Annotated in this window: 200 protein-coding genes, 9 pseudogenes and 5 riboswitches (2 of these 214 cut by a window edge); of the genes and pseudogenes, 137 read left to right on the top strand and 72 right to left on the bottom strand. The window is 47.7% G+C overall.

Translation table 11 applies throughout. The annotated features are described in order from the left end of the window. Together rpoE and AC0VYQ_RS13865 are read left to right on the top strand one after the other, a co-directional pair. On the top strand, positions 1 to 127 hold the final stretch of the coding sequence (gene rpoE, locus AC0VYQ_RS13870) for a DNA-directed RNA polymerase subunit delta (RefSeq protein WP_029331815.1). 398 nt of this gene lie to the left of the window's left edge; only the last 127 of its 525 coding nucleotides appear in the window; its start codon lies beyond the left edge, outside the window; its stop codon occupies positions 125 to 127. A 253-nt stretch (positions 128 to 380) separates the two neighbouring features. Beyond that, positions 381 to 1,976 (top strand): CTP synthase, encoded by a 1,596-nt coding sequence (locus tag AC0VYQ_RS13865; protein WP_029331814.1) that lies wholly within the window; start codon positions 381 to 383, stop codon positions 1,974 to 1,976. Between the two features lie 149 nt (positions 1,977 to 2,125). Here the strand turns inward: AC0VYQ_RS13865 and AC0VYQ_RS13860 are convergent, their stop codons facing one another. Then, positions 2,126 to 2,635: a DUF2529 family protein gene (locus AC0VYQ_RS13860; protein WP_214893423.1), complete on the bottom strand. Its 510-nt coding sequence runs from the start codon at positions 2,633 to 2,635 to the stop codon at positions 2,126 to 2,128. 91 nt (positions 2,636 to 2,726) lie between these two features. Between AC0VYQ_RS13860 and AC0VYQ_RS13855 the strand changes: the two genes are divergently transcribed. The 5 genes from AC0VYQ_RS13855 to glpX all read left to right on the top strand — a co-directional run bounded on the left by AC0VYQ_RS13855 (position 2,727) and on the right by glpX (position 7,181). Then, positions 2,727 to 3,104, top strand: coding sequence for a response regulator (locus AC0VYQ_RS13855; RefSeq protein WP_475403823.1), 378 nt, complete (start codon positions 2,727 to 2,729; stop codon positions 3,102 to 3,104). Positions 3,105 to 3,236: 132 nt separating this feature from the next. Then, positions 3,237 to 4,091 (top strand): class II fructose-1,6-bisphosphate aldolase, encoded by an 855-nt coding sequence (gene fba, locus AC0VYQ_RS13850; RefSeq protein ID WP_088837999.1) that lies wholly within the window; start codon positions 3,237 to 3,239, stop codon positions 4,089 to 4,091. A 166-nt stretch (positions 4,092 to 4,257) separates the two neighbouring features. Further along, positions 4,258 to 4,905: a fructose-6-phosphate aldolase gene (gene fsa, locus AC0VYQ_RS13845; protein ID WP_029331801.1), complete on the top strand. Its 648-nt coding sequence runs from the start codon at positions 4,258 to 4,260 to the stop codon at positions 4,903 to 4,905. 27 nt (positions 4,906 to 4,932) lie between these two features. Then, positions 4,933 to 6,183, top strand: coding sequence for a UDP-N-acetylglucosamine 1-carboxyvinyltransferase (murA, locus tag AC0VYQ_RS13840; RefSeq protein ID WP_214893420.1), 1,251 nt, complete (start codon positions 4,933 to 4,935; stop codon positions 6,181 to 6,183). A 32-nt stretch (positions 6,184 to 6,215) separates the two neighbouring features. After that, positions 6,216 to 7,181 (top strand): class II fructose-bisphosphatase, encoded by a 966-nt coding sequence (gene glpX, locus AC0VYQ_RS13835; RefSeq protein ID WP_029331797.1) that lies wholly within the window; start codon positions 6,216 to 6,218, stop codon positions 7,179 to 7,181. 249 nt (positions 7,182 to 7,430) lie between these two features. Here the strand turns inward: glpX and AC0VYQ_RS13830 are convergent, their stop codons facing one another. From AC0VYQ_RS13830 to AC0VYQ_RS13820, 3 genes are all read right to left on the bottom strand, one after another. Continuing rightward, complete coding sequence (locus AC0VYQ_RS13830) at positions 7,431 to 7,595, bottom strand: hypothetical protein (protein ID WP_475403822.1); 165 nt, start codon at positions 7,593 to 7,595, stop codon at positions 7,431 to 7,433. 112 nt (positions 7,596 to 7,707) lie between these two features. After that, positions 7,708 to 8,478 carry an SDR family NAD(P)-dependent oxidoreductase gene (locus AC0VYQ_RS13825; RefSeq protein WP_475403821.1) on the bottom strand — a complete coding sequence of 257 codons (771 nt, stop codon included), beginning with the start codon at positions 8,476 to 8,478 and terminating at the stop codon, positions 7,708 to 7,710. Between the two features lie 122 nt (positions 8,479 to 8,600). After that, positions 8,601 to 9,287, bottom strand: coding sequence for a C40 family peptidase (locus AC0VYQ_RS13820; RefSeq protein WP_475403820.1), 687 nt, complete (start codon positions 9,285 to 9,287; stop codon positions 8,601 to 8,603). 351 nt (positions 9,288 to 9,638) lie between these two features. Here AC0VYQ_RS13820 and rho point away from each other — a divergent pair, with 351 nt between their 5' ends. Together rho and AC0VYQ_RS13810 are read left to right on the top strand one after the other, a co-directional pair. Continuing rightward, complete coding sequence (rho, locus tag AC0VYQ_RS13815; RefSeq protein WP_029331794.1) at positions 9,639 to 11,003, top strand: transcription termination factor Rho; 1,365 nt, start codon at positions 9,639 to 9,641, stop codon at positions 11,001 to 11,003. A 97-nt stretch (positions 11,004 to 11,100) separates the two neighbouring features. Beyond that, positions 11,101 to 11,346, top strand: a complete 246-nt coding sequence (locus tag AC0VYQ_RS13810; RefSeq protein WP_012371588.1) for a type B 50S ribosomal protein L31 — start codon at positions 11,101 to 11,103, stop codon at positions 11,344 to 11,346. A gap of 35 nt (positions 11,347 to 11,381) precedes the next feature. Here the strand turns inward: AC0VYQ_RS13810 and AC0VYQ_RS13805 are convergent, their stop codons facing one another. Next, positions 11,382 to 12,032 (bottom strand): DedA family protein, encoded by a 651-nt coding sequence (locus AC0VYQ_RS13805; RefSeq protein ID WP_029331792.1) that lies wholly within the window; start codon positions 12,030 to 12,032, stop codon positions 11,382 to 11,384. 184 nt (positions 12,033 to 12,216) lie between these two features. On the opposite strand from AC0VYQ_RS13805, the gene AC0VYQ_RS13800 reads away from it, so the two are divergent. Beyond that, positions 12,217 to 12,834, top strand: a complete 618-nt coding sequence (locus tag AC0VYQ_RS13800) for a thymidine kinase (protein ID WP_034801409.1) — start codon at positions 12,217 to 12,219, stop codon at positions 12,832 to 12,834. Between the two features lie 171 nt (positions 12,835 to 13,005). Here the strand turns inward: AC0VYQ_RS13800 and AC0VYQ_RS13795 are convergent, their stop codons facing one another. Further along, entirely contained in the window at positions 13,006 to 13,764 is a 759-nt protein-coding gene (locus AC0VYQ_RS13795; protein ID WP_475403819.1) for an alpha/beta hydrolase, read from the bottom strand. 60 nt (positions 13,765 to 13,824) lie between these two features. Further along, positions 13,825 to 13,927: riboswitch (SAM riboswitch) on the bottom strand. A 215-nt stretch (positions 13,928 to 14,142) separates the two neighbouring features. After that, positions 14,143 to 14,247: riboswitch (SAM riboswitch) on the top strand. Between the two features lie 150 nt (positions 14,248 to 14,397). After that, positions 14,398 to 14,542, top strand: a riboswitch (FMN riboswitch). Positions 14,543 to 14,701: 159 nt separating this feature from the next. Between AC0VYQ_RS13795 and ribD the strand changes: the two genes are divergently transcribed. From ribD to AC0VYQ_RS13760, 7 genes are all read left to right on the top strand, one after another. After that, positions 14,702 to 15,748 carry a bifunctional diaminohydroxyphosphoribosylaminopyrimidine deaminase/5-amino-6-(5-phosphoribosylamino)uracil reductase RibD gene (ribD, locus tag AC0VYQ_RS13790; RefSeq protein ID WP_475403818.1) on the top strand — a complete coding sequence of 349 codons (1,047 nt, stop codon included), beginning with the start codon at positions 14,702 to 14,704 and terminating at the stop codon, positions 15,746 to 15,748. Further along, positions 15,733 to 16,359 carry a riboflavin synthase gene (gene ribE / locus AC0VYQ_RS13785; protein WP_088837992.1) on the top strand — a complete coding sequence of 209 codons (627 nt, stop codon included), beginning with the start codon at positions 15,733 to 15,735 and terminating at the stop codon, positions 16,357 to 16,359. The genes ribD and ribE overlap by 16 nt, the downstream gene beginning before the upstream one ends. Then, entirely contained in the window at positions 16,359 to 17,543 is a 1,185-nt protein-coding gene (gene ribB, locus AC0VYQ_RS13780; RefSeq protein ID WP_475404761.1) for a 3,4-dihydroxy-2-butanone-4-phosphate synthase, read from the top strand. Before ribE ends, ribB begins: the two co-directional genes overlap by 1 nt. Before the next feature lies 1 nt (position 17,544). Next, positions 17,545 to 18,006, top strand: coding sequence for a 6,7-dimethyl-8-ribityllumazine synthase (ribH, locus tag AC0VYQ_RS13775; RefSeq protein WP_214808901.1), 462 nt, complete (start codon positions 17,545 to 17,547; stop codon positions 18,004 to 18,006). Positions 18,007 to 18,285: 279 nt separating this feature from the next. After that, a complete protein-coding gene (locus AC0VYQ_RS13770; RefSeq protein ID WP_475403817.1) occupies positions 18,286 to 20,937 on the top strand; it encodes a putative bifunctional diguanylate cyclase/phosphodiesterase in 2,652 nt (883 codons plus the stop codon). A gap of 72 nt (positions 20,938 to 21,009) precedes the next feature. After that, a complete protein-coding gene (locus AC0VYQ_RS13765) occupies positions 21,010 to 21,774 on the top strand; it encodes a DUF6612 family protein (RefSeq protein ID WP_475403816.1) in 765 nt (254 codons plus the stop codon). A 163-nt stretch (positions 21,775 to 21,937) separates the two neighbouring features. Beyond that, the gene (locus tag AC0VYQ_RS13760) at positions 21,938 to 23,299 is read left to right on the top strand and encodes an alanine/glycine:cation symporter family protein (RefSeq protein ID WP_088837987.1); all 1,362 of its coding nucleotides are present in this window, start codon (positions 21,938 to 21,940) and stop codon (positions 23,297 to 23,299) included. A 197-nt stretch (positions 23,300 to 23,496) separates the two neighbouring features. Here AC0VYQ_RS13760 and treC read toward each other — a convergent pair whose 3' ends face one another. From treC to AC0VYQ_RS13730, 6 genes are all read right to left on the bottom strand, one after another. Next, entirely contained in the window at positions 23,497 to 25,140 is a 1,644-nt protein-coding gene (gene treC / locus AC0VYQ_RS13755) for an alpha,alpha-phosphotrehalase (RefSeq protein WP_475403815.1), read from the bottom strand. A 25-nt stretch (positions 25,141 to 25,165) separates the two neighbouring features. Beyond that, positions 25,166 to 26,605, bottom strand: coding sequence for a PTS system trehalose-specific EIIBC component (gene treP / locus AC0VYQ_RS13750; protein ID WP_475403814.1), 1,440 nt, complete (start codon positions 26,603 to 26,605; stop codon positions 25,166 to 25,168). Between the two features lie 457 nt (positions 26,606 to 27,062). Further along, entirely contained in the window at positions 27,063 to 27,770 is a 708-nt protein-coding gene (gene treR, locus AC0VYQ_RS13745; protein ID WP_475403813.1) for a trehalose operon repressor, read from the bottom strand. Positions 27,771 to 27,820: 50 nt separating this feature from the next. Beyond that, positions 27,821 to 28,786 (bottom strand): ABC transporter permease subunit, encoded by a 966-nt coding sequence (locus tag AC0VYQ_RS13740; RefSeq protein ID WP_475403812.1) that lies wholly within the window; start codon positions 28,784 to 28,786, stop codon positions 27,821 to 27,823. Then, positions 28,779 to 29,645 carry an ATP-binding cassette domain-containing protein gene (locus AC0VYQ_RS13735; RefSeq protein ID WP_214767772.1) on the bottom strand — a complete coding sequence of 289 codons (867 nt, stop codon included), beginning with the start codon at positions 29,643 to 29,645 and terminating at the stop codon, positions 28,779 to 28,781. The genes AC0VYQ_RS13740 and AC0VYQ_RS13735 overlap by 8 nt, the downstream gene beginning before the upstream one ends. Further along, a complete protein-coding gene (locus AC0VYQ_RS13730) occupies positions 29,639 to 30,007 on the bottom strand; it encodes a GntR family transcriptional regulator (protein WP_088837981.1) in 369 nt (122 codons plus the stop codon). The genes AC0VYQ_RS13735 and AC0VYQ_RS13730 overlap by 7 nt, the downstream gene beginning before the upstream one ends. A 177-nt stretch (positions 30,008 to 30,184) precedes the next feature. Here AC0VYQ_RS13730 and prfA point away from each other — a divergent pair, with 177 nt between their 5' ends. The 31 genes from prfA to AC0VYQ_RS13575 all read left to right on the top strand — a co-directional run bounded on the left by prfA (position 30,185) and on the right by AC0VYQ_RS13575 (position 58,805). After that, complete coding sequence (gene prfA, locus AC0VYQ_RS13725; protein WP_029331769.1) at positions 30,185 to 31,243, top strand: peptide chain release factor 1; 1,059 nt, start codon at positions 30,185 to 30,187, stop codon at positions 31,241 to 31,243. Beyond that, positions 31,243 to 32,091, top strand: a complete 849-nt coding sequence (gene prmC / locus AC0VYQ_RS13720) for a peptide chain release factor N(5)-glutamine methyltransferase (RefSeq protein ID WP_088837980.1) — start codon at positions 31,243 to 31,245, stop codon at positions 32,089 to 32,091. The genes prfA and prmC overlap by 1 nt, the downstream gene beginning before the upstream one ends. Beyond that, a complete protein-coding gene (locus AC0VYQ_RS13715; protein WP_475403811.1) occupies positions 32,088 to 33,086 on the top strand; it encodes an L-threonylcarbamoyladenylate synthase in 999 nt (332 codons plus the stop codon). The genes prmC and AC0VYQ_RS13715 overlap by 4 nt, the downstream gene beginning before the upstream one ends. Before the next feature lie 17 nt (positions 33,087 to 33,103). Further along, positions 33,104 to 33,619 (top strand): low molecular weight protein arginine phosphatase, encoded by a 516-nt coding sequence (locus AC0VYQ_RS13710; protein WP_475403810.1) that lies wholly within the window; start codon positions 33,104 to 33,106, stop codon positions 33,617 to 33,619. A gap of 5 nt (positions 33,620 to 33,624) precedes the next feature. Next, on the top strand, positions 33,625 to 34,065 hold the full coding sequence (gene rpiB, locus AC0VYQ_RS13705; protein WP_029331763.1) for a ribose 5-phosphate isomerase B: 441 nt from the start codon (positions 33,625 to 33,627) through the stop codon (positions 34,063 to 34,065). Then, positions 34,066 to 34,605, top strand: coding sequence for a TIGR01440 family protein (locus AC0VYQ_RS13700; protein ID WP_214767769.1), 540 nt, complete (start codon positions 34,066 to 34,068; stop codon positions 34,603 to 34,605). It begins immediately after the preceding gene. A 111-nt stretch (positions 34,606 to 34,716) separates the two neighbouring features. Continuing rightward, positions 34,717 to 35,976: a serine hydroxymethyltransferase gene (gene glyA, locus AC0VYQ_RS13695; RefSeq protein ID WP_088837978.1), complete on the top strand. Its 1,260-nt coding sequence runs from the start codon at positions 34,717 to 34,719 to the stop codon at positions 35,974 to 35,976. A 112-nt stretch (positions 35,977 to 36,088) separates the two neighbouring features. Beyond that, entirely contained in the window at positions 36,089 to 36,757 is a 669-nt protein-coding gene (locus tag AC0VYQ_RS13690) for a response regulator transcription factor (RefSeq protein ID WP_214802886.1), read from the top strand. After that, positions 36,754 to 38,124 (top strand): sensor histidine kinase, encoded by a 1,371-nt coding sequence (locus AC0VYQ_RS13685; RefSeq protein ID WP_475403809.1) that lies wholly within the window; start codon positions 36,754 to 36,756, stop codon positions 38,122 to 38,124. Before AC0VYQ_RS13690 ends, AC0VYQ_RS13685 begins: the two co-directional genes overlap by 4 nt. Before the next feature lie 70 nt (positions 38,125 to 38,194). Beyond that, complete coding sequence (locus AC0VYQ_RS13680) at positions 38,195 to 39,226, top strand: ABC transporter permease (protein WP_475403808.1); 1,032 nt, start codon at positions 38,195 to 38,197, stop codon at positions 39,224 to 39,226. Next, complete coding sequence (locus tag AC0VYQ_RS13675) at positions 39,223 to 39,867, top strand: ABC transporter ATP-binding protein (RefSeq protein WP_475403807.1); 645 nt, start codon at positions 39,223 to 39,225, stop codon at positions 39,865 to 39,867. The genes AC0VYQ_RS13680 and AC0VYQ_RS13675 overlap by 4 nt, the downstream gene beginning before the upstream one ends. A 132-nt stretch (positions 39,868 to 39,999) precedes the next feature. Beyond that, the gene (locus tag AC0VYQ_RS13670) at positions 40,000 to 40,977 is read left to right on the top strand and encodes a hypothetical protein (protein WP_475403806.1); all 978 of its coding nucleotides are present in this window, start codon (positions 40,000 to 40,002) and stop codon (positions 40,975 to 40,977) included. A gap of 75 nt (positions 40,978 to 41,052) precedes the next feature. Beyond that, on the top strand, positions 41,053 to 41,682 hold the full coding sequence (gene upp, locus AC0VYQ_RS13665; RefSeq protein WP_029331752.1) for a uracil phosphoribosyltransferase: 630 nt from the start codon (positions 41,053 to 41,055) through the stop codon (positions 41,680 to 41,682). A gap of 104 nt (positions 41,683 to 41,786) precedes the next feature. Then, entirely contained in the window at positions 41,787 to 42,926 is a 1,140-nt protein-coding gene (gene wecB / locus AC0VYQ_RS13660) for a non-hydrolyzing UDP-N-acetylglucosamine 2-epimerase (protein ID WP_475403805.1), read from the top strand. Positions 42,927 to 44,055: 1,129 nt separating this feature from the next. Next, positions 44,056 to 44,274 carry an AtpZ/AtpI family protein gene (locus tag AC0VYQ_RS13655; RefSeq protein WP_014971404.1) on the top strand — a complete coding sequence of 73 codons (219 nt, stop codon included), beginning with the start codon at positions 44,056 to 44,058 and terminating at the stop codon, positions 44,272 to 44,274. Beyond that, on the top strand, positions 44,271 to 44,657 hold the full coding sequence (locus AC0VYQ_RS13650; RefSeq protein WP_088837971.1) for an ATP synthase subunit I: 387 nt from the start codon (positions 44,271 to 44,273) through the stop codon (positions 44,655 to 44,657). The genes AC0VYQ_RS13655 and AC0VYQ_RS13650 overlap by 4 nt, the downstream gene beginning before the upstream one ends. Positions 44,658 to 44,665: 8 nt before the next feature. Further along, positions 44,666 to 45,409, top strand: coding sequence for a F0F1 ATP synthase subunit A (atpB, locus tag AC0VYQ_RS13645; RefSeq protein WP_088837970.1), 744 nt, complete (start codon positions 44,666 to 44,668; stop codon positions 45,407 to 45,409). 75 nt (positions 45,410 to 45,484) lie between these two features. Continuing rightward, positions 45,485 to 45,697 carry a F0F1 ATP synthase subunit C gene (gene atpE / locus AC0VYQ_RS13640; RefSeq protein WP_012371545.1) on the top strand — a complete coding sequence of 71 codons (213 nt, stop codon included), beginning with the start codon at positions 45,485 to 45,487 and terminating at the stop codon, positions 45,695 to 45,697. Between the two features lie 125 nt (positions 45,698 to 45,822). Continuing rightward, a complete protein-coding gene (gene atpF, locus AC0VYQ_RS13635; RefSeq protein ID WP_088837969.1) occupies positions 45,823 to 46,356 on the top strand; it encodes a F0F1 ATP synthase subunit B in 534 nt (177 codons plus the stop codon). After that, on the top strand, positions 46,356 to 46,889 hold the full coding sequence (locus AC0VYQ_RS13630) for a F0F1 ATP synthase subunit delta (protein WP_475403804.1): 534 nt from the start codon (positions 46,356 to 46,358) through the stop codon (positions 46,887 to 46,889). The genes atpF and AC0VYQ_RS13630 overlap by 1 nt, the downstream gene beginning before the upstream one ends. Before the next feature lie 19 nt (positions 46,890 to 46,908). Next, positions 46,909 to 48,417, top strand: coding sequence for a F0F1 ATP synthase subunit alpha (gene atpA / locus AC0VYQ_RS13625; protein WP_029331744.1), 1,509 nt, complete (start codon positions 46,909 to 46,911; stop codon positions 48,415 to 48,417). 58 nt (positions 48,418 to 48,475) lie between these two features. Next, the gene (gene atpG, locus AC0VYQ_RS13620; protein WP_088837967.1) at positions 48,476 to 49,327 is read left to right on the top strand and encodes an ATP synthase F1 subunit gamma; all 852 of its coding nucleotides are present in this window, start codon (positions 48,476 to 48,478) and stop codon (positions 49,325 to 49,327) included. A gap of 36 nt (positions 49,328 to 49,363) precedes the next feature. After that, positions 49,364 to 50,785 carry a F0F1 ATP synthase subunit beta gene (atpD, locus tag AC0VYQ_RS13615; RefSeq protein ID WP_029331742.1) on the top strand — a complete coding sequence of 474 codons (1,422 nt, stop codon included), beginning with the start codon at positions 49,364 to 49,366 and terminating at the stop codon, positions 50,783 to 50,785. A gap of 26 nt (positions 50,786 to 50,811) precedes the next feature. Next, positions 50,812 to 51,225: a F0F1 ATP synthase subunit epsilon gene (locus AC0VYQ_RS13610; protein ID WP_088837965.1), complete on the top strand. Its 414-nt coding sequence runs from the start codon at positions 50,812 to 50,814 to the stop codon at positions 51,223 to 51,225. 309 nt (positions 51,226 to 51,534) lie between these two features. Then, complete coding sequence (locus AC0VYQ_RS13605) at positions 51,535 to 51,768, top strand: DUF1146 domain-containing protein (protein ID WP_029331740.1); 234 nt, start codon at positions 51,535 to 51,537, stop codon at positions 51,766 to 51,768. A 233-nt stretch (positions 51,769 to 52,001) separates the two neighbouring features. Next, a complete protein-coding gene (gene murA, locus AC0VYQ_RS13600; protein WP_029331739.1) occupies positions 52,002 to 53,306 on the top strand; it encodes a UDP-N-acetylglucosamine 1-carboxyvinyltransferase in 1,305 nt (434 codons plus the stop codon). A 174-nt stretch (positions 53,307 to 53,480) separates the two neighbouring features. Next, complete coding sequence (gene mreB / locus AC0VYQ_RS13595; protein ID WP_475403803.1) at positions 53,481 to 54,461, top strand: rod shape-determining protein MreB; 981 nt, start codon at positions 53,481 to 53,483, stop codon at positions 54,459 to 54,461. A gap of 754 nt (positions 54,462 to 55,215) precedes the next feature. Further along, positions 55,216 to 56,172 carry an ABC transporter permease gene (locus AC0VYQ_RS13590; RefSeq protein WP_475403802.1) on the top strand — a complete coding sequence of 319 codons (957 nt, stop codon included), beginning with the start codon at positions 55,216 to 55,218 and terminating at the stop codon, positions 56,170 to 56,172. Beyond that, the gene (locus AC0VYQ_RS13585) at positions 56,159 to 57,106 is read left to right on the top strand and encodes an iron chelate uptake ABC transporter family permease subunit (RefSeq protein WP_475403801.1); all 948 of its coding nucleotides are present in this window, start codon (positions 56,159 to 56,161) and stop codon (positions 57,104 to 57,106) included. The genes AC0VYQ_RS13590 and AC0VYQ_RS13585 overlap by 14 nt, the downstream gene beginning before the upstream one ends. After that, positions 57,103 to 57,861, top strand: a complete 759-nt coding sequence (locus AC0VYQ_RS13580) for an iron ABC transporter ATP-binding protein (RefSeq protein ID WP_475403800.1) — start codon at positions 57,103 to 57,105, stop codon at positions 57,859 to 57,861. The genes AC0VYQ_RS13585 and AC0VYQ_RS13580 overlap by 4 nt, the downstream gene beginning before the upstream one ends. Positions 57,862 to 57,881: 20 nt before the next feature. Further along, entirely contained in the window at positions 57,882 to 58,805 is a 924-nt protein-coding gene (locus AC0VYQ_RS13575; RefSeq protein WP_215115830.1) for a siderophore ABC transporter substrate-binding protein, read from the top strand. Between the two features lie 70 nt (positions 58,806 to 58,875). Here the strand turns inward: AC0VYQ_RS13575 and AC0VYQ_RS13570 are convergent, their stop codons facing one another. Then, positions 58,876 to 59,745 (bottom strand): hypothetical protein, encoded by an 870-nt coding sequence (locus AC0VYQ_RS13570; RefSeq protein WP_475403799.1) that lies wholly within the window; start codon positions 59,743 to 59,745, stop codon positions 58,876 to 58,878. 183 nt (positions 59,746 to 59,928) lie between these two features. Here AC0VYQ_RS13570 and AC0VYQ_RS13565 point away from each other — a divergent pair, with 183 nt between their 5' ends. Then, a complete protein-coding gene (locus AC0VYQ_RS13565) occupies positions 59,929 to 61,125 on the top strand; it encodes a multidrug efflux MFS transporter (RefSeq protein ID WP_475403798.1) in 1,197 nt (398 codons plus the stop codon). A 42-nt stretch (positions 61,126 to 61,167) separates the two neighbouring features. On the opposite strand, the gene AC0VYQ_RS13560 is transcribed toward AC0VYQ_RS13565, so the two are convergent. Continuing rightward, positions 61,168 to 64,005 carry a sensor domain-containing protein gene (locus AC0VYQ_RS13560; RefSeq protein ID WP_475403797.1) on the bottom strand — a complete coding sequence of 946 codons (2,838 nt, stop codon included), beginning with the start codon at positions 64,003 to 64,005 and terminating at the stop codon, positions 61,168 to 61,170. Positions 64,006 to 64,213: 208 nt separating this feature from the next. Between AC0VYQ_RS13560 and AC0VYQ_RS13555 the strand changes: the two genes are divergently transcribed. Together AC0VYQ_RS13555 and AC0VYQ_RS13550 are read left to right on the top strand one after the other, a co-directional pair. Continuing rightward, the gene (locus tag AC0VYQ_RS13555) at positions 64,214 to 65,002 is read left to right on the top strand and encodes a flagellar hook-basal body protein (RefSeq protein WP_029331728.1); all 789 of its coding nucleotides are present in this window, start codon (positions 64,214 to 64,216) and stop codon (positions 65,000 to 65,002) included. Between the two features lie 15 nt (positions 65,003 to 65,017). Further along, positions 65,018 to 65,800, top strand: coding sequence for a flagellar hook-basal body protein (locus AC0VYQ_RS13550; protein WP_159173323.1), 783 nt, complete (start codon positions 65,018 to 65,020; stop codon positions 65,798 to 65,800). A 57-nt stretch (positions 65,801 to 65,857) separates the two neighbouring features. Here AC0VYQ_RS13550 and AC0VYQ_RS13545 read toward each other — a convergent pair whose 3' ends face one another. Beyond that, positions 65,858 to 66,718: an NAD(P)-dependent oxidoreductase gene (locus AC0VYQ_RS13545; RefSeq protein WP_475403796.1), complete on the bottom strand. Its 861-nt coding sequence runs from the start codon at positions 66,716 to 66,718 to the stop codon at positions 65,858 to 65,860. 183 nt (positions 66,719 to 66,901) lie between these two features. Beyond that, on the bottom strand, positions 66,902 to 69,448 hold the full coding sequence (locus tag AC0VYQ_RS13540; RefSeq protein WP_475403795.1) for an ATP-binding protein: 2,547 nt from the start codon (positions 69,446 to 69,448) through the stop codon (positions 66,902 to 66,904). A 229-nt stretch (positions 69,449 to 69,677) separates the two neighbouring features. On the opposite strand from AC0VYQ_RS13540, the gene AC0VYQ_RS13535 reads away from it, so the two are divergent. Together AC0VYQ_RS13535 and AC0VYQ_RS13530 are read left to right on the top strand one after the other, a co-directional pair. Continuing rightward, positions 69,678 to 70,835: an AI-2E family transporter gene (locus AC0VYQ_RS13535; protein WP_475403794.1), complete on the top strand. Its 1,158-nt coding sequence runs from the start codon at positions 69,678 to 69,680 to the stop codon at positions 70,833 to 70,835. A 73-nt stretch (positions 70,836 to 70,908) separates the two neighbouring features. Then, positions 70,909 to 71,232 carry a winged helix-turn-helix transcriptional regulator gene (locus AC0VYQ_RS13530; RefSeq protein WP_475403793.1) on the top strand — a complete coding sequence of 108 codons (324 nt, stop codon included), beginning with the start codon at positions 70,909 to 70,911 and terminating at the stop codon, positions 71,230 to 71,232. 208 nt (positions 71,233 to 71,440) lie between these two features. Here the strand turns inward: AC0VYQ_RS13530 and AC0VYQ_RS13525 are convergent. The 3 genes and pseudogenes from AC0VYQ_RS13525 to AC0VYQ_RS13515 form a co-directional block, all read right to left on the bottom strand. Continuing rightward, positions 71,441 to 71,761 (bottom strand): annotated as a pseudogene (locus tag AC0VYQ_RS13525) (helix-turn-helix domain-containing protein); the annotation flags it as partial. 128 nt (positions 71,762 to 71,889) lie between these two features. After that, positions 71,890 to 72,822, bottom strand: coding sequence for a class F sortase (locus AC0VYQ_RS13520; protein WP_475403792.1), 933 nt, complete (start codon positions 72,820 to 72,822; stop codon positions 71,890 to 71,892). Positions 72,823 to 72,912: 90 nt separating this feature from the next. Further along, positions 72,913 to 74,283, bottom strand: coding sequence for a copper amine oxidase (locus AC0VYQ_RS13515; RefSeq protein ID WP_475403791.1), 1,371 nt, complete (start codon positions 74,281 to 74,283; stop codon positions 72,913 to 72,915). A gap of 395 nt (positions 74,284 to 74,678) precedes the next feature. On the opposite strand from AC0VYQ_RS13515, the gene AC0VYQ_RS13510 reads away from it, so the two are divergent. From AC0VYQ_RS13510 to AC0VYQ_RS13500, 3 genes are read left to right on the top strand one after another with little or no spacing between them, the layout of a single operon-like run. Continuing rightward, positions 74,679 to 74,978: a DNA-directed RNA polymerase subunit beta gene (locus tag AC0VYQ_RS13510; protein ID WP_214766939.1), complete on the top strand. Its 300-nt coding sequence runs from the start codon at positions 74,679 to 74,681 to the stop codon at positions 74,976 to 74,978. A gap of 26 nt (positions 74,979 to 75,004) precedes the next feature. After that, a complete protein-coding gene (gene fabZ, locus AC0VYQ_RS13505) occupies positions 75,005 to 75,427 on the top strand; it encodes a 3-hydroxyacyl-ACP dehydratase FabZ (protein ID WP_012371522.1) in 423 nt (140 codons plus the stop codon). Positions 75,428 to 75,434: 7 nt separating this feature from the next. Then, entirely contained in the window at positions 75,435 to 75,857 is a 423-nt protein-coding gene (locus AC0VYQ_RS13500; RefSeq protein ID WP_088837943.1) for a hypothetical protein, read from the top strand. Between the two features lie 337 nt (positions 75,858 to 76,194). Here the strand turns inward: AC0VYQ_RS13500 and AC0VYQ_RS13495 are convergent, their stop codons facing one another. Continuing rightward, complete coding sequence (locus AC0VYQ_RS13495) at positions 76,195 to 77,757, bottom strand: S8 family peptidase (protein ID WP_475403790.1); 1,563 nt, start codon at positions 77,755 to 77,757, stop codon at positions 76,195 to 76,197. A gap of 150 nt (positions 77,758 to 77,907) precedes the next feature. On the opposite strand from AC0VYQ_RS13495, the gene AC0VYQ_RS13490 reads away from it, so the two are divergent. Both AC0VYQ_RS13490 and AC0VYQ_RS13485 read left to right on the top strand, forming a co-directional pair. Further along, complete coding sequence (locus tag AC0VYQ_RS13490; RefSeq protein ID WP_475403789.1) at positions 77,908 to 79,242, top strand: SdrD B-like domain-containing protein; 1,335 nt, start codon at positions 77,908 to 77,910, stop codon at positions 79,240 to 79,242. Positions 79,243 to 79,359: 117 nt separating this feature from the next. Beyond that, positions 79,360 to 79,803, top strand: a complete 444-nt coding sequence (locus AC0VYQ_RS13485) for a helix-turn-helix domain-containing protein (protein WP_029331705.1) — start codon at positions 79,360 to 79,362, stop codon at positions 79,801 to 79,803. 96 nt (positions 79,804 to 79,899) lie between these two features. On the opposite strand, the gene AC0VYQ_RS13480 is transcribed toward AC0VYQ_RS13485, so the two are convergent. After that, positions 79,900 to 80,151 (bottom strand): hypothetical protein, encoded by a 252-nt coding sequence (locus tag AC0VYQ_RS13480; RefSeq protein ID WP_251132663.1) that lies wholly within the window; start codon positions 80,149 to 80,151, stop codon positions 79,900 to 79,902. Positions 80,152 to 80,261: 110 nt separating this feature from the next. Between AC0VYQ_RS13480 and AC0VYQ_RS13475 the strand changes: the two genes are divergently transcribed. From AC0VYQ_RS13475 to AC0VYQ_RS13465, 3 genes are all read left to right on the top strand, one after another. Next, positions 80,262 to 81,506 (top strand): UDP-glucose dehydrogenase family protein, encoded by a 1,245-nt coding sequence (locus AC0VYQ_RS13475; protein WP_475403788.1) that lies wholly within the window; start codon positions 80,262 to 80,264, stop codon positions 81,504 to 81,506. A 59-nt stretch (positions 81,507 to 81,565) separates the two neighbouring features. Continuing rightward, complete coding sequence (locus tag AC0VYQ_RS13470) at positions 81,566 to 81,970, top strand: hypothetical protein (RefSeq protein ID WP_475403787.1); 405 nt, start codon at positions 81,566 to 81,568, stop codon at positions 81,968 to 81,970. 872 nt (positions 81,971 to 82,842) lie between these two features. Continuing rightward, positions 82,843 to 85,770 carry an Ig-like domain-containing domain gene (locus AC0VYQ_RS13465; protein WP_475403786.1) on the top strand — a complete coding sequence of 976 codons (2,928 nt, stop codon included), beginning with the start codon at positions 82,843 to 82,845 and terminating at the stop codon, positions 85,768 to 85,770. Between the two features lie 487 nt (positions 85,771 to 86,257). Here the strand turns inward: AC0VYQ_RS13465 and AC0VYQ_RS13460 are convergent, their stop codons facing one another. The 5 genes and pseudogenes from AC0VYQ_RS13460 to AC0VYQ_RS13440 all read right to left on the bottom strand — a co-directional run bounded on the left by AC0VYQ_RS13460 (position 86,258) and on the right by AC0VYQ_RS13440 (position 91,106). Further along, positions 86,258 to 87,334: a YheC/YheD family protein gene (locus AC0VYQ_RS13460; protein WP_475403785.1), complete on the bottom strand. Its 1,077-nt coding sequence runs from the start codon at positions 87,332 to 87,334 to the stop codon at positions 86,258 to 86,260. Between the two features lie 367 nt (positions 87,335 to 87,701). Beyond that, positions 87,702 to 88,175 (bottom strand): annotated as a pseudogene (locus AC0VYQ_RS13455) (IS3 family transposase). Positions 88,176 to 88,186: 11 nt separating this feature from the next. Further along, positions 88,187 to 88,390: pseudogene (locus AC0VYQ_RS13450) on the bottom strand (IS3 family transposase); the annotation flags it as partial. A gap of 150 nt (positions 88,391 to 88,540) precedes the next feature. Next, positions 88,541 to 89,047: a helix-turn-helix domain-containing protein gene (locus AC0VYQ_RS13445; protein ID WP_475403784.1), complete on the bottom strand. Its 507-nt coding sequence runs from the start codon at positions 89,045 to 89,047 to the stop codon at positions 88,541 to 88,543. Positions 89,048 to 89,159: 112 nt separating this feature from the next. Next, a complete protein-coding gene (locus tag AC0VYQ_RS13440; protein ID WP_475403783.1) occupies positions 89,160 to 91,106 on the bottom strand; it encodes a CDP-glycerol glycerophosphotransferase family protein in 1,947 nt (648 codons plus the stop codon). 1,272 nt (positions 91,107 to 92,378) lie between these two features. Between AC0VYQ_RS13440 and AC0VYQ_RS13435 the strand changes: the two genes are divergently transcribed. Both AC0VYQ_RS13435 and AC0VYQ_RS13430 read left to right on the top strand, forming a co-directional pair. After that, positions 92,379 to 92,678, top strand: coding sequence for a glycosyltransferase (locus AC0VYQ_RS13435; protein WP_475403782.1), 300 nt, complete (start codon positions 92,379 to 92,381; stop codon positions 92,676 to 92,678). Further along, the gene (locus AC0VYQ_RS13430) at positions 92,672 to 92,809 is read left to right on the top strand and encodes a glycosyltransferase (RefSeq protein ID WP_475403781.1); all 138 of its coding nucleotides are present in this window, start codon (positions 92,672 to 92,674) and stop codon (positions 92,807 to 92,809) included. Before AC0VYQ_RS13435 ends, AC0VYQ_RS13430 begins: the two co-directional genes overlap by 7 nt. 163 nt (positions 92,810 to 92,972) lie before the next feature. On the opposite strand, the pseudogene tnpB (AC0VYQ_RS13425) reads toward AC0VYQ_RS13430, so the two are convergent. Further along, a pseudogene (tnpB, locus tag AC0VYQ_RS13425) lies at positions 92,973 to 94,145 on the bottom strand (IS200/IS605 family element RNA-guided endonuclease TnpB). A gap of 188 nt (positions 94,146 to 94,333) precedes the next feature. Between tnpB (AC0VYQ_RS13425) and galU (AC0VYQ_RS13420) the strand changes: the two are divergent. Beyond that, on the top strand, positions 94,334 to 95,200 hold the full coding sequence (gene galU, locus AC0VYQ_RS13420) for a UTP--glucose-1-phosphate uridylyltransferase GalU (RefSeq protein WP_475403780.1): 867 nt from the start codon (positions 94,334 to 94,336) through the stop codon (positions 95,198 to 95,200). Between the two features lie 116 nt (positions 95,201 to 95,316). On the opposite strand, the pseudogene AC0VYQ_RS13415 reads toward galU (AC0VYQ_RS13420), so the two are convergent. The 3 genes and pseudogenes from AC0VYQ_RS13415 to AC0VYQ_RS13405 all read right to left on the bottom strand — a co-directional run. Next, positions 95,317 to 95,473 (bottom strand): annotated as a pseudogene (locus tag AC0VYQ_RS13415) (helix-turn-helix domain-containing protein); the annotation flags it as partial. A gap of 112 nt (positions 95,474 to 95,585) precedes the next feature. Beyond that, a pseudogene (locus AC0VYQ_RS13410) lies at positions 95,586 to 95,756 on the bottom strand (helix-turn-helix domain-containing protein); the annotation flags it as partial. Between the two features lie 234 nt (positions 95,757 to 95,990). Beyond that, on the bottom strand, positions 95,991 to 97,118 hold the full coding sequence (locus AC0VYQ_RS13405) for a hypothetical protein (RefSeq protein ID WP_475403779.1): 1,128 nt from the start codon (positions 97,116 to 97,118) through the stop codon (positions 95,991 to 95,993). Between the two features lie 109 nt (positions 97,119 to 97,227). Between AC0VYQ_RS13405 and AC0VYQ_RS13400 the strand changes: the two genes are divergently transcribed. Beyond that, positions 97,228 to 97,989 carry a tyrosine-protein phosphatase gene (locus AC0VYQ_RS13400; RefSeq protein ID WP_475403778.1) on the top strand — a complete coding sequence of 254 codons (762 nt, stop codon included), beginning with the start codon at positions 97,228 to 97,230 and terminating at the stop codon, positions 97,987 to 97,989. Between the two features lie 1,876 nt (positions 97,990 to 99,865). Here the strand turns inward: AC0VYQ_RS13400 and AC0VYQ_RS13395 are convergent. Both AC0VYQ_RS13395 and AC0VYQ_RS13390 read right to left on the bottom strand, forming a co-directional pair. Continuing rightward, on the bottom strand, positions 99,866 to 100,915 hold the full coding sequence (locus tag AC0VYQ_RS13395) for a GGDEF domain-containing protein (RefSeq protein ID WP_475403777.1): 1,050 nt from the start codon (positions 100,913 to 100,915) through the stop codon (positions 99,866 to 99,868). A 229-nt stretch (positions 100,916 to 101,144) separates the two neighbouring features. Then, entirely contained in the window at positions 101,145 to 101,936 is a 792-nt protein-coding gene (locus AC0VYQ_RS13390) for a glycoside hydrolase family 191 protein (RefSeq protein WP_475403776.1), read from the bottom strand. Between the two features lie 107 nt (positions 101,937 to 102,043). Further along, positions 102,044 to 102,128: riboswitch (cyclic di-GMP riboswitch) on the bottom strand. A 79-nt stretch (positions 102,129 to 102,207) separates the two neighbouring features. On the opposite strand from AC0VYQ_RS13390, the gene AC0VYQ_RS13385 reads away from it, so the two are divergent. The 5 genes from AC0VYQ_RS13385 to pelG are packed head-to-tail and all read left to right on the top strand — an operon-like array spanning position 102,208 to position 109,033. Beyond that, complete coding sequence (locus tag AC0VYQ_RS13385) at positions 102,208 to 103,434, top strand: hypothetical protein (RefSeq protein WP_475403775.1); 1,227 nt, start codon at positions 102,208 to 102,210, stop codon at positions 103,432 to 103,434. Further along, a complete protein-coding gene (locus tag AC0VYQ_RS13380) occupies positions 103,431 to 104,342 on the top strand; it encodes a hypothetical protein (RefSeq protein WP_475403774.1) in 912 nt (303 codons plus the stop codon). The genes AC0VYQ_RS13385 and AC0VYQ_RS13380 overlap by 4 nt, the downstream gene beginning before the upstream one ends. Continuing rightward, positions 104,339 to 106,177 carry a DUF2194 domain-containing protein gene (locus AC0VYQ_RS13375; RefSeq protein ID WP_475403773.1) on the top strand — a complete coding sequence of 613 codons (1,839 nt, stop codon included), beginning with the start codon at positions 104,339 to 104,341 and terminating at the stop codon, positions 106,175 to 106,177. Before AC0VYQ_RS13380 ends, AC0VYQ_RS13375 begins: the two co-directional genes overlap by 4 nt. Next, positions 106,174 to 107,592 carry a GT4 family glycosyltransferase PelF gene (pelF, locus tag AC0VYQ_RS13370; protein WP_475403772.1) on the top strand — a complete coding sequence of 473 codons (1,419 nt, stop codon included), beginning with the start codon at positions 106,174 to 106,176 and terminating at the stop codon, positions 107,590 to 107,592. The genes AC0VYQ_RS13375 and pelF overlap by 4 nt, the downstream gene beginning before the upstream one ends. Beyond that, the gene (gene pelG / locus AC0VYQ_RS13365) at positions 107,573 to 109,033 is read left to right on the top strand and encodes an exopolysaccharide Pel transporter PelG (protein ID WP_475403771.1); all 1,461 of its coding nucleotides are present in this window, start codon (positions 107,573 to 107,575) and stop codon (positions 109,031 to 109,033) included. The genes pelF and pelG overlap by 20 nt, the downstream gene beginning before the upstream one ends. 64 nt (positions 109,034 to 109,097) lie before the next feature. Here pelG and galE read toward each other — a convergent pair whose 3' ends face one another. Beyond that, positions 109,098 to 110,120: a UDP-glucose 4-epimerase GalE gene (gene galE, locus AC0VYQ_RS13360; protein ID WP_475403770.1), complete on the bottom strand. Its 1,023-nt coding sequence runs from the start codon at positions 110,118 to 110,120 to the stop codon at positions 109,098 to 109,100. Positions 110,121 to 110,242: 122 nt separating this feature from the next. Between galE and AC0VYQ_RS13355 the strand changes: the two genes are divergently transcribed. Next, entirely contained in the window at positions 110,243 to 111,061 is an 819-nt protein-coding gene (locus AC0VYQ_RS13355; RefSeq protein ID WP_475403769.1) for a tyrosine-type recombinase/integrase, read from the top strand. Here AC0VYQ_RS13355 and AC0VYQ_RS13350 read toward each other — a convergent pair. Both AC0VYQ_RS13350 and AC0VYQ_RS13345 read right to left on the bottom strand, forming a co-directional pair. Beyond that, a complete protein-coding gene (locus AC0VYQ_RS13350; protein WP_475403768.1) occupies positions 111,030 to 111,881 on the bottom strand; it encodes a tyrosine-type recombinase/integrase in 852 nt (283 codons plus the stop codon). The genes AC0VYQ_RS13355 and AC0VYQ_RS13350 overlap by 32 nt on opposite strands. Beyond that, positions 111,878 to 112,312: a sigma factor gene (locus AC0VYQ_RS13345; RefSeq protein WP_029331656.1), complete on the bottom strand. Its 435-nt coding sequence runs from the start codon at positions 112,310 to 112,312 to the stop codon at positions 111,878 to 111,880. The genes AC0VYQ_RS13350 and AC0VYQ_RS13345 overlap by 4 nt, the downstream gene beginning before the upstream one ends. 1,349 nt (positions 112,313 to 113,661) lie before the next feature. On the opposite strand from AC0VYQ_RS13345, the gene AC0VYQ_RS13340 reads away from it, so the two are divergent. The 3 genes from AC0VYQ_RS13340 to AC0VYQ_RS13330 are packed head-to-tail and all read left to right on the top strand — an operon-like array spanning position 113,662 to position 117,216. Next, positions 113,662 to 115,047 carry a TcaA 3rd/4th domain-containing protein gene (locus AC0VYQ_RS13340; RefSeq protein ID WP_475403767.1) on the top strand — a complete coding sequence of 462 codons (1,386 nt, stop codon included), beginning with the start codon at positions 113,662 to 113,664 and terminating at the stop codon, positions 115,045 to 115,047. A 19-nt stretch (positions 115,048 to 115,066) separates the two neighbouring features. Beyond that, complete coding sequence (locus AC0VYQ_RS13335) at positions 115,067 to 115,489, top strand: zinc ribbon domain-containing protein (protein WP_214767008.1); 423 nt, start codon at positions 115,067 to 115,069, stop codon at positions 115,487 to 115,489. Then, positions 115,486 to 117,216 (top strand): zinc ribbon domain-containing protein, encoded by a 1,731-nt coding sequence (locus AC0VYQ_RS13330; RefSeq protein ID WP_475403766.1) that lies wholly within the window; start codon positions 115,486 to 115,488, stop codon positions 117,214 to 117,216. Before AC0VYQ_RS13335 ends, AC0VYQ_RS13330 begins: the two co-directional genes overlap by 4 nt. A gap of 46 nt (positions 117,217 to 117,262) precedes the next feature. Here the strand turns inward: AC0VYQ_RS13330 and AC0VYQ_RS13325 are convergent, their stop codons facing one another. Next, positions 117,263 to 117,946, bottom strand: coding sequence for a hypothetical protein (locus AC0VYQ_RS13325; protein ID WP_475403765.1), 684 nt, complete (start codon positions 117,944 to 117,946; stop codon positions 117,263 to 117,265). Next, positions 117,943 to 118,698 carry a hypothetical protein gene (locus AC0VYQ_RS13320; protein WP_475403764.1) on the bottom strand — a complete coding sequence of 252 codons (756 nt, stop codon included), beginning with the start codon at positions 118,696 to 118,698 and terminating at the stop codon, positions 117,943 to 117,945. The genes AC0VYQ_RS13325 and AC0VYQ_RS13320 overlap by 4 nt, the downstream gene beginning before the upstream one ends. 87 nt (positions 118,699 to 118,785) lie before the next feature. On the opposite strand from AC0VYQ_RS13320, the gene AC0VYQ_RS13315 reads away from it, so the two are divergent. The 9 genes from AC0VYQ_RS13315 to desA all read left to right on the top strand — a co-directional run bounded on the left by AC0VYQ_RS13315 (position 118,786) and on the right by desA (position 129,775). Continuing rightward, positions 118,786 to 120,009, top strand: coding sequence for a hypothetical protein (locus AC0VYQ_RS13315; RefSeq protein ID WP_475403763.1), 1,224 nt, complete (start codon positions 118,786 to 118,788; stop codon positions 120,007 to 120,009). A 19-nt stretch (positions 120,010 to 120,028) separates the two neighbouring features. Further along, positions 120,029 to 120,934 carry a hypothetical protein gene (locus AC0VYQ_RS13310; protein WP_214767018.1) on the top strand — a complete coding sequence of 302 codons (906 nt, stop codon included), beginning with the start codon at positions 120,029 to 120,031 and terminating at the stop codon, positions 120,932 to 120,934. Between the two features lie 123 nt (positions 120,935 to 121,057). Then, a complete protein-coding gene (locus AC0VYQ_RS13305; protein ID WP_475403762.1) occupies positions 121,058 to 121,729 on the top strand; it encodes a response regulator transcription factor in 672 nt (223 codons plus the stop codon). Beyond that, positions 121,726 to 123,111 carry a sensor histidine kinase gene (locus AC0VYQ_RS13300; protein WP_475403761.1) on the top strand — a complete coding sequence of 462 codons (1,386 nt, stop codon included), beginning with the start codon at positions 121,726 to 121,728 and terminating at the stop codon, positions 123,109 to 123,111. The genes AC0VYQ_RS13305 and AC0VYQ_RS13300 overlap by 4 nt, the downstream gene beginning before the upstream one ends. 95 nt (positions 123,112 to 123,206) lie before the next feature. Next, complete coding sequence (locus AC0VYQ_RS13295) at positions 123,207 to 123,983, top strand: DUF3919 family protein (RefSeq protein WP_475403760.1); 777 nt, start codon at positions 123,207 to 123,209, stop codon at positions 123,981 to 123,983. Further along, positions 123,980 to 124,969, top strand: a complete 990-nt coding sequence (locus AC0VYQ_RS13290; protein WP_214767026.1) for an ABC transporter substrate-binding protein — start codon at positions 123,980 to 123,982, stop codon at positions 124,967 to 124,969. Before AC0VYQ_RS13295 ends, AC0VYQ_RS13290 begins: the two co-directional genes overlap by 4 nt. A 36-nt stretch (positions 124,970 to 125,005) precedes the next feature. Beyond that, positions 125,006 to 126,418 carry a hexose-6-phosphate:phosphate antiporter gene (gene uhpT / locus AC0VYQ_RS13285; RefSeq protein WP_475403759.1) on the top strand — a complete coding sequence of 471 codons (1,413 nt, stop codon included), beginning with the start codon at positions 125,006 to 125,008 and terminating at the stop codon, positions 126,416 to 126,418. A gap of 545 nt (positions 126,419 to 126,963) precedes the next feature. Then, positions 126,964 to 128,493, top strand: a complete 1,530-nt coding sequence (locus tag AC0VYQ_RS13280; protein WP_475403758.1) for an FAD-dependent oxidoreductase — start codon at positions 126,964 to 126,966, stop codon at positions 128,491 to 128,493. A 262-nt stretch (positions 128,494 to 128,755) separates the two neighbouring features. After that, positions 128,756 to 129,775: a Delta(5) desaturase DesA gene (gene desA / locus AC0VYQ_RS13275; protein WP_475403757.1), complete on the top strand. Its 1,020-nt coding sequence runs from the start codon at positions 128,756 to 128,758 to the stop codon at positions 129,773 to 129,775. Between the two features lie 139 nt (positions 129,776 to 129,914). Here the strand turns inward: desA and AC0VYQ_RS13270 are convergent. Next, positions 129,915 to 131,249, bottom strand: a pseudogene (locus AC0VYQ_RS13270) (IS1182 family transposase). 362 nt (positions 131,250 to 131,611) lie between these two features. Here AC0VYQ_RS13270 and AC0VYQ_RS13265 point away from each other — a divergent pair. Next, positions 131,612 to 133,036, top strand: a complete 1,425-nt coding sequence (locus AC0VYQ_RS13265) for an ankyrin repeat domain-containing protein (RefSeq protein ID WP_475403756.1) — start codon at positions 131,612 to 131,614, stop codon at positions 133,034 to 133,036. A 46-nt stretch (positions 133,037 to 133,082) separates the two neighbouring features. Here the strand turns inward: AC0VYQ_RS13265 and AC0VYQ_RS13260 are convergent, their stop codons facing one another. Next, complete coding sequence (locus AC0VYQ_RS13260) at positions 133,083 to 135,206, bottom strand: 5'-nucleotidase C-terminal domain-containing protein (RefSeq protein WP_475403755.1); 2,124 nt, start codon at positions 135,204 to 135,206, stop codon at positions 133,083 to 133,085. A gap of 368 nt (positions 135,207 to 135,574) precedes the next feature. Between AC0VYQ_RS13260 and AC0VYQ_RS13255 the strand changes: the two genes are divergently transcribed. From AC0VYQ_RS13255 to galU (AC0VYQ_RS13240), 4 genes are all read left to right on the top strand, one after another. Next, positions 135,575 to 135,730 carry a hypothetical protein gene (locus AC0VYQ_RS13255; RefSeq protein WP_475403754.1) on the top strand — a complete coding sequence of 52 codons (156 nt, stop codon included), beginning with the start codon at positions 135,575 to 135,577 and terminating at the stop codon, positions 135,728 to 135,730. 290 nt (positions 135,731 to 136,020) lie between these two features. Then, positions 136,021 to 136,830, top strand: coding sequence for an ABC transporter permease (locus tag AC0VYQ_RS13250; RefSeq protein ID WP_088837901.1), 810 nt, complete (start codon positions 136,021 to 136,023; stop codon positions 136,828 to 136,830). Between the two features lie 15 nt (positions 136,831 to 136,845). Next, positions 136,846 to 137,799: an ABC transporter ATP-binding protein gene (locus AC0VYQ_RS13245; RefSeq protein ID WP_475403753.1), complete on the top strand. Its 954-nt coding sequence runs from the start codon at positions 136,846 to 136,848 to the stop codon at positions 137,797 to 137,799. A 134-nt stretch (positions 137,800 to 137,933) separates the two neighbouring features. Beyond that, a complete protein-coding gene (galU, locus tag AC0VYQ_RS13240; protein ID WP_475403752.1) occupies positions 137,934 to 138,812 on the top strand; it encodes a UTP--glucose-1-phosphate uridylyltransferase GalU in 879 nt (292 codons plus the stop codon). A 44-nt stretch (positions 138,813 to 138,856) separates the two neighbouring features. On the opposite strand, the gene AC0VYQ_RS13235 is transcribed toward galU (AC0VYQ_RS13240), so the two are convergent. Next, on the bottom strand, positions 138,857 to 139,438 hold the full coding sequence (locus AC0VYQ_RS13235; RefSeq protein ID WP_159172350.1) for an LOG family protein: 582 nt from the start codon (positions 139,436 to 139,438) through the stop codon (positions 138,857 to 138,859). A 129-nt stretch (positions 139,439 to 139,567) separates the two neighbouring features. Between AC0VYQ_RS13235 and AC0VYQ_RS13230 the strand changes: the two genes are divergently transcribed. Then, positions 139,568 to 139,741 (top strand): hypothetical protein, encoded by a 174-nt coding sequence (locus AC0VYQ_RS13230; protein WP_475403751.1) that lies wholly within the window; start codon positions 139,568 to 139,570, stop codon positions 139,739 to 139,741. Between the two features lie 301 nt (positions 139,742 to 140,042). After that, a complete protein-coding gene (locus tag AC0VYQ_RS13225) occupies positions 140,043 to 140,357 on the top strand; it encodes a hypothetical protein (RefSeq protein ID WP_475403750.1) in 315 nt (104 codons plus the stop codon). A gap of 3 nt (positions 140,358 to 140,360) precedes the next feature. Here AC0VYQ_RS13225 and AC0VYQ_RS13220 read toward each other — a convergent pair whose 3' ends face one another. Next, positions 140,361 to 141,230 carry a helix-turn-helix domain-containing protein gene (locus tag AC0VYQ_RS13220; protein ID WP_159174124.1) on the bottom strand — a complete coding sequence of 290 codons (870 nt, stop codon included), beginning with the start codon at positions 141,228 to 141,230 and terminating at the stop codon, positions 140,361 to 140,363. A gap of 147 nt (positions 141,231 to 141,377) precedes the next feature. On the opposite strand from AC0VYQ_RS13220, the gene AC0VYQ_RS13215 reads away from it, so the two are divergent. The 4 genes from AC0VYQ_RS13215 to AC0VYQ_RS13200 all read left to right on the top strand — a co-directional run bounded on the left by AC0VYQ_RS13215 (position 141,378) and on the right by AC0VYQ_RS13200 (position 144,072). Further along, positions 141,378 to 141,524: a hypothetical protein gene (locus AC0VYQ_RS13215; protein ID WP_157898498.1), complete on the top strand. Its 147-nt coding sequence runs from the start codon at positions 141,378 to 141,380 to the stop codon at positions 141,522 to 141,524. An 87-nt stretch (positions 141,525 to 141,611) separates the two neighbouring features. Then, positions 141,612 to 142,823 (top strand): hypothetical protein, encoded by a 1,212-nt coding sequence (locus tag AC0VYQ_RS13210; protein ID WP_475403749.1) that lies wholly within the window; start codon positions 141,612 to 141,614, stop codon positions 142,821 to 142,823. Beyond that, entirely contained in the window at positions 142,816 to 143,559 is a 744-nt protein-coding gene (locus AC0VYQ_RS13205; RefSeq protein WP_214892744.1) for a hypothetical protein, read from the top strand. The genes AC0VYQ_RS13210 and AC0VYQ_RS13205 overlap by 8 nt, the downstream gene beginning before the upstream one ends. Positions 143,560 to 143,754: 195 nt before the next feature. Beyond that, on the top strand, positions 143,755 to 144,072 hold the full coding sequence (locus tag AC0VYQ_RS13200; RefSeq protein ID WP_475403748.1) for a hypothetical protein: 318 nt from the start codon (positions 143,755 to 143,757) through the stop codon (positions 144,070 to 144,072). 61 nt (positions 144,073 to 144,133) lie between these two features. On the opposite strand, the gene AC0VYQ_RS13195 is transcribed toward AC0VYQ_RS13200, so the two are convergent. Continuing rightward, the gene (locus AC0VYQ_RS13195; RefSeq protein WP_475403747.1) at positions 144,134 to 144,553 is read right to left on the bottom strand and encodes a helix-turn-helix domain-containing protein; all 420 of its coding nucleotides are present in this window, start codon (positions 144,551 to 144,553) and stop codon (positions 144,134 to 144,136) included. Between the two features lie 350 nt (positions 144,554 to 144,903). On the opposite strand from AC0VYQ_RS13195, the gene AC0VYQ_RS13190 reads away from it, so the two are divergent. After that, positions 144,904 to 145,401 carry a VanZ family protein gene (locus AC0VYQ_RS13190; protein ID WP_475403746.1) on the top strand — a complete coding sequence of 166 codons (498 nt, stop codon included), beginning with the start codon at positions 144,904 to 144,906 and terminating at the stop codon, positions 145,399 to 145,401. A 93-nt stretch (positions 145,402 to 145,494) separates the two neighbouring features. After that, entirely contained in the window at positions 145,495 to 146,487 is a 993-nt protein-coding gene (locus AC0VYQ_RS13185) for an ATP-grasp domain-containing protein (RefSeq protein ID WP_475403745.1), read from the top strand. 286 nt (positions 146,488 to 146,773) lie between these two features. Here the strand turns inward: AC0VYQ_RS13185 and AC0VYQ_RS13180 are convergent, their stop codons facing one another. Both AC0VYQ_RS13180 and AC0VYQ_RS13175 read right to left on the bottom strand, forming a co-directional pair. Next, entirely contained in the window at positions 146,774 to 147,532 is a 759-nt protein-coding gene (locus tag AC0VYQ_RS13180) for a homing endonuclease associated repeat-containing protein (RefSeq protein ID WP_029331624.1), read from the bottom strand. Positions 147,533 to 147,563: 31 nt separating this feature from the next. Beyond that, positions 147,564 to 148,853: an O-antigen ligase family protein gene (locus AC0VYQ_RS13175; protein WP_475403744.1), complete on the bottom strand. Its 1,290-nt coding sequence runs from the start codon at positions 148,851 to 148,853 to the stop codon at positions 147,564 to 147,566. A 334-nt stretch (positions 148,854 to 149,187) separates the two neighbouring features. Here AC0VYQ_RS13175 and AC0VYQ_RS13170 point away from each other — a divergent pair, with 334 nt between their 5' ends. Genes AC0VYQ_RS13170 through AC0VYQ_RS13110 form a run of 13 tightly spaced genes read left to right on the top strand, consistent with a single transcriptional unit; the run spans position 149,188 to position 163,634 of the window. Further along, on the top strand, positions 149,188 to 149,829 hold the full coding sequence (locus tag AC0VYQ_RS13170; RefSeq protein WP_235195247.1) for a YveK family protein: 642 nt from the start codon (positions 149,188 to 149,190) through the stop codon (positions 149,827 to 149,829). A 21-nt stretch (positions 149,830 to 149,850) separates the two neighbouring features. Continuing rightward, on the top strand, positions 149,851 to 151,713 hold the full coding sequence (locus AC0VYQ_RS13165) for a polysaccharide biosynthesis protein (RefSeq protein WP_214804265.1): 1,863 nt from the start codon (positions 149,851 to 149,853) through the stop codon (positions 151,711 to 151,713). Between the two features lie 12 nt (positions 151,714 to 151,725). Further along, entirely contained in the window at positions 151,726 to 152,988 is a 1,263-nt protein-coding gene (locus AC0VYQ_RS13160; RefSeq protein ID WP_088837886.1) for an oligosaccharide flippase family protein, read from the top strand. A gap of 13 nt (positions 152,989 to 153,001) precedes the next feature. Beyond that, positions 153,002 to 154,294 (top strand): hypothetical protein, encoded by a 1,293-nt coding sequence (locus tag AC0VYQ_RS13155; protein WP_475403743.1) that lies wholly within the window; start codon positions 153,002 to 153,004, stop codon positions 154,292 to 154,294. Next, entirely contained in the window at positions 154,284 to 155,321 is a 1,038-nt protein-coding gene (locus tag AC0VYQ_RS13150) for an NAD-dependent epimerase (RefSeq protein ID WP_475403742.1), read from the top strand. The genes AC0VYQ_RS13155 and AC0VYQ_RS13150 overlap by 11 nt, the downstream gene beginning before the upstream one ends. Beyond that, positions 155,311 to 156,660 (top strand): phenylacetate--CoA ligase family protein, encoded by a 1,350-nt coding sequence (locus AC0VYQ_RS13145; RefSeq protein ID WP_214892728.1) that lies wholly within the window; start codon positions 155,311 to 155,313, stop codon positions 156,658 to 156,660. The genes AC0VYQ_RS13150 and AC0VYQ_RS13145 overlap by 11 nt, the downstream gene beginning before the upstream one ends. A gap of 12 nt (positions 156,661 to 156,672) precedes the next feature. Beyond that, a complete protein-coding gene (locus tag AC0VYQ_RS13140; protein WP_251137133.1) occupies positions 156,673 to 158,016 on the top strand; it encodes a nucleotide sugar dehydrogenase in 1,344 nt (447 codons plus the stop codon). Further along, positions 158,004 to 159,113, top strand: coding sequence for a glycosyltransferase family 4 protein (locus AC0VYQ_RS13135; protein WP_475403741.1), 1,110 nt, complete (start codon positions 158,004 to 158,006; stop codon positions 159,111 to 159,113). The genes AC0VYQ_RS13140 and AC0VYQ_RS13135 overlap by 13 nt, the downstream gene beginning before the upstream one ends. 15 nt (positions 159,114 to 159,128) lie before the next feature. Further along, positions 159,129 to 159,749, top strand: coding sequence for a sugar transferase (locus AC0VYQ_RS13130; RefSeq protein ID WP_214892723.1), 621 nt, complete (start codon positions 159,129 to 159,131; stop codon positions 159,747 to 159,749). Then, entirely contained in the window at positions 159,730 to 160,797 is a 1,068-nt protein-coding gene (locus AC0VYQ_RS13125; protein ID WP_475403740.1) for a lipid II:glycine glycyltransferase FemX, read from the top strand. The genes AC0VYQ_RS13130 and AC0VYQ_RS13125 overlap by 20 nt, the downstream gene beginning before the upstream one ends. Beyond that, a complete protein-coding gene (locus AC0VYQ_RS13120; RefSeq protein ID WP_159173133.1) occupies positions 160,794 to 161,948 on the top strand; it encodes an aminotransferase class I/II-fold pyridoxal phosphate-dependent enzyme in 1,155 nt (384 codons plus the stop codon). The genes AC0VYQ_RS13125 and AC0VYQ_RS13120 overlap by 4 nt, the downstream gene beginning before the upstream one ends. A gap of 23 nt (positions 161,949 to 161,971) precedes the next feature. Beyond that, positions 161,972 to 162,715, top strand: coding sequence for a hypothetical protein (locus AC0VYQ_RS13115; RefSeq protein ID WP_475404760.1), 744 nt, complete (start codon positions 161,972 to 161,974; stop codon positions 162,713 to 162,715). A 28-nt stretch (positions 162,716 to 162,743) separates the two neighbouring features. After that, entirely contained in the window at positions 162,744 to 163,634 is an 891-nt protein-coding gene (locus AC0VYQ_RS13110; protein ID WP_214892719.1) for an LCP family glycopolymer transferase, read from the top strand. Positions 163,635 to 164,613: 979 nt separating this feature from the next. On the opposite strand, the gene AC0VYQ_RS13105 is transcribed toward AC0VYQ_RS13110, so the two are convergent. Together AC0VYQ_RS13105 and AC0VYQ_RS13100 are read right to left on the bottom strand one after the other, a co-directional pair. After that, a complete protein-coding gene (locus tag AC0VYQ_RS13105) occupies positions 164,614 to 165,225 on the bottom strand; it encodes an AmiS/UreI family transporter (protein ID WP_475403739.1) in 612 nt (203 codons plus the stop codon). 143 nt (positions 165,226 to 165,368) lie between these two features. Beyond that, positions 165,369 to 166,619, bottom strand: a complete 1,251-nt coding sequence (locus AC0VYQ_RS13100) for an SH3 domain-containing protein (RefSeq protein WP_475403738.1) — start codon at positions 166,617 to 166,619, stop codon at positions 165,369 to 165,371. A gap of 159 nt (positions 166,620 to 166,778) precedes the next feature. Here AC0VYQ_RS13100 and AC0VYQ_RS13095 point away from each other — a divergent pair, with 159 nt between their 5' ends. After that, positions 166,779 to 167,678, top strand: coding sequence for a Gfo/Idh/MocA family protein (locus AC0VYQ_RS13095; RefSeq protein ID WP_215115763.1), 900 nt, complete (start codon positions 166,779 to 166,781; stop codon positions 167,676 to 167,678). A gap of 92 nt (positions 167,679 to 167,770) precedes the next feature. Here AC0VYQ_RS13095 and AC0VYQ_RS13090 read toward each other — a convergent pair whose 3' ends face one another. Together AC0VYQ_RS13090 and AC0VYQ_RS13085 are read right to left on the bottom strand one after the other, a co-directional pair. After that, positions 167,771 to 168,406 carry a hypothetical protein gene (locus tag AC0VYQ_RS13090; RefSeq protein WP_475403737.1) on the bottom strand — a complete coding sequence of 212 codons (636 nt, stop codon included), beginning with the start codon at positions 168,404 to 168,406 and terminating at the stop codon, positions 167,771 to 167,773. Beyond that, positions 168,403 to 169,104, bottom strand: a complete 702-nt coding sequence (locus AC0VYQ_RS13085; RefSeq protein ID WP_475403736.1) for a zinc ribbon domain-containing protein — start codon at positions 169,102 to 169,104, stop codon at positions 168,403 to 168,405. The genes AC0VYQ_RS13090 and AC0VYQ_RS13085 overlap by 4 nt, the downstream gene beginning before the upstream one ends. Before the next feature lie 268 nt (positions 169,105 to 169,372). Between AC0VYQ_RS13085 and tnpB (AC0VYQ_RS13080) the strand changes: the two genes are divergently transcribed. The 3 genes from tnpB (AC0VYQ_RS13080) (at position 169,373) to AC0VYQ_RS13070 (ending at position 172,343) form a co-directional block, all read left to right on the top strand. Further along, positions 169,373 to 170,545 carry an IS200/IS605 family element RNA-guided endonuclease TnpB gene (tnpB, locus tag AC0VYQ_RS13080; protein WP_475403735.1) on the top strand — a complete coding sequence of 391 codons (1,173 nt, stop codon included), beginning with the start codon at positions 169,373 to 169,375 and terminating at the stop codon, positions 170,543 to 170,545. Between the two features lie 76 nt (positions 170,546 to 170,621). Next, on the top strand, positions 170,622 to 171,671 hold the full coding sequence (locus AC0VYQ_RS13075) for a glycerate kinase (protein ID WP_475404759.1): 1,050 nt from the start codon (positions 170,622 to 170,624) through the stop codon (positions 171,669 to 171,671). 102 nt (positions 171,672 to 171,773) lie between these two features. Then, positions 171,774 to 172,343: a hypothetical protein gene (locus AC0VYQ_RS13070; protein ID WP_088837869.1), complete on the top strand. Its 570-nt coding sequence runs from the start codon at positions 171,774 to 171,776 to the stop codon at positions 172,341 to 172,343. Positions 172,344 to 172,400: 57 nt separating this feature from the next. Here the strand turns inward: AC0VYQ_RS13070 and AC0VYQ_RS13065 are convergent, their stop codons facing one another. Further along, complete coding sequence (locus AC0VYQ_RS13065) at positions 172,401 to 172,880, bottom strand: glutathione peroxidase (RefSeq protein ID WP_215115758.1); 480 nt, start codon at positions 172,878 to 172,880, stop codon at positions 172,401 to 172,403. A gap of 184 nt (positions 172,881 to 173,064) precedes the next feature. On the opposite strand from AC0VYQ_RS13065, the gene AC0VYQ_RS13060 reads away from it, so the two are divergent. Next, on the top strand, positions 173,065 to 173,259 hold the full coding sequence (locus tag AC0VYQ_RS13060) for a hypothetical protein (RefSeq protein ID WP_088837867.1): 195 nt from the start codon (positions 173,065 to 173,067) through the stop codon (positions 173,257 to 173,259). A 74-nt stretch (positions 173,260 to 173,333) separates the two neighbouring features. Here AC0VYQ_RS13060 and AC0VYQ_RS13055 read toward each other — a convergent pair whose 3' ends face one another. Continuing rightward, a complete protein-coding gene (locus AC0VYQ_RS13055; RefSeq protein WP_475403734.1) occupies positions 173,334 to 176,915 on the bottom strand; it encodes an SH3 domain-containing protein in 3,582 nt (1,193 codons plus the stop codon). Positions 176,916 to 177,115: 200 nt separating this feature from the next. Then, on the bottom strand, positions 177,116 to 179,149 hold the full coding sequence (locus AC0VYQ_RS13050) for a thioredoxin domain-containing protein (RefSeq protein WP_475403733.1): 2,034 nt from the start codon (positions 179,147 to 179,149) through the stop codon (positions 177,116 to 177,118). Positions 179,150 to 179,914: 765 nt separating this feature from the next. Here AC0VYQ_RS13050 and AC0VYQ_RS13045 point away from each other — a divergent pair. Further along, positions 179,915 to 182,662: a chitobiase/beta-hexosaminidase C-terminal domain-containing protein gene (locus AC0VYQ_RS13045; protein ID WP_475403732.1), complete on the top strand. Its 2,748-nt coding sequence runs from the start codon at positions 179,915 to 179,917 to the stop codon at positions 182,660 to 182,662. Between the two features lie 22 nt (positions 182,663 to 182,684). Here the strand turns inward: AC0VYQ_RS13045 and AC0VYQ_RS13040 are convergent, their stop codons facing one another. Continuing rightward, complete coding sequence (locus tag AC0VYQ_RS13040; RefSeq protein ID WP_475403731.1) at positions 182,685 to 183,041, bottom strand: hypothetical protein; 357 nt, start codon at positions 183,039 to 183,041, stop codon at positions 182,685 to 182,687. 358 nt (positions 183,042 to 183,399) lie between these two features. Between AC0VYQ_RS13040 and AC0VYQ_RS13035 the strand changes: the two genes are divergently transcribed. Beyond that, positions 183,400 to 184,278 carry a CAP domain-containing protein gene (locus AC0VYQ_RS13035; protein ID WP_214892703.1) on the top strand — a complete coding sequence of 293 codons (879 nt, stop codon included), beginning with the start codon at positions 183,400 to 183,402 and terminating at the stop codon, positions 184,276 to 184,278. 486 nt (positions 184,279 to 184,764) lie between these two features. On the opposite strand, the gene AC0VYQ_RS13030 is transcribed toward AC0VYQ_RS13035, so the two are convergent. The 4 genes from AC0VYQ_RS13030 to AC0VYQ_RS13015 form a co-directional block, all read right to left on the bottom strand. Next, the gene (locus AC0VYQ_RS13030) at positions 184,765 to 185,580 is read right to left on the bottom strand and encodes a MetQ/NlpA family ABC transporter substrate-binding protein (RefSeq protein WP_475403730.1); all 816 of its coding nucleotides are present in this window, start codon (positions 185,578 to 185,580) and stop codon (positions 184,765 to 184,767) included. A gap of 33 nt (positions 185,581 to 185,613) precedes the next feature. Beyond that, positions 185,614 to 186,279: a methionine ABC transporter permease gene (locus AC0VYQ_RS13025; RefSeq protein WP_029331564.1), complete on the bottom strand. Its 666-nt coding sequence runs from the start codon at positions 186,277 to 186,279 to the stop codon at positions 185,614 to 185,616. Further along, complete coding sequence (locus AC0VYQ_RS13020) at positions 186,269 to 187,282, bottom strand: methionine ABC transporter ATP-binding protein (RefSeq protein WP_475403729.1); 1,014 nt, start codon at positions 187,280 to 187,282, stop codon at positions 186,269 to 186,271. Before AC0VYQ_RS13020 ends, AC0VYQ_RS13025 begins: the two co-directional genes overlap by 11 nt. A gap of 83 nt (positions 187,283 to 187,365) precedes the next feature. Continuing rightward, a riboswitch (SAM riboswitch) is annotated at positions 187,366 to 187,472 on the bottom strand. Between the two features lie 62 nt (positions 187,473 to 187,534). After that, entirely contained in the window at positions 187,535 to 188,722 is a 1,188-nt protein-coding gene (locus AC0VYQ_RS13015) for an aminotransferase class I/II-fold pyridoxal phosphate-dependent enzyme (RefSeq protein ID WP_214807151.1), read from the bottom strand. A gap of 166 nt (positions 188,723 to 188,888) precedes the next feature. Between AC0VYQ_RS13015 and AC0VYQ_RS13010 the strand changes: the two genes are divergently transcribed. After that, the gene (locus AC0VYQ_RS13010) at positions 188,889 to 190,496 is read left to right on the top strand and encodes a glycoside hydrolase family 13 protein (protein WP_475403728.1); all 1,608 of its coding nucleotides are present in this window, start codon (positions 188,889 to 188,891) and stop codon (positions 190,494 to 190,496) included. 751 nt (positions 190,497 to 191,247) lie between these two features. On the opposite strand, the gene AC0VYQ_RS13005 is transcribed toward AC0VYQ_RS13010, so the two are convergent. Both AC0VYQ_RS13005 and AC0VYQ_RS13000 read right to left on the bottom strand, forming a co-directional pair. Then, positions 191,248 to 191,955, bottom strand: coding sequence for an MBL fold metallo-hydrolase (locus AC0VYQ_RS13005; RefSeq protein WP_214892689.1), 708 nt, complete (start codon positions 191,953 to 191,955; stop codon positions 191,248 to 191,250). 107 nt (positions 191,956 to 192,062) lie between these two features. Beyond that, positions 192,063 to 192,866, bottom strand: a complete 804-nt coding sequence (locus AC0VYQ_RS13000) for an SMP-30/gluconolactonase/LRE family protein (RefSeq protein WP_214767090.1) — start codon at positions 192,864 to 192,866, stop codon at positions 192,063 to 192,065. Between the two features lie 204 nt (positions 192,867 to 193,070). Between AC0VYQ_RS13000 and AC0VYQ_RS12995 the strand changes: the two genes are divergently transcribed. Further along, positions 193,071 to 195,260 (top strand): phosphodiester glycosidase family protein, encoded by a 2,190-nt coding sequence (locus AC0VYQ_RS12995; RefSeq protein WP_475403727.1) that lies wholly within the window; start codon positions 193,071 to 193,073, stop codon positions 195,258 to 195,260. A gap of 74 nt (positions 195,261 to 195,334) precedes the next feature. Here the strand turns inward: AC0VYQ_RS12995 and AC0VYQ_RS12990 are convergent, their stop codons facing one another. Beyond that, positions 195,335 to 195,598, bottom strand: a complete 264-nt coding sequence (locus tag AC0VYQ_RS12990; RefSeq protein ID WP_088837854.1) for a metal-sensitive transcriptional regulator — start codon at positions 195,596 to 195,598, stop codon at positions 195,335 to 195,337. 229 nt (positions 195,599 to 195,827) lie between these two features. On the opposite strand from AC0VYQ_RS12990, the gene AC0VYQ_RS12985 reads away from it, so the two are divergent. Both AC0VYQ_RS12985 and AC0VYQ_RS12980 read left to right on the top strand, forming a co-directional pair. Then, entirely contained in the window at positions 195,828 to 196,373 is a 546-nt protein-coding gene (locus tag AC0VYQ_RS12985; RefSeq protein WP_088837853.1) for an RNA polymerase sigma factor, read from the top strand. Next, complete coding sequence (locus AC0VYQ_RS12980) at positions 196,373 to 197,131, top strand: anti-sigma factor (RefSeq protein WP_214767092.1); 759 nt, start codon at positions 196,373 to 196,375, stop codon at positions 197,129 to 197,131. The genes AC0VYQ_RS12985 and AC0VYQ_RS12980 overlap by 1 nt, the downstream gene beginning before the upstream one ends. A 159-nt stretch (positions 197,132 to 197,290) precedes the next feature. Here the strand turns inward: AC0VYQ_RS12980 and AC0VYQ_RS12975 are convergent. Together AC0VYQ_RS12975 and AC0VYQ_RS12970 are read right to left on the bottom strand one after the other, a co-directional pair. Further along, positions 197,291 to 197,503: pseudogene (locus tag AC0VYQ_RS12975) on the bottom strand (zinc ribbon domain-containing protein); the annotation flags it as partial. A 2-nt stretch (positions 197,504 to 197,505) separates the two neighbouring features. Continuing rightward, positions 197,506 to 197,682, bottom strand: a pseudogene (locus tag AC0VYQ_RS12970) (helix-turn-helix domain-containing protein); the annotation flags it as partial. A gap of 201 nt (positions 197,683 to 197,883) precedes the next feature. Between AC0VYQ_RS12970 and AC0VYQ_RS12965 the strand changes: the two are divergent. Further along, entirely contained in the window at positions 197,884 to 199,926 is a 2,043-nt protein-coding gene (locus tag AC0VYQ_RS12965; protein ID WP_159173100.1) for a putative bifunctional diguanylate cyclase/phosphodiesterase, read from the top strand. Between the two features lie 263 nt (positions 199,927 to 200,189). Here AC0VYQ_RS12965 and AC0VYQ_RS12960 read toward each other — a convergent pair whose 3' ends face one another. From AC0VYQ_RS12960 to AC0VYQ_RS12950, 3 genes are read right to left on the bottom strand one after another with little or no spacing between them, the layout of a single operon-like run. Continuing rightward, a complete protein-coding gene (locus tag AC0VYQ_RS12960) occupies positions 200,190 to 200,537 on the bottom strand; it encodes an iron-sulfur cluster biosynthesis family protein (protein WP_214892680.1) in 348 nt (115 codons plus the stop codon). A gap of 51 nt (positions 200,538 to 200,588) precedes the next feature. Continuing rightward, complete coding sequence (locus AC0VYQ_RS12955) at positions 200,589 to 201,317, bottom strand: tryptophan-rich sensory protein (protein WP_214767096.1); 729 nt, start codon at positions 201,315 to 201,317, stop codon at positions 200,589 to 200,591. Between the two features lie 59 nt (positions 201,318 to 201,376). After that, positions 201,377 to 202,222, bottom strand: coding sequence for a DegV family protein (locus tag AC0VYQ_RS12950; RefSeq protein WP_475403726.1), 846 nt, complete (start codon positions 202,220 to 202,222; stop codon positions 201,377 to 201,379). 192 nt (positions 202,223 to 202,414) lie between these two features. Here AC0VYQ_RS12950 and AC0VYQ_RS12945 point away from each other — a divergent pair, with 192 nt between their 5' ends. The 6 genes from AC0VYQ_RS12945 (at position 202,415) to AC0VYQ_RS12920 (ending at position 207,389) form a co-directional block, all read left to right on the top strand. Then, positions 202,415 to 202,960, top strand: a complete 546-nt coding sequence (locus AC0VYQ_RS12945; protein ID WP_214892678.1) for a helix-turn-helix domain-containing protein — start codon at positions 202,415 to 202,417, stop codon at positions 202,958 to 202,960. Positions 202,961 to 202,972: 12 nt separating this feature from the next. Then, complete coding sequence (locus AC0VYQ_RS12940) at positions 202,973 to 204,067, top strand: ABC transporter ATP-binding protein (protein WP_475403725.1); 1,095 nt, start codon at positions 202,973 to 202,975, stop codon at positions 204,065 to 204,067. Beyond that, the gene (locus AC0VYQ_RS12935) at positions 204,064 to 204,873 is read left to right on the top strand and encodes an ABC transporter permease (RefSeq protein WP_214892674.1); all 810 of its coding nucleotides are present in this window, start codon (positions 204,064 to 204,066) and stop codon (positions 204,871 to 204,873) included. The genes AC0VYQ_RS12940 and AC0VYQ_RS12935 overlap by 4 nt, the downstream gene beginning before the upstream one ends. Next, positions 204,870 to 205,673, top strand: a complete 804-nt coding sequence (locus tag AC0VYQ_RS12930) for an ABC transporter permease (protein ID WP_088837844.1) — start codon at positions 204,870 to 204,872, stop codon at positions 205,671 to 205,673. Before AC0VYQ_RS12935 ends, AC0VYQ_RS12930 begins: the two co-directional genes overlap by 4 nt. 15 nt (positions 205,674 to 205,688) lie before the next feature. Then, positions 205,689 to 206,750: an ABC transporter substrate-binding protein gene (locus tag AC0VYQ_RS12925; protein ID WP_371816049.1), complete on the top strand. Its 1,062-nt coding sequence runs from the start codon at positions 205,689 to 205,691 to the stop codon at positions 206,748 to 206,750. A gap of 129 nt (positions 206,751 to 206,879) precedes the next feature. Then, positions 206,880 to 207,389, top strand: coding sequence for a hypothetical protein (locus AC0VYQ_RS12920; protein ID WP_029331533.1), 510 nt, complete (start codon positions 206,880 to 206,882; stop codon positions 207,387 to 207,389). Positions 207,390 to 207,422: 33 nt separating this feature from the next. Here AC0VYQ_RS12920 and AC0VYQ_RS12915 read toward each other — a convergent pair whose 3' ends face one another. Beyond that, positions 207,423 to 208,031: a YktB family protein gene (locus tag AC0VYQ_RS12915; RefSeq protein WP_029331532.1), complete on the bottom strand. Its 609-nt coding sequence runs from the start codon at positions 208,029 to 208,031 to the stop codon at positions 207,423 to 207,425. A 122-nt stretch (positions 208,032 to 208,153) separates the two neighbouring features. Between AC0VYQ_RS12915 and AC0VYQ_RS12910 the strand changes: the two genes are divergently transcribed. Continuing rightward, positions 208,154 to 209,848, top strand: coding sequence for a GGDEF domain-containing protein (locus AC0VYQ_RS12910; protein WP_475403724.1), 1,695 nt, complete (start codon positions 208,154 to 208,156; stop codon positions 209,846 to 209,848). Between the two features lie 207 nt (positions 209,849 to 210,055). Here the strand turns inward: AC0VYQ_RS12910 and AC0VYQ_RS12905 are convergent, their stop codons facing one another. The 4 genes from AC0VYQ_RS12905 to AC0VYQ_RS12890 form a co-directional block, all read right to left on the bottom strand. Continuing rightward, a complete protein-coding gene (locus AC0VYQ_RS12905) occupies positions 210,056 to 210,706 on the bottom strand; it encodes a homing endonuclease associated repeat-containing protein (protein WP_475403723.1) in 651 nt (216 codons plus the stop codon). A 278-nt stretch (positions 210,707 to 210,984) separates the two neighbouring features. After that, complete coding sequence (locus AC0VYQ_RS12900; RefSeq protein ID WP_214892668.1) at positions 210,985 to 212,634, bottom strand: peptide ABC transporter substrate-binding protein; 1,650 nt, start codon at positions 212,632 to 212,634, stop codon at positions 210,985 to 210,987. Between the two features lie 663 nt (positions 212,635 to 213,297). After that, positions 213,298 to 213,747, bottom strand: a complete 450-nt coding sequence (bcp, locus tag AC0VYQ_RS12895) for a thioredoxin-dependent thiol peroxidase (protein WP_088837838.1) — start codon at positions 213,745 to 213,747, stop codon at positions 213,298 to 213,300. Positions 213,748 to 213,761: 14 nt separating this feature from the next. Next, a complete protein-coding gene (locus AC0VYQ_RS12890; protein WP_475403722.1) occupies positions 213,762 to 214,604 on the bottom strand; it encodes a hypothetical protein in 843 nt (280 codons plus the stop codon). Between the two features lie 126 nt (positions 214,605 to 214,730). Between AC0VYQ_RS12890 and AC0VYQ_RS12885 the strand changes: the two genes are divergently transcribed. The 9 genes from AC0VYQ_RS12885 (at position 214,731) to rlmD (ending at position 225,862) form a co-directional block, all read left to right on the top strand. Continuing rightward, positions 214,731 to 215,018 (top strand): HesB/YadR/YfhF family protein, encoded by a 288-nt coding sequence (locus AC0VYQ_RS12885; RefSeq protein ID WP_088837836.1) that lies wholly within the window; start codon positions 214,731 to 214,733, stop codon positions 215,016 to 215,018. Between the two features lie 130 nt (positions 215,019 to 215,148). Next, positions 215,149 to 216,693 (top strand): L-glutamate gamma-semialdehyde dehydrogenase, encoded by a 1,545-nt coding sequence (gene pruA, locus AC0VYQ_RS12880; protein WP_029331525.1) that lies wholly within the window; start codon positions 215,149 to 215,151, stop codon positions 216,691 to 216,693. Positions 216,694 to 216,772: 79 nt separating this feature from the next. Continuing rightward, positions 216,773 to 218,284: a sodium/proline symporter PutP gene (gene putP / locus AC0VYQ_RS12875; RefSeq protein ID WP_475403721.1), complete on the top strand. Its 1,512-nt coding sequence runs from the start codon at positions 216,773 to 216,775 to the stop codon at positions 218,282 to 218,284. Positions 218,285 to 218,730: 446 nt separating this feature from the next. Further along, on the top strand, positions 218,731 to 219,951 hold the full coding sequence (locus tag AC0VYQ_RS12870) for an Nramp family divalent metal transporter (protein WP_475403720.1): 1,221 nt from the start codon (positions 218,731 to 218,733) through the stop codon (positions 219,949 to 219,951). A 201-nt stretch (positions 219,952 to 220,152) separates the two neighbouring features. Further along, on the top strand, positions 220,153 to 220,443 hold the full coding sequence (gatC, locus tag AC0VYQ_RS12865; RefSeq protein WP_088837833.1) for an Asp-tRNA(Asn)/Glu-tRNA(Gln) amidotransferase subunit GatC: 291 nt from the start codon (positions 220,153 to 220,155) through the stop codon (positions 220,441 to 220,443). Positions 220,444 to 220,459: 16 nt separating this feature from the next. Continuing rightward, positions 220,460 to 221,902, top strand: coding sequence for an Asp-tRNA(Asn)/Glu-tRNA(Gln) amidotransferase subunit GatA (gene gatA / locus AC0VYQ_RS12860; RefSeq protein ID WP_475403719.1), 1,443 nt, complete (start codon positions 220,460 to 220,462; stop codon positions 221,900 to 221,902). Positions 221,903 to 221,914: 12 nt separating this feature from the next. Then, entirely contained in the window at positions 221,915 to 223,348 is a 1,434-nt protein-coding gene (gatB, locus tag AC0VYQ_RS12855; RefSeq protein ID WP_088837831.1) for an Asp-tRNA(Asn)/Glu-tRNA(Gln) amidotransferase subunit GatB, read from the top strand. A 156-nt stretch (positions 223,349 to 223,504) separates the two neighbouring features. Continuing rightward, complete coding sequence (locus AC0VYQ_RS12850) at positions 223,505 to 224,467, top strand: diacylglycerol kinase (protein WP_029331519.1); 963 nt, start codon at positions 223,505 to 223,507, stop codon at positions 224,465 to 224,467. Positions 224,468 to 224,497: 30 nt separating this feature from the next. Continuing rightward, positions 224,498 to 225,862 (top strand): 23S rRNA (uracil(1939)-C(5))-methyltransferase RlmD, encoded by a 1,365-nt coding sequence (gene rlmD, locus AC0VYQ_RS12845; RefSeq protein WP_475403718.1) that lies wholly within the window; start codon positions 224,498 to 224,500, stop codon positions 225,860 to 225,862. 554 nt (positions 225,863 to 226,416) lie between these two features. On the opposite strand, the gene AC0VYQ_RS12840 is transcribed toward rlmD, so the two are convergent. The 3 genes from AC0VYQ_RS12840 to AC0VYQ_RS12830 all read right to left on the bottom strand — a co-directional run. Further along, positions 226,417 to 228,546, bottom strand: coding sequence for a CDP-glycerol glycerophosphotransferase family protein (locus AC0VYQ_RS12840; RefSeq protein WP_475403717.1), 2,130 nt, complete (start codon positions 228,544 to 228,546; stop codon positions 226,417 to 226,419). A 98-nt stretch (positions 228,547 to 228,644) separates the two neighbouring features. Then, positions 228,645 to 229,802, bottom strand: coding sequence for a helix-turn-helix domain-containing protein (locus tag AC0VYQ_RS12835; protein WP_475403716.1), 1,158 nt, complete (start codon positions 229,800 to 229,802; stop codon positions 228,645 to 228,647). 121 nt (positions 229,803 to 229,923) lie between these two features. Continuing rightward, positions 229,924 to 230,686, bottom strand: the 3' portion of a protein-coding gene (locus AC0VYQ_RS12830; RefSeq protein ID WP_475403715.1) for a methyl-accepting chemotaxis protein. Its footprint extends 1,487 nt past the window's final position; 763 of the gene's 2,250 nt are visible here — the last part of the coding sequence; the start codon falls outside the window, past its right edge; the stop codon is at positions 229,924 to 229,926.

Genomic DNA, 230,686 nt, shown 5'->3' with positions numbered 1-230,686 from the left:
GGACTATGATTCAGCTGACGACACGGAAGACGATTCTTTCAAGAAAGTTGCAGCAATCGACGATCTTGAAGATGATTTAGAAGAAGACGATCTCGAAGACTTCGAGGACGACGAAGAAGAAGTATAAACAACCGTACAGCTGCGATTTCGAGTAAGAAATCGTAGTTTTTTCATTGACGGCTGACTAAGGACGAAAGATTTTTATTTGTTAAAAATCTGCTTGACGAAGTTTTCGGAATGACGTAAGTTAGTCATGGGCTTCTTTAAGCAACGTGCTTAATTTCAGCAAAAGTGTCTCCTGCAAATGGGGGCACTTTTGCTTTTTTTATTTTATTAGACCTCTGCTAGATTTTTGGACTTGAGAAGGGAGCATTTTATTCATGACAAAGTATATTTTCGTAACCGGTGGGGTAGTATCTTCGCTTGGAAAAGGAATCACGGCTGCTTCACTCGCACGGTTGCTCAAAAACCGTGGTCTGAACGTCACGATTCAAAAATTTGACCCATACATCAACATCGATCCAGGTACGATGAGCCCATATCAACACGGTGAAGTATTCGTAACGGATGATGGCGCTGAGACCGATCTTGATTTAGGTCACTACGAGCGTTTCATCGACATCAACTTGAGCCAAAACGCAAACGTGACATCCGGTCGCATCTATTCGACAGTTCTCAAAAAAGAGCGTCGCGGTGATTACAACGGTGGAACGGTTCAGGTCATTCCGCACATCACGAATGAAATCAAGGATCGTGTCTTCCGTGCCGGTAAAGAGACAGGCGCAGATGTCGTCATCACGGAGATTGGTGGAACAGTAGGGGATATCGAGTCGCTTCCGTTCATCGAAGCCATTCGCCAAGTCAAGAACGATATCGGAAAAGAAAACGTCATGTATGTTCACTGTACGCTCGTCCCGTATCTTGCAGCAGCAGGTGAATTGAAAACGAAACCGACACAACACAGTGTCAAAGAACTCCGCAGCTACGGAATTCAGCCGGATATCATCGTGCTTCGTTCAGAGCATGCGGTCCCGCAAGAAATGAAAGATAAAATCGCACTCTTCTGTGATACACGTCCGGAAGCCGTCATCGAAGCACAAGATGCATCGACATTATACGAAGTACCGCTCAACTTGCAACGTCAAGGCATGGATCAACTCGTTTGCGATTACTTCAAGTTCGATACACCGTCAGCTGACATGACAGCGTGGAAGCAACTCGTCCATACGGTGACGCATCTTGAGAAGAAAACGAAGATTGCACTTGTCGGAAAATACGTTGAGCTCCGTGACGCGTATATTTCAGTTGCGGAATCGCTCAAACACGCCGGTTTCGCCTTCAATAGTGACATCGACATCGACTGGATCAATGCAGAAGACGTGACGCGTGAAAACGTCGCCGAATTACTTGGTTCAGCAGATGGGATTCTCGTTCCAGGCGGATTCGGAGAACGCGGCATCGAAGGTAAAATCGAAGCGACGCGTTTCGCGCGTGAAAACAACGTTCCGTTCTTCGGTATTTGCCTCGGCATGCAGCTTGCAACAGTCGAATTCGCACGTAACGTCTTGAACCTCGAAGGCGCACACTCGGCTGAAATCGACCCGTCGACACCATATCCGATCATCGACTTGCTCCCTGAACAAAAGGACATCGAAGATCTCGGTGGAACGCTGCGTCTCGGTCTTTACCCGTGTAAGCTTGAAGAAGGTTCAAAAGCACGTGCGGCGTATTCGAGCGAGCTTGTCTACGAACGTCACCGTCACCGTTATGAGTTCGGGAACGAGTTCCGTGAGCAGTTCGAAGCGAACGGCATGATTTTCTCGGGTACGAGTCCGGACGGCCGTCTCGTTGAAATCATCGAGATTCCAGAACACAAATGGTTCGTCGCGTGTCAGTTCCACCCAGAATTGATTTCACGTCCAGAACGTCCGCAAGCACTCTTCCATGACTTCATCCGAGCGTCACTTGGAGAATAAGAAGTAGGACAAGCAAATCAACCCCCTGTCTCCAAGCGGAAACAGGGGGTTTTGGCGTGTAGAGATTATTTTGGATGGTATAAGATGTACCCTTTGAATCTTAACAATCACCTATCAAATCCAATTCATATTACTATAGAAGAAAAGCGTCAATCCCACTCTTCCGTCATCTCTTGCAGTTGCGTCAAGATGTGTGTCAGCAAGAAAGCTCCGAGGGCAAGACTTGGCAACCCGTGACGCGAGCCGTCTTCAGCCGGGAGTAACCCTTTATTGAATTTTAAGGCGAGTGGTGCGATGGAGCGCTCGAGCGTCTCCGTTACATCTCCAAGCGTGACAATCGCATATGGTGTATGCCATGAGTCATAGCGGGCGAGTGATGCTTGGAAGTCGGGGCGTTCCGTATCCGGTGTAAATATGAGAATCCGGTCGACGGCATGGAGTGTTTTATGATTTTTAATCTTTGAGACACGTTTCATTTGGTCCGGACCTTCGGACAACATCGGATAAAGGCCTTCGAATTCGCCGTAAGCATCAACATAAACGGTACCCTCTCCGACGAGCGCTTGAGCCAGCAAACGGACGACATCGAACAATTCATCCTCTTGTTTGACGAGACTTTGCAGTTTTCCATTGAATTGAGTCGCTAAAATTTTCATCATGGGTGAACATCCTCTCTAAATTTCTATCACAGACAGTATATAGCAAGTTTTACTTTAATGTAGAATGGAAATAACTAGAGGGGGAGTGTGAATGATGAAAGGGAGACTACTCATCGCAGAAGATGAGCCGGGCATTCGGAATTTATTGGCACAGTTATTCAAGGCGCAAGGGTACATCACGGATTTAGCGGTCGATGGAATCGAGACGATCGAACGATTACGCGAAGCGGATTACGATCTGCTGTTGATGGACGTCAACATGCCTGGCAAAACGGGAATTGAAGTGTTGCGTCATCAAGACCAAATCGGACGTCCGGTCCGGACGATTTTAATGACGGCGCTCAGTGAAAAAGAAGCGATGGAAGAAGCGAAAAGACTCGGCGTCGTCGCCTTCTTCGGAAAGCCGTTTGATATCTTTGAACTGAAAAAAGAAGTGACTGTGCAGATTTCGAGCGATGTAAGCGGTTAATCCTTCACGTCGTCGTCACAAACCTAAAAACAGAGCGAAATGCTGTACGTTCAAGCGAATCAGTATGTTATAATCAGTCTGAAATTACACGATTCCGTGTAAGCAGCGATCAAAACAGAGGAGGATGTCATTATGCCATTAGTATCTATGACAGACATGTTAAACAAAGCTCTCGAAGGTAAGTATGCAGTAGGTCAATTCAACATCAACAACCTCGAGTGGACACAAGCGATTCTCGGTGCGGCTCAAGAAGAGCAGTCACCAGTTATCCTTGGTGTATCTGAAGGTGCAGCACGTCACATGGGCGGATTCTACACGGTTGTTAAAATGGTAGAAGGTCTCGTTCACGACATGAAAGTAACAGTTCCTGTTGCGATTCACCTCGACCACGGTTCAAGCATTGAAAAATGTAAAGAAGCGATCGACGCTGGATTTACATCTGTAATGATCGATGATTCACACAGCCCAATCGACACAAACATCGAAACAACTAAAGCAGTTGTTGAGTATGCACACGCTAAAGGTGTTTCTGTTGAAGCAGAAGTTGGAACTGTCGGTGGACAAGAAGACGACGTCATCGGTGACGTTATGTACGCGAAACTCGACGAGTGCGTTCGCATCGTTAAAGAAACAGGCATCGACACGCTCGCTCCAGCACTCGGTTCTGTACACGGTCCTTACAAAGGTGAACCAAACCTCGGTTTCGCTGAAATGGAAGAAATCCGTAACGCGACAGACCTTCCACTTGTTCTTCACGGTGGTACTGGAATCCCGACGCACGATATCGAAAAAGCGATTTCGCTCGGTACTTCTAAAATCAACGTCAACACAGAGAACCAAATCTCATTCGCGAAAGTCGTTCGTGAAGTATTGGCTGAGAAACCAGAAGCATATGACCCACGCGTATTCATCGCACCAGGTCGCGAAGCAATCAAACAAACAGTCATCGGTAAGATGCGTGAGTTTGGTTCAAGCAACAAAGCATAATTTTTATCCTTCTAAAATGCGGTAGACTCCGGTCTATCGCATTTTTTTTCATCTAGAAAGCAAACTGTTTTTGGAAAACGTTAGGACTTCGGGCGAAAAAAATTTATAATGGAACAGTAAGCGATTTCAAGGGAATACTTTAAGGGATGAAAGGGGAAAGATTAAAATGAGATTTTTTATCGACACAGCGAACGTAGAGGATATTAAAAAAGCACATAAAATGGGGATTTTAGATGGGGTTACGACAAATCCATCACTCGTCGCGAAAGAAGGCGTCGACTTCCATACACGTCTCCGTGAGATTTGTGAAATCGTCGGGGATGTATCCGTCAGTGCGGAAGTCATCGCACTCGATGCAGAAGGAATGATTCGTGAAGGGAAGGAACTCGCACAAATCGCACCGAACATTACGGTAAAGGTTCCGATGACACCTGCTGGTCTTGAAGCAGTTGCAGCATTGTCAAAAGAAAAAATTACGACGAACGTGACATTGATTTTCAATCCGAACCAGGCACTTCTCGCAGCACGTGCTGGAGCGACATACGTTTCGCCGTTCCTCGGACGTCTCGATGACATCGGGCAAGATGGAATGGGACTCGTCGAAACGATTGCACAAATCTTCGTTGTCCATGATATTCCGACACAAATCATTGCAGCATCGATTCGTAATCCGATTCATGTCACGAATGCAGCACTTGCAGGTGCAGATATCGCGACGATTCCGTTCAACGTCATTGAGTCGTTGACACACCACCCATTGACGACTCAAGGAATCGAGAAGTTTCTCGCGGACTGGGAAAAAGCCCAGCAATAATAGATGGTGAAGAAAGGTTGATGGATAGTGGACATTTTGCATATCGTAGGGCAACAACGCCTTGAAGGAACGGTCTTGATCAGCGGTTCGAAACAAAGTGCGATTCCATGCCTCGCGGCCGCACTCTTGACGGATCAGCAAGTCGTACTTGAGGGTGTGCCGGACATTGGCGACGTTACGACGATGATCCAAATCATGGAGACGCTTGGAGCCGTCGTGACACGTCAAGGCGATATGGTGACGATTGACCCGAGTCAAGTCGAACCAATGCCTTTGACGGGAGCGGAGACACGGAAATTACGTGGATCAATCTACCTCATGAGCATTCTTGCAGCGCGATTTAAACAGGGGGTCGTCGGTCTACCCGGTGGCTATGCCATCGGTCCTCGACCGATTGATTTGCATATTAAAGCACTCGAGCGTCTCGGTGTTTCGATGCGGAACGAACAAGGTGTTTACTACATGCGTGTCGAAGAGTTAAAGGGTAACCGCATCTATCTTGATTTACCTTCCTTCGGTGCGACAATCAGTGCGTTACTCGTCGCCGTCATGGCTGAAGGAACGACAGTGATTGAAAATGCCGCCTGTGATCCGGAAGTGATCGATGTCAGTACGATGCTTACGAACATGGGAGCGAGTGTCAAAGGTGCAGGGACCGATGAAATTCGCATCAAAGGGATTAAATCGCTTCAAGGCTGTCGTCATACACTGATTCCTGACCGGATGGAGGCGGGAACGTTTCTGACGATGGGCGCCGTCCTTGGACGCGTCACGGTCGACAACGTCATTCCGTTACATCTGGAAAGCATCATTCAAAAGCTCGAACGGTTCGGTGCGAAGGTTGAAGTCGCAGACGATGCAGTAACGGCTTCAATCGGGGAAATGAAACCGGTCGATATCAGGGTTTTCCATTACGGTGGGTTTCCGAGTGACATGCAACCAATCATCTCAGCGGCGCTTCTGCAAGCGAAGGGTGCGAGCATCGTCGTTGATAAGCTGTACCCTCAACGTTTCCGTCACGTCCAAGAAATGCGTCGCCTGAGTGCACGGATTACGCATGAGGATGCTGCTTCCATCATCATCCGCGGTGGTGAAACGTTGTTTGGGACAGAACTCGAGGCGAAAGATCCGCGTGGCGCGGCAGCACTCGTTCTAAGTGGAATGCTCGCTTCAGGCGAAACGTTGTTGCATCATGCTGAACTCATCGATCAAAGTTATGAACGGTTCGATGAAAAGTTAAAAGGGCTCGGGGCCCTCGTATGGCGAGAAACGGTCTGACCGATTTTTAGCAAAAGAGAGGGGACATACACATGGAAAGAAGTCTATCAATGGAACTTGTACGCGTAACGGAGGCAGCGGCACTCGCCTCTGCCCGCTGGATGGGGAAAGGTTTGAAGAATGAGGCAGATGACGCGGCGACGAGCGCAATGCGTGATGTCTTCGATACGATCCCGATGAAGGGAACGGTCGTCATTGGCGAAGGTGAGATGGATGAAGCACCGATGCTCTACATTGGAGAAAAGCTTGGAAATGGATATGGCCCACGACTCGATGTTGCCGTCGACCCGCTTGAAGGAACGAACATCGTCGCAAAAGGAACATGGGGTGCGCTTGCCGTACTTGCTGTTGCAGATGCCGGCGATTTGCTCCATGCACCGGACATGTATATGGATAAAATTGCTGTCGGTCCGGAAGCAGCAGGTCACGTCAGCTTAGATGCGACGATTGAAGAAAACATCGCCGCTGTCGCGAAAGCTAAAAATAAAGACATCGAAGACGTCGTCGTCTCGATTCTTGATCGTGAACGTCATGAAGAAGTCATTCAACGGATTCGGGCAACGGGAGCACGGATTCGCTTGATTGGTGACGGGGATGTCGCAGCGGCAATCAATACCGCATTCCCGCATACAGGGATTGATTTACTGCTCGGTTCAGGTGGGGCACCGGAAGGCGTACTCGCAGCCGTTGCACTCAAGTGTCTCGGCGGTGAACTCCAAGGCCGTCTGCTTCCGGCAGACGAGGCGGAAGTCGCACGCTGTAAAAAGATGGGGATTGAAGATCCGTCAAAAATTCTCATGATGGACGATCTTGTTTCAGGAGATGACTGTATCTTTGCTGCAACGGGCGTAACGGACAGTGAGCTGATGAAAGGTGTTCAGTTCTCCGGACAAGGTGGACAAACGCACTCTGTCGTCATGCGCGCAAAATCAGGAACCGTTCGTTTCGTCGAAGGACATCACTCGTTCAAAAAGAAACCGAAGCTCGTTATCAAGTAATACAAGGCACAGGACAAAAAAAGCGACCTTTCCGATTCGTTTCGGGAAGGTCGCTTTTTGGCGTGTAGACAACGTGATATCGGGAGATAAGAGCGTCTTTCTTTGCTTTTCTCGGTGGAGGCGCAAGCTTGATCCTAACAGATAACGAGCAGGGTCTTGCCTGACTCTGGCAAGTCGCATTAAAAACGCACTTTTTCCCGCAGGAGTCAACGAAACGTGACAGGGAAGCACGAACTGATACTTTAAGACTTATTTTTTAGCAGCGGACAACACGCCATCCGCAGTAAATTTTACCAATGCACCTACGCAAATAGCAAGCATTACTGCGCCTACTTTTGTCTCGTATGCACTCGAAAATAATAATACAGCCGATAAGACGATAGCTACGATGGCAGCCATATAGTATTTATTCAAAACCATTCTCTCCCTTCAATGTACCTTCGCTAAATTTTGATTCTTGGTTTCATAAACATCGTCACTTAGTTGCAATCGAAATTCCTCGATATGCATTACCAATATTATACTATTATTTCAACGGGGCTTGGACAGAAGCGCTCATCTTCGTGAGTGTTTGACGTGGTAAGAGCCGCGTCAGGAAAACATAGAAGGCATTGCTTGCACCAGGAATCACGAGCGTCTTGCCTTGCATGTATCCATCGAAGGATAGCTTGGCGACGGTTGGCGCATCCATGATGCCGGGGCGTTTAAACAAACGGGAAGCAGACAGGCCGGCCGTCGCTTCGAAATCGGTATGGGTCGCACCGGGACAAACCGCCGTCACTTGAATGCCGTAAGGCGCGAGTTCTTCCGTCAAAGCTTCTGAAAAACTTAAGACGTAGGCTTTTGTTGCATAATAGACGGCTAAGAAAGGACCGGCCTGAAACGCTGCCGTCGAAGCGACTTGTACAATCCGACCTTGTATACCTTGGTCCCGCATACGCTGTGCATAAGTTTTCGTCAGATGAGTCAGGGTCCGGATGTTGACATCAATCATGTTGAGTTCGCGGTCGAGATCGGTCTCGAGAAACTCGCCGAACAATCCGAATCCCGCATTATTGATTAGGATATCGACCGACTGGTGTTGTGTCGCCCGAAGTAAGGCTTCGATGTGGACGGGCTGTCCGATGTCGTATGGAAAGACATCAGCCGTTCCTCCTTCTTGTTCGACGAGATATTTCGTCTCGAACAGTTTTGTGGCATTGCGTCCAACGAGCAACAGATGGTCTCCTTGCATGCCATGTAACCGGGCGAGCTCGCGACCGATGCCTGCCGAGGCTCCTGTAATCAATACGTTCATAGGATCACGCTCCTGTTTTGTGGATTGAATTGATTAAAAAAGGGTATTAACTAGACGATAGCGTAGAACAAACAAAAAAGCGATTGAGCCGATGCTCAACCGCTTGGTCAATCGTGTTTGGATTAAAGGTAAGAACCGGCTCCGACGAGACGTGAACCCCAGTATCCTGATTTGAAGCTAGAGTATTTAACGCCGCCTGTTTCCGAGTTGACCATGCTTGTCTTACTTGTCGCGATACCGACGTGTTGGATGCCGCTACCGTGTGAGAAGAAGACGAGATCTCCCGGTTGAACGCTTGAGACGCTGACTTTCTTAGATGAAGAGTATTGTGAAGAAGACGAGCGTGGAAGTGTTTTTCCAGCTGCTTTCTTATAAACGTAGCTTGTGAAACCAGAGCAATCAAAACCGCGTGTTGTTGTACCGCCCCAGACGTAAGGCGTACCTTTATGTTTTGCTGCTTCGCTTAAGATCTTTGTACGCTTTGAAGAAGAAGTCGTTGTTTTCTTAGCTGTTGAAGTTGATGTTTTTTTCTTGTATGTTTTTGTATACTTCGTGTACACATAACGTGTTTTTCCACCGTAAGAAATTTTAGTCCAGCTACCTGATTTTCCTTTATAAAGGAATGTTTGACCTGCGTTAACTTTACCGACGATTGAAGATTTTGTAGAGGCACCTGAGCGAACGCGTAATCCGTTATCTGTGATTTTGACTTTAGTGACCGTAGCTGCTTCAACTTTACCTGTTCCCACTGACGCAAAACCTGAAACCACTAATGCTGCTGTCGCGACCGATGCTAGAAAACGTTTCATATGTGAATTCCTCCATTTTAATTAAAATTTATGTGACCGAGTTATATAATGAAATCATTAAGTGTTTGTTTAGGCAGTCATCCTTACGACTTTGTAAGTTTTTCTCTGCAGGAATATCTTAGCATGCGGTCGTGTGAAAACGTTTTTTCAGTTCCGCTACAAAATACCGCTTTTTTGTAATATAACTGCAATAATATCGTGGAATATTACAAAGAAGAAATTTCCATTCGCTAAATCACGACGAAAGTGGTAGATATGTGATACCTTTAATTCACAAAAGATTTTTTTGCTTTATCATTAAATACGTTACAGAACTTTGCTGTTGAATTTATAAAGAATAGGTGAATGCATATGCCAACTGAAAAAACCGATAAACCAGAACGTTCCTATACACTTGCCCAACTCGGTAACCTGACATTGAAGGATCTATATGAAATTGCGAAAGCAAAAAATGTTCCGCAATACCGGGAAGCGCGGAAGCGTGAGTTAATGTTCAAGATTTTAAAAGCACAAGCAGAATCAACCGGTCTCTACTTCCTCGAAGGGGTGCTTGAAGTCATCCCCGGCAATCCACAGATGCAAAACGATGGTGGTTTCGGCTTCCTTCGTCCCATCAACTACTCACAATCCTCTGAAGATATCTACATCGCCGCTTCACAAATTCGTCGTTTTAATCTTCGTAATGGAGATGTCGTCACGGGAAAAGTCCGGCCACCGAAGGAAAATGAACGTTTCCAAGGTTTATTGAGCGTTGAAGCAGTGAATGGGGAAGCACCGGACACGGCACGAAACCGTTTATTCTTCCCTGCACTGACACCGATCTATCCCGATCGTTTAATGCGTCTTGAAACAGAACCGCGTCATCTGTCGGTTCGTGTCATGGACATGATTGCGCCAGTCGGATTTGGTCAACGCGGATTGATTGTCGCACCACCGAAGGCAGGGAAGACGTCCTTGTTAAAAGAGATTGCGAATTCGATTCAAGTCAACCATCCGGATGTTGAGCTAATCATTCTTTTGATTGATGAACGACCGGAGGAAGTGACGGACATCGAACGTTCCGTACCGGGAGCAGACGTCGTCAGTTCGACGTTTGATGAGACACCGGATAATCACGTCCGGATTTCAGAACTCGTCCTCGAGCGGGCGATGCGTCTCGTCGAGCATAAAAAAGATGTCGTCATCTTGATGGACTCGATCACACGTCTGACACGGGCTTATAACCTGACCGTTCCGCAGAGTGGGCGGACGCTATCGGGTGGGATTGACCCGGCTGCCTTCCATAAACCGAAACGTTTCTTCGGAGCAGCGCGGAACATCGAGCATGGCGGCAGTTTGACGATTCTCGCGACAGCACTCGTCGAGACCGGTTCGCGGATGGATGATGTCATCTATGAAGAATTTAAAGGGACCGGCAACATGGAGCTTCATCTTGACCGGAAACTATCAGAGCGTCGCATCTTCCCGGCGATCGATATCCGGAAATCCGGCACACGGAAAGAAGAGTTGCTCCTACCGAAAGATCAACTCGATGCGTTGTGGACGATTCGTCGGACGATGAATGAATCAAACGAGTTCGTCGACAGTTTCTTGCGCAAGATTAAGGATACGAAAAATAATGAAGAATTCTTCGTTGAACTGTTGAAGGAAAAGAAGAAGCCGATTCGCCGGGCAGCAGCTAAACCACGGACGATCAAAACAGATACACCGACTTGAAAATAGGTATTGCGAGACGATGAAAAATCGTTTAGTATAGGAAGGTAACTTACTCTGGCTCAGCAAATGAACCAGGGCGGAAGGAGAGAAATCAACCATGAAACAAGGAATTCACCCAAACTACAACAAAGTTGTATTTATGGATTCAACTACTGAGTACAAATTCTTAACTGGTTCTACTCGTTCTTCGAACGAAACAATCACTTGGGAAGATGGAAACGAGTACCCACTCATCCGCGTGGATGTGTCTTCGGACTCGCACCCATTCTACACTGGTCGTCAAAAGTTCAACGCTGCAGACGGTCGTGTCGATCGCTTCAACAAAAAATACGGCCGCAAGTAATTGCGACCTATCCATTAAAAAACAGCCTGTCTCCATCACTGGAGCAGGCTGTTTTTGTATAGACTGAACTGGGCGCGATACGAAAGATAGGTTTTTAAGATAAAAGATGAGCCGATGGCGCCGGCAATGCCGATGACATAGGGCAGTAAATCGGGATTTTTAGCGAACTGCTCAAAGACACGACTGAATGAGAAGTGGCGACCGAGGAAATAACCAGCCCCGAGAAAAACACTAATCCAAATCAGTGCGCCGGTATACGCGTAGGATGCAAAGATCCGGAAAGGCATTTTCGAGACGCCTGCGAAAAAAGCAGACAGCTGCCGAAGACCAGGTATGTAGTATCCGATAATCAGGACCGATTTGCCATAACGAAGAAAGCCGGCTTCTGCCGTTAGGATATGTTTTTCTGAAATGCGCATCTTCGGACCAATCCGGTGGAGCAGCGGCATTCCGAGTTTGAGACCAAGGAGATAACTGATCGTCATCCCGATACAGCTGCCGGCATAAGCGGCGATAATCGTTCCGATTAAGGGTAAATTGCCTTGATGCATCCAAAAACCGGACATGACAAGTAACGTTTCATCGGGAACGGGAAGCCCGACGATTCCACCTGCGAGTAAAAGCGCAAGTCCAAATGAACCATATTGGTGAAGTACTTCATGTAATATGTGATGGATCGGGGACACCTTCCTTCATAAATTCTTCTTCTATAGTGTACAGGAAATGAGGACTAGTTAAAACGACAAGGTGGGGAATCATGGGAATGAACGGATGGATTTTTGATTTCGAGAAGTCAACTCTTTTTCTCATTATCGATTCGGGCTATACTCGTTAAAGTGACTAATTTTAGAGGACGGTGTTTTTGCAATGATGCATGTAATAAATCAGTACGGATGGATTGAAGTGATTTGCGGAAGTATGTTCTCTGGTAAGTCGGAAGAATTGATTCGACGTGTTCGACGGGCACAGTACGGGAAGTTGCCGGTCCAAGTGTTTAAACCGGCGATCGACGACCGTTACCATGAAGAACATGTCGTCTCTCACGTCGGCAACTCTGTCATCGCGGTACCGATGGCGACGAGCCGTGACGTGTACGCGGCAGTCGCACAAGAGACACAAGTGGTCGCGATTGACGAAGTGCAGTTCTTTGATGATGAAATCGTCGATGTCATCGAGGCCCTCGCGCAAGACGGAAAACGTGTCATCTGTGCCGGACTCGATCAAGACTTCCGGGCGGAACCATTCGGTAAGATGCCAGAACTTCTCGCACGGGCAGAGTTCGTCACGAAACTGCAGGCGATCTGCCTGTCGTGCGGTGACCCTGCATCACGGACGCAACGTTTAATCGACGGTCGACCTGCCAACTACAATGATCCAATCATTTTAGTCGGTGCGTCAGAGTCGTATGAGCCGCGTTGCCGCCACTGCCATGAAGTGCCGGGGAAATCGCAAGCCCTGCAACAATGGAAGAAACAGCAACAGAACTGATGAAGCAAACGAAGGACTGACTCATCAGTCAGGACTACATCAATCAAATGGCCGATACGCCCATCATTTCGAGGGGAGTATCGGCCATTTTTGTGCGCATTCATATTGTTTTGGACGGTTTAGACACGTATCGAAACAGTCTTCATCCCTTGCTTTTGCGTAGGGAAGACATCAACCGGTGTGGCTCAAACGACTATATTGGTGCACAAAGCGTGTTGCCTCGTGGACAATCGTTTCTTGATCATGATCGAGGGTCGCGACATGATAGGAGTCAAGCAGGCAATAGCTCCGTTTGTCCGTCGCACCGATGACTTGATAAAGGTAATCCGAGCTTTCAGGCGGGACGACATGGTCTTCGGCAGAATATAAAATAAGCGTTGGAATCTCGATGGTTGGTAAGAGCGGACGTGTCTCGTCAATCAAGGTTAAAAGTTCCGATGCGCAGACGACAGGGACATGGTCATAGATGATTTCAAACGCTTCACGTTTAATGTCTGGGGTACTTTCTTTTAAGTAGCGTGGACAGTCTTCGAAAGATAATGATTCATAGGCAGGAATCGATAACGCTGCATTGATCGTAATCAATCCGTCAGCAGGTAATCCTTCCGCGACGAGGGCGAGGGCAAGTGTCGCACCCATCGATTGTCCGGCGATGAAGATGGACGAACAATGATTGGTTAAGACGTCGAACCCTTGGCGGAGGCTTTGTTTCCAATCTTCGGCAGTCGACGCTTCGAAATCCTGGATACTCGTCCCGTGCCCGTCGAGGCGCGGAGCATACACAGTGAACCCTTGGGCGGCAAAATATTCTCCGACAGTGCGGACGCTTTGAGGGGTGGCGTTAAAACCGTGAGACAGTAAAATACCGATTGGACCTCGTTCAATCAAAAAATCTTCTGCGCCACACAGAACAGGTGATGATGAATTCATAAAGGGTTCCTCCTTCTATTAAAAAACTCGTAGTGCTTTAGGCGCACTACGAGATTATCGTAAGTATCATCCAAAGCATCGGCTTTGCTGGTCGGAGCACCTTGCATGTTGCAGGTTGCCGTGGGTTCGTAGAGCCAGATCTCTCGCCCACTCTTGATATATCGTATAGGAATTGTCGGAATAATCATTGTGAAGAGAATATCATTGATTGAAATACGTTGTCAAGACGTTAAAAAGAAGTCAAAATTGATAAACTGGGTAATTTGGTTTAATTTTGAAAATATGGTTGACTTGAGAAGGGAATCCCCGTAGTGTAAGCAGTAGATTCACGACATAAGAACGACTTGAAACATCACACATATGAACTTCATACCGCAGCACTTATCGAGAGAGGTGGAGGGACTGGCCCTACGAAACCTCGGCGACAGACTTCTTACGTCGTACTGTGCCAATTCCATCAGACGTTTGTCTGAAAGATGAGCTGAGCGGATTCTGCCTTAGTGCAGATGAGAGGACCCTTTTCTTTTAAGAGAAGGGTCCTTTTTTGATGTTTTTCTAAAAAAGAGAATGAAATACAATTCATTTTGTATTTTAGAATGACCTATGCTAATCTTGAGCTGTATAACTCAATAACCAGTTCTTCGGGGTAGGGTGAAAATCCCAACCGGCGGTGATGCGATCAATGGATCGACGAGCCCGCGACCTGCAGTGTACGCACTGTGGCTGACTTGGTGAGACTCCAAGGCCGACGGTAAAGTCCGGATGGGAGAAGGACGAAACAATGCGCTTGCTGCCATTTTCTGGAAAAATGTTTTCAGGGAAAGGTCTGTTTCTGTATGTGTAAAAACAGAAACGCGAGACGCTTATTTCGTCAATCCTTCAATCACGACGCCCCCTTTTACAGGAGGCGTCTTTTTTATTGAAAGGAGCGGAAAAAATGGAAACATTCATGAGTTATGCGATGCAACTAGCACACATGTTAAACGGTCAAACGAGCCCGAATCCGAGTGTCGGCTGCGTCATCGTCAAACAGGGGCGGATTGTTGGTTTTGGGGCCCACCGTTATGCGGGAGGACCCCATGCCGAAGTCGAAGCGCTCCTCATGGCAGGTGAAGCGGCACGCGGAGCCGATCTCTACGTGACGCTCGAACCGTGCAATCATCACGGCAAAACACCGCCGTGTACGGAAGCGATTCTAAAAGCCGGCATTGCGCGCGTCTTTATCGCGACAGAGGACCGCCACGCGCTCGTCGCAGGAAGCGGTATCACACGTCTCCGTCAGGCGGGGATTGAGGTTGAAGTCGGGTTGCTAAAAGATAAGGCGGAGGCATTATACGAACCGTTTTGGAAGGCAATCGAACGAAAACGTCCGCATGTCACAGTGAAAGTCGCCCAAACGATGAACGGGACGGTCGCGACGGGTGAACAACGCTTTATCACTTCAGAAGCGGCACGTGCTGACGGACGGCAGTTACGCGGGACACACGACGCGATTCTCGTCGGAAGCGACACGGTGATCATCGATGACCCGGCATTGACGTTGCGCAGTTCGACCGGCATCGAACCGGTCCGCGTCATCGTCGATCGGCGGGGGCGCCTGACGGATGAGTTTCAAGTCATGAATGACGGATTGAATCCGACGTATTGGTTGACGGAACAGCCACGAACAAGCGAACGGGCGAACGTGACGGTTTTCGTCGGGACGTATGCGACACCGGACCAAATCCTCGAACTTTTATATGAACAAGGCATCCGGCGTGTATTGATTGAAGGCGGTCCCACGATTCAATCCGCATTTTTAGAAGCGGATCTCGTGGATATGATCGAACTCTATCAGGCACCGTCCCTCTTCAGTGGGACAAAGTCTTTGACGACGGAACAGGACATCGAAGACCGTTTTGATTTAGTGAAAATGAACCAAATCGGACCGGACGTCCATCTCCAGTATGTACGAAAGGAGAGGATGACATGTTTACCGGATTGATTGAAGAACTCGGCACAATAAAACGGAAAGTCCCTCGACCGAACGGGTTGGCGCTCGAAATCGAAGCGACAGCAGTGCTTGACGGAACAAAGATTGGCGACAGCATTGCCGTTGATGGCATTTGTTTGACGGTGACGGCGATGACGAAGAGCGGATTCACGGCCGATGCGGTCCATGAGACGATCCGAGCGACGTCGCTGCAGACGTTACGGGTCGGAGCAGCCGTTCAACTCGAACGCGCGATGCCGGCGAATGGACGGTTCGGTGGTCACTTCGTCAGCGGGCATATCGACGGAACGGCTCGTTTTCTCAGCCGGCGACCGGACGGTGAAGCGATGGAATACCGTTTTGAGGCAGGCGATTGGAGCAAGTACTGTATTCCGAAAGGATCGATTGCAATCAATGGTACGAGCCTGACACTGCAACATGTCGGAAACGACGCGGTGACGATTTCATTGATTCCCCATTCACGCCAAGTCACGACGTTCGATCGCTTGCAGACGGGTGCCCTCGTCAATATCGAATGTGACTTGATGGCGAAACATCTCTATCACTTTACGCAGAAGGATGCGAAGACGGACTGGTCGGCATTTTTAGGAGGCGAAGCATGATGAACGGATTTGATTCGATTGAAGAAGCAGTGGATGACTTAAAACGCGGACGACCGATTATCGTCTGTGACGATGAAAACCGTGAGAACGAAGGGGATCTCGTGTTACTTGCGGAACACGCGACACCCGAGATGATTAACTTCATGATCACTTACGGCAAAGGACTCGTCTGTGTCCCGGTCAGTCCGGATATCGCAACACGACTCGAACTCCGACCGATGACAGATGTCAACACGGATCCGCACGGAACGGCTTTTACGATCAGCATTGATCATGAAGATGCGAAAACCGGCATCAGTGCAGCGGAACGGGCAATGACGATTCAGCGGATGTTGACGGATGGTCCAAAGCAGTTCAAGCGTCCCGGACATATCTTCCCGTTGATTGCAAACGAAGGCGGCGTCCGCGTCCGGCGTGGTCATACGGAAGCAGGGATCGATTTGGCACGGCTCGCGGGAAGCGCAGAAGCGGCCGTCATCTGTGAAATCATTTTAGACGACGGGACGATGGCACGGGTTGATGATTTAGTGACGTATAAAGCAGAACATGATTTAAAAATGATTACGATCGATGCTCTCGTCCGCTATCTCGAGCGCCCTGTCCGCCGTGAAGCGGAAGTCTTGTTACCGACGACGCACGGGGCGTTTCGGATGCTTGGTTATACGACACCTGACGCCAAGGAACATGTCACGGTGCTATCAGGTCAAGCAGAAGACGGGATGCTCGTCCGGGTTCATTCCGAATGTCTGACGGGTGACGTCTTCGGATCAAAACGGTGTGACTGCGGTCCGCAACTCGACGCGGCGCTCGACCGGATTGAACAAGAAGGTGGTGCTGTCCTCTACTTGCGTCAAGAAGGGCGGGGGATTGGTCTGATGGCGAAGCTGAAAGCTTATGAGCTCCAAGAACAAGGACTCGATACGGTCGAGGCGAACCATGCGCTCGGATTTGCAGCCGACTTACGCGACTACGCCGTCGCAGCAGCGATGCTTCAGGATCTCGGTGTCACGAAAATCCGTTTGATGACGAATAACCCGGATAAACAGCAAGCGCTCGAAACGTACGGCATCACCGTGCTGGAGCGGGTTCCGCATGAAGTACCGGCAAGTTTAGAAAACCACCAGTATCTCAAAACCAAACAGACGAAGCTCGGGCATCTGCTCGATCTCGAAGGAGGAAATTAAGATGGTATACGAAGGATTTTTAACGGGCGAAGGACTCCGGGTTGCGATCGTCGCAGCACGATTCAATGAATTGATCACCTCTAAATTAGTCGGAGGAGCAAACGATGCCTTCCGTCGTCACGGTGTCGCAGCGGATAACGTCGATACGGCGTGGGTGCCGGGCGCATTCGAGATTCCGCTCGTCGCGGAAAAACTGGCGAAAAGCGGTAAGTATGATGCCGTCATCACACTTGGTGCCGTCATCCGCGGTGCGACGTCGCATTACGACTATGTCTGCAATGAAGTCGCGAAAGGTGTCGCCGGTGCGTCGCGTGAGACGGGTGTTCCGATCATCTTTGGTGTATTGACGACGGACTCGATTGAACAAGCGGTCGAACGGGCCGGCACGAAAGCAGGGAACAAAGGATATGAGTCGGCGGTCTCTGCCATCGAGATGGCGAACTTGTTACGCAGTTTTCAGTAATGTTTCTCTATCGGATGTAAAACGGGGACGGACGTAAAAGTCAATCCGCCACCTGTTAGATCGTTCAAAAGGAATCACTCGTTTCACGCGACTCCTGCAGGAAAGCGCGTGGAAAATGAGCGATTCCTTTTTGAGGTCGCGCCCCTCTTACATGCGATAGAAAGTTTTCTGTTTTTTGTCAATAATTCATGGTCACGCATACACGGGATGGTATAACCACCGTATAATAATAAAAGTACGGAAAACTTAGAGGTTTGGAAGAAAGGGGGGCGAATGAACATGAAGCGGATTCATTACGTGTACGGCGTTCTTTTATTTAGTTTGAGCTATTATAGTTGGATCTGGTTTTATGCCGATCGACCGGAACTGGCATCGTGGGGGAATAACATTTTTTCTATCATAGGCTGTATAGCTGCAACATTATTCTTACTGCACACATATCGAACGAATGGCCGGGACCAAGGTCGGTTTTTTCTCTATCTTGCTTTCGGAACAGGAAGTTATCTGATTGCGGAACTGATTTGGATGTCTTATGAAAATATCCAACAGGTTGCCGTTCCTTTTCCCGGTCTGCCGGACCCTTTTTATATGTTGCAATCGTTCTTTTTCTTTATGGCATTTCTTCATTTGATTCGAAAATACGTGACGAAACATCAATTGATTCGATTCGTGTTTGATATTTTAATCGTCATGACTGTCGCTGTGACATACAGCTGGTTTTTCTTGGTTCGTCCTTCTTTAGCGGATGGGCAAGCGTCGACAGCGGAAAACTTCGTCGCGTTCGCGTATCCGATGAATGATGTCGTGTTGCTGTTTTGTGTCATCAGCATCTACTTCTTAATCGAAAAACGACAAACTGTCACACGACCGACCTGTTTTTCCTTTTTATTAATCGGAATATTAATTCAGATTATCGCCGATACCATTTTTTTATATATGACGACCATCCATGGGTATGAGAATACCGCAGCGATTGATCCGTTATTCATTTTAAGTTTATTGTTAGTCGCGATTTCCGGTCACGCGGGAGAAGTGACGATGGAGCATATCCGAGTCGAGCAGGAAGAAAGGCAATCCTTGCATCTCGGGCGGTTATTTTTACCGTATTTCCTCGTACTTCTATTGTTTTCAACAATGCTGTTTTATGCGCAACGGGGAGATGCCTTAAATGGATTGATGATTGGTTGCGGGGTGACGATTCTCTTAATTTTAGTCCGGCAAATTTTAATGATTTTAAGTAACCATCAATTGATTCAAGAAATCCACCATAAGGCGGACGAGTTGGAAGAGAGTAAGGAACGTTATGAATCACTCTTTACGTATCATCCGGATGCCGTTTATTCTCTTGATTTGAAAGGACAAATCGAAAGTGCGAACCCATCATTCGAAAAACTGACGGAACATTGTGAGAGCGAGTTGATTGGTCGGTCGTACGATCAATTGCTTGGACAAGGGACTTCTGCCATGGCGGATCAAGATAAGATGAGCGCTGAACAATTCGAGACGGTGTTTCGAAAGGAAGGTGGCAACAATGTCCTGCTCAGCGTGACGACAATTCCGATTCGTGTCCGAAAACGACTTGTTGGTTTGTTCGGCATCGGTCGTGACATCACAGACATGCGGAAAAATGAATTGAAAATCCATCAGCTTGCGTACTATGACCACTTGACGAAAGCGGTCAATCGAAAGTATTTCGAAGAGATGTTACACCATTTAGTCGAGCAAGAACAAAGTCAAGAAACGATCATTCTCTGCTTCATCGACTTAAACGATTTTAAACTCGTGAATGACTCGTTTGGACATCACATCGGCGATCAATTGCTGATTCAAGTCGCAGAACGCTTACGCCGCGCGACAGAAATCGAAGACGTCGTCGCCCGACAAGGAGGCGATGAATTCACGGTCATTCTCCGTCATATCGTGTCGGAAGAAGGGGCGAGAACCCGGACTGAGCGCCTTCTTAACCAGTTGAGCATCCCGTACAATATTGAAGGACTTGAAGTCGTCTCGAGCCCGAGCATCGGAGTAGTTCGCCATCAAAGAACGGAACCGAAACATGTCGTGACGTTATTAAAACAAGCGGATTTAGCGATGTATCAGGCAAAGGCAAAAGGCGGAAAAACGGTCGTCTTCTTTGATGATATTGCGGAAGCGGCGTCATACCGGCTACGACTTGAGTCGGAGCTCCCCCATGCGATTGAGACGAATCAACTCGTCTTGTATTATCAACCTCAAGTCGACACGATCACGTATCAGATGGTCGGTGTCGAGGGGTTGGTCCGCTGGAATCATCCGGAGCTCGGAATGATTTCACCGAACGATTTCATTCCCCTCGCGGAAGAAGCGGGGATGATCATTCGTCTTGGCGAATGGGTTTTACGTGAAGGCTTTTTGCAGGCGAAGCGCTGGGAACAGGCAGACATCGCCTTGAAGGTAGGCTTGAATGTATCGATGCAACAGTTCCATCACCCAACGTTCGTCCTGACGTTGATGCAACTTTTAGCAGAAACAGACGTCGACCCGAGGCGAATCGATTTAGAAATCACGGAGGTATCGGCAGTCGAAGACATCGAGGTTACGGTCAAGACGATGCATCGTTTGAAAGAGCTGGGGTTCACGATTTCGATTGATGATTTCGGGACAGGCTATTCCTCATTATCCCGTCTCGTCGATTTCCCGATTGATACGTTAAAGATTCCGCGTGAATTCGTTGAAAAAATCAATATCGAGACGAGTGGATATGCGATGATTTCCTCCATCATTCATTTAGCAAAATCGCTGGATGTAGCAGTCATCGCGGAAGGGGTCGAGACGCTCGAACAAGTCAACGTCTTGAATCGCTTGAAGTGTACACGGATGCAAGGTTATTATTTCGGTCGTCCGATGCGGCCTGAAGCCATTGAGCCGTTGCTCTATCCGGATCAGCGCTAAGCGTAACCGAATCAGTTTGAAACTTTTTCCAAAATCGACTCGTAGACACAGGTAAACGAGGAGGGAACGCACATGAAGAAGGGAAGATGGTTTTTTTCGCTGGCAATGGTTTCTTCGGTCGGTCTTGCCGGATGCAGTCAAGACGACCTGTCGAATAGTGAACTGTTAAAAAAGGCGACGGCAGCACAGGAGGATATTCAGTCGTTTCATATGGAGAGCGACATCTTTTCAGAAGTCGGCGGTCTGCCTGTCAGTCAGCAAGTCGCAGCAGATGTCATTCAAAAACCCTATACGATGCATCAAACGATTAAGATGAAGAATGTCGAGGATGGCTCGGATGTACAAATGGAGAGCTATATGCTCGACGACAAGATGTATATCGCACAGGACGGGCAATGGTTTGTCCAAGACATCTCGGAGATGAATGACATCATGGAATCATCCGTCTCGACCGATCAAAACCTGAAACTGTTGAAGAAGTATAAAGACAATTGGACAGCCGAAAGAAAAGATGAACTCTATCAAATTGATGTGGACTTGACGGGGGACGACTTGAAAAACTTCATGAAAGACGCGCTCGAACAATCGGGACAGATGGCGCAGATGAAAGAGATAATGGATCAAGTGGATTATAAAAAGATGGAATATACGATGACATATGACGCAAAGACGTATTATCCGAAGTCGCTCGATATGACGATGGAGTTTGAAATCACAGAAGGCACGACCTTTAAGATGACGAATGAATCCACGTTTTCGAAATTCAATGCCATCGAGTCGATTGAGCTGCCGGAAGAGGCAAAAGAGGCCCAATCGATTACTGATATGAACCAATGACGAACAGCCGATTTTCCCCGACGTGACACGCCGGAGGAGGTCGGCGTTTTTTTTATGTGTGGAACATCTCTGAAAGGGGAACTTAGGAAATAGGGTTGACAGTATTCTGTCAATTCTGAAAAAATGGGAAAGTCTACATACGAATTGCAGAGGGGGGAAAAGCATGGGAACGTCATTCACTGAGTGGGTAAGTTCGGTGTCGAATTTAGTTTGGGGAGCACCGTTACTGATCCTATTAGTCGGAACAGGCATTTACTTAACGATTCGTTTAGGATTCATTCAAATTACAAAACTTCCTTATGCGTTAAAGCTCGCGTTTACGAAACAAGAGGACTCGAAACAATCGGAAGGGGACATCAGTCATTTTCAGGCATTAATGACCGCACTGGCAGCAACGGTCGGTACGGGGAATATCGTCGGTGTCGCAACAGCCGTCGTCCTTGGGGGACCAGGTGCGATCGTCTGGATGTGGTTATCCGGATTATTCGGCATGGCGACCAAATATGCGGAGGCGATTCTCGCCGTCAAATACCGTGTCGTCGATGAAAAGGGGCAGATGGCCGGAGGGCCGATGTACTATCTTGAACGGGGGCTCAAGCAAAAGTGGCTCGGGATTTTATTTGCCGCTTTCGCTTCGATTGCTGCTTTCGGGATTGGTAACGGGGTTCAAACGAACTCGGTCGCGCTCGCGATGAAGTCAACGTTCGATGTACCGCTCTACGTGACCGGAATCGTCTTAATGGTCGCAACAGGTGGCGTCATTTTGGGTGGTGTCAAATCGATTGGGAAAGTCGTCAGCTTTTTCGTGCCATTCATGATTTTCTTTTATGTCGGAAGTGGTTTATTGATCCTGATCATGAACTACGACTTGATTCCAGCGGCATTTTCAACAATTTTCAGCAGCACGTTCTCGAATGAAGCGATTACGGGTGGTGCAATCGGGGCGGCGATTCGTTACGGTGTCGCCCGAGGCGTCTTCTCGAATGAGGCGGGTCTCGGTTCAGCGCCAATCGCGGCTGCGGCTGCGAAAACCGATTTCCCGGGACGACAAGCACTCGTCTCGATGACACAAGTCTTCCTTGATACGATTCTCGTCTGTTCGATGACAGGATTGACGCTCGTCATGGGTGGAAAAATCGGGACCGGATTAGAAGGAGTCGAATTGACGACTGCAAGTTTTGAAGTGTTCCTCGGTCCGACCGGAAAGTATATCGTCACGATTGGACTTGTCTTGTTTGCCTTTTCAACAGTCCTCGGCTGGTCGTATTATGGTGAAAAATCGATTTATTATCTCTTTGGTCAAAAATCAATTGTGCCGTACCGCGTCGTATTTGTTCTCGTCGCCGGACTGGGCGCGATGACGACGAACTTGAACATGGTTTGGGCCATCTCGGACGTCTTCAACGGTTTGATGGCAATACCGAACTTGATTGGTCTGCTTGGTCTGTCCGGCGTCGTCATTGCCGAGACGAGGTTGTTCCGCGAACAGCTGAAAAAAGAACAGGCAAATCGAAACGCCTCCTGAATCCAAAAGCGATCATTTCTTTTGGAGGTGAATCCGACGCAGGAGTCAGATCACAATCCATCAAACGGCCGACGCTTCCGACTTTTTACGGAAGCATCGGCCTTTTCTATGCAAATTCTTATCGTTCACAAGAGAAAGGGAGGTGGATTTCCGGATCATACACTGGAAATCCACCTCCCTCTATTCATTTCAAATCGTTAAGTGGTCCGGTAGAACATGACCGACTCATATGGACGTAATGTGACGTTGCGCCCGTCTTGTGCGACATCAGGATAGTTCTGAATCAAGACGTCGGCGTCCGACATCGTCTCTGGTAACGTGAACGTCGTTTCTGAACTGTAGAAGTTCGAGAGGACGAGCAGCTGTTCGTCCTCTGTCGTTCGTTCGTACGCCCAAATCGACAAGTCGTCCGGTGTGAGAAGACGATACATTCCGTTCGTCAACACGTCATATTGTTTTCGTAATTGAATCAACTTTTTATAGTGGTGGAACACCGAATCAGGATTAGCGACGGCAGCTTTGACATTGATGTCAGTATAGTTCGGAGCGACGTCGATCCACGGCGTTGCTTCTGAAAAACCGGCGTGAAGCGTCGTGTCCCATTGCATCGGTGTTCGGGCATTGTCGCGTGATTTTTGGCGGATTGCCGCAAGAATCTGTTCAGGTGCTTCGCCCTGAGCAATTTTTTCTTCATAGAGATTCAATGTTTCGACGTCACGATAATCTGTAAGATCCGTGAAATCCGGATTCGTCATCCCGATTTCTTCACCTTGATAAATATACGGTGTGCCTTGAAGTCCATGTAACGTCGTCGCAAGCATCTTCGCGCTTTCGACGCGGTAGACGGTATCGTCACCGAACCGGCTGACGACACGGGGCTGGTCGTGGTTGCACCAAAAGATGGCATTCCACGCTTTTCCCTGCATTCCGACTTGCCAGTCCGACAGGATCCGTTTTAACTCAAGAAAATCGAATGGCGCGGCTGTCCATTTTTGACCGTCCGGATAGTCGACTTTTAAATGGTGGAAGTTAAAGGTCATCTTCAACTCTTCCTCGCTGACATTTGAATACTGCCGGCAATGATTGAGTGTCGTCGAGGACATCTCACCGACCGTCATCAAGTCATAACCGTCAAACACACGTTGATTCATTTCCTGGAGGTACTCATGGACACGAGGTCCATCCGTATAAAACGTTCTGCCGTCTCCAGTCGGATCATTGGGGAACGATTGATCCTTCGAGATGAGATTGATGACATCCAGGCGGAATCCACGGACCCCTTTGTCGCGCCAAAACTGCATCATCTGATAGATGTCTTCGCGAAGACGCGGGTTTTCCCAGTTGAGATCGGCTTGGGTTTGATCGAACAAATGAAGATAATATTTGCCGGCGACTTCATCAAACGACCAGGCCGGACCACCGAACTTCGACTGCCAGTTGGTCGGTTCATCCCGCCAAATGAAATAATCATGATACGGACTGTCGGGATTCCGTCCTTGCTGGAACCAGTCGTGCTCCGTTGAACAGTGATTGACGACGATATCCATCATCACCGCTAAATCACGTTTCGTTGCTTCCGCAAGCAGGTCATCGAAGTCTTGCATCGTCCCGTAAGAAGGGTCAATCGCATAATAGTCGCTGACATCATACCCATTGTCATTTTGTGGTGAGGCATAGACAGGCGTCAGCCATAAATAATCGATGCCGAGTGACGCGAGATAGTCGAGTTTTTCCGTGACGCCACGGAGGGTGCCCGTCGCTTTTCCTTCCGGGCTATAAAAACTTTTCGGATAGATTTGATAAACAGCGGATTTCCGCCAGTCGGTCGTTGTGAGCGTCATACAAGTCACACCTTTCTAAAAACAGTTACGCAGCATCTTTGAGTGCCGCTTTTCGTGCGCGTTTCGTTGAGACGTAATGGAACAGGAACGTACAGACAACCGGGATAACAATCGCAATCACCATACCGATGATGAACGACAAAATCGATCCGGGAACGATTGAGATGAAGGCAGGCAAACCACCGACACCGATTGCAGGAGCTAAGACACCGCTGACGGCGATGAAAGAAGAAGCGATGGCTGATCCAACGAGTGCTGCATAAAATGGATATTTAAAGCGTAAATTGACACCGAACATCGCCGGTTCCGTAATTCCGAAGTAGGCAGAAATCGCGGACGTCGACGCCATGTTTTTATCATTCGCGTTTTTCGCGAGGAAGAGCATGGCGAGCGTCGCTGATCCTTGAGCGATATTCGAGATGGCGATCATCGGCCAGATGAAGGTTGAGCCACTTTGTCCAATCAGTTGAAGGTCGACGGCGATGAACATATGGTGCATCCCCGTGATGACGAGTGGCGCATAGAGGGCACCGAACAACAAGGCACCAAGCAGCGGGACGGCTTCGAACGTATTGACGACACCAATCGTGATCCAGTCGCCGAGCTGACGCGTGACGGGACCGATGACAGCAAGGGCAAGGAAACCAGTTAAAGTAATCGTCGTAATCGGTACGACGAGGAGCTGGATTGCATTCGGAACACGTTCCTTGAGCCATTTTTCAATCGTACTTAAGACATAGGCTGCTGCGAGTACAGGCAGGATTTGACCTTGGTAACCGACCTTTTCGATTTCGAAGAGACCGAGTATGTTGAATGTCGGAATCTCGCCTTTTAACGCACTTTGTCCATAGTTCCAGGCATTCAGGAGGTCCGGGTGGACAAGCATCAGTCCCATGACGATCCCAAGGATTTCACTCCCGCCAAACCGTTTCGTTGCCGACCAGCCGACCAGTGCCGGTAAGAAGACGAAGGCGGTGTTCGCCATCATATTGATTAAATCCCATAACCCCTGGAGGTTCGGGTAGCGGTCAATCATCGTTTTTCCGCCGAACTCGATGCCGAAGAGATTGTTGATCCCCATCAAGAGACCAGCGACGATGATGGCAGGAATGATTGGCATGAAGACGTCGGAGAAGACTTTAATCAGTTTCTGGAACGGATTCATCTTGGAAGCACCGGACGATTTGACGTCGGCGATGGTCGTTGCTTTTAATCCGGTCAATTGAATGAATTCGGCATAGACGCGGTCGACATCCCCCGCACCGATGACGATTTGATAGACGCCGGCATTCAAGAATGCCCCTTTGACGAGCGGGACTTCGAGTAAGGCATCTTGTTCGACGAGGTTTTGATCTTTCAGTGTCAGGCGGAGCCGCGTCACACAATGGGCGGCTTGCTCAATATTATCTTTCCCACCGATTCGCTCGATGAGTTGTTCAGCAATTTGACGGTAATTAGGTTTCATCTCTCATTCTCCTTTTGGATTGAACTGAAGACATCACTTGAAATGAAAACGTTTTCTTATCTGCGCAAATTCATCTTAACTTATCTATATAAGTTAAGTCAACAACTTATATAGATAAGTTTAAAAGGGTTAAAGAAGAGGAGACTTCAATCCTTTCTGAATCAAGATAAAAACCGCCTCTCCGACAAAATCGGGAGGCGGTTTAAGACTGTAGACAACGTGCTATGGGGAGATCAAGCGTCTGTTTTCGTTGCGTTCCTCGGGCGAGGCGCAAGCTGTTGCACGGACAACGAGCAGGGTCTTGCCTGCCTCTGAACGTGCGTTAAAAACGCACTTTTCCCGTAGGAGTCAACGAAACGTAACGCTTTTCAGGTCATACCATGAGGAAAATCCAGGCATGCAAACGGGTTAGAGCGCATTCTGTCTCGAATCGTCTTTTGAGCGGCCATCTTGCGGTCTATCGACGCGCGATATCCGTAAATTGAAATTTGTCGAGGCGGTGACGGGATTCTGTATGCTCGAAGTGTTGTCCTTCGTAATAATAGGTGTCATTCGTGATGACGATGACATGCGTCGTCCCTTCTAAGTCGAGTTGTTCCCGATCTTCAGCTGTCGCAGGTTGCGCTTCGATTTTTCGTTTCGCATAGCTGATTTGCCGGTTCAACGTTTGTTCGATATACGTATAAATCGAGCCGGAAGCGACCGCTGAAGTGAGTCCTGGGACGAGTTCTGTCACGAAGTGGTTGATATCAAAAATGACGCGTTCACCGTCGATGATTCGAATCCGTTTGATTCGTGTGATCGATGTTCCTTTTTTTACACTGAATAACTGAGCGAGCTCATCCGTCGCATCGATGACGTCGCAAGACAAAACGTCCGTTTCAACTTCGTGTTGCCCCATTTTTTGATGGGCTTCCGAGAAGCTGACGATGCCATTGAACTGAAACTCGATCGCATCTTGACTCAAGACGAAGACGCCTTTGCCTTGTTGTTTACGAACAAAGCCTTTTTCGAGCAACGCATCGATTGCCTTACGGACTGTCCCGCGACTCGAAGAGAATTCTGCCATCAATTCCGTTTCTGACGGTAATTTCGTTTCAGCAGGTAATGACCCATCCTGAATCCGGGCGGCGAGTTGTTGGGAAATTTGAAGATATTTTGGCATGGGTGTAGACCGTCCTTATTTAAAAGATTTGAAACAAGTGTAGCACGGATTCAGCGACTCCACCCAATCATCCGGCGGTAGGAACTGAAGGCAGGCCAGGCGAGAATCAAGACGGCGAGCCAATACAGGATTTGATTCTCGGACGAAATGACGCCGATGACGGCAGCGAGTATGAACGTCGTATAGACCGTAAAGAGAACGATGAAAAACGGATGCGACTTCGGGAAGACGGTAAAGCGACCGAGTCGCTCGTTTTCGCTACGCACATAAAGCTGACGGCTGATGACGAGAAGCAGGATCGTCAAAGCAGCGCTGTAAATCGCAGGACCGGTTAAGTCATTCGATTGGAACAACAACGGGAACGGGGTTGTGACCGTCATCAAAAAATCCAGTGACGATGTGAAATCATCCTTAAGTCCGAAACCGAGTGTCGTGACAGCAGCGATGGCAAAAAACGTGAAGTAATTCAAAAAGAACAGGAACATCCCGATTAAGAGCTGACCGATGATATCACCCGCAATCGTTCCTGCGAACAAGAAAATGGCGAAGACAGTCATATCGAAGATGAAGAATTTAAAAAAGTCATATGTGAGATCACTCAAAGTGACGTAATCAAAAGGATGGATGCCACCGATGCCTTGTAAGATGAACCAGCTCGAGAAAAAGCCGAGGATTGGAATGATGATCAATACGGCGGCCCCGATACTCAACTTAATGAAGAATAGATGTTTTTTATGAATCGGTAAGGCATGGAGGATTAAACTGCGTCCGCTGCCCCGTTCTTGACCAACCATCAAAATGGCGAAGACGGCAATCAAAAGCGCTCCGAAACCGGCGAAAATCGGGCTGACGAGTACGGTTTGCAAGAGATTTGGTTTTGCATCAAGACGATACGTATCGAAATTCTCGATGGCGGAGAAACTGCTGAAGCCGTAGCTGAAGATTGCGAGTAAAAAGAACGTCGCGAGCGGCCAAATGCCTTGTTTGATATGGTAACGAATCAATTGTTTAATCATGACGATTTCCTCCGAACGTTCCTAAAAAATAGTCTTCCATCTGGACCGGTAAGGCGTCCTTTAATAAGGGATTCGTCTTCTCTAAGTAAAGCTTTCCTGCGTCCGATAAGACGAGCAAGGTGACGACGCGTCCAGTTTGTGTCAGCACATGAATGTCATGGTGCTTCAGCTCGGGGACGATCTCGTAGACGACTTGCCATTTTTGCATGCTCGCTTTTGCATCGTCGAGCGTCTTTGGTTCCTTGACGAGGTGCTGTTCGATCGTCATCACGCGGTCCGCGAGCGTATCGAGTTCCTCGAGTTGGTGTGAGGCAATCAAGACGGCTGTCTGACGCTCCGTCAGTAAAGAGACCAGTTGCTGTAAATAGTTGCGCTTATTAATCCGGTCGAGTCCGTCTGTCGGTTCGTCGAGTAACAAAACAGGGGCGTTCGTCGCAAACGCGAGTTGCAGCAAGAACAGTTGCGCCTGTCCTTTCGAGAGCGACGTCACTTTCCGACCACGATCGAGGTTCGACGAGCGGCAGTAGTTTTCGATATAGGTCCGTTCGAAGTTCGGATAAAAAGCCTGATAAAACTCAATCAGTGATCCGAGTGTCATCTGACGGTAGACGCCGATGGAATCGGGGACGAGAAATAGATGCTTCCGTGCTGCCGGGACGTCGTGGATTGACTGGTTGTTCCATTCGACTTTCCCGCGCGAGGGTTCGAGTGCCCCGACAAGTGTTTTCAGTAACGTCGTTTTTCCGGCGCCGTTTCGTCCAATCAATGCTGTGATCGTACCAGCAGGCAATGTGAACGAGGCGTTTTCATAAATCATCGTCGAATCGATTTGTTTTGTTAAGTGTGACACGGTCAACATGATGAATCCTCCCTGTGTTGTATGAGTAACTGATAAAGTTCTTCGTTCGAAATCGATAGTTCATTCGCGACAAGGCAAAGTGTCGTGATGTGCTCTTGAATGGCAGCTTGTTTGACTTGGTCAAGCGGCAAATCCGAGACGAAGGAGCCTTTTCCTCGCATCGTAACGATAAAGTCTCGGCTTTCGAGTTCCTGATAAGCACGGGAGACAGTGTTTGGATTGACGAGTAACGTGCTCGCAAGATCGCGGACCGACGGCATCTGTTCGCCCGACCGTAGGATTCCCCGCGCAATCGCGCGGATGATTTGCGTGACCAGTTGCTCGTAAATCGGGAGCGGACTTTTCGGATCAACGGTAAACATCCTTCCACCTCCTTAAGTGTATTAATTCAATTAGTACACTAATTATAGGAAAATGACCGTCTGACGTCAACTACCGGTCTGACGACGGAAGTGACGGTCGCGAGGAGGTCTTGCTACTGACGTTCTAAATATTTGCTATACTGACGATAGAAGAACCGTCAGGAAGGATGACCGATTATGTTGGATCGATTAAGTGCGTTAGAGGACCGTTATGAAAAATTAAATGATCAGTTGGCTGACCCGGCGATCATTAATGATACGAATCAATTACGAGAGGTCTCAAAGGAGCAATCCCAGCTCGCGCCGACCGTCGAAACGTATCGCGTTTACCGCGATAAGATGGAAGCCTATCAAGAAGCACGTCAAATGTTGACGGATCCCGAGATGCGGGACCTCGCGAAAGAAGAAGTGGCAATCCTGGAGCCGGAAATCAAGGAACTCGAAACGAAATTAAAAGCGTTACTCTTACCGAAAGATCCGAACGACGACAAAAACGTCATCGTCGAGATTCGGGGTGCGGCAGGAGGCGACGAGGCAGCCTTATTTGCGTCTGATCTTTTCAAAATGTATTCGAAGTTTGCTGAGAAACAAGCCTGGAAAATCGAAATCATCGATGCGAGCTACACGGAACTCGGCGGCTATAAAGAAATCATCTTCATCGTCAAAGGGACAGGTGCGTACTCGAAACTGAAATATGAGAACGGCGCCCATCGCGTCCAACGTGTGCCTTCGACAGAGTCAGGCGGACGGATTCATACATCAACAGCGACCGTCGCCGTCTTGCCGGAAGCAGAAGATGTCGAAGTTGAAATTCACGATAAAGATGTCCGCGTCGATACGTTTACATCGAGCGGTCCCGGCGGTCAGTCCGTCAATACGACACAATCCGCTGTCCGCGTGACACACGTGCCGACAGGAATCGTCGCCAGCTGTCAGGATGAGAAATCGCAAATTAAAAATAAAGAAAAAGCAATGAAAGTGTTACGAGCACGCGTCTATGATAAAATTCAACGCGAACAGCAGGCCGAGTACGATGAAAAACGCAAATCAGCTGTCGGGACGGGCGACCGTTCCGAGCGGATCCGGACGTATAACTTCGCTCAAAACCGGGTGACGGATCACCGAATCGGCTTGACGATTCAAAAGCTCGACCGGATTCTCCAAGGCGAGATGGATGAAGTCATCGACACGCTCGTGATGGAGTACCAGGCACGGGCATCGGAGGCGGCGAACTGATGCGGATTGCGAAACGATTGAATCAAGCACAAACGATGTTAGTCGCGGCAGGACGCGAGGCGTCGAGTGCCGAATGGTTACTTATGCATGTGTTACAAGTCGACCGGACGGGATTGCTCGTGCGACTTTCGGACGAATTATCGCCGGACGATGACCTGTTATTCAGCGAATACTTACTGGCACACGTCAATGGTGTTCCCGTCCAACATTTGATCGGGTACCAACCCTTTTATGGACGCGATTTTCAGGTTACGCCAGCTGTCCTGATTCCCCGTCCGGAAACGGAAGAATTGATTGAGTTCGTCGTCCGTCGTTTAGGCGGGGAGACGTTCCACCCGGGTGAAATCGTCGATATCGGAACGGGAAGCGGAGCGATCGGGGTCACACTCGCGCTCGAGCTCAGACAGCCGGTCACGACGGTCGATATTTCAGAAGACGCACTTGCGGTCGCGAAAAAAAATCAAGCGGCACTTGGCGGCGACGTAACTTTTTTACAAGGGGATCTGCTTGAGCCGCTCGCCGATCAATCGGTCCGTGTCCTCGTCTCGAACCCGCCTTATATTGAAGAAGATGAGTTGCTCAGTGACGTCGTATTTGACCATGAGCCTCACCTCGCGCTGTTCGGCGGAAAAGACGGTCTCGTTTTTTATCGTCGCTTGATTGACGGCAGCACACGTATTTTAAAGGACGATTTTCGCTTGATTGTGTTTGAAATCGGACACAATCAAGGAAGTGAAGTGCAAATGATGTTAAAAGAGCGTTATCCTACTGCGGAAACGGGTATTTTAAAAGATATAAACGGTAAAGACCGTATCGTGTATGCGGAACGAAAGGATTGTACAGAGTGAAGACGGAAATGATCGATCAACAGACACTGGATGTAGCAGTAAACTTATTAAAAGCAGGGGAAGTCGTCGCGATGCCGACAGAGACCGTTTATGGTCTTGCGGGGGATGCGACGAGCGAGACGGCCGTTCGGCGAATCTTCGCCGCGAAGGGCCGACCGTCCGACAACCCATTGATTGTCCATGTCGCGTCAATCGAACAGGCAGAGCAGTTCGTCACTCATATTCCGGCTGTCGCGAAACGTTTGATGGATACGTTTTGGCCAGGTGCCTTGACGATCATTCTAGAATCGAACGGAACCGCTTCAAGCCTCGTCACCGCAGGACTTGATACGATCGGATTACGGATGCCGGACCATCCTCTTGCACTTCAATTGATTGAAGCGACAGGACTAGGGTTAGCGGCACCGAGTGCCAACCGTTCCGGAAAACCTTCTCCGACGTCATCGGCACATGTCGCCTATGACCTCTCGGGACGAATCGCAGCAATCGTCGATGGGGGAGAAACCGGTATCGGTGTTGAATCGACCGTCATCGACTGTACGATGACACCTCCGGTCATTTTACGACCGGGCGGCGTCACACGTGAGCAGCTGGAAGGCGAGATCGGCACCGTGGCACTCGATCCTGCTTTATCGATGAAAGATAAAACACCGAAGGCACCGGGAATGAAGTACACGCACTACGCACCGGAAGCAACATTGTCCGTCGTGGCGGGCGACCTCTCTTTCCTGCAGCAGCTCATCGATGAAGCACGCCAAACCGGACAAAAGACCGGCGTCATTCTCTTTGACGGAGAAGACGTCGAAGCAGATGTCCGCTGTTTCCTCGGCACGACCACAGAAACAGCGGCACAGCGTCTTTACGATTGTTTACGGCGATTTGATCAGACGACGGTGGATCAGATTTTTGTACGGGACCTATCAGAAGAAGGGGTTGGGCTAGCAGTCCGAAATCGGCTCCATAAGGCAGCAGGTGGTCGGATCATTCGCCCGTAAAGAAGGAGGATACTGAGATGAGCACACGTCGCGTATTGTTTATCTGTACTGGAAATACATGCCGGAGCCCGATGGCGATGGCATTACTACGCTCAAAAATCGCAGATCAAGAGTTTGATGTCCGGTCTGCGGGACTTCGTTCGATGCAAGGCTTCGATGCGTCAGAGAACGCACTCCAAGTATTGCGGGAACGGGGAATTGAACTCGAGCATTATACGCAAGTTTTCGATGATGTTCTCGGACGCTGGTCTGACATCATCTTGACGATGACGCGGAGTCATAAACAAGAAGTCGGGGAACGTTACCCGGAACTGAAGGACCGGACGTTCACCCTCTATGAATATGTGACAGGGCTTGAGCGGGACATCAACGATCCGTACGGTGGATCGATGAACGTCTATCGCCAAGTTCGAAATGAACTCGAACCCCTCGTCAACCGTCTTGTGTTAAAATTAACGCAGAACGGAAATGGAAGAAAAGCGCCGGACAACCGGAAACTTCCGAAAAAACAACCTAGACAAACGGGGGAATAGTTCAGATGAAAGTAGCAATCGGTGCAGATCATGGTGGCTTTAAACTCAAAGCAGAAATCAACGGTTTATTAAAGGAACTCGGGATCGACTATACGGACTTCGGTACGTATTCGTCTGACTCGATTGATTACCCGGACGTCGCGATTCCCGTCGCGGAGGCCGTCGCGAACGGTGAATTTGATCGTGGAATCCTGATTTGCGGAACAGGAATCGGAATCGGAATCGCAGCGAATAAAGTCAAAGGGATTCGTGCGGCACTCGTCCATGATACGTTCAGTGCAAAAGCGACACGTCAGCATAACAACTCGAACATCCTGACGATGGGCGAACGTGTCATCGGACCGGGTCTTGCGCTTGATATCGCAAAGATTTGGTTAGAGACGGAGTTCGAAGGTGGACGTCACGAAAACCGTGTCTGCAAAATCTCGGATTATGAGGTGAAGTAAATGGATCTCGAACAGATTAAACAGGATCTTGAAGCCTCGTTGACCGATTTGAATGAGCGCTTCCCCCTCAAAGGGAAGCTGCTCGTCATCGGTTGTTCGACGAGTGAAGTCATCGGTAAACAAATCGGAAAAGCGGGTTCGCCGGAAGTCGCCGAAGCATTGTTTGAGGTGTTCGATACATTTCGTCGTTCGCATCAAATCGATCTTGCGTTCCAAGGTTGTGAACACATCAACCGCGCCTTGACGCTCGAACGCCAAACGGTTGAACGACTCGGACTGGAACCGGTCACGGTCGTCCCGGTACCGGAAGCAGGTGGTTCGATGGCGAGTATCGCCTACGAACGTTTTTCTGCCCCGGTCGTCGTCGAATCGATTCAAGCAGATGCTGGAATCGACATCGGAGACACGTTCATCGGCATGCACTTGAAGCCGGTCGCCATCCCGGTTCGCCTTCCGCACCGGGAAATCGGTGAGGCACATGTTACGGCAGCAACGACGCGTCCGAAGTTAATTGGTGGAATGCGTGCTAAATACGAATGATTCGTGCAAGGGGTTGCATACCTCTTGCTATTTTTCTGCACTTTTTGTGGGTGCCGCGGACTGATTATTCGTGTTAAGATAGGCGTATCGAAAATGAATGGGGGAATTCAGATGGAACAAACACCGCTTACGTATCTGAAACAGCAAGATGAGGAACTCTTTTCGGCAATGCGCAAGGAACTAGGACGTCAACGCGATAATATCGAGTTGATTGCGTCAGAAAACTTCGTCTCGCAAGCTGTCATGGAAGCACAAGGTAGCGTGCTGACGAACAAGTATGCAGAAGGTTACCCGGGACGCCGTTATTACGGTGGATGCGAATTCGTTGATCTCGCAGAAGACTTGGCACGCGATCGTGCGAAAGCAATCTTCGGTGCGGAACATGCAAACGTTCAACCGCACTCGGGCGCACAAGCGAACATGGCCGTCTACTTTACGATTCTTGACCAGGGCGATACGGTCCTCGGGATGAACCTCTCACACGGTGGCCACTTAACGCATGGTAGTCCTGTGAATTTCTCCGGTGTTCAATACAACTTCGTCGAATACGGTGTCGATCAAGAGACAGAGATGATTGATTACGATGTCGTCGCGAAGCTTGCAGAAGAACACAAACCAAAATTGATCGTTGCGGGAGCATCGGCTTATCCGCGCGTCATCGACTTCAAACGTTTCCGTGAAATCGCAGACAGCGTCGGCGCATACTTGATGGTCGATATGGCGCACATTGCAGGACTCGTTGCAGCGGGTCTGCACCCGAACCCTGTCGAGCACGCACACTTCGTCACGACGACGACGCACAAGACGCTCCGTGGCCCACGTGGTGGGATGATTCTCTGTAAAGAAGAACATGCGAAAGCAATTGATAAATCGATCTTCCCTGGTATTCAAGGCGGTCCCCTCATGCACGTCATCGCAGCAAAAGCGGTCGCGTTCGGTGAGGCACTTGCTCCTGAATTCAAAGACTACATTGGTCAAGTCGTCACGAATGCAAAAGTACTCGGTGAAGAATTGACGGCACGTGGTCTGCGAATCGTTTCAGGCGGTACGGACAACCACTTGTTGCTCGTCGACCTGCAGCCGCTCGGCATCACAGGTAAGCTCGCTGAGCATGCCCTTGATGAAGCGGGTATCACGGTCAACAAAAACACGATTCCATTCGACCCGGCCAGCCCATTCGTCACGAGCGGGATTCGAATCGGGACGGCAGCAATGACGTCACGTGGTTTTAAAGAAGAAGAAATGAAACAAATTGCGGCATTGATTGAACTCGTCCTCAAAAACCCGGAAGACGACGACACATTAAAAAATGCACACGAGCAAGTCCTTGCATTGACAGGTCGCTTCCCGCTTTACCCGGAACGCGGGTAATCGGAACGCATGCCGACCCGTCTGTTGAACCACCTCTTTCTTTTCGATCGCTGAGAAGTCAGAGGTGGTTTTTTTGATTGACGAGTAAACGATAGGATAGGAGGAACGAAAGATGGAGATTTTAGTCGTAGAAGACGACCAAAACATCCAACGTCTGATTGTCGAGACGCTCGAAGCAGACGGGCATCGCGTCCGGGCGACGGCAGACGGACAAGAAGCGGCGTGCTGGATCGACGAGCTGACGTTCGAGGCGGCGATCCTCGACGTAATGATCCCCGGGCGGAGTGGACTTGAATTATGTGAACAGCTCCGGCAACGAGATGAACTGCCGATTTTGCTGTTGACGGCGCTCGGGGAACTGACAGATAAACGCGCCGGATTTACGGCGGGTGCCGACGATTACATCACGAAACCGTTTGACCCGGAAGAATTATTATTTCGCTTGCACGCCGTCGCCCGGCGTTATCAAAAGGCGGCGCTGCCGATTCTCCGGTTTGGTGACGTAACGATTGATAAACGCAGTCAACACGTGATGCTTGGTGAAACGGAATTGACGTTGCCTAGGCGTGAGTTCGACTTGTTACATCAGCTTGCGAGTTTTCCGGGACGTGTCTTCAGTCGGGAGGAATTGATTGAACGGGTCTGGGGACTCGACTTCATGGGTGATGACCGGACGATTGACGTCCATATCAAACGCTTACGCAGTCGCTTGCGCCAAACGGACGCGATTCACATCAGTACCGTCCGCGGTCTCGGTTATCGACTGGAGGCGAAGGGATGAAGTCACTTTATACGAAAATCGTCGGACTCGTCTGTCTTGTCCTGCTCGTGTCGGCCTTGATTTCCTTACTGATCAGCAACTTGTTTTACTACAATGTCTTGCAGTCTTCCTATAGTCAAAAGGTCGAAGAGGCGGTCGATCAATCGTTTGCCTACTATGAACGGCATGGCGACGGACAGACCGGTTCCTTTTACGACATGTTGAGCGCGACGGGTTTTCAGCTCTATGTCGTCCCGGAGACAGGCCCCGTCATTCGCCACGGCAATGCATTCCGCGACGAAACACTGGCACCGGCGATCATCGAACGTGTCCGCGCCGGGGAAGTCTATCACGGCATGCGGGACTATCCGTTTCATCTCTTTTTGCTCGGTCTGTTTGACAACGAAGTCGTCAATACAGTCGGTGCGTCGCTCAAAACACCAAACGGGACAGACGCCGTCTTCATCCGGCCGGATTTGAGCCGACAAATCCGCGAACTCCATTTGTTCGTCGGAGCCTTCCTCGGCTTACTCGTCGTCATCAGTTTTCTGTTGCTTGCCTTCTCAATCCGCTATCTCGTTCGTCCGATTAAACGCTTGACGGATGCGACAAAACAAGTCGCGTCCGGTGACTATGCCGTTCATGTGGCGACGACCTCGCGAGATGAGATTGGAGAGTTGTCACGGCGGTTCGGTGAGATGGCGGAAGCAGTCGCGAAGTCGGATGCTGAGCGCAAAACGTTCGTCGCCAACGTCTCGCACGAGTTTCAGTCGCCACTGACGACGATTAAAGGGTACGCCGGTCAACTGCAACCGCATGTCGCACCTGCCGGACAGGATAAACTGGCGACGATTGCGCGTGAAGCAGACCGGATGGCAGAGATGACCCGGCAACTGCTGGTCCTCGCCCGGCTCGATGAAGGAAGTCGGATGCGACTGGAGTCAATCCATCTTGGACAAGCGATTCGGACGACGCTCGCGACACTCGCCTACCAAATCGATGAACGTGGTGTCGCTGTCGCTGTTGATGTCGCGAGTGACATGACGATCGAGGCGGATGCCGCCGCACTCGAACATGTTTTTCAAAATGTCATCCGGAACGCCCTCCATGTTTCAAACGACGGGGACATGATTACGATTGAAGCCGAACAGACCGCGGAGCGCGTCACTGTCCGTATCACGGATGAAGGTCCCGGTATGTCGGACGACATGATTGCCCATGCCTTTGACCGCTTTTATCAAGCCGACACGGCACGCGGTTCGCGCGGGACGGGGCTTGGACTCGCCATCGTCGCCGAGACCGTCAAGCAGTTGCACGGGACGGTCGGGATTGATTCGGAAATCGGTAGCGGAACGACGTTCATCCTGACGTTTTTACGGGCGACGTGAGTTGTTCATGCTCCGTTCATATAGCATCCGTAAGATAAGACCTGTAACGCACATACAGGAGGGATATTAGATGAAGATGGGTTGGCGTGAACTAATCCGGATGAAAAAACGCTTCGGTCTGATGGGGCTCGTGACGACATTAATCATCGTCTTGATTTTAATGATCACCGGGCTCGCAGACGGACTGGCATACGATAATGGAGCCGTCATCCGGAATTTACCGGTTGAGCAGGTGGCACTCAGTCAAGAGGCGGAAGGGCAACTGACGCGGTCGTTTTTAGAGGAACAGGAGCAACCAAAAGGGACGGAAGCACTCGGCGTCCAAAACATGGTCCTCGAGAAACAGGACGGGACGAAGGACGATGTGACGGTGTTTGCGTTACCTGCTGACACGGCGTACGGTCCAAAGCAACTGGAAGCGTTGAAACGAGGCGAGGTTCTCGTCGATACCGCTTATGCGAAACAGACCGGGACCGAAGTCGGCGACAAAGTAACCGACTTTCGGACGAAGATGACCTTTACGATCGTCGGTACCGTCACGGATGGACGCTACAGCCATGCGCCTGTGTTATGGACGACGCTTGCGTCGTGGGACGAGTGGCAAGCGAAGATGCAGACGAACTACGTCTCGGCATTCGTCAGTCAGGATTCATTCAAAACGGACCTGACGACATATACGAAAGCAGACATCGTCAAGCAAGTTCCCGGTTACGCAGCGGAACAAAATTCATTCCAAATGATGCGGATTGCGCTTGTCGTAATCGGCGCCTTGATTTTGACGGCGTTTTTCTATATTTTGACGATGCAAAAAATGAAGCAACTGGGCATTTTGAAGGCGATCGGGATTCGGACACGGACGATTGGAAGCGGACTCGTCTTTCAGGTGTTCGTCTTGACGCTCCTGTCGCTTGCTTTCAGCCTGTGCGTGACGCTCGGTGTCAGTCAATTCTTACCGAGCGGCATTCCGTTTCGTTTTGAGTGGGAAACGAGTCTCGGTTACGGGGCATTGTTGATCGGTACGGCATTAATTGGATCCGTGATTCCGCTCCGGGCCTTAAAAAAACTTGAGCCGGCAGACGCGATGGGAGGAATGGCAGGATGATTAAGATGACACATGTCGAACAGACCTACAGTGACGTCCCCGTGCTCCATGACGTTTCATTCGAAGCGAACGTGGGTGAACTGATTGCTTTAGTCGGACCGAGCGGAAGTGGAAAAAGTACATTGCTCCAACTGCTCGGATTGTTGCAAACACCGACAGCGGGAGACATTCAGTTTGGGGAACAGCACGTCAATCAGCAATCGGACGAAGCACGCCGAAAGATGCGCCTCGAAGAGATCGGGTTCATCTTTCAGGAATCGCATCTCGTTCCGTTCCTGACGGCGGCGGAACAACTCGAACTCGTCGCAGAAGAAGCGGGGCGGAAAGTTGACGCCGCCGCGATGCTCGCCGCTTTTGGATTAAAAGACCGTGCACACCATTTACCACACGCCTTATCGGGTGGAGAACGACAGCGTGTCGCGATCATTCGGGCACTCGTCAATCAGCCGCGACTCATCCTCGCAGATGAACCGACGGCAAGCCTTGATTATACGAACGGACGCCAAGTGATGGAAGTGTTACAAAAGCAGGCCCATGAGGAACAAAAAACGGTCATCGTCATCACCCATGATGAGCGGATGCTTGAGTATTGTGACCGTGTCCTGCGGATCGAGGATGGTTACTTGAGCGAAGTGGAATAACGCGGACGTCGTCTCGACACAAGAGGCGGCGTCCGTGTTTTGTCCACCATGCGTCAGAAGACTTATATTTTACGACCATGATTTTTGGTATACTTAACCTTAGTAAAATAAGGTAAGGGTGGAAACTGTCAGATGAAATTTTCAGCACTGGTCCAATCAGAACTTGAAACAATCAATACGACTCAAATTGCGGACTGGCTGACTAAAAAAAGTCAAACAGAACGTGAATATAAACGACTCAGTGAAGACTTTAAAGCAATCGTCATCATGCAAGAAGCAGGCTTTTATGAACAAGCGGACACGCGGTTCAGCCAGTGGAAGAACAAAGGGATTCCGGCGGAGCTCCAGCGGTACCGGTTAGCAATCGCCGGAAAAGCGGGCGGGAAACGACTCGTCAAAAAACGTTTTTCCATGCTCCCAGCAGCTGTCCAAAATCATCCGCAGCTCAAACCGTGGAAAAAGCAGCTGCAATCGAATCCGTTTATGCTCGGCGGATTGCTTGTTGCGGGTCTTGCCGTTCTCGGTCTCTTTCAACTTGATTGGTCACAACCGGAAGAAGTGCCGGTCGTGACCAATCAAGAGAACGTTGAACAAAAATTGGCCGCGCTTGAAAAAGAAGTCGAGCAATTAAAAGAAAAAAATGAACAGCTGACAGAACAAGCACCAGTGAAATCAAAAGACACAGCGAAACCAAAAGACACAGCGAAACCAAAAGCGACTACGGATGCAAAGAAGACGCTTTCTCCTGAAGAAACATTGAAACAGGCGATCGCTGCGACGCAAGAAAAAGATTATAAGTCAGCGAACCGCTTGTTGACGGGAACTGTGTTAACGGATGACGCAACGAAGGGCATGGCACGTTTTTATCAATTGATTGCTGCAGGCAAGTTAGGTGAAACGAAACAAACGGATTATGTCGCGTATCGAGAGGACTTCCCGGATTCCGGTTACATGAGTGATGTGTTATGGATGCAGGCCGTCTATGAACAAAAGAATAAGGTCGGCAATTATAAGGCGACGTTAGAAGAATTAGCGAAGCAACCAGATAATGAATGGTCCTATGCAGCGCAAGCGATTCTTGACGGGAAAAGTACGCTTGGGGAGGAGTGATTCCAAAAAAACTGTTCCCAAGCGGTCACTTTTTGGAGTACAATGCGAAAAGAGAATTGAGAGGAGATGCAAACAATGAGTAAAGTACATGTATTTGATCACCCATTGATTCAGCACAAAATGACAATCATGCGTAAAGTCGAAACGGGGACGAAACAATTCCGGGAGCTTGTCGACGAAGTGGCTTCATTGATGGCATATGAAATCACGCGTGACCTTCCACTCACAGAAGTCGCGATCGAGACACCGGTCACGAAAACGACGCAGAAGATGATTGAAGGCAAGAAGCTCGGAATCGTTCCAATCCTTCGCGCAGGACTAGGGATGGTCGACGGGATGCTTCGGATGATGCCGAACGTCAAAGTCGGTCACATCGGTCTTTACCGTGATCCAGAGACGCTTGAACCAACGGAATATTACCTCAAGTTGCCGACTGACGTCGCAGAACGTGATTTTGTCGTCGTCGACCCAATGCTTGCGACAGGCGGCTCGGCTGCTGACGCAATCTCCTCTTTAAAGAAACAAGGCGCGAAAAGCATTAAACTGGCTTGCCTGTGTGCAGCACCTGAAGGCGTTAAACGCGTTCAGGAAGAGCATCCGGATGTCGATATTTACCTCGCGGCACTCGATGAAAAACTGAACGACCACGGCTACATCGTCCCTGGACTAGGGGATGCCGGTGATCGTTTGTTCGGTACGAAGTAAGACAGAAGCAGTCTGCCACTCCCGGCAGGCTGCTTTTTTTGTTGTAAGATGCAGGACAGCTTTCAACTATGCTTAAATGGAGGAAGTAGAAAAAGGAGGAAGTAATGATGCCCATCAAAGTCATGCCCATCTTTGGAACACGACCGGAAGCCATCAAGATGGCACCGCTCGTCAATGCCTTAAAACAAAATCCAGCGTTCGATGTCCATGTGACGATCACGGCGCAACACCGGGAAATGCTCGATCAAGTGTTACGCATGTTCGAGATTGAACCGGATTCTGACCTCAATATCATGCAACCCCGTCAGACGCTCGTCGACATCACGACGCGTGGTCTCGAAGGACTCGATCTCGTCATGAAGGATGTCAAACCGGATCTCGTTCTCGTTCATGGCGACACGACGACGACGTTCGTCGGCAGTCTTGCTGCCTACTACAATCAAATCGCCGTCGGACACGTCGAAGCCGGACTCCGTACATATAATAAATACTCACCGTTTCCGGAAGAGGTCAATCGTCAATTGACGTCGACACTCGCAGATCTGCACTTTGCACCGACCGATCAGGCGGCGGCGAACCTTGCGTCTGAAAACCGGAAGGCAGGTGTCTACATCACAGGAAATACGGCAATCGATGCCCTGCAGACGACGGTCCAGCCGGATTATGTTCACCCTGTGCTCGAGGCAGTCGGCAAACGGCGCCTCATCTTGATGACGGCACACCGGCGAGAAAACCTCGGAGAGAAGATGCATCAGATGTTCCGGGCGATCCGTCGACTCGTCGATACATATCCGGACGTGCACGTCGTCTATCCGGTCCATTTGAATCCGGTCGTCCAGGAAACAGCGGCTGAAATCTTTGGGGGACATGACCGCATCACGTTAATTCCACCGCTCGATGTGTTTGATTTCCATAACTTCGCAAGTCGGGCGCATCTCATCTTGACGGATTCGGGTGGTGTCCAGGAAGAGGCACCCTCTCTCGGCGTACCTGTCCTTGTGTTACGCGATACGACGGAGCGTCCGGAAGGAGTCAAAGCCGGTACGTTGAAACTTGCTGGAACAGATGAAGAGACGATTTACCGGATGGCGAGCGAGTTGCTTGAAGACGAAGCGGCCTATGCAAAAATGGCGCATGCTTCAAATCCTTACGGGGATGGTCATGCGTCGGAGCGGATTGCAGCAGCGATTTTAGCGCACTTCAATCAAGGGGAAACTCCAGAACCCTTTCATGCGGATATCTAAAATAAAGTAATCCAGTCCAAAAAATGTTTATTTAGGGCGTTTCCGTATATCTTGCCGTTCCCACGGGAATCAAGACGAACGGATGCGTCCTTTTTAATGATTCCATTTAAGGTTAACTTCCGTAAGTTGTCTCAGACGTTCCCGTCGACCTCGCTTTCCTCGGGCGAGGGACAAGTCGCGACTCGGTAATGGTGTGTGCCAAGCCGGGTCTTGTTTCCCTCTGACGAAACCACGATGAACTGTGGTTTCTTTTCCCGTAGGAGTCGAGTCGACCGGGGTACGTCCTTTTCAATTACGCTCTACTAAACTTTGATCAAGGCGTAGTGTTGTTAGTCACTTGTAAATTGAATAGCCTTGAGCAATTCCTCTCGACTCCTATGGGAAGAGGAAGCGGAACGCTTCCGACAGGGACAAGCGAGACCCGGTTACCCGATAGGGAAATCGCGGCTTGCGTCCCGCCCAAGGAAAGCGAGAGGAAATAGCGAAAGGTCTATTCAATAATCAATAATGGTCTATCCGATAATCACTAAACAAAAAGCGGTGAGTAAACATACATCAATATATCTTTAACTAAGAAACAAACGCCTCAATCTGCCTGATTGTGAAGAAAATGTAAAATCTAAATCATCGTGCTGACCTTAAAACCTATAATCGATTCATGACATTTCAAGCTGTGACAAGCAACACAACAGACAAATTGGAAATGCTTTAAATCCTTTGTTACAAACAGATGTCAGGCGCGTTTTCCTGTCCCGAATCGAAAGCGCTTCCAATCTTGAACAAAAATTACTTTTTCACAAAATCGACACAAATCAATTTTAGACGGCTTGTTTCTCATTCCAGAACGCGATATAACGTTACTGTTCAATGGTTTTGTTCATCAAGTGAACCATCTCTTTAAACGTTGATAGCACTACATATTTTCTTCACATCTTCGTGAAAAGAGGTGGATGGGGTACCTCTGTGAAAACCTTATCAATCGTTGATATACAATGGTTTCAGCGGTCTATTTTATTTGTGAATTCATTTGACTATGAAATGGTTCTCATTGTATTCTTGACTAGTATGAAAATCCGCAAATTGTGGGAAAGAAAAAGAACCTGCAATTGGGAAAAGGGGGTCGTCTCTAGTGCGCCAAAAAGGGCTCGCAACGAGTATGGTCATGGCCTCGCAAATTTCGACGGCACTTGCCGCACCAATCGTCATCGGCTTCCTTGTTGGGAACTATGGGGAACAACAGGACTGGTGGCAAAAGATGGGAGCGACATTCTCAGTGTTCATCGGGATTTTCATCGGCATTCTTTGCATGATCGCAATGATCAGGCACTTGTTAGGAGACAAGACATGAACATAATCCTTCAAGATGCGTTGTATCGTGCGTACTTACGATGGTTTGGACTCTATTATGGAATCCTGGCTGTCTTGTTACTTGTCGGTTATCCGAGTGATCCAGTGATTTATGGGCTGGCATTAGGTGGGGCAGGTAGCTTCATGATCTTGACGCTGCAACGATTAAGCGTCGATCGAATGTATCGTGTAATCGAGCGTGGGCGCAAGCCGATGTCTCGAGGGACCGTATCACGCATGGCGGTCGCGGTACTTTGTGTGATGATCGGTTTGAAGTACGAAGCCGAATTGTCATTAACTGCGGTGGTAATAGGCCTTCTCGCCGGCCACGTCATACAATTTTGTGAGTTCTTGACTCACGAACTTAAGCGGGAAAAGAGGTGAATAGTCAAATGAACCACGAAATGCCACTTTACGAAATCCCACTCTGGGGCGACTTCGTTCTGTACGGTAGCTGGACGAACTTGATCACAGTGCTGATAGCAGCTGCTCTCGTCTTCCTGATTGCCGTGGCCGGTACGCGACGTCTCGCGATGAAGCCAACCGGTTTTCAAAACACGCTAGAGTGGTTCCTCGAATTCGTTCGCGGAATCATCAGCAGTACGATGGATTGGAAAACAGGGGGTCGCTTCCTTACTTTCGGAATGACACTGTTCCTATTCATCATCGTGTCCAACTTAATGGGTCTCCCATTTAACGTTGTGACGGGTCACTACATTTGGTTCAACTCACCAACTGCGGATCCGTACGTGACACTTGCACTTTCATCTATGGTAGTGGTCATGAGCCATTATTACGGTGTGAAAATGCGCGGCTTCGGTGCATATGCGAAAACGTTTATGACGCCGATGTTTATTATTACCATCATTGAAGAATTCGCAAACACGTTGACACTCGGTCTTCGTCTTTACGGGAACATCTTCGCTGGTGAAATCATGATCGGAATCATTCTCTCGATCGGAATCATCTCTGGAACGAACGATTTCCAATTCCTCGGACCAGTCGGTGTCATCCTTTCAGCGATTCCAATGCTGATTTGGCAAGGATTCTCACTCTTCATCGGAGCGATCCAAGCGTATATCTTCCTTATCCTGACGATGGTTTACATCGGACATAAGGCAGCGCACGACCATTAATTCGAAGGTAAAGCATCTGCTTTTCCGATAATCGCACGACCAAATTTCGAACACAATCTAGGGAGGCAATTTATAATGGAACTTATTGCAACAGCGATCATCATCGGACTCGGCGCACTTGGCGCTGGTATCGGTAACGGTCTTATCGTAAACGGTACAGTATTAGGACAAGCACGTCAGCCAGAACTCAAAAACGAACTTCGTCAAACAATGTTCATCGGTATCGGTCTTGTTGAGGCACTTCCAATCATCGGTGTAGCGGTCGGTTTCCTTCTCCTCAACTCTTAATCCATAGTTTAAGAAATGAGCTACATAGGGCGTTATTCGTTCGACAGGAGTGAACCGTCACGGGAGCTTTTGCTCCCTTATGTAGATATAAGAAGTTGGACCAACCACGAGGGGAGTGTAATCGAATGAATCTTACGTATCTTGCGGCAGAAGCAGGCGGCGAAGAAAGCCACCTTTTACTTGCCAATATGATCGTCACGATCGTCGTTTTCCTCTTGCTCCTCATCCTCTTGAAGAAATTCGCTTGGGGCCCGCTCATCAACATGATGAAAGCGCGGGAAGAGCATGTGGCTAGCGAGATCAACTCGGCTGAAAAAAGCCGTAAAGACGCTGAAGTCTACGTAGAACAACAACAAGAAGAATTAAATAAGGCACGTACGGAAGCACGTGACTTATTAGAATCATCACGCCGTCAAGCTGAGGCAGAACAAGCACGTGCGATGGAGCAGGCACGTCTTGAGACAGAAATGAGTAAGGAAGAAGCTCGCCGTGCAATCGACCGTGAACGCGCTGAAGCACAAGCTGCTTTGAAGAACGATGTTGCTCTTCAAGCAATCGCTGCAGCACGCCACGTCATGAAAACACAGCTTGCGACAGACGAAGCCGCTCAGCGCGCGCTCGTCGATCAATTCCTTGCTGACACTAAGGGCACGAACTAATGCGTGATCACGTAGCGGGACGCTACGCAAAAGCGCTCTTCGATCTTGCGCTTGAGCATCATGTGCTCGAGCAAGCAGAAGCTGATGTGCGGACGCTCGGCGAAGTGCTCCACGCAACACCAGAGCTCGCATCGGTTTTAAGTAACCCATCGATTTCTGCGGAAGAGCTGAAGTTAGTCTTACAGACGAGCTTCACGGGCTTCAACACGATTGTTTCAAATACCATCCTCGTCATGGTCGAAAACGACCGTGCGGCGGAAGTATTGTCTTTGGCGGAGCATTTCATTGCGTTATTGAATGAACACCGTAACGTTGCGACAGCTGTCGTGACGAGTGCATACAAATTGTCAGACGCGGAAATCACGAAAGTGAAAGAAACGTTCGGCCAAAAATCAGGTAAAACGCTTGAAGTAGAAAATGTTGTTGATACGAACGTAATCGGAGGACTTCGCGTCCAAATCGGTTACACGACATATGACGGCACGATCGAAACGAAACTAACGCGACTTGAGCGTGAGCTGTTAAAAGCGTAAGAAAATAGGGGTGAAACGCATGAGCATTAGAGCTGAAGAAATCAGCGCCCTGCTTAAAGCGCGTATCGCGCAGTACGGTTCTACGATGGAAGTGAACGAGACGGGTACGGTCATCCAAATTGGTGATGGTATCGCTCGTGCACACGGACTCGACAACGTCATGTCGGGAGAGCTCGTAGAATTCGCTAACGGCACAATGGGCTTGGCGCAAAACTTAGAAGAAGGCAACGTTGGTATCATCATTCTTGGTGACTACCTTGATATTAAAGAAGGCGATTCAGTTAGCCGTACAGGACGCATCATGGAAGTACCAACAGGGGACGCATTGCTCGGTCGCGTCGTTAACCCGCTCGGTATGCCAATCGATGGTCTTGGCCCAATCGAAACGGAGCACTATAACCCAATCGAGCGTAAAGCTTCTGGCGTTATGGCACGTAAATCGGTTCACGAACCACTTCAGACAGGAATCAAGGCAATTGATGCCCTCGTTCCAATCGGTCGTGGACAACGTGAGTTGATCATCGGTGACCGTCAGACAGGTAAAACGTCGATCGCCATCGATACAATCATCAACCAAAAAGAAGAAAACATGATCTGTATTTACGTCGCAATCGGACAAAAAGAATCAACAGTCCGTGGTGTTGTTGAAACACTCCGTAAAAACGGTGCACTTGATTACACGATCGTCGTTTCTGCCGCTGCTTCACAGCCGGCACCACTTCTTTACCTCGCACCATTCGCTGGTGTAGCGATGGGTGAACACTTCATGGATCTCGGCAAGCACGTTCTTGTCATCTATGATGATCTTTCAAAACAAGCAGCTGCATACCGTGAGCTTTCGCTTCTCTTGAAGCGTCCACCAGGCCGCGAAGCTTACCCAGGGGATGTCTTCTACCTTCACTCACGCCTTCTTGAGCGTGCGGCGAAATTGAACGACGAGCTTGGCGCAGGTAGCTTAACAGCACTTCCGTTCATCGAGACACAAGCGTCGGATATCTCGGCTTACATCCCGACGAACGTTATCTCGATTACGGATGGTCAAATCTTCCTTCAATCGGATCTCTTCTTCTCAGGTGTCCGTCCAGCGATCAACCCGGGTCTCTCGGTATCGCGTGTTGGTGGATCGGCTCAAGTAAAAGCGATGAAGAAGGTAGCGGGTACGCTCCGTCTTGACCTCGCCTCTTACCGTGAGCTCGAAGCCTTTTCACAGTTCGGATCTGACCTTGATAAAGCGACACAATCGAAGCTTAACCGTGGTGAGCGGACAGTAGAGGTTCTGAAACAGGATCTTAACCAACCGTTGACTGTCGACAAGCAAGTCATCATCATCTATGCCTTGACTCGTGGTCACCTTGATGATGTTGCCGTTACGGATATTCGTCGTTTTGAAAAGGAACTCAACCTCTGGCTCGATCAAAACCGCAAACAGCTTTGCGATGAGATCCGTAAAACAGGTAACCTTCCGGCTGACGAAGAACTCGTTACAGCAATCTCAGAATTTAAGAAAACGTTCCAAGCGACAGTTTAAGGGTCAACTCTTAGGCTTCGCCTGAACGCTCTTGATACTAACAAGGTGGTGAATCGAAATGGCATCGTTGCGCGAGATACAAACGCGGATTAACTCGACGAAAAGTACGAAACAGATCACGAAAGCGATGAACATGGTTTCGGCGTCGAAACTAAACCGCGCTCAAGCACATAGCGCGAAGTTCCAGCCTTACATGCTGAAAATGCAGGAGGTTCTCGGAACCATTGCGAATGGCACGACAGGTGCGAGCCATCCGATGCTCGAGAAACGTCCCGTCAAAAAGACTGGATTTATCGTCATCACATCGGATCGCGGCTTAGCTGGTGCATATAACGCCAACGTGCTGCGTGAAGTCTACCGGGAAATCAAAGAAAAGCACACTACGGACAGTTACGTTCTGTACGTGGTCGGTAAAGTCGGTGTTCAGTTCTTCCGTTCACGCGGAATCACGGTCACAGACGCGATCACAGGACTCAACGATTCTCCTTCGTATGTTGATGTAGCTGAAATCGTGAAGCGTACAGTGAGTGCGTTCACGAACGGTGAAATCGACGAACTCAAGCTGAGCTACAACCATTTCTTGTCTGTCATCAGTCAAGAAGTGAAAGTCGAAACCCTTCTCCCACTCGGAGAAATCGAAGCTTCGTCTTCGACGACTTATGAGTATGAGCCAAGTGAGGAGCAAATCCTTTCTGAACTCCTTCCGCGTTATGCGGAAAGCTTGATCTTCGGTGCGCTTCTTGACGCGAAAGTAGCAGAACATGCGTCACGTATGACAGCAATGCAAAGTGCGACAGATAACGCAGATGACTTGATCGGTCGATTGACTCTCGTCTACAACCGGGCTCGACAAGCTGCAATCACGCAAGAAATCACAGAGATCGTCAGTGGAGCAGCTGCGCAGCAGTAAGCCCCAAGGACGTAATGATAGGTAGGAGGAAACACGATGAACGAACTCGGTTTTAAAGGCCGCGTCGTCGCGGTCATGGGACCTGTCATCGACGTTAAGTTCGAAGAGGGACACTTACCGAACATCTACAACGCGCTTCGTATTCAATATACGCCGCAAACTGTAGAAGAAGTGGCTATCGACTTAACGCTTGAGGTCGCATTACACCTTGGTGACGATGTCGTCCGTACCATTGCGATGGATTCGACGGATGGTGTACGCCGTGGAGTGGAAGTCCTGGATACAGGCGCTCCAATCTCGGTACCCGTCGGTGAAGCGACTCTCGGTCGCGTATTCAACGTACTCGGTAACCCAATTGATGAAAAAGAACTTGATGCAAGCGTGGAACGTCTTCCGATTCACAAAAAAGCACCAACGTTCGATAACCTTTCAACAAAAGTTGAAATTCTTGAAACAGGAATTAAAGTCGTTGACTTACTTGCTCCTTACATCAAAGGTGGTAAGATCGGTCTCTTCGGTGGTGCCGGTGTAGGTAAGACCGTCCTCATCCAGGAATTGATCAACAATATCGCCCAAGAGCACAGCGGTATCTCGGTATTCGCAGGTGTTGGTGAGCGGACACGTGAAGGTAATGACTTGTACCATGAGATGACGGATTCAGGCGTTATCAAACAAACAGCGATGGTCTTCGGTCAGATGAACGAACCACCTGGTGCACGTCTTCGTGTTGCCTTGACTGGTTTGACAATGGCTGAGTACTTCCGTGATGAGCAAGGACAGGACGTTCTTCTCTTCGTTGATAACATCTTCCGTTATACGCAAGCAGGTTCAGAGGTATCAGCCCTTCTCGGTCGTATGCCATCTGCCGTTGGTTACCAACCAACACTTGCAACAGAGATGGGTATGCTCCAAGAGCGTATCACGTCAACAAACAAAGGTTCGGTTACATCAATCCAAGCGGTTTATGTACCAGCCGATGACTATACTGACCCGGCTCCTGCGACGACGTTTGCTCACTTAGATGCAACGACGAACCTTGAGCGCCGTCTCTCTGAGATGGGTATTTATCCTGCCGTGGATCCACTTGCTTCTACATCACGCGCCCTTTCACCTGAAATCGTCGGTGAAGAGCATTACGCTGTAGCACGTCAAGTTCAGGAAACACTTCAGCGTTATAAAGAACTTCAAGATATCATCGCAATCCTCGGTATGGACGAGTTGTCGGAAGATGACAAGTTAAGTGTTCACCGTGCGCGTCGTATCCAGTTCTTCTTGTCGCAGAACTTCCACGTAGCTGAGCAGTTCACAGGACAAAAAGGATCGTACGTCCCAGTTAAGGACACGATCCGCGGCTTCAAAGAAATCCTCGATGGCAAACACGATGATTTGACGGAAGAAGCATTCCGTCTCGTCGGTCCGATCGAAGATGCGATTGAAAAAGCGAAGGCGCTTGTCTAAGTGACAAAGCATAAGGGGGACTTGAGATGAACACACTTCATGTCAATATCGTCACCCCGGATGGCGAAGTGTATGATGGCGATGTCCGTATGGTCGTTGCGAAAACGATAACGGGTGAAATCGGGGTCCTCCCGCACCACGTACCGCTCGTAACACCACTCGACATCAGCATCTTGAAGTTGCGCCACGAAGATGGCGGACGCACGTTGATCGCTATCAGCGGTGGCTTTATGGAAGTGCGCCAGGATACTGTAACGGTTCTTGCAGAAACAGCGGAGCAGGCAGATAAGGTCGATTATGACCGTGCTGCGGCTGCGAAGGTTCGTGCAGAACGACGTCTCCAGGACACGAAATTATCAGATCTTGAGTTCAAACGCGCAGAGCTTTCATTGAAACGGGCAATTAACCGTCTCGATTTAAAAGACTACGGTCGCGATTGATTCAAGTAAAAGACCCGGTTTCCCTCGTGGAAATCGGGTCTTTTTTTGTAGAAAACGTCAATTTAAAAGCGTTTTCTTTAGGATTAAGGCGATTCAGGTTTAAGATGGCGAAAAATAGTAAAAGTACCATATAGACCTCTTATTCACAAACTTTTCATCCTTACTTCTATAGAAATTGTGACAATCATCTTTAATAAATATATTTTATGCGCTAAAATAAATGCATATTGTGCTTTTTTGTTTGCGAAATCATTCATTTTGTGAAATCATGGTAAGGTTGAAGAAAACACGAAGAAGAGGTGCAAGCGCGTGACGTCAATTGGTTTAAGTGCTTTAGTAAGTATGCTCGTTTATGTAATGGCAATTGTTCTTGCCTGGTGGTCACTCTTACCAGTCAAGTGGGAAAAAATCCTCCAACATCCTAAAGGTCCACACGCCATTGCGTTACGGACGTTGCTTGCGATTGCACTCGGTTCCCTCGTCGGTCGCTTTTTGCTGGAGTATTCGGGATTCGCCCAACGTCTTCAATTTTTAGTAGGCTGAACTTGTAACTTCCTTGTAAACCCTAATTTGGTCATCTGAATTAGTATGGAAAAGGATAGTATTCTTATAATGAAGAAACACATTGATTATGACACTGAAAATCGTATTGGCTTTTGGCACGAGAGATAACTATAGGAAAGTTTCTTTCTATCATTCGTTGACTTTTCAACTATGATCAACACCAATCACGAATTGTACGAATAGAAAAGAAACGAAGCAGAGGAGTATGGGTAATGGAAAAAATTGTTGTCCGTGGCGGACGTAAATTAGCTGGAACAGTAAAAGTAGAAGGTGCAAAAAATGCAGTCTTAAAAACGTTGGTTGCGACATTGCTCGCATCAGAAGGTCAATCGGTCCTTCAAAACGTACCACGTCTCGCAGACGTCTATACAATCAACAATGTCTTACGGAACTTAAACGCACAAGTCGAATTCGATGCAGAAGCGAATACGGTTACCGTCAATGCAGAACCGGAACTAAAAGACGAAGCACCACTTGAATACGTCCGTAAAATGCGGGCATCGATTCTTGTCATGGGTCCACTCCTTGCACGTCTCGGTCGCGCACGCGTTGCGATGCCGGGTGGCTGTGCAATCGGATCACGTCCAATTGACCTTCACTTAAAAGGATTCGAAGCGATGGGCGCTAAAACAATCATCGGAAACGGTTTTGTTGAAGCACAAGTCGATGGTCGTCTCCAAGGTGCAAAAATCTATCTTGATTTCCCTTCTGTCGGTGCGACAGAAAACATCATGATGGCGGCAACACTCGCTGAAGGCACGACAGTCATCGAGAACGTTGCGAAAGAACCTGAAATCGTTGACCTCGCGAACTTCTTGAACGCGATGGGCGCGAAAGTCCGTGGCGCAGGTACGGAAACGATCCGTATCGAAGGTGTCGAAAAATTACACGGTGGCAACCACTACGTGATTCCAGACCGGATCGAAGCCGGAACATTCATGATTGCAGCAGCAATCACAGAAGGTGACGTCGAAGTCATCGGTGCTGAGCGTGAGCATCTTCGTCCATTGATCTCAAAAATGGAAGAGATGGGTGTTCAAGTATCGGATACAGAAGAAGGGCTTCGTGTTGTCGGACCTAAGAAATTGGTTGCTGTCGACGTGAAGACGATGCCACACCCTGGTTTCCCGACAGACGTTCAAGCACAGATGATGGCGCTTGTCTTAAAAGCTGAAGGAACATCGGTCATCACGGAAACGGTCTTCGAAAACCGCTTCATGCACGTGGAAGAATTCCGCCGTATGAATGCTGATATCAAAATCGAAGGACGCTCATCCATCATCACAGGTGGTGTTCAGCTTCAAGGAGCAGAAGTCTTATCAACAGACCTTCGTTCTGGTGCAGCGCTTGTCACAGCTGGTTTGATTGCTGAAGGTGAAACACGTGTCGGTGCACTCCATCACATCGATCGTGGATACGTTGACTTCCACTTGAAACTGCAAGCCCTTGGCGCAGATGTCGAGCGCATCACAGAAGAAACAGCGGTTGTCGAAGAAACGGCAGCGACAAAGCTTTAATCTTAAGCTATTATTCCATTTCATTAACGAGAGACGACTTTCTGAAAAAGAAAGTCGTCTCTTTTTGTTTGCCTGTGCTAAAATTGAAAGGTATGTATACATAAATGGGTTAGACGTCCAAACGACGTTCTAAATTATGGAATAATAGCCAGCTGGTAAAGGAGATCACGCGAGATGTTTTCAAAAGATATCGGAATTGATTTAGGAACTGCCAATGTCGTCATTCATGTAAAGGGAAGAGGAATTGTCCTCGATGAACCTTCAGTCGTCGCCATTGATAAAGCGACCGGCAAAATTCATGCAGTAGGTACGGAAGCACATTTAATGGTAGGCCGGACACCGGGAAACATCGTCGCGATTCGTCCGCTCCAAGATGGTGTGATCGCAGATTTCGAGATGACGGAAGCCATGTTACGTCACTTCATCGATAAAATTGAGGTCCGCAGCATGTTCGGTGGCGTTCGGATGTTGATTTGTACACCAGCGAGCATCACGACGGTCGAAGCAAAAGCGATTCGTCAGGCAGGAGAAAAATCGGGCGCGAAAACCGTCTTCCTCGAAGTCGAACCGAAAGTAGCCGCGGTCGGAGCAGGGATGGACATTTGGATGCCTGCGGGACATATGGTCATCGACATCGGTGGCGGGACGACGGATGTTGCGGTACTCTCGATGGGAGATATCGTCTGTGGCGAAACAATCAAAGTTGCAGGAGATCGATTTGATTACGATATCATTCGGGCGATCAAAGATCGGCATAAGTTAATCATCGGTGAACGGACGGCACAAAACGTCAAGATGACGGTCGCAACGGTCTCAGAAGACGGACGTCAGGAAGAGATGGACATCCGGGGACGCAATCTCGTCACAGGGCTGCCGCATAACATTACGGTCAGCTCACAGGAAATTCATGAAGCACTCGCAGAATCAGCGATGGAAATCGTTGAAGCGACAAAACGGGTTCTCGAGAAGACACCACCGGAACTCGCAGCAGATATCATCGACCGCGGCATCATCTTAACGGGTGGTGGGGCATTGCTCGACGGAATCGATCAGTTGTTGGCAAAAGAGCTTGGGTTACCGGTCTTGATTGCAGAAGATCCAATGTTATGTGTCGCACGCGGGACAGGAATCATGCTCGATAACTTAGGAAAATAAGAAATACTTGTTTGGCACAAATCGTCAAGCGATGAGGTAACCGTTCACTTAATTGTGGGGGTTACCTCTTTTTATTTTGCGTAGAGAACGATTCAAGAATGTTGGGGGATAAAGTTTCTTTCTTCCCGCGCTTTCCTCGGGCGAGGCGCAAGCCGTTGCTACTTGATCCTACCGGGACAAGTAGCAGGGTCTCGCTTGCCTCTGACAGCGCAAGAGTTTCTTGCGCTTTTTCCCATAGGAGTCACGGGAAGCGAATCTTTTAGACAGGTGCTTTTCCGACAAATGACGTTCTAGAACAGATTAGTTAACGCGTGTCTGAACTTCCACAGAAGTGAGAACACCAATTGATAAGATGTAGCGCCTTAAACGGAAATAGGGATAACTTGAACAACTTGCTTCGAAAACGGTGAGACGCTTGAGGGAATCAGTGAACCTTGAAAAGGTTCACGAGCAAGCAAGGGGAGACCCTGCAGCTTTTGTAAAAAGCGAAGCGGCTTCCCGCTTGCCCCTAAGCAAGCGAACCGTGGTAGAAGCGAATGTTGTTCAAAACCCACGAGGTCACTGTACTGAATGTTGTTCAAAACCCACGAGGTCACTGTACTGAATGTTGTTCAAAAAAACGCACTTTTATGTGACCGCGAAAAAGACTTTCTAAAAAAATATCAGAATAACGGTTGACGGAAGCCTGGAAAAAAGAGAGAATGAGAATGTTCTCAATGAGAATGAATATCATTATCTTCACAAGGAGACTACGATGTCGATTATAATTTGGGGAATCCTCCTCGTATGTGTCTCAATCGGCTCCATGTTTGTTGGTGTCGCTGACCTCGATTTAACAGAAATTTTATCTTGGAGCGAGACGGAATGGGAATTGTTCTTGATGAGTCGGATACCACGACTTTTAAGTATCTTATTGGCTGGAGCGGGTATGAGCATTGCGGGATTGATCATGCAACAGATTACACAAAACCGCTTCGTTTCACCGACGACGGCGGGAACGATGGATTTCGCGAAACTCGGAATCGTCGTTTCAATGATTGGCTTTAGTGATGCACATCCACTGATTAAGATGCTCATTTCATTTGGATTTGCGTTTGGTGGTTCGCTCTTGTTCATGCGGATTCTCGAACGGATCAAAATGAAGGATGTCATTTTCATTCCACTCGTCGGGTTGATGCTCGGCAGTATCGTCGGTGCCTTGACGACGTTTCTCGCATTGCGGTTTAACTTGCTGCAAAGCTTAGAAGGATGGATGCAGGGAAACTTTTCGATGATCACAAAGGGACGCTACGAATTGCTTTACATAACTGTTCCGTTGCTGTTCATTGCTTATCGTTATGCCCACCGGTTTACGATTGTCGGAATGGGAGAAGAATTTTCACAAAATCTTGGTATCTCCCATAAGCGTGTCATGCAGCTCGGGCTGGCGATTGTTTCATTGATTGCTTCAGCCGTGATTTTATCGGTCGGTGTGATTCCGTTTCTTGGTCTGATCGTGCCGAACTTGATTTCGATTTGGTACGGCGATCACTTACGAAAGACGTTACCGTCAACGGCTCTGTTCGGTGCCTTGTTCGTCCTCGTCTGTGACATTGCGGGCCGCCTGTTGATTGCACCGTATGAGATTCCGATTAGCTTGATGGTCGGGACGATCGGCAGTGGCTTGTTCCTCTACCTCTTGTTTAGGAGGGATCGTTATGGCTTATCGTAAACGATTGATTTGGCTGGGCGTCCTCGCGTTATTATGCATGGTTGGCTATATGACGTTGAACTTACAAGGGGCACTCGGATACGTCGTTCCAAGGCGCTTTACAAAGTTAGCAGCGATGCTTGTCACGAGTGTCGCGATCGGGGTCTCGACCTTGATCTTCCAAACCGTGACGATGAACCGGATTTTGACACCGAACGTCATCGGTCTCGATTCACTGTATATGTTGCTTCAAACCGGACTCTTGTTTTTGTTCGGTAGCTCAATCCTGCTTGAAGTCGGAATCGAAGTCCGCTTCATCGCAACGATTCTTTTAATGGTCGGTTTTGCAATCGTGCTGTATCAATTGTTGTTCCGAGGGGAAGGGCGGAACGTCTACTTCCTTCTCCTCGTCGGTCTCGTCTTCGGAACGTTTTTCGGCAGCATCACCTCGTTCCTTCAACTGCTGATGGACCCGAACGAATTTCAATTGTTGCAAGATCGCTCGTTCGCGAGCATCAACAACGTCGATTCGGACTTATTGATGTTAGCGACAGTCCTCCTCGTCTTGAATACGGCTTGGCTTTGGCGGTATGTCCGCTTCCTCGACGTATTGGCACTCGGACGCGACCATGCGATTAACTTGGGCATTCCGTATGAAAAAATCGTCAAACGTCTGTTAATCATCGTCGCCATCTATATTTCGATTGCAACGGCCTTGATTGGACCGATTACGTTTTTAGGGCTATTGATTGTTAATGTCGCCTATCAACTCATCCCGACGTACCGCCATCACGCTTTAGCGGTCGCGACAGTTTTACTTGGTGTGATCGCGTTAGTCGGGGGGCAGTTGATTGTCGAGCACGTCTTGAACTTCTCGACGACGCTCAGTGTCATCTTGAACTTGATTGGTGGTAGCTACTTTATTTATCTCTTGCTGAAAGGAGTCAACCGATGATTACGATTGACAACATCACGAAACGGTTCGGAACGAAAACCGTCGTCGAAGCGGCGACGTTCACGATCCCGAAAGGTAAATTGACATCCTTCATCGGACCGAACGGTGCGGGTAAAAGTACGGTCCTCTCGATGATTAGCCGTCTCGCGAAAGCGGATGCGGGCGTCGTCACACTGGAAGGGACGGCCATCAGTCAATTTCCGTCAGATGACTTGGCGAAGCGACTGTCGATTTTAAAACAAAGCAATCACCTCGGACTGCGTGTGACGGTCCGTGAGCTCGTCGGGTTTGGTCGTTTTCCGTATTCGAAAGGACGACTGACCGCCCTTGATCACGAGAAAATCGATCGGGCGATTGCATACGTCGGCCTCGAAGAGATGCAAGACAAACAAATCAACGCCCTCAGCGGAGGTCAGAAGCAACGCGCCTTCATCGCGATGGTGATTGCCCAAGATACGGATTATATCTTGCTCGACGAACCATTGAATAACCTCGACATGCGTCATGCCGTCCAGGTGATGAAGTTACTCCGGAAGCTCGTCGACGAGGAAAATAAAACGATCGTCGTCGTCTTACACGACTTGAACTTCGCATCCGTCTACTCGGATCAGATGGTCGCGATGAAAGAAGGACAAATCGTTGCGACGGGTCCGACAGACCAATTGATGGAACAGTCGTTACTCGAAAACCTGTATGAAATGGATTTAACGTTGGAACAGATGGATGATCATAAAATTTGCCTCTACTATACTTAACATAAGGGAGATCAACTCACATGAAAAAGTGGTTCTTACTCGTTATTGCAATTTGTGTCGTCGCACTCGGTGCGTGTGGAAAAGGAACAAATGAATCAGCCGCTTCAAGCGACGAAAAAATAACAATCAAACATGAATTAGGTTCAACTGAGGTCGTCAAAGACCCGAAAAAAGTCGTCGTCTTTGATTTTGGTGCACTCGATACACTCGATGAACTCGGTGTCGAAGTGGCAGGTCTACCAAAAGAACTCGTTCCAGCCTATCTTAAGCAATATGAAGCAGAGCAGTATACGAACGTCGGAAGTTTAAAAGAACCAAACTTTGAAGCAATCAGTGAACTTGCACCGGACGTCATCCTGATCTCAGCCCGTCAATCGGAAATGTATAAAGAGTTCAGCAAGATTGCACCGACGATTTATGTAGGAATCGATACACAGGACTACATGACGTCGTTCAAAGATAACGTCAACATGCTCGGTAAGTTGTTTGGAAAAGAAGCAGAAGCGACAGCTGCATTAAAAGAAGTAGATGAAAAAATCGCGGCAGTCAAAGAGGATGCTAAAGAAGCACCTGAGTCACTTGTCCTGCTCGCGGGGGATAAGAGCATGAGTGCGTTCGGACCGGGCTCTCGTTTTGGCTTGATTTACGATGCATTTGGTTTAAAAGCAATCGATACGACTCTTGATCAATCCGTCCACGGACAGGATGTCTCGTACGAATACATCGTCAAGAAAAATCCGGGCATCATCTTCGTCATCGATCGTGGAGAAGCAATCGGTGAAGGGGCAACGGCGAAACAAGCGATGGACAATGAATTATTGAAAAACGTCGATGCCGTCAAAAATAATAAGGTCGTCTACTTGAGTGGAGACGTGTGGTATCTGTCCGGTGGCGGTATCCAATCGATCGAAAAGATGTTGGAAGAAATCAAAACAGCACTGTAACAGCAAAAAAGATCAATCCGTTAAGGATTGATCTTTTTTCATCGATAGCTGAAAGAATCTTGCCAATGAGTTACTTCGTATTTTGCATGAACGCCTGATAGGCCTCAAAGTCATGATAGACGATGGCACGCGGGGGGAAAGAGCTGTTCATCGTCTGATTGACGAGTTGGTTCAAGGCTTGCCGTGACTGACCATAAAATGTGATGCTCGGTGTCTCCGGTAGTTCCGTGAACTCGAGAGCGTACGACAGGTTGTGCTGGTGGTTTGCCGCATACAACGTATCGACGAGCGTGATGGCGGATAAGCCGTTTCCACCACCGTAGACAGTCCGGTAACTCATTAAGGTCACTTCGCTTGCAAGATCCATCGCCCAGGCACTGACAGGACGTCCGGAGACATCCGTGACCGTATGGAACCAAAACGGAAGAAAGAGTTGCAATGGTAGCCCTTCCGCCGTTGCCCGCTCCTGAAAGGCAGTCAGGATTCGTTGATAAGAAGCGATGACGGCAGATTGATTCGTCGTCCACTCCGGTAGGGCATACGGTTCGAGATCGACGCTGATTCCATCCGGATGCTGCATCGTCTCACTTTGATACAGGGTAATCCAGGCGAGCGGGTCTTCGACATTCGGTCGGAAGGTCGTGCCTTCATTCGTAATCCAGCGTGGTTGTCCGAACAGGAAGTAGACTTCAATTCCTGCTGCATGCGCGGCCTCGACGAATGTTCGATAGAGAATCCGGTCCCCCTCCACAGCAACATGAAGATAGACACGCTTCATCTGCCGGTTGGCGAGCTGATTGATTTTCACGGGGATGGACTTCGCTTCCGGAATCGACCACATCACCGTATGGCGCGTGACGGGGAGAGCGGCTTGACCGCTTGACGGCAGCAACAGACTGAAAAACGAGACGCAGACGAGACTGACGAGAAAACGTTTCATGGTAGTGTTCACTCCTTCTGCATGGTACTCCTACTATCGGTTCGTTTGCTTAAAATAGGTATCCATCAATAGTCTTTGAGACTATTGCATCAGTTCAAAACCTAGACATTTCACATTGTGAAGTGTATATTAGAAGTTGTTGCTTGACCCCGGAATTACCATTAAAAAGGAAGTGATGCCACAATGCCGTTGTGGAAAAGAAATTTAATCGTCGTGTGGATCGGGAGTTTTTTGACTGCCGCTGCACTCAGTCTCGTTTTACCGTTTTTGCCATTATTCATTGAAGAGCTTGGCGTCGATGGACGTCAGGAGATTACGACCTGGTCCGGGATTGCGTTCGGGGCAACGTTCCTCGTCGCCGCCATCGTCTCACCGATTTGGGGACGCCTTGCCGATAGAAAAGGACGGAAATTGATGTTGCTCCGGGCAAGCCTCGGAATGTCGATTGTCATGTTTTTAATCAGTTTTGTGCAAGATGTGTATCAGCTTGTTTTCTTACGGCTCGTCATGGGAGCGGTCTCCGGATTCATTTCAGCCGGAATCACCTTGATTGCCTCTCAAACCCCGAAAGAGAAAAGTGGCTGGGCGCTCGGTACATTGTCGACCGGTGGGATTGCCGGTGGATTGCTCGGACCTCTGATTGGAGGATTCCTTGCCGACATGATTGGGCTTCGACCCGTTTTTCTCTTTACGAGCGTACCGTTATTTTTGACGTTCCTCGTGACATATTTCTTCGTCAAAGAAGAATTCGTCCCGCTTGAAGTCAAAAAAATGGCTTCCGCGAAAGAAATCATTCAATCACTCCGTCATCCGGAGCTCATCTTGAGTCTATTCTTGACGACGTTCTTGATTCAGTTCGCAGCGCAATCCATCAGTCCGATTCTCTCGCTCTACGTGCGAGAGCTGAGTCCCGGAACGGAACGACTGGCGTTACTGTCGGGTATCGTCGCCTCAGCACCCGGGATTGCGGCATTGATTGCTGCCCAGCGGCTCGGACGACTGTCCGACAAGATTGGAGCGGAACGTGTCTTGTTCGTTGCCTTACTCGTCTTTGCCGCCTTCTTGATTCCGCAAGCGTTCGTCACGGATACGAGTCAATTGATCGTCTTACGGATGGGAATCGGATTTGCGACAGCGGCCTTGATGCCATCGGTCCAAGCACTGCTTCGTAAACACACACCAGCCAATGCGTCCGGACGGATCTTCGGTTACAATCAATCGGCCCAATTCATGGGGAACTTCCTCGGACCGCTCGCCGGTGGTCAAATCGCCGGTCATTTCGGTTTTGAAGCGTTGTTCCTGTTTACCGGTTTGATCGTCATCACGAATGCTGTCCTCGAATGGACGCAAACAGCGGTACTCAGTAAAAAACATTCCTAACACGGAACGCCTCTCCGGTCAGTAACCGGGAGGCGTTTTTTTTCATGTCAACGAAAAGAAGTCATCGAGTTTTTGTTGCTCCGAGTGTTCGAGTGCCTTCATTAAAAGGATGGACTGGGCACGTACTTTATAGTCGGCAGAATAATGGAACAGTCCATTGTCGAGTTCCGTGATCGCAAGCGGTTCGATGATCGTCCGTGGATGATCGACATCCTTCAATCGTAACGACAGCTCGATTTGGTGATCGACGGGCAAGCGGATCGATGCATAAAAATGGACGGACCGGTTCGTACTCCGCGTGATGAGGATTGGCGAAGCACCGACATTGACGGCCTTGCCGTTCAGGCGGGTGATCGTGACCTGGGCATGGACGGACGGCAATTGTTGTTTCGGTGAGGCTTTCAAAGATTCAATCGGTGAAAGAACACCGAGCCGCAATACGTTCACAAGTTCGGACGCACTGACGGGTCGGCTGAACAGGTAACCTTGGACGGCATGACACTCGAAATCTCGGAACAAATCGAGTTGATGGAGTGTTTCGACGCCCTCAGCGACGACGGTCAGTTCGAGTTCCTTCGCAAAGTAGATGATGGTTTTAAGAAGCGCTGTCGACTGATCCGCTTCCTCGAGTTGAGCGACGAACGAACGATCCAGCTTTAACGTCGTAATCGGATAGTCGCGCAGACAAGCTAAGGAAGTAGCACTGCTGCCGTAACGATCGAGTGTGAGGCGAATGCCGAGACGATGCAGGTGCGTAAGTGTTTCCTTGACGAACTCATTGTTCTCGAGCAGGACATTTTCAGGTAGCTCGAACTGCAGGAAGCGGGCCTGGACACTATGGCGTTTCAAACACGTTTTGACGGTTTCGACGAAGTTGCCGTGCAACAGTCGCTTCGCCGACAGATTGATTGAAATCGGGACGACGGGGAAACCCGACGTACTCAAGTCCTGTAGTGTCCGGCAAACGGTCTCGAGGACCCAGTCGCCAATCGCGAGATAAAATCGTCCTTCTTCTGCGAGCGGAATGAAATCTTGCGGGGGAATCCGTCCCCACTCCGGATGATCCCAACGAATCAATGCCTCGAAGGCCAAGAGCTGTCCGCTCCAGATATCGACTTTCGGTTGATATTCGAGAAACAGTTCGTCCTGTCCGATCGCATACCGTAAACCTTGTTCGAGTTGGTGGCGGCGGTAAATTTCAAGGTCAAGCTGTGACGTATACAATTCATAGGCGGGACTTGTCTTAGCGCGGGCGCGGGTCAAGGCCGTATTCGCAACCTGCAGGAGTTCGGCCGCTGAAGTCTTTTTGTCCTGACTGTGACTGATTCCGATGGCGAGTTCTGGAATCAGGGCATACGCCTCGATTGAGAAGCGTTGCGTCGCGAGTTCAAGCACATGGAGCGAACGTTTCTTCAACTGGAGCTCATCGAACGGTTGCTCGATTAAGGCGATATAGTAATCGCCTTCAAGCTGACTGCAATAGACGTTCGGCAAGCGTTCCGTCAACGCATCACGTGTATCAAGCAGCCAGCGTTGGCCAATCTCATATCCGAGTTGTGTATTGATTTTATGGAATTGGTTGAAGTCGATCGCGAAGATGGAAAAAGGAAGCCGGTTTTCAAGCAAGTCCTCCATTTTTTCAAGCAGGGCAATCCGGTTCGGCAACCCCGTTGTCGCGTGATGCCGCGATAAGCGGAAGATATCCTCTTGTTGCTGCTTGACGAGCGTGATGTCCGTGACGACACCTTGATAGCCGGTGAAGACCTGAGTGTTCGAATCCTTTAAAGGAAGACGAATCTCTTCGAGCCAGCGCCATTCGTCCTCTAATTTCAGCCGGTAAGTCAGCCGGACGGTTTCTCCTTGTTGCAGTCCTTCCCGTGCAGCTTTTATCCGGTCCCGGTCGTCCGGATGAAGCAGTTCTTTCCAGTAGGCGGGATCGAGTTCGAGCCGGCGCAAATGTTCCGGGTATTGCTGCAAAAAGCCGACGGCGAGGAACGTCAACGCTTGATTGGCTTCACTGTGTTGGTAAACGATTGTTTCGACAGTCGCTAAAAAATTCGTCAGTGAGTCTTGCGAATCGGCGGGAGGAGTCTCACGCGTCGTCGCAGTGTCATGAAACATCATGCTGATGCAGAGATGATCGTCAGTCCGTGACGATAAGGCATCACAGCGGACGACCCGCTGATACTGTTCCTGTTGATTCATCCGTAAAGTGAGGCTGACGTTGGACGGCGTCGTTAACTGTGCCACGTGTTCTTGAAAGAGGCTACGGTCGTCCGGATGAATCTCGCCGAGGAAGTCCGCTTCGTCCATCGACGCCAAGCGGTGGCTCGAAATCGACAAGAGTGACGTGAAGTTTTTCGAGAACGACCACTCGTCTGATGCCGGAAGATAATCGAGAAAGGCAATCGGTGTCGTCACTTCCGTCAACTGTTCTTGCTGGGCTAATCGAAGCAGTTGTTTTCGTAACGCGACATGTTGCGAAATGTCACGGGCGATTCCGTACAGACCGATGATGATGTGGTTTTGGTAGATCGGGATGTTCGTCACGGTCATTGTCAAGCGGCGCCCATCCTTATGACGGACTTCTGCTGTGAAATGAACGGTCTCCCCGTGCAGGGCACGCTGTTTAAAGGGGGCGATGCGCTCGGCTTCACTCGGACGAAGGAAGGACTGGATTGGTTGATTCGCGAGTGTCGTTCCTTCATAGCCGAGCAGGAAAGCGAATTTTTGATTAAATGAAACGATTTCTCCAGCTAAGTTCAAGGTGTAAACGGCATCGGGATGATTTTCTAAAAAGTAGGTCGGGTCTGTCAGTTCTTTAAAATCCAGTGATCCTTGCAGGGGCGCTTCTGAAAGTTTCTTTTTGAAGAACGGCATCTCGTCACCTCGATTAAAATGTATATAGTTCATTATAGCAATTTTTGGAATTTATTACTCCAGAATATTTCAATCAAGAGCTAGGACTTTCGGTTCAACTATTGTTCTCATTACCTTTTTTTGAAAAAAACTCATAATTCAACAGAACCTGACCGATATACTAAACATAAGAGAATTGAACATTGAGTCAATGAGGAGACAAAAACATATGTTACGAGGAATGTACACGGCGTCTGGTGCGATGCAGGCGTTACAGCGGCAACAAGAAATGTTAAGTAACAACCTGGCCAATGCGCGGACGCCTGGCTTCCGCGCCGATCAAGCATCGCTCCGGACGTTTCCGGAGATGATGATTCAACAATCAGGCGTCAATGAACGAACGGGAATTCAATCAAGAGGGACGGTCGGCACGCTCGCGACAGGTGTCTTCATGCAGGCAGCGACGCCGAACTTTGCCCTCGGTTCGATTACGGAAACGGGCAACGCGACGGATCTCCAAATCAGTTCACGGGACGGGTCCGCCCTCTTTACCGTCTTACATACGGATCCGCTGACAGGTGGGGAAGAGACGCTTTACACGACGAACGGTCAATTTGCTGTCGGGCAGGATGGTTTGCTCCGGACGACAGAAAATGATCTCGTCCTTGATGCAAACGGTCAGGCGCTGAACGTCGTCAATGAAGACTTCGTTGTCAGCGCAGACGGAGCGGTGACGGACGGAAACGGACAAGCAATCGGAAACCTTGGACTTGTCGTAACGGATCAACCGGAAACACTCGAGCGGACAGGCAACGGTTTATTCCGCTCTCCGGCAGCACTTGCGGCGGGAGACGTCAAAGTCGACCAAGGCGTGCTCGAACTCGGGAACGTCGAAATCGAGCAGACGATGGCTGAGATGAACAGTGGACTTCGTCAGTTCGAAGCCAATCAAAAAGTCATTCAAGCTTACGACCGGACGGCTGAAAAAGCCGTTTCTGAAATCGGTCGCGTTCGTTAATCGGAGGAGGAAGTCATGCAATCACTTTATACATCAGCCAGTACGATGGCTCAATTACAAAAACAACTCGATACGACCGGGCATAATCTCGCGAATGCGAACACGAACGGCTACAAGCGTCGTGATGCACAGTTCAATGAGTTACTCGTCCGCAACATCAGCAACACACCGGGCGGCTTGGAAACAGGTCCTTTGACGACGCCGGTTGATCTTCGTCTTGGTGTCGGTGGGTATGTCGCGAACGAAGCGACACGTTTTACCGTCGGTGCTTTTCAAACGACCGGACGGAATTTGGATGCGGCACTCGGTAATCCGCATCACTTCTTTGGTGTCATCGATGCAGACGGTGTGACGAAATTCACGCGGGACGGCAACTTTGAGTTATCACCGCAAGGCAACGGACAGATGTTGTTGACGGATGATGCGGGACGCTCCGTCATCAATCAAGCGAACGATGCCATCACCTTACCGGAAAATGCGACGGCGATTGAGCTGAACAAAGATGGCAATATCACAGGTGTCCTTAACGGAGAACGTCGTGTCCTTGCCCGCATCGGTGTCGCGGATATTCCGAACCATGGCGAGTTGACGGATGTCGGCGGTGGACTCTATACGGCGACCGGGCAATATCAAAATGCTCAAGGGAACCCGTTGACGGTCGGGACGCTCGAGTCCTCGAACGTCGACATGGGGACGGAAATGACGAACTTGACGCAAATTCAACGCGCCTATCAGTTTAATTCGAAAGCTTTGATGACGACCGATCAGATGATGGGAATCGTCACATCACTCAAATAACGCATCTGCTAAAAGCCGCGCCTTCCGGAATCCGGAAGGCGCGGCTTTCTGATGGAGTCATTTTTTTAAGCTCAGGTAGACCGCTGCCATATCTAAATCGGCTTGGTCTCCCGTGTTCGCCTGTTCATACTGTTCATGTGCTGCTTCTGCCAGCGGTAAACGTAACGTGTACCGTTTCGCGGCGTCCGTGATCAACCCCAAATCCTTCGCCATCAACCGAAGCGGGAAAGCAGGGGGGAACTCTTCTGTTCGGTACATGTCCTGTTTGCCTTGGAAGAGTGGTGTATTCATGCCGGACAAAGAAATCATCTGGATGAGTTTTTCTTTGTCGAGCCCGGCCGCTTCTCCGAGCAGGAACGTTTCAGCAAGTCCTTCACCGACGATGCCGAGCAGGAGATTGATTGCAAGTTTTGCTGAGCTGCCTGTTCCGTGGTCACCGAAATGGATACTTTCTTTACCGAGAACACCGAGATACGGCCGGCATGTCGCAAGTGTCTGTTTGTCACCACCGACGAGCATGACGAGCTGGCCGGCTTCTGCGACACCGACTGAACCAGAGACGGGAGACTCGAGATAGGCGGCACCGGCGCGTTCGATAAGTTGCGCTGCCTGTGTTGATTCCTCGGACGAAATCGTACTCAAGTTGACGACGATTTTGTCCGTCAAGTCGCTTGCGAGCAGCCCGTCTGTTTCGTGAAGGACATGATCGATCGCTTTTCCGTCTGCGAGCATGATGAAGATGATGTCCGACTGTTCGACCAGTTCGCGTGGTGAGCGTAGCGACGTTGCCCCTTCCGCGACGAGCGGTGCTGTCTTACTTTCTGTTCGATTATAGACGTGTAACGGGTGTCCGGCGCGGCGAAGACGTAACGCCATTGGGATACCCATATGACCTAATCCTATCCAACCAAGTTGCATCTGTCTGATTCCTCCTGTATGTGTAGAGTCGCTTTAGCTATTCCCTTTTAGAACCTTATGTTAAACGCGACGTAAGCGGCGTTCTTCTTACTGGAAGCCCGCGTTTCACCCGTCCTTGACGGAACCTGAACACGGGACCGAGCAAAAAAAAACCCCGCGCCTTAGTGGACACGGGGTAAAGACTCATTCAGTTTCGTACGTCAAGATGGTGGAAATGACAGCGACCGGAAAACGAATCGTAAAGGTCGAGCCGACACCGACGGTCGATTCAACATCAATCGTTCCGTTATGGTGTTTGACGATTTCCTTACAAATCGATAGACCGAGACCCGTTCCACCGATTTTGCGTGTCTCTGAGTTGTCGACTCGGTAAAACTTATCGAACAACTTCGACATCGCTTCTTGCGGGATGCCCATTCCTTCGTCGCGAATCTTGATTTCAGCGAAACCATCCTGATTTTGGACTTCGATTGAAACCGTTCCGCCGTCAGGAGAATACTTGATGGCGTTACTGAGTAGGTTGTTTAAGAGCTGTTTAATCTTTTCGCTATCGGCGTCAATCATGATCGGTCCGTTACCTGCGAACGCTAACGTATGTGTCGTGTGCGAGGCACCATAGAAGTCGGTCACGTCATTTGCGAGTTCGACGATGTCGAACGTCGACATCTGATAACGTTGCTCACTCGATTCCATACGCTGGACGTCGAGGAAGTCGTTGACGAGGGTCGTCAGGCGACCTGTTTCCGAATGAATCGTCTGCAAGTACTTTAGCTGACGTTCTTCTTCAAATGATTTGTTGAGCATCAATTCCGTGAAACCGTAAATTGATGAGAGCGGAGTCCGAAGTTCGTGCGAGACGGTCGAGACGAACTCTTCTTTCATCCGGTCCGACTCCGTTTCTTTCGTGACATCCCGTAAGACGAGCATCGTTCCGACCCAAACGTTATTGATTTGAATCTTCTCGGCGTAAATTTGGATATAGGCACTGCGCGCGCGAATCGAGACGACGAGACTATCCTTCGGCAAGTTCTGCTCGACGATTTGTTCGATGTATTGTTCGAACGGTTCTGCTTCATCGATGATGGAAGACAAGGCGGACATCGCTTGACGGAAAGAGGAAAGATTACTTTCATCCTGATGTTCCGTCTGAATTTCCGGGAACAGCTTCATCAACGGTTCGTTGACGAGCAGTTCATCTGATTCATGTTCGATGTAGACGACGGCTTCCCGGATCGAGTTCAACAATTGTCCGGTTTTGTTCTTTTCATGAATCATTTTTTCGTAAATCCCCATCCGCATCAACGAAAGTGAGAGCTGGTGCGAGAAGGAAAGGATATCGCTCATCTGCTCCGGCGTGAAGGCGTCACGGTACCGGACGAGATAGATGCAGGCGATGATTTTTTCTTCATTCGGATCAAGGATCGGCACGGCGACTTCATACATGTAGTACGGATACGGAAGCGGACTTTCGTGTGCGACCTGTTTAGACGAGTGCACCGGACGTTTTAAGACACGCGCCCGGTGGAACAACGATTGATCTTCGTGGATCAGTTGTTCGACCATATCAGGGGTCATCCCGTATTCAATCGTCGAGCGGACATCGTGTTGATCGAGGAACAGCAAGGCTCCGATTTCCGAGTGGGTGATTGAGACGAGCTTCTCGATGATTTCCGGATACGCCGTCAATGTTTCACGGGATGCGAGCGTCTCCGTCAGTTCATTACGATATTTTAGATGTTGTTCGCTTTGCAGGGTGATTTCGAGTGCTTCTTCGAGTTCTTCCTGCTGCGCCTGCAACTCTTCCTGCTGCGCAACGAGTTCCTCTTGTTGTGCTTGCAACTCTTCATTCTTCGCCAGCATATGGACTTTATTATCCGCAATCGATGCTGCCATTTGATTGAAGGACGCGGTTAACGTGTGTAATTCATCGCGTCGTCTCGGTAAGGGAAGTTCTTTGACGTCTTCACCACTTGCGAGTTGTGCACTGTCCCGAGACAACGAATTAATTTGTTTCGTCACCCGGTTGATGAATGGGCGGACGAGTAAGACAAGAATGATGACGAGGACAAGCAGGTTTGACAGCCAAATGAACTGGGCGATGCGCATTTCATTAAGCAAGCTGGCCTTTGCTTCATCTTCTTCAGTCTGAATGAGGTTTAAATAGTTTGTCAGCAAGGCTTCGATTCCAGCCGTATCGGCTTCACCGTCAATTTGACTGTTTGAGCCTTTTAGCGTTCCGTCAGAATTGAATAATTCGCTCCCGTTCGAAAGCGAAGCGAGCGTTTTCGGATCAACGAACTGCTCGTCGACCGAGCCTTCCTGTTTTTGTTCCACGTATTGACGTAACAAGGGGACGGCAGTACCGAAATAATCGTCATATAAGTTTCTCGTCGCAGTTGCATATTGATCGCCTTGTGTATAGATGGCGTTTTGCTCGAACCAGGTCGTCAAGCGGTTAATTTCATCTTGATTCGTTTTGACGGCATTGAGCATTTCAGGGGTTCCAAACAAGAGGTATGATTTTACATTGCTCTGTGCAGCGGACCATTCGTATGCCAACGCGTTCGCATTCGTTCTTCGTTCACGTAAGTCATCGAATGTCGCATCGGTTTGACTGATTTTTTGTTCAGTATACGTATAGACGATAGCGGATGTGATGCTGAGTGCGATAAAGACCGCGTAAAAAGCAAACATCAATTGGCGACCAATCTTTTGATTAATCCATTTCACGTTCGAATCCTCCATATTCTTTTGTATATGTACGTAAATGCGTGAAGACATATGTAAATTTTACTCTGCTTGTTAGCAGTCATCAAATTTTAACACGCAAAGATGTAAAATAAATATTATATTTAGATGACGGTCCAGCTTATTTTTTTGCAGGAGGATTAGAAGCGGTCAGATAAAGGAAAACTAACTGAGTGAAAGCTATCATTATTACGTATGAGGAAGTGACAGAATGCAAAAAATGTTTGAAAACAAGTGGTATCGTGGCGCCTGGTGGGTCATGACGCTACTCGTCATCGTCTGGGTCGGCAATCACGTGACCTTTTTATTTCGTCCACTCGCCATACTCGGGCAAATGGTCGTCCCGCCGCTTGCAATCGCGGGGATTCTCTATTACGTCCTTTTGCCGATCGTCGAGATGCTTGAGAAGAAGATGAGTCGGCGTCCCGCAGTGATGGTCGTCTTGTTCGGATTGATTGGAATCATGACGACACTTGGATTTATCTTCGGTCCATCCTTATCGAAACAAATCAGTGAGTTCGTCAATTCGATTCCGAACCTCGCGACGGAATTTCAGCGCCAACTCGTCGAAGTTCGGAGTCAGCTTGAAAACAGCAGCATCTTTTCTCGCTTCGTCGGGGGACCGGACGACTTGTTCGATAAATTCTCGACGAATCTCTCCGAATATGCGTCATCGTTCTTAAAAAATGTCGGGGCAGGGGTCGGTGGGTTCGTCAGCTTAATCACGACGACCGTCATCACGATCATCATCATTCCGATCATGTTGATTTATATGTTGTTAGACGGTCATAAGCTAAAAGGCAATTTGGTTAACATGATGCCGTTTGAATTTCATAAAGAAACGAAAAAAATCTTGGAAGATGTCCATGAAACGATCATGAGCTATATCCGGGGGCAGGTCATCGTCAGTATCGGTGTTGGTGTCATCGCCTACATCGGATACCTCTTCATCGGCATCGACTATGCGATTTTGTTAGCGATGTTTGCGACATTGACGAACATCATTCCGTTTCTTGGACCAGTCATCGGTGTCATACCGGCCTTGATCGTCGGTTTTATCCAGGATCCGATTCTTGCAATCTATGCCATCATTGTCATGACGGTCGCGCAACAAATCGATTCGCACATCATGTCACCACTCGTTCAAGGAAGGACGCTTGATGTTCACCCGTTGACGATCATCATCGTCCTGCTTGTCGCAGGGAACATCGCCGGCTTCTTCGGGGTCCTACTCGGGGTTCCGTTTTATGCCGTCATGAAAGTCATCATTCTTAACTTGCAACGTCTCTACCATCTCCGGACACAAAAGAAGATGGTCATCACGGATGAGGAAAAGACGTTCGATACCATCATCACAAAAAAAGAATGACTTTTTGAATTATTAACGTCGTTCCTTCATACTAAAGAAGCAGTCTGATGTGTTAGGAAAGGGGTAGTGACAGATGGATCAACGTCAAACAGAAGAACAAGCCGATTTATTAGCCCTGCAAAAGTTTCAGCATAACTTCGAGAACAGCCTAAAGTCGAGCGTCATCTACATTTTACGGGATGGGGCGCTGACGATTGGTGAGATTGAACAGCGAATCGATCAGTCACACGGTCAGATTTTAGAGCAACTTCAAGAGTTGATTGAAGATGGACTCGTGATTCAGCAAATGTCAGAAAAAGTTGATGGATTAGCTTACTTTTTGACAGTTCCAGGAGAAGATTTAATCAGACAATTTAAAGAGTCCATCAAATGGAGTAAACAACATATCACCTATTAATGAATAGAGATGGTCTTTCCCTGAGTGTTTGCTCGGGGATTTTTTGATATGTCATCAGTAAGGAATGGAAGAGTTGAACTACCTCCACCTACGCTTCACTTAGAGGTGGAGGATTCCTGGGTGATCCGACCTAACGATCGAAAATTGATCAGGCTACCCTGTCGTCCCGACGGTTGAAGAAGCTAAGAGGCGTTCAGCTTCTTGTTTGAGGTTCAGTCCTGCGTTTACATCGCGGTCGTTCGTTCTGCTTCTTGAAGAAGCGATCATACGCATCGGTCAGGTATTTGACGCTCGTTTGCACAGATGTGCTATCGACTTCTTTCAGCCAATCGAACTCTTGCTTCAGCATCGGGATTTCTTTCGAACAAGAACCGTAAGACAGTTCTTTACCTGTCGCTTTATACATCTCATCCCACTTCGCTATGAAGTAGTTGAAGACGAAGCGCGAACAACCAATGGTCTTCGCGATCAGGATTTCCTGCTCTTTTGTCGGGTATATTCTGAATTTGTAAGCCTTGTTTATCAACATGATGTTCACCTTCTTGTAAAATAATATACGACGGCGTCTGGTGACAAACAATTACGGATTGCTCTGAACGAAAAAGCAGACTAAAAATATCTTACGCTCGATTTGAACGTAAGATCTTTTTGCTGTGCTTATTTTTGCGTGACACTAAACGCTTCTGGTGACTCGATGCCTGCTTTATTGACGGCCGTAATGATGAAGCGACCTGTCGCATCTTCCGGAAGCGGGAACGCTTTCCGTTCAATCGATTCCGTTGAACCGAGTTTTTTCCGTTTCCCATCTTGTTCTTGATAGATGTTATAAGTCACGACTTCATCGTCTTTTGAGGCATACCAGTTCACGAAGCCACCACTGATGCGGACATTCGTTGCTGATTTTGGTGGTGTGTTGACGGGATCAGATGCTTTCTCATCAAGCTCGGTGAACACAACGAGCCGGTTGTCGTACGTCCCTGCATTTTGGTCGTACGTACCAATACACGTAATTAAGTTTAAGTTACGGGTGTCGGCAGCACCGAAGATTTTTTCGAGTGGGGCATCGAGGTGATCGTACTCGACGAGTTTCTTGACACGGAAGACGAGCAGGCGTCCAGACTCATCTTTGATTTTGATGGCGTCACCTTTTTTAAGTTCATGCAGCTTGTAAAAGACGGCAGGACCGGTTTTCGTATCTGTATGTCCGTCGATGACGGCATTGCCGACGTCCCCTGGTCGTGGTCCGAATTTATACCATCCGACCTGTTGTTCATCTTTGGGTGTCCCCATCGCCCCTTTTTTATCGAGACCGACTTGTTCGATGTTCGTTTTGACGTCGAGTGCGTCGATCGTCAACGTCTTCGGGAGTTCGACTTCATTGGTTGAGAGGGACTTAAATTCTTTTTTAAAGATTTCGGATGGCTTGAGTGGATCCTCCTTCGTCTCGGAAGAAGCCGCGGATTGTGAATCAGCCGTACCTTGCGTGATGTTCGTTTCTGTGTCGTTCGTGTTTCCGAATAATAAGAAAATCAGTGTGCCGACTGAAGCGAGCATCAGGACGATACTGATCGGTAATAACCATTTTTTCAAAACACGTCACTCCTTTCCGAGAGGAAGACCTCTCTATGTAAGAAAAAGGATAGTGCCGAGGGCGCTATCCTTTTTAGTATACCCGAATTCTTATGCGTTTTGACGTTTACGTGCCACGACGATTCCAGCTGCACCGAGTGCAAGACCGAAGAGTGCAAGTGCACCTGTTGTTGCGTTGTTGCTTGTGTCGCTCATGCCGCCGTTACCTGTGTTCGGCATTGAACCTGGTGTACCGTCCATGAATTTCTCAGGAGATTGCATGACGATCGCGTTACCGAGGTTTTCACCGACACCGTACATGTAAGCATATGACTCGCGGAACGTGTCGACTGATCCTTTGTAGTCGCCTTCCGTGTACTGCATGAACGTGTCTTGGACATATGTTTCATGGCCAGCGACCGCTTCAGTTGCTGCTTTCGTCGGAAGGTTTTCTTCCGTTGCTGCTCCGAGGAACGCACCGAAGTCGTTCGTGAACATTTTGAGCATGTCTTGTGCGTCACCCATCATTTTTTTATCATCGTTGATGGCTGCTGTGACAAGGTTCGCTTGTGCTTCGATGTGGTTTTTCGTCCAGACTTGCTCGAACTGATCCGCACCGGCTTGACCGTAGATCGATTTGATCGCGGCTTTGAAGTCAGCTGTGTGCATGTCTTCCGCCCAGTTTGCAGCATCGTAGTCTTTCGCTTGATCGACGCCTGCCGTCATGCTGAGGTTCGCAAGAGCGACGTGTTCAGCAGCGAGGCTGTTGAGTGTTGACCGGAGGTCAGCGGCTTTCGTATCAGCTTTCGAGTTATCGAATTTCTCAGGCATCTGTGTTGTGATGGCGACTGAGAGTGCTTTCGAGATGTCATACATGCGGCTGTATCCTTCACGGAACGTGTTGTACGATCCTTCGTAGTCGCCTGCTGCATACTCTTGGAATGTTTTGTAGACGTCCGCTTCGTGAGCACGAAGGACTTCTTCAGCTGCTTCCTTCGGAAGTTCGCCTTCTGTCGCAGCGTCGAGGAATGTCGAGAGATCCTGGACGAATTCTTCTGTCTCGGCTTTCGAAGCGTTGATGCCTTCCTGGTCATCCGCTTTGACGGCTTTGACGAGGTCCGTTGTGTATTTGTTGTGGTCGACGAAGATTTTTTCGAATTGTTTCGCGCCTTCGTCGCCATAGACTGAAGCGATTGCCGGTGTCATGTCGAGTGCGTTCTGTTTGAGTGCTGCTTCATAATACTCAGCATCTTTTGAACCGTCATATTGTTTTTTCATGTCCATGACAGCAAGCACGAAGTGCTCAGAAAGTAATTGGTCGAGTGTCGCACGAAGATCTGCTGCTTTTGTTTTGACCGTGACGTTTTTTGCTTTGTCCTCATGCATCATGTCGTCTGAACCGCCTGATGCGAACGCCGCCGTTCCTGGTAATACGAGTGCTGCTGCCATTGCTGATGCTGCGAATTTTTTAGTGTGTTTCATCTGTAATCATTCCTCTCAGTTTTTAGTGGTTTTGGTAGTTTCTGTTTCATCCTTCTGAAGAGCCTACGAAGGAGTGAGGCATTTGGATTTAAAAAAGTTGAAGAAATCTTAAAACGTAATTTTGATGCGTTTCAGTAGTCGTTCTGTTTGCCGTTCTGTGTAGCTTACGCACAAGGGGATGAATTGGATTTAAAATTTGTGAAAGAATATCGAAAAATATGGGAAAGTGTTTTTTCTTTCCTTATATACACAATGCGAAATTTTTTTATATGTTGTTTGATTCCTCATGTTACACTTGGAAAAAGAGCAAACTTGTAGCTAAATCGGAATTATTTAATACCAGGTACTAATATGCTATACTGTTCTTTAGACTGACTCAATGAAAGGTGATCAAGATGGTACAAAACCAAGCAGGAACGGGTCAACCGACACGTGAACGTCTGAAGCGGCATCAAAAAGAGCCGAATCAGGAACATCAAGAAAACCCGGAGCAGAAGCAGCGTAAACGTCTTCGTGAGTATTCTTCTCGTCGAGTACCGATTCTTGTACGACTATTGATCGTATTGGTTCTCGTCGCGATTGCACTCGTCGTAGGCGCGATGGTTGGGTACGCGACGTTTGGTGGTGGCGAAGCGATGGATGTATTGAAGCTCGATACGTGGACCCGCATCACCGATTTTTGGATGAAAGCTTAGATTAATCAGTGATTGGAGCTGTAGATATGTATACGATTGAACAGATAAAAGAAGTGATTCCGCACCGTTACCCGTTTTTACTCGTTGACCGGATTCTTGAAGTCGAGGAAGGTAAACGAGCGGTCGGCATCAAGAACGTCACGGCGAATGAAGAATTCTTCAATGGCCATTTTCCGGATTACAACGTCATGCCTGGCGTACTGATCGTCGAGGCGTTAGCGCAAGTCGGTGCATTCGCTGTACTAAAAATGGAACAAAACCAAGGGAAACTCGCATTTTTCGCAGGTATTGAAAATTGCCGTTTCAAACGTCAAGTCGTACCCGGTGATCAGCTCCGACTGGAAGTCGAATTGACGAAACTGCGTGGACCGATCGGTAAAGGGCGTGCTACAGCTACGGTCGATGGGGAAGTCGCCTGTACTGCTGAACTAACTTTCGCGATTAAGTGACCTTCTGATGAAACGCTGGTTGATCCCCCTTGCTATATCCTTACTCATCATTCCGGGTTGTCAGCGTGCTGACGTGGTGAAGACGGCTTCCCCGACGGTCTTCATTGATCCTGTCAAACGTGCCGGACAAACGGAAAACATTTCCGCTCAAGTCTCCTTGACGGAAAAGGACCGGATGCGCTTGACGATTCGAACGGCGAATGACATTCGTCTTGACGATCAACAAGTCGATATCCGACTCGATGTCGCCAATCAATCGATTCCGTTCCCGTTCGTCTCGTTCGAAGCGAAGAAGATGGGCGAAGTTCGGACCTATACGGCAGATACGACGATTGAAGAGGATATCTTTGATGAAGAACGACTCCCTGTGCTGATTATTGATGCGGGAGCTGGGCGTGGCATTGAGATTCCGCTTGAAATCGTCCGCTAAAAAAGCAGGACGTCTCTTATTTTTTAAAGAGACGACCTGCTTTGGTCTTGTAGACAAAGTGATAGCGGTTAATCCAAGATTCTTCCCTTTTAGTTGCTTCCCTTGGTCTCGATCGCCTCTAACGAGTGGCTCTCCTTTTCATTTTTTCATGTATGTCTTAGCTACGCATCAGGACGTCAGGACCGAGAAGAATTGATATAGAAAACGCCGATGAATCCGTATGATAAACGGAATCATCGGCGTTTTTGCGCATAGGGTGTGGAGCGGTCACCCTCGATTCTTGCGAGAAAAGGAGACTAGGATTGATTGTAGTCTGACTTACGAGTCAACCTTTTTTTCATTTGACGGCTTGGATGGCACGGGCGGCGTCCAATCGACCGTAACCGTAAATGGTGTCGTAGCCTTTCTGACCAAGATCTTTTGCGGACAGCTTCAGGAGACGCTCGACCTCGGTCGCGCTTAGCGTCGGTTTTAAGCTAACTAACAAACTCGCGACAGCTGCGACGTGTGGAGTTGCCATCGAGGTTCCACTCGCGAATGCTAACTCGCCGTCACCGATGTAACTTGGAATCTCGACGCCCGGTGCGACAAGGTCAAGTCCTGTGCCATAGTTCGAAAAGGAGGCACGGACATCACGGCGGTCGGTTGCCCCGACCGAGATGACATATTTCGAACGGGACGGGTACGCGAGCGTACGTTTTGCTTCGTTTCCAGAAGCAGCAACGATGATGACGTTTTTCTTATGGGCATAAGTGATGGCATCTTCGAGCGCTTTTGAAGACGACGGCATGCCGAGACTGAGATTGATGACCTTGGCACCACTCTTGACGGCATGAAGGATGCCACGGACGAGGTTCGAAGTCGTTCCTTCACCGTTGCCGTCGAGCACTCTGATCGGGATGATTGAAGCTTTCGGATTGATGCCCGTCATGCCGTAGGTGTTGTTGCCGGTCGCGGCGATGATGCCTGCGACGTGTGTCCCGTGGCCTTGTTCATCGAGGACATATTTGGTCTTACGGACGAAATCGTATCCGAGATCGGTCCGGACGCGACCGGAAAAGTCGGCATAGGATGCATTGACGCCCGTATCGATGACGGCGACGAGTGTCGTCTTCAACGGTTTTGATTGGATGAATTTCTGCATCGCCGAAAAGCCGATGTCGGCTCCGATTTTACCTTGACGTTGTCCTGTGTTATCGAGCGACCATTGGTATTTCTTGAAGACGTCACCCGAGCTATGGACGGTCTGATCGTATTCGACGAAGGCGATCGCGGACGATGCAAGGAGCCGGTCCTTGGCACGTTGCGCCTGTTTCGGCGTAGCGAAGGTCAGCCGTTCGAGTTGGAGTTCGTCAGCAAGTAAAGCACGCGACGTGACGCCGAGCGTCTTGAATAAGGATTGTTTCAGACTGCCCCCACGCTTCGTCTTGACGATCAAGCTTTTTGCTGCGGCCTGACTTGTGCTTGATTTCATCGGCAGGAGGGGGGCTAACGTCCGCAAGTGGATCGGCACGGTAAATGTTTTTCCGGGTGTCCCCTGCAGGACGAGGTATTGGCGCTTGTTCCAACTGAGTGGGAAAATCAGGGCATTGTTTAAGATTTGATCGTACCGTGGATAGGTTTGTCCGTTGACGAAATCAGCGTATGTCGAAAAGACGGAAGCGTCGAACGAGCGGGTCGTGTCGAACTCGATGTGTGTCGCACTTTTCGTATAGGCGCTGGAATCAAAGTACCAGGCGGACAGACCCGTCCGGTCGAACGTTCCTTTGAGTTGTCCGGCTTTCGTTTTCGATGAAATCGTCGGGAGCTTGTGCGCTGTAGGAGGTGACGCGGCGTCGACCGTCGAAACAGGGAGTAACAGCGTTGCTGCAAGGAGAGGGTACAGTAAGGGTTTCATCATAAATCGCGACCTTCCGAAGTTAGTAGAGTTTCTCCTCTTAATATCGGTTCATTCAAACGGTTGTTGAATGCAACATTAACTGGTTTATTTTAGTGTAATTGTTTAAAATTTAGATAGTGCTTTTTAAGAAATGGAGTTGGACAATACATAATGAGAAAAATTGGGATAGTACTGCTCCTGCTAAGTCTGATGGGCGGGTGGCTGCACCCGGTCCGGGCGGACGAAGGGTGGGACGTGACAATCAGCGGAGCAGACCCGTATACCTTACAGTTCACGGGACAAGGGATCATTGACATCACGTCAGACGAGACGCTGACGTATGAAGGGGACGTGACCGGTCAAGCGCTCGACATCCAATCGACGCCAAGCGTGACGGTGAAGGCGAATCAACCGCCCCGGATCGTCGTCACGGAAGCAGCAAGCGGAAAATCAGTCGTCTTCGATTTGCGGACACCGGCAGAACCGGCAGGGGACGCGCCGGCGGACGCGGACGTCAACCTGGAAGACGAGGGACGACCGGAACCGACACCACCTGCCGTCACGGAAACGAAGATCGAACAACGCAAGGCGACAGGAACGGTCGAGGGGACGGTCTGGTATGACGAGAACGTCGACGGCGTCCGGCAAGACACGGAATCCCGGTTGAACGATGTGAGTGTCTTCTTATTGAATGCCCGGCAGGACGTCGTCGGGATGGACATCACACATGAAGGGCAGTACGTGTTTCAAGATGTCAAACCCGGTACATACACGCTCAAAATCGATGGCTATGACATCGGGCTCCAGACGTTCACGCCTAAAGGCGCGGGGGCGGACCGGATGAAGGATTCAGATGTCAATCAAGATGGCGTGACGACCTTGACGGTCACGGACCGCCGTCTCCAACGGGATGCCGGTTTGATCGCGGGCGAGGATGGGAGCACCGAGGCACATTTCATGACGGTGACGAACTTTTTTGATGCGGATCACGACACCGTCCCGTCAAAAAATGAGCAGTCGCTCCAAGCGACCTATACGTTGACCGATACGGCGACCGGCCGGACGACGCAGGAATACGCACGGGCGGGGCAAAAAGCACGGATGGTAGAACTGCCGTTAGGTTTCTATCGCTTAACAGTCGAACCACCGGCTGGCTATGCGGTCAAAGCGGTCTACGAAGTGACATTCCCTGACCCGGAGGCAGGACAGGCGATGATGCAAGCGACGACTGCTGACGCCGGCTTCAAGGCGACACATAAGCGCGTCCCGCTCAACGATCCGATCGATATGACACAAAACCGGCAAGGAACGGGACTCGTCGTGGCGTTGATTCAAGTCAAGCAAGTAAAACCCGTTCCCGTGAAGACGCCACCGGAACCGCGGCAGGAGCAAAAGCCGGCCGTTCCTATCTTACCGCAGGCAGGGGAAGACGACCCGTTCCCGTTTGCTGCGACAGGCGTCGGACTTGCCGTCGTCGGACTTTGGTTGATCGTCCGCCGCGGCTGACAAAAACCCTCCTGGAGTGAGTCCGTCCGGGAGGGTTTCTTGTGTGTGCATCGATTGACACACACGCACACATGTGTGTATAGTTGTAGTATCAAATGAACAGAAAGAGGGATGAGGATGTTAACGACGAAACAGATCAGTGAATTGTTACGTGTATCGGAAGAGACGGTCCGTCGCTGGATCCGGACAGGCGAACTGCATGCGGAACAGGACGGAAAAGGTTACTTGGTCGATGAACTGGCGCTGAAACGACTGGTCGATGAAAAGTCACAAATCCCGGGGACGGCGATGAATAAAATCCTCCCGATCATCAATGACATGTTTGGTCCGGAAGCGGCGAAGTTCGCGAAATCGAACTTGTTCGACCCACTCCGTCAATCGATGGATCAGACGCAAAGCGAGACGGTGCCACCGAAACAGGAAGCGACGGCTGAATCAATTGCTGAACAAATCAGTCAGCTCAAACGTAAAAAACGTCGCCTTGAGCTTGAACATGAACTGAAGTTGCTGGATGTTGACGAAAAAATCGCCGCGCTCGAGCATAAAGCGAACGGTTTATAAGCAGGAAAGACTACCTTTTGCACATGAGGTAGTCTTTTTTTGACGAAAAAAAGACAAAGTTCACGAGCTCGTGAGCTTTGCCGGCAGGCTAGTCCATCATGAGGACGATGGCGGTGTGATGGTTTTTTGTTTTTTCTTACGGCGCCAGTACCAATACCCGAGTCCGAGTGTGATCGGAATCGCGGCTAGATACGGATTGGCTTCTAGATAACTGATGATCTCAAACAGCGCGAACCATCCACTGAATAACCCGAGGATGAGTAAGATCGTCCGGATCGCTTCAGGAAGCTTCCGGATACGATATGCGAAGAGACAGACGAGGCAAAAGATGATAATCGCCACGGACATTCCTCCCATTCCCATGACTAGTATAGCGTATTCGAAAAGCTTTTTCGATGCACAAATCTTTCGTCCTCCCGTATAGTGAAGACAGAGAAACTAACGAAGGAAGTGATTGTATGCATCTAACGGTGATTGGGACCGGTTATGTCGGTCTTGTGACAGCGATTGGACTAGCGGACGCGGGACATGAAGTGACATGTGTCGATTTAAATAAAGAACGGATGGAACAGCTTAGACGCGGTATCGCGCCGATTACGGAGCAAGGGATAGACGAGGCACTCGAAAAAAATCAAAGTCGATTGACCTTCACGACGGAGTACCCCGTCTCGGACCTCTACCTCGTCGCCGTCGGTACACCGGAACGGGCAGACGGCAGTTGCGATCTTTCAGCCGTCGAAGCCGTCGTCCGGTTGATTGAATCGATCAGTCCCGGCGCATCGGTCGTCCTGAAATCGACCGTTCCTCCCGGGACGACGGAGCGGTTAAGTGCGGAGTATCCGTCCCTCCGCTTCGCGATGGTCCCGGAATTTTTGCGGGAAGGAACGGCGCTCGCTGATATGCGTCAACCGAGCCGGATTGTCATCGGGACGCGTGACGCGCTACTTGCGCCCCGGCTCGAGGAATTACTCAAGACGACGGACGCACCGGTCGTTCATGTCGATCCGACGACAGCAGAATTGACGAAATACGCGGCGAATAGTTTCCTGGCCGTCAAAATCAGCTTCATCAATGAAATCGCCCGGCTTGCCGACCAGGTCGGGGCGAACGTCGACGACATCGCCCACGGGATTGGTCTTGATCCACGGATTGGTCCCGCCTTCCTCCGAGCAGGTGCCGGCTACGGGGGGTCATGTTTCCCGAAAGACATCGCGGCGTTGACGACACTCGCGAAGAGACATGGTACCAGCCTCCACGTCATCAAGGGGGCGGACCGGACGAATGAGGACCAGCTCACATACGTTTTTGAGAAAATAAAAGCGAAGCCCGGGCTGAAAGTCGCCTTGCTTGGTCTCGCCTTCAAACCGGGAACGGACGATTTGCGGGACGCTCCCGCCTTACGTTTGGCAGAGCGTCTCCTTCAGGTCGGTGCTGACGTAACGGGATATGATCCGGCAGCGACGACCTTGCTCGACCAAAAGATGACAATCGAAGAGGCGTTAGCGGGAGCGGACGTCGCCGTCATCATGACGGAGTGGGACGAAATCAAACAGATTGAGCCACGTGTCTTCGAAAAACAGATGCAGACAGCCCGTTTGATCGATGGGCGGAACTGTTGGCAGTACGCAACGGCACCTGGAGCGGTCCAATATGAAGGAATCGGTCGCCCCCGTCAGACATTTTCGAACAATCCATCTAGCTGACCTGTTATATAGGGTGAATCCATCAGTGGGTTCATCCTATTTTTTTGTGGAGGAGACGGATGATGAAAATTGAGTATTTCACTGTGCAACCGAGTGGACCTAAAGGAAAGCTTGAGACCGTACCGTTGAAGAACGGGTGGGAGAAACATGTTGACGAGGAGTGGTCGCGGGCGATTCATTACGGCGCGGGGGTGATTCGGGTGACGGACGACAGCGTCGAGCTCCGGATTCCGATCGAGTTCGGGTTCGGCTACGTCCTCCAGTATATCTGCCAGTTCATCAAAGCCGAGCGCGCGCAGGACGGACGGGCCCGGTCGCGCCTGCAGCAGCAACTGGACTGGATCGGCACCGGGCTACCGGTCCGCCTGAGACGGCAGGCGGATCAAATCGAAGTCGTGGCGGACCGGACGCATATGTTCGGACGAGAGGCATTCGTCGAGGCGTTGACCGCAAGCGAACAATAAGTGAAGACAGTCGCTAGTACGTGACATGTTTTTCTCTGATGAGACAAGAGACTGGACCGATCATCAGGTCCAGTCTCTTTTTGTGGATTACGTCGTGTGACGGGACGGGCAGGACAAGGACATCACGCTTGACGAAATTGAGGCAGGACGACTGGAGGACATACATCCGTCAAAAGTCATAGCCGAGCATTAAAAAAGGTGTAAAAAAGAAGTCAGACTTTTGTCCGAAATAGCGATTTTTGAAAAATGATAGACAAAAGAAGAACTTATTCATCGTTTTCTGATAAAAAACAAGTCGACAAAAGAATTGACAACTATGTCGTTTTTTGTCGAAAAAATGACTTTTTTTAATAAATAGGAAACCAGAAATTGATTTTACATAATGCACCATGTAAAAAATTTTAACATAACCCGTAATATTGCATATTTATTACAAAATAATACTTGTTGATTCGGGAATCTTTCTGTATATTTATTGTTGTAGGTCGAGACAACTGGAAAACAGTGGGATTAACCTGCAAATTCAAGAAAAGCGGTTTATTTTTTAAAAACCGTTAAACATTGGAGTATCAGGTGTCGATAAACTTTATGAAATGACGAATACATATTTCGGAGGTATTAAAAAGTAATATATTTACAAAAAATATAAACTTTATACTCTAATTATCAAATTCGTCAGGACATAATTTTTCTTCCTTTATCTGACTTGTTATTGAAATCCAATTGAAATGTATAAGGGTATAATTGTAAAGTCGTTTTGAATGGATGGAAAAAGAAATCAGATGAAGGGGATCCTGTAGTTTGTCTTTTGTCTTTATTGGAGTAATGTCGTCACGTCAACTAGCAGTTTACTTAAGGGAGGATTTTCACACATGAGCACGAAGAAATCGAATAAAATTTATGCAGCAGCAGCTGCACTCGCAGTTACAGCTTCAGCAGTAGCACCAGGTCTTACGGCGGATGCTGCAACGAAAGTCACAGTTAAATCAATCGCAGCACCTAAATCAATCACACATTACGGTGGTTACACATTCGCAGTGAAAAAACTTTCACTTCCGAAAACAGTAAAAGTATTGCTTTCAAACAAGAAATACGAAAACCGTTCAGTTAAATGGACTAAAATTTCTTACGATGCGAAGCTCGTTGGTAAATACCAAACACTCACTGGTACAGTTGCAGGGACTTCGATGAAAACAACAATCAAAGTCAAATTGAACAACTACCCAATTGATGTCATCGAGCCGAAACTTGCTCCTGTCGCTGTCGGCGAAGCAGTTAAACTTCCATCAACAATCGACGTGAAATATAAAGACGGTAAAGTCGTTGCACGTTCAATCAAATCATTCAACCTTTCAGCTGTACCAACTGACAAAGTCGGCGCAATGAAAATTTCTTATAACTACATGGGCACTAACTCTTCAATCAAAGGCACAATTGGCTACGATGTGAAGTCTGCTCAAATCACGAACGTTAAAAACGAAGTGAAAGACGACATGCTTTCAGTATCTGCTGACGTGAAATACCCAGCGAAAGACGCTAAAGTTGCCCTTCTTGTTTACCCTGGAAAAGACACTTCAAAAGCGATGACTGTTGAAGCTGAATTTAAAGACGGCAAATTCATGGCGAAATCAGCAGTACTTCCAGCTGGAACACACGCTTTCTCAATCAAAATCGGAGAAGTTACTTCACGCGCTAAAGAATTCGTAGTTGAAGCACCAATGGTTAAAGAAGTTAAGGCGATTAACCTTGCACAAGTTGAAGTTAAATTCAACAAAGAGCTTGATAAGACATCTGCTGAAGCTATCGCTAACTATGAATTGAAAATTGGTTCTGCTACAGCTGTAAACCCAGCTTCTGTTGAATTAACTGGTAAAGATACGGCTCTTCTAACTTTCTCTAAAAAAGATCAATCGACTGATGCTAAACTTACTGTCAAGAACGTTAAGACAGCTACAAGCGCTTCAATCGACACAGTCGAAAAAGACGTTCGTTTCATCGATGTTGTTGCTCCGATGACTGGATCGATTGAAGTTGTTGCACCACGCGTTATCCGCGTAAACTTCTCTGAGCCATTGAAAGATGCTCCAACATTCAAACTCAACAATGGTCAAACTGCTATCGTTTCAACAGACTTCACTGAAGGAAACGACTATGCTGATCTTACAATCGGTATCGATCCAGCAAACGGTTCTTCACACACGCTTGAAGTTGTAGGCGGAGCAGACTACGCTGGATTCAAAATCGATTCAGTCACAAAAACATTCGTTTACCAAACGGACGTTATGGCTCCAACAGCTATGATTTCAAAAGTTCTTGATAACCATTCAATTGAAATCAAGTTCGATAAAGAACTTAACGATACAACTTTAGGCAACCTTGAGATCTTCCACACTGTCAAAGGCGGAAATGGTTACAAAGCTGAAGCTGTGACTTCTGTAAAATCAGGAACTAAAGACACAATCGTAGTAGACTTCAAGGGTGCAGTCTTCCCTGAAGGTCAAGTGAAGTTCTTCGTTGGATATGCTGATGAAAAAGGAACAATGGTACAAGATAAATGGGGTAACAAGTTTGCTGCTACTGAATTGTCTGCAGTCTACGCTGCTGATAAAGAAGCACCAACGCTTGTTTCTGTAGAAGGTAAATCAAAAACTACAATCGAACTCAAGTTGAGTGAAGAAGTAGATGCTACTACTGTTACTAAAGCAGGTAACATCGTTCTTACTGATGCTGATAACAAAGTTGTCGCAGCTACTGCTACATTAGGAACTGATAAGAAAACTGTAACATTGACAACAGCTGATCTTGCTGGCGGAAACTACAAAGTAGTTGTTAAAGACATTGCAGATGCTTCTGGCAACAAGCTTGCTGAAGTCGCTCGTACATTCTACGTCAACGATATGGTCGCTCCTACAGTAAATCCTGATGCAGATCTTCTTGCTGGAGACAAAAAAGTAAAAATTAAATTCAGTGAAGCAATGAATGCTGCTTCGATCACTGATAAAGCGAAATACAAATTCGATGGTGCTGATCTTGATTCTAAAGTAACAGTTACTGCAGTCGATGGTAATAAAGCCGTCATCCTTGACTTCTCAGCTGTCACAGGTGCTGCGCCAGCTACGAAGACAATCCGTGTTGGACGCGTAGTTGATGCTGCGGGTAACCTTACTGCTAACTTCTTCTCTGATGTAACTGTAGCAAGTGCACAATCTACTATCGCTGCTGATTCAGCAGTAGTTACTGGAATGCATACTGTAAAAGTATACTTTGGTGAAGTGATTACAAACGCTGTTGTCGGAGACTTCACTGTAAATAATGAGGCAGTGACTAACATCGTTAACTCTATCGAGTCTGGTAAATCAGTCCTCACGTTAACAGTTTCTGAGAAACTTCCGTATGATGCTACAGGTGTCACTGTAGACTCAGCTACGACTACTCAAGCTAAAAACAACGACGGACTTCTTGTTAAGTTTGCAGACCTTAAAGCTGATGACAAATATGCTCCAGAAATCACTGGCGCTGCGTTTGCTAATGGTGTAGAAGCTGATGATAAAGATACACTCACAGTAACATTCTCTGAAGCACTCTATGCTCCTTCAGTTCAAGATTCTGACTTTACTGTTGCAGGTCGAGTTGTTGAGGAAATCGCTGTTTCAGGTGCTACTGTTACATTGAAACTTAAAGCGGATGGTTCAGCTACAAGTGCTACGCCAGCTTCAGTATCAATCGTGAACACAATTGAAGATGCTGCGCGTAACGCTAAATCTTCACAAGTATTCACAGAAGTTACTGTTACACCTTAATAAAAAACATCGACATGTAGAACAATCCTCTCTTTGTGACTACTTGTTTGTGAGTTGGACCTCCTTATGTGAAATGCATAGGGAGGTTTTTTTATTGGATTTCAAATATATATTATTTCCTTGTGTGACTTTTTAGAGAGCATTCATTCCTACTCGGAGTGAGTGCTTTTTTTTACGTGTGTAAAGAAAGAGTGTGATAAATAAATGAATGGGATTCATCATTTGAACCAAGAAACTGTCTGGTGAGGAAGTCGGGATGGAGACGCATCTGTTCGATCATTCGGAAAGCAACCCACCTATGATTCCGATGGATACAACAATTGCTTATGGACTACATGGCGTAACGAAATGAATCACTTTTGATAGAAGAATGACTCTGTATAGGTCAGGTCAGTCAATCCGACTAATCATTCATAAAGTGAATCTATTCCATGACAAAAAATGACCGACGCTTCTCGAGCGTCGATCATTTCGAAATTCATGTAACTTATTGTCCGACCTTAAAATATCGACCATACCGTTGTTCTTTTGGAATCGGGGCGATGGCAGTTGCGACATTATGAGCGAATGGAATCAATTCTTGCGCTCTCCGTGCCTCTCGTTCTTCCTTAAACGCAACCACTTCAGGTCCTGTGTTGGCTTCGAAGAAACGAAGTGTGTATGTTTCATCGAGTGCGAAATCGAGTGCGAGTTCAGGTAATGTGAATGGATACAGCGCATCGATGTCTCGGGCGAGCAACAGGCTTTGTTCAATCAGATGTGTGAATAGCAAATCGCCTTCAGGAGATAATTCGTGTAAAAATTGTTCAGCACGTTCGTTTTTATATCCACTATAGTTCGTGATGAAGCAACCTTTTTTAGCTACGTCGACGATGGTTGATAACACAATCCATTGTCCGGACGTATCACGGATGAGGTGTGTACGTAAGTGGAACGTTTCTCCGTCAGGCGTCTGCGATTGAATGAACGGTTGGACGATGTAATTGCCTTGTTGAATCAATTGATTGATAAATGACTTGAGTTGTTGATACGAATAGGTCTGTCGTTCATCTTGAATCGTCACATCATATCCGAGACCTGCTGCTTTGGTGACTTTATAGATTCCGCGTCCCTTCGCTTCATTCGTCGGTTTCAAGACAAGGATTTTTTCCCGCTTCAGATGTTCTAAAAATTCGTCAAAATGGACGAGTGTCGTAGTCGGGATGAGTAAAGACTTCCATGATCCGGTCTCTTCTAATTTTTGTTGGAGCACCCATTTGTTATCGATCAAGTGGAAGAAGCAAGGGATTTCTTTTTGGAGACGCAGGTCTTTGTCTGGATTGGTCGCAGATTGGGGAATGACACATTTTTCATTCAGAAGTAGATTAGGAAAAGGAATTGTTTTAGCAACCCATTCGCCTTCATAGACCTCTGCTTGAATGGTGGCGGAATCAAAATCCACGTCCTCAATCGTAAAACAAGCAATTGTTTCACCTAGTTGATTTGCTTGTGCTAAGTAATGGGACATGCGTTCATCGGAAATGACCTGGCGTGGAGAGAAACGGTTATTGTAAAAAACAATCATATGTAGCAGCTCCTTTATTTGGTTTGTCGATCGAAGGATCATGTAGTACGAAATCAACGACTGCGTTATACCCGAAACTCGATTGGAAAGCTAGCGAAAACTTCAGCTGGTCATTTGGGGTGTGTTGATGTTAGTTAAGTATCGGATGGATCTAAGGGTTTTTATAGCTTTTTCGAACGGAACGAAGTCTCTAGGTATGCATTCATGCAGGCAGGTATACGAAAAAAATAGAGCTGAATGATTACCATTAAAAAGTAAAAACACCTCAATTGTTATATGTGATATGCTCCCCAAAAAGTAGGCAGTTGAAATAACAAAAACTGTCTACTTTGAACTGAACCAAAAAAGTTAGACAATAAATAATTCGTCAGGCGACCTTGAGGACCTGAGTCCGGTATTCCACCGGGCTCAGGTTTTTTAGTCGTCTCTTAATACGACAATGGTTATAGTACTCGATATAACGCTTGAGCTCACATTTGAAGTGGTCCATGTCATCGAACTCCTTGAGATATAGGAGCTCTGACTTGAGCACGGCGAAGAAGCTTTCGATGGCTGCGTTGTCGAGACAGTTTCCCTTACGGGACATACTTTGCGTGATGCCGTGCTCGTGGAGCGTATCGATGAACGCTCGGTATTGATAGTGCCAACCTTGGTCGGAATGGAGGATTGGTCGGGCTTCCCCGTCGAGCCTTCCGATTGCTTGGTCCAACATTTCGCCGACGAATTAGTATGTGGGACGGTCCGACATGGTATAGGCAATGATTTCACGGTTTCCCAAATCAATCATCGGCGAGAGGTAGAGCTTCTCCCCGAAAAGATGAAACTCAGTGACGTCGGTCACCCATTTCTGGTTCAGGCCGGAGGTCTTGAAGTCCCGTTGGAGAAGGTTAGGCGCGACCTTCCCGCCCGCCCCTTATAGGAGCGGTATCGCTTCAAACGAATGAGGTACTTGAGCCCGAGCTCGTCCATGAGACGGCGTATGGTCTTCGGGTCGTGCCGGAAGCCCTGGCGTTCGAGGAGTGCGTGGATGTGACGATAGCCACATCGCCCCTCGTGTTCGTGGAAGAGGGTATGGGATGGCTGCCTTTACCTCTGCATACTTGTCTTCGCCCGTCAGGCGCGTCCGCCAATAGTAGTAGACGCTTAGGGCCATACCGAGCACACGGAGGAGTCCCGGGACGGGGTAGATCGTCCGCAACTTGTCGATCACTTGCGCCTTGATCCGGTTCGTCGCGCGTTCTTTTCTTGAACCAAGGCTCTCAATTTTTTTAACGCAGCATTCTCCATCTCGAGGTACTCGATTCGCTCCTTGAGCTTCTCAACCTCCGTCATCTCTTCAGGATTCTTCTTGCGTCTCACCATCGGGGCACGTCCTTTCGGTCTGGCGACCAGACCCTCGACCGCTTCCTGTTCATACGTTGATCGCCAGTTCGAGATCATCCCTGGGGAGAAGATTCGGTATTTCATAGCCGCCGCCATGCGGGACAGCACATTGGTCGCCATGTCATTTAATACCTCCAGCTTAAATGTCGGCGTGTGGGTTGTATAGGAAGGATCGAAGATCGTCTCCCCCCAACGTTCATAGAGACGTGACCACTCACGGATCAGTTCACGCGCTATCCCGAATTCTTTCGCCACACCTTGGTATCCGTCTCGTCCCGTCAGATAACGCTCAGCGACCTGGACTTTAAACGCCTTCGTATATTTGACCATAAAAAACACCCCATAAAAGTTGAATTTTCATGTCCAACTTTTATGGGGCAGTTCATTGGCGAGAGAGCTTTTGTCGGTATGAGAATGATACGTGTCGATTCTAACGCAAGACTTATAAACTGAAATGTTCTTCCATCGCTTTAAAAATCCGTCGGCTTGCTTTTTTATCCTTGTATGGATAGATGTGTTGTAACTTACTTTTGAATTTAACGGGCATATTCGGTTCGCGTAAAGAAGCCAACAGTGCTTCTCGTGTCTCGATGACATCTCCAGGTAACAAATCGACCGATTCGCCGGCATTGTCGTCTCCTAGAAGCGTCTCAGGACGGTAATAGATGACTTTTTTGTGCATCAATGAGAAATCTAAACCAACGCTTGAATAATCCGTAACTAAGACATGGTTGATTTCAAGCAAGTCCTTCACTGTCTGATCTTCTTGACGCAGTACTTTCACGAAATCGGACTTGAACAGATGATTGAACTTTTGGAAGTTACGGTGCAAATAAAACGAGATTTCATATCCGCCCTGTTCGTGCATCGCCTGTAAGGCAGGGTCCGTAATCAAACTTTGGAACTCCTGATAGTAGTCGGTTTCGATGAACTGTTCGTCTTTATAGTTCTCGACTTTAGGACGCCATGTCGGCATGAACAAAATCTTCTTCCGGTTTAAGTAACGTTTTACAAACCGGGTCCGTTCATTGATCAAGTGATCAAAGCGTGCTAAGCCGGTGACGATGATTTCATTTTCTTCAAATCCATAATCGCGTGCGATCAGTTGCTTCTCACGCTCGGAAGAGACGACAAACAAATCTGTAAATGGATTCGGTTCTTTTTTTCCATAGACGGCGCTGACATCTTTTGATCCGATGATCCCGTGTTGTAAAAAGATTTTTTGTTTAGCGTAAGCGAGTTCTTCCATTTTATATGTCGCGAACGGTAAAACGTAATGGGAAGAGTGAGTATGGCATAAGATGTCGGCTTTTCGGACGACTTCGATATTTTCCGGTGACTTATAAAAAATGACATGCTGCTCATATCCGACCAAGTTTTTTAAATCTGTACTGGTTTCGGTGACGATATAAAACACGTTAAATCTTTTTTTATAACGATCGACCAAAAACTTAAAGAAAATCATTCCGTTATCTTGGGCCTTATCCGGATACTCGAAACAGACAATTGTTTTCTTCGCCGGATCAATCTGGACCAGTGGACGTTCCGGTTGTGTGTAGTATTCATAGGTCTCAGTCGGAATCGGGATAATCCGAAGGGAGAGAGCTTCATGTAACGTCGAATACGGTCGGACCAAGAAATGATGCGATTCATTGAATGGAACCCAGTGTTCATCGTTCAACAATTCCGGATTGGTTTTAAAATATTTGATCCGAGGTGTGAAAGCGGAAATCGTCATTTCTTTAATCGTAAAGCCGAATGAAAGGTCATAAATGCTCGGATTAAATGTTTCATAGGAGAATCCATCACCTAGTATTTGATGGATTTGTTCTTTGCTGAGGCTCGCTTCTACTTCTGTTTTGTAATAACGGGCATCCACGGGTGTGACGGAAAAGCGTTCAATTGCCAACGAATCGATGTATTCTTGATTTCTGATTTTGATGAAACATTTCGGTTGATTGACTTGGAAGTATTTGGAATGGAAAGAAAACTTGAAAATGACTTTATCATCCTGAGCGACCATGCCGTTAAAATCCACATCTCTGTTGTAGAAGTGCATGATGGACGGCTTTTTATTATAGATCAAACATAACTCATCTTCTTGATCAATATAAATGAAATATTTATGTTTTCCCTTTTTTAAATAACTGTTGTCTGCCATTTCAACCGGCTCCGTGATAGAAGCGAACTGAAGCGTCTGTCCGTTCTCGTCGATAAATTTTAAAGGATGGTTTTTAACTTTAAAAAATTCGAGGAGTTCTTCCATGGTTAAGGTGAAAGTATTTTCTGTTTTCTTGACTTCAAGCACCTTTTCTTCAGTTTTCAAAAACAATTGTTGGTTGGCTAGTCCTTCTATAAAAAACGTATGATCGTGACATGTGATTTTCATGTTGACGGTATTCATTCCTTTCATTTATCGCAAGCACCGGAATGATTGCTCTGGCGCTCTTAAAATATAAAGTGTGACATATTCAACCATACAGTAAGTTCCATGAAAATCAAAGTTAGATCATTAAATTTCTCACAAAATTTGGCTGAAAAAGTATCACATCTATTCTAGTGGTTAAGATGACTAAAAAAGGCCTAATGGCATTATAAAAAAGAAATAATCTCATGCACATAAGCATCCGTCAAGCTGACTGGGTTGTCTATATTTTAAAGAGGCTTGAAAAGATTTATTTTACTAAATCCAGCATATTTTTTTCAAGAGTAGCGACCAGCCTTTAGATTCCATTGTCGTAGATTTCTGCTTCGATAAATTATAGCTTAAGGAATCATCTTAATTGTTAAACAATATACTAGACTTTTTTTTGCACATCATCATAACGTGTGGTTGCTATTTAACGACCAAGCTCGAGGCACAATTTCCAAAAGAATCGTTCGAGATTTCGATAGCCATAACCACGACGCTTGATAAGTTTACCCTTAAGGAATACACTATTAGGTGTCTTCGCCATCGCAGTTGAAAATCACTGACGACAGAACGAATATCTCACAGTACGCCTTAAAGTGCAGCCGAAATCGCTGATGCGTCATGGCCCGGAACGATTGACACAAGATATCTAACCTTTGCATCAGGAATGAATGTCCCATTGATGCTTTTTTCTCGTGGCGAACGCGCTGACGAGGAGGTGTGTCGACTGTCCGACGATATCCACTAAAACGTACTGGTAAAACCACCTTTTTATGGTCGTACAATCGTACAATGGATTTCATAGTTCACGCGCGTGAAGTATGAAATCGTTTGGATATGGCATCGTTTCGTGATGCTTTTTCGGAAAACTTTGGTAGAAGTGTGGACGAGTTTGAGTCCGTAGTCATATACGAACGTTAAGTTACAAGAAGGGCATTTCTGACATGATACCGTTCGATCCACAAGGCACCAATTCCCCAAGCATGACCTTGCTGAAAGTGACGACTAGGATGGTCTTTTTTTCTGCAAAGCGGACAATGAATGTCATGTATATCGGGAATAACAGAAAATACGTGCAGTCCTTCATCGGACGACATTTGGATTTGAAAAAGGGATGGAAGCGGAAGAATTAATTTGATAAACTGTCAGGACAAGGCGAAACCCCAATCGTGATTTGTTTAGACAACAATTACGATACCATGGTGTTCGCTTTTTTCTATGTTCGATATAAAAGCTGATGGATTTTATATGTCAACCACACCTTATCGTGCCGGAACAGGATCATCACCGCAATCACATCAAGAACCAGTTCTGTTTTATGGGCCGCTTTGGTCTGCAAAAAAAATGGATCATCTGATCAAGAGTTACGCTATCTTTAAACAGTCCGGTCACACGACGAAGCTTGTCTTGTACGGGATGGATGAACAGGGACAAATCGCGATGATGAAAGAACTGATAAAAGAGGCCGGCTTACAGGACAATGTCGAGATTCGAGCTTTACGGCGAACCCGGCGGAAGTTTTTAGTGAATCGAAATCGTCGATGTTGACAAGTGAATTCGAGGGGCTCGGTTTGACAGTCATGAAGAGTATCAAAGTAGGCTGTCCCGTCATCTCATATAACGTCAAATACGGTCCTCGCGAGATCATTCGCACGGCGAAAACGGTTACCTTGTACTAGTAAACGACAGGACGCATTTTCGCAAGCAATGGTCCAGCTCTTCGGGACCTCCAGACAAACGAGATACTTTATCTTGAGACAGTCGTCCTTGAACTACCTCCACCTACGCTTCGCTTAGAGGTGGAGGATTCCTGAGTGATCCGACCTAACGGTCGAAAATTGATCAGGCTAACCCCGTCGTCCCGACGGTTGAAGAAGCTAGGATGCGTTCAGCTTCTTGTTTGAGGTTCAGTCCTGCGTTCACATCCCGGTCGTGGTGGATGCCGCAACTCGGGCATGTCCATTCACGCAAGCCAAGATGTTTCACGTCTTTGTGTTGATGTCCGCAACGGGAGCACAGTTGACTAGAGGCGAAGGTCTTGCCGACTTTCACGACGGTCTTCCCGTACCATTCCGCCTTGTATCCGAGCATGCGGAAGAACTCCGACCAACTGACCTCGGAGATGGACTTGCTCAACTTGCGATTCTTCTGCATGTTCTTCACCTGCAAGGTCTCGATCCCGATGACGTCGTGGTTTTTGACGATCTCGGTCGATCCCTTGTGCAGGAAATCGGTTCGCTTGTTCGCGATCTTCTCGTGGATGCGGGCGACCTTCCGCTTCTACTTCTGATAGTTCTTCGCCTCGGAAAGTTTTACTTTTTTGTCCAAGGCCAACCGTTGACGACGAGAAAGCTTGCGTTGCTCGCGCGCCAGCTTTTTCTCAAGCGAACGGAAGTAACGGTCGTTCTTGTATACCGTGCCGTCCGACAGGATGGCGAAGTTCTTGAGTCCGACATCGACGCCGACGGATGAGCCCGTCTGCGGCATTTCGTTGCTATCCTGCTCGACGAGCAGGGAGACGAAGTATTTTCCTGAAGCGTTACGCCGTATGGTCGCGTTCAAGATGCGTCCGACGACCTGCCTCGAGTTGGCGAAACGCACCCATTGCAACTTCGGGAGTTCTAACTTGCTCCCGATTATAGAGGCTTCGGGAAGTTGAGATTTCCTTTGAATATTGGTCTTATACGATTGGACCGGGTTCCGCTTCGACTTGAAGTGGGGTCGTTCGTTCTGCTTCTTGAAGAAGCGGTCAAAGGCATCAGCAAGATGTTTGACGCTCGTTTGAACAGACGTGCTATCGACTTCTTTCAACCAGTCGAACTCCTGCTTCAACAACGGGAGTTCTTTCGAGCAAGACCCGTAGGACAGCCTTTTCCCTGTCGCTTTATACATCTCATCCCACTTCGCTAAGAAGTGGTTGAAGACGAAGTGTGAACAACCAATGGTCTTCGCGATCAGGATTTCCTGCTCTTTTGTCGGATAGATTCTGAATTTGTAGGCCTTGTGTGTCAACATGATGTTCACCTCCTTACAAAGGATATACCCGCAAGAGAGGGTGGCGATTCATCTCCCACTTTCACTCGGGCTTCACCCGGATCGTTTAGAAGTGGGCGTATTCTCGCCTGATTTTGGTAAATAAGGTCGTCTACTCTAAGAACTGCAAAGCTAAATCAATCACGTAACGTAAAAGAGGATGGGGAAACATGAAAAAAATCACAAAAGCAATCATTCCGGCAGCTGGACTCGGAACACGTTTTTTACCGGCAACAAAAGCAATGCCAAAAGAGATGTTACCAATCTTAGATAAGCCGACGATTCAGTACATCGTCGAGGAAGCCGCAAAAGCTGGCATCGAAGATATCATTATCGTGACCGGGAAACATAAACGGGCAATCGAAGATCATTTTGACAACCAAAAAGAACTCGAAATCACGCTCGAGCAATCCGGCAAATTTGATTTGCTTGAGAAAGTCCAGTTCTCGACAAATCTTGCGAACATTTTCTATGTCCGTCAAAAAGAGCAAAAAGGTCTCGGACATGCAATTTTGACGGCAAAACAATTTATCGGCAATGAACCGTTTGCGGTCCTGCTCGGTGACGACATCGTTGAATCGGATACACCGGCAATTAAACAATTGATGGATGTATACGAACAAACGGAAAAATCCGTTATCGGCGTGCAGGAGGTCCGTACGCAGGATACCCACCGCTACGGCATCATCGATCCGAACAAAAAAGACGGTCGGATTTATGAAGTCAACCAGTTCGTCGAGAAACCGGCCCCGGGAACAGCCCCTTCGAATCTCGCAATCATGGGCCGTTACGTTCTGACACCGGATATCTTTGATTATTTGGCGGATCAAGAAGAAGGCGCTGGCGGCGAAATTCAATTGACGGACGCAATCGAACGATTGAATGCGGACAGCCAGGTCTATGCGTATGACTTCGAAGGAAGCCGCTATGACGTCGGAGAGAAGCTTGGCTTCGTCAAGACAACGATTGAGTATGCCCTCAAAGACGCTGAGATGCGTGACGAACTGAGAGCGTTTATTAAGACGCTTGATATGTAAATAAGTAGGCGGTCTTCGTAAAAGCCTGTATTAAAAAATCCTGAACCGTGGAAAGTAATCCGCGATTTGAGATTTTTTTTGAAAGAGGACGGTTTGTCAAATTAAGTGCAACATTTCTTCCGTGCACCGCACTTCTCTTTTCGCTTCAATTCTCGTGAAATCATAGAAGGTTGACGCCCCAGGCGTCCTGCAATCTTTCGGACAGAGAAACCTAGCTCGAGATACGTCTCTATTTTTGACTCTTTCTGATGTATTAAGATGAATATAGCTCATAACGAATCCTCCGTTGAATTTTATGTGGTAACTCTATTCTACACGAGGCCGTTATGGGTTTTTTTGTGTTTTCAGCTAGGTGTTGCACTTAATATTACAATTCATCTTTCACATAACGTTGGTCGGCATGGATAGCGCTGTAGTGTGAGTTCCGTCTCAATTCTCGTGAAACCGTAGAAGGTTTATGCCCAAGGCATCCAGCAATCTTTCGGATGGGGAAACTTAACTCGAGATACGTCTCTATTTTGACTCTTTCTGATGCGGTAAGGTGAACATAGCTCATAACGAATCCTCCGTTAAATGTGGTGTGGTAGCTTTATTCTACACGAGGTCGTTATGGTTTTTTTGTGTTTTCTCCTAGGTGTTGCACTTAATATTAGAATACGTCTTTCAAATAAAATATATACTGATTTTTAGTTAACTTAGACTGGTTTAAAAAGAGACAGTATACAAAAAAATATCCTGTTTCTTTTGCACCCACAAGGAAAGGCGAAAGAGAAAAAGGATGCAATTATTCTTAAAAAATCTGCTCGGCGAGCCGAACCTGACTGCGGCCTGTTTTGGTCTCGAAGCGTTGAATTCGGTACGAGTTACTCGTGACGAGACCGGACGAAGCGGACTCGTATTGAAGCGGAGCGAGCTTACTGAGTGCGTTGTTGGAGACGTCGGTCGACAGCCAATCGATAGCGACGACTTCTCCCTGGCGTAAAGTAAAATAATAAGCATTATAAAACAAATATGTGTTGACCGAATCGGATGCTGTCCGGGCAGGCGCTCCGTAAAGGCGCAATAGTTCAGCTTCTTTTACTCCAAAAAGTGTCGTCACGTCACTCGTAAAGGAGACGTTCAGATGATCTTTGACCCATGCGAGTAGTGTTTCGTCAGCAATCGGATCGGTTTTCAGTTGCACAAATGTCTCTTTTGTTGAAACATACCCGTTGAGTTCCTCTGTCACGTCAATCTGGGTGAGGTTTTTGTTCGTTTGCAGAATCAGATAACCATCACCAAAATCCGCTTCGTATAGCGGATCCGTTAAGGAACGGTCCTTATAGATCGTAGTGCTACGCTGCTTAATGTACAGCACACCGAATTCTTCCACATTCTCCGTACCGTACGTTTCCTCTTGTTCAAAGGCAGCAGGTGTTTCCGGCGTCGCGATTGTTTTCAATGATGTACCCGGTGAGCTATAGTGGAAGTAAAGATACGTGGCACCCGCTCCGAGTAAGAAACAAGACATCAGCAATGCTAGCCACCGCCACGGAAGGACGAGACGGGAGACAGGTAAACGAATCTCGAAGTGACTCCGGCGTTTTGGTGTGTTGGCTCGTCTGGGGTAGGCGAGGACCGAAATCTCTTCTTCTTTTTCTTCTGTGCCGCTTTCTTCAAGAATCGGTCGGGCGACAAGCATGCCGTAAAAGTCAGCCAGGCTCTCATGATGCGTTCCGGCAAGAAAAGCTTCCCAGTCCTCGGATGTTGCATGGTCCTGCTTAAATGAGACGAGCGGTGGAAATCCCGTCAGACGAATCATTGTCTCCGTCAAGGATTCAGTCGTCGCAAGGCTGGAACGGATTCTTTCGTGCAGCCGGCTGATCTGTTCTTCCGAGTGTGAAGTATAAAATTGGAGTGCTTTTAATGTACGGTGCATGAATCGTTCCCCCTCTCTAGTCCGTATCGTCTTACATTATAATCAAAAAAACGAGACAATGCCTTAGTCTTCACCAAAAAATACATACATGAAAGTGAGGGATGGTATTATGGTCGACATTCATTGCCACTTGTTGCCGCTCGTCGATGACGGTCCTTCAAGTATTGAACAATCCTTGCTGCTGGCACGGCAAGCGACGGCGGAAGGAATACGACATCTGATTGCGACGCCGCATCTGTCTCCGCCGAATTTTCATACGACACCGGCTCAAGTCGGTTTGATTGTGGCGGAATTCAACGTACTGCTTCAGCAACGGGATATTCCGTTGACTGTCTATACCGGTCACGAGATTCTGTTTAATGAAGACATAATACACGACATCGACAATGTTATGTTTCAGACACTTGCGAGTTCTCAATACGTGTTGATTGATGTGCCGGACGACGACTCACTCGAGTTGTCAGATTGGATCGAGGCGATGATCCGCGAAGGATACCGTCCGATTTTGTCTAATGTCGAACAGAAAAAGACATTGCGGGAACAGCCGAATCGCTTAGCGGACTGGATTAAAGCCGGAGCATTCGCGCAAGTCTCCTGTGCGGGTATTACCGGTGATTACGGAAAAGACGTCCGCCAATTTGCGCTCGCGCTACTGAAAAATGGATACGCCCAGCTTGTCGCTTCCGATGCCCATCATACGACACGGCGACCGTTCCGCTGGAAAAGCTGCCAGCAACAACTCCTGAATGAGCTGAATGAATCAAGCGTAACCAATCTGTATTACAATGCAGAATGTGTTCTACTCAATCGCCCGCTCGCGATCATCCCGCTGCGACCGCTGAATAAAAACTGGAAAGGACAGTGGGCGTAAGACGAACGGGGCACAAGGATTCAAACGAATCGAAGCGGGGGATTTCTCTAGTACATCATCTAGAGGAGGCATTTCGAATGGTCCACTACAACTATTTGGAACAGGATTTACTGAAGCATACGATATACAGTCCGCGCACGATCAAAGTATACCGCAGTGATTTGACCTGTTCCATCGAGTAATCGAAGAAGCTGTAAGCCTATTTGGACGACATGATCAGCCGCTGCCAGCCCGGCGGCGATGTGAAGGTATCATGCTTTGACGGCTCTCGGAAATGAACTAATCCGGGGGACGGCTGCAGAAAAATTCGATGAGAACGTATGGGCAATTGTGCATCAGCACGTACTGTAACGCACCCATCATTAAGACGATTTGTTGTATTGCTCACCCGACCTAGCGTCTATTTTTTCATTAATCAGTCAAACGGGCTCCGCTTTATGGAGACCCGTTTCGGATTGTAGCAGGGGAAAAATTTATCCTCTCTGCAATCGATATAGAATGCAAGAAAATTATACAATCTCAAAACTGAAGCTCGTCAGTGATTTTGCTCTATCTGACGATGAGACACGTCACGTCGCTCTCCTGCCTAATTAGCATACAATTGTTTTTTTAGCAGATGAATCAATTGAAGGAAGGCTGACTGGTTACGACTTGGATAAAAAGGTCGTGACATTCACCCGTGGTCCATAACAATTTGGTGAACTCCTCACATCGAATCAATACACATGATTGTACGTTTTTCCGAGAAATCACGCCGGCAGGAATTTTGTCGTTGCAGGTGATACACAGGAAGTTCGTGTGTATGACGAGAAAAATGGATTTAGATCAGCTGCATCCACGCCTTCAAAACGTCTGCGCAGGCAGGCGTTTTGAAGGCGTGGATGATCGGTCAGGCACATACATAGCTTGATCAAAAGGAGGATTTCACTGTCAGACCGATTGCATTGACGAATCAGGGCAAAGCTATTCTGCTCGACGTCTGGAAACATATTAATCTATATGCAGGACGTATTGTTATCGAGCGGATAGAATCGATAAGACACATACTTCTATTGGATTGTGAAAAAGGAGACACTGCAGGTGTCTTTCGACCGATTTAAGGGGAAGAACGTTACTACTCACTCCGAAGTCAGCTGGTCGACGACTTCTAAGACGGTCCAAATCCAAAAAAAAGGAATTTTGTATGGAGTGAAGCCAGGCAGTTATACACTAGCAACTTACGAAGGACAGACGGTAACGCTGAAAGCGAACGTGAAACAAGTCCCGCTCTCAAATATATCGAACTTCAGATTGGTTTAAACGTCACTGGGCCAGTATCGAGGAAACTGAGACTTTTGAAGGAGTGTATGCGTTCTCGACTCCGTATAATCAGATCAAAGGGTCAAGTAGTTTGGCTAATTCTGATGGTATGTTTCACGGTTCTTTAATTAAAGGTATGCTCTATTACAGTACGGTTACCATGAAACATCCAAAATCTAATCAACTTGGACTCGTTTTTTCTCGATTCCTGCTCTGTCTGAGTATTAGTTACAACAAAGTAAAATTCTGCATACGTTTGAAAAAATAAAAAATGGTCAAATGGTGAAACTGCCGACTATACGGTGGAATATGCAAATAAATAGATTGCCCGTTAAGGCATCAAGCGTCAATATGAATATCAGGTCGGCGAAAGTTCAATCATAATTTATGATGATCGATCCGATATCGCATGTCTCATCTCCATTTCACTCTAAAAAAACGATGCTGACTCAAAAGTGAGGATATCTCTAGATTGAACTGAACGAAGGGAGAAAGATTTCCGGAGTAAATTTGGAAATCTTCCTCCCTATTTCCTTTAATCTTGGAGCGACTTATGAGTCAGCCCCATTTTTTTGTGTTACAACAGATGGCTTACAATCCGGACAAGATTCCGACCGGAACGTTTTGCCTGATACAACGCTTTGTCAGATAACTCCATCGAGTGTTGGACGGGGATGTCCTGTTTTCCGGACGACAGACCGATCGATGTCGTGATATGTATCGAGGAGCCGTCGAGCAGACGGAACGTGTGTTGTTCAACTTCAGAGCGAATCCGTTCTGCGATCTGCCACACCTGTTTAATCGGCAGGTCCGTCAGAAGGACGGAGAACTCTTCGCCTCCCATGCGGGCGACAATGTCCGCCTGACGGGCATTCTGTTCGAGAATCATCGAAAATTGTTCGAGCACGGCATCGCCGTTTAAATGACCGTACCGATCGTTGACCTGTTTGAACTGATCGAGGTCCAATGTCAGCAGATGATAGACGGTCGCTTGCTTCGCCACACGTTCCGCCTGAAGTTCCCAAGCATAGCGATTTGGTAACCCGGTCAATGTATCGCGTTCTGCCAAATGCTGATAGGAGGTCAGGCGGACTAGACGTCCTTGGCGCTCACTCATCAAATAGAAAAAAGAGAGCGTCGTGAAAAGAACCGGTAAGAGCGTTTGGTGAAGTAAATCTGTGAGTGACGTATGCATACTTCCATCCAGGGACCGCAACATCGCAAGAAGGACCAGTAGACCAAACCCGTTTAACGTCAGGAAATGTGTGAGGAGAGAGTGCTGAATCCGTCCCCGCACTTGAAACAAATCATAAAAAATCACAGCAATCAATGGAAGAAATGAAAAGGGATGGGCGATAGCAATTAAATACGCAGACACAAAAGAGACGGCGATATAAGTCGGAACACGTGCTCCAGCGAATAAGAGTAAGACAAACGGCATATAAGCAAGCGGTTGAAGTGCACTCGGTCCGTAATCCAGTAAAAGAACACTGATTCCGCCAAATAAGATCCCAAGTCCGGCATCACGCGAAGTGTTCGAGTGACAGGTACTTCCGTAATATATTTTCATGAGCGCGTAGATGGACGTGAAAATAGTGCAGAAAATCATAAATGATGTATAAAACATACTGTTGTCATCCAATCTATATAAATACTTTCTTAAAATATATAGTTAAATTTTATATTTGTAAAATATTGTATATATTCATTTAATTTACTAGTTTTATTGGAAATGAGAAGAGCACAGAATCTCCTGAACTTCTCAGGAAAACCTGTGCTCTTTTTAAAGTTTATTCATTTCATACTCGGAAATAATGGAATTTAATGTGGAAATATGCAATTATGTTACAAGTAGGTTAAAATTTATTATAATCAAGATCGACGTTTGATTTCAAATGTATGAACCCATTCTTTTTCGCGTACTGCGCACTTTTCGCACCTTGCTTAGAAGAAATCGTCAATGTCTTGATGTCTTCTTCTTCGTTCAACTCCTGAAGATCTGCCATCCGGTCTTTTGACCATTGGTCTTTTGCGACCGTCGAGTAGTTGAAGCTTTCCCACATGATGCCATCGATGTACGGGTACGTATGGTATTTTAATGTCCCGAAGCCCCAGTTTTGAATCAATGAGAGGTCCGCATGTTTCGTCTTGACGCTCTTTAAGAAGTTCGTCATCGCGACTTGCTGCTGCTCAAGAATCTTTGGTTGGTCGGCATGTTCGTTGTCGATGTCGCCGACTGTATCCAAGAAGACACCGTCGAGTCCTTTATTGACGACCTGCTTTTCGACTTCTTGCATGAGGACCGCTTGGTAATGCTTCGAGTTGATGTCCATTAAGTATGAATCCCACTCCGCGTAGTGAACACGTTGTCCATCACGGTGGAAGAAATCTGATTCCTTTAATTGCGCCATCAAGTCTGTGTTCCAGTTGTCGGCTTCCATCGTGTTGATGTAGCCGTAGACTTTCGTGCCGTACTTTTGAATTTCTGCGATTTGTTTCGCTGAATAAAAGACCGGTTCGATGATCATGACATCGTACTTTTGCATCTTCTTGATTTTTGATTTCGTCGGTGCATCGTAGTAGACCTTATACGAGCTGACGGAATCGAGTGGATTCGTTGATTGAGCTTTGCCCGTGATTGGTGTCATCAGTAACACTCCTAAAAAAAGAATGCACAAAAAAGACGTCACGCGTTTGAGTGAGATAATACCCATGGTTAGTAGCCTCCTGATTTTTTATCAGAGAGCGGCTGCGGCATTGCAGACTGGCGATCGGTATCCGAAGATCGACGACCCATGTCTTTGCGCCCTTACTTTTCAGTAAGTTTGCCCTTCTCGATATTTAGTTGTAATTGCCTGTTTGACTAAATCTTACCACTGCTAACAAAAATGTAAATAACTATTTTAAGGAGAGTGTGCCATGATTTACACACAGCATAGAAATACAGTCAAATGGATAGAAATGCTAGCTAGTATTTTACTTATCGGTTTCTTTGACTATATGTTTAGCCTTTCGGTCTCGAATTGGGCAATTGATCCGTTAATCTTTTATATTTTATTGTTCGCCCTCCGCTATGGTCTGCTCGGGGCGTTCGTCAGTTTCACGATGACGATGCTGTACCACCTGTTTTTCTTGTCGGTCGAAGGATCAGACATTCTCTTATTTTTATACGACCGGACGGAACTGAGCTGGATCATCTTCCACTTCCTCGTCGCGATGGTCTGCGGGATTTTCAGTACCTCGTTCCAGGAACGCTACTTATCGCTACGGCTCCGCCACGAAGAAGTCGTCGAAGAAAACAACCACTTGCTCGAGACGGTCGAAAAGCTCCGGCTGTCGCAGTCGACGATGCAAAAGAAGGTCCTCGACTCGGATCATACGTTAACGAAAATCTACCAAGTCGGACTCGAGCTCGACCAAACGGCGGCCGACATCGTCCGCGATCGCCTCGTCGATGTCTTGAAACGTTCGTTCAAGGCAGAGAATCTTGCCATCTATCACGTCGATGCGTCAAAACGGACGTTACGACTCCACGTCCGGTTCGGTGAGAAAGAGGTCTTGCCGCAAACACTATTCATCGATCCGTCGACCGGCATCTATCAACGGATGTTCAAGACGAATGCGATCTCAATCCGGACGATGGACGAGACGGACGTCCCGTTGCTGATCGCACCGATCCGCTACGACGGGAAGATTCAGGAAGTTGTCGTCATTCAGGCGATCGACTTCAACCGCCTGACGAGTTACGAGATGAACATCATGCAGTTGATTCTCGACTGGACCGGGACACGAATCGAAAAAGCGTTGACGATGGAATGGAATGCGTCGCGTGGTGATTTGATTGAAGGAACACGGATTTATCAAATCGAGCCATTCAATAAGAAGGTTGCACTCCAACAACACCGGGCCGACCATTACGATCAACCGTACAGTACGGTCGTCTTGCCGGTCGAACAGGTCCAGCTGTCGTTGATTGAAATGGAATTAATCTTACGCCAGTCGATGCGGGAAATCGACATCATCGGCTATGACGAGACGAATCAAATGCTCCACTTCCTCTTACCGGGAACACCGCAAGAGAACGCTGAAGGATTCAAACAACGGATTAAAGAGTTGTTCGCACGAAAAGGAGGGAATCTTGGATGATGATGTTCTTCGTCCTGTTATTTTTCCTGATTCATGCCGTCATCGTCTTTCTCGTCACGAAACTCATCACGGTACGGATGGCCCCGGCACAGCGTGGTCTCGTCAAATGGATCGCCCTGATTTGTTATTTCGTCCCGTTACTCGGTGAACTGTTCGGTCTCGTCAGTTGGCTGATCGCAAGACGATACGCGTCAGACAAGACGTTGCTCGACTACGATGACTACATCGAGTTCGACGTCGTCAACCTGGAAGGACTGCAACAACAGGCTGCTGACAACATCGACTTGGTGCCGATGGGCGAAGCGATGGCGATGGACGCGAAGGAACGGAAACAATCGATCGTCCGCTTGACGACGACATCGATTGCCGACTCCGGGAAGTACCTCCAGTTCGGGCTCGACCATGCCGACTCGGAGACGGTCCACTACGCGGCGACGGTCCGCAATACGTTATATGACCGGTACGAAGCGACGATTAAAAGTCGCGAGGAACAACTTAATCCGGGGCATGTCACGACGTATTACCACTTGATTGACGCCTTCGAAGCCTTCATCGAAAGTGGACTGCTTGATGACAGCATGCAAAAACGGATCTTTGATCGGTTCGGATCGTATTTACAAGACATGCGGATCCAGTATCCGGCGGACGCGACGTGCTTGAAGGCGTGTGGCAAGCTCGCACTCGCAAAAGGCGACGTCGCGGACGGACTCGGCTACTATGAACGCTTGATCATGCACTACCCGGAGCAAGCGGACGGCTACATGCTGGCGATCGAATATCACTTCACGAGAGGGGACTGGACGAAGCTGGCCCCACTCGTGACACAACTAAAAACACACGTCGCACCGGACGACATTCCGGACGACAAATGCTACATTTTGGACCGGCTGGAAGGAGTGGAACTATGAAAAAATCAATCACGACCTACGTCGTCGCCGTCTTCGCGATTCTGCTCGTCACGATCGGCGTCGTCCAGTTGTTACGTCTTGATTATGGACATCGCCTGATTCCGACCGAGGAGACGCAACAAAAGACGTTTCAGACGATGTCGGGCAAGGAGGGACAGATGGACGGACAACCGGTACAAGTCTATATCCATCAGGATAAAGGCGAGCTCTCAAAAAGTGTCTTGACGAACTTTAAATATGCACTGAAGTACGCGAAAGTCCCGTATACGAATATCTCAATCAAAGAAATCGAGCAATTGGAGCCGTCCAAGCGGACCGTGCTTGTTTTAGCGGGAGAGCACTCACGTGACTGGCCGTACGAAACGATTCGTCAATTCGTCAAGGACGGCGGACGGCTTTATATTGCAGCACGCTTCATCAATCAGGACTGGGCGGAGCTCGTCGGGGTGGAACAGTTCGGTGATTTCAAAGACGGCATCAACGGATTGACATTCAAGGAAGAAATCTTCCCTGGTTTCGTCGATCTGCCGGACTCGTCGAACTTGTTCGCCCACAGTATCGCCGACGTCGAGCTGCTACCAAAGGCTGACGTCAAAATCACGGCGTCCGGTGAACCTATTCTTTGGACATCATCGTACGGCAAGGGAACAGTCCTGTTCTGGAACACGACATCGCTCGCTGAGAAAAACTCACGCGGTTTAATGCTCCAGACATTGGCGTTATTGTTCCCGTCATTCGTCAGTCAACAGGCGGCAATCAAAGTGACGCATCTCGATGACTTCCCGTCACCGGTCCCCGGGAATACGAACGCCGCAATCGAGAAGACTTATAACCGGACGATCAAGGAGTTCTTTAAAGAAATCTGGTGGCGTGACATGAAACGAATCGCCGACGAACAAGATGTCACCTATACCGGCTTTCTCATCGGCAGCTATAAGAATACAACGGAAGAGACGACGGACGACTTGTCGGAAAAAATCCGCACGCCGATGCTCAACTACGGGCGGGGTCTGCTGAAGATGGGCGGGGAAATCGGACTGCACGGCTTCAATCACCAGCCCCTCGTCGTCGCCGATGAAACGCTTGATCCGAACCTCGGTTACGTCCCGTGGAAGAATCAGGACGAGATGGAAAGTGCGTTAAAGAAAGTCATCGGGACGCACGACTATTACTTCCCGAACGAGTCGATTCAAAGTTATGTTCCACCGTCGAACATCATCAACGAGACGGGTTTGACGGCACTCAATGATGTCTTTAAAGACAAGTTGATCGTCGCCTCGCTCTACTCAGGAGATCCGTCGATGGGCAGCTACATCCAAGAGTTCGGACCGGACAAGGTCCATCAAAATCTCTACAACTTCCCACGGATCTCGAGCGGCTACAACGAGACGGCAGAAGATACGTTCGTCATGGCGGACGCCGTCGCGAACTTCGGCATGTTCAGTCACTTCATCCACCCGGATGACGTGCTCGATGAAGACCGGTCGAAAGGGAAGGGCTGGGCAGAAATGGAGAAGACGATCGAAGCGATGTTCCGCGACGTCAAGACGATGTATCCGTACCTCGAGAGCTTGACTCAGTACGAAGCGTATGAAAAATACGTCCAGTACCAGCAGTCGGACATCAACGTCACCTATACGGACAAGACGATTGAAATCAACGGGACGAACATGTTGAAGCCATCGGTCATGCTCGTCCGTGTCGCTCCGGGGCACCACCTCAAGACGGGGACGTTCGATTTCGGGACGATTCGCGCGCTTGCAGGCGAGACGTTGTATCAAGTCACGTTGACGAAAGCAACGGTCACGTTACCGATTGAGGAGGGGACAGAATGAAGATTGGTTTAGTCGTCGAAGGCAGCTATCCCTATGTCAGCGGCGGTGTCGCGAGCTGGGTCCACATGGTGATTCAGCAGATGCCGATGCATCAGTTTGAAATCATCGCCATCACACCGACGCAACTGACGGAAGCGGATTATAAATACAACTTACCGGACAACGTGACGGGTGTGACGAACTTATCACTTGACCTCAAATACGACCGTCCGAAACCGAAACACGTCCTGTCGGCAGAACAAGGGCGGTTGATTCAACAATGGATGACGTTCCAACACGTCGAAGCACCGGTCTTCCCGATTTTCGAACAAGCAGTCGGGACGTCGGAGCACTTCTTCGCGAGCCGGCTCTTCTTCGAGCTCGTCAAGACGAGTTACGAGACGGAAAAACAATCCGGCTCCTTCATCGACTACCTCTGGATGTGGCGGAGCATGTATACGCCGGTCCTCGAGTTACTGCAGGCGGAGTTACCGCAAGTCGACTTGATTCACTCGGCGTCGACCGGATATGCCGGACTCGTCGCGAGTGCGATCAAACAACGGCAGGGCGTACCGTACATCTTGACGGAGCACGGCATCTACTCGCGGGAGCGGGAAGAGGAACTGTTGCAAGCGACATGGATTCCGATCGAATACCGGGCACACTGGATTCGCTTCTTCCACCACTTGTCAGCAGAAGCCTACCAGGAAGCCGATGACGTCATCACGCTGTTCGACCGCAACGGTGAACTGCAACAAGAACTCGGCGCACCAGCGGCGAAGCTGCGGATCATCCCGAACGGTATCGATGCCGTCCGTCTGTCGAGTTTACCAGTCATCGAAAAGGGACCGATTCTGAAGATTGGTGCCATCGTCCGCGTCGTCCCGATCAAGGACATCAAGACGATGATTCATGCGGCGAAGGTCCTGCAAGAGATGGACGTCGCGTTCGAGCTGACGATCATGGGACCGCTCGACGAGGACGAGGAATATGCGACCGAGTGCCAACAGTTGATCGAACAGTTAGAACTTGATCCGTATGTGACGCTCGCCGGCAAGGTCGACATCGCCGCCTACTTGCCGACGTTTGACGTCTGCTTGTTGACGAGCATCTCGGAAGGGCAACCGCTCGCCGTCCTCGAAGGCATGGCAGCCGGTGTCCCGTGGATCGTGACCGATGTCGGGGCTTGCTCCGAATTGATTAACGGACGCGAAGACGACCCTTACGGACCAGCCGGGTTCGTCGTCCCGCCGGTCAATCCCGGACGGATCGCCGAGCGCTGTGCATGGTTCGCTACGCATCGCGCGGATGCGAAAAAACTCGGGGAGAACGGCAAAAAACGGGCCTTGAAATACTATCAGACACACCAGTTCATCGCCGAGTACGTGGCACTTTATGAAGAAAGGGGGCTGGCATATGGCGGGCATCGGGTTTAAGCTCCAAAAGCTGTTCCAGGAAGATTATTTTTCAGCACGTCTGAAGGCGTACGCCTTCGCAGGGCTCGTCACATCCGGTCCCTGGTTGATCGTCATCGTCACGATCGCCTTGACGCAGTGGTTGACGACGTACTTATCGATTGCTTCGTTCGAGGAACGGACGACGTTCAACTTGACGATTTCCTACTGCTTCATCTTTTCACAAGTCATCCTCGGGATTCAGCAACTCGTCGTCACGCGGTATCTCGCCGATTGTTTTTATGAGAAGCGCTACAAGGAAATCTTCCCGACGTTCATCGGGATGACGAAGATGACGATCGCGATTGCCGCCGTCTTCTACGTGGTTTTCCTGACGTTCTCCGAGTTGCCGTTCCTGTCGAACTTGTTGATTTTGATTCTCTTTTTGACGATCAACCTGATTTGGGTGCAGTTCTTATTCCTGAGTGCGGCGAAGTTTTATCAAGCCGTCGCCTATAGCTTCTTAGGGGGAGCGACAGTATCGATCATCTCCGTCCTCTTGATCGACCGCTTCTTAATGCCGTACTTGACGGCACCGTTCGCGACGAGCATGGCGTTGACGGCAGGCTTTACGCTCGGGATGCTCGTGACGTTGTTCGGTCTGTTCACGGCGATGTTATTGACGTTCCCGAACCGGGAAACGAAAGATCCGTTTAGTTACCTCAGTTACTTCGACCGGCATCCGGCATTGTTTTGGACGAGCTTCCTCTACAACATCGGTGTCTGGGTCAGCAACTGGGTGATTTGGTTCTCAGAAGGCGGAGCCGTCCATCTCGGGACGTTCCGGTATCACCCCGTCTACGATACGGCGATTTTCCTCTCGTACTTGACGGTCATCCCGACGATGACGATCTTCGTCATCTCCGTCGAGACCCGTTTCTACGAGCGCTACCGTGTCTTTTACGGTTACGTCAATGAGGGCGGGACGCTCCAGCAAATCAACAAGGCGAAGGCGGCGATGCTGCTGATTTTACGGCAAGAGCTCCAGCGACTCGTCCGCAATCAGGGACTGTTCACGCTGTTCGTCCTGATTTTTGCCTCGACCTTGCTCAGTAGTCTCGCCTTGTCGAAGGAGACGATCAGCATCTTCCAGATGACGACGATCGGTGCTTTCTCGAACGCGATGGTCCTCGTCTTGACGCTACTGTTGCTCTATTTTGAAGATCAGCGCGGGGCCTGTATCACGTCACTGCTGTTCTTCGCCGTCAACGGCGTCTTCGCGGTTGCGTTAGCACCGTTCGGATATGACGGATTCGGTCTGAGCTTCGCATTAGGGTCGACGGTGACGTTCGCCTACGCCTTGATCCGCTTGATTCAGTACGTCAATGAGATCGATTTCCATACGTTTTGCCGCTATGAGCCGCGCCAGCGCTCAACCCGCTTCACCCGCGTCGGGGAACGATTGAACCGGCGCTCGGCCTAACAAAAAAAGCCTGAATCGAAGTAGCATCTCGCTACTCGGATTCAGGCTTTTTTGTGGACGGTCATCAGCTGCGGTTCATTTCACGCGGATAGCCTTCCGGGTTTTGTGACTGCCAGCGCCAAGCGTCCTGGCACATGTCATATAACGTTTTTTCAGCTTTCCAGCCGAGGAGGCGTTCGGCTTTTGACGCATCCGCATAACAGGCGGCGACGTCACCCGGACGACGGTCGACGAACTTGCGTTTGACGTCGATGCCGGTCGCTGACTCGAACGTCGTCACTAAATCGAGAACGCTTGAGCCGGTCCCTGTCCCGAGGTTAAAGGCTTCAATGCCTTGGTGCTTATACTCGAGTGCTTTGAGGTGCCCTTTCGCAAGATCGACGACGTGGATGTAATCCCGAATCCCTGTCCCGTCCGGCGTCTCGTAATCCTGTCCGTAGACACTGAGCTCATCCAAACGTCCGGCTGCGACTTGCGTGACGTACGGCATCAAGTTGTTCGGGATACCGTTCGGGTCTTCCCCGATCAATCCACTGATATCGGCACCGATTGGATTGAAGTACCGTAACAGGGAAATCTCCCAGTCCGTGTCGGACGCCGCGACGTCTTCAAGCATCTGTTCAATCATCAATTTCGTCGCGCCGTACGGATTCGTCGTCGAGCGTGGCGCCGACTCGTCAATCGGTGTCGTTTCCGGCACACCATAGACGGTCGCGGATGAACTGAAGACGAGTTTTTTGACGTTGTGTCGCGCCATGACCTCAAACAAGACGAGTGAACTGACGAGATTGTTCTTATAGTACGACAGCGGTAAGGCGACAGACTCACCGACGGCTTTCAAACCGGCGAAGTGAATGACGGCTTCGATGTCATGCTGCGTAAAGATTTGTTCGAGCGCTGTCATGTCCATCACGTCGTTTTCATAAAACGTGACCGGTTTTCCCGCGAGCTGCTCGATCCGGTCGAGGGCGATTTTTTGACTGTTGCTCAAGTTGTCGATGACGACGACGTCATATCCTGCTTGGAGCAGTTCAAGACACGTGTGGCTACCGATATAACCGGCGCCTCCTGTTACTAAGATTTCCATAAAGATTCTCCTTTTTGTTACAATTATTGGATAAGCATAGCATGAAATGATTGTCTGTTCCATGCTTGAAAGCTCTTGGAAAGGGAATCCTTTTACTAGACCAATTATGAGGAGGATTAACCATGACCCACTTCGACTATCTCGAGCAGTACCTTAGCACGCACGCGACGTATTCGGCGCTGACGATCAAAGCTTACCGCAGTGATTTACGGCAGCTGAAGAAGGCGTGTGGCGAGTGGTCGGTCAAGTCCCTCCAAACGTATTTTGATCACGTCATCGGACAGTATAAACCGGCGACGGCACTGCGGCGGTATCATGCGTTGATGGCACTCGGGAATGAACTCGTTCGAGTGAAACGACTTAAGGTCAATCCAATGAAACAAGTTCGACCGATCGTCCATCAGCACGTCCGGCAACGGGACGGTTATCCGTTACTGGAGGCAATCGATGTCATCCGGCAAATCAAGCATCCGACGTACCGTCTCTTTTTCGAATTCATCAGCCAAACGGGCCTCCGCTTCATGGAGGCCCGTTTGTTGTCGATTGAGGACATTCAGTTTGCGACGGCGACGTTACTCGTCCGGCACGGCAAAGGACGACGCTTGCGGACCGTACCGCTCGGGCGCCATTTGGTCACGAAGCTAAGAGCGTTCATTGGAGATCGCGTGACAGGGTACGTTTTTTGCTCCGTCCGCGGTAAGGCGATCCACGAACAAGGAGCGCGGGATGCGTTACGCAACCAATCTCTCGCCCGGTCGGGACGGATGCTCCGTCCGCATGATTTACGTGTCGGCTACGCGACCTACCTGTACCAGACGGCAGGCTGTAAGTTACTCGAGATTCAACGCCTGCTCGGACATGCCCGGTCGGAGACGACGGAAGGCTATATCTTGAGTGAGGAGACAAAGCTCAGACGAGTCGTCGATGTTTTGTCGGCGTAAGACGGTTGATCGACGAACGGGCGACTTCAGCCGACGGCAAGATGTACTGTTGCGTCGTCTTCGCGTCACTGTGACCAAGCAACCGCATGACCGTCAGCAAGTCGGTCTGGTGTTCCCGGTAAAGGGTCGTCGCGAACGTCACCCGGAGGTCGTGCGGACGTAACGTCCGTCCGAGCAACACGTCGCTCGCCTGCCGCAATTGTTTCCGTGTCGTGTCGGGACGTAACCGTCGCCCTTGATCGGTCAGGAACACGTACTCGCCGTCCGGTCGTTCCGTCTCAATGTACCGCAACAGGACGTCCGTCAATTCGTCGTTCAACGGGACAAAACGGGATTTGTCGCCTTTACCGTGGCGGACGAACAGGTGACGCTCCGTAAAATCGAGATCGGCACACGTCAATTGGTGGGCTTCACTGAACCGGAGTCCGGTATGGAGCAGTAAAAAGTAAAACGCATACGTCGCCTCATCGGTCAGCGTGTCGATGACACGACGGGCATCCGGATAGCTGAAGGCCGTCCGTAGTTTCGGACTCGGACGAGCCGGTTTCTTAATCTGCTTGAGAGGATTTTTCGCAAGTGACCGCTCCGCGACGAGGGCATCGAACAAGGTCGCTAAGGCATGGATCCGCCGGGCGACGGTCGTCGGGGCATAGGTCGTGTGAAGCAGTGTGATGTATCTTCGGAGTGACGGAATATCGAGGGCCGTCGCATGACGACAGAGGTGGCGGACGTCCGAACGATAGGCTTTTTTTGTCAGGCGACTGTAGGTGGGGGAAGCCTCAATCAAGGCGAGTAAGCGGTCGAGGTAGAACGTCATCATAGGAGGATGCCTTCGACTTTCCGCTTCAAGTCTGACTTGAGGGAGCGCAGACGGGCGTCGGAGTAGCCGAGTGTTCCTTCCGTTCCAGCGATCATTGCCTGAAGGAAGGTGAATTCTTTCGGGGAGAGGGCGTGTTCGAGTTCGTTCAGCAAGTAAGGGAAGGAAACAGTTTGTTGACGAGGCAGTTCCGGCAGGGTTTCGACGGCGACTTCGGTCGTCAGTGTGCGAGTCCGTTTGGCGAGATAGTCGAGCATCGCGCCGCGCGCCCGAATGCGGACGAACGTGATTGATAATTCCTTGCCAGATTCGATGGATGTCCAGAGGCGGAGCAACGCTGCTTGCCGGCATTCATCGTGTTCGTTCGGGTGAATCGAGAGGCGGTGCAGGAGTGAATTGATGAGGGGGAGCCAGTGGTGTAAGGCTTCATTCATGGGAAGGGTCCAGTCTTTCGGATATGCATATCGAAGGGTATTCCGCGGTAGTTTTAGTATAAGTAGAGTTATCCTCTCTTTTCAAACTATCTTTTTTGAATCATGCCAACGGTTTTCTGAGCTTTCAAAAGTTGTTCGTCTCGTTTTCCAACTAAATATCGACGATTGACCGAGGCAAACCCTTGTTTTGTCGCGCGTCGCTTCAGGATAACTCTACTTATCCTCGGGGGTGTTCGGAAAAAAACAAACGGATAATGCATGCTGTTGTACATGAGACAGTTTGTCAAATTAAGTGCAGCACCTCTTCCGAGAAGACCTCGTATACAATTTTTCGGTTGATACATTTTCTTTATATGCGCACGGATCCAGGATAGCGTTTGAGCGAATTCAGAACGACTGAGCTTGCTAAAATCTGCTTCCTTCTGTAAGAATTCATGGAAAAAACTAATAGCGTTTTTGTTACTCCGACATTGCCAGGAAGAGTACGAATCAGTGAAGTGCATGGATACTCCTAACGTTTCGCAAATGACAACTGAACTCTTTCCCACGGTCTGTCGTCGCAGTCTGAAGTGTTCCGGCAGGGAAAGAAGCATGGAGTGTATGAATCGCCTCTTCCATTAAGTCAAAAGAACGGTTAGACATCGATAACGTAATTGTAGAAACGACTCTTTCGCTTGACGAACGTCGCGACAGACGCTTTCGTTTATCCGACAGTATCGAATTCTTGATTATCGAATGTTTGACATTCTTTCGCTTCAGAAGGGCGTTTGCTGATTGATAGTCCGATATTGAAGCGTCTCTGCGCGCTTCGCGTGGTTTTGGACACAGAAGGCCAGCATGAGCCTTAATAAGGTCATTCCAGATCCCACGATAAATCGCTTTGAATGATGGTTGGTCCTCTTGGAATAAACGTCCTGTAATCTGTTTGATTGACATAGTAAGCATCTTAGTGCGGATTTGGCCTCGGTTCTTGTGAAATCATAGAGGGATGATGCTCAAGGCATTTAGCAATCTTTTGAATCGAGGATCTTAACTCGAGATACGTCTCTATCTACAATATCAGTAAAAAAGCGTTGTTTTGGATTGACTACGTTATAAAAAGAAATGTCCGCTATTTGGTGTTTCTGCGACAAATCTATGATTCGTTTCAACCTTTTCTCCTTTAGGAGTGAAGGTTTTTTATACAACATGAGTTTTTTTGATGAAGATAATAACTTTTTACATACATTCACAAAAGTATGTAATTAATAATTTTTTACAATAAATAGTAAATGTAATAAAAACATGTTAGAATTTTCTGTGGTTATTTTTTACTAATCAAAATTAAGAAATAGAGAGGGAGATTTGTCATGGCATGTGTGAATTGTTCGGATGCTGCAAAACGTGGCTTGAAGTTTTGTCCGAGTTGCGGTGATGAATTGGAACATCATGTAGAACAAGTAGAACCAGTAGAAAAAGAACGCGACGTCAGACCGGTCCGTCCTAATAAAATGAGTAAGTCTGCAAAAGCCGTTCTTTTAACGGTTGGATTATTGGTCGTAGCAGGTGGCGCGTATTATGGACTCGCGACACAATGGTTCACGGTCGAGGCGACGACAAATCAGGTGCGGGATGCGATTCGCTCAGACGATGCGATATTACTCGCTGAGCATACGGAGTTCAATGGAAAGCCAATTGATCAGAAGATGGCGCAGCGTTTCTTAGATGCCTTGAAAGAGACGCCAGAGCAAAAGAAATCATTCATGGATTATTTATTAATGGCTGGTGCTTCAATTCAGGCAGAAAACGAAAGTGACGTTCCCGGTCAAATCGTAGCAAGTGGTCGTCAACTCGGGATCTTTAAGGATTACCGTTTACGCCTCGATAGTGTTAAAACGGAAGTCATCAGTAACTTTAAAGGAACGAAGGTCACGCTCGTGAATCCGGTCGGAACGGAAAGTAGTAAAGCGTCGGCGGAAGGTATCATGATGGACGGTGTCTACCCGGGATTAATGGATGCCAAAGTCGCGTATGACGGCGAATACGGAAAAGAGTCGAGCGATGTCACAATTAATCCATTGACGCTTGACGCTGCAAATCGAAAATTTGAAATCACGTTAAAAGGAAATGCGATCGAGCTAGATCAGACGTATCCGGATGCCTTTTTGATCGTTGATGGAAAGTCGACATCTAAACAAGTATCGGATTTGAAGAACTATGGACCGATCCCGAAGAACGGCATCAAACTCTCGATTGAGAATTCATTCCCATGGGGGGAGGAGACATCGGATGAGATTGTCGTCAAACCGGATACCAAAAAAGCGACGTTCACGTTCGAACCATCAGAAGCCGTGCTGAACCAACTTCAAGGAGTTGTCGAGCAGCATGCGTCCGACTGGGTCGATGCGGCAACCTATCAGGATACGAGTTATTTCTCGCTCGTGGATGATGCGTCTTACCTTGCGAAACAACAAAAGAACTATGACGATTGGAGCCGAAAGGACTTGGAGTGGGACGGAGAGTTCATGAATGCATCGATTGATCGTTCGTCAGCGAAGTTTGTCGAGTACGGGAATACGGTCGGCATCGAAGTCATGGCGACAACATATATTCGAGGTGAACTGTATACGTATGCGAGTGAATCACCAGGAAAATCAACATCGAAGTCACTCTTCCGCTATCTCTTCACATATGGTAGTTCAGAAGATAGCTATGAGGAAGGGTTCCGAATTCAACAGGCAACGAACATTAAATAAAAATAAGGGGGCAACAAAGATGATGGATTGGCAAACAGTTAAATCACGTTTTCAAGGGATGACAGCAAAAGAATTACAGGATCAGGCGGAGCAGGCACGACGTGAAAAAGGACGCTTGTTGTATGAAATCGGAGAGCGTCATTACATGAAGCTGCGGAGCGAAGGACGTCGTCAAGAAATCGAGGACATTCTTGCGCAAGAAGTACTCGTGTTCGGTGCATTGTCACGGATTGATGAGATGGAAGTCGAAGCTGCACAAAAACAATGTAAGTCATGCCGGACACCACTTGAGCCAGGCGCGAAGTTCTGTGGTAAATGCGGCACGTCCGTCCCGCGTGAGAACGAACAAGCGAAAGTCGCATGTACGACATGTCATACGCCACAACGTAATGATCAGCATTTCTGTACATGTTGTGGATCGGAAATGGGGCAACGCGTATGAAGTATTGTTCGACCTGTGGTCAAGCACATGCTCCCCACGCCCAGTATTGCGAAGTAGACGGAACGTCACTGGATAAGCAAGCCCGTCCAATCCGTTTCGAACAAGCAACTCATTTCTGCGTCGGGTGTGGTACACAAATGGATGGTCGTGCGTCCTATTGTCCGAATTGTGGACATTCGCGCCTTATCGCGGCGACGTCAGAAGGCTCGCTTGTGGATCGCCTTCCGGGTATGGACGACATTCGTAAGAAGTGGAAGTCACAGGATTGGAATGTGAATCTTCCATGGAAAGAGCGCGGACAATCGTTTTTATCACGATTCAATCTATCGCTTGGGAATCCGAGTCTTGCCATCGGTAGTATCGCTGCCGTCATTTGTTTTGCTGCAATCATCGTCTTATTGTTCATCATGCTTGGTCTCCTCAGTGATAACCCGGCATTAGAAGGAATCAAGACTGTTCAACAAAACATGGGGGATGATTTTAGTACATTCGGTATGTTCTTCTTCCTTGCCTTCGTTGCCCTTGCTGGTCTCCAGCTCACATCAAGTGAAGACTTGAAGTCACGTTTCCTTACAGAAGTGGTAGGTAACGATGCAGAACAGTTCTCCGATATTCAAAAAGCTATCGATCAACTTGATTTTCATATTTTCTCAGGACACTTCTTGCTGTCCTTACCGGGTCTGCTTCTATTAATCGGGAGTGCATGGTTACTGGAACGAGGTGGTGTCATCGGGATCAAGGCGACATCATGGAATGAACGAATCGAACGTGCTGTCATTTTTGCCCTGACGTTATCGTTAATCACGCTGGTCGTCGGATTGCTCGCGACAGACTTCGGTATCTTCGATCTACATCTGGTCACAGGAATGCTTCGGATTTTCCTTCTATCACTTGGTGGTGTCCTGTTGTTCCAATTCATCGGTCAAACGAATCTGCACGGTTCTTGGCAAGTTGGACGAATCGCTGCGACGACATTAATGAGCGTCTATTTGTTCGGTGTCCTGCTGACGTCGTTCGGACAACTGTATTATCTAAACGAGCTCGATGAAATGGACGAAGTCGAATTTGGTGAATCAGCAAGTCTCGTCCTGTTGAGTGGTGCGTCTCCGCTTTACGCGATGTCACAAGCGGGGCAAGTCGACTTCAAGATGACTGTTTTGACGGAAGACTTCCGTTTAGGTGCTGCCTTATATGGCGAAGACCGCTTGAGTGATCTGCAACGACCAGTGGAAGAAGCAGGAGAAGCTTCGAATCTGAGTCGGATTCAAGGAATCATCGGTAACCAGATTGAAAACGGAGAAGATCCAACACTCGATCCGAAAGTGACACGCTTTGATGAAACGGTGGATGTTGGACTCTTAACACGTTTCGCGCAAATCGCGAATGCCTCCACTCCATTTGAAGAAGAGCAATTGCTCAGTTCAAGTGTTGCTCCGTACGGCTTGATTGCTCTTATACTGATGTTCGTTATCCATATCGGAATCGGATTCCGTTGGATTCGGACGTTACCTAATGTGGCGATTTATGCTGGGGTCTTTATGATCGGTGGACTCATTCTAGCTTACTTCACACAAACGCGGTTTGAACTGCAATGGGATAACGATATCCTAGCCGGTGTCATCGTTTCTACTTTGACATGGTGGAATGCGTTCATGCTTTTCCTCTTCCCATTCCTCGGTGGATTAGTGGGGTATGGATTGAACCGCTTCAAAGATACAAAAGGATGATTCCAAACAAAAACGCTTGTCTCCGTTTGCGAAGACAAGCGTTTTATCATAAGGATTGTTTGGTCGTCTGTTCAAAGTCGATTGTCGAGTCTTTTTCAATGCCGGAATCTCGGAATGTCAGACTACCGTCCTCATTAAACTGGATTTCTAAAGAGGACTCGTAGAAGTAAAGCATCAAGCTATTGTCGGAATTAAAACGTCCGCTGTACGTATAGTCATCAAGTGGCTGTCCTTCATAATCGAGGGCATCATGGATCGTCAATGTCGCTTCGCGGTTCGGACGCGTCACGACATCGATCGTCGCACTCGTATAATCTTGCTCGTACTCGCCTTGGTCACTCGTCGAGTATGAATAGGTACCCGCCACGTCACGAAACGTTTTTTCGACCTTACCAAGTGTCCGGTGGTAACGGGCCGCTTCGTTCGCAAGTGCTCGGTCACCGAACGTCTGATTCATGACCCGTTCCGCATAACGAAGGGCATCCGTCGTCTGATTCATGAACAAGGCAGCTTCCAAATCGTGAAAAGCTTCTTGTTGCTGCATCAGTGCGATCATACGTTTGTCTGTCGCGCCTTCCGTACGAGCTTTCTCGCGCCATTGTTGTTCTTCGAAAAGGTCTCCAGCGAGTGTACTTTGAGCGCTTTGCTTCAAGTAGAGCTCCGCTGAGTCGTTACTACAGCCACTGAGTACGATAGCTGTGAAGAGAAGAGGAAGTACACGTGACATCATGATGTAGTCTCCTTCTTGAAAGTTCGTTTCACAGAGGTAATGCTGTACCGGTCGTCATCGAACGTAACCTCATATTCGACGATAGCACGATAGAAACGTTTCTTTTCTTCGTCATTACTAAAATGAAGTAGAGCATACGTCTCGGTCGTTTCAACTCTGAAATCATTTTCGTTGAGGGCTTCTATATGATTGAATGTCATATCTTTTAATGTGATGTAACTATATGGATCTTCTTCAGGCACCTCAAGTAAATCACCGAAGTGGTCTCGCTCATTTTCTGTTAAATCATCTTCACCGTAGAATAAATCAGCATAGGAATTGTAGTCCTCGATGGTGGAATCGTAGTAATCCCAGGCACCGTCTTCTCCATTATTGAGCAAGGGAAGACGCTGGGCGTAACTGTTTAGGAACTCGTACAAGGAATCTGTTGAGGCTGCATCAAACATGAGGTAATCCCCAAGGTCTTCATCATCTAGTTGATTACGTTGTGTCGCTGAAGCACCTTCCGGCAAGACTTGATCGATATCGGCCGCTGCATGTGTCAGCTCACTTGTCTTAAATAACGGTTGTGCAGCTTGATATTTGAGATAACCGAAAGTTCCTCCACCAATGCAAAGCAATACAATCAGCAATCCGATAAACCAGGATTTTTTTAAGGAACGGAATCGCGTGTGACGATTTTTTTGACCACATACCGGACAGTAAATCATTTGATCATTCATCGGGGTCTGGCAATTCGAACAATGTGACATAAAAAAGCACTCCTTTCTTACCTTCGTCATTATAATGTAAAATAAAGATAAAAAATAACAAATTTTTGAACAAAAGGAGAGGGAATCATGGATACATATGAACGATTAGGAATATCGCGTACCTCATCGATGAAAGAACTGGAGCGCGCGTATGCTGAAAAGCTAGAAATACATCCGGAGGAGTCCGAAGAGCGGACGGAAATCGAACGGGCATACGTCGTCATTAAATACGAAAAGAAACAAAAGAATAAACGGAATAAAAGAACAGTAGGCATTGGAGCAATCGTTCTGTTGCTCGCTGCAGGAGGTGGAACTTATGTCTTTTTGAATCAGGAAGAGACGCCTCAGGCGGTCGAACAGAAGAAGCAGGATGCTTCGTTCGTCATTGGTGAAGAAGAGAAGGCAAGTCAGGAAAAAGCGGAAACGAAATCAACGGAGTCGACGAAGAAATCAGACTCGAAGGAAGTGTCCGATCAGGATTATAAGAACATTCAAGATATTTCAACGCTCTTTTTCCGTGAACTCGAAGATGCTCTGACGGAGCGGAGTGTCAAAGGACTATCCGTCAGTACGAATACTTATAATCAGAATTTCCAAGGTAGTTTGAACGATCTGGTCACAGGAGGTTATATCTTTGACGGTGAACTGACGGTCAACGACATTCCTCAAAACGATATTACGATCAAAGGAGATAAGGCGACGGTCAAAGCAACGGTCGACTATTCCTCGCGATCCTATCAGCCGTATTTACACGAACGCCCTGAGGGCAGCACGATCGTCTGGGAACTGAATCTTGTGAAGTCAGGTCAAGACTGGCTCGTCGATCAGCGGAAATCGCTATCGGATTCGGCGACAGGCAGAGGTATGGAAGTTCGGGAGTCGGTTAAAGAGGATATCATAGGCGCCGTACATCAGCATGCGAAGGAATGGGAGCAGGCGTATATCGATAAAGACACGTCGGCGTTTACTTTGTTTACATCGTCTGCGTATTTGAGTAAGCAACAGAGTTACTATGCTAGCATGAATAAAAGAGGCGTCTATTGGGAAGGATACTTGGACGAAATCGAGTATTCACCAGCATCGATCAATGTCAGTGAAGTAGCAACTGATCTGAGCGCGACTGTCGAAGCGCTTTGCTATTACGAAGGTGATTATTATAAAGAAGACGATGATTCACTCGAAGAGCGTGATCCAGGAGAAGATGTTCCCTTCAAGTACTATCTGAAATATAACTTAGATGACGAACGCTGGTATATTGTTGATTCGGAAGCACTGAAAACCTTTAGTCATAACGATACGACGACGTATTAAATCGAAGGAGGAAATCCGGATGAAAAAAGTAGTTATAGCAACATCACTGGGTCTTATCATCAGTACACTACCGATAGCAAGTGATTCGGTAGCGGCACTTAGTAAGACAGAGAAATCAATTGTTGATCGACAAATTGCCGCTTTGAAGAAAAGTAAACTATCGGGTGGATATAAACCAATCGATGTCCGATCCGTCTATCTACTTGGTGGAAAGTATCCCGAGACGTTTACGCTGTACGAACGATTCAACTCGAATACGTACATGAATGATGTTATCGGTAAAGCCCAAAAGTATGACGCGAAAAAGAAGAAATGGACGACGATTTATACGTATACGGATCGAGATACAGACTACTATGATGTCCGGGCGAAAGGAAAACTACTCGATACGAAAAAAGAACAGTTAGTCATTGGACCATCTGGTGGAAGCGGGGGATACATCGTGCCGATCCTGATTGGTTCAACAGATGGTAAGACGATCAAAAAGATGTTCGAATCAAAAGAAGCATACCCATTCGGTCGGGCGCTGATTAAAGATAAAAAACTCTATGTCGGTTCAATGACGATTGTCCATGATGTCTATTCCTACAAAGGGAAGGCACTGAAGCATCGTGCCGGTACAGGAGCGGATGACCGGATTGTTGCCGGGAAGGTCTCTAACTATATGACGCTCGATTATTATGGCGGCAGCACGCATCTGACGAGTGGTAAAACGATGACACTCAAAAAAGGACAACGTTTCGGAATTGTTCGTAAATCGACGAAGGATACGAATCCATACGTCTATCGGGCATTTTCTTCAGGAGAAGGAAAGCTACAACTCGACGGGTACGGATTTAAAGCGATTAAGACTGGCGTCGAAAAATGGCACTTCGAACCAGACGCATATAGTGATGCTATTACGATGAAGTTTACAGTAAAATAAGTGCGAGCCAGTTGCTGATTGCTTTCAGGAGCTGGCTTTTTCGTTTGTTCTTCCAGTGTGATTGCAAGCGATTTCATGATACGCTGAGGGACAGAAAAACCTGTCCAGAAAGAAGGGATCCCTATGCATATTCTTGTCATCGATGATGAGGCGAGCATCCGCCATCTCGTCAAACTACAACTCGAGCTCGATGGTCAAACGGTCGAGTCGGCAGCCGATGGAGCAGCAGCACTTGCCCTACAGACGACGCAGACATTTGATTTGATCGTCCTCGATTTGATGCTTCCGGATACGACCGGCTTCGATTTGATTCCCCGTCTTCGAAAGATGACGCCTGACTTACCGATCTTGATGCTGACGGCGCGTGATCAGATGAACGATAAGATCATCGGGCTGCAGCTCGGAGCAGATGACTATATGACAAAACCGTTCAACGGAACAGAGCTCGTCTTACGTGTGAAAAATCTGTTGAAACGCGCGAAATCTCTAGCACCACCTGTACCCGTCGTGACGGATCCGTTTCTGTCCGTTGATCCGGAAGAACGGGTCATTCGTCTAGACGGACAACCATTGCCACTGACATACCGGGAGTATGCGTTGCTCGCGCTCTTCCTGACGCATCCGAAACGTGTCTTCGAGCGTGATGAACTGCTCGAACAAGTCTGGGGTTTTGATTTCTCTGGTCAGACCCGTGCTGTCGATATCATGGTCCAGCGTTTGCGGAAGAAACTCGGAACGCAAGGCGAACGGATCAAGACGATTTACGGCGTCGGCTACAAGTGGATCGACGCATGAAGCTACGCCAGGTCATTACGGAAAACTTCGTCTTGCTTCTCGTTCCGGCACTACTCGTCCTCTTCTTGATTCTCTACGCCTTCATTCAATCGAACCTGTACGAGAACGCCGTCGAGTCCGTCCAAAAACTGAGTCGGGAAGCCGATCTCTATACGACGAATTACCTCGCAAGCGAGGAGACGGACGCGCTCGCCGATACGGCAGTCCCGATCGCTTCGTATCTAGCGGATCGGTTCGATGCACGCGTTCAACTGTTCGGACCAAACGCGGAACTGCTTGCGGATTCAGAACGTGATCAATTACCGCTCCTCGCTAGTGATATCGATCAAGCATTGAAAGGGAAACCGAGTTATCTGTTCCTCAAGGAGACCGATGTTCCGGTGCTGTTTTTCTCAAGTCCACTGTACGGCAAGACGGACGTCATCGGATCGGTCCGTTTTCTCGTCGATCTCCGGACGGAAGCTGAACTGCTCAGGCAATTCACGTATGTCTTCGCCGGTGTGTTTCTGATCTTGATTGTGATTGCCGTCTGGACAGCGCGCCGAATGGCGAAGACGTTGATCGGACCAATCGACGATTTACGGAGCGTATCGCATGCCTTGACGAAAGGGCACTATGCGCATGCGTTGCCCGCGTATCCGTATGAAGAACTGAATCGACTGGCGGCAGACTTCTCGACGCTTGCTGACGCAATCCAACATAACATTGGACAGCTCGAACAACAAAGAAGCGACCAACAGACGTTCATCGATCACATCACCCATGAACTGCGAACACCGATGACGGCGATCATGGGCTATGTCGAGTTGATTCCGAAGCTGCCGCCGGATGAAGCTGCGAATTGCTATCACTATATCGAAGTCGAAAGTCAGCGATTGCTACGACTCGTCTCACATAATCTCGAGCAGGCAAAACAGCAACGTAACGAACGCCAGGTGACGTCGACGATGTTCGCGCTCGATGCTTTGCTTATAGACGCCTTATTCATCATGCAACTGCGGCTCGATGGACAAGGGATCCAAGTTGAACGAGAGGTTCCGTCTATTTACGTGCTCGGGCAACCCGATCAGACGAAACAGGTCTTGTTGAACTTACTTGAGAATGCCGTCAAATATAGTGATGCGATGACGGTGACGTTTGCGGTACTTACCACGAATACGACGTTGCAACTTATCATGACGGATGATGGAATCGGTATTGATCCGGTGGTCCTTGCAGAATGGGAAGAAGAACAGCACAGTCTGACGAGTGCGAACGGAAATGGACTCGGTCTACCGCTCTGCCGGCGTTTGATGCAAGAACAAGGTGGCGACTTCACGCTTGAGAGTGATACGAGTGGGACACGCGTTATGTTGACATTCCGCTTAGCGAACCAGACGTAATGTAATCGCTTACAAATGATACATTTACGAAACAATTCGACCGGATTTATGAAACAATTGCCCGGTAATCTAAGAATCAAGCAAGGAGAGGAATCATGAAAGCATCGACCATCGCGTATCTCTTCCTGATGGGCATCTTGTTTGCCCTTGGTCTTCTTTTGCTTCAGCAGACGGTCTTCGGACGCTTACATGTCCTTGATGGACCGAAACGGCTGAATGCTTCCGATGACTCGATCCCGACCGAGTTGACGTTACGTCACCGGTCATGGGGCGAGCAAACGGTAGAAGACGGGACGGAAGTCCAGCGCATCACGACTCTTTTGAAGCAAATGAAGACGGTGACAAACGGTACGTGTCCGGCAGGTAAGGAAACGTTCAATGGAACGCTTCGTTTCTTAAACGGCACGACGTGGACGTTTTCGCTTGGAGAAAACATGACGCTAAACGGGCGATGTGTCGCAAAACGTCCAAGTACTGAGACGACGACACTGAAAGCACGGTTCTTGAACGCGTATCACGAACCGGAACAGCTCGCGCGTCAGTTCGCCGAGGTGGAAGTCGTAACGTGGTATGAAGCAGGGAAATCTCGTTCTTTGACTGCAAGCGAGAGAGAAGACGTTAAGCGTCGTCTGACGCAGGCAGAGCCGATGACGGACTACGAAGAAGTCGGTCAGGCGCTTGATGCCAGTCAGGGACAGCCGCGCATTCTTAAGCTCCAGCGGTTCAAGAGTGAGCAGAACACGCGTGCCAACCTAATGAATATCACCGTATATGAGACATTGTTCAGTGTCCAGTACATGGATGATGACAATGGGAACACATTCTATTTAAGAAGACAACTCCTGCCGACAGGGAAGGAGGCGGGACGATGAAAAAAGGAATGCTCTTCTTGCTGAGTATCATTTGTCTTATGAGCATTTGGATCGTCCGAAACAATGAACAGACGAAGCAAGGGACAGCCGCGCGGGAGACAGTTCCGCATTTGACGGCGTACGTTTCTGCGAAAGAGGATATCGGACGCGCATTGTTATCATCGTATTGTAAACAATCGGGGTGTACGTATGAGTTCGTGCGTCTCTCGACGGAGGAACTCGTCCGACGCGTGACGAAGGAAGCGGATCATCCACGAGCCGACGTCATCATCGGTGGGACATGGGATGCCCATCAGACGCTTAAACAACGTGGTTTATCGACACCATTCCCGAGTGATATGGATCAAGCGGAACTGCAAGATCCGGATCGCTACTGGATCGGTTATGAAGTCGAGCGTCTCGCGATTGTCATCAACACGGATGTCTGGAATGAACGATTTGGGGCAACGCCTTATCCGAAGACGCTCGCTGACTTGACGGCGAAACAGTACCAGGATGAGTTGATCTTGCCGGACCCGAATCACTCTGGTACGGGGGCGACGATTCTGCAAGCTGTCTTTGACGGATACGGAACGAAAGCGGAAGATATCTTACGCCAATTGATCGAGCGAACACGTCTATTTACGACGAATGGTTTTGCGCCGACTTCGTATGTAGCAAGTGGGGAAGCCGTGCTTGGGGTCAATTTCATCGGGGATCAACAATCACTACGTGAAAAGTATTATCCGGTCAAGAGCATCCCGCTTGATACGTATTCAATCAACGCGATCTCGAAGTTAAAGGGACGGACGCAACAGAAGCAGGCGAATGCCTTCATGCGTTTTGTGCTTTCTTCTGACGGTCAGGCAATCCTACGGAAAGTATCGTTCGGTACACCGACCTATGCGATCGCGAAGACACAACCGATCCAGCAAAACATCGGACAGGATATCGTCGCCGATTACCGGGACTATCTCCGTCGATTCAATCAGCTCCAGGACAAATGATGCGAAGACTCTGATTCATGATAGGGGAAATGGAAGATGAGATTCTTCAGCATCAAAAAATTGCCGAATGCCGGCATACCGATTGAAGTACAACGGAAACAATGGTTGCAGCAATTTTTAAAAGCATTTTTAGTCGTCTTCTTTTCATATATGGCGATGTACCTAATTCGAAATAACTTTAAAGCCGCACAACCGCTTCTAAAAGAAGAACTCGGTTTCACGACAACTGAACTCGGATATATCGGCTTCGCTTTCTCGATTACATACGGGATTGGGAAGACGTTGCTCGGGTACTTCGTAGACGGTAAAAACACGAAACGCGTCATCTCATTCTTATTGATTTTGTCTTCTTTAATCGTGACAGCCATGGGGATGTTGATGAGTGCCGGAGGAAGTCCTGTCGGTCTCCTGATGGTATTGTGGGGGATGAGTGGATTCTTCCAATCGGTCGGAGGACCGTCATCCTACTCGACGATTGCCCGCTGGACACCGTTTGAAAAACGTGGACGTTACCTTGGTTTTTGGAACGTCTCACACAACATCGGTGGTGCGATTGCCGGTGGTCTTGCGCTTTGGGGAGCAAACGTCTTCTTTAACGGAAGTGTCGTCGGGATGTTCATCTTCCCTGCTGCGATTGCTCTCGTCATCGGGATCGTCGGTCTGTTCATCGGGAAGGATGATCCGGAGGAACTCGGGTGGAACAGGAGTGAGGAAATTTTCGAGGAACCGATCGAACCGGTGAACATTGCTGCAGAAAGCATGACGAAGTGGCAAGTCTTCAAGACGTATGTCATCTCGAATCCGTGGATTTGGACGCTCTGTATCGCGAACGTCTTCGTCTATATTGTCCGGATTGGGATCGATAACTGGGCACCGCTCTATGTTACGGAACACTTGCACTTCAGTACGGAGAGTGCCGTCAATACGATCTTCTTCTTTGAAATCGGTGCGTTATGCGGCAGTATGATTTGGGGGTATGTGTCCGATTTACTCAAAGGACGCCGAGCGCTCGTCGCAGCGATCTGTCTCATGCTGACGGCAGTCGCAGTCCTTGGTTATCGTTACGGTACGAGTGAAGTCATGATTTACACTTCATTGTTCGCACTCGGTGCCCTCATCTACGGACCACAGCTCTTGATTGGTGTCTCGGTCATCAGCTTCGCACCGAAGCAAGCGACAACGGTCACGAACGGAATGGTCGGAACGTTCGGCTACTTGTTTGGTGATTCAATCGCGAAAGTCGGTTTAGCAAAAATCGCTGACCCAGAAACGAATGGTTTAACGATCGGCTCAGTTACATTACACGGCTGGAGCGATACGTTCGTCATCTTCAATGCTGCGTTACTGTTCGGTTTGATTGCCCTTGCAATCGTCGCTGTCGTCGAGGAGAAAAAGATTCGACGGCTTGGGAAACTCGAAAAACAAACAAAAGAAAAATTGAGTTCTTGAAGACAATGACTTCTATTTCATCGAAGTCACGGATTTTAGATAAAAAAGATGGAAAGTCACTTGAATGTGGTTTCCCATCTTTTTTGTCTCTCTCTTTCCTTTTTATTTTTAAATATAGTTTGTCAAATCAAGTACAACATTTCTTAATGAAGATTTCGTATACAGATTTCGAGTTAAGACATTTACTTTGTCTTCTACCGATTCAGACAAGTGTTTGATTAGTTCTACATGAGGTCGCACACTTTTTGTGTTTTCTTCTAGGTGTTGTACTTAATATTACAATTCGTCATATAAATACGCTCCATTAACCAAAATTTAAAAATAGATTACAAATTTTGTTTTTGGAAATGATTATTTATCAAGAAGATATAATATGAAATCGGCAAGTAAAAATAAATAATCGTATATAACGCGAAAGAAAATAGCTCTGTTCTAGATAGTTCATTTTCTTTGAAAAATACAGAATGTGAATGTTTTTGCGAGGGGAGGGTAAAAGTAAATGTTAGTTATATGAAAAGAAACCAACACTTACGGAGGCGGAAAAAATGAAGCGACTTGACGGATTTCCAACATCATACTGGCGCACTTCGATTGAACATACGACTTATCCGAAACTAGAAGCAGATAGTACGACGGACATCGTCATCGTCGGTGCCGGCATCGCAGGACTCGTCGCAGCTGTCCAGTTGATTGATTCCGGATACGCCGTGACGCTGCTTGAAGCGGATCAAGTCGCGAGCGGGACGACCGGGTATACGACGGCAAAAGTCTCATCGCAACACGGATTGATTTATGATCAATTGATTCAGACGATTGGCCAAGAGAAAGCACGCCTCTATTTTCAGGCGAATGAAGAGGCGATTGAGTTTTTACGTGAGCAGGTCGAACGACTCGGCATCGACTGTGAGTTTGAGACGCAGGATGCGTACCTGTACGTCGCGTCCTCAAAAGAAAAGGCCAGTCAACTCGAAAAAGAAATCGAAGCCTATGCCCGACTCGGAATGGACGGGGGAGAGGCGACGACGGAAGTGCAAGCGAAGTTGCCCTATCCGGTTGAAAAGGCAGTCGTCTTACGTCATCAAGCCCAGTTCCATCCCGTCAAGTACTTACAAGGACTCGCCCGCTACTTCACAGCAAACGGTGGTAAGTTATATGAACAGACACGAGCCGTGTCGGTCGAGACAAAACGGACGCCGACCGTCGTCGTTGAGAACGGACGTAACATCGAAGCGAAAAAGATCATCGTCGCCTCGCATTTCCCGTTCAATGATTTAAAAGGGCTCTATTTTTCAAAACTCGAAGTCCATCGGTCGTATATCGTCTCCGGCTTCGTCGATGCAACGTTTCCGGACGGTATGTTCATGAGTGCCGATCAACCGAGTCGCTCCCTCCGGCATGCAAAGACGGCAGATGGACGAACGCTCGGTTTCTTCGGTGGGGAAAACCATTTGTCGGGACACGAGACGCATACGAAAGCCAATTATCAAACGTTGGCGCAGTTCGCGGAAATCGAGTTCGGGGTCGAAGCAATCGAACAGTTTTGGTCGGCGCAAGATTTGATTTCGCTCGATAAAGTCCCGTATGTCGGTCAAATGACGAGTGACGATTCGAACCTGTTCGTCGCAACAGGATTCGCCAAGTGGGGAATGACGAACGGGATCGCGGCAGGTCGTCTCTTAGCCGATCTATTGACCGGGAAATCAAACCGCTACCGGTCCTTGTTCGATCCGAACCGGTCGAAGTTGAGCAAGCAGGATGCGAAACAGTTCGTCAAAAACAATGCCGATGTCGCGCTCGAACTCGTCAAAGGGAAAGTCGCACGTGGCGAGAAAGAGGCGGAGGCGTTAGCACGTGACGAAGGTGGACTTGTCCGCCATGATGGGAAGACGGTCGGCGGATACAGGGACGAGACGGGTGAACTGCATCTCGTCAAGACGACCTGTACGCATCTCGGTTGCGACGTCAAGTGGAACGACGGGGAACGGTCATGGGATTGTCCGTGTCATGGCTCGCGGTTCGATTACGAAGGACATGTGCTCGAAGGGCCAGCCGTTAAGCCGCTGAAAAGAATGTAACGACAGCCACAAGGCTCACGATGCGTCGTGGGCTTTTTGGTCGTATCTTCATCAATTCGAGAATTCCTGCTTTATTTTTTATAACATGTGCTATAATTACCTGGTATAAAAAATATTTAAGCGTATAACTATATCGGTCGGGTCGACTATCATGTGGATGTTACGAATTCACCGTCACGAACGCCGTTTCCTGGTTTCATTCAAGCACATCATTTCATTAGCGTCGTGAACGCTGTAACCGAATTCGAGGAGGAAGCAACACATGAGTAAAGAAAAAATCGCCCAGCTTCGCAAACACGTCTCGCCGTTTGAAAAGGCAGACATCAAAGCGAGTGTCAGGCAGATGATCAACACGATCCTACCGTTTCTCGTCGCTTGGTTTCTCGCCTACCAAGCACTCAAAATCTCAGTCTGGCTTGCGGTTCCGCTTGCGATTGTCGCAGCCGGGTTCGTCGTCCGGACATTCATTATCTTCCATGACTGTACGCACGGGTCATTCTTCAAAAACAAGAAGGCAAATGCAATCGTCGGGACAATCACAGGAATCTTGACGTTATTCCCATATGAAAAATGGAAACGCGAGCATTCGATCCACCATGCGTCGAGTGGTAACCTCGACAAACGTGGCGTCGGTGACATTTGGGTCATGACGATCGAAGAGTATGTCGAAGCATCGAAATGGACACGGTTGAAGTATCGTCTCTACCGGAACCCGCTCGTCATGTTCGGTCTCGGACCATTGTTGTTGATTCTCGTCGTCAGCCGCTTTAACCGGAAGGACGCACGGAAAAAAGAACGCATCAACACACACGTCATCAATGCATCACTCGTCGTCTTATATGCCGTCATGATTTATATCGTCGGTTGGCAGGCCTTCTTGATTATTCAAGGAACAACGATGTTCACAGCGGGCGTGCTCGGGATTTGGTTATTCTACGTCCAGCATACGTTCGAAGACTCGTATTTCGAGGATGAAAGCGAATGGGACTACGTCAAAGCGGCGATCGAAGGAAGCTCGTACTACGAGTTGCCGAAAGTCTTACAGTGGGTGACAGGAAACATCGGCTTCCACCACGTCCACCACTTAAGTCCACGTGTGCCGAACTATCATCTAGAAAAGGCCCACACGGCGACACCACCCCTTCAAAAAGCAACGACGATCGGCTTGTTCTCAAGTCTGAAGTCGCTTCGTTATAAACTATATGATGCTAAAAATAAAACGTTCGTGACGTTCCGCGAAGTCAAACATCTGTTGCGTGAACCGAAGACGTCCGTATCGTAAGCGAAACTCCCTCCTTTTTCATAAGGAAGAGAGTCTCAGATTGTAGACAAACCCTCATTTCCAAGTGGAAATGAGGGTTTGTCTTATGTATGCGTAAAAAATACGACACTCCATTAGGATTCCAACTGGAATCACATGACTAATTGGCCAATTTTTTGAGGTTCAGGGCAGCAAAAGTGAGCATCGCCTGCATTATCACTTTTTTTAACCCGCGGTAGCGAGTCCAACGCATGCTTTGCTTTTCTTTCGCGTCCGCAAAGACACGTTCGATTGTCTCTTTTCGTCGAGCATACAGCTGCTTGTTAACCGGGGTGTGGCGAAGGTGCTCGACTTCGCCGATTGCATCTTGCCAGACATGCCGATGAATCACCTTCTGCATCGTCTGACTTTTCGTACATCGTTCTAGAAATGGACAAGTTTCACAGATTTTTGGATCTTATACATACTCCCATCTTCCTTTCCATGTAGTTGTCCGATAGACAAGCGGCTGATTATTTTCACAGAGATAACAGTCGTAATACGCATCATTATAGAAGGCATTTGTTTTGAACATACCCTTCACCCCTTTGGGGAGGGTATAGGGGAAGACTGGCAAAATACGCTGTCTGAGAAGAAAATGTGCGATGGGGTCGGTTTTATAGGCGGAGTCTGCGACGACTGCAAACGGGACGGTAAAACGGTGGATGATGAGTTTGAGCAAGGGCTTTAAAATGATACTATCGTGAATATTACCTGGTGTGACAATTGTCCCGAGGACAAAACCATTCCGATCACATGCTGTATGAAAGGAATAGGCGAATTGCTTTTCACGTTCCCCCTTCACGTAATAGCCTGACTCAGGATCCGTGGTACTCTCCTTCGTCAAACGTTGATCATTCTCGTCCTTCTTCTTGGGGGTAAAACGCTTTTTTCCGTGCGCTTCACGATCATCATTGATTTCTTGTTCCAGTTCATCTTGATAAAAACGTGCTGTACGACGAACATGTTTCTTTTTATATTTCCGCTTATTCGCATTTGCTTTGACGTGTGTCGAATCGATAAACAGGACCACTGGGTCCACGAATCCAGCATCGACGCCTTGGGTCAGAATTTTGTAGAAGATATCTTCAAAAATCGTCGTGTCTTGGAAGCGTCGGACATAGTTTTTTCCGAAGGTTGAAAAATGAGGAACCTTTTCATCCAATCCAAGTCCTAGAAACCAACGATAGGCGACGTTCGTTTCGATTTCTTGGATCGTCTTCCGCATAGAAGGAATACCGAATAAATATTGAAGGAGAGCCATCTTGATTAAGAGAACAGGATCCACGCTAGGTCTTCCGTTATTTTCACAGTACAACTTTTCAACCAATGGATAGATGAATTGAAAGTCCATCACCTGATCGACCTTGCGGACCAAGTGGTCCGCAGGAACCAATTGTTCGAGTGTGACCGTGATGTTTTCAGAACGATGGTGTTGATTTCGTTTTCCCATCATGGGAAACCCTCCTTCGTGGTATATTTCTTTTATTTTATAATATGAAAGAAAGCTAAAAAAGCCTCGATTTCCGATCTAATCGCTTCCTAGTGGAAAGCAAACAGGAGCGACCCTGCAGCGAAGCGGCGCGAAGTTTGGCACAGGAAGACGATTAGGAAGGAAAGAGAGAGCAAAAAAAGATGAAAAATTACATTCAATTGACCTTCCATCTAGTTTGTCTACAGTCTGAAACTCCCTCATTTTTCATAAGGAAGGGAGTTTTCTTGAATTAACATGAATTAGCTTGGAATCTATTTGGAATTATCGGTATGATAGGTAAGGAAGTCAGCAGTTACTTGAACGGAAAGGGGTCCTAAGAACCCATGCAAGATACACATGAACCGAACCAACCACCGCGTCCAGCAAGGAGCATCTCAAAACGAGAGCGCCTTTACTTTTGGCTCCTCCTGACGTCGTCCATCGTGACGGGATGTGGAATCGCCCTCTCATTGCTCGCACTCGGTACAAGTGGTCTCTTCGCCCTTGGCGGAGTCATCTTCGCGATTTGTCTGCTCCTGATTCGCAAGTCGATCAAAGTCAGGATTTTGCGTAGTGAACACGTCCGGTTGAGTGAAACACAATTTGGTGAACTCTATCATCGAGTCAACCATCAATCAAAGCAAATCGGACTATGGCGGATGCCGGAAACGTTTCTCGTTGATCATCCGCGTCTGACGGTACCACGACAACTCTGGATTTTTCAGACGTACATTTTGTTGATTCCCGCTTCTTATGAAACGTATGACGAGGCGCATGATTTTTTAGTCTTACGTGAACTCGCCCATATCCAACAAAATCATTACGAAAAACGGACTCTCTTGTTGCTCGGGAGCTGGATTCCGTTCTTACGCTTCGCTTACTTACGCGCCTGTGAAGAAACGGTTGACCGGATGGCAATCCAGTTTTTGACGGATCGCGATGCTGCTGTCCGCGGAATGCTTTATGCGACGCTCGGACCGGTCGTAACGCGTCAAGTGGACGAGGAGCACTACATAACGGAAAAACAGCAAACAGCAACGTTCTTGACGGAAATCAGTTACTTGTTTCGGACACGTCCAGACATCGTACGCCGGCTAGCCGCGACCGGAAAGTATCCGCGTGACGCCCGACGGACGGGCTGGCTCCTAGGTGGTTTCGTCGGCAGTGTCGGCCTCGTCTCGCTCAGTGTCCTGTTGCTTGTCAGCGGACACGTGCCGCAACTCGTGTCAGACATAACGACATTCGTCGGGCAAAAAGTAGGGGGCGAACAAGACCTAGGTGAGACGAAGCTGATGGCGGCGATTCAAAAAGGTACACTTGAAGAAATCGAACAACTTTTACCGGAAAGCGACATAGAAGCTGTCGATACGGACGGGGACACAGCTCTCCATTATCTCGGTTACCGTAAATCGAGCGAAGGACTCGAAACGGTTTTTGAGGCATTGCTTGCTGCTGGAAGTGACGTCGATGCCGTCAATAAATTCGGAGAACGTCCGTTCATCACTGCTGTCTACAGTAATAATAAAGAACTTGTCGCCCTTTATTTGAAACGGGGCGAGAAGATTGACCAACAAGATGAGGACGGGTATACCGCGCTTCATCATGCGGTCGAAGGGGAAGGGAAACAGACTGTAAAGCTGTTGCTTGAAAAAGGAGCGAACACGGCGATCAAAGATGATGATGGCTATACTCCGTTGATGCTCGCTGAAGAATATGAGCTCGATGATATCATCGTACTTCTAAAACAAAATATGACGCAAACGTTATGAAAAAAGACGCTTTCTCCGCAAGGAGAAAGCGTCTTTTAATCGTGTATTAGTTTGTTGCTGGTGCCGTGTTGATGATGCGGCCTTCGATTTTGTAATCTAACTCTTTTTTCTCTACTGCGAAGTCACGGAGGTTTTCCCAGTCTGAAAGACCAAGGTCGGTGACGCGGCCGTCTTTATATGCATCTTCGAAAGGTTTTAGGAAATCTGAACCTTTCGCTGTGAAAGCATTCGTTGCTACAACGTAGTTTTTCGTAGGATCAATCGCTTCATATGTGCCATTGATGTTGACTTCCATTTTCGAGATACGTGTTCCTTTTTCTTTTGAACCGTCAAATTCTACTTTTAGTCCTGAAGCTTGAAGGAACCCACCATTTTCGACAGGAACAAGACCCACACTGATTTCGAAAAGATCTTTTAACTGGGCGCCTGTCATCTTAACCGTTGCGAGCGTATTACCGAACGGTAGTGTCGTTAAGATATCACCTGTAGTTAATGGACCTGCATCAATCGAAGCACGGATTCCACCACTATTTTGAACGGCGATAGATACCTCTGGATTGATTTTTTTCGCCTTATCGAGCATGGCGTCAGTAATCAAGTTTCCGAGTGCTGTTTCGCTATTACGGACACTGATTGTATTAGTCGGACTTGTTCTAGGATTAGGTAATTCGGAGATGATAGTTGCACCAACTTCTTGGTTTTTCAATTCTGAAATCTTATCTGCGTATGGCTTTAAGATTTCCGTTGCTTTCGTATCTGCTACGTAAGGTTTAACTTCGATGAGTGAATTACCGTACGATTTTAGTTTTCCTTTGTAATCAAATGTAACGTTTAAGTCACCTAAAAAATCGCCATATTGATAGGCTTGCACAATGATTGTTGGTTCTGTTTTCCCTGGAACAACAGTATCATCAACGACAGTTTCACTTTTAACATCTAATTTTTCAATTTTCGTATGTGAGTGACCACCAACAATGATATCAATCCCATCGACGTTCCGTGCAAGTAATTTGTCATTATCGACTTCAGCGTTATCATCGAATCCAATGTGTGTGAGTGCGACGATTTTATTTACGCCACGTTTTTTGAATTTATCAACAGTTGCTTGGGCACTTTTAATGTAGTTTGCGAAAGTTACTGTCCCCGGACTTGAAATACCAACAGTTTCTTCTGTTGTTAAGCCGAAGAAACCGACTTCTTCGCCATTGATTTCTTTAATGATTCCTTGGTAGATGTGCCCTTCATCTGGACCAGATGTAATTGTTTTCTTTTGGAGACCGTTGAATAAAGGATTTTTACTGAAGTCGACATTTGCTGTGATGAATGGGAAGTCACTACCTGCGACGAATGCCTGCAGTGCGGCACCTTGATCTTGATCTCCAAGATCGAACTCGTGGTTACCGAACGTCATCATATCATATTTCATATAGTTCATTAATTCGAGATCTGCTTGACCTTTGAATTCTTTGAAGTAGAGTGAACCCGAGAATACATCTCCTGCATCAAGTAAGAGGGTTGGGATTCCTTCAGCACGATATGCAGCACGACGTTCTTTAATGACTGTTGCCCGTTTTGGCGCATTATCGAGTGCGGCGTGTGTATCATTCGTATGAAGCAAAGCAAGACTAAAGTTATTTTTTTTCACATCACGAATCGTAATTTTCGCCTTTTTCGTGACAGTTTTCCCTTTATAAGTTACGCTGCCAACTGCATAGACGATACCTGATTCATTCGTGTCAACTTGACTCCATTTTACATTTTGATCGTAGACTTTTCCATTAGCGAATAGTACTGCTAATTTCTTCGGAAGTGATGGTTTTTCATCGACAAAAATAGTTTGTTCAGGAACAGATTCGATAATTTTAATGGCATAGTTTTGTATATAAATCTTCACTTCGATTGGGAGCTTTTTCTTACCATAAGTCCCTTTTACCGTTTGATAAGAATTAAAGATGTTTTTGTTGTAAGCTCTCCATGTGATTTTTTCTCCTTTATATGTAGCAGGGAGCTTGACCATTGTACCTTTTGTGAAGACGAGTGACTTGAGTTTGACCGTTTTGACTTTAACATGTGTTGCTGCTGAGACCGTTGTTTGCGCAACCGGCACGATTGCCGATGTTGTAAGTGCGACAGCAACTGCTGCTGCATAAAGCGGTTTTGATTTGTACATACGTAAAAATCCTCCTTCAAAATGGTATATGAGTACAAGGTCTAGATGCGATCTCTGACCTCCTCTTCTACTATAAATGGTTTGGATAACGTTTTGTCGTAAATGTTTTGAAAAATTCGTAAATTCTTAGGTCGGACGACGGAACAACGAATCAGAGAGGTTTGCTTTGTTATGTTGAATCAACGGGAAAATGCTTTAAAATTAAATGGTAACGTTTTCATTATATTTCAGTTTTCGATAAAAGTGAACAAAAACTTAGTTTGGTTTATAATTGTTCCCATTATTTGATAAACTGCTTGTATTTTTTAGTGGGAGAGTCTTGTATGATAAGTAGTAACGAACTTTTGGATGGAAGGATGGCTAGTCTAATGAATGAATCGATTCGCGGGAGCCTTGTCGTCATCATTCTCTGTTTGATGATTGCCTTGCTAGTTTGGGGACTGTCATCTCCACCGACGACGATTGGCCTTCCAACTTTACATCATTCTGAACCGTTCTCTTTGGATGTCGATAAGCATTCTTAAGGACGGTTTTTTGTCGTTTAGAAAGCTACAGTTTAGTGTCGGTTTCCTCAATACATTGACACGATTTTTAACGATGGCTAGAATTGACTAAGTGTATGGTCGTTATCGACGACTTTTAATATGAAAGATTTGTTCAAGCAGAGAGGGGGAATAATCGAATCGGGCAGGCGAGAGGCACTGCTAACGGATCGCATTCGTTTGAAACGATCGCGAATCGAATCCGTCATTTTTGACTGGAAGTAACTGAACTAAAATACATGTACCTCTACGGATCGGAAGGAACTTAACTTATGTTGAAAGAAATGAAAAACATCATCCGCGAACAAGTGGAGAATTTTCCACTGATTCGGCGCCTGGCACGGTACGAAATCAAATCGGCGCATGCGGAGCAACGGCTCGGTCTGTTGTGGGAGCTGCTCAATCCCGGATTACAAATCTTTATTTACTGGTTCGTGTTTGGTGTCGGTCTGAAAGGCAACAAGAACGTTGATGGCGACACGCCGTTCATCGTCTGGCTTCTTTGCGGGATCGTCGTCTGGTTCTTCATCAATGACGCGTTACTCCGGGGTTCGAACTCGATCAACAACCGGCTCGCGATGGTGACGAAGATGCGTTTCCCGATGAGTGCGATTCCGTCGTATGTCATCTTGTCGCGGATGTACCAGCATTTCGCGATGTTATTGATCGTCTTCGTCGTCATCTTGCTTAACGGAATCCCGATGACGTGGAAGCTGCTCCAGTTGCCGTACTACATGGCGGCGACGTACATCTTCGTCTATGCGTTCTCACTTTGTTTCTCGACATTGATTACGCTCGTCAAAGACATTCAACTCTTTTTACAATCGATGATGCGGATGCTCTTTTATTTAACACCGATTCTGTGGAACATTGAACGATTCCCGGACGTCTTACATGGTCTGCTTCGTCTCAACCCAGTCTTCTACCTAGTCGAAGGCTACCGGTCGAGTTTACTGGGCGGCGCCTGGGTCTGGCAGGAATGGCCGACGGGACTTTACTTCTGGAGCGTGACGCTTCTATTGTTCACAGCCGGAACTTACTTACACATTAAGTTCCGTAAATCATTCACCGAGCTTGTTTAAGGGAAGGAAATCGCTATGTCTATGATAAAACTCGAACATGTCACGAAACGTTTTGACATGGTTACGACGACGAAAGAAAAATTCAAGTTGTTATTCAAAAGTAAAAGCAAGAGCGTGAAGACGTTCACGGCACTGCGTGACGTCACGCTCGACATCGGATCAGGAGAAGTCGTCGGTCTCGTCGGCATCAATGGTTCCGGTAAGTCGACGCTATCGAACTTGATCTCCGGTATCATCTATGCGAACGAAGGTGACGTCGAAATCAATGGTGAAGTCGCGATCATCGCCGTCTCGCAAGGACTGAAGAGTGTCTTGACAGGGCGCGAGAACATCCGGCTCAAATGTTTGATGCTCGGGATGGACGACGCGGAAATCGACCGCCGGATGCCCGGCATCATCGATTTCGCGGACATCGGGGACTTCATCGACCAGCCGATTAAAAAATATTCGAGCGGGATGAAGTCGCGTCTCGGATTCGCGATCGCCGTCAACGTCGATGCCGATATCTTGATCGTCGATGAAGCATTATCGGTCGGGGACCAAACGTTCTATAACCGGTGTATCGATAAGATGAATGAATTCAAGGTCGAAGGCAAGACGATCATCTTCGTCAGCCACTCATTGTCACAGATTCGCAACTTCTGTGAACGTGTCATCTGGCTCGAGTACGGTCAAGTCAAACTCGACGGGACGACGAAAGAAGTCGTGCCACAGTATAAGCAGTTTTTGACGTCATACAAGAAACTGTCGAAAGACGAGCAACACCAGTACCGCAAAGATCGCTTAAAGGAACAAGCAGAAAACGCGACACCGCGTAAGCAGAACGTCGATGCTGAAGATACGGTCAAACATCCAGGCTGGATCTTGTCCGGACTCGGACTGCTCGTACTCGCAGCCGGCAGTGTGATGGTCATCGATGAAACGCCATCGTTTGCATCACTGACTGACGCAATCGCCAACCTATTTTAAACACCGACGACCAGTGATACGTTTTGTGTCACTGGTCTTTTTTTGTCGAGGAAACAGGGAAACACGAATCAAAAAAAGAAGTAGTACAACGGACAGTACAGCGTTAGACGATTAAGCATAAGGGAGGGCGCGGGATGCAGAAGATTCGAAAAGCCATCATTCCGGCAGCGGGACTCGGAACACGTTTCCTGCCGGCGACGAAAGCGATGCCAAAAGAAATGCTTCCGATTTTGACGAAGCCGACGATTCAATACATCGTCGAGGAGGCCGTTGCTTCAGGAATCGAACAAATCATCATCGTCTCGGGACGAAACAAACGGGCAATCGAAGACCACTTCGATCATGCACCGGAACTCGAAAACATATTACGGCAAAAAGGGAAGCTCGAGCTATTGAAAGAAGTCGACGCCTCGACGACGATGGCAGAAATCCATTATATCCGGCAAAAGGAACCTAAAGGTCTTGGACATGCGATTTGGAGTGCCCGTCATTTCATTGGGAATGAACCATTCGCCGTCTTACTCGGTGATGATTTGATCGTCGCAGAACGTCCCGGTCTCAAACAGTTGATTGATCAGTATGAGGCGACGGCGTCCTCCGTCATCGGCGTTCAACAAGTCGCACCGGAGCATACACATCGCTACGGGATCATTGATCCGATTGAACAAATCGGGAATCGGTACCACGTCCGGCAATTCGTCGAAAAACCGCCGCAAGGTACAGCGCCGTCGAACATGGCAATCATCGGGCGATACATTTTGACACCAGCGATCTTTACGTACTTGGAGACGCAACAGGCGGGTTCAGGGGGCGAGATTCAATTGACGGATGCGATTGAACGCTTGAATGGAATCGAGGACGTCTATGCGTATGACATCAAAGGAGAACGATTTGATGTCGGCGAAAAGATGGGGTACGTCGAGACGACGCTTGCCTTCGCGCTGAAGGACGAAGAGATTCAAGAGGATGTCAAAGCATTACTGAAGAAGTACGTCGCGGAGTGGGAAACATAAAAAAAGAGGGGGGAACCCCTCTTTTAAACAGTGATTAAGATTGTTTACGTTTGATCCGTATTCAAGTAGGACTTGACGTGAGGGGCTTCGTATTGACGAAAACGCTCGAGTAACGCTTCAGGTGTCGACTCGACGAGCAGCATCGCTGCATGCTCGGGGATGATGAATCCTTGGGTTTCCATCTGCTTGAACAAGGCGATGAGGGGATCGTAGTACCCGTCGATGTTCAAGATGCCGCATGGTTTTTCATGGAGACCGAGCTGAGCCCACGTGAAGACTTCGAAAAATTCTTCCATCGTCCCGGGACCACCTGGTAAGATGATGAACCCGTCCGCGAGTTCCGCCATCTTAGCTTTTCGGTCATGCATCGATTCGACGAGGTGGAGTTCTGTCAGGTTCGGATGAGCGATTTCTTTTTCCTGTAGAAAGTGTGGTAACACACCGATGGCTTGTCCGTTCGCGGCTAAAATGGCATCTGCGACGGCCCCCATCGTTCCGACACGCGACCCACCATACACGAGTCCGTAATCCTGTTGCGCAAGCACCGTGCCGAGCGTCGCAGCGGCTTCCTTGAAAAGCGGTGATGCTCCATCTTTTGAGCCACAAAACACAGCGAGTTTTTTCATGACAATCGTTCCTCCTTCAAGACTGGTCTTTTCTCAACATACCATATCGCCGAGGGAAATTGAAAAGCGACCTCGTCTTCTTAGCGGGAACTTTACATTGATGACGCCATTAGAATGGAGGGGACAACAGTGAGACCCAAAACAATTGTCTGGCTTGTACTGATCATTGCCGCAATTAATTTACTGCTTGGCATTTTCATACCGGAATCACCGACACGGACGACGATTAGTACGATTTTATTAGGCTTGATTCTACTGTTAGGGGTAGGTTATTTCATTACACTGCGTCGATCTTCTAAATGAACAAGCGATCTCCCTGGCTGGATGTTTCAGTCAGGGAGATCGCTTGTTTTGATGGACCAAGAACACAATAGGTATGAAGGAATATTCTAAAAAATCTATTTTTATACATATTTCCGACACAAAGGTGGATTAAATGTCAAAATTGCACAACTTTCAGGACGTATGACCCGCGACTAAAGTAATGAGAAGTGTAAATAATGTGCAAAAAACGCATAATATTCGTATTCGAATATTTGGAGGGGGTCTAAGGTTATATGATGATATCAATAAGCCATATAAAAATATTAGGAGGTCATTAATCATGAACTTGAAAAATAAATTGATGTTGTGTATCGGAGCTGCTGCAATCAGTCTCTCAACAGTATCGTTAAATACAGCAACAACGAACGTGGATCAAATAGCTAAAAAAGATTTACCGTATGAATACGTAGTTAAGCCACTTGCTAAGCAAGACCTACCATACGAGTATGCAGTTAAGACACTAGCTAAGCAAGACCTACCATACGAGTATGCAGTTAAGACACTAGCTAAGCAAGACCTACCATACGAGTATGCAGTTAAGACATTAGCTAAGCAAGATCTACCTTACGAGTACGTGGTTAGAAATAAAGCTTAATCATCATAAAAATTCAGACTTGTGCTTTAGTATGATTTGATGATATTCATCCATGTTTAAAAGCTCGAAAAAAACATTTGCTTTAAAGTAGGATTGTTTTATAAATTCTTTATCATAATTCAAGCTCTCTAAACACAAACCTTGTTGATAGTAAAGTTGACCTAACAAAGACATGTCTTTAAAGCGTAAACTTTGCTGGATGGCTTCTTGAACAATATTTAAAGCGTAGTGAGATTCTTTAAGTTGTAATAGAGTTTTTGAAAAATTGTAAAGTATTCTTATTCGATCCAATAAAAGCTCGTTGCTCTCAAAATCGAGCTTAATAAGTTCTTCGTAGACTTTTCTGCTATGCTTATAGCTTTTATTTTCGGAATATAGATTAGCAATAGCGGACTTTATGCGGATGATCATACTAGGTGAATAAAAAGTAGAGGAATACTTTTCGGATAACTGCCGTAGTACAACGATGCATGTCCTGTAGTCAGTTTTTTGTAAACGATGTGCAGAAATACTGTTGTAAAATTGCAACAATAAAGCGATTTCTTCTTCAATGTAAACATTTTGTAGTTTTAAGTTCGTTATCTCATAAATTTCTTTAAATTCATTATTTCTAAATTTTTTTAATAATTCATCATCGAGTTGATAAAATGACTCACGATAATTAGCATGATCGAAAAAAGCGGAAAATGGAACTTGTAACTTTTTTGAAATTAGAAACAGTAATTCAACCGTCGGTGAATGTGTGCCGCTCTCAATCTTACTGATCTCCGCTTGGCTACAAATCCCGTTCGCTAGATCCTTCTGCGTCAAGTTATGCTTCTTGCGAAGACGGCGAAGGGCGAGGCCAATCTGGGGTGACGTGAATTGATCCATGGGTTCGGTCCTTTCTATCAAGTGGATTCGACTACGTGTCTATCTCCTTATTATAGAAGTGATGCCCGGACAAAACCAACTTTTTACTGTGATAATTCGTCAACGATTTTGATTATCCATTCTAAACGGAAGAAAGGGGTATTTCCTATGAATCTCATTTTTAAAGAATCGCGACGTACGATTTCATCTTGTGGCTGGTGTTTAAACGCTTCTACGGTTACGGTCGCACCCTTGGCTAGTCGGGAGATGGAACGCGTCAAACCGGTGACGAAACGTCGCACTAAAACATCTTAAAAAAACGTCCATTAACGGCGTGGCTTCATTCCGTTCGTTACGGTTTGAAGCCATTTTTTTACACACTCAGATGAAAGGAGAATGAACATGATTGGACTTACTGTACTCGCTGAGAGTGAAGGCTGGCTCCACCAGCTTGAACCGACAGCGGACTTCATCGCTTTTTGTCAGTCGCATCGTTTTTCGTTCGATCATTACGATTACAATGTGCACACGTTTCTTGATTTACTGGATTATATGGATTTTCAAGAATTTGAACACTATTTGTTCATTCTTCGGGGGACCGGCGAACGGACGATGCGACTCGTCGCCTATCTTCAACAACGGATGCTGCATGTCCAGTTTCATTTGATTAATGACCGGGGGGACGTTTTGTTTGGGGATCCGTATTTTTTAGACGGCATCACGGTACCGTTCGAAGAACCGCTCGCTGACTCACAACCGATTGCCTTACAAGATGCCTTGATGTCTTTATTCACAGGTGTCTATCCGGACGCGACGTCCCGTCATCCGCAACCACTCCGGCATATTTACGTGGAAGAGACGAGTCTACTGAATTCCATCAATCCGGCACTATTCGATCAGATGACGATCAACAGCTTACTGTACATCGACCAACCGACACGGCACGATTTACCGGTCATTGAACTGATGAGCCGCGTTCCGGTCTTGGTCGCCTTCTCGGATACCCTGTCGTTCGACATTAAGGCACACCTTGCCGTCGTCAGTCGAACGGCTATAGAAGCTGCCTTCGAAACGTGGCGGACGACGAGCCGCGTACCGAACCCGGGACACTATATGGGAATTCTCGATTATGCGACACTCACCGGGATGACTGTGTCTCATCGGCTATTTATTTTTAAAGACGGCGTCTGTGCAGATTACGGAAAACAAATCTGCTTGAGCGGGCTTGAAGAGATTGATATTTTCCAGTTGCGTCATCGTCAACGGGAGACATTCGCACCGATCGCGCCGCACCTTCAACTCGCGTTGTATCCTTTACTGTATCAGCTGGCATCGGCCTTCTTGACCGAAAGTCAGTTTGTCACTCCATATACCCAGTTGGATTTACCTCGGACGGCCGGAAAGCTCGGTCCCTTGACGATGATTGGCATTCAAAATCGCGAAGGGGCATTCGTGTTTGAACTGACGACGAACCAGCTGTTTGAAACAGATGAAGTCTTTTTATGGATTTTAGAAGCCGATCAAAAAGACCGGTTCGATGTATTGCCGGAACGCCTCGGTTCTGATTATGAAACAGCTATTCAAGCCTATAAGGAGTTGATGTATCATGGGTGACGTACCACTCTTTGGACCATTTTCACGAAAAGGAAGTTATTCGAGAGTGACCGTGCTCGATGATTTCAACGCAGATAACCGTTTCATGCGTCTGCATCAGGAAACGATGCAACTGGCAGAAATCGATGAATTGACATTTTATCGCCGGTATTTAAATCGGAATGACCGTGTCCTCGTTTATGGAACGTTTGATCCGGGCTTGTTCAACACGTTATCTGAGGAAGGATATGATTTGTATCTCGTCGAACCGGAAGCCAGCCGATTGAACGGAATTTCTTCACGGTTTATGCATAAGGTATACGGTCTTAGTTATGATTTAATCGACGCTGTCGGGTATGAAGCATTTGAGAAGCTGATTTTGCCTGGGACGACGGTTGCCCGGTATTCACGCGGCGAATTACTGTTGTTTTTCCGAAACATCCGCCAGCTTCTGACGACAGATGGTCAACTGTTAGTGAATGTTCATAATGCCAAGCATTTAAAGCAACAGACGCAACCGATCGCTTCAAAACGTGTGAAGGACTGTGCTCTGTTCTATGGACAGAAGGTGGAAGGGGAGCGGTTGATACTAAATCTTTACCTGAAATCTGATCAGGATGAGAAAGTCAGTTATGCCGTCGAGCATCTCTATGAACCAACCACTCTCTTTGAATTTGCGAAACTGTCGAAATATGCAGGACGTACACTATATGCAGGGAAAACCGTACACATCTTAGAATTTGATAAATTAGGATGAATTTCAACAGGGGGCAGATTAATAATCTGCTCCCTTGTTTTTGTTTAAGGATTAAAGTACGGATTAGACTTTTTAGTAAAGAATGATTAAAAAATATTTTAAATATTAGTTTGAATAGGTCTAAAGTCAGGGTATTATTTAAATTAGTTCATCACCTAGGGGCAGCCATCATGAAATTCGGAGGATCAATACGTCATGGATAAAAAAATGGCACAATCACGGACTATGCAAGCCAGCTGTTTTGAATTCATCTCTACCTTATTTCCGGAAGAAACGTTTCAATTCATGGAAGAGCAAACCCTTCCAGATGCATTCGGTCAAATCGGCACATATTTGACGTTTAAATCGAAGGAGCGGGAACTAAAATTTAGCTTTGTTGAACAAGCCCACCAAAAGTTCGAACGGGTTTTTCTTGCAGAAAAGAGTAAAGAGTCTTCTTTTTTTAGTCGGTTGCTAGAAGCCACATATGAAGAGGGAACGTTGTACATTCATCATATCGTCAAGCCGGATTGAACTAAAAAAACACGATGAGAAGTGCACGGGAATGGCTCCTGTCTACTTTTCATCGTGTTTTTTAGACTTCGATTGATTCGAGACCTTGCTGTAGAGCTTGATTGACAGAGGCAGCCATCTCTTCACGGACTTCATGTGATAGTAACCGACCGTTAAAGTAAACTTCGTTCGAGAGTGTGAGATGGACGAGTATATCTTCGAGGACAAACTTAAAGTCGATTGGTTTCGATGGTGCGAGCGATTGGCTCATAAAATCACTAAGGGTCGGATGCTGGACGTGCTTTGGATCAATCAAATCAATCACAGTCGTGTTGAGGGCGATGGCGAGCCGTTCAAGTGATTGCGTGCTTGGCATCCGTTGTCCGCGTTCATAGGCAGAAATCGAGGTCGTCGATTCACCGCATTGCTCAGCGAGATACTTTTGTGTGTACTTGTGCTGTTTTCGTAGTCGCATGATTTTTTTCCCGAGAGCTCGGTTCATGTTATAGGTTGTCAGACGCTCAAGACGTTAGTCAGGAGAGGGACATCCTTCACCTCCTTTTTTAGGATGTAATCGATTTATCGATCGAGTATCTAGGAAGCGGGTAGGAATTATATATGTTTATCTGTGAATCACAATTCCTACTTCTCATAGCACTGCTATAGTACTAAATAACCACTTCTATTATATTGCAAACCTATCAAATGTAAAAAAAGTTTTTTGGTAATTCAAATTACATAATTATGTAACTAAAAGGATGTCTAAACAGTGCGTGTTCCATTTATTCATTGAGAAATTCAAGAAGAACTCATGGTATTCTAGAAGCGTGTTGAATAAGGAGGACGAGTTATATGCGTAAAATCCCTTGGTCCGGTTACATCACCTTGGCTATTCTGATTATTTTATTTATTTCGAGTTCGATGCCGTATGAAGAACAATCGTTAAAGCCCGGGCTGTCCCGTTATTTTAATTTGGATTTTGTGGAGGCGTTTCGCTTCATCTCATTTGATTATCACGGAGAAGTCAGTGTTGAAGCGCTTGGTGCATCCGGTTTTGTCGAATTCTTTATTCGAAAAGCAGCGCACTTATCGATTTTCATTGTACTCGGGTTTGCCTTGGTCGACTTGACCGCTCGCTTGTTGCGTCCCTATGTATTGGCGGGTTTATTCGCCTATACGTTGGCAATCACGATTGCTGTCTTTGATGAATTCCATCAAATTGTAACAGGCGGACGAACCGGGTTGATTCAGGATGTCTTATTAGATGGTACAGGTGCGTTAATTGGTATTGTATTGTATCGATTCATTCGGAGAAAACGTCGAGCGGAGCAACTGATCAGACTGTCTTGAGACTTTTGTCGCAGTTCAACGTTTTTTTTAGAAGGAATCTTGTCTAGCAAAAGCGAATCCTTTAGGAACATCATACAAAAAGGAGCGGACAACATGAAGAGACCTCATCTGTTGATTACGAGTGCCGGTCGTCGTGCGAAGCTGGTCGAATACTTCGTTCAGGAGTTTCAGGAGGGGGCGGTCAGCGTCGCAGACTGTAATCCACTTGCACCGGCACTCTATATGGCACCGAACCACCATATCGTCCCGAAGATTGATCAGCCGGATTACATCGATCATTTATTGGAACTGTGTCAACGCGAGCAGGTGACGGCCCTGTTGTCGTTAATCGACCCTGAACTCGAGTTGCTCGCGACAGCGACGGAACGGTTTGCAGCAATCGGTGTCACGGTCATCGTTTCTCCGCCATCGTCGTGTCTGCTTTGTTTTGATAAGTACGCGATGTTCGAGCACTGTACCTTGCAAGGCATCCCGCATGCGAAAACCTACCATGCCCTCACGTCGTTTCGTGAAGCGGTCGCACTCAAGAAAGTTGGTTTTCCGGTCTTCGTCAAGCCACGCAATGGCAGTGCGAGTATCGCTGTAAGACGCGTCGAGACATTAGAAGAAGTCGAACGATTATTTGAACAGAGCCCCGGCTTAATTGTGCAGGAATTTCTTGACGGGCCTGAACTCGGCGTCGATGTCTACGTCGATCTACTGTCTCATGAAGTCACGTCCATCTTCATCAAAGAAAAATTGGCGATGCGAGCCGGAGAGACGGATAAAAGTCGCTCCGTCCTCCGGACCGATGTATTCGAACTCGTCGAGCACGTCCTCGCCGGTTCTGGACTGGTCGGTCCGCTCGATTTCGATATTTTCGATGTCGACGGAACGCTCTATTTATCGGAGATCAATCCCCGCTTCGGCGGCGGGTATCCCCATGCCTATGCATGTGGTGTCAACTTCCCCGCTCAAGTCTGGCGTAATCTATCCGGGCTCGTCAATCAACCGGATATCGGTCATTATCAGGAAAACCTCTATATGATGAAGCACGATACGCTGACGCTCGTATCGGCGGCACAGTTTGAACAAACGAAATACTAAAAAGACAGAGGATGGCTCCTACGTCGTTCCGAAATCTTAGTGATGGAAGCGTGAATATGCTGAAAGCGAAGCTTTGAGCTGTGCCGTAGGGAAGAAAATTCATGCAGATATTTAAACGCGTGTTCCGTCCCGCATATAAAATAAAACGCCGATGTTTCCGTTTTTTCTACGGAGCCATCGGCGTTTTCGATTCGTCTTTTTCTCGTTCCTGATGTCTTGATGCGTCTCTACGTTATACATACGAAAGCTTTGATCTCTTTTGATCCAGCCCCGTTTTTAAATGGAATTATGAGAGCGAGACACGGGAACGCTTGAGGCATTGAACAGCGGACGTCCAGCTTCCGAAGAGGGCATTGATCGTCGAAGTGCTCGGGACAGATTTTCCTTCAGCCCACTTCCGGTAATGGATGATGCTGAAGGAAGGAAGTTCAGCTTGCGCTTGTTTTAAGGCGTTGAGCACATCTTCTTCGACCCATTTCCGGCGGGGAGGCGCGATATCGAGGCACGCGAGGGCATCGACCCACGAGCCGTACTTTCGGGCAATCGTCGCGACCGTCGGATGCCCATTTTCTTGCGCCCAAATCGAATAGGTTTGGGTCGTCAGACGCGGGAGGACGTCCGATGCTTCGAGGAGCGCATTGATGATGCGTTCTTCCGTCATGCAGACGGAGCGTGTCATCTCGATATGTGCTTCCTCAAGGGCCCGTGACCATGACCCGAAACGAAGGTTGATTAACGTTAAGGAAGGACCCTGTTTCGCTTTCGCCCATTCACGATAACTGTTGCTATGAAACGGATGAAGGCGGTTCGAGGCTTCTTTGATGAACGTCAAGATTTCTTCATCGGAAAAGTAGGGACGAATCGATGAAAGTCCTGCTGCATGCAATGCTTCGCGCCATGAACCGAAGACGTTGATGATCGTCGTAATCGAAGGTACTTCTTTAGTACTGGACCAGCGGGCATATGTTTTAGCGTCTAACGCAGGTGAGGCAAGACTTGCCTCGACCAAACTATCAATCACTTGTTGTTCTGTCCATTTCTTCATGATGTCATACCCCTTTCGTGTAGGTGTTCGTCTAGGTGTGGGTACTGTCTGTTGGTGTGTCGCGACGGAATGTCGCGTATGCGAGTAGACTGAGCCAGATGAAATAAAAGCCGCCCGGTCGAATCAGGATGCTTTCTGTAAACTGAAGCAACAACAACCAGAAGATGAGCAGTAGAAGTGTGAGCGACTCGACGTCGTCAAAACGATAATTCCGAATTAAACGAAACAAGATGAAACTAAAACATAACACGTAGAGGAGTAACCCGATGATGCCGAACTCATAGAGGAAAACGATCGGCGTACTGTGAAACGTGTAAAGGGTCTCTTCTCCCAATTGCTCAGATAAGCCGGTCGTTGCGGCACCAAAACCATGACCGACCCAAAAACGATCTGCTGAAGCTGCGAGTCCCGCCTGCCAAAGATCAAGGCGACCATTCAAACTGACTAAACGGAGGAGGAGTCCTGGCTTTAGCGCCAGGGCAGCAAGCACAATTGCGATTCCGGTGATGTAACAGGCGCTGACCTGAAGACGTAGTCGCCGCGAAGGTAACAATAGAACGGTCGTCAACAAAGTGAGTAGAAAAAAAGAATAGATGCCCGTTTGCGAAGCACTTGTTAACAGCCCTCCGCATATCAATGCCAGCGAAACGCTGGAGAAGAAGAGACGGCGCCAGGCACTCGTCGTGATGGAACGGAGGACCGCAATCCAAGCAATCAATCCACCAGGAACAAGCCAAGCAGCAAATGCGTTCGGATTGTTCGTCAAGCTAGCTAAGCGTAGAAAGCTACCTTGCTCCCCGACATAGAGTTGTGGAAGCGCAATCGGACCAATCCGTAACCACTGCAAATTATCGATTGGGATGTAGGATTGCCCAAACGAGACGAGCAGGGCGTAACTCGCTAAAAATAGCGCCTGATAAAAGAGAATGAGAAATAAGAACCGGTGCCAGTAAGTGAAAAGCGGAGAAGAGAGTGATAGGACGATGATCAGAAACATCCATGTCGTCAAAAGAAAGAAGAGTGAAAAAGGTGCATCCGTCGCGGGACGAGAGAAAAAAAAGACAGTGTGTAACGTCAAATAACTCAAAAAGACGAGGATGAGTCGATGCGAACGAGACCGGAACGGAAAGTATAACGGACGGGACACGATATAAAAAATGAGAAAGAGTAACGGGTACAAAAAGACGGTCACGACGTTCCAATGCTCCGGTAAGACTTCATCCGTAAAGCGTAACGGACGCGTCCACAAATCAATCGTCACAAATAGTAATAGGATGAATAAGACAATCGATTCAGGTATATTGACGGATTTTAACATCATTTCTAAAGTCTATCCACCCTTCATATAGGACTTATTACCGATTATGTGACTTTTTAATCATCAAATTGGTATTTACCCGTAAATAAACGATATTTATGCGGATAAGATGAATGTTTTTGAAGAAACGACGATTATTTTTCTGTGAATCGTCTTTTTTTCGTGAAACGATATTTTTCGATGATGTAATGATACGCATGCACAACGACTATTGAAAAAAAACTAATCATTTCCACCAAGCTCTAATTGTTTTGGTAGTCGTTTGGAAATAAGGTGAAGTCATAACCAATGACCCTCCGACGTTCAAGGTAAGAAAGAGGTGAACCATGTGAATACCATGCATCAAAAAAGAACATTCGCAGACCACTTGATGACATTGAAAAAGGGCTGGTGGATCCTCATCGTCTGTGCCATCTTGTTTGCGGGTGCCGGTTACCTGATCAGCACGTACGTCATTAAACCTACGTATGAAGCAACAGCTTACATCCTCGTCGTACCGCAAAAGAGTAGTGACACGACTTCCTCGACGTCACTCGTCAGTACCTATCAAGATATTCTTCGGAGTCCGGAAGTCGTCGATCAAGTCGCCCAAAAGATGGGTGTGACCGATAAGCGTCTATTCGATTTAACCGATCGCTTGACGGTGTCGAGTAACCTCGATTCTCAAGTCATCGCCTTATCCATTACAGATGGATCAGCTGAACAAGCTGCCATCCAAGCGAACACGATGACAGAAGTGTTCCAAGATTACTTGCCTCAGTTAATCAATACAAGCAGTACGGAAGTTTTCTCGACGGCACGGATTCCGACGAAACCGATGTCTCCGAACATCTTGATGAACACGGCGATCGGCGGTGTACTCGGGTTGATGTTCGGCTTACTAATCGTCTATTCCCGTGTACTAGGAAAGAAGTCAGCAACTGAATCAACGAAAGATGATGCATCCTATCCACAAGCCGTCAGCCGTCCACACTCATGATTCGGGGAAGGAGGAGCAGTCATGCAAGCACCACCATTGCATCAGTATCGTCGCCATATGAAAATCGGACTTTTACGCGGGGTCGACGCACTGATTATCGCCGCCGCAACCGTCGTCACCTTCTACTTCTTCAATCCCCTTCACCTGACCGTTCAGTTCGATTTACGGAATGCGATTGAAATCGCATTGATTCAATGGGTCGCCCTAACACTCGTCGCCCACTGGATGCGCTTTTATCAAATCGTTTGGCGTTATGCGAGTCTGAGGGATTTAGGTGTCCTCCTGTTTGTCGTCGTCGCCAGCAGCTTTGTCTTACTCGGGCTCGAGTATGCCTTGTTCGACTTCGCCGTCGAGCGCGCCGTCTTCCTGCAAACGGGACTTGTCTTGAACGGTATCTTATTTGTCCGCTTAGCGATTCGCGGACGGACGCTTCAACTGAAACGGGACCGGACGCTCGGTAAACGTACGTTAATCATCGGTGCCGGAGCTTCCGGACAGATGATTACAAAAGAGTTAAAGCAGAAAAAAGCGCACATCTTGAACGTCGTTGGTTTACTCGACGATCTCGCAGAACTCAAAGGGATGCGCATCCACGGCGTCCCCGTCATCGGAACGATCGAGCAACTCGAATTCATCATCGAAGAACAGAAAATCGAAGCGGTCGTGCTCGCGATTCCTTCCTTATCCTATACGGAGCGGGTCGCTTTACTCAATCGCATCAAACAGACGAAGGTCGAAGCCCACACGTTACCGATGCTCGTCGAACTGGCGTCAGGAAAAGTATCAATCAATCAAATCCGCGAAGTCTCGATCGCTGACTTGCTCGGTCGTGAACCGGTCGAACTCGACATCACGGAAATCGAACGAAGCGTCAGCGGGGCGACCGTCCTCGTGACTGGAGCCGGTGGATCGATTGGTTCAGAGATTTGTCGCCAGTTGATTAAATTTAAGCCTGACCGGCTCATCCTCCTCGGACATGGCGAGAACAGCATCTATTTGATTCGCCGGGAGCTCGAATGTATGACCGATGGTACGGTCCTTCATTCCGTCATCGCGGACGTTCAGGATTTAGAACGACTGAATGAAGTCATGGGACGGTTCGAACCGGATCTCGTCTATCATGCGGCAGCCCATAAGCACGTCCCGTTGATGGAAGATAATCCACGCGAAGCCGTCAAAAATAATATTTACGGGACACGCAACGTCGCGCTCGCGGCGGAAGCAGCACACGTCAAACGATTCGTCATGATCTCGACTGATAAGGCCGTCAATCCTACGAGCGTGATGGGGGCGACGAAACGGATTGCCGAGATGGTCATCCAGCAAATCGCCCGCAACAGTGAAACGACGTTCGCCGTCGTCCGTTTCGGAAACGTACTCGGCAGCCGTGGTTCCGTCATCCCGCTCTTCAAGGAACAAATCGCAAAAGGCGGACCGATCACCGTGACGGACCCGGCGATGACGCGGTACTTCATGACGATTCCGGAAGCGAGTCGGCTCGTCATCCAGGCAAGCGTCCTCGCAAGCGGAGGAGAGGTGTTCGTCCTCGACATGGGAAAACCGGTCAACATCACGACGCTTGCGAAAAATTTGATTCACTTGAGCGGTTTTACGGAAGAACAGATTCCGATCGTCTACAGCGGCATTCGAAAAGGCGAGAAGCTTTATGAGGAGTTGCTCGCAGAAGAAGAAGTCCATGACGAGCGGGTTTTCGAGAAAATTCTAGTTGGGAAGACCCGGCCCTTCGGCTCCGTCGAACCGTATCTTCGGGAAATCAATCGTTGCCTCGACGATGAAGAGGCGCTTCGGACGTACCTGCTCGGTGCGACGAATGACAGCCGCCCGGTCGCGATGCCAGAAGTCGTCCGGATCGCGCGAGAATGAGAGGTGAGATAAATGAAAGCACCGCGGCAGTTATCACGCTTTAACTTGATCTTCATTGCCGATACGGCCTATTCCTTACACCAATGGATGATTTTGACGCTCTTAATCAAATGGAGTACGCCACTCAACATCGGTTATTTCAATTACGCTCTCGCCTTGACGGCACCGATCGTCATGTTCTGTTGGCTCAATGCCAGCACGATTTTGACGGCGGAACGGGCCGGGCTGAAGAACTTCACCCTTTTCATCAAAACACGGTTCTTCCTCTTGACGCTCGGTGTGTTCGTCTTACTGATCGTCTATTATTTCTTCGGTGAAGCGGATATCTTACTGTTGACGTTACTCGTTTATCTCAATAAATACATGGAATCGTTCGCCGATCTCTCGTACGGCTTCCTCCAAGGACACATGGCGTTCAAAGAAGTCGCGTTATCGAAGATTTTCAGAAGTCTGATCAACGTCTCGGGTGCAGCCTTGATCCTCTTTACGACCCATTCGATTCACGGCTTCGTCCTCGCGATGATTGCTGGGAACTTAATCATGCTGATCATCTACGATTTACCGACCGTCCGCCGGATTGGACAAGGGTTTGAAAATATCACGATGAGCGATCGCTACCAAACGGGCCGGCAATTGTTCTTCAAGGCCGTCCCACTCGGATTTGTTGCCTTACTCGTTGCCTTGAATGCCAACATCCCGCGTCTCTTCGTCGGTCAAACAATCGGGACGGAAGAACTCGGTTACTACGCGAGTATCGCTTACTTACTCGTTTTAGGTAGCTTGTTCATCCACTCGCTCGTCGCCGTGCTCTTACCGAATTTTTCGTCAGAGACGGGCGAACGACAAAGTCTCCCGGCACTCCGAAAGCTGACACGCTCGATGCTACTGATGACAAACGCGGTCGGTGTCCTGTTGATCATCGGGGCCATCTTCTTCGGAAAATGGGGGTTGACGATTTTCTACAATGCTTCATTCGTGCAGTACCATACGATTTTCGTCTTGATGATGGTCGCTTCGCTCTTTTTCTATAACTCGACCGTCATCCAAGCGTTACTAACGGGATTCCAACAATTTCGTATCCAGACGCTTGCGATTTTCGGAAGTGTCGCCGTCAATCTGATTGCCTGCAGTTTCTTGATTCCACTGTATGGGTTATACGGTGCGACGACGGCTTATGCGTTATGTGCCGTCACGCAAATCGTCTTGTTGGTGCCAGCGCTCTACCGGGCGCTCTATCCGCGGAACTTGCCGCTCGCGATTGAACAAAGTAGCTAAAGGAGGGAAAAAGATGCGGCCAATCCTCATTCTACTGATCATCGAAGCATTGCTCAGTCAACTGTTGCGGCCGCTCTTTTCGACACCGGAAAGTTATATCACGTTGATGCTAGTCGGCAATTCCATCTTGATGCTCTGGTATTTGCTCAAAAATTCGGAGACGACGCCATTATTTCTCGTCTTCGTCACCGCCTTCATCGTGCGTCTCGGATTGATGTTCGTCGATCTTGAGCTGTTTCGGCTCCCGCCACACAGTGGGGATGATACGGAGGCATTCCATCTCGAAGGTCTGCAAATCTATCTCGATCCATCGATGTTCAACGAAGTCGTTCGCGGGAGTTACTCGAAGTTCCTCGGCATCTTCTATCTTGCATTCGGACCCGAGCGGATCTTGGCACAATACTTTAACGTCATCCTCGGCGTCGTCGCCGTCGTCATTCTCGCGAAAACGCTTCGGCTGCTCGGTCTGCCAATGCGAGTCGTGTTCCTGTCGACGCTGTTATTTGCCTTCTTCGCCCAAGGATTGTTGCTTTCGCCGATCCTGTTACGCGATCAACTCGTCGCACTCGGTATTGTCTATACGCTCTATTACATGGTGCGCTGGACGATTGATAAGTCGGGTGCTTCCTTGGCACTGGCCTACCTCGCTTACTTCGTCAGTACGATTTTCCATTCCGGTCTCGCGATTGGAATCGTCGTCTTATTGGTTTATTTCTCCTTTTATAATCATGCGACCGGTCGGATGGATTTCGAAGCTTCCAAAGTACAGCGGTTGGTCATGCAAGTCCTGATCGTCGGCTTCATCGTCTACAGTTTTCAGGATGTCTTGTTCGCAAAATTCACACATGTCTCGGAAAACGGTCAATTGTTCAGCGGGATGAGTTATGACCGTGGTGGATCGGCTTACTTGAACGGGTTGACTGTCACGGGACCACTTGACATGATTCTCTATTCACCGCTTCGGATGATTTATTTCCTCTTCTCACCGTTCCCGTGGCAATGGTCCAGTGTGACGAACATCGCCATCTTCTTCTTCGACGCCGCCGTTTATCTCCTGCTGTTCGCACTGACGATCCGGCACTTCCGCTATTTGAAACACCATCCTTACGCTGCTGTTTTATTGTTCATGTTGCTCCTCTTCATCGTCAATGCACTCATCTTTGGTCTTGGGACAGGAAACGTCGGAACGGCAATCCGTCACCGCTACAAATTGTTTCCGATGCTCCTGATCGTCTACACATCGATTCATTATATTCGCTACCAGGCGCTTCACCACTTTGAGGAGGTCGAACAACGTGCAGAATAAAACGATTTTAATCACCGGTATCGCAGGGTTTATCGGGTTTCATGCCGCTCGTCGATTTTTAGCGGAAGGGTACCGTGTCATCGGACTTGACGAAGTCAACGATTACTACGACCCGGCGTTGAAAGAGGCGCGCTTAGTCGAACTCGATCCGAGACGCTATACCTTTTATCGTGTATCGCTCGAGGATACAGCAGCCGTCGACGCCATCTTCGCGAAGGAACAGATTGATCTCGTGCTTCATCTCGCAGCACAAGCAGGTGTCCGCTACAGCATCGATCGACCGGACGTCTATATCACATCGAACATCGTCGGCTTCCTGTCGATTCTCGAAGCCTGTCGCCATCATCCGGTCGAACAACTCGTCTATGCCTCTTCCAGTTCCGTTTACGGCTCGAACACGAAGATGCCTTTCGCCGTGACGGACGCGGTCGACCATCCGCTCAGTCTCTATGCCGCTTCCAAAAAAGCGAACGAGTTGATGGCCCACACCTACAGCAGTCTATACGGCATCAAAACGACGGGGCTTCGATTCTTCAGCGTCTATGGTCCGTGGGGACGCCCGGATATGGCGTTGTTCAAATTCACGGAAGCGATCGCGAACGGTCAACCGATTGATTTATACAACTACGGTGAGATGGGACGCGACTTCACCTATGTCGACGACATCATTGAGAGCATCTATCGGTTGTTACAGACAGAGCCGGTCGCTGATCCGTCCTTTAATAAAGCAGCGCCACAGCCAGACCGGAGCTTCGTTCCATACCGGGTCTTCAACATCGGTAGTCACAGTCCGATCCGCCTGAACGAATTCGTCGCATTGATCGAACGGCGTCTCGGGAAGACGGCGATCAAACATGGTATGCCACTCCAGGCAGGAGACGTCCCGGAAAGCTTCGCTGACGTCACGTCGTTATTCGAGACGATCGGTTACCGGCCACGGACGACGGTCGAAGCTGGCGTCAATGCATTCATCGATTGGTATGAAAGCCATTACCAGCTGAAGGAGGAGGTCCAAGATGGCGCTTAAGGAAGACCTTTATTATAAGTCTCCGATATTTATTCAGAATATTTTGACATCTATTTACGGCAAAAAGCTGATGCATGAGCGGTACGGGGCCCGTTATGAACAAAAACTGATGCAATTACGTGAAAAAGACCGGTCGCTTGACTATCGCGTCGAACAACTTGAACGTTTGAATGCGTTTCTCTTGTTCGTGCAACAGCATACCCCGTACTACCGGGAGCTGTTTCGACAGCTCGACATGAAACTTCCGCTAACGTCACTCGATCAGTTGGCGCTGATTCCGGTCCTTGAAAAAGAAACGTTACGGCAGCAAAACGACGAATTCATGTCAGAAGTCGACGCGCCGGTCCGAGGGCGGACGGGCGGGACGAGCGGGAAGTCACTCCAGGTTGCTTTCATGCGCGAGGACATTCAAGAACGAATGGCACATCTCGATTACTTTAAGGAACAGCATGGGTTTTACGGCGGGATGCCACGGGCGAGTTTCACAGGACGGACCTTGACGGCAGTCGATCAGAAAAAGCCGATCTTTTGGCGGATGAATCGTCCGCTCAATCAATTGCTGCTCTCGATTTTTCATATGAAAGAAGAAAACTTTCCCGCCTATATCGAGGAATTGAATCGTTTCCGACCAGTCGCATTAGACGGGACACCGACGGCGATGGTCGAAATCGCCCGTTATTTACTAAAAAATAAGATTCAACTCGACTTTAAAATCGTTGCCATCTTCCCGACGTCAGAAACGGTGACAGAAGAAATGCGATCGATTCTCGAGGAGGCATTCGTCGCACCGGTCTTCGATCAATACGGTTCGTCAGAAGGCGCTCCGATCATTTCTGAATGTACGCACCGGAAGCTGCACCTGCACCATGAGACCGGCATCATCGAACCATACGGACCGGATGGTGAAGTCGTCGTGACGTGTTTTACGACACGGGGGACCCCGCTGATCCGTTACCGGATTGGTGACCGCATGACCCTCAGTCATGAGACGTGTGGATGTGGATTGAACGGACCGGTCATCGCCTCGATTGACGGACGGGGGACGAGTTTCATCGTCAGTGAGAAGCGGGGCAAGGTCTTTGAAGGTGATATCACGACGATTGCCCGCGAATTACCAAACTCGGTCTTACGACTTCAAGTCGAACAATACGCACTCAATCGTGTCACACTGCGTTACATTCCGGACAATCAGCGTTTCCAACCGAAACATGAAAAGATTTTATTGAACGAGATGCGCAAATTGCTTGGACCGGATATGTTGATTACGCTCGAGCCCGTCGAACAAGTCAAACAAGAACCGAATGGAAAAACATTGATCGTCAAACAGTCGATGAAATAGGAGGAATCCATCATGAATAAGGCAGTCAAACACATCACAGATACGACAGCAGCCGAAACACGATCACTTCCCATCGCCAACCGTTCGATTGCCGTCGTCGGCCTCGGCTACGTCGGTCTCCCGGTCGCCATCGCCTTCGGTGAAAAGACTGGCGTCGTCGGTTTTGACATCAAAGAACAACGGATCAATGAATTACGTGAAGGGGTCGATGCGACGCTCGAACTGACACCGTTCACTTTAAAAAATGCGGACGTCAATTATGTAACGGATGCAGCAGCACTTCAAGCGAGTGACTTCATCATCGTCGCCGTACCGACACCGATTAATGCTCAAAATCAACCGGACTTGACGCCGCTCTTACGTGCGTCACAACTTGTCGGACGCCAGCTGAATAAAGGCGACATCGTCGTCTACGAGTCGACTGTCTATCCGGGGGCGACGGAAGAAGATTGTATCCCGGTCCTTGAGGAATCTTCGGGTCTTCAAGCAGGCGTCGACTTCTTCGTCGGTTACTCACCGGAACGGATCAATCCCGGTGATCATGAACATACGTTCAAGACGATTAAAAAAATCGTTTCAGCACAGGATAAAAAAACGCTCGATGTTGTCGCAGAAGTGTACGAAGCCGTCGTCGAGGCGGGGGTCCACCGTGCATCATCGATCAAAGTCGCAGAAGCGGCAAAAATCATCGAAAATACGCAGCGTGACTTAAACATCGCCTTGATGAACGAACTCGCCATCATCTTCGACCGGATGGACATCGATACGCTCGAGGTCCTCGAAGCAGCAGGGACGAAGTGGAACTTCCTTCCGTTTCGACCAGGACTCGTCGGAGGACACTGCATCGGGGTCGATCCCTTCTACTTGACGATGAAGGCGGAATCGCTCGGATATCATCCGGAAGTCATCCTTGCCGGACGACGCATCAACGATACGATGGGGCGCTTCATCGCGACGTCACTCGTCAAAAATCTAATCAAACAAAACATGCCGGTCCTCGGCGCACGCGTCACTGTCCTCGGTCTTTCATTCAAGGAAAACGTCAGTGACATCCGAAATTCGAAAGTCGCGAACTTAATCAAGGAGATTGAAGAATTCGGAATCGAAGTCCAAGTGACCGATCGCCTTGTCGAAAAAGATGAAGCGAAACGCGAATACGGAATCAACCTGCTCGACATGACAGAGCTTAAACCAGCCGACGTCGTCATCTTCGCCGTCAGTCATGAAGAGTACGTCGAAGGAAACTGGCTACTCGCGAAACACTTACTCAAAGTGGGGCGTGGTGTCGTCGTCGACATCAAAGGGATGCTCGCACCAGCTGAAAAACCGGAAGGGGTGCACTTATGGCGTCTTTAAGAATTCTCCAAGTTTGCGCGCTTGATACGACAGCTGAAACGATGCTGCAACCGTTACTGCTCGCGCTGCGCGACGCAGGGCACGATGTCGGGATTGCTTGTGCCGACACGGGAGCCTCCGACAAGCTGGCAGCACAAGGTTTTACGATGCATGACATTCCGATTGAACGGAAAATTGACTGGACGAGTAATTGGAAAACAATCCGCTCGATCGTTCACATTTTGAAGACGGGTCGCTATGACGCCGTCCATGTCCACACACCTGTCGCGGCAGCGCTCGGACGGGTCGCGGCGAAACGAGCGGGGACGAAGCATATCGTCTATACGGCACACGGCTTTTACTTTCATGAAAAGATGGGACGGGTGACGTATCAATTGACCTATTCCGTCGAAAAATGGCTCGCCCGTTTCGCGACGGACTACCTCCTGCTCCAAAGCGGGGAAGATTATGAACTGGCAAACCGAAAACGTTTTAAGGCGACGAAACGATTGATGCATTTAGGGAACGGCATCGATTTGACCCGATTCTATCCACAGGCGCGGCAAGGAAACGAAGCTTTCACCTTCCTGTTCATCGGACGGATCGTCGAGGAAAAAGGTGTGCTCGAACTCCTGAATGCTTTTGAAAACGTCGTATCGCAAGACCCGGATGTCCGCTTGATCATCGCCGGTGAAATGATGGAGAGCGAACGGGATCAAACGACGAAACATCGTTTCCTCGAACGTCTACGCGAGATTCCGAATATCGAGTATCGAGGGTTCGTTGAAGATGTGCCACGACTTTTACAACAAGTCGATGCCTTCGTCCTGCCATCGCACCGAGAAGGGGTCCCGCGCTCAATCATCGAGGCGATGGCGACGGCGAAACCCGTCATCGCAACGAACATCCGAGGATGTCGGGAAGAGGTCATCGACGGGACGACCGGTTATTTGGTCGACGTCCATGATGAAACGCAGTTGGCAGCAAGAATGACCAATCTTGTCAAACACCCACAACAGGCGTCAGAGATGGGCCGGGCCGGATTCGAACGGGCAATGAAACATTTTAACGAAGCTGATGTCATCAAACGACAACTCGATCTCTTTTCGACTATGTAAAAGGAGGAAGTCATCATGAAACGGACATTCGATTTCACAATCAGCCTAGTCGCGATTCTCATCTTACTCCCCGTTTACCTGTTCGTCGCCTTGTTCATTTATACGAAGCTCGGTCGACCGATTTTCTTCAATCAAGTTCGTCCTGGTTATCACGGACAGTTATTTAAAATTTATAAATTCCGGACGATGTCGAACGAGACGGATGCGGATGGCCTCTTACTCCCAGACGAACAACGGATCCCGCACGCGATGGAATGGATTCGGCGGCTCAGCTTGGATGAAATCCCACAATTCTTCAATATCGTCCGCGGTCAGATGAGTTTCGTCGGACCGCGTCCGCTCCTCGTCAGTTACTTGAACCACTATTCGAAAGAGCAGATGACGCGGCATGATGTGTTGCCTGGACTAACCGGTTGGGCACAAATTCATGGACGGAACGCGACGACGTGGCAAGAACGGCTCGAACAAGACCAATGGTATGCGGCGCATCAGACGTTTCGTCTCGATCTCTATATTCTTTTGAAGACAGTAAAAATCGTCGTCTCCTCAGAAGGGAACTCGACGGAACATCAGACGGGGATGGGCGAGTTCAAAGGACTTGACGGAGGTGTTCCCCATGATGTCGTTAAGCGATGAACGACTCATCCATGATCCGACCGAATGGGACGCACTCGTCAGTCAGTATCACCTCGATTGTTATTACGAACATGCCTACTTCGCACTTGAAGAAGTAGGCACCCCGGAGATGTTCTTCTATCCGACGGAATTCGGGACATTGATTTATCCTTACTTGAAACGACCGATTGATGGGACGTCATATCACGACATCACGACACCCTACGGATACGGGGGACCGATTTTCGTTGGGCTTTGGTCACTCGATCAAATCCGCGAAGTCCGTCAACATTTTCTCGACTATTGTCGTACGGAACAGATCATCACAGAAACGATTCGGTTCCATCCGCTCTTGCAAAACGTCGAACTGGGAAAGCATTGGTGTCGTTCGACGCAGCGACTCCAATCGACCGTGACGGTGGAGCTGACGGATTCATATGAAGCGATTCTCGGTGGCTTTTCAAAAATGACACGGCGCAATGTACGAAAAGCAATCCGGGAAGGCGTCACGATCCGTGTCGCCGCACCGGCCGAGTACGAGAAATTCAAACACCTCTATCGCCTGACGATGGATAAGCACGAGGCAGCACCACGGTATTACTTTACGGATGAATACTTTAAACAGCTGTTATCAGGAACACTCGACGCTGAAGTATTGGTTGCAGAATTAAATGGTCACATCATCGCCGGGTGCATCGTCTTATATGGAAGTCGTTTCGCCCATTATCACCTCGGGGCGTCTGATCCGAGCCAGTTAAAGGTTCGACCGAATCAGTTGTTATTCGCAGAGATGATGCGACGTGCAAAGGAGAAAGGTATGGTTGCGATGCATCTTGGGGGAGGCACTTCACAAGATGCATCAGACAGCCTTTTATTATATAAACGTTCCTTTAGTGGAGGAGCGCATACGTTCTTTTCGATCGGGACGTCGATTCTTGACGAAGTGGCGTATGAACAATTGAACCGAGCGTTTTTAACGCAGTACCCGTCAGCGAACGATTGTAAGTGGTTTCCCGTCTATCGCACACCGATCCGTCACTTGTCATCAAGAGGGGAGGAAACATCATGAAACAAATCCCACTATCGATCCCACATCTCAGTGGCCAAGAAGCACGCTATGTCACGGAAGCACTCGAAACGAACTGGGTTGCACCACTCGGACCGAACGTTGAAGCCTTTGAAGCGGGGATGCGCGCATATACCAAAACAGAGGCAGCCCTCGCGACAAGTAGTGGAACGGCAGCGATTCACCTCGCCTTGGCGACACTCGGTGTGACGACGGGCGACGATGTTTTCTGTCAGTCGTTGACGTTCGTTGCTTCCGTCAACCCGATTCGTTACGTCGGTGCCCGCCCTGTCCTGATTGATTCGGAAGAGGAGACGTGGAACATGTCACCCGCGGCACTCCGGCGAGCCATGATTCAAGCCGCGACACGCGGACGCCTGCCGAAAGCCGTCATCGTCGTCCATTTATACGGGGTCGTCGCAAAGATTGAAGAGTTGAGTGCGATTTGCGCCGAGTATGACGTTCCGTTGATTGAGGATGCAGCCGAATCACTCGGTTCGACGATCAACGGTCGAATGACTGGGACATTCGGGACGTTCGGAATTTATTCATTCAACGGTAACAAAATCATCACGACATCAAGTGGCGGAATGCTTGTCGCAAACGATCCGCATTTGATTGAACGGGCGTTTTATCTCTCGACGCAAGCTAGGCAACCGGTCCTTCATTATGAACATACAGAAGTCGGGTTTAATTACCGGATGAGTAATGTCTCAGCCGGCATCGGACGCGGACAACTCGAAGTCATCGAAGACCGCGTCGCGGCACGCCGGAAAATCTTTCAGAGATATACGCGGGCTTTCGACATGCTCGACGCCACACAGTACCAAGCAGAGATTGAAGGGAGTCGCGCCAATCGCTGGTTGACGGCTTTGACATTACCGGGAGGAATGGAACAACGGGATCAATTGATCATCCGCTTACAACAGGATCACATCGAGTCACGACCGGTTTGGAAACCGATGCACTTGCAACCGGTCTACCGGGATGTCCCGTTCATTACAAGTGACGGGATTGATGTCAGCGGTCGCTTGTTTGCTGAAGGACTTTGTCTGCCGTCCGCCTCACAGATGACGTTTACGGAACAAGCACTCGTAATTCGCTCCGTTCGTCAAGGTATTGTTGAGGATGTTCGACGCAACGTTCGGCTATGAATGTGTGGGAGGGAGACATCGTGATGAGCGATATGGAGGAAGCGATCGAAGCACTCCGTCTCGCTGCGAACGGGAAGAATGAACTGACGGCAAATACCTATTTTCGTTGGCAACTGAATACCCAGTATCCGACCGTCGCGGAAATCCTGATGTTATTTGGGTCTTGGCAAATCGCGCTGGAACGCGCTGAAATCGGGCAAATCCGAGTGGTTTATACAAAATCCGACATCATCGAGGCATTACGAGCGGCGAAAGCGGAACTCGAACCATTCACGAGTGCGACATATCGTGAGTGGGCGCAACGGCATCAGGCGCCGAGCTTGACCGATATCGTCCATCAATTCAACTCGTGGCAGCAGGCATTATCAGAAGCAGACATTTTGAAGGAACGGGTCCAGGAGATGGAGCGTCGGATCATCGAATCATTACTGGAAGCGCAGGAAGCATTACCTACATTAACGAGTCAAGCCTATACGAAATGGGCGGTCGGAAAAAATCGGCCGACGGTAGCGACAATCGCACGACGGTACGGTTCATGGACGAATGCGCTAGAAATCATCGGCATCGAACTTCCGCGAAAACGGTGGACGGAAGAGGAAGTATTGCTCGTGCTAGGGCGAGCAATACACGAGACGGAGCATTTGACGATTGCGAGCTACCAACGTTTTAGCGAAGGACAGGACGTACCGAGTATTGGTGTCATCACATCCCTGTTCGGGAGTTGGAGCAATGCAATCATGGTGCTTATGAACCAACAAGATTCGTAAATCGACTTGATTCGAAGGGGATGGAGATATGAAAAAATGGAAGTGGATTGTCTTGACGGTCATTGGCATCGGATTGCTCGTTCTCTTCGGATCAGGTGGGTATGTCTACCATCAAGCGAGTCAGACGCTCGAAGACGTCCAGTTGCCGGTCGAGGCAAGTGTCGAAGCGATTGAAGCGGTCGAACAAGAACGAACGATTTCCTTTCTCTTGCTCGGGGTCGACCAGCATGGAGATGAGGCGGGACGGAGCGATACGATCATCGTCGCAACGATTGATCCTGCGAGTGGGGAAAGTAAGATGCTCAGCATACCTCGTGACTTGAAAACAGAAATCATCGGAAATGGCTCACACGATAAAATCAATCATGCCTATGCTTTCGGGGGGCCTGAAATGGCAATCGATACGGTCGAGAACCTACTCGATATCCGAATCGATTACTTTGCTGAAATCAATCTCGAGGGTTTTACGGATCTTGTTGACGCAGTTGACGGTGTCCGTGTTACGAATGACATCGATTTTTCGTATTACGAGATGCAGTTTCCGGTAGGGCAGCTCGACTTGAACGGAAAAGAAGCGTTGGCCTATGCACGGATGCGCTACGACGATCCTCGAGGAGACTTCGGTCGTCAAATCCGTCAACGTCAAGTCGTTCAGGCTGTCGCAGACAAATTGACGGCAGATTTTTCGCTCAGTCGCTTTAACGACGTACTCAGCGTGCTCGGTGAAAACGTCAAGACGAACGTCCCGTTTCCGGTCGTCCGGAAAATTGCGTTAGACTACCGTGATGCTTTGAAGAACGTCGAGACGTTATCGCTCGAGGGAAGTGGTGGAATCGAGTCGGATCAGATTTATTACTGGCATCCGACGGCGGAGTCACTGAAAGAGGTACAAACGAGTTTGCAACAATCGTTGAGATAGAGCGGGGTTTTAAAGTGAACGGTGTCTGGGTTTTTGCTTGGGATCAAGACATCTTCCGAATCGGAAAGTGGAGTTAAGTGGCGGGAAAGATTGTAGTAGATCGATGTAAGCGGTACAAAAGATTCTTGCTTCCCGTGCTTTCCTCGGGTGAGGCGCAAGCCGTTGCTCCTTTCCCTTACAGGTCAAGGTGCAGGGTCTCGCCTGCCTCTGACAGCACAAGTCACCTTGTGCTTTTTCCCGTAGGAGTCACGATGAAGCGAATCTTTTTAGCTTTTCTGATAGAAGGAAACCCAAGGATTGAGTGGTGCGAAATGGAATGTCTTATGCGTCAAAAACGTAGTTGATCGATGTAAGTGGTACAAAAGATTCTTGCTTCCCGTGCTTTCCTCGGGCGAGGCGCAAGCCGTTGCTCCTTTCCCTTACAGGTCAAGGTGCAGGGTCTCGCCTGCCTCTGACAGCACAAGTCATCTTGTGCTTTTTCCCGTAGGAGTCACGATGAAGCGAATCTTTTTAGCTTTCCGAATAAAAGGAGACCTTACGAACCAAAAAACGTAGCTGATCAATGCAAGTGGTGCGAAAGATTCTTGCTTCCCGTGCTTTCCTCGGGCGAGGCGCAAGCCGTTGCCCCTCTCCCTTACAGGTCAAGGTGCAGGGTCTCGCCTGCCTCTGACAGCGCAAGTCACCTTGCGCTTTTTCCCGTAGGAGTCACGATGAAGCAAATCTTTTTAGCTTTTCTGATAGAAGGAAACACTAAAAAGCCTGTGATGCGTCGCGTTTCCTGACACGAATCGCTTGCGAGCGAAAGAGCAAGAAGGAGCGACCCTGCAGTGAAACGAAGCGGCGCGAAAGCTTGCCGCTCGGAGACGATTCGGGAAGAGAATGCGCGACGAGAAACGCGGATATCTTACGAACCAAAAAACGCGCTATTCCCTGTAAGCGTCAAGGGAACAGCGCGTTTTGTAGTAGCATGTGTCGGACATCATGATTGGACGGGTCGGCGAAGCGGCCACAATTTCAAGGCCGAGTAAACAAAGTAGAGAACGGTCACGATGGCAGCTGCGCTCCATAACAGTTGGTAGCTGCTTCCTGTCGTACCGAAACGAAGTCCGACGAGTGCAGGTACGATCAACGTCAACCAGCTGAGGACGAGTGCGACGCGTGCCGTCAATGCATCGACATTGCGGTTCAGTCCCATTCCGATGAAGAACATCGACCATAAGAGTGTCCAGAACAACCACGTCGTTCCGCTCATCCAGTCGCCTGCGCTAAAGCTGACGCCGGCATAGAAAAATGCGGCGATGGCGACGAACAGGGAAAACCAGCCGACGCCGCTCCCGTCGAGTCCGAAGATGAACGTGATGCCGACATACAGATACGTAAAGGCAAACAAATAAATGCTCGCATAGCCGAACGTCAAGATCGGATCACCTGCTGCACCGATGACGAGCAACGTCGCAACGAACGTTTGTAGTAATCCTGTCAACAAACTGAAGACACCGGCACTCTTTAAATCAACTTTTCCAAACAAGGACAAACTATTTAAAAAGAGCGCAACGCCCCCAAATAATAAACTTACATTTCCCACGGTCATACCTCCATTGAGACGTCAGACGTCTGATTGTGCTTTAACCATATGATGAATTCGCTTCCAATGCAAGTGAAATTTTAAAGGGAATCGGAACAAAAAAATCCCCTAGAAGCGTTTCCGAAGAAAGTCTCTTAGGGGACGGGCGATTAACGGTTTAAAACAGCGCGTAATGTCGTTTCAGTTTGTGGAAGTGTTCCTTTCAACGTAACGAGGCCGTAGCGCGTCGAACCTTTTTTAATGAAGAAGACACGCGTATAGGCAGATTCTGGTGTATACCCCGTCTTACTCGCATAGACACGCGATTCGTTTGGAAGCGACGTGTTCGTATGGTACCACGTCAACGTCCGGGCGTATGGTCCTTTGACGGTCGTTTTGTATGATTTTCGGCCACTGACGTCCATCAAGTAATGGTACTTAGCATACGTGTTAGCGAGTTTTTGCATGTCTGCTGCTGTCGTATAGTGACTCGCATGATAGAAGCCGTGCGGATTCATGAAGTGACTTGACGCCATACCGATTGTTTTGGCACGACTGTTCATCAACGAGACGAACTTTGATTCAGAACCTGCCGTACGGATGGCGATGGCTTTTGCAGCGTCATTGCCGGAGCGAATCAACATCCCGTTCAACAGTTGACGGAGTGTGACTTTGTCACCCGAACGGAATCCAGCCGTGCTGCTTCCGGCAGGAACGGCGAGCATAGAGTAGGTCAAAGTGAACGTTTGATCGAGCGTTCCTTTTTTGGCAGCGGCGTCATAAGCGACGAGGGCCGTCAACAGTTTTGTCGTGCTTGCCGGATAACGGCGTGTCGTACTGGCTTTTGACAGTTCATAACTTGAGGAGCCGAGTTTGAAATAACGCATCGAGGCGACGGGATAACTACTTGAAGTCGCAGGTGCACTTGTCGAGATTTTTTTCGCGACCTGACTCGAGACGTAATAATAGTTCACTTTCCCTTTTACTTTGTACCAACCATTCGAATAGGAAACGGCATTAAACTTCGAGTTGTATGTAGCGAGCCGTTTAATATTTTTAGAGGACGCGGTGCTTGGTGACGTACGGACGTTCGCACCATACTTCGAGTAGACGATGATTTTATACGTTTTCGTCGAACTTGCCGTGACTTTTTTCGCGACTTGATTCGAAAGGTAACGGTACGCACTACCATCTTTGATTTTGTACCAACCGTTTGAGTACGAGACTGCTGTGAACTTCGCTTTGTACGGAGCGCGACGCGTGATGGTCGCTGATGAACTCGTGCTCGGCTTCGTTCGGACGTTCGCCCCGATCGTCGAAGTGACGACGACCTGGTAACTGGCAGCTTGTGCGGGTAATGCCGGAAGACATAGGGCGACGAGCAGTAACAGTGTCAGTCCAATTCTGAGCGATACTTTCATAAAAATCTCATTCCCTCCTTGTTCAAATATGTCTCTAGCATAAAACAAAAAAAGGAAATTCTCTTTTTTTTCAAAAAACTAGAATTTTCTACACGCCAGGTATGAAACTACGTATCATAGGGAATGAGTAGAACAGAAAGAACTGAGGGGGATTTATTCATGAAAATTGCAGTCATTGGTCTTGGGGATATTGCACAAAAAGCGTACTTACCGGTCTACGCGGAGCGGTCCGACTTAGACATTTATCTTGTCTCGGAAAATCAAGACAAGGCGAAGCAACTGTGTGATGCGTATCGTTTTGCCGGGACACTGACATCGATTGATCAGTTAACGGAAGCAGGCATTGGCGTGGCGATGATTCATTCGGCGACGAAAGTGCACGCGATGCAAGCGAAACAACTGCTCGAAGCAGGCATCCATGTCTACATCGATAAGCCCGTTTCGATGGAAATCGAGGAAATTCGTGAGCTGACACGATTAGCAGGGGAGAAAGGCTTACACTTCATCACAGGATTCAATCGACGTTTCGCGTCGGCACACCGGACGTTATTAGAAGTCGAACAACCGAATCTAATCGTCATGCAAAAAAATCGGATTTCGTTCATTGAAGATGCGAAACCATTCATTTTTGACGACTTTGTCCATGTCGTCGATACGTTACGTTTTTTGACAGGGTGCGGTAAAATCGAAAACTTGAGTGTCCGCGGGAAAAAGGTCGACGACTTACTGCATCACGTGACGATCCAGTTCGAAGCGAACGGGATCACGGCAATCGGAATCATGAACCGGAATAATGGTGTGACAGAAGAACGTGTCGAAGTCATGGGACCACATGAAAAACGGATTGCGACGGACGTGACGTCGGTCGATCAATTAACGAAAGCAGGCACGCTCCGTCGTCCGCTTGACAACTGGGAAGCGACACTCAAGCGGCGCGGATTCGTCGAGATGGTCGATGCATTTATTGCGAGCGTTAATGGTGAACCGTCATCGTCCGTTACAGCGGAAGACAGCTTGGCGACCCATGAATTATGTGCGGAAATCGTCGCCAAGTTATAAAAAATTACACGACATTTCTTGTTCACGTTATGTTGGCAGACGAATGGGACTATTCCAGCTATCGGAATAGTCCCATTTTGTCATCTGTCTGTTTACGCATCATCTTTTAGTTGCTTCAAGTAATAAATCCGTTTTCCGCCGGGGCCTTCATATGTGATTTTTAAGGTCGTGCGGATGAAGCGGTAAGAGATGACACCTTCTGATAAAGGGACGCGGGCCGTCAAATCTGGTTCAAAACGGATTTCATCTGTTCCTTGCCGGGGTGCTTCTTTCATGCCGAAGTCATCATAGAGGAAGGTCGCAATCAGGGAGTGTTCGTCATCGAATCGAATTTCGATGTCGCCTTGTCCGTCAAATTTTTCTTCGGACACTCCTGTATCCAACAGACTGCGATCGACTCGGTAGGTCGCTTCGAGGCGCGACAGGTCCTGTAACAACGCATCGACACCGAGACGGATTGAGACGGCCCGTTCACGAACGGTATGGTCATCCGGAAGATTAAGCTGTTCAATTTTTTTTGAGATGGTTACGACATCCTGCAAACGATAGCTGGCTAATGCCTGTTCGAGCTGCACCATCAAACGGGCGGGCTCGTTCATCTCGTCTTGATCGGTCGATAAATCGACCGCTTTTGTATATTGATTGTTGTCGAGCTCATCTTGAATCTGTGTTGGATCTGATGTACAGCCGATCAAAAAGAAGGGCACCAATAAGAGCAATCGTTTCATGTGTTGACCTTCTTTCGCGTGATGGTCGTGATTTGAAGGTGGTCGGTATGCAGACGAACCGTATAGTGAACGTCATACGTCACGAACTGATTTTCCGGAACGGTAGCGATCTTATACGTTTCTGTCGTCTCGACTTCGAACGTCGTCCCTTTTGAATGGAACTGATCGAAATCAATCGTATGCGGGAGTGGCGTGATTGGATGATCGCTTACGGCGACAATTGCGCGAAGGGCATCGAACTCTGACTGGAATGCCTCAAGCGTTGTGAACTGAATCGCGGCAAACGTTTCAAGCGAGTCATTTGCTGCTGAGTACGTCACGAGCTCCGGAATTGTTTGTGTATATTGGCGAACGAATTTTAGGACTTCATATGAAGTCGGTGGATTCTCTTTTGAATACGTTTGATTATAAGCACTGTCCTCATCTGTCCATTCAGATAAGGCGATTGGTTGGACGTTCGACGGATTGTCAATCTTCGTTGCCGTCGTCGGACCAAACCAAGACCAGGCACCGAAAGAGATGACGAAAACCGTCATGACAGCAATCGTCCAAAGCAGAGGATGTCGTTTCTTTGATACGTGTGACGATGAAGTGGATGACATATGTAATCGTTTTTTTTCAGTCACAGGATGCTGGCAATGGGAGCAAGCTGTATCCTGTGATTTTAAAGGTGTTCCACAAAGCGAACAGCGTTCCATGCGACAGACCTCCTGTAAGAAAATAATTTCTTCAAACAAATAAATATTATGAAAATTAAGTCCATAATAACATTAACTGGAAGCGGAATCAAAAAACGATGTCCGATTGAATCAAAAACGTCAGGAGGGATAACGGATGCATCATTTTATCAAAATCAGGCGAGAATACGCCCACTTCTAAACAATCAGGGTGAAGCTCGAGTGAAAGTGGGAGATGAATCGCCAGCCTGCTTTTCGGGTATATTCTTTTTGAAGGAGGTGAAAAATCTTGTTGACTCACAAGGCCTACAAATTCAGAATCTATCCGACAAAAGAGCAGGAAATCCTGATTGCGAAGACGATTGGTTGTTCGCGCTTCGTCTTCAATCACTTTTTGGCGAAGTGGGATGAGACATACAAAATGACAGGAAAAGGACTGTCTTACGGTTCTTGTTCGAAAGAAATTCCGATGTTGAAGCAGGCGTTCGACTGGCTGAAGGAAGTCGATAGCACGTCTGTTCAAGCGAGCGTCAAACATCTTGCCGATGCCTTTGACCGCTTCTTTAAGAAGCAGAACGAACGACCCCGCTTCAAGTCAAAGTGCAACCCTGTTCAATCGTATAAGACGAACATTCAGGGCAAGTCTCAACTTCCAGAAGTCTCGATCGTTGGCGCCAAAATCAAAATTCCAAAGCTGAAGTGGGTGCGCTTCGCTAATTCGAGGCAGGTCGTCGGACGCATCTTGAACGCGACCATCCGGCGGAACGCTTCAGGAAAATACTTCGTCTCCCTGCTCGTCGAGCAGGAGAGCAATGAAATGCCGAAGACGGGTTCATCCGTCGGCGTCGATGTCGGGTTGAAGCACTTCGCCATCCTGTCGGACGGCACGGTGTACAAGAATGACCGTTACTTCCGTTCGCTTGAGAAAAAGCTGGCACGTGAACAACGTAAACTCTCTCGTCGTCAACGGTTGGCCTTGGACAAGAAAGGAACACTTTCCGAGGCGAAGAACTATCAGAAGCAGAAGCGGAAGGTCGCCCGCATCCACGAGAAGATCGCCAACAAGCGAACCGATTTCCTGCACAAGGTATCGACCGAGATCGTCAAAAACCACGACGTCATCGGCATCGAGACCTTGCAGGTGAAGACCATGCAGAAGAATCGCAAGTTGAGCAAGTCCATCTCCGAGGTCAGTTGGTCGGAGTTCTTCCGCATGCTCGGATACAAGGCGGGATGGTACGGAAAGACCGTCGTGAAAGTCGGCAAGACCTTCGCCTCTAGTCAACTGTGTTCCAGTTGCGGACATCAACACAAAGACGTGAAACATCTTGGATTGCGTGAATGGACATGTCCGAGTTGCGGGATCCATCACGACCGGGATGTGAACGCAGGATTGAATCTTAAACAAGAAGCAGAACGCCTCTTAGCTTCTTCAACCGTCGGGACGACGGGGTTAGCCTGATCAATTTTCGACCGTTAGGTCGGATCACTCAGGAATCCTCCACCTCTAAGCGAAGCGTAGGTGGAGGTAGTTCAACATCAGCGATAGTTTCAAAGGCAGTTTGACATCGGAGGAAGTAGCGTTGGCCGTCCAAAACGGGATTTTACAAGGGGATCGAGAGGCGACGATTGACTGGAGCCCGGGAGCAGATGGAGGAGAAGGAACACTTGAGATGCTGTTTGCGAACGGCTTTGTTCAAGCAGAAGCAGAAACAATCGATTTAGCAGGTCGTCCGATTCGGGCACAATATACCAGGAAAAATGAACAAGCCATCATCGAGGTGGCGAGAGTTTGTGGTCTTGGACAGGTTAGAGCAACCGATTTGCCGATCACTCTTCATACGAGAGGCGTCGGGCGACTCGTGCTCCGCGCGATGGATGCAGGGGTAACAGAAATTTTTTTGACACTCGGTGGGACAGGGACGACGGATGGAGGGCTTGGATTTTTGTATGAACTCGGTGCAATGTTGCTTGACGGACGAAGTCAACCGATTACTTGGACGGACAACCCTTTACTCGAGACGGAACACATCATCTTGCCAAAGCTTGCCGTCAAACTTCACGTGTTGGCAGATGTAACAGCTGCTTATGCCGGAAAGCACGGGGCAGCGAAAGTATTCGGACTACAAAAGGGATTGACGGCGCGAGAGATTGATGTGCTCGATGTTCATCTCGAACGAATCGGTAACATACTCGGTGTCAACGAAGTCGCAGGTGCTGGTGCTGCAGGCGGGTTAGGTGGAGCTGCTGCGGCATTAGGGGCGGATATCTTTTCCGGAGCACTCTTTTTGTTGAATCAGATTAAGTTTGATCAACGGCTCGAAGCGGCAGATTACGTCTGGACAGGGGAAGGGAAAGTGGATGCGCAAACGGCACTAGGGAAGTTACCCGCAATCGTCGCCGAGCGGGCGAACGAAGCTTTAGTACCATGCGTGATACTTGCTGGTCATGTCGAACGTCCATACGCGCCAGCTTTAATCTGTGAATCGATTCATGATGCTGACGAATACGTCACGTTAGACAGCGAATTATCCCGTTTGCGTCTCGCTCGTCGTGCTGAGCAAATCACGCGTCGATTAAATACGTGAATTCGAAATCTTAGCACGATTTTCAAAGAATAGGAATGAAGCCTGTCTAAGCTGGGTAAAAGACTATATATTACCATATCATTTGGAAGGCAGGTCACATTCATGATCAATCAATCGATTCAACTGTCATTTCGTCAAGTGCGGGCACTCGTCGAACATACACTATTATTATTTAAAGAGCTGGACCAGCAGTTGGCGAATCGTGGGTACGAACCGATTCTTCCTGATCTTGTACAGACCGAGCATGGCTTAAGCATCCATCAGACAAAAGATAGTGCCGAGTCACTTGTCCCACATTTTTTGACGCGGTCGTACATCCGACAAAATGACAAGCACGTCCAACATGCGCTCGTCGTGTCTGTCCAATATACGCACCCGCTCCATGAGCGATTTGACCCCGTCGTACTGGTCGGCGACGTCGCGTTCAAACAACCGAAGCAGGTCGTGAAGTTGTTGACGGACAAACCGTGGTTATTAAAGTATGCCGCGTTTGAGTCGACGATCGCCAGTTCATTTGAACCGACGGGCGAACGCTTCAGCACGCAGCCGATTGAAGAAATTGAACGACTTGACGTCTGGGGACATTCGTTTACAGAAATGCGTGATGTCGAGGACGTGACACGTCTCGCGGAAGAGATGATTAAAGGACACCTTGAACCGGGCACACCTTAAATAGAAAAGACCACTGGTCAGATTCACTGAAGAATCCGGCCGGTGGTCTTTTCGTGTTCAGACACGAACGAGTAAGCGTTCGATGGCTGCTGTCAAATCAGTTGGGTTCGTCTTCGGTGAGAAGCGTGTCACTTCACCATCTCGCGTGACGAGGAACTTCGTGAAGTTCCATTCGACGTCGTCCGCACCGTCTGCGTTTGGTGCGGCTGCTTTTAGTTCGGCGAATAAGGGATGGGTCTGTTCACCATTGACTTCGACTTTTGAGAAGACAGGGAACGTGACACCGTAGTTGATTTGGCAAAATTCTTGGATTTCTTCATCCGTGCCCGGATCCTGCTCAGCAAATTGATTACACGGGAAACCGAGAACGACGAGGCCCTGATCGCGATACGTTTGATGCAACTGTTCGAGTCCTTCGAATTGTGGCGTCAAGCCGCATTTACTGGCGGTATTGACGATCAGCCAAGCTTGTCCTTTGTAGTCGTCTAACGTCGCTGTCGTACCGTCGACGCGTGTGAATGAGTGTTCGTGTAACAAAAAAATTCCCCCTTAACCTGTCTTACCTAACAGTGTACCAAATGAATGTCTGAAGCGCCGAAAACGTAAACTTTCAGATGACAGTTCCGTCACAAAGCATCGTCAATCCCGTGTCACTGCCCCACAAGCGGCCTGATCTTTGTTAGAATGGTAAGCGAGTATGGAAGGAAAGGAGAGATGCCACATGAGAAAAATGTTGAAACAATCGCGTCATGTCATGATCGCGACGCTCTGTCTCGTACTGGTCGCAAGTTGTATTACGTTGTTGACCCTTGGATTCGAACGCGATATTGTGATTCTTGTTTCTGGAGTGGTTGCCCTGTGGGTGACGATGCTAGCTCCTTTGACGGTCCAAGCTAAAATGAATGAGCAATCATAATCATCGGTCAAAGAAAAAACGCTGTTTCCGCAATGACGGGAACAGCGTTTTTTTGTTGCGAAGCAAAGTCGTGCTTATCGTGCAAAAACTGGAATATCGAAGACGGCCGTATAACTGTCCATCTGTTGATAGAGGTTATAGAGTTGGTACGTCTGTTTAACGGCCCAGCCCATGTCTGTTGCATATTGATGGGAACCAGGGCGCGTCGGACTCCAGCGCATTTTGTAAAGCGTGTTTTGGTCGTAGGCATTATGGATGTACTTCGTGCTAATGAACTCCGCACCACCAATGATCGCTGCTTCCGGTGTGAACCAGCCTTGGCTGTACGCGTAAGCTGCGCCAGTATTGATCGCATCATAGTCATATGCACCGATTCCGTACATGTTGTAGACTTTACGTCCGTTCCATGTCACACCCATCGCGAGTGTCGACGTGCCGTTGCCCGTCTCAAGCATCGCATGCGAGATGAGGTATGCTTCATTGACTGCATATTTTGAACCTGCGTCGATGAAAGCTTGTCCGCAACTTCCTGTCGTACATTTTGCAAAGATGCCTTTTGAACCGATGACTTTATCGAGCGTCGCGGCAGAAGCACCCGTCGACTTCGATAAATCAAGGAATTGATAGAATGATTGTGAGTTACGGTCGACCTTCAATGGATCAGCGATATCACGGACGTCTGACTCGAGTGCATTTAACCACTGGATTGTCGAGTAGTTCGAAGATGAACTGTAGACGCGTGGATACGTCGTATAGAAACCGCTGACGTTTTGATAGACCTTAATTAAATTGTTTGGTTTGAACTGACCATAGATGTGACTCGCTGTCGTCGCGCCTGAGCGGATGTTGAGCGGTGTCGTCGCTGTGACGCTTGCAAGCGTTCCGTAAACGGGATCGAGTCCACCACCGAGTCGGACGTAACCAGCACTGACATACATGATCTTATTTTTGTACAGATCTGTTTGTGGTGATGGATACAATTTCATTTGTGCACTGATGAAACTGTCGAACGTGTACGGTGTCGCAACTGAGTTGTAGACGTTCAATTTCGATGATGTCGTGACGAGTGTGCCATTATACGCATAGCCTGTTTTACCATCGTAACTGATTCGATACCAGCTTCCGATTTGGCCAGTTACTGTAAGAACATGATTTTTAGGGATTGTTCTTAATACATTGTACGAATCACCAACGTAAGAACGAAGTGACGTTGTTGATGTAGCGCGAACATAAAACTTGTCTTTTGGGATATAACTGATGGGTGAAGTAGATTGACCAAGTTTGATATAACCAGTCTTTCCATTGACAGAGACTTTATGCCATTCAGAATTCATATAAGTCGTTATGAGCTGTGTCGTATAGTAGACGTTTCCAAAACCTAATGTTGCGATATTTGTTGCCTTATCATCAGGTGATGATTTGACGGCAATAGCACTGTTCAGCAAGAAGCGTGAACCTGTGATTTTTTTCGTTTCGAGATGCTCTTTCAGTGTAGCGCTCGAAGCATAACCCGTTTTGCCATTGTAAGTTACTTTGACCCATTCACCAATCTGTCCGCTTAGCGTCACGACTGTGTCAGTCGGAATCGTCGTGAGTGTTGCGTATGATGATCCAGCGTACGAGCGAATTGGTGTTGCAGCTGTCGCTTCATACTGGTGTGAAGGTAAGCTGTTATATAAGATCGGTGTTCCTTGATTGATTTTGACATAACCTGTTTGTCCGTCGATTGACATACGGTGCCAGTTCTCATCGCGTCCATTCGTGACGAGCTGCGTCGTATAGTAGACGTTTCCAGCCGATAGTGTCTTGATCGTATCAGCAGTCGAATGATGACTTGCTTTGATTTCGACGGATTTCGATAAGATGAAGCGTGAAGAAGACAAGGATTGCTTCGTGATTAATTCCGTCATCGTAGCAGAGTCGGCATAACCCGTTTTTCCATCGAACGAGAGTTTGTACCACTCGTTGATTTTGCCTTTGATCGTTAAGATCGTTCCTGCCGGGATTGCTTTAATGACGTCGTAAGAACCGGCGTAAGAGCGGAGTGACGTCGTTGCGGTCGTCTTGACATTCAAGTCTTCTGACACATAAGAGACGGGCGTCCCTTGGTTGACAGGGATGTAACCTGTCTTACCATTTTTTGTGACACGGTGCCATTTAGCTGAGCCGTTTGTGACGGCTTCAGTCGTGTAATAAATGTCATCCTTGCTGAACGTCGCGACTGTCGTTGCTGACGATTTTGGTGAAGATTTGATGGCGACGTCAGTTGAAAGTTTGAAACGGACACCCGATATTTTTTCAGTCGTGACATGATCGGAAAACGTTGAAGCTGCTGCATAACCTGATTTGCCATCATACGTGATTTTGTACCAGCTGCCGATTTGACCTTTAATTGCGATGACCGTACCCGTCGGAATCGTTTTGACGGTCACATATGAAGGACCGGCATAGGAACGAAGTGCCGTCGGAGCAGTCGTTTTTAAGGAGAGATCCGTCAGTGCTTTATAAGCGATCGACGTTCCTTGATTGATTTTGACATACCCAGTCTGACCATCTTTTGATACTTTGTGCCATTGTTCGCCAATCGCGTTCGTCACCAAGTATTTTGTATAGTAGACATCACCTGAGTGGAATGTCGCTTTTGTAGAGCTCGTACTGGATGGGGTCGCTTTAATTTCAAGCGACTTCGTCATCATGAAACGAGAAGAAGCGATTTTAGCAGTCGACGTATACTCAGTGAGTGCCGTCGTTAACACATAGCCTGTTTTTCCGTTGTATGTAACACGGTGATAGAGACCTGATTTAACGGTCGATTTGACGAGAGTACCGCTTGGGATCGTCAAAAGCGATTTTTTACTTAAGTCCGTCGCATCATAAAGCGACGTCGTGAGCTTTAATTTGAACGTTGTTTCTTGGATTGTCGTGACGTTTTGTTTAGAGGCGCCAAGGAATGCCTCTTTGTACATATAACCGGATTTTCCGGCATAGGACACTTTGAACCAATCCCCAATGCGACCTGTCGTCTTTAAGGACGTCCCGCTCGGAACGACGAGTTCACGCGGGAAGCCTGTTCCTGCGTATTGACGAAGGCTGTAGGCATCGGTCGTCTCATACGTCTTATCCGTCAAACGTTGATAACTGATTGAATTTGCGTTGAGCGCTTGAATGTAGCTTGTCTTTCCATCGTACATGACGCGATACCAAACTTCGCCGTAAGGATTGATAACCTTTTGAGAAGTGTAGTATGAATCGTTAGCATTCAATGTTGTAATTACTTTGGACGTTTTAACAGCAGATTGATAAAGACTCATTTGTTTTGAAATAATGAATCGTTGCCCGCTGATTGATTGTTTTTTATAGTAGAACGTTAGATATTTTGACGCGACGTATCCCGTTTTTCCACCATGGGATATTTTTTTGAAATCTCCAGAAGAGGATTCATAAGTGGATGAAACGATTGTTCCGGTCTTGATCGTCAACAAGCGTTTCCGGGAAGATGTCGTCTTGTCGTACAGATACGCATCGGTAGACAGGCGATAAGTCGTTGCTTTCGTCGTGGCAGCTTCAGGCGTAGGGATGTATGTAAATAATACGCCGAGGACCATAATGAAGCTAACAATCATCTTCAAGGGTTTGGTGAATAGTGTCGTGTTCAAAGAATAATTCCTCCTATTTAAAATTCGTCCGGGGACGTCTCAGGCTCTAGGGTGTCAGTTCTAAGATGTAAGATAAGTGTTCCTAACTCTACTATCGACAATAAAACATTTATCTAAAGTAAAATTAGAATTTTTTTGAAAAAAGGGGTTTAGATTTTTGAAAAACCCTTCTGTTTGTAGAAAACAGAAGGGAATGATTGTTAGAGGTCCAATTGAGCGAGGAGTTCGTCGAGGCTTGTCGTCGGTTGATCGCACATAAAGTCGTGGCACAGATAGGCTGTCGGTTGACCCACGATCAACTGATAGTCTTCGATAAATGGAGCGATTTCGAGTAGTTCTGCTTTTCGGCCGACGAGAAGGGATAACTCCGGGTGACGGCGTTTGAAGAGGCGCCGGAGATACGGTTCGACCTTCGTCATGTCGTCCGATAACACAATCAATTCTTGAGGTTTCATCATGATACGGCAATAGACGCTCATTAATGAAGCATAACCGGTCGGTTGTTGCTTGATATCTTCCGCGACCGATTGAAGGATACGGTGCGCCGTCTCGAGGTAACGCGAGTCTCCCGTCAACTGGGAGAGGCGGAATAAGTTCAAGGTCGCCGTGCTATTACCAGCCGGTGTCACACCGTCATAGACTTCCTTCGGTCGAATCAACAGGCGTTCTGCTTCTGACGCCGTGAAGAAGAAACTACCGGACGGATCGCCGAACGCTGAAAGCATGACATCCGTCAGGCGACGAGCCTGTTTAAGGTACGGTACTTCTTGCGTCGTAAGATGTAACTCGAGATAAGCTTCCGCGAGAAAACTGTAGTCGTCGAGAAATCCTCTGCCTTGAGCGCGTCCTTCTCGATAGCTGACGCGTAATCCACTACCATCGAATAAGTGGTGCTCGATGAAGGTGAGCGCGCGTTTGGCAACGGTCGTATAATGCACGTTTCCTAAAATCCGTCCTGCTTTTGCAAAAGCGGAAATCATTAACGCGTTCCATGACGTCAAAATCTTATCATCCCGAAACGGTCGGGTTCGATGCGCGCGGTGTGCAAAGAGTTGTTGCCGTTCGTGTTCAAGTTGGCGCACGACATCTGCGACGGGGCGTGCTACTTCAGCAGCGAATGCGTGGAGATCTTGATTTGAGCGGTGAAACACATTCCGTCCTTCGAAATTCCCGTTTGGTGTTGCACCGTAATACCGCGGAAAGAAGGCTTCTTCACCTAGCAGTTGTGTCAGCTCATCATAGGAGAAACTATAAAAAAGTCCTTCGTGACCGTCACTATCCGCATCTTCTGCCGAGTAGAAAGCACCTTCGTTCGATAACAGGTCACGTTCGACATACGTGAAGATTTCTTCCGCGTACTGTTTGAAGCGGTCATTTCCGGAAGCTTGATACGTCTCGAGGCAAAGGGTCGCGAACAAGGCATTATCGTAGAGCATCTTTTCAAAATGGGGAATCATCCAAGCGGTATCCACGGTATAACGATAGAGGCCGAAGCCGACTTGATCGGTGATGCCGCCGTCACGCATCGCAGTCAGCGTCCGCATGACCATCTGGAGTGCCGTCTCGTCTTCCGCGTACTGGTAATAATCGAGCAGGAACGTCAACAGGGACGGAGACGGAAATTTCGGTGCACCGCCAAATCCGCCATGCGTGACATCGAATTGACGCATCGCTTGATCAAATGTTGTGTGTAACAGTTCCTCATCCAGCGTGCCGTGCTGCTTGACCGTGCTGACATCGAGCAACGCCTGTTCAATCTGTGTACCGACACGCTTAATTTTTTGTGGATCCGTTTGATAGTGTTCGCTCAGCTGAAGCAGGACTTGTCGGAAACTCGGACGGTTGAACTGGGGTGTCTTCGGAAAATACGTCCCGATATAAAACGGAACTTGTTCCGGCGACATGAAGACGCTGAGCGGCCACCCTCCTTGACCGGTCATGATTTGGGCTGCCGTCATGTAGATTTGGTCGATATCCGGCCGTTCCTCCCGGTCGACTTTAATCGAGATGAAACGATCGTTGAGCATCGTCGCCGTTTCGTCATCCTCGAAACTTTCGTGGGCAAGGACGTGGCACCAGTGACAGGTCGAATACCCAATCGATAAAAAAATCGGTTTATTTGCTGTCCGGGCGGCAGTGAAGGCTTCTTCCCCCCACGGATACCAATCAACCGGATTGGAAGCATGTTGTTGCAGGTAAGGGCTTGTTTCGTGAATCAACCGGTTTGTCGGCATAATGTGTACCTCGTTTCTTCTATATTATTTGTATCTTTACGATAGCGATTTCTAAGATTCGTATCAACTTGATTTAGTCAAAGAAATCTAGAGATGAAAAAAGATTGACTTTGTAAAATATTTTGTGTTATATTAAGAAATGTCATGAATCGGGGATGATCACTCATGTGAGAATCTTTAACCCACAATACACAATTTAATAATCAGGTCAGGATTTTTAGACCTTAACTGACAATCGAGTCAGACATAAGTCATCGCTTTTATTTTGTCCTTCTTCTTTAGGGAAGAAGTTGACCCAGCAAGATAAACCTTCCATTCGATACTTTTCAGCTCATCCGAGCGAAACTCTAAAAATCCCAGTAAATGCGTAACCTAATACGCAACTTGATTCTTGCTAAAACGCTTGATTCAGCTGGCGCGGCCAAGGAGCCGTAACAACGAAAGAGAGGTAGGGCTTTCGTCGTTTCAGGTGTTTTGATCACCTGTGTCCTCGATTCCACTGACAACTAATGTAAAAGAAACCAACACGCTGAGAAGGCGTTTTTTTTATGCCCTTTTTTAACCTGCTAACGGTGGGAAGACATCCATTGATGAGAGTGACTCCAAAAGATAATTATAATAAAAGCGAACGATAAAAATTTGTAAGCGATACCATTATTATCATTTACGAAGGATAACATCTTTTTTTACGAAAAATATACACTTTTACAAATTAATTCTGATATTATAAAGAAGTGTCAGAAAATTAAATAGGGGGTCAACATCATGAAATACGGAAGTACGTTTGGTAAGTGGGCATTGGTCGGAGCATTAACAGCAGGTATTCTTCCGCAGGCAGGCATCATCGTAGGGGCAGAGGGCGAAGGCGTCATCCTGTCAGAGTACATAGAAGGATCGAGCAATAACAAAGCGATCGAGATTTACAATGGTTCGGGGCAAATCATCAATCTCGCTGACTACACACTCGTACAGTATACGAATGGTGGACCGTCTGAATCAAAAATCACGCTTTCCGGAACGATTGACCCGGGGAAAACATTCGTCATTGCAAACTCAAGTGCAAATGCTGACATTAAAGCAAAAGCACAACAAACGACAGGATCCCTGAACTTCAACGGTAACGATCCCGTTGCCCTGAAAAAAGGAGATGTCGTCCTCGACATCATCGGACCAGTCGGATCAAGTGCGGATTTCGCGAAAGATACGACGCTCGTCCGTAACACAAACGTGACGACCGGTTCAAAAACATATGAACCGTCACAATGGACAAGCTTCCCGGTCGATACATTAACAGATTTAGGATCACATAAAGCAGAAGCAGGCGATATTCTCGTTGCACCAACGGCTGACCCGGTCGGCGAAGTCGAGCGTGGTGATAAAGTAACACTTACAGGAGAAGGGACGATTCACTATACAGTCGATGGATCAACACCGACAGTTGAAAGTCCGGTTTACTCAGAGCCGATCACAATTAATGAGGAAATGACGATTCAAGCAGTCGTCGTCAAGAATGGTAAAACGTCAGCCGTTTCGACGTTCAAATATTACATCGCACCACCCATCACGAAAATCAGCAGTATCCAAGGAATTGCACATTTGTCTCCCTACGCCGATCAACTCGTCCGGACGACAGGTGTCGTCACGTATGTCGTGGATGCAAATAACTTCTACATGCAGGATCCGAATCCGGATAATAACAGTAAGACATCTGAAGGTATCTTAGTGTATTCGAAAAACCACGGAGCAGCAGTCGGACAAAAGGTCGCGACGACGGGTTACGTCAAAGAATGGATTTTAGGCGGGTACAGCGATAAGTTCGATACCGATCTGCCCGTAACGGAAATCAGTGCCGTTAACCTCGTCAAAGGAGCGCTTAACGAAGGGTTACCTGCAAGCATCGTCCTCGGTGGGGACGGCGTCTTGATTCCGACGGATGTGGTCGATAACGATGCGTTCGCGAACTTTGATCCGGAAGAAGATGCAATTGACCTGTATGAAAGTGTCGAAGGGATGCGTGTTGCACTTCCGAATGCCATCGTCACAGGTCCGCAAGCAAACCGGACGATTCCGGTCCGGACGCAAACAGCAGACAAAGTCTATACGAAACGCGGTACACCAATCTTGACGGCAGACAACGTCAACCCGGAACGTCTCTTCGTCGAGATGGGCAGTTCGTCATACCGTGCGAAATCAGGTGACCGTTTTGAAGGAACGATTGAAGGGGTCATGAGCTACAACTACTCTGCTTATAAAGTCTTGTCAAAAGCAGCTGATCTTCCGAAACTCGTCACGAGTGAAATTGATCGTCAACCGACGAACATCGAAACAGGAGAGTCACGTTTGACGGTCGCATCGTATAACGTCGAAAACTTTGCTTCGACAGCAGACGCTGGGAAAGTTGATCGTGTCTCGGAAGGGATCGCGACGTTCCTTAAAACACCGGACATCGTTGGTTTGACAGAAATGCAAGATAACGATGGTGCAGTTGATAGCGGAACAGTCGATGCATCCAAATCATTTGAAACATTGATTGCAGCAATTGAAGCGAAAACTGGCGTTAAGTATGCGTATACAGACATCGCACCAGAAGATAAAAAAGATGGAGGGCAGCCAGGCGGAAACATCCGTGTCGGCTTCTTGTATAACCCGGAGCGCGTCTCACTTGCACCAGGTAAAAAAGGTACGGCAACGGAAGCGGTCTCGGTCGAAAACGGCAAGTTGACGAGTAACCCGGGACGGATTCAACCGCTGGACCCGAACTTCGCAAGTTCACGGAAGCCACTCGTCGGGGAATTCCTCTTTAAAGGAGAGTCGTACCATGTCATCGTCAACCACTTTAACTCTAAAGGTGGCGACGGAGCAGACTTCGGTAAAAATCAACCGGTCGTACGTAAGAGCGAAGTACAGCGTCATGCGATTGCGACAATCGTCCAAGATTTCGTCAATGAACTCGAAACAGAAGTCAAAGACTCGAATGTCGTTGTTCTTGGTGACTTGAATGACTTCCAGTTCTCGAAAACACTCGATATTCTCAAAGGGAAAAATCTTTGGAACACGGTCGATGATCTTCCGAAATCAGAACGTTACTCGTACGTCTATAATGGTAACGCACAAGTACTCGATCACATCTTAATCTCGAAGAACTTAAAATCGTATACGTCTTCTGACATCGTCAACATCAACTCGGATTACATGGAAGCAGACGGAAGCGCGAGCGACCACGATCCGGCAATCATTTCGATTCAGGGGATGGAAAGCGCAAAAGCAGTTAATGGTAAAGCAGAAATCGGGAAATGGCGTGCTGTTCAAAAAGGAAAACATATCTTCATCGAGCGTAAACTTGCAGGAAACTGGGATAAAGCAAGTGAGACACACGCTGATCAGCAAGGTGAACTTCTTGAGCTACGTGTTTCTAAAGACCGTCCTTACATCAAGGTGAAAACGAAAAAAGGAAATACGGTTTGGTTAGAATTATCGAATGGGTATAAATTGAAAGAAACAGATAAGTATTAAGTAAAGAGGCTTAAAAGCGGACTTAGCGGTCCGCTTTTTTTTGCGTTCGGATAAAAAGAGATAGGAAGGAAAGGCTACTGATTGAAAAGGTGAGGAGCAAGGCGGTTTCAAGAGGAAGGATCCGGAACATGTACATGAAGTGGATGATGATTAAGGTAATAATCGTGGCAAGACCGACGATAAAGTTCTTCCGTAATAAGTTTCCGACACCGGGGACGAGCAGTTCGAATCCGAAACGTTGGCTATAGTGAACTTCGTCATGTGCGTTCGCGAGACTAAAGGAGACCGTCAACACAACGAGAATCATCCAACCTGAAAACAAGTACTGCTGAATCGCGAGAAACGTAATCGATTCATAGATAAAGTAGAGAAGAATCATGGCATACTCCTTTTGATGGATATTATATGGACAAACACGTATTTTTTTCCTTACGATTCCTAATATTAGCTAGGTGATGAAAGAACGGCAATAAGATTTGCAAAGAATGAAAATAAAAGAATGTTCACACATTTCAACAAGAGGGGAAAATAGTTCATTTTCTGTACGATAATGAAATGAGAATGGCTTCAGACTAAGTTGTCAGACCTTTAAAGGCGATGTTGCTAAAATGTGTCTGTGTTGTGAACAAGTCGAATGAATCATGTGATTTTCTTAGAATGGATACTCTGACTGTTCGAACGGTTCAATTTCTTTTAAAATAAGGGTAATGCAAGAAAGAAGGAGGCGGACCAGCAGGATGAAAAAAGTATTAGTCCTCGGGGTAATAGCATTTGCTTTCTTTGGTTGCGAAAGCGTTCCAATCGAACAAGCGGAGGCGGAGTACCCGAAAAGTGGGGGAAAGCTGATTGACGCATATACAAGTGAGTACCCGGGATACAAGTGGGAAGTCAGACGGACAGCGACAGAAGAGTTTGTCGCACTGACGAAAGACGGGAAAGATTACGGGAAGTATCGTTTCCGGGATGGCGTGACGACGCAAGGCGCGACGTTAAATAAAGATACGGAAGCGACGCTTGCGAAAAAAGGCTGGAAGGTCGTCAAGTCCTATCGAAAGGGAAATACGAACTACATGCTGAACCTTGATCATGCAGCCGTCTATGAAAAGAACGATAACTACGTGACGTATTTCTTTGATCAATATGATAAAAATCGCGTCAAAGCAACACTGGCGATTCCGAAGGACGTCGAAGCGAAAAAAGAAGGGTTCTACGGTGCTGCTTCAAAAGCATTACGGACGACGGATGAGAAATTGATGTTACGCCTGATGAACTGGGAACGTGCCGAGTACAAGAAACCTGCATTGTCGCCGTATACAGCATTAAAACCGGTTACGCGCGGACACAGTGAAAACATGGCGGAGAATAACTTTTTCTCGCATACGGATCCTGAAGGCCGTGACCCGTTTGACCGGATGAAGGCAGAAGGCATTCGCTTCTCGATGGCGGGTGAAAACTTATCGATGGGGTATCCGAATGTCTTCGCTGCCCACTGGGGATTGATGAACTCAAAAGGGCATCGTGAGAACATCATGCAAAGCGGCTTCAAACAAGCGGATGTTGGAGTGGCGTTTAGAAAAGATGCACCGTACTTTACGATTAACTTTAGAACACCGTGAAAATAGCACAAACTAAAGTAAAGCCTAGGTTCTCGTCAATGGGAACCTAGGCTTTTTGGTTTGTCTTGAGTCCCGGGAAACGTGATATCTTACGAATCAAAAAACGTAGGTGGTTGATATAAGTGGTACGAAAGATTCTTACTTCCCGTGCTTTCCTCGGGCGAGGCGCAAGCCGTTGCCTCTTTCCCTTACAGGTCAAGATGCAGGGTCTCGCCTGCCTCTGACAGCGCAAGCGAGCTTTGCGCTTTTTCCCGCAGGAGTCACGTGGAAGCAAATCTTTTTAGGCTTTCTAATGGAAGAAGACCTGAGAAAGGCTGCGATTCGGGAAAGGGGAGCGACGAGTAACAGAGATACTATCGAAAAAACGGACGGCCCACCCCTGTTGTTGAAAGGAGATGGAGCCGTCCGGTTCTTTTTTATATCATTTATCTTCGGGGAGTAGGCAAGACAAAGGTCTTTCTGTAAAAGTGACACAGACACTGTCACTCAATTCGCCCAGTCCGGTTTGCTGAATCCTTTGAATGATTTTTCGATCACTTCATTAAAGTCATCCGATTTGACGACAGCGGTCAAGTCTTTGGCCAGTTGTTTGTCTTCGTCACTTGTCTTAACAGCGACTAAGTTGCGGTACTGCTCGTTCATCGTCTCGAGTGCGAGTGCATCGAGTAAGTCGAACTTCGCAGCAAGTGCGAAATTTCCGGGAACAGCTGAAATATCAACACTTTCGACAGCGCGTGGGAGCTGAGCGGCTTCAAGCGGTTTGATGACGAGTTTCTTTGGATTTTTGATGATGTCCTTTTCTGAGACGGTCAGTGGATCGGTATCTGCTTTTAGTTCAATCCAACCTTGATCCGCTAACAGGTTCAAAGCACGTGCCTGGTTCGTCGGGTCATTGGGTGTTGCGACTTCAGCACCTTCTTTGACATCGTCCAACGTTTTATAGGACTTGCTGTATAATCCCATCGGTGCGGTTGGGACAGTGATCAGCCCTGTGAGATCGAGATTTTTTTCTTTCGCAAAGGTTTTTAAATAAATCGAGTGCTGGAACAGGTTGGCATCGATATCACCGCTCCCGAGGGCAAGGTTCGGTTGAATGTAATCACTGAATTCGACGATTTCGACGTTGTAGCCTTTCTTTTCGAGTCCCGGTTGAATCGCTTCTTTGACCATATCGCTATACGGACCACTCGTCGCCCCGATTTTGATGGACTTCGTTTCTTCATTTGCACTGCTGTCACCGCATCCGGCTAAGATGCTTGCTCCTAATAATCCTGTTGCTAAAAAGACATAGCGTTTTTTCATCGTACTCTCTCCCTTGCGTTCTCTATTTGTTAGTTATCGTTTATCGGCGACGCGGGCGAACCGGTTGCCGAGTGCTTGAATGACTTGAATGATGACGACGAGCACGACGATCGTCATGATCATGACGACGTTATCGTAGCGGTAATAACCGAACCGGATCGCGAGGTCACCAATTCCGCCACCACCGACGATCCCGGCCATCGCTGAGAATCCGATCAGGCTGATCAATGTCAACGTTAAGCCTTGAATGATTCCGGGCAAGGCTTCCGGCAAGAGGACGCTGATGATGATACGGAGCGGTTTCGCCCCGCACGCTTCTGCTGCTTCAATCAAGCCGGGTGGAATCTCACGGAGTGAGGTTTCGACGAGTCGGGCGAGAAACGGAATCGCGGCGACGCTCAAACTGACCGAGGCGGCGGCAGGACCAATCGTCGTCTTCGTGATGAGTTGCGTCAATGGAATCAAGGCAACGAGTAAGATGATGAATGGTAACGAGCGGACGATATTGATGGCAAAATCTAATGTGCTGCGAATGATGATGTTTTGGAAAAAGAGACCGCGGTCGGTAATGAATAATAAGATCCCGAGCGGAATCCCGATGATGATGGCGAATGTGAGTGAAATACCGACCATGAAGGCCGTCTCTCCGAGCGCTTTCGTTAAGTCAGGGAGCATTGTCGTAAACCGGTCAAGCGACATCTTGAATCACCTCGATTGCATGTAACTGTCCCTCGAGCCAGGTTAAGGCACGATTCACGTGTAGCGTCGGTCCCGTCAAACTGACGATTAAGACGCCAAACGCAACGTCCTGGATGTAGTCGACCTTCCCATGCAGGATGCTGACTGCGATATCGAATTGTTTGATGGCTTCAGATAATGTACTCTCACCTGTTTTTTCACCCGTGAACTGAAGTCGAATGATTTTGCCGGGGGCCGCCCGTAAAATCCGTTCCGGTAACTCGATTTGAAGTGCCGTATCGACGTAATGTTTTGTGACCGGATGCTCGGCTTGACTAAATATAGCGTAAGTCGAAGCGACTTCGACGACTTCACCGTGCGCCATGACGGCAACGCGGTGACAAATTTGTTTGACGACATCGATTTCGTGGGTGATGAGGATGATCGTCAAACCGAGCCGGGCGTTCAAATCTTTAAGTAAATCGAGAATCTGGAGCGTCGTCACCGGATCGAGCGCTGATGTCGCTTCGTCACAGAGTAAGATGTTTGGATTGTTGGCGAGCGCTCGTGCGATGCCGACGCGTTGTTTTTGTCCACCACTGAGTTGGCTCGGATAGTTCGTCTCGAATCCTTCGAGTCCGACGAGTGCCGTTAATTCTTGAATCCGTTTCGGGAACTCACGCCGTTTGACACCGGCAGCCTTTAAGGCGAACGCGATATTGTCGGCAACGGTGCGGGACTGAATCAGTTGAAAGTGTTGAAAGATCATACCGACCCGGAGACGGAGTTTGCGGAGAGACGTTTTGGAGACACGTGATAGATTGGCTCCGTCTACTATGACCGTACCGCTCGTCGGTGTCTCGAGTCCGTTAATCAACCGTAAGAGTGTACTTTTTCCGGCGCCGGATTCACCGATGATGCCGAAAATTTCCCCTTGTTCAATCGTTAAGTTGACATCGTTTAATGCAAAAATCGGTGTGCGGTCACGGGCAAATTGTTTTGTGATGTGTGCGAACTCAATCATAATGTTTCCCTCCCGATACAAAAAAATCGCTTTTTTCCAGTTAGAGAGCAACCAGAAAAAAGCGACGAAGTGTAGAAATTCGTAACTTATCTCTCAGAACAAAAGAAGTTCTGTAGGATGTGGCACCGTTCCATTACTGGTGGTTGCCGGACGTCGTTGGGCCTAATCCCTCGGTCGCTCTCGATAAGTAGCTATGCTGTTGGGATTTACTTTAACGGAAATGATTCCCATCTGTCAAACGTTTTTTCAGAATTATTCGGCAACGGCGGTTTGGAAGAGCTGAAGGGTCCCGATTCGTTTGACAGCCTCGACGAGTCGGTCAACATCGGCAATCAGACTGATCCGGACGTAACCTTCACCGTATGTACCAAAGAAATGACCCGGTGTCACGGCGACGTGCGCTTCGTCGAGCAGGTGATCGGTGAAGCTTTGTGACGTGAAGCCGGACGGAACAGGGAGCCAGACGAAGAACGAACCGCCGGGCACCGGTCCTGCCCAGCCGATTTCGTTTAATGCACCGAACAACGCATCGCGTCGCGTCTCATACAAGGCGCTCAGTTCACGGACACATGTCTGGTCGCTTGAAAGTGCGACCGTCGCTGCATGCTGGATTGGTGTGAAGGCACTGACGTAAAGGTGTTCCTGGTATGTTTCGATGCTCGCGATGACGGACGGATTACCGATTGCAAAGGCAATCCGGAAGCCGGACATGTTGAACCGTTTAGAGAGTGAAAACAACTCAATCCCGACATGCTTAGCGCCTTCCGTCTGGAGGAAACTCCGCGTCGGACCATCGAAACTGATCCCGCCGTACGCTAAGTCATGGACGACGCAAATGTCATGTGCATCAGCGAACGCGACCGTTTGTTCAAAAGCCGCTGCCGTCGCTGTCGCACCGGTCGGATTACTCGGATAGTTGAGGAACAACATCCGGGCTCGTTCGACGTCAAGCGAATCGAGGAGATCATAGTCAGGCAAAAAGCTATTCTCGGCGAGAAGCGGAAGCGTGATTGGATACGCACCGGCAAGTGCTGCGCCCGATAAGTAATCCGGGTAACCTGGATCCGGGACGATGACCCCTTCACCGGGATTGACGATCGTCTGCGGAAGGGCGACGATGCCGGCCTTGCTTCCGAGTAAAATCGCGACTTCTGTCGCCGGATCAACCGACACGCCAAATTCTGATTCATAAAAATTAGCGACGGCCTGTTTTAAGAAATCATGTCCGCGAAACGGGGGGTACTGGAGATTACTTGCATCATCGATGGCTTGTTTTAAAGCATCGAGAATATGTACGGGTGTCGTTTGGTCCGGCGTTCCTTGACCAAGCGTGATGACGTCGTGTCCTGCGGCTTTGACGGAACCGATCCGTTGGGCAAGTTCTGCGAAGACGGGATCGGGCAAGCGATCGATGGCGATCGATGGGGCGAAATGTTTCATCTCTGTTCCTCCTTCAGGTATTGTCGTCAAGAATAGCGAATTTTCAGTCAAAATGAAAGAGGTTTTTTAAAATTCCTTAAAAATTAGAAGAACATTCCAATTTCAGACGATGTTCTTGATACACTAGACAAGTAATCGATTGACTACTAGACGGGAGATGGAAAAGATGAATCGGACCTGGTGGAAAGAAGCCGTCGTTTATCAAGTGTACTGGCGGAGTTTTAACGACTCGAATGGAGACGGGATGGGGGACTTGCGGGGCGTGATTGAAAAGCTCGACTACATCGCCTCACTCGGGGTGGATGTCATTTGGCTTAACCCCTGTTATACATCACCTGATATCGACAACGGTTACGACATCGCTGACTATTACGGCATCATGGAGAAAGCCGGCACGATGGCAGATTTGGACCGGCTGATTGAATCGGCGCATGCGCGCGGCTTAAAAATCATTCTCGATCTTGTCGTCAATCATACAAGTAATCAACATCACTGGTTTGAGGAGTCGCGCCGTGATCAAACGAATGATAAGTCAGATTGGTACATTTGGCATGACGGGGAAAAAGGAACACCACCAAACAATTGGCGGTCGTATTTTGCGCCGAGTCCATGGACATGGGATGAAGGACGGCAACAGTACTATTTTCATTCGTTTGCCTCAGAACAACCTGATTTGAACTGGGAACAGCCTGCCGTCCGTCAAGCTGTCTACACGATGATGCGATGGTGGATCGACCGAGGCATCGATGGTTTCCGGATGGATGTCATTAACTTGATTAAAAAACGAGCGGCGTTTGACGATGTGGAGGATCCGTTTGACTTGTCCTACTTAGGCAATCAACCGGGAATCCATGAATTTTTACAGGAGATGCATCAGGAAGTTCTTGCGGGGAAAGAATTGTTTACGGTCGGGGAGATTCCGTTTGTCGGTCCCGAAGACGGGCTGTTATATGTCAGTGAAGAACGTCAGGAGTTACAGACGTTGTTTCATTTCGAAGTCGCCGATGACATGGAAGAAATGGACCTGCTGCGGTACAAACAGATTCAAAAACGGTGGTATGATGCGCTGTACCCGAAAGGCGTCGCTTCACAATTTTTGAATAATCACGATCATACAAGACAAGTCACGCGCTTCGGTAGCGAGCGCTATCGTGTCGAGAGCGCCAAGTTACTCGGCTTGATGTTACACACGTTACCGGGTATCCCATATGTCTATCAAGGAGAAGAAATCGGGATGACGGGTATTCGTTTCTCGGATGCTTCTCTGTACCAAGACGTCGCCTTCCGTAATCGTTACGAGGAGCGCGTCGCAGCGGGAGAGCCGAGTGGCACTGTCTTGTCATCGATGCAGCTACGGGCGCGGGATAATTCGCGGACACCGATGCAATGGGATGATAGCCGGGCAAGCGGATTTACGACAGGGACACCATGGATGACGGTCAATCCGAACTATAAAACAATCAACGTGCAGGCAGCTGAACAGGATCCGCAATCGGTTCTCGCTTTTTACCGGGAGTTGATTCAATTACGAAAAGAACATCCTGTCATGGTGTATGGCGTGTATCGTGATTTGGCGATTCAGGATCCTTATCTTTACGTATATGAACGGGAATTCGAAGGGATGACGTGGCGAATCGTCTTGAACGTCCATGATGAACAGGTCGAAACGACATTCGCCTTACCGAATGAACAGTTACTTCTCTCGAACTATGAAGAGAGTGCAAGTGAGATTTTACAGCCCTATGAGGCACGCCTGTACCAAACGAGTCGGTGAAATAGTGAAGGGTCTCATCTTAGGAAAATACAAGAAAGTGACACGCTAGAAAAAGTGCCGTGGTTTTGAGGAACATTCTGATCGATGGTCATGACAAGGGTTAGGTCCCGCTGATTTCGAACGGGCTGATGAAAAAAGAAGGAGCTGACTCAAGAGTCGCTCCAACATCAATCAGAGTGACGGACGGTTTTGTTATCCTCACCGCGAATCGCGCTTCCTTTTCCCACAGGAGTCGAGGATGGACATTCCCGTCCTCTATTAAGCAAATGGCCGATGATCCCACTCTTGACGGGATCATCGGCCATATCTGTACAAATTTTTGTTGTTCAAGATAGTTGAGTATTTGACTGAGATACGTATGGAAAAAGTCCTGATTCCTTTTAATCGAGAGTGGTTCCCGCTTTTGAATCAGACCCTTTGAGCATGGAGAAAAACGTGTGTGAGAAGTGAATACGCTATGTCTAGATGCGATCAGTTCCTCGTCTCGTCTTCAAAGCGACAGGGGCGCGACCGATTGCTTTTTTCGGTTTAATGCGATTCAAGGCGGATTGCGCTCTAAATCGGCTGCATGACTTGTCTATACTTGCGCTACGGTCTAAAAAGCGTCACGTTTCGTTGACTCCTACGGGGAAAGTGCGTTTTTAACGCACTTTCAGAGGTCGCCCGAGGAAAGCAACGAAAAAAGACGCTTTGATCTCCCGCACTTCCTGTTTTTTAAGCGAGACAAAGGGTTCGGTAGATTGTTGTGGGATCAGCGTTTTAACCATTGTTCAAACCGATCGACAGCTTCACGCATTTCATAGCTCGGTGCGAGAACGAGAGGACCATGTCCAGTCGCAAGGATGTCGGGCGTTAGTTCCGTCAATTGATGGGCGGACTTCAAGGCGACGTCTTTATCCCAAGTCGCGAGAGCAGGGAACGGGAACTGCCAGCGCGTATCGCCGGAAACAGCGATTCCGCCTTGTGTTTGGAAGGCATCTCCGGCAATCAACGTCCGACTGCCTTCATGCCATAAGGAAATCGAGCCCGGAGTGTGCCCGGGAGACGTAATGACGCTTAGGCTTCCGACTTGTTGGCCGCTTTCAAGCAAACGGTCTGGTCGTGTCTTGATGTTTTTCGGGATGCCCCCTTTTAAAGGTGTCGTCTCTCCTTCACGAAGCGATTCATCACCGCTAAGAAGCGCTGCGTCACGGTAACTGATTGCCACTTCGGCGAGTGGAAAGGCATTCGCTAAGAAGTCGAGTGAACCGACATGGTCAGCGTGGGCATGCGTCAAGATGATGGAACGTAACGGTTTATGATGGGACTTGATGACACGATGGATTGCTTTGGCGTTCAGTGAAATCCCGGTATCGATCAAGGTCAGGCTGTCGGCTTCTTCAAAAAGGTAGCAGTTGACCGGGAAAAAAGATGGTGTCGTCTGTAATTGATGGAGTCGTTCAATCGTTGAGATTCGCATAGCGTTTCACTCCCTCGTTAAAATAATCATCGATACTTTAGTATCACCTGTTTTAGTACAGGCGTCTACAAAAAAACTCCTCGACTGGACCGAGGAGTAAACAAAAATTAATACGTGACTTCGAAGACGGCACCAGCATGCGCAGAGTCGTCTCCATCTGCCGCTGTCGTGACGAGCAGACGATCTTCATAAGCGATTGGGCACGTCGGATTTGCAACCGGGAAATCGATGTGTGCGAGCTTCTCGCCCGTTTCAAGATTCCAACGTGTAATGCAAGAACCAGCGTAATGCGCGATGAAAACATGTCCATCCCGGTCTTTCGTCATGCCGTCCGGAAAACCATCTTCTTCTTCTAAATCGATTGCTACGCGACGATTCGTCAAGGGTTGATCGGGTGCATAGTCAAAGGCGTAGACTTTTTTAGTCGGTGTGTCGATATGGTACAGCGTCGTTCCGTCCTCTGACCAGACGAGACCATTTGAATTCGTGAGTCCATCATGCAGAACATCGATTGAGCCATCGTGACGCAAACGGTAGAGACTGGCCGTTTCCCCGTCCTCTTCATTGATGCTACCGGCTACATACTGCCCAGATGGATCGAGTTTACCGTCGTTCATTCGATCCGAGTCGGGCATCGTCAACTTCGTTTCGAGTGAGAGATGACCTTCTTTCAGATCGAATGTTCCGAAACCATGTTCTGAAGTCACCCGGAGAAAATCAGGGGCATCGGTTAAAGCGATTGAAGTGATCGCGCTCGGCACTTGGAACGGCTTCAAGGCCTCGGTCGTCAAATCATATGAAAAGAACAGCTTGTTTGGAATGTCAACGAAATAAAAGCGTTTCGTTTTGGCGTCATAGACAGGCGATTCGCCTGTTTTGCATGCTACATCAATAAAAAGTGAGACTGTCATATATGTTCCTCCTACGTATGGTCTTGCTTGAAGCAATCAAAATTCAAGGTGTTTAAAAAGATTCCCCGTTAGCTTTCGTTCTTAAAAAAGTTCGGATGGAATGACAATTACATATACCTTTTATTTATGAAAAGAAAACATACCTCTAAAATAACTATGTTATTTTTTTACTTAAAAAGGCATAATATATAATGGGGGTGTAAAGTGAAAAGGAATTTATGTATTTTATTAACTTTTTATCTTTTGATTAGTACTGTACAAATTAGTTATGCGGAAACAATCTCAAGAGGGATTGACTATACGGTAAGAAAAGAGAGTGTATCTGGTAGAAATCAAACGTTTCATCAACTTACAGTCACACCAGACACAGGAAATCGCTGGATAACATCAAAGGGACGCGAACATGTTTTGGCGACGGAACCACTCCCTTCTCAAATGAAACGGTATTCTTCTACCGGGAGTCGGGTCGTTTCAGCAATCAATGCAGACATGTACCGGGTGACAACAGGAATGCCGATTGGAATGCAAATTCAAAATAATGAGGTACTTGTCAGTCATAGTGTCAAAGAGTCGTCCTTGAAGTTCCCATCGTTCGTCATCAATGGGCAGGGGCAGGCGGAAATTGGATCATATGGAATCGTTGGAACTGCTAAGTCGGCTACCCGTTCTTTGACACTTCATTCATTGAATAGAAATGAATATTTAGCAAACCGAGTTGGTGTTTTTACGAATGCACATCATCTATCTAAAAAAATTAAATTAATTGAACCATCGGAATCCATGAAAAAGGAAGTAGCCATTGTTACGCTGAAAGGAGCGACAGTGCGTGCCTTTAAGTTAGGTGGGAGTTATGAATGGACAATTAAAAAAATCGACACTACGTTCCATTCAGAAATCGATATTCCATCCGATGGGGTGGTTCTCGTGGCATTAGGAAAACAAAAGAATGCAATGCTCGATTTAGTCAAAAGTGGAAAAATCACGACCCAGTTCAATCTCGTTCAAATGTCTAATTTAGCAGTCAGAAATGATATACAAGAAGCTGTTTCTGGATATAACTGGCTAATTAAAGATGGAGTGGGTTTAGATTTAAGTGCGTTAGCTGATCAGCATGATCGTTTTTTGATGCTTGCACGCAAAGCACGCACGTTAATTGGATTGACGGCAAACCAAACTGTACATATTTTAACTGTCGATCAAGCGCGGGCGGATTCGAAAGGTATTACGATGCTAGAAGCTGTTGCACAGATGAAACGGCTCGGGGCTGTTTCTGCACTGGCATTTGATGGGGGAGGATCAACAGAAATAATGGTCCGTCGTGAAGGGGAGTTTTCTGTTAAGACGGTCAACTATCCGGCAGATGGAAGAAGTCGGTCGATTACAAATGGTTTATTACTTGCGACACGTTATGTCCCAACAAACATTGCTGCGAAAATTATTATTCCTCCACAGCCTGATTTATACATCGGCGAAAAACGACTCTTGTCCTTGAAATTATCAGATAAGAATGGTCAACCGATCAACGCTGCAAAGAAAAAAGTAACACTCAGTGGTAAGGGAGTTAGAGGGTTGGAGGTCCAGGCAGGACTCCGCCCAGAAACATGGACAGGGAAAATGCTTGTAGATCAAGTAAGTCAACCGATTAAAATTAACATTACGAATCGTTTGTCAGGACTTGTCGTGAATCGAAATCAACCGATCGTAATGAAAGTAGGTCAAAAGTTAAAGATTCAAAGTGAAGGATGGTTCAATTCACGTAAAGTCACGATTCCGGTACAAGAAAAAAGCGAACAACTTATGAATCGGACGCTTGCTAGTATTTCGAAAAGTATCATGACTGCGAAACGAGCGGGGAAGACAACATTGACAGTAACTGCCGGCGGACACTCAATCTCAGTTCCGGTCACAATCATACCTACGAAGACAATGGATCTGCTCGATCCATTCGAGAAAGGGGTGTATACTTCAAACTCACCATATGTGTCGAGTTATACGACTCGCCTAAGCACGAAACAAAAAACGGCAGGCCGTTCTTCGCTTGAGATGACATATGATTATTCGGGTTGGAAAACACAAAATGGGGCGATGTATCTGTCGAGTCCGAATTGGATCATTCCTTATCCTGCAAAATCACTTACACTTGACGTGTATGGAGATCAACATGCTCCGTGGTTAAGAGCGAAACTAAAAGATGCGACAGGTAAATCGCATACAGTCGATTTCGTGAAGAAAGTAGACTGGACGGGATTCAAGACCGTCCAGGCGAAACTCGACCCGTCATGGCAAGTTCCGCTCAAGATAAATACGATTTATTTTGTTGAGGCAGATCAGAAGCGAAAAGGTGACAAGACAAAACATCGTGTGTATCTTGATCAGCTTAAAGTCTGGTATTGAAATCTGCGATGAGTTGAAAATCTAAAAAAACGATGTCCCTCCCAAGTAAATCGTGGGAAAGGATATCGTTTTTCTTAACGACTTTTAACGAGGAGGCTAACAGCTTCCTTAACTAAGTCTTCTGTTTGTCCCTCACCACTGGCTTCAGCCTCTTTGACACATTCAATCAAGTTTGAGCTAACGACGACACCAATCGTACGGTCCATTGCCGAGCGTGCAGCGGATAACTGAGTGATGACATCACGACAATCTTGACCTTCTTCCATCATCCGTAAGATACCGCGCAGTTGTCCTTCAATCCGACTAACCCGATTTTTCATCTTTTGATCATAATCCATTCGTTTTCCTCCATTCTAAGGTGCAACACGTATTCTCGATACCTTCATGCTATGCCCATCATGGTATTGCTGTCAATTCAATCGATTTTTCAGCTATATTTTTTGATAGAACAGGGAATATGGATGTGGTGGAGAAAAATAATCAAAATAACGAAAGAAAACTAAAACGATTTTGCGTCAGCTTGCGTATACTATATGATAAGGCTGACTAATCACAAGGGGGAGAAGGATGCATACTCAATCCGATGAATCGCTTTATCATCAGATGCGTGGAGGAGATGAACAGGCTCTTGAAACGTTATATGATAAATACGAGAGGCTGTTGTTTTCATTCGCACATCGCTTTACGAACAACGATCGATTATCTGAAGAAGTTATTCAAGAAGTCTGGATGAAGATATGGAATGGACGTGTTGACTTCAATACGGAGAAAGGAAAGTTCTCTTCGTGGGTGTTGACGATTACCCGAAATGCTGCGCTTGATTGTTTACGGCGTGAAAAGCGACAACCGACAATTGAAATTGAAGAACGAGACGGTGGGTTTGATGAACCGGTCGAACGAACGGTCGTCGAACGGGAAACGGCTTCTGAAGTACGTGAGGCGGTCCAAGCATTGAAACCGGAGCAACAAGAATTAATTGAGCTCGTCTATTTTAAAGGGTTAACGCAACAACAAATCTCAGATCAGCTCGAATTGCCCCTCGGAACGGTGAAGACGAGGATAAGGAGTGCGATTCAAGCGTTACGAAAATTATTGGAAGGGAGGGAACGTTGATGGAAGAACGTTGTCATGATTTAATTGATTACTTTAATGGAACGTTATCTGCAGCCGATCGAGACGCGTTCGAAGCACATCTTGCGACTTGTGACGACTGCAAGCAGGCGCTACAAGAAATGGAAGAATTGATGCTTCCCATCGCGGAATCACTTCCAGAACGACCGGTACCGGCTGGGATGAAATCAAGAATCTTAGGAGAAGTCCTTGCTTCGTCAAACGAGACGGATCAAGAAGCTCCTAACATTGTGAAAACAACACAGCCGACACCGGAACATGCCTCGGAACTCGAGACAAAACGTGCGAAAAAGCAAACGAGACGAAAAGTCCCACTCGGTTGGTTAATGAGCATTGCAGCGGTTCTCTTATTATCGCTTGGAGCGAACGCCTATTTCTTAGCGCAAGATGAACCAGAACAAACAGAAGCGTTAGCGCTGGATGAAGTGAACGGCATGGGAAACTTCGAGAGTACGGCTTCGATTCAAGGATCGAGCATGATCTTTACGAAAGACGATAAAGAATACATGCTCGTTCAATTGAAAGATTTGCCACCGCTTAAAGAAGGCGAGTTGTATCAGATGTGGACGATTCAAGGCGATCAAGTACAGGCGAACGGAGTCATCGAACAAGATGGTCAAGCAGCAGCAGTCTTTGCACTCAAAGGCAGTGGAAAGATTGATGCCGTCGCGATTACGGTCGAACCTGAACCAGATTTAGAACAACCAACCGGAGCAGTCATTGCATCCGCCACACTATAAGAGAAGAAATGTCGAGGGATCCACAAATGTGGGTCTCTTTTTTGTATATTTCGTACAAAATAGTCGAAAAACACATCAAACTGTTTGAACTACCTCCACCTACGCTTCGCTTAGAGGTGGAGAATTCCTGAGTGATCCGACCTCACGGTCGAAAATTGATCAGGCTAACCCCGTCGTCCCGACGGTTGAAGAAGCTAAGAGGCGTTCAGCTTCTTGTTTGAGGTTCAGTCCTGCGTTCACATCACGGTCGTGGTGGATGCCGCAACTCGGGCATGTCCATTCACGCAAGCCAAGATGTTTCACGTCTTTGTGTTGATGTCTGCAACTGGAACACAGTTGACTAGAGGCGAAGGTCTTGCCGACTTTCACGACGGGAGTTCTTTCGAACAAGACCCGTAGGACAGTCCTTTACCTGTCGCTTTATATGTCTCATCCCACTTCGCTAAAAAGTGGTTGAAGACGAAGCGCGAACAACCGATCGTCTTCGCGATCAGGATTTCCTGCTCTTTTGTCGGGTAGATTCTGAATGTGTAGGCCTTGTGAGTCAACATGATGTTCACCTCCTTACAACGGATATACCCGAAAGAGAGGGGGCGATTCATCTCCCACTTTCACTCGGGCTTCACCCGAATTGTTTAGAATTGGGCGTATTCTCGCCTGATTTTGATAAAAATTCGAAACAGTACTGAAAGAAATGACGAATTAAGACGATACTAATAGGAATGTCAGTCAAAAAGAGAGGCACTTACACAATGAATGAATGGATCATACTACCGAAACACTATGAAGAGGCACTGGTCATCCTATCGGTTATCGTCGCCATTGTCGGATCCTACGCCTCGCTTGAACTCAATCGACGCTTGGCTAAAGCGACATCTTTAAGAAAACGAACACTGCTTCTTTCATCATTGACGATGGGGTTATCGATTTGGGGCATGCACTTTATTGGAATGGGTGCATTCGAATTATCGGTCGCGGTCAATTATGACTGGGTCCTGATGTTACTCTCGGTCGTACCCGCGATCACGGCTGCATGGATTGCCTTTTATTTATTATATTATTCTGCGATTACGCGTAAAAAAGTCGTGCTTGCAGGTTCACTCATCGGGATTGGAATTACAATGATGCATTACCTGGGGATGGCCGCGATGCAGTTTGGGGGAGATATCCGTTATGACACCGGCATCTTCACTCTTTCAGTGTTGATTGCCGTGACGGTTGCCTATGTGGCGCTATTATTGCTTTATATGACGCGCCATGTCGACAAAAAACGCATTTTAATCCCTGTCGCGACATTGATGGGCTTAGCCGTATCAGCGATGCATTACGTTGGCATGCTCGGAACGACATTTTGTATCCCGGCTGATTCCACTACCGTTTTATCAAATGACCCGATCACGTCGAACATCTTGAGTGAAGTGGCGATTCCAATCTTTATTTTAATCATCTTGATCACGGGACTCTACATCCACTTGGAACGACGTGCACTTCAAATGATGGCCTATACGGACCATTTGACGGGGCTGCACAATCGGCGCTGGCTTGACCATCACATGATGAAGGTGGATGGACAATACAACCGCTCGAAACAAACGATGGCGATGGCGTTGATTGATTTAGACGGCTATAAGTGGATTAACGACACATTCGGTTTTGATCAAGGGGATACGATCATTCGTCAGTTTGCAGATCGGATTAAAGAAATCCTCGGCGAAGAAGAAGCCTGTATCCGCTACAACGGAACACAATTTTTCTTGATTAAACAAGTCGATACGGAACAACTTGAGGCTTCATTTAATCAGGTGCTCGAGCAAATCCGTCAACCGATGCTCCTTGAAAATCAAGAGATTCATTTAACTGCGACGATTGGTGTCATCTTGCCGAATCCGGAAGAAACGTTAGAGATGCGGATTGGTCAGATGGAGAGTGCCTTACGGGCTGGAAAAAATGAAGGGCGCGATCGGTTTGTTTTATATGATGAATTGATTCACTCGGATCGACGGGAACAGTTGATTGTCGGTTCACTCCGAAAGGCGATGACCGATTACAAAGAATTTAATCTCGTCTATCAGCCGAAGATTGCGTTAGCGACAGGGAAGGTCGAACAAGCAGAGGTCCTGATTCGGTGGAACCATCCGAAACTCGGCTTCATCTCACCGGCCGAGTTCATTCCGATTGCTGAAAAGTACAGTTTGATTCATCGACTGACGGAATGGGTCTTGAAGGAGACGGTCCACCAGATGGAGTTGTGGAAAAAGGAGGATCATTTCATTCGTCAAGTGTCGGTCAACTTATCAGCGATGCACTTCCGGTCCGAGTCTCATAATTCAATGATTAAAGAGATTGTCCATCACTCACTCGAACGCGGGGGAGAGCTTCATCTTCAACTCGAAATTACGGAAACCTCTGTCATGGAGAACTTGGAACGGGCCCTGATGATGCTTGGTGAACTGAAACAGTTGAGCCTGACGATTGCTTTGGATGACTTCGGAACAGGTTTATCTTCACTGACCCACTTGAAGCACTTACCAATCGATATCTTAAAGATTGATAAATCGTTCATCGATGAGGTTCCGCATGACGAGCGGGGCACGGCCATCACGGAAATGATCATTCAATTAGCGAAAAGTCTCGGGATAGCGGTCGTGGCGGAAGGTGTCGAAACACTCGAACAACACGAATTTTTAAAACGCCTCGGCTGTGATTATGGACAAGGGTATTACTATAGCCGTCCGATGAACGTCAAGGACTTGGATCAGCAGACGATTGAGCGTACAGTACGTGATGTCGGCTAAAAAAATGTTGTTTTTTAAATCCAATCACGGATTGGTTACGTAAGCTAGATAAGCACGCCGGCATGATGCGTGCGAAGATATGGGGGACGAAAAACGTATTGGTAGTAGGTTGATCGGGCGGAAAAACCTACTCGACTCGTGTACGATGCAGACAGAACTCTAGTACATTTTATAGATGACCGTGACTCTGTAATCAACGCAGCCTCTGTCTGTCCAACTATTACAAAAGGCAGCTTCCACAAGGGAGGCTGCCTTTTTTGTACTTACCGATTCGGTGTCAACTGACAGCCGGTATGATCGGTCACAAGAACATTCGTATTGAAGTATTGTCCGTCGCTTTTTAAAATCAGTGATTTTGATTCTTCTTTATAATCGAGTGTCATGTCTTGATCGAGAAAGTGACTCGACCAACGTTTGACGAGGACGGGACCGACATTTGAATCAATCGTCATATCTTCGTCAGTCGCCGACTCGACGAAACGGATACTGAAGATACCGGAGTTTCCACAACCGCATCCTTCTGTGTCGTAATAAAGATGAAGCTGTCCTTTGATGTCACCGCGCAATTGTTCAATCCGATCAAGTGCGGGACCTGTAAATGTGATGTTCATGACAATCACTCCTTTGTCTACAGTATACGCGTGTTTCAAACAGAAATAACGTTACTTGCTCACATGGATTTGCCGACGCATCCGGACGAGTAAGAAGACGTATCCTGCAAGAAGGACGACGACGCTACCGAGGACGACCGTATCAACGAGACCGTCATCTGATTTAAAGTTGATTGCGATATAGGCCCAAACGAAGACGAGCGGATAAATCGGATCGCGGTTCGCAAACATAAAGATGAGTGCGACAATGACACCTACCGGAAGCATGATCATCGTCCAACCGGCGTCACCGATGCCGAGCAACTTCGTGATGCCTTGCGTCTGCATGACGATGAAGACGTTAACGATTGTCGCGACCGAGACCCAGCCGATGTAAAGGGAGAACGGGACTTTAAAACGAAGGGCTTTTGTTTCGCGATCGACCTTCGAGTAGATGACCATCAAAGAAGCGAGTAGACCAATCATGACGACGAGCGTCAATGGGAAAAGTTTGTAAGCGAATGTGACGATCCAAGCGGCATTAAAGAGACAACTAATCAAAAACCAAGGACCGATTTTTTTTGCGATTTCATGTTCTTTGAATTTCGGGATGGTCTGTAAAATCAACCAAACAAGTAAAACACCATAAATGAGTCCCCAAATCGAGAACGCATACCCGGCAGGTTTGAACAACGTCGGAATCGTGTCGGAAATACGACCGGTTTTCCCACCGTCGAGTGCGTTAACTGTTACAGCAAAGATGAAACCAAGCCAGTTCAACCAAATCCATTTATTTTTCAATAGAAAAACCTCCTTTAATCTCTAAAGAAGGTTTACCCTGAATCTTTCAGTTTTAGACATTAGTGTCGGCTTGTCGGATTTAAGAATGACATGCCAATCGCCGGATTCCCGGTGTGTGAGCCGAGGACAGGCGTAAGATCGTCAATACGAATCGAGACATCGAAGCGCGCCTCGAGTTTTATCTTCCATTCCCGTGCTAAGTCGTACGCTGTGGCATGAAACAGTGAAATATCCGTTACGTCACCACGTTCAAGGATTTCGACGAGATGATCATAAATTTTGGAGTGCGCTTTCTTGAAGGTCCGAACCGTCTGGTAAGGAACGATTTTGCCCTCCTCGAAGTGGAAGAGCGGGCGTAATTGAAGTAAATTACCGACGAAAGCTTTCGTCGATGAAATGCGACCGCCAGCTTGCAACTGTTTTAAGTTTTCGACGGTAAATTCGATGTGATGATCGAACCGTCGTTTTAAAATCATCTGTTCGATTTGTTCAATCGCAACTCCTTGTTCTGCTAACTGGATCGCTTCCGCAAGTAATTGTCCTGCTGGATAGATGCCGCAACGGGAATCAATCGCAATCAGACGAAAACCGGCAATTTCTGCTCCTTGAATGGAAGCATTATACGTACCGCTCAGTTCGCTCGATAAATGAACGGCAAATCCGAAGTCATAGTCTGCTTTTAGTTTTTCATAGTGTTCCGTAAAAGTCCCAATCGAAGGTTGACTCGTCGTGACCTTATGACCGGCATCGATCCAGCTATAGACAGTCTCAGCATTGACATCGACACCGTCGATAAAACTTTCACCATCCTTCATGACAAGTAACGGGACGATCGTTAAGTCTTGATGGTCGACGATTGAGTTTGGCACAATCGTCGTACTGTCTGTAATCCAAGCAATGCGCATCGTGAATTCCTCCTCATTTTAGTACCTGATATTAATTGTAGGTGTAAGCGTTACCGGTGTCAAACCTTCCTGAAAAAAGTGAGTAATTTCCCTTGCTAAAAAAAGTCAGTACGCTATAATCGGTACGTGATTAGTAAACTTTCAGTCGTCTTATACTAAACTCAGGAACAGTATGGGAGAGGAGGGCGTAAAGTGCGTACGATTGGCAATAAAATTAAAAACTTGCGTCTTCAAAAAGGATTGACACAAGAAGAGCTCGGGGAAAGAACCGATTTAAGTAAGGGATATATTTCGCAAATCGAGCGAGAGATCAGTTCTCCCTCGATCGAGACATTATTTAGCCTCCTTGAAGTATTAGGCATCTCAGCAAGAGACTTTTTCGATGAGGAGGCGCTGAATCAGAAAGTCGTTTATACACGAGACGATGTCACGAGTTATGCCGATGAGGAACGAGGGTACCACGTCACCTGGTTGATTCCGGAGTCGAATGAAAAAGAAATGGAGCCGGTCCTGTTGACGCTTGCTGCGAACAGTTCATTTAAAGCTTATGAACCGTCCGGATCGGAAACATTCGTTTATGTCCTCCAAGGTAACGTGACACTCGCACTCGGTCGACAAATATTCCGGGCGAAACAAGGTGAGACGTTCTACTATAAAGCGTCAGAAATCCATCAACTACGAAACGAGTCAGCGACGGAGGCGAAACTTCTCGTCACAGCAACCGACTCGTATCTTTAAGGAGGAACTAAAGTGACAACGAATACGATCATTCAATTCAAAGAAGTATCAAAACAGTTTGACGACCAAACCGTCCTCGACGGTGTCAGCTTCGAAATCGAGCGGGGGAAGTTCTACACATTGCTCGGCCCATCCGGTTGCGGTAAAACGACAGTCCTGCGCTTAATTGCCGGTTTTACGGAAGCGACAGCGGGTGAAATCATCTTCAACGGAAAACGGATTAACGATGTTCCGGCGAACAAACGTCAAGTCAATACGGTTTTCCAGGATTATGCCTTGTTCCCGCACTTAAACGTCTTCGAGAACATCGCCTTCGGCCTCCGAATCAAAAAGGTCAAAGAAGCAGACATTAAGCAACGTGTCCTTGATGCGTTGAAGTTCGTTAACTTATCAGGCTACGAAAAACGTGAAATCACTGAGATGTCGGGGGGACAACGGCAGCGTGTCGCGATTGCCCGGGCAATCGTTAATGAACCGGAAGTGATTTTACTGGACGAACCTTTGTCAGCACTCGATTTGAAGTTGCGGACGGAGATGCAATACGAGCTGCGCGACTTACAGCGTCGTCTTGGGATTACGTTCATCTTCGTCACGCATGATCAAGAAGAAGCGCTGGCGATGTCGGATGAAATTTTTGTCTTAAATCATGGTTCGATCCAACAATCGGGGACACCGACCGACATTTATGATGAACCGATCAACCGCTTCGTCGCTGACTTCATCGGTGAGTCGAACATCATTCCGGGACGGATGTTAAACGATTACCTCGTCTCGTTCGCAGAAAAAGAATTCGAATGTGTCGACCGTGGGCTTGAATTGAATGAGCCGGTCGAAATCGTCATCCGTCCAGAAGACTTAGAAATCACGGATGTCGCCCAAGGGAAGCTGCGGGTGACGGTCGATTCGCAACTCTTCCGTGGCGTCCATTATGAAATCGCCTGTATCGATGAAGTCGGAAATGAGTGGCTCGTCCACAGTACGAAAAAAGCGACAGTCGGTGAGCATATCGGTTTGACATTTGATCCAGAAGCGATTCACGTCATGCGTCTGAATGAGACGGAAGAAGACTTTGATAAACGGCTTGAATCGTACGATGGGGTGTTATGATGCAAAAAACACGTAACTGGTACCTGATTCCCTATACATTTTGGATTGCCTTATTCGTCATCGCTCCAATCGTACTTGTCGTCTATTATTCGTTCCTTGATTTAGATGGAAACTTCTCGTTCGTCAACTATCAGAATTTCTTTACCTCGACGTATTTGACGATGACGCTCAGTTCATTTTGGTATGCCTTTTTAATCACGTTGTTTTCGCTTGCGATCGGTTATCCGACGGCCTATTTATTGACGAAAACGAAGCATAAACAACTTTGGTTGCTCTTGATCATCTTACCGACCTGGATCAACCTGCTGCTGAAAGCCTATGCCTTCATCGGACTGTTCAGCACGTACGGACTCGCGAACCAAACGCTTGAAGCGATTGGCATCGGGCGAAAACAAATCCTGTTCACGGACTTCAGCTTCGTCTTCGTGTCGGTCTACATCTTCATCCCGTTCATGATTTTGCCGATTTTTAATGCCATCGAAAAGTTAAGTCCGTCGCTCGTCTTTGCGGCACGTGACTTAGGGGCATCGAACTTTACGACATTTCGTCGTGTCGTCTTCCCATTGACGATTGATGGTGTGAAGTCAGGCTGTCAACTTGTCTTCATCCCGGCGTTATCACTCTTCATGATTACCCGCCTGATTGCCGGGAACCGTGTCATCACGCTCGGTACAGCAATTGAACAACAATTTCTTGTCACTCAAAACTGGGGGATGGGTGCGACGATCGCCGTCTTCTTGATCATCGCGATGGCCATCATTCTCGCCTTGACGAGTACAAAACGGAAGAAAGGAGCGACGACATGATGAAACGGTTTAAACTGGCAAACCTATATTTGATTGGTGTTTTCATCGTCTTGTATGCTCCAATCTTCTATCTCGCATTCTATTCGTTCAACAGTGCAGATAACATGACGAACTTTGATTCCTTCACGTGGGATTGGTATAAGGAAGTCTTTCAAGATTCACGCCTCTTGATCATCGTCTTGAATACACTCGTCATCGCCTTGCTCTCAGCAGCGATCTCGACGATTGTCGGCGTGTTCGGTGCAATTGGAATTCAAGCAGTTCGGAAAAAGCGGATTGAAACGTCGCTCCTGACACTTAATAGTATTTTGATTGTCAGTCCGGACGTCATCATCGGTGCATCGTTCTTAATCTTCTTTACGATGCTCGGGATTCAACTTGGCTTTACATCCGTCTTACTGTCGCACATCGCGTTTTCTGTCCCGATCGTCGTCATCCTCGTCTTGCCGAAACTGCAAGAGATGAGCCCGACGCTCGTCGATGCGGCACGTGATTTAGGGGCAAGTCGTTTGGACGTCCTGACGAAAGTCATCTTGCCGTACATCACACCGGGGATATTTGCCGGATTCTTTACGGCACTGACGTACTCACTCGATGATTTTGCCGTGACATTTTTCGTGACGGGGAATGGGTTTACGACCTTATCCGTTGAAATCTATTCATTGGCACGCCAAGGGATTTCGATGAAAATCAATGCCTTGTCGACCGTCATCTTCTTATTTACGTTCTTACTTGTCATCGGCTACTATTTCTTGAACCAACGTTCTGTAGCGAAGTTGTCACGACCGGAGGTGAAATGACCGTTGAAAAAATTAATCCAATTGTTCGTAACGATTTTTCTAATCTCGGGCGTCATCCTGTTTGCTTTGAACCGCTTAAACGCGACACAAGGCTATTCCGGGGGAAATGTCTTGAATATTTACAACTGGGGGGATTACATCGACCCGGACTTAATCGATCAGTTTGAAGAAGAGTCAGGAATTAAAGTCGTCTATCAGACATTCGACTCGAACGAAGCGATGTTGACGAAGATTGAGCAAGGAGGGACGACGTATGATATCGCCGTTCCTTCAGATTATGCGATTGCGAAGATGATTGAAGAAGATCTCGTCATCCCGATTGATCAATCGAAAATTCCGAATCTCAAGCATATCGATGATCGTTTCCTTGATTTGCCGTTCGACCCGGGCAATCAGTATTCGATCCCGTATTTTTGGGGGACGGTCGGCATCGTCTACAATCAAAAACTGCTTGATGGAAAGGAACCAACGAGTTGGAAAGATTTATGGGACCCTGCCTTTAAAAATCAAATCTTATTAGCGGACGGAGCCCGTGAAGTGATGGGGATGAGTCTAAACAGTCTCGGTTATTCCTTGAACGAAACGGACGAAGACAAGCTCCAGGAAGCAAAAGCGAACTTGATGGACTTAACGCCGAACGTCAAAGCGATCGTTGGAGATGAAATCAAGCTACTGCTCGCAAACGAAGAAGCCGGGATCGGGGTCGTCTGGTCCGGTGATGCCAATGAAATCATGAGTGAAAATGAAGACTTGAACTACGTCATTCCGTCAGAAGGGTCGAACGTTTGGTTTGATAATGTCGTCATTCCAAAAACGGCGGAAAACGTCGAAGGGGCACATGCGTTTATCAACTTCATGTTGCGCCCGGACATCGCTGCGAAGAATACGGATTATGTCGGTTACTCGACACCGAACAAAGATGCTTTAAAACTCCTCGACGCAGAGGTACGGGAAGACGAACGGTTCTATCCGGATAAAGCTGTGACGGATACACTCGAAGTCTACAAAAACTTGGGGAAAAAGATGCTTGCCCATTACAATGAATTATTCTTAGAGTTTAAAATGCATAAAAAATAACAAAGGACTGGTATCCCACGGATACCAGCCTTTTTTAAAATATTTTTCTAAAAAATGTATGGAAGATGAGTATTTTTTGAGAAATGGGGGAATGAGTTATTTAACAAAGCATTTTTAGGAGGTAACACCATGAAACGAATCTTAGGACTTATCTTAACAGCAGCTCTTGCCGTCAGCGTCGTGTCAGGCACTTCATATAATCAATCAGCAGAAGCAACGAAACCAACGGATGTCAATTGGCTTCAACATATTAAGAAGAACGCCGGTTATGCTAAGTCACTCGACAAAAACGTTAAACTTAACCGAACGACACTCGCACAGGTACATAGTGCATATAAAGGTGAAAAAAATTCGAACTGGTGCCAAAGTGGTAACGGGCTTATGACACCCGATCGTTCCGTTCATTATTGTTCGACGTACGGAGTAAAAGACAGTAAAGCAAAAGTTTCAGCAATCGTATATGATCCGAAAATGGTCAAACGCACGATTTCTGTCAAGGAAGTAAAAAAAGCGTATCCAACTGCTAAACTTGATCCAATGTTCAACACGATGACCGTTTCAGCGAAAAAGGTCAACATTTATCTAAATTTAAATTCTGACCGTACACAAGTCATGTCAATTCTAGTAAAATATAACTAATGAGAAAAAGGATGACCTTATAGGCCATCCTTTTTATTTAACCTTTTTATAGACCGGAACGAGATGGTCGTAGGTATTTCGAATCAATTCAAGTAATGCATCATGGGACATTGTGCTGACTTTTTGGGCGGAAACATGCCGTCCGATTAAAAATTCAGCTTTTTTTACATCACGAAAACGAACTAATCCTTGTTCAAGGTTTGCATCAGTCACACGAACTGCTTCTTTTTTCATGTGATCGTAGGAAATGACGAAGTCCTCCGGTAAGTCCTGTAACAAATTTTGTTGCTCGAGAAGTTGCGTCGCGTATTGTTGTTTATTAGGAAGCTCGTAGATATAAGCGAGCCAAATGAACAAATGATCATCAAAGAGTCCGACTTGGAAATGCGGATGTTTTTTATAACCACGTTTGTTTGGAGAAAACGCCATCCACGTATCATTAGGCGGGTTTACCTTGCGTCTTGCATGTTGTGCAATGTGCACATACATATCCTCTGCGAGATTGACTGTCAAATCGGGTGAGACTTCAGCGCCGATTTGCCGGAAAACAGGTTGTATCCGTTCCCGGATCGCTTCCATCCGGTTTTCTAACCCTTCGATTTCAAACGCTTCGAAGGCTTCCTTTGTAAATTGAGTACTCATGTATTCATCACCTCTGTTTACATTGTAACAAACCCGTCTAGGAAAAAGAGCGTTTAAAGATTTTCTTAGGTGCAATGCAGTACACTTAAAAAATAAAAATTTTTTAGGAAGGGGAACTCAACGTGCGTCGTTTTCAACAATATCTCCTTCGAAGCTGGGTCGTATTCTTTATCGTCGTGATTGTTCTTGATGTTATCGCGAGAGCAGACGGATACAGCCTCAGCATCGATTACTTTACATTCTTTTTGGTAGTAGCGTTATCGACGATTTTTGTCGTCGACCCGGTTCGTCGAAGACATATGAGTTTTACGTTCCACTTTGGTTTTGTCCTGTATACCTTTTTAACATACGGATTGTTATCAGCGATTTGTGTCGGACAATTGACGATGCTGATTTACCAATTGCGTTCTTTTCATACGGCAATCGGACGACGGCGTATGCTGCACAATTATCCATTCAACGTCACGCTCGAACTCTTATTGATTTTGCCGGCAGGTTTAGCCTACAATGCGCTCGGTGGAACACACGGTCCGGATTTTTCACTCATCGGGAATATCGTACCGCTCGTGACGATGGTCGTCATCATGTGGGTCGTCCTCTTGTTCCAATATACATTGTCGAACTTTTTACTCGGAGAGAATATCCCGAGCAGCGTCATGATCCCGTTGCTACGTTTTGAAGCAGTCGTCATTACGGCAGAACTGTTATTTGGAGTCTTTAGTACCTTGATGGCCCAAAACAATGGAATCAGTGCGTTGGTCATGACGGCATTTGCATTATTCATCATCAAACGTGCGCTCGGCAGTTCGGTTCATGCGAGTGACCGGATTGAACACTGGGAACAGATTGAGCGTCTAAAAGAAGCAGCGTGGCAGGACGGGGATGCCCAGTTCATCATCGAACGCTACTTAAAACAACTCAATCAATTCGTTAAACCTGACATCGCCTGGATAAAGTTTGATTTTGGAGAAGGAAAGACGGTCTATTATTCGCTGAAAGATGGGCGGAAATTAAAAGCGGATCACGTCGAAGGAATCATCATCGAAGAATTGATTGAAAAAGAGGAGGTTCTCCTTTACGGCATGCAACAGGAGTGGGACATTCGCCTCTACGATTGTCTTCCTGAAGAAACACAATCGATTCTGTTCATCAAACCGGAAGCGACGGAAACCATCAATTGCTCGTTATTTTTAGCATCGGAAGCAAGTGGTGAATTCACGACAGATTTTGGTTATGAGCTGTATCGTGCATTACGTGTGTTGTCCTGGGCCGTTGAACGGGCCCAAGAACGACAACATCTTTTAATCGATAGCCGGACAGACGCCATGACAAAATTACCGAACTACCGTGCCTTGCAAGAGTGGGGCGATCGACGAATCAAGCAAAAGGATTTGTATCCGTTCTCGGCATTGATGATTGATTTGGATCACTTTAAGCAAATCAATGATACCCATGGTCACGAAATCGGAGATGTTGTATTGTTCGAGGTCGCTAAACTCTTGATGCAGGCGACACGCATCACAGACCTTGTCGCGCGGTACGGTGGAGAAGAGTTCGTCGTGTTATTACCGAATACGGACATCGAATCGGCACGAATCGTTGCAGAGCGCATCCGTGAGACGCTACACGCCAATCCAATCGAAGTATCCGGTCATTCGTTAGAAATCACCGCAAGCATCGGAATCGATACGCTGAAAGAGTTAGGCGATCTTGCGAGCCTGATTCGAAATGCAGACCGTGCGATGTACGTAGGGGCTAAATTCCAGGGGCGTGACCGCGTTGCGTCATACCAAGAGTGGAAAGAAAAAGTGATTTAATATAACGGTGCTGACTCATATGTGTAGCCAAAACAATCTTTTTGACAGACGTTTTCGTTCTACATCAAGTCAAGTGGCCGATGCTTCCATCTTTTCACGGAAGCATCGGCCATTACTATTAAACATAAAACAGCCCAGTCGAGGCGTCGACTGGGCTGTTTAGCGTGTGAACTATAAAATAGGAAGAAAATGAATGCACTAGACTGATTATTGCGCTTGTTGGTTACTCATACGGATTTCACTCTCGATCGCATGAATAGCGGCTGACCATGAACCATAGCGATGAAGCAATGCTTTTGTAGACGGTTTGTTGTTTCGTTTCGCCCACTCACGGTAAGCTTCAAAAGACAATGAGAATCCGACTTCTTCAATTGCTTGTCGAAGTGATGCAGCAAGCTCTGCTTTTGAATACGTGACGCTTGCTTCGAGTCCTGCTGCTGTGCAGGCATCATGCCAGGAACCAAACATCTTCACGATATGATAGTGGCTCGGTGCATGGTGAACCGATTTCCGCCAAATTTGGTACTTCTTCAAGGTAATCGTCGAACCGACATCTTTCGCGTACCGGTGGAAAGATTTTAGAATTTCATCTTTCGTATATTTCGGTGCCCGCTCCAGCTCTTCCGGTTGCTGATCGATATGCCATTCAAAACCTGCAGCAGATAAAGCTTCCGGCCACGAACCGAATTGGCGGATGATGTTTTCAGGCAATGGCCAACCATTGACAACGGCGTAGCGGCGGTAGATCGTCCGGCGTGGCCGGTCTTGAATCAGTTCGCTGACTGCACGGATGGCTTCAATCATTTCCATTTGTTCTTCTGTGAATGTTTGTTGACTCGTCAGTATACGTTGTTTCAAAGATGAGTCCTCCTTCCTAAATGATCGTAGTATTGAGGCAAAAGTCCTCTATATAGAATGTATCGGCACTTTTTCATTAAATCTGAAGAATTACCGTGAATTATTGTAAAAAAAAGTGAATTTAGTTTCTTCTGGATAAGTATAAATGGAAGTAATGCAAATGAAAACAGAATGTTACCACTTTTTAATCAATATCTAAAAAACAGTACATTCGCCTCATATGGAAAAAAAGACCAGACCCGCGTAAAGCGAGGCTGGCCTTTAAAGATCTTGTATCCTTATTTTCCTTCGATGTAAGTCCATTTGAACGAAGTATCCGCTCCGACTTTATGGTTGACGATTCCTTTAACGTAAGGTTTACGTAAGAGGGAAGCTCCACGTTGGTACATGACAGAGATTGCTTGATCGTCTTCGAGTAAGACTTTTTCAGCATCCTTCAGTGACTGCCAGCGTGTTTCGGCATTCGCGTCTTTCATTGCAGATTTGATGAGTGAATCGTACTTGTCGCTTGAGTAACCACCACGGTTATACGGTCCACCAGTCATCCACATGTCGAGGAATGTCATTGGATCCTGGTAGTCAGGTCCCCAACCAGCGAATGAAAGTTCGAATTCACCTTTCGATTCAAGTTCTAATTTGTTTTTGAATGGCTGCTGCTTGATTGTTACTTCAAGACCTGGAAGGTTTTTCTCCCATTCACCTTTGAGGTATTCAGAGATTTTTTTCGAGTTGTCATCATCATATGAGAGAAGCTCGAGTTTAACTTTGTCTTTGCCTTCTGCTTTTAGACCTTTCTCGAATGATGCTTTTGCAGATGAAGCATCAAATGAACCGAAGCCTTCGTTGCCGTCGCGGAAGTCTTTTCCATCTGGACCATTTGCGAATTCTTGCGGGACATAGTAGTATGCCGGGATTGAGCCGTTGTTTAAGAGGACTTTCGCCATCTGTTCTTTGTCATATCCTGAGTCGATCGCTTTACGGATATCTTTATTTTTGAGCAATTCGTTTTTGAAGTTCATTTGGATATAGTACATCGATGCATCGAGACGTGTTTGGAAATCTTCATCATCTTTATATTGATCGACGAATTCGCTAGTCAAACCGACTGTATCGATGTCACCTTTTTCATACAAGTTGACAGCCGTTGAAACTTCTTTAACGACTTTGTAGTTAACTTCTTCAAGTTTAACTGCGTCAGCATCCCAATACTGGTCGTTCTTTTTGTACGACCAACCGACTTCTGTTTTCCAGTCCGTTAGTTGGAATGGACCGTTGTAAAGGAAGTTCTCAGGATCCTTCGCGAAGTCTTTTCCTTTTTCTTCAACGAATTCCTGTTTAAGCGGCATGAATGAACCGAATCCAGTCAAGGCTTTGAAGTAGTCTGCAGGTTGTGTCAACTTAACTTCGAGTGTCTTGTCATCCACTGCTTTGACACCGACATCTTCCGCTTTCCCTTTACCAGTGTTGTAGCCTTCCGCTCCATCGATGACATACATGATATAAGCATATTGCGAACCGCTATCAGGATCGAGGACACGTTTCCAAGCATATTCGAAGTCTTTTGCTGTGACATCGCTGCCGTCAGACCATTTTGAATCGCGTAATTTGAATGTGTATGTAAGTCCATCTTCCGAGACGTCAACACTTTCTGCAACACCTGGTGTCGGCTCTTGGTTTTCATCAAGACGGAAGAGACCTTCTTGAACGTTGTTTAAAACTGTGAAAGAAACAGAGTCTGTCGCGACTGTCGGGCTAAGTGCCGGGATGTCTGATCCGCTTGTTAAATTCAAGACTTGCTTGTCATCTGATTTTGCAGTGTCTTTCGAGCCGGATGTGTCTTTCGAGTCATCTGTTGATGAACAAGCTGCCAAGCTTGATCCTGCGATTGTTAGTGCACCAACGAGTGCGAGTGTTTTTTTCTTCTTCATAATGATAAGTTCCCTCCCAAGAATAAATATATATGATGATAAAATGAGTACCCGATAGTTAGAGCGATCCGGTGTCCTATGAAAAAAATAAGAGGGGTCATCGCCTTTTACTTTTGTTGAAGGAAAGCACCGGATCAACTTGTTTCTAATAATAAATACAATATTCAGAAAAATCAATAGAATATTTTCAGATTATTTCAAAAACATTAAAAATATGAGCAATACCAAGGTTTTTTTATGTGAAAAAAATTTTTGAAAGGATAAAATTGGTAGCGATAAAATGATTGTAAAATTAAAAAACACGCTACATCCGTAACGTGGTCAGCGTGTAGACAAAGTGATATCGGAAGATAAAAGCGTCTTTTTTCGTTGCTTTCCTCGGGCGAGGCGCAAGCCGTTGCTCCTTGGTCCTCACGACCAACGAGCAGGGTCTTGCCTGCCTCTGAAAGTGCGTTAAAAACGCACTTTTTCCCGTAGAAGTCAACGAAACGTGACGCTTTTTAGGTAACATCGTGACGGAAAGCCGGGCATGCGGACGGTTTAGAGCGCAATCCGTCTCGAATCGCTTAGAACCGCGAACTTTGCCTCTCGTTATAGCATATTCACTCTTCATAAGAGTTTGTCTACATTGAAACAGGCTACATCAGTAACGTGTTTTTCTTTTTAATCAAGTGATTTTACGTAGTTTAAGGCTTCAGAAACATGATCTTTAACTTTAACGCTCCGCCATTCTTGGATTAATTCACCCGCCTCATCAACTAAAAACGTTGAACGGACGATTCCATAATATTCCTTACCGTAGTTCTTTTTGAGTTGCCAGACCCCATACTGTTCGCAGACCGTATGATCGACATCAGAGAGAAGTTGAAACGGAAGTTCATATTTTGAGATAAAGTTTTGATGCCGTTTTTGACTGTCAGCAGAGATCCCGAGGATGACGGTATTTTCAGCCGCGAAGGCGTCCGTCGCGTCACGGAAGTCACAGGCTTCCGTCGTACAACCCGGTGTCGAGTCTTTCGGATAGAAGTAGAGAATGACTTTCTTACCACGATAATCGGCGAGTGAAATGTCTTCGCCTGTAGCGTTCGGTAACGTAAATGTCGGTGCGTTCATAAAAGAGTCCTCCTTTAACCTAGTTCCATGTTCAGTTGATCAGCGTATTTTCCGAGTTTCTTTTGTAAGCTTTCCTTTAATGGGTCAAGTGCGATTAAATATTTTTCATAGTCTGTTCCGGCCTTCGCAGTTTTGAGTAATAGATCTTGTTCATCGACATACCAGTCCGCGTAATCGGAATAGTAATCGACTAATACTTCAGGATTACCTTCGTTGCCGAGTGCCATACCGTAAATCATTAAGATGTTACTGTTCATCTCGAGTGCCATATAGTCGGTTTGGGCATTGACGCGTGTGAACACTTTATCCTGTTCATCTTCCGGTGTGTTCCCGACGGCTTCTGCTGCTTTGGCATTGACGCCGTATTCGTCTGCATTAAATGAATCAAACATCTCAGCGAGCGTCGTGAAGACGGCTGGTTCAAAGGTCGTTGGTGCGATGACAGCTTTCCATTCCCCATCTTTTTTCAGGAATAACTTCGACGCACGGTTTGGGAGCGCTGATCCATCCGCATCATTGAACTCGTGGATGATATAGGCGACGTCGCCTTGTTGGAAGCTTTTAACGATCTTGCCAGGCGTGACGTTCAGGTTTTTAGCACCAATCGCTGCTGCGCGTAACGGTTCGGACTCACCCGTGTACTCAATCTTAGCGAGTGCTTTTGCATCAGCTGATCCCGTTTTCCCTAACGTATCTTGATAGGCTTGATAGACATCAAGAACGGCTTGATCGGCTTGCGCGACTTGTTTCGTTTCCGTCGTCTTCGGGGATTCAGTATCTGTAGAGGAAGTGGAATCGTTCCCACATCCGACTAACAGAATGCTCGTTGATAGTAGAGTTGTGATTAATCGTTTCATATAGGACCTCCTAAATCAGAATCAACAGGAATGATGGAATGAAGTGTTTACTGTCTTCACCATACAGGATATTCGCTTTTTTGAGTAGGAAATAGGTACACTAGTCTAAAGGGGAGTGGATAAAACATGAAAATTCACGTAACGGATGAAGCATTACAATACTTTAAAGATGAGATGGAAGCGAAGGAAGGCGACACGATTCGCTTTTTCGCGAAATACGGCGGATCGACGGATTTGACACAAGGGTTTTCGGTCGGTGTCCATATGGAAGAAGTCGAACGGGCAGCTGTTGAAGAAGTCGTGGACGGGATTCATTTCGTCGTCTCTGATCAAGATGAGTGGTTGTTCCAGGAGCAGGACGTCAAGGTCTCAATCCAAAACGAAGAGATCGTCTTTTCCCAAGCAACTGAATAATTCGAGCGAAACGTGAGCGGGAGAACGCAGCCTGCTCATTTTTTTTGACTAGAATAATTGTAAGCGGCGTCATGCTTCTGTACAATGGAGAATGTAAGCGATTAAAAGTATGTATAAAGGGGGAATAGAGATGATTCCGTACAAACACGAACCATTCACGGACTTCTCACAAGAAGCGAACAAGAAAGCGTTCGAGGAGGCACTTGCACTCGTATCGCAAGAGCTAGGAAAAGATTATCCGCTCGTCATCGGGGGCAAACATGTGACGACGGAAGATAAAATCGTTTCGGTCAATCCGGCAAACAAAGAAGAGATCGTCGGACGTGTCTCAAAAGCGACACAAGCACACGCAGAGGATGCGATGCAGGCAGCTGTCACAGCATTCGAAACGTGGAAATTCGTCAATCCGAGTGTTCGTGCGGACGTCCTGTTCAAAGCAGCGAACATCATCCGGAAACGCAAACATGAATTCTCGGCGTACCTCGTCAAAGAAGCTGGGAAACCATGGAACGAAGCAGATGCGGATACAGCAGAAGCAATCGATTTCCTTGAATATTATGCACGTCAGATGCTCGTCTTAAAAGACGGCAAAAAAGTCGAGAGTCGTCCGGGTGAATACAACCGTTACGATTACATCCCACTCGGTGTCGGGGTCATCATCTCACCATGGAACTTCCCACTCGCGATCATGGCAGGGACTGCGGTTGCGGCAATCGTCGCCGGAAACCCGATTCTCTTGAAACCGGCATCGACGACACCTGTCGTCGCTGCTAAATTCGTTGAAGTCATGGAGCAGGCAGGTCTTCCGGCTGGCGTCTTGAACTTCATCCCGGGACCAGGGGCAGAAGTCGGGGATTACCTCGTCGACCACCCGAAAACACGTTTCATCAGCTTCACAGGATCACGTGATGTCGGTCTCCGGATTAACGAACGTGCTTCGAAATTAAATGACGGTCAAATCTGGCTCAAACGTGTCATCGCAGAGATGGGCGGAAAAGACACGATGGTCATCGATGAGTCAGCCGATCTTGATTACGCGGCAGACATGATCACAAAAGCAGCATTCGGCTTCTCCGGTCAAAAATGTTCAGCGTGTTCACGTGTCGTCGCACTCGACTCCGTCTACGACGAGTTACTCGAAAAAGTTGTTGCGAATACAGCAAAACTGAGCATCGGGAACCCGGTCGACGTGACGAACAACGTCGGTCCTGTCATCGATGCAGCGGCATTCAAAAAAATCACGTCGTACTTCGATATCGCAAAACAAGAAGGACGGATTGCAGCAGGCGGAACGGCTGACGATTCAACAGGCTTCTTCGTCTCACCAACGGTCGTCGCGGACGTTCAACCGACGGATCGTTTGATGCAAGAAGAAATCTTCGGACCGGTCGTTGCGTTCACGAAAGCGAAAGACTTTAAAGAAGCAATCGCGATCGCGAACAACACGGAGTACGGTTTGACAGGGGCAGTCATCACACAAGACCGGACAAACCAAGAGTACGCACGGGCGAACTTCCATGTCGGGAACCTCTATTTCAACCGTGGTTGTACAGGCGCAATCGTCGGGTACCAACCGTTTGGTGGCTTCAACATGTCAGGAACGGATTCAAAAGCCGGTGGACCGGATTATTTAACACTCCACTTGCAAGCAAAAACGACTTCAGAAATGTTCTGAATTAGTGTTTAATAGATGAAACGGGTATGCGACCTGCATATCCGTTTTTTTTATACACCATAGAAAAGGGGGAGCAAGGATGAACGGAATGTGGTTAGCGATTTTACTGTATCTCGGTCTGATGGTGACGCTTGGCGTGATGGCGTATTACCGGACGAAAAACATGAATGATTATATGATTGGAGGACGTACGATCGGTCCCGTCGTCACTGCACTCTCAGCCGGAGCAAGCGATATGAGCGGGTGGTTGTTGATGGGATTGCCGGGTGCGATGTTTGCAACTGGTCTGTCCAGTGGATGGATCGTGATCGGCTTATTGCTCGGAGCTTATGCAAACTGGTTGCTTGTTGCGCCACGTCTGCGGGCGTATACTGCGCATGCGGGCGACGCAATCACGATTCCCGACTATTTCGAAAAACGATTCCATGACAAAAGTGGTGTGTTGCGTACAGTTTCAGCTGGAGTTATCTTAATATTCTTTATAATGTACGCATCGAGCGGGTTTGTCGCCGGCGGTCGGCTGTTTGAAGCGGTCTTCGGTTTAGAGTACACGACGGGTCTTTGGATTTTAGCAGGCGTCGTCATCGCCTACGTGTTCCTGGGTGGATTCCTCGCCGTCAGTTGGACGGATGTCGTCCAAGGGATGATCATGGTCATCGCGCTCTTGATCGTTCCGGGTGTCGCCCTTTCACTGAGCGGCGGGATCAATGAGACGCTCGAGACGATTCGGGCAACGGATGGTTCAAAACTTGAACTGTTTAAAGGAACGACGATCATCGGGATCATCTCCTTACTCGCCTGGGGACTCGGCTACTTTGGTCAGCCGCACATCATCGTCCGTTTCATGGCGATTCGTAACTTGAGTGAAATGAAGTCGGCCCGCCGGATCGGGATGGTCTGGATGACCTTCTCCATCATCGGCGCGATGGTGACAGGATTATTCGGTTATGCGTACTTTACGCAACAGGCGGTTGAGCTGAACAACCCGGAGAACGTCTTCATTCAGCTTTCGCGTGATCTATTCCCGGGCTTCATTACGGGTCTCTTACTCGCAGCGTTACTTGCTGCCATCATGTCGACGATTTCGACACAGCTACTCGTCTCTTCGAGTGCTGCGACCAATGACTTTTATCAACGCTTCATGAAGCGGACGCCTTCAGACAATGAGTTGATGCTGGTCGGTCGTATCATGGTGCTGGCGGTTGCCTTACTAGCCATTGCGTTATCGTTCGGCGCACAAAAATCGATTTTGACACTCGTCGGGTACGCGTGGGCAGGATTCGGTTCTGCTTTTGGTCCGGTCGTCTTGTTCAGCTTACTGTGGCGCCGGATGAACAAAGCGGGAGCACTCGCTTCGATGCTGACGGGATCCGTCGTCGTCATCGCCTGGATTTTAGTCAAACTGTACGTGAAGGATTTACCGTTCTATATTTCTGAGATGTATGAAATGATTCCTGCATTCCTCGCGTCGACGATTGCACTCGTTGTCGTCAGTCTGGCGACGGCTGAACCAAGCGAAGCGGTCTACCGTGAATTTGATGAAGTAAAGGCGCAGTTGAAAGGTGTCGAACCAGAGCGGAAAATCGTGTAAGTGAACAGCAGGTCATGTAAGGACTGAACTCAGACTGTAGACAACGTGCTATCGGGAAATCAAGCGTCTTTTCCCGTAGGAGTCAACGAAACGTGATGCTTTTTAGGTAATACCGTGACGGAAAGCCGGGTATGCAGGCAGTTTAGGGCGCAATTCGTCTTGAATTGCCGTGAAGACGAGTCAAGACGGGGAAGCGCAGTAAGACAGTATGCGAATAGATAAGCTTCAATCTTCATCAGCGTTTGTCTACAATCTGATCGAAGTTCACTTGAATGTGAACTTCGATTTTTTTTGTGGTTAGAATGCGCGGTCAAAAAGAATGGTAGATGGCTTGATTTCAGGACTGGATGATTCAGTTTACTTTGTTAATAAGTATTTCCATGAAGCATGTATGTTGCCTGAAGGAAAGAAAAGCGTATACTTGCAACTAAAGAGAGGTGTTCAATATGGTCAGTCAACCGGTAGCACCGGTCGAACGATTGAAAAAAAGACAATTTATCGGTCCGGCCTTTGTTGCCGCCGTCGCGTACCTCGACCCGGGGAACTTTGCGACGAACATGACGGCCGGCGCCCAGTACGGATTTTTATTACTTTGGATCATCGTCGCAGCAAATTTGATGGCGGTCGTCATCCAAACGTTGTCAGCAAAACTTGGACTCGTCAGTAATATGAGCTTGGCGGAAGTCATCCGGGACGAGCTATCACCCATCGCCCGACTGCTTTACTGGGCACAGGCAGAACTCGTCGCCATGGCGACGGATCTCGCGGAATTCGTTGGTGCCGCACTCGGATTTCATTTGTTATTTAATATTGATATGAAAATCGCTGCGATTTTAACGGCGATTGCCTCGTTCGTCATTCTCGGCTTTGAACGGAAGGGCTTACGGCATTTCGAAGCCGTCATCGCTGGACTGGTCCTCGTGATTGCCGTTGCATTCGCGATCCAAGTCGTTCAAGTCGAGCCGAACGTGCGGGACATGGCAGGGGGCTTGATTCCCGGATTCGAGGGAACACCGAGTATCGTCCTTGCTGCCGGGATGTTAGGAGCGACGGTCATGCCGCACGCGATTTATTTGCACTCGGATTTGACGAAACGCCGGATGGGGAAAATTGCGGATAAACGAGGATTGATGAAAATTCAGACACTTGATATTTGGGCAGCGATGTTGATCGCAGGGGCGGTCAATGGGGCGATGCTCGTCATCGCGGCGACAGTCTTCTTCGGAACCGATCAGAAAGCAGCGACACTTGAAAGTATTTTCTCAGGACTCGGGACATCGCTCGGTGGAACAGCACCGTACTTGTTCGGAGTCGCCTTACTTGTCTCCGGTCTCGCATCGTCAAGTGTCGGGACGATGTCTGGTGATGCGATCATGCGTGGGTTCTTAAAAATTGAGATTCCGATTTTCCTGCGTCGAAGCATCACGATGGCACCGGCCATTGTATTGTTGTTATCGGGCTTTGATCCGACACGGGCCTTGATTTTGAGTCAGGTCGCCTTATCGTTCGGGATTCCGTTCGCGTTGATTCCATTGATTCGAGCAACGTCGAGTGGACGAATCATGGGTGACTTCAAGAACGGGGTGAAGATGAAGCTCCTTGCCTGGAGTATCGTGACGATTGTCATTATCTTCAATGTTTATTTACTAGTTGATCTTTTAGTTTGAATATTCTGTTATTTTGTTTTGTAAAACAGTCGCATGGGTAATGAATTACTAGAAGCTTTCCGCCCGAAAGCTTTGCTACCCCTATAAGGACGATGGTGCGGACCTCCCCCCGATGCACCATCGTCTTTTTTGTCTGACTAAAAAGTGCTATGATTAGAAATAGTGTAAAATATACTGCAAAAGTTCCGGAGGTGGAATGACATGGCAAATATTAATGAAGAGCAAGTCCGCCACGTGGCGCATTTGGCACGCCTTGCCGTGACAGATGAAGAAGTACAACAATTTACGGTTCAGCTCGAAAAAATTCTCGGTTTTGCTGAGCAATTGAATGAACTTGATACGACAGGAGTCGAACCAACGACACATGTCCTTGATTTAAAGAACGTCTTACGAAAAGACGAAGTACGCCCATCGCTTCCGCGCACGGAAGTAGAACGACTCGCACCTGATTGGGAAGCCGGACAAGTCCGCGTCCCAGCAGTGTTCGAATAAGGAGGAGACCACAGAAATGTCACTTTTTGAGCATGGTGTCAAAAAACTGCATATACTCGTCAAGGATGGCGAAGTGAAAGTATCGGATCTCGTTCAAGAATCGTTTGATCAAATCGACCGTGTTGACGGGAACGTCGGTGCCTTTTTATCCTTGAACGAAGACGCATTCGAACAAGCAAAACGGATGGATGAGCTCGCAAAACATGAAGCAAACCCACTGTTCGGCTTACCGATCGGTGTAAAAGATAATATCGTCACAAAAGGGATGACGACGACATGCGGCTCGAAATTCCTCGAGAACTTCGTCCCTGCGCACGACGCGACTGTCGTCGAACGCTTACATGAAGCAGGTGCCATCACAATCGGTAAACTGAACATGGATGAATTCGCGATGGGGTCTTCCAATGAGAACTCAGCATACAAACCGGTCCGTAACCCGTGGAACACAAAACACGTTCCAGGTGGATCTTCAGGTGGCTCAGCAGCAGCTGTTGCGGCAGGAGAAGTCTTGTTCAGTCTCGGTTCTGATACAGGGGGTTCGATTCGTCAACCGGCTGCCTATTGTGGTGTCGTCGGTTTAAAACCGACGTACGGTCTCGTTTCACGTTTCGGTCTCGTCGCATTCGCGTCATCGCTCGACCAAATCGGACCATTGACACGGACTGTCGAAGACAACGCCTATTTGCTTAGCGCGATCGCAGGGCATTGTGACATGGATTCGACGTCAGCGAACGTCGACCGGATTGATTATACAAAAGCGTTGACAGGTGATATCAAAGGCTTGAAAATCGCCGTTCCAAAAGAATACTTCGGCGAAGGTGTCAGTGAATCTGTGAAAGACAACATTCGTGCAGCCATCAAAAAACTCGAGTCACTCGGAGCGACGGTCGACGAAGTATCTCTTCCGAACTCGAAGTACGCGCTTGCGACGTATTACTTACTCGCTTCATCGGAAGCATCATCAAACTTAGCCCGCTTCGACGGCATCCGTTACGGTGTCCGTGCTGAAGCAGATGCACTCGAAGATGTCTTCAAGTATTCACGTGCCCAAGGATTCGGCGACGAAGTAAAACGCCGCATCATGCTTGGAACGTATGCGTTAAGTTCAGGTTATTACGACGCGTATTATAAAAAAGCGCAACAAGCACGGACATTGATTAAAAAAGATTTTGATGATGTCCTCGCAAACTATGATGTCATCATCGGACCGACGGCACCTACACCAGCATTCGAACTCGGTGCTCAAAACGATGATCCTGTCACGATGTATGCGAATGATATCTTGACGATTCCAATCAACTTAGCGGGTGTTCCTGCGATTTCGGTCCCAGCAGGTCTTGTCGACGGATTACCAGTCGGTCTACAAATCATCGGAAAACACTTTGACGAGGCGACGATCTATCGTGCGGCGCATGCTTTCGAGCTTGCGACGGGCGGATTCGCGCTTCCGAAGTTATAAGGAGAGTGCGTTATGAACTTTGAAACGGTTATCGGCATCGAGGTCCACGCCGAACTAAATACAAATACAAAAATGTTTTGTGGCTGTGCCCGTGAGTACGGTGCGGAAACAAATACGAAGACCTGTCCGATTTGTCTCGGACACCCTGGTGTACTTCCGATGGTCAACGAAAAAGCAGTCGAACTCGCGGTCCGTGCGGCAATGGCGCTTAACTGTCACGTTGCAGACCAAACAAAATTTGACCGGAAGAACTACTTCTATCCAGATACGCCGAAAGCCTACCAAATCTCACAATTTGATCAGCCGATCGGGTTTGACGGATTCATCGACGCGGAAGTCGATGGCGAAACAAAACGCTTCCGGATTGAACGGGTCCACTTAGAAGAAGATGCCGGGAAGATGAACCATACCGGTGCTAATCATTCGGTCGTCGACTTTAACCGGACGGGCGCACCTTTGATTGAAATCGTCAGTGAAGCCGACATGCGTTCACCAAAAGAAGCGGTCGCCTACCTCGAACGTTTGAAAGAAGTCCTGCAATACGCAGGCGTCTCGGACGTGAAGATGGAAGAGGGGTCACTACGTTGCGACTGTAACATCTCGGTCCGTCCATACGGACAAGAGAAGTTCGGAACAAAAACCGAACTGAAGAACCTCAACTCGTTCGGTAACGTCTTAAAAGGACTCGAATTCGAAGAAGACCGTCACCGGAAACTCTTGTTAGCGGGTGGCGTCATGCGTCAAGAAACACTTCGGTTTGACGAAGCGAAAAAACAGACCGTCTTGATGCGTGTGAAAGAAGGCGCGTCCGATTACCGGTACTTCCCGGAACCGGATCTCGTCAAGCTCGTCCTCGACGAAGACTGGAAAGAAGCGATTCGTGCCGCGATTCCGGAACTTCCGGATGCACGTCGTGTCCGCTATCAAGAAACGCTCGGTTTATCCGCGTATGACGCGAAACAATTAACCGTCACACGCGAGATGGCTGAGTACTTCGAAGCGACGATTGCTGCCGGTGCAGAACCGAAAGCGGCAGCGAACTGGACAGTCGGTGAAGTACAAGGACACTTGAACAAGTCGAGTGAAACGTTCGAAACAATCAAACTGACACCGGCACGTCTCGCCGAGATGATCGAATTGATTGCCGGCGGAACGATTTCTTCGAAAATCGCGAAACAAGTTTTCGCGGCGACGATCGAACAGGGTGTCGAACCGCGTCAGTATGTCGAAGAACAAGGACTCGCTCAAATTTCTGACGAGGGTCTCTTACGAGGACTGATCGTCGAGATGTTCGAAGCAAATCCGGCTGTCGTCGAAGAACTCGTGGGTGGACGAGACCGGAAAAAAGGTTTCGTCATCGGTCAAATCATGAAGAAAACGAAAGGGATGGCGAATCCGGCCCTCCTCGATCAACTCTTCCATGAAGAACTCGAAAAATTAAAATAATCCTTTAAATCGTAGTAGATGTCCCCATTTTTCGTCTCGTAATCAGGCGGAAAACGGGAACATCTTTTTTTTCGGCTTTGTAATGTAGCAAAACTTCATGTAAAATAAAACAGTTATGTATCAAATGGACCGGTTGATTAAAAAGGAGAAAAACTTATGAGACCTAGAGCGCGAGTGATTTATAACCCGACTTCCGGGAAAGAGATGGTAAAGCGAAATCTGCCGTATATCTTAGACCGGCTTGAAGCAGCGGGTTATGAGACTTCCGTCTATTCGACGAAAGCGGTCGGTGACGCAACACATGAAGCAGCACGGGCCTGTGAAGCTGAATTTGACCTCGTCGTGGCTGCGGGTGGAGATGGAACGTTAAACGAAGTCATCAGTGGCATGGCTGCCTATAAGGTTCGCCCTAAACTGGGTGTCTTGCCTGTCGGGACGACGAATGATTTTGGACGAGCGATGCGGATTCCGTTGACGATTGAAGGCGCGATGGATGTCATCTGCACCGGCTATACGATGCCTGTCGACATTGGGAAGATTGAAGGAACGACGGGTGTTCATTATTTCATCAACATCGCAGGTGGCGGCATCATGACGGAGTTGTCTTACGAGGTTCCGTCAAAACTCAAAACGGCACTCGGACAACTCGCTTATTACGTCAAAGGGATGGAGAAGTTACCACAAATCCGTCCGACGTATGTCGAACTCGAACATGAAAAAGGGACGTTCAAAGGCGAAGTCATGTTGTTTTTGACTTCGAATACGAACTCCGTTGGTGGCTTTGAGAAGCTATCTCCGAATGCGTCACTCAATGATGGACGGTTTGATTTATTCATCTTAAAAAAATGTAATCTTGTCGAACTGATTCGCGTCATGCGTCTCGCCTTAAAAGGGGATCACTTCTCGGATCCTTGTGTCGAGCATGTCACGACTTCATTCGTCCGGATGAAAAATACTTCTGAGATGAGCTTGAACATCGACGGTGAGTTCGGTGGCACCTGTGAAGGGGAGATGACGAATTTACAGTCGCATTTCGATGTCATGACACCGAAGTTCCGGATCGATGAGATGGAACTGATTAATACACAATTACAAGAAACAGAAACAAACCTCGCGTAAGGCGCGGGGTTTTCTAGGAGGAACCCAATTATGATCCCAGTACAAAAAAATGACGAGCACGTCGTCGATATCGTCGATTTGACGCACGACGGTTCAGGTGTCGCACGAATCGATGGTTATACGGTCTTCATTCCAGGAGCTTTACCGACGGAACAAGTCAAAATCAGAATCACGAAAACAACGAAATCATATGGTTTCGGACGAATTATCCGTCAAAAGACGAAGAGTGTTGACCGTGTCGAGCCGCCATGTCCTGTCTACAACCAATGTGGGGGCTGCCAACTGCAACACTTATCATATGATGCAGAACTCGTCTTCAAGCACAACCGTGTCCGTGATGCCTTTGCCCGCCTCGCAGGACTCGAAATTCCGGTCCATGAAACAATCGGGATGGAAGATCCATGGGGCTACCGCAATAAAGCACAAGTCCCGGTCGCTTTCCAGTCGAACAAGTTGATGGCCGGTTTTTACCAAAAACGGAGCCACCGCATCATCGATATGGATTACTGCTTGATTCAAAACAAGGAAAATGATGAAGCAATCCAAGCGGTCCGTAAAGTCCTCGCTGACTTAAAAGTCCCAGCGTACGATGAAAAGAAACAAACGGGTGTCATCCGTCACATCATGGCACGTCACGGGTACCATACGAATGAATTGATGATCGTCCTCGTGACGAAGGTCAAACAATTGCGTGGTATCGATAAAATCGTCGCCGGCATCTTAAAAGCCGTCCCGAACGTGACATCGATTCAACACAACATCAACCCAGAGGATACGAACGTCATCTTAGGGAAAAAGAACATCGTCCTGCACGGACCAGCTGTCATCCGCGATCAAATCGCCGGATTGACGTATGAAATCTCGCCACATTCATTCTTCCAAGTCAATCCGTTGCAAACGGAAAAACTATACGGTAAAGCACTGGAGTATGCACAATTGACAGGTGAAGAAATCGTCGTCGACGCGTATTGCGGTATCGGCTCGATTTCATTATCACTTGCGCAACAAGCGAAACATGTCTACGGGATTGAAATGGTTCCTCAAGCAATCGACGACGCACGTCGTAACGCCGCTGCGAATGGCATCGACAACGTATCATTCGAGTACGGAACGGCTGAATCCGTCATGCCGGCACTCGTCAAAGCTGGAATCAAACCAGACGTCATCGTCGTTGACCCACCACGTAAAGGCTGTGACGAAGAATTCCTGCGTGCTGCGGCTGAAGTGGCACCAAAACGTATCGTCTATGTCTCATGTAACGCGTCGACTCAAGCACGTGACGCGAAGTTGCTTGCTGAACTCGGTTACAAGCTGATGGAAGTCACACCAGTCGATATGTTCCCGCATACGACACACGTCGAGAGTGTAGCGCTTTTCGTTCGAGAATCAAATTAAATTGAAGCACTAACTGGTCAAGTGTTCTAGTTAGTGCTTTTTTGAATGTTCTTATGAATCTTACTTTACTAAAAAGCACTTTGATTAGGCTGACAGCCTAATCTAGCCTAATCTTTATTGGATTCGCTCTTCCTTTTCATCCTTACTCGCTGATTAAGACCCTGTCCGTAGGTATATTGTTTCTCAATTGGCTGGTCGAATCGATAAAGCTCATTTGATCAGTACCATATCATCCATGTATTAATGAGTTGTTTTTGATACCATATTTCTCCATAATTTCTTTCGTCGTCTCCTAGATAAATTCTTATGTACAGCGTGAATCTTGAATTCTCGCTTGTATTGGATGGTACGATTCGATATCGAGGCTACGTGGGGATTTGCTTCAAGTTATCTAATTTGATCTAGATTAAAGGTACGTCTGTTCTTGAATAGATACAGTATATCGGTATCTTTAAACACAAAAAACCCCAAATGGGGTCTTTTATCAAGTGTCCACCATTTAGGGTTCAGTTCAACTTAGCCTGAGTAAGTGTTTGGCGTTATGTTATTTAAATTCATTCAATTGGTTCGATCGGTATGGTCGTAGTTGAACCAAATAGTTTAGACACGACTTGTTCACTAGCAGTTCCATCATCTAGGCTACAGAAACGGTTAAAGAACTGTTCATACTTTTCATCATATATTACGGATTGAGAGTCAATGTTTTCGATATAGTCAATTACTTGATTGGTTTCTTTTAAGAGTGGTCCAGGGACCACAGCTTCGAAATCAAAGTAAAATCCACGAAGTGTTGAAGCATATTTTTCTAAGTCATACGTAAAGAAAATCATCGGGCGTCTCAAATGTGCGAAGTCAAAGAAAACAGATGAATAATCAGTGATTAATAAATCGCTGATAAGATAAAGTTCTGCTATATCTCCGTATGAAGAAACATCGTAAGCAAAATCTTCAAAACCACTAATGTCCATGTTTTGAGCAATTAAATAGTGCATTCGAAGTAAGATCACATAATCTTCACCAAGACGTTCTTGCATTCGTTTTAAATCTAGTTGTAAATCAAAGCGATATTGACCTCGAGCGATGAATTCATCGTCTCGCCAAGTTGGTGCGTATAAAATAACTTTTTTTTGCATTGGGAGTTCGAGTCTAGTTTTTAATTCGCTGATAATCCCATCTTTATTCTGAGAATAGAGAATATCGTTTCGAGGATATCCAGTTTCGAGCATAGTATTTTGGAACCCAAATGCATTGCCGAATATCTCGGTAGAGTAAGGGTTAGGTGAAATAAGATAGTTCCACTCTTGAGCTTGATTATAGAAGTTTCTTTTATACTGAATTGCATTGGTACCTGCCATATGAACTTCCTCCATGTCAAGCCCTAATCGTTTGAGAGGGGTTCCATGCCAAGTTTGCAAATAGATAATTTCTGGACGCTTCTTTAGACTATTCGGTTGTCGTGTATTAAAAATCCAATATTTCGCTCGAGCCATATAGTGATAATACATAAAGCTATTTTTTAAAACCCAGTTCGGACAGGACTCTTTTACCTCATCAGAAGGTTCTTGAGAGAAAATCCAGACATAATCTAAAGTGGGGTATTTTTCTTTCATATATAAATATAGTGCTTTAGGGTTGTCCGAGTAACTTCTGCCGAGAAAACTTTCAAACAAGACTAGGTTTTCTTTTATAGGCATATTTTGGGATAATCGATACAGTAAAAGACCATGTTTAATTTTCTTTCGCTTGATAGAGCTAAGTGATTTTTTTATTTTAATCCCAGCGATGTAAAGTTTAAACATTGAGTAAGATCCTGTCGACCATGCTTTTAGATATTTACTTTTAGTTGAGATTCTTTTTAAGTCATAGGCGATATGGCGAAAAACTTCTTTTTGAGTGGTTTTAGAATCACTTTTTTGCAGTAAGCTTCTTCCACGTTTAGAAATGAAGCGTTTATACCATGTGTTGAGAAACTCTTGAACGTCATTTTCCTTTGTTTCAGCTGTTAGTATTCCAAAAATTCGTGAAGCATCAGTCAATGTCGAAATGTCTCGTAACTGGAATAAAGACTGTCCTTCTAATGGTGTACTTCGTGAGTTTCGACCATAAACAACGTAATTAACAGATGTATAATTCGTTAACTGTGAGATAATCGTATGTGCAACGATTGTATCTGCGAACCATTTCGTGTTAATTGAAGGTAAACTTGAAAGTAAGGTTTTTTTTATCATCCATCCATGGATACTTGTTAGATGTCTTGAATTGAATTTTGTTCTATTATAGAAAAAATATCGATCGTCATCGATTGGCATCAACCATTTCTTTTTATAATGAGAAGGTGATACACGACCAACTATGACTGCAGCACTTGTTTTTTCATAAGCTTTAATAAATGTATAAAGTGCACGAGGCGATAGTACGTCATCACTGTCTAAAAAAATAATGTAATCGCCTGTCGCATGCTCAATTCCTATGTTTCGAGCAGTGTAAACACCTTTGTGCGGCTGTTCGATAATTTTAATTTGAGGAAAAATCGTCTGAATTTCGTCCTTATAACTACTTGGACCATCGAATACGACTAAAATCTCAATTGGCACCGAGACACGTTGTTCAATGATTGATTGAATCGCTACTTTAGCTTGAGATTCAGTTTGATGAATTGGAATAATGATACTAATTGAATTCATGTAAACGCTCCCTCTTCTTTTAAAAAACATGTGTTTCAGATGTAAACACTTATGTGCTATAGAATATCATAAAATAATGTTCGTTGTGAAATATATTATCAGAAATAATGCCGTTGTCGATAATGGGTGGGTGTCTCACCAGTCGTCTGTTTAAACGCTTGACTGAAGTGACTTTGGCTCGAAAAATGCAGTTTGTTTGATATCGTCAGCAACGAATCATCAGATGAACGGAGCAAGCGTTTCGCCTCCCGGATTCGCTCCCGGATGACATACCGGGCAAGCGGTAGACCAGTTTCGTCCTTGAACAGGACGGATAGGTAATTGGAGGAGACATGAATCGCATGACTGATTGAAGAGACGGACAACGGATCGTAAAGATGCTGTTGAATGTAACGGATGGCAGCTAAGACGTGTGGCGAGTGTCGTAACTCTTGGATTTGCTTGACGGCTTCTGCAAAACTGACAGTAATCCGGACGTGGCGATTACGAAGTTCGGAGATGCTGTTTGCTGCTTCAATCGAATCAATCATCCGGTCGCTGAGTGAGAAGGCTTCGTCCGGTTCGAGTCCACCGATAATGGCAGCACGTGCGCTGAGCAGGACCGTTCCAAGTAGGAGATTCTTTTCTGCCCGAAGTGGTTGATGGCGTGCGAGCGAGCCGAATTCACCATAGGCAGGTAAGGAATAAGTCGTCGCCAATCGTTCACTTTGACCGGAGGAAATCCAATCGATGATTTGCTGTTCGCGTTGCCAAGCTTTGCGGTAGGCTGTCGTTCCTGTATGGGCAGGTACGTCTGCGACGAGCGGGATTTCTTCTTCGACGATTTCAGACTCCGTCCGGATTGCGCGGGACGGGAGCTGTCGTCCGTTCAATAGCCGATAGACAAGGTGAGCGCAATCGATTAATCGATTTTCAGTCGTCCGAGGTAACGATTTATAAAATTGATGATAGGACTCATCCTGAATATGCGCGCGAAATAAGGCGGATTGTAACAGGACGGGGCCAATTCGGTATTGCCCTTGATCTGCGACGGCAATGAATAAATACGCCGTTCCATCTTTTAGCGTGTAGAGGAGTGGGACCGCTTCAGCAGTCGGCCACTCGGCTTCAAGCGTCAATTGATCGGGGTGGACAGGCGCGGTTGGTCGTACATGAAGTGAATTGTTTTCGTGTGATTGGTACGATACAAAAAAACCGGTCGTCCCATAAATACTTTCAGCAATCTGGATTAAATCGTCTGTTTGTAGCGGCTTCATGGGTCTACTCCTCTCGGTAGAAATCATTAAGTCTAGTCTAAGGGGTGTACAAGAAATTGTATAGGGAGGAACGAAAAGAAGGAACCTGCGTGTGGCAGGTTCCTTGTTTAAATAGGGCTTATCAACGATTGTCTGATTCCTGCTGATTAGTCGAACCATCGATCACTTCTTCAGCATCGAGTTCAAACAAGTCGCTGTCGCTTGTTTGTTCCAACTCGGTCACGGCTGCTTCGTCCGCAACTTCATCAGACGCATCGACATGAGGCAGTTCGTCAGCTTCGGTGCTTTCTTCAAGTGGCAGTGTATCGTCCAATTGGAAGTCGAACGTCAATTGATGGAGTTCACTTGCGATATGAGCCAAGTGTGTCGCTGCCGTCGTGACGGCTTCGATTGTCGCGTTCGTTTCCTGGATACTCGCGGCACTCGTTTCGATACCGGCTGCGTTCTCTTCTGTTAACGCGAGAATCGTTCCCATCGCGTCAGACACTTCTTCTGTCGCAGTTGTCAGAGCACTGATATCACCGGTTAGCGATTCAGTCCGTTGTGAGACATGATGGACGGAACCGGCGATCTGTTCGAAGTCGACGCCTGTCGTTTTGACGGACTCAAGGGAAATTTTCAAGTCATCCATGACATGGTTCATCGCACTCATCGCGGTGTGCGTCTCTTTTTGAATATTATCGAGGAGCTGTTTAATTTGTTTTGCAGAATGATCGCTTTCCTCTGCAAGCTTCCGGACTTCACTTGCGACGACGGCAAAACCTCGACCTTGTTCACCGACACGCGCCGCTTCGATGGCGGCATTCAAAGCCAGGAGATTCGTCTGGCTTGAAATTGCTTGAAGCGTCCCGAGAATCTTTCCAATTTCGCCTGAACGTTTACCG

The organism is Exiguobacterium sp. QJM3NY_9 (genome assembly GCF_056173545.1).
The sequence above is the reverse complement of the archived record's forward strand: the minus strand, read 5'-3'. Positions and strand labels throughout refer to the sequence as shown.

Excerpts from the sequence above, each read along its gene's own strand:
- AC0VYQ_RS13865 (WP_029331814.1), top strand. The coding sequence starts at position 381 with ATGACAAAGTATATTTTCGTAACCGGTGGGGTAGTATCTTCGCTTGGA.
- AC0VYQ_RS13860 (WP_214893423.1), bottom strand. The coding sequence starts at position 2,635 with ATGATGAAAATTTTAGCGACTCAATTCAATGGAAAACTGCAAAGTCTC.
- AC0VYQ_RS13855 (WP_475403823.1), top strand. The coding sequence starts at position 2,727 with ATGATGAAAGGGAGACTACTCATCGCAGAAGATGAGCCGGGCATTCGG.
- fba (WP_088837999.1), top strand. The coding sequence starts at position 3,237 with ATGCCATTAGTATCTATGACAGACATGTTAAACAAAGCTCTCGAAGGT.
- fsa (WP_029331801.1), top strand. The coding sequence starts at position 4,258 with ATGAGATTTTTTATCGACACAGCGAACGTAGAGGATATTAAAAAAGCA.
- glpX (WP_029331797.1), top strand. The coding sequence starts at position 6,216 with ATGGAAAGAAGTCTATCAATGGAACTTGTACGCGTAACGGAGGCAGCG.
- AC0VYQ_RS13825 (WP_475403821.1), bottom strand. The coding sequence starts at position 8,478 with ATGAACGTATTGATTACAGGAGCCTCGGCAGGCATCGGTCGCGAGCTC.
- AC0VYQ_RS13820 (WP_475403820.1), bottom strand. The coding sequence starts at position 9,287 with ATGAAACGTTTTCTAGCATCGGTCGCGACAGCAGCATTAGTGGTTTCA.
- rho (WP_029331794.1), top strand. The coding sequence starts at position 9,639 with ATGCCAACTGAAAAAACCGATAAACCAGAACGTTCCTATACACTTGCC.
- AC0VYQ_RS13810 (WP_012371588.1), top strand. The coding sequence starts at position 11,101 with ATGAAACAAGGAATTCACCCAAACTACAACAAAGTTGTATTTATGGAT.
- AC0VYQ_RS13800 (WP_034801409.1), top strand. The coding sequence starts at position 12,217 with ATGCATGTAATAAATCAGTACGGATGGATTGAAGTGATTTGCGGAAGT.
- AC0VYQ_RS13795 (WP_475403819.1), bottom strand. The coding sequence starts at position 13,764 with ATGAATTCATCATCACCTGTTCTGTGTGGCGCAGAAGATTTTTTGATT.
- ribD (WP_475403818.1), top strand. The coding sequence starts at position 14,702 with ATGGAAACATTCATGAGTTATGCGATGCAACTAGCACACATGTTAAAC.
- ribE (WP_088837992.1), top strand. The coding sequence starts at position 15,733 with ATGTTTACCGGATTGATTGAAGAACTCGGCACAATAAAACGGAAAGTC.
- ribB (WP_475404761.1), top strand. The coding sequence starts at position 16,359 with ATGAACGGATTTGATTCGATTGAAGAAGCAGTGGATGACTTAAAACGC.
- ribH (WP_214808901.1), top strand. The coding sequence starts at position 17,545 with ATGGTATACGAAGGATTTTTAACGGGCGAAGGACTCCGGGTTGCGATC.
- AC0VYQ_RS13770 (WP_475403817.1), top strand. The coding sequence starts at position 18,286 with ATGAAGCGGATTCATTACGTGTACGGCGTTCTTTTATTTAGTTTGAGC.
- AC0VYQ_RS13765 (WP_475403816.1), top strand. The coding sequence starts at position 21,010 with ATGAAGAAGGGAAGATGGTTTTTTTCGCTGGCAATGGTTTCTTCGGTC.
- AC0VYQ_RS13760 (WP_088837987.1), top strand. The coding sequence starts at position 21,938 with ATGGGAACGTCATTCACTGAGTGGGTAAGTTCGGTGTCGAATTTAGTT.
- treC (WP_475403815.1), bottom strand. The coding sequence starts at position 25,140 with ATGACGCTCACAACGACCGACTGGCGGAAATCCGCTGTTTATCAAATC.
- treP (WP_475403814.1), bottom strand. The coding sequence starts at position 26,605 with ATGAAACCTAATTACCGTCAAATTGCTGAACAACTCATCGAGCGAATC.
- treR (WP_475403813.1), bottom strand. The coding sequence starts at position 27,770 with ATGCCAAAATATCTTCAAATTTCCCAACAACTCGCCGCCCGGATTCAG.
- AC0VYQ_RS13740 (WP_475403812.1), bottom strand. The coding sequence starts at position 28,786 with ATGATTAAACAATTGATTCGTTACCATATCAAACAAGGCATTTGGCCG.
- AC0VYQ_RS13735 (WP_214767772.1), bottom strand. The coding sequence starts at position 29,645 with ATGTTGACCGTGTCACACTTAACAAAACAAATCGATTCGACGATGATT.
- AC0VYQ_RS13730 (WP_088837981.1), bottom strand. The coding sequence starts at position 30,007 with ATGTTTACCGTTGATCCGAAAAGTCCGCTCCCGATTTACGAGCAACTG.
- prfA (WP_029331769.1), top strand. The coding sequence starts at position 30,185 with ATGTTGGATCGATTAAGTGCGTTAGAGGACCGTTATGAAAAATTAAAT.
- prmC (WP_088837980.1), top strand. The coding sequence starts at position 31,243 with ATGCGGATTGCGAAACGATTGAATCAAGCACAAACGATGTTAGTCGCG.
- AC0VYQ_RS13710 (WP_475403810.1), top strand. The coding sequence starts at position 33,104 with ATGAGCACACGTCGCGTATTGTTTATCTGTACTGGAAATACATGCCGG.
- rpiB (WP_029331763.1), top strand. The coding sequence starts at position 33,625 with ATGAAAGTAGCAATCGGTGCAGATCATGGTGGCTTTAAACTCAAAGCA.
- AC0VYQ_RS13700 (WP_214767769.1), top strand. The coding sequence starts at position 34,066 with ATGGATCTCGAACAGATTAAACAGGATCTTGAAGCCTCGTTGACCGAT.
- glyA (WP_088837978.1), top strand. The coding sequence starts at position 34,717 with ATGGAACAAACACCGCTTACGTATCTGAAACAGCAAGATGAGGAACTC.
- AC0VYQ_RS13690 (WP_214802886.1), top strand. The coding sequence starts at position 36,089 with ATGGAGATTTTAGTCGTAGAAGACGACCAAAACATCCAACGTCTGATT.
- AC0VYQ_RS13685 (WP_475403809.1), top strand. The coding sequence starts at position 36,754 with ATGAAGTCACTTTATACGAAAATCGTCGGACTCGTCTGTCTTGTCCTG.
- AC0VYQ_RS13680 (WP_475403808.1), top strand. The coding sequence starts at position 38,195 with ATGAAGATGGGTTGGCGTGAACTAATCCGGATGAAAAAACGCTTCGGT.
- AC0VYQ_RS13675 (WP_475403807.1), top strand. The coding sequence starts at position 39,223 with ATGATTAAGATGACACATGTCGAACAGACCTACAGTGACGTCCCCGTG.
- AC0VYQ_RS13670 (WP_475403806.1), top strand. The coding sequence starts at position 40,000 with ATGAAATTTTCAGCACTGGTCCAATCAGAACTTGAAACAATCAATACG.
- upp (WP_029331752.1), top strand. The coding sequence starts at position 41,053 with ATGAGTAAAGTACATGTATTTGATCACCCATTGATTCAGCACAAAATG.
- wecB (WP_475403805.1), top strand. The coding sequence starts at position 41,787 with ATGATGCCCATCAAAGTCATGCCCATCTTTGGAACACGACCGGAAGCC.
- AC0VYQ_RS13650 (WP_088837971.1), top strand. The coding sequence starts at position 44,271 with ATGAACATAATCCTTCAAGATGCGTTGTATCGTGCGTACTTACGATGG.
- atpB (WP_088837970.1), top strand. The coding sequence starts at position 44,666 with ATGAACCACGAAATGCCACTTTACGAAATCCCACTCTGGGGCGACTTC.
- atpE (WP_012371545.1), top strand. The coding sequence starts at position 45,485 with ATGGAACTTATTGCAACAGCGATCATCATCGGACTCGGCGCACTTGGC.
- atpF (WP_088837969.1), top strand. The coding sequence starts at position 45,823 with ATGAATCTTACGTATCTTGCGGCAGAAGCAGGCGGCGAAGAAAGCCAC.
- AC0VYQ_RS13630 (WP_475403804.1), top strand. The coding sequence starts at position 46,356 with ATGCGTGATCACGTAGCGGGACGCTACGCAAAAGCGCTCTTCGATCTT.
- atpA (WP_029331744.1), top strand. The coding sequence starts at position 46,909 with ATGAGCATTAGAGCTGAAGAAATCAGCGCCCTGCTTAAAGCGCGTATC.
- atpG (WP_088837967.1), top strand. The coding sequence starts at position 48,476 with ATGGCATCGTTGCGCGAGATACAAACGCGGATTAACTCGACGAAAAGT.
- atpD (WP_029331742.1), top strand. The coding sequence starts at position 49,364 with ATGAACGAACTCGGTTTTAAAGGCCGCGTCGTCGCGGTCATGGGACCT.
- AC0VYQ_RS13610 (WP_088837965.1), top strand. The coding sequence starts at position 50,812 with ATGAACACACTTCATGTCAATATCGTCACCCCGGATGGCGAAGTGTAT.
- murA (WP_029331739.1), top strand. The coding sequence starts at position 52,002 with ATGGAAAAAATTGTTGTCCGTGGCGGACGTAAATTAGCTGGAACAGTA.
- mreB (WP_475403803.1), top strand. The coding sequence starts at position 53,481 with ATGTTTTCAAAAGATATCGGAATTGATTTAGGAACTGCCAATGTCGTC.
- AC0VYQ_RS13590 (WP_475403802.1), top strand. The coding sequence starts at position 55,216 with ATGTCGATTATAATTTGGGGAATCCTCCTCGTATGTGTCTCAATCGGC.
- AC0VYQ_RS13585 (WP_475403801.1), top strand. The coding sequence starts at position 56,159 with ATGGCTTATCGTAAACGATTGATTTGGCTGGGCGTCCTCGCGTTATTA.
- AC0VYQ_RS13580 (WP_475403800.1), top strand. The coding sequence starts at position 57,103 with ATGATTACGATTGACAACATCACGAAACGGTTCGGAACGAAAACCGTC.
- AC0VYQ_RS13575 (WP_215115830.1), top strand. The coding sequence starts at position 57,882 with ATGAAAAAGTGGTTCTTACTCGTTATTGCAATTTGTGTCGTCGCACTC.
- AC0VYQ_RS13570 (WP_475403799.1), bottom strand. The coding sequence starts at position 59,745 with ATGAAACGTTTTCTCGTCAGTCTCGTCTGCGTCTCGTTTTTCAGTCTG.
- AC0VYQ_RS13565 (WP_475403798.1), top strand. The coding sequence starts at position 59,929 with ATGCCGTTGTGGAAAAGAAATTTAATCGTCGTGTGGATCGGGAGTTTT.
- AC0VYQ_RS13560 (WP_475403797.1), bottom strand. The coding sequence starts at position 64,005 with ATGCCGTTCTTCAAAAAGAAACTTTCAGAAGCGCCCCTGCAAGGATCA.
- AC0VYQ_RS13555 (WP_029331728.1), top strand. The coding sequence starts at position 64,214 with ATGTTACGAGGAATGTACACGGCGTCTGGTGCGATGCAGGCGTTACAG.
- AC0VYQ_RS13550 (WP_159173323.1), top strand. The coding sequence starts at position 65,018 with ATGCAATCACTTTATACATCAGCCAGTACGATGGCTCAATTACAAAAA.
- AC0VYQ_RS13545 (WP_475403796.1), bottom strand. The coding sequence starts at position 66,718 with ATGCAACTTGGTTGGATAGGATTAGGTCATATGGGTATCCCAATGGCG.
- AC0VYQ_RS13535 (WP_475403794.1), top strand. The coding sequence starts at position 69,678 with ATGCAAAAAATGTTTGAAAACAAGTGGTATCGTGGCGCCTGGTGGGTC.
- AC0VYQ_RS13530 (WP_475403793.1), top strand. The coding sequence starts at position 70,909 with ATGGATCAACGTCAAACAGAAGAACAAGCCGATTTATTAGCCCTGCAA.
- AC0VYQ_RS13515 (WP_475403791.1), bottom strand. The coding sequence starts at position 74,283 with ATGAAACACACTAAAAAATTCGCAGCATCAGCAATGGCAGCAGCACTC.
- AC0VYQ_RS13510 (WP_214766939.1), top strand. The coding sequence starts at position 74,679 with ATGGTACAAAACCAAGCAGGAACGGGTCAACCGACACGTGAACGTCTG.
- fabZ (WP_012371522.1), top strand. The coding sequence starts at position 75,005 with ATGTATACGATTGAACAGATAAAAGAAGTGATTCCGCACCGTTACCCG.
- AC0VYQ_RS13500 (WP_088837943.1), top strand. The coding sequence starts at position 75,435 with ATGAAACGCTGGTTGATCCCCCTTGCTATATCCTTACTCATCATTCCG.
- AC0VYQ_RS13495 (WP_475403790.1), bottom strand. The coding sequence starts at position 77,757 with ATGATGAAACCCTTACTGTACCCTCTCCTTGCAGCAACGCTGTTACTC.
- AC0VYQ_RS13490 (WP_475403789.1), top strand. The coding sequence starts at position 77,908 with ATGAGAAAAATTGGGATAGTACTGCTCCTGCTAAGTCTGATGGGCGGG.
- AC0VYQ_RS13485 (WP_029331705.1), top strand. The coding sequence starts at position 79,360 with ATGTTAACGACGAAACAGATCAGTGAATTGTTACGTGTATCGGAAGAG.
- AC0VYQ_RS13480 (WP_251132663.1), bottom strand. The coding sequence starts at position 80,151 with ATGTCCGTGGCGATTATCATCTTTTGCCTCGTCTGTCTCTTCGCATAT.
- AC0VYQ_RS13475 (WP_475403788.1), top strand. The coding sequence starts at position 80,262 with ATGCATCTAACGGTGATTGGGACCGGTTATGTCGGTCTTGTGACAGCG.
- AC0VYQ_RS13470 (WP_475403787.1), top strand. The coding sequence starts at position 81,566 with ATGATGAAAATTGAGTATTTCACTGTGCAACCGAGTGGACCTAAAGGA.
- AC0VYQ_RS13465 (WP_475403786.1), top strand. The coding sequence starts at position 82,843 with ATGAGCACGAAGAAATCGAATAAAATTTATGCAGCAGCAGCTGCACTC.
- AC0VYQ_RS13460 (WP_475403785.1), bottom strand. The coding sequence starts at position 87,334 with ATGATTGTTTTTTACAATAACCGTTTCTCTCCACGCCAGGTCATTTCC.
- AC0VYQ_RS13445 (WP_475403784.1), bottom strand. The coding sequence starts at position 89,047 with ATGGTCAAATATACGAAGGCGTTTAAAGTCCAGGTCGCTGAGCGTTAT.
- AC0VYQ_RS13440 (WP_475403783.1), bottom strand. The coding sequence starts at position 91,106 with ATGAAAATCACATGTCACGATCATACGTTTTTTATAGAAGGACTAGCC.
- AC0VYQ_RS13435 (WP_475403782.1), top strand. The coding sequence starts at position 92,379 with ATGTCAACCACACCTTATCGTGCCGGAACAGGATCATCACCGCAATCA.
- AC0VYQ_RS13430 (WP_475403781.1), top strand. The coding sequence starts at position 92,672 with ATGTTGACAAGTGAATTCGAGGGGCTCGGTTTGACAGTCATGAAGAGT.
- galU (WP_475403780.1), top strand. The coding sequence starts at position 94,334 with ATGAAAAAAATCACAAAAGCAATCATTCCGGCAGCTGGACTCGGAACA.
- AC0VYQ_RS13405 (WP_475403779.1), bottom strand. The coding sequence starts at position 97,118 with ATGCACCGTACATTAAAAGCACTCCAATTTTATACTTCACACTCGGAA.
- AC0VYQ_RS13400 (WP_475403778.1), top strand. The coding sequence starts at position 97,228 with ATGGTCGACATTCATTGCCACTTGTTGCCGCTCGTCGATGACGGTCCT.
- AC0VYQ_RS13395 (WP_475403777.1), bottom strand. The coding sequence starts at position 100,915 with ATGTTTTATACATCATTTATGATTTTCTGCACTATTTTCACGTCCATC.
- AC0VYQ_RS13390 (WP_475403776.1), bottom strand. The coding sequence starts at position 101,936 with ATGACACCAATCACGGGCAAAGCTCAATCAACGAATCCACTCGATTCC.
- AC0VYQ_RS13385 (WP_475403775.1), top strand. The coding sequence starts at position 102,208 with ATGATTTACACACAGCATAGAAATACAGTCAAATGGATAGAAATGCTA.
- AC0VYQ_RS13380 (WP_475403774.1), top strand. The coding sequence starts at position 103,431 with ATGATGATGTTCTTCGTCCTGTTATTTTTCCTGATTCATGCCGTCATC.
- AC0VYQ_RS13375 (WP_475403773.1), top strand. The coding sequence starts at position 104,339 with ATGAAAAAATCAATCACGACCTACGTCGTCGCCGTCTTCGCGATTCTG.
- pelF (WP_475403772.1), top strand. The coding sequence starts at position 106,174 with ATGAAGATTGGTTTAGTCGTCGAAGGCAGCTATCCCTATGTCAGCGGC.
- pelG (WP_475403771.1), top strand. The coding sequence starts at position 107,573 with ATGGCGGGCATCGGGTTTAAGCTCCAAAAGCTGTTCCAGGAAGATTAT.
- galE (WP_475403770.1), bottom strand. The coding sequence starts at position 110,120 with ATGGAAATCTTAGTAACAGGAGGCGCCGGTTATATCGGTAGCCACACG.
- AC0VYQ_RS13355 (WP_475403769.1), top strand. The coding sequence starts at position 110,243 with ATGACCCACTTCGACTATCTCGAGCAGTACCTTAGCACGCACGCGACG.
- AC0VYQ_RS13350 (WP_475403768.1), bottom strand. The coding sequence starts at position 111,881 with ATGATGACGTTCTACCTCGACCGCTTACTCGCCTTGATTGAGGCTTCC.
- AC0VYQ_RS13345 (WP_029331656.1), bottom strand. The coding sequence starts at position 112,312 with ATGAATGAAGCCTTACACCACTGGCTCCCCCTCATCAATTCACTCCTG.
- AC0VYQ_RS13340 (WP_475403767.1), top strand. The coding sequence starts at position 113,662 with ATGGCATGTGTGAATTGTTCGGATGCTGCAAAACGTGGCTTGAAGTTT.
- AC0VYQ_RS13335 (WP_214767008.1), top strand. The coding sequence starts at position 115,067 with ATGATGGATTGGCAAACAGTTAAATCACGTTTTCAAGGGATGACAGCA.
- AC0VYQ_RS13330 (WP_475403766.1), top strand. The coding sequence starts at position 115,486 with ATGAAGTATTGTTCGACCTGTGGTCAAGCACATGCTCCCCACGCCCAG.
- AC0VYQ_RS13325 (WP_475403765.1), bottom strand. The coding sequence starts at position 117,946 with ATGATGTCACGTGTACTTCCTCTTCTCTTCACAGCTATCGTACTCAGT.
- AC0VYQ_RS13320 (WP_475403764.1), bottom strand. The coding sequence starts at position 118,698 with ATGTCACATTGTTCGAATTGCCAGACCCCGATGAATGATCAAATGATT.
- AC0VYQ_RS13315 (WP_475403763.1), top strand. The coding sequence starts at position 118,786 with ATGGATACATATGAACGATTAGGAATATCGCGTACCTCATCGATGAAA.
- AC0VYQ_RS13310 (WP_214767018.1), top strand. The coding sequence starts at position 120,029 with ATGAAAAAAGTAGTTATAGCAACATCACTGGGTCTTATCATCAGTACA.
- AC0VYQ_RS13305 (WP_475403762.1), top strand. The coding sequence starts at position 121,058 with ATGCATATTCTTGTCATCGATGATGAGGCGAGCATCCGCCATCTCGTC.
- AC0VYQ_RS13300 (WP_475403761.1), top strand. The coding sequence starts at position 121,726 with ATGAAGCTACGCCAGGTCATTACGGAAAACTTCGTCTTGCTTCTCGTT.
- AC0VYQ_RS13295 (WP_475403760.1), top strand. The coding sequence starts at position 123,207 with ATGAAAGCATCGACCATCGCGTATCTCTTCCTGATGGGCATCTTGTTT.
- AC0VYQ_RS13290 (WP_214767026.1), top strand. The coding sequence starts at position 123,980 with ATGAAAAAAGGAATGCTCTTCTTGCTGAGTATCATTTGTCTTATGAGC.
- uhpT (WP_475403759.1), top strand. The coding sequence starts at position 125,006 with ATGAGATTCTTCAGCATCAAAAAATTGCCGAATGCCGGCATACCGATT.
- AC0VYQ_RS13280 (WP_475403758.1), top strand. The coding sequence starts at position 126,964 with ATGAAGCGACTTGACGGATTTCCAACATCATACTGGCGCACTTCGATT.
- desA (WP_475403757.1), top strand. The coding sequence starts at position 128,756 with ATGAGTAAAGAAAAAATCGCCCAGCTTCGCAAACACGTCTCGCCGTTT.
- AC0VYQ_RS13265 (WP_475403756.1), top strand. The coding sequence starts at position 131,612 with ATGCAAGATACACATGAACCGAACCAACCACCGCGTCCAGCAAGGAGC.
- AC0VYQ_RS13260 (WP_475403755.1), bottom strand. The coding sequence starts at position 135,206 with ATGTACAAATCAAAACCGCTTTATGCAGCAGCAGTTGCTGTCGCACTT.
- AC0VYQ_RS13255 (WP_475403754.1), top strand. The coding sequence starts at position 135,575 with ATGAATGAATCGATTCGCGGGAGCCTTGTCGTCATCATTCTCTGTTTG.
- AC0VYQ_RS13250 (WP_088837901.1), top strand. The coding sequence starts at position 136,021 with ATGTTGAAAGAAATGAAAAACATCATCCGCGAACAAGTGGAGAATTTT.
- AC0VYQ_RS13245 (WP_475403753.1), top strand. The coding sequence starts at position 136,846 with ATGTCTATGATAAAACTCGAACATGTCACGAAACGTTTTGACATGGTT.
- galU (WP_475403752.1), top strand. The coding sequence starts at position 137,934 with ATGCAGAAGATTCGAAAAGCCATCATTCCGGCAGCGGGACTCGGAACA.
- AC0VYQ_RS13235 (WP_159172350.1), bottom strand. The coding sequence starts at position 139,438 with ATGAAAAAACTCGCTGTGTTTTGTGGCTCAAAAGATGGAGCATCACCG.
- AC0VYQ_RS13225 (WP_475403750.1), top strand. The coding sequence starts at position 140,043 with ATGAACTTGAAAAATAAATTGATGTTGTGTATCGGAGCTGCTGCAATC.
- AC0VYQ_RS13220 (WP_159174124.1), bottom strand. The coding sequence starts at position 141,230 with ATGGATCAATTCACGTCACCCCAGATTGGCCTCGCCCTTCGCCGTCTT.
- AC0VYQ_RS13215 (WP_157898498.1), top strand. The coding sequence starts at position 141,378 with ATGAATCTCATTTTTAAAGAATCGCGACGTACGATTTCATCTTGTGGC.
- AC0VYQ_RS13210 (WP_475403749.1), top strand. The coding sequence starts at position 141,612 with ATGATTGGACTTACTGTACTCGCTGAGAGTGAAGGCTGGCTCCACCAG.
- AC0VYQ_RS13205 (WP_214892744.1), top strand. The coding sequence starts at position 142,816 with ATGGGTGACGTACCACTCTTTGGACCATTTTCACGAAAAGGAAGTTAT.
- AC0VYQ_RS13200 (WP_475403748.1), top strand. The coding sequence starts at position 143,755 with ATGGATAAAAAAATGGCACAATCACGGACTATGCAAGCCAGCTGTTTT.
- AC0VYQ_RS13195 (WP_475403747.1), bottom strand. The coding sequence starts at position 144,553 with ATGAACCGAGCTCTCGGGAAAAAAATCATGCGACTACGAAAACAGCAC.
- AC0VYQ_RS13190 (WP_475403746.1), top strand. The coding sequence starts at position 144,904 with ATGCGTAAAATCCCTTGGTCCGGTTACATCACCTTGGCTATTCTGATT.
- AC0VYQ_RS13185 (WP_475403745.1), top strand. The coding sequence starts at position 145,495 with ATGAAGAGACCTCATCTGTTGATTACGAGTGCCGGTCGTCGTGCGAAG.
- AC0VYQ_RS13180 (WP_029331624.1), bottom strand. The coding sequence starts at position 147,532 with ATGAAGAAATGGACAGAACAACAAGTGATTGATAGTTTGGTCGAGGCA.
- AC0VYQ_RS13175 (WP_475403744.1), bottom strand. The coding sequence starts at position 148,853 with ATGATGTTAAAATCCGTCAATATACCTGAATCGATTGTCTTATTCATC.
- AC0VYQ_RS13170 (WP_235195247.1), top strand. The coding sequence starts at position 149,188 with ATGCATCAAAAAAGAACATTCGCAGACCACTTGATGACATTGAAAAAG.
- AC0VYQ_RS13165 (WP_214804265.1), top strand. The coding sequence starts at position 149,851 with ATGCAAGCACCACCATTGCATCAGTATCGTCGCCATATGAAAATCGGA.
- AC0VYQ_RS13160 (WP_088837886.1), top strand. The coding sequence starts at position 151,726 with ATGAAAGCACCGCGGCAGTTATCACGCTTTAACTTGATCTTCATTGCC.
- AC0VYQ_RS13155 (WP_475403743.1), top strand. The coding sequence starts at position 153,002 with ATGCGGCCAATCCTCATTCTACTGATCATCGAAGCATTGCTCAGTCAA.
- AC0VYQ_RS13145 (WP_214892728.1), top strand. The coding sequence starts at position 155,311 with ATGGCGCTTAAGGAAGACCTTTATTATAAGTCTCCGATATTTATTCAG.
- AC0VYQ_RS13140 (WP_251137133.1), top strand. The coding sequence starts at position 156,673 with ATGAATAAGGCAGTCAAACACATCACAGATACGACAGCAGCCGAAACA.
- AC0VYQ_RS13135 (WP_475403741.1), top strand. The coding sequence starts at position 158,004 with ATGGCGTCTTTAAGAATTCTCCAAGTTTGCGCGCTTGATACGACAGCT.
- AC0VYQ_RS13130 (WP_214892723.1), top strand. The coding sequence starts at position 159,129 with ATGAAACGGACATTCGATTTCACAATCAGCCTAGTCGCGATTCTCATC.
- AC0VYQ_RS13125 (WP_475403740.1), top strand. The coding sequence starts at position 159,730 with ATGATGTCGTTAAGCGATGAACGACTCATCCATGATCCGACCGAATGG.
- AC0VYQ_RS13120 (WP_159173133.1), top strand. The coding sequence starts at position 160,794 with ATGAAACAAATCCCACTATCGATCCCACATCTCAGTGGCCAAGAAGCA.
- AC0VYQ_RS13115 (WP_475404760.1), top strand. The coding sequence starts at position 161,972 with ATGAGCGATATGGAGGAAGCGATCGAAGCACTCCGTCTCGCTGCGAAC.
- AC0VYQ_RS13110 (WP_214892719.1), top strand. The coding sequence starts at position 162,744 with ATGAAAAAATGGAAGTGGATTGTCTTGACGGTCATTGGCATCGGATTG.
- AC0VYQ_RS13105 (WP_475403739.1), bottom strand. The coding sequence starts at position 165,225 with ATGACCGTGGGAAATGTAAGTTTATTATTTGGGGGCGTTGCGCTCTTT.
- AC0VYQ_RS13100 (WP_475403738.1), bottom strand. The coding sequence starts at position 166,619 with ATGAAAGTATCGCTCAGAATTGGACTGACACTGTTACTGCTCGTCGCC.
- AC0VYQ_RS13095 (WP_215115763.1), top strand. The coding sequence starts at position 166,779 with ATGAAAATTGCAGTCATTGGTCTTGGGGATATTGCACAAAAAGCGTAC.
- AC0VYQ_RS13090 (WP_475403737.1), bottom strand. The coding sequence starts at position 168,406 with ATGAAACGATTGCTCTTATTGGTGCCCTTCTTTTTGATCGGCTGTACA.
- AC0VYQ_RS13085 (WP_475403736.1), bottom strand. The coding sequence starts at position 169,104 with ATGGAACGCTGTTCGCTTTGTGGAACACCTTTAAAATCACAGGATACA.
- AC0VYQ_RS13070 (WP_088837869.1), top strand. The coding sequence starts at position 171,774 with ATGATCAATCAATCGATTCAACTGTCATTTCGTCAAGTGCGGGCACTC.
- AC0VYQ_RS13060 (WP_088837867.1), top strand. The coding sequence starts at position 173,065 with ATGAGAAAAATGTTGAAACAATCGCGTCATGTCATGATCGCGACGCTC.
- AC0VYQ_RS13050 (WP_475403733.1), bottom strand. The coding sequence starts at position 179,149 with ATGCCGACAAACCGGTTGATTCACGAAACAAGCCCTTACCTGCAACAA.
- AC0VYQ_RS13045 (WP_475403732.1), top strand. The coding sequence starts at position 179,915 with ATGAAATACGGAAGTACGTTTGGTAAGTGGGCATTGGTCGGAGCATTA.
- AC0VYQ_RS13040 (WP_475403731.1), bottom strand. The coding sequence starts at position 183,041 with ATGATTCTTCTCTACTTTATCTATGAATCGATTACGTTTCTCGCGATT.
- AC0VYQ_RS13035 (WP_214892703.1), top strand. The coding sequence starts at position 183,400 with ATGAAAAAAGTATTAGTCCTCGGGGTAATAGCATTTGCTTTCTTTGGT.
- AC0VYQ_RS13030 (WP_475403730.1), bottom strand. The coding sequence starts at position 185,580 with ATGAAAAAACGCTATGTCTTTTTAGCAACAGGATTATTAGGAGCAAGC.
- AC0VYQ_RS13025 (WP_029331564.1), bottom strand. The coding sequence starts at position 186,279 with ATGTCGCTTGACCGGTTTACGACAATGCTCCCTGACTTAACGAAAGCG.
- AC0VYQ_RS13020 (WP_475403729.1), bottom strand. The coding sequence starts at position 187,282 with ATGATTGAGTTCGCACACATCACAAAACAATTTGCCCGTGACCGCACA.
- AC0VYQ_RS13015 (WP_214807151.1), bottom strand. The coding sequence starts at position 188,722 with ATGAAACATTTCGCCCCATCGATCGCCATCGATCGCTTGCCCGATCCC.
- AC0VYQ_RS13010 (WP_475403728.1), top strand. The coding sequence starts at position 188,889 with ATGAATCGGACCTGGTGGAAAGAAGCCGTCGTTTATCAAGTGTACTGG.
- AC0VYQ_RS13005 (WP_214892689.1), bottom strand. The coding sequence starts at position 191,955 with ATGCGAATCTCAACGATTGAACGACTCCATCAATTACAGACGACACCA.
- AC0VYQ_RS13000 (WP_214767090.1), bottom strand. The coding sequence starts at position 192,866 with ATGACAGTCTCACTTTTTATTGATGTAGCATGCAAAACAGGCGAATCG.
- AC0VYQ_RS12990 (WP_088837854.1), bottom strand. The coding sequence starts at position 195,598 with ATGGATTATGATCAAAAGATGAAAAATCGGGTTAGTCGGATTGAAGGA.
- AC0VYQ_RS12985 (WP_088837853.1), top strand. The coding sequence starts at position 195,828 with ATGCATACTCAATCCGATGAATCGCTTTATCATCAGATGCGTGGAGGA.
- AC0VYQ_RS12980 (WP_214767092.1), top strand. The coding sequence starts at position 196,373 with ATGGAAGAACGTTGTCATGATTTAATTGATTACTTTAATGGAACGTTA.
- AC0VYQ_RS12965 (WP_159173100.1), top strand. The coding sequence starts at position 197,884 with ATGAATGAATGGATCATACTACCGAAACACTATGAAGAGGCACTGGTC.
- AC0VYQ_RS12960 (WP_214892680.1), bottom strand. The coding sequence starts at position 200,537 with ATGAACATCACATTTACAGGTCCCGCACTTGATCGGATTGAACAATTG.
- AC0VYQ_RS12950 (WP_475403726.1), bottom strand. The coding sequence starts at position 202,222 with ATGCGCATTGCTTGGATTACAGACAGTACGACGATTGTGCCAAACTCA.
- AC0VYQ_RS12935 (WP_214892674.1), top strand. The coding sequence starts at position 204,064 with ATGATGCAAAAAACACGTAACTGGTACCTGATTCCCTATACATTTTGG.
- AC0VYQ_RS12930 (WP_088837844.1), top strand. The coding sequence starts at position 204,870 with ATGATGAAACGGTTTAAACTGGCAAACCTATATTTGATTGGTGTTTTC.
- AC0VYQ_RS12920 (WP_029331533.1), top strand. The coding sequence starts at position 206,880 with ATGAAACGAATCTTAGGACTTATCTTAACAGCAGCTCTTGCCGTCAGC.
- AC0VYQ_RS12915 (WP_029331532.1), bottom strand. The coding sequence starts at position 208,031 with ATGAGTACTCAATTTACAAAGGAAGCCTTCGAAGCGTTTGAAATCGAA.
- AC0VYQ_RS12900 (WP_214892668.1), bottom strand. The coding sequence starts at position 212,634 with ATGAAGAAGAAAAAAACACTCGCACTCGTTGGTGCACTAACAATCGCA.
- bcp (WP_088837838.1), bottom strand. The coding sequence starts at position 213,747 with ATGAACGCACCGACATTTACGTTACCGAACGCTACAGGCGAAGACATT.
- AC0VYQ_RS12890 (WP_475403722.1), bottom strand. The coding sequence starts at position 214,604 with ATGAAACGATTAATCACAACTCTACTATCAACGAGCATTCTGTTAGTC.
- AC0VYQ_RS12885 (WP_088837836.1), top strand. The coding sequence starts at position 214,731 with ATGAAAATTCACGTAACGGATGAAGCATTACAATACTTTAAAGATGAG.
- pruA (WP_029331525.1), top strand. The coding sequence starts at position 215,149 with ATGATTCCGTACAAACACGAACCATTCACGGACTTCTCACAAGAAGCG.
- putP (WP_475403721.1), top strand. The coding sequence starts at position 216,773 with ATGAACGGAATGTGGTTAGCGATTTTACTGTATCTCGGTCTGATGGTG.
- AC0VYQ_RS12870 (WP_475403720.1), top strand. The coding sequence starts at position 218,731 with ATGGTCAGTCAACCGGTAGCACCGGTCGAACGATTGAAAAAAAGACAA.
- gatC (WP_088837833.1), top strand. The coding sequence starts at position 220,153 with ATGGCAAATATTAATGAAGAGCAAGTCCGCCACGTGGCGCATTTGGCA.
- gatA (WP_475403719.1), top strand. The coding sequence starts at position 220,460 with ATGTCACTTTTTGAGCATGGTGTCAAAAAACTGCATATACTCGTCAAG.
- gatB (WP_088837831.1), top strand. The coding sequence starts at position 221,915 with ATGAACTTTGAAACGGTTATCGGCATCGAGGTCCACGCCGAACTAAAT.
- AC0VYQ_RS12850 (WP_029331519.1), top strand. The coding sequence starts at position 223,505 with ATGAGACCTAGAGCGCGAGTGATTTATAACCCGACTTCCGGGAAAGAG.
- rlmD (WP_475403718.1), top strand. The coding sequence starts at position 224,498 with ATGATCCCAGTACAAAAAAATGACGAGCACGTCGTCGATATCGTCGAT.
- AC0VYQ_RS12840 (WP_475403717.1), bottom strand. The coding sequence starts at position 228,546 with ATGAATTCAATTAGTATCATTATTCCAATTCATCAAACTGAATCTCAA.
- AC0VYQ_RS12835 (WP_475403716.1), bottom strand. The coding sequence starts at position 229,802 with ATGAAGCCGCTACAAACAGACGATTTAATCCAGATTGCTGAAAGTATT.